The sequence below is a fragment of the Streptomyces griseoviridis genome (assembly GCF_005222485.1).
Taxonomy (GTDB): domain Bacteria; phylum Actinomycetota; class Actinomycetes; order Streptomycetales; family Streptomycetaceae; genus Streptomyces; species Streptomyces hintoniae.
Map to the genome: position 1 here is coordinate 4173669 of NZ_CP029078.1, position 191332 is coordinate 4365000.

At 71.8% G+C, this 191332-nt stretch carries 187 protein-coding genes, 1 tRNA gene, 2 rRNA genes and 2 pseudogenes (2 of these 192 only partly in view); 84 read left to right on the top strand and 108 right to left on the bottom strand.

What is annotated here, in order from left to right:
* The 3 genes from otsB to DDJ31_RS17605 all read right to left on the bottom strand — a co-directional run.
* Positions 1 to 413, bottom strand: the start of a protein-coding gene (gene otsB, locus DDJ31_RS17595; RefSeq protein WP_127179334.1) for a trehalose-phosphatase. It extends 460 nt beyond the left edge of the window; 413 of the gene's 873 nt are visible here — the first part of the coding sequence; its start codon is at positions 411 to 413; its stop codon lies off the left edge, out of view.
* Between the two features lie 62 nt (positions 414 to 475).
* Positions 476 to 712: a DUF3263 domain-containing protein gene (locus DDJ31_RS17600; RefSeq protein ID WP_127179333.1), complete on the bottom strand. Its 237-nt coding sequence runs from the start codon at positions 710 to 712 to the stop codon at positions 476 to 478.
* Between the two features lie 33 nt (positions 713 to 745).
* Positions 746 to 2020, bottom strand: a complete 1275-nt coding sequence (locus tag DDJ31_RS17605; RefSeq protein WP_240678172.1) for an ABC transporter substrate-binding protein — start codon at positions 2018 to 2020, stop codon at positions 746 to 748.
* Positions 2021 to 2127: 107 nt separating this feature from the next.
* Between DDJ31_RS17605 and DDJ31_RS17610 the strand changes: the two genes are divergently transcribed.
* The 3 genes from DDJ31_RS17610 (at position 2128) to DDJ31_RS17620 (ending at position 5264) form a co-directional block, all read left to right on the top strand.
* On the top strand, positions 2128 to 3072 hold the full coding sequence (locus DDJ31_RS17610; RefSeq protein ID WP_127179332.1) for an ROK family protein: 945 nt from the start codon (positions 2128 to 2130) through the stop codon (positions 3070 to 3072).
* Complete coding sequence (nagA, locus tag DDJ31_RS17615; protein WP_127179331.1) at positions 3072 to 4214, top strand: N-acetylglucosamine-6-phosphate deacetylase; 1143 nt, start codon at positions 3072 to 3074, stop codon at positions 4212 to 4214. The genes DDJ31_RS17610 and nagA overlap by 1 nt, the downstream gene beginning before the upstream one ends.
* 96 nt (positions 4215 to 4310) lie before the next feature.
* Positions 4311 to 5264, top strand: coding sequence for a 1-phosphofructokinase family hexose kinase (locus DDJ31_RS17620; RefSeq protein WP_127179330.1), 954 nt, complete (start codon positions 4311 to 4313; stop codon positions 5262 to 5264).
* Here the strand turns inward: DDJ31_RS17620 and DDJ31_RS17625 are convergent.
* Together DDJ31_RS17625 and cdgB are read right to left on the bottom strand one after the other, a co-directional pair.
* Entirely contained in the window at positions 5254 to 6207 is a 954-nt protein-coding gene (locus DDJ31_RS17625; protein ID WP_127179329.1) for a carbohydrate-binding protein, read from the bottom strand. The genes DDJ31_RS17620 and DDJ31_RS17625 overlap by 11 nt on opposite strands.
* A 117-nt stretch (positions 6208 to 6324) precedes the next feature.
* Complete coding sequence (gene cdgB / locus DDJ31_RS17630; RefSeq protein WP_127179328.1) at positions 6325 to 7968, bottom strand: diguanylate cyclase CdgB; 1644 nt, start codon at positions 7966 to 7968, stop codon at positions 6325 to 6327.
* Positions 7969 to 8323: 355 nt separating this feature from the next.
* Between cdgB and DDJ31_RS17635 the strand changes: the two genes are divergently transcribed.
* Together DDJ31_RS17635 and DDJ31_RS17640 are read left to right on the top strand one after the other, a co-directional pair.
* Positions 8324 to 8905, top strand: coding sequence for a flavin reductase family protein (locus DDJ31_RS17635; RefSeq protein ID WP_127179327.1), 582 nt, complete (start codon positions 8324 to 8326; stop codon positions 8903 to 8905).
* A 158-nt stretch (positions 8906 to 9063) separates the two neighbouring features.
* The gene (locus DDJ31_RS17640) at positions 9064 to 9594 is read left to right on the top strand and encodes a GNAT family N-acetyltransferase (RefSeq protein WP_127179326.1); all 531 of its coding nucleotides are present in this window, start codon (positions 9064 to 9066) and stop codon (positions 9592 to 9594) included.
* Here DDJ31_RS17640 and arfB read toward each other — a convergent pair.
* Complete coding sequence (gene arfB / locus DDJ31_RS17645) at positions 9591 to 10019, bottom strand: alternative ribosome rescue aminoacyl-tRNA hydrolase ArfB (RefSeq protein WP_127179325.1); 429 nt, start codon at positions 10017 to 10019, stop codon at positions 9591 to 9593. The genes DDJ31_RS17640 and arfB overlap by 4 nt on opposite strands.
* 170 nt (positions 10020 to 10189) lie before the next feature.
* On the opposite strand from arfB, the gene DDJ31_RS17650 reads away from it, so the two are divergent.
* Positions 10190 to 10765: a TerD family protein gene (locus DDJ31_RS17650; RefSeq protein WP_127179324.1), complete on the top strand. Its 576-nt coding sequence runs from the start codon at positions 10190 to 10192 to the stop codon at positions 10763 to 10765.
* A gap of 80 nt (positions 10766 to 10845) precedes the next feature.
* Here the strand turns inward: DDJ31_RS17650 and tgmC are convergent, their stop codons facing one another.
* The 3 genes from tgmC to tgmA are packed head-to-tail and all read right to left on the bottom strand — an operon-like array spanning position 10846 to position 13232.
* Complete coding sequence (tgmC, locus tag DDJ31_RS17655; protein ID WP_127179323.1) at positions 10846 to 12018, bottom strand: ATP-grasp peptide maturase system methyltransferase; 1173 nt, start codon at positions 12016 to 12018, stop codon at positions 10846 to 10848.
* A complete protein-coding gene (gene tgmB / locus DDJ31_RS17660) occupies positions 12015 to 12974 on the bottom strand; it encodes an ATP-grasp ribosomal peptide maturase (protein WP_127179322.1) in 960 nt (319 codons plus the stop codon). Before tgmB ends, tgmC begins: the two co-directional genes overlap by 4 nt.
* Positions 12975 to 12977: 3 nt before the next feature.
* Positions 12978 to 13232 (bottom strand): putative ATP-grasp-modified RiPP, encoded by a 255-nt coding sequence (gene tgmA, locus DDJ31_RS17665; protein WP_127179321.1) that lies wholly within the window; start codon positions 13230 to 13232, stop codon positions 12978 to 12980.
* A gap of 117 nt (positions 13233 to 13349) precedes the next feature.
* Between tgmA and DDJ31_RS17670 the strand changes: the two genes are divergently transcribed.
* The 3 genes from DDJ31_RS17670 to DDJ31_RS17680 all read left to right on the top strand — a co-directional run bounded on the left by DDJ31_RS17670 (position 13350) and on the right by DDJ31_RS17680 (position 16063).
* Entirely contained in the window at positions 13350 to 14450 is a 1101-nt protein-coding gene (locus DDJ31_RS17670; protein WP_127179320.1) for a helix-turn-helix domain-containing protein, read from the top strand.
* Positions 14451 to 14470: 20 nt separating this feature from the next.
* Positions 14471 to 15052, top strand: a complete 582-nt coding sequence (locus DDJ31_RS17675; protein ID WP_127179319.1) for an HD domain-containing protein — start codon at positions 14471 to 14473, stop codon at positions 15050 to 15052.
* Positions 15053 to 15472: 420 nt separating this feature from the next.
* Complete coding sequence (locus DDJ31_RS17680) at positions 15473 to 16063, top strand: hypothetical protein (protein ID WP_127179317.1); 591 nt, start codon at positions 15473 to 15475, stop codon at positions 16061 to 16063.
* Between the two features lie 76 nt (positions 16064 to 16139).
* Here the strand turns inward: DDJ31_RS17680 and DDJ31_RS17685 are convergent, their stop codons facing one another.
* The gene (locus DDJ31_RS17685) at positions 16140 to 17546 is read right to left on the bottom strand and encodes a M1 family metallopeptidase (RefSeq protein WP_240678171.1); all 1407 of its coding nucleotides are present in this window, start codon (positions 17544 to 17546) and stop codon (positions 16140 to 16142) included.
* Positions 17547 to 17583: 37 nt separating this feature from the next.
* On the opposite strand from DDJ31_RS17685, the gene DDJ31_RS17690 reads away from it, so the two are divergent.
* Positions 17584 to 18084 carry a hypothetical protein gene (locus tag DDJ31_RS17690; RefSeq protein WP_127182736.1) on the top strand — a complete coding sequence of 167 codons (501 nt, stop codon included), beginning with the start codon at positions 17584 to 17586 and terminating at the stop codon, positions 18082 to 18084.
* A 43-nt stretch (positions 18085 to 18127) separates the two neighbouring features.
* Here DDJ31_RS17690 and DDJ31_RS17695 read toward each other — a convergent pair whose 3' ends face one another.
* Positions 18128 to 18850: a TetR/AcrR family transcriptional regulator gene (locus DDJ31_RS17695; protein ID WP_127179315.1), complete on the bottom strand. Its 723-nt coding sequence runs from the start codon at positions 18848 to 18850 to the stop codon at positions 18128 to 18130.
* Between the two features lie 86 nt (positions 18851 to 18936).
* On the opposite strand from DDJ31_RS17695, the gene DDJ31_RS17700 reads away from it, so the two are divergent.
* Positions 18937 to 20160 carry an FAD-dependent oxidoreductase gene (locus DDJ31_RS17700; protein WP_127179314.1) on the top strand — a complete coding sequence of 408 codons (1224 nt, stop codon included), beginning with the start codon at positions 18937 to 18939 and terminating at the stop codon, positions 20158 to 20160.
* Between the two features lie 179 nt (positions 20161 to 20339).
* Here DDJ31_RS17700 and DDJ31_RS17705 read toward each other — a convergent pair whose 3' ends face one another.
* The gene (locus tag DDJ31_RS17705) at positions 20340 to 21080 is read right to left on the bottom strand and encodes a pentapeptide repeat-containing protein (protein WP_127179313.1); all 741 of its coding nucleotides are present in this window, start codon (positions 21078 to 21080) and stop codon (positions 20340 to 20342) included.
* A 97-nt stretch (positions 21081 to 21177) separates the two neighbouring features.
* Here DDJ31_RS17705 and DDJ31_RS17710 point away from each other — a divergent pair, with 97 nt between their 5' ends.
* Positions 21178 to 22659 carry an MFS transporter gene (locus DDJ31_RS17710; protein ID WP_127179312.1) on the top strand — a complete coding sequence of 494 codons (1482 nt, stop codon included), beginning with the start codon at positions 21178 to 21180 and terminating at the stop codon, positions 22657 to 22659.
* 46 nt (positions 22660 to 22705) lie between these two features.
* Here DDJ31_RS17710 and DDJ31_RS17715 read toward each other — a convergent pair whose 3' ends face one another.
* Together DDJ31_RS17715 and DDJ31_RS17720 are read right to left on the bottom strand one after the other, a co-directional pair.
* A complete protein-coding gene (locus tag DDJ31_RS17715) occupies positions 22706 to 24112 on the bottom strand; it encodes an NAD(P)/FAD-dependent oxidoreductase (protein ID WP_127179311.1) in 1407 nt (468 codons plus the stop codon).
* Positions 24113 to 24121: 9 nt separating this feature from the next.
* On the bottom strand, positions 24122 to 24775 hold the full coding sequence (locus tag DDJ31_RS17720) for a rhomboid-like protein (protein ID WP_127179310.1): 654 nt from the start codon (positions 24773 to 24775) through the stop codon (positions 24122 to 24124).
* Here DDJ31_RS17720 and DDJ31_RS17725 point away from each other — a divergent pair.
* Positions 24774 to 25706, top strand: a complete 933-nt coding sequence (locus DDJ31_RS17725) for an aminoglycoside phosphotransferase family protein (RefSeq protein WP_127179309.1) — start codon at positions 24774 to 24776, stop codon at positions 25704 to 25706. The two genes, DDJ31_RS17720 and DDJ31_RS17725, sit on opposite strands and share 2 nt — an antisense overlap.
* Here the strand turns inward: DDJ31_RS17725 and DDJ31_RS17730 are convergent.
* The 3 genes from DDJ31_RS17730 to DDJ31_RS17740 form a co-directional block, all read right to left on the bottom strand.
* On the bottom strand, positions 25696 to 27102 hold the full coding sequence (locus DDJ31_RS17730) for a hypothetical protein (protein ID WP_127179308.1): 1407 nt from the start codon (positions 27100 to 27102) through the stop codon (positions 25696 to 25698). The genes DDJ31_RS17725 and DDJ31_RS17730 overlap by 11 nt on opposite strands.
* Before the next feature lie 78 nt (positions 27103 to 27180).
* Positions 27181 to 28335 carry a hypothetical protein gene (locus DDJ31_RS17735; protein WP_127179307.1) on the bottom strand — a complete coding sequence of 385 codons (1155 nt, stop codon included), beginning with the start codon at positions 28333 to 28335 and terminating at the stop codon, positions 27181 to 27183.
* A 25-nt stretch (positions 28336 to 28360) separates the two neighbouring features.
* Positions 28361 to 29752, bottom strand: a complete 1392-nt coding sequence (locus DDJ31_RS17740) for an RICIN domain-containing protein (protein ID WP_127179306.1) — start codon at positions 29750 to 29752, stop codon at positions 28361 to 28363.
* A gap of 310 nt (positions 29753 to 30062) precedes the next feature.
* Between DDJ31_RS17740 and DDJ31_RS17745 the strand changes: the two genes are divergently transcribed.
* Both DDJ31_RS17745 and DDJ31_RS17750 read left to right on the top strand, forming a co-directional pair.
* On the top strand, positions 30063 to 32948 hold the full coding sequence (locus DDJ31_RS17745) for an AfsR/SARP family transcriptional regulator (protein ID WP_240678169.1): 2886 nt from the start codon (positions 30063 to 30065) through the stop codon (positions 32946 to 32948).
* 192 nt (positions 32949 to 33140) lie between these two features.
* On the top strand, positions 33141 to 36044 hold the full coding sequence (locus tag DDJ31_RS17750) for an AfsR/SARP family transcriptional regulator (RefSeq protein ID WP_240678168.1): 2904 nt from the start codon (positions 33141 to 33143) through the stop codon (positions 36042 to 36044).
* Between the two features lie 49 nt (positions 36045 to 36093).
* Here DDJ31_RS17750 and DDJ31_RS17755 read toward each other — a convergent pair whose 3' ends face one another.
* On the bottom strand, positions 36094 to 36612 hold the full coding sequence (locus DDJ31_RS17755; RefSeq protein ID WP_127179303.1) for a DUF4913 domain-containing protein: 519 nt from the start codon (positions 36610 to 36612) through the stop codon (positions 36094 to 36096).
* Positions 36613 to 36840: 228 nt separating this feature from the next.
* Here DDJ31_RS17755 and DDJ31_RS17760 point away from each other — a divergent pair, with 228 nt between their 5' ends.
* A complete protein-coding gene (locus DDJ31_RS17760) occupies positions 36841 to 38037 on the top strand; it encodes a hypothetical protein (protein ID WP_127179302.1) in 1197 nt (398 codons plus the stop codon).
* 79 nt (positions 38038 to 38116) lie between these two features.
* Here DDJ31_RS17760 and DDJ31_RS17765 read toward each other — a convergent pair whose 3' ends face one another.
* From DDJ31_RS17765 to DDJ31_RS17790, 6 genes are all read right to left on the bottom strand, one after another.
* Complete coding sequence (locus DDJ31_RS17765) at positions 38117 to 39589, bottom strand: ATP-binding protein (protein WP_127179301.1); 1473 nt, start codon at positions 39587 to 39589, stop codon at positions 38117 to 38119.
* A 70-nt stretch (positions 39590 to 39659) separates the two neighbouring features.
* A complete protein-coding gene (locus DDJ31_RS17770; RefSeq protein WP_127179300.1) occupies positions 39660 to 41156 on the bottom strand; it encodes an SCO6880 family protein in 1497 nt (498 codons plus the stop codon).
* Positions 41143 to 42435 (bottom strand): hypothetical protein, encoded by a 1293-nt coding sequence (locus tag DDJ31_RS17775; RefSeq protein WP_127179299.1) that lies wholly within the window; start codon positions 42433 to 42435, stop codon positions 41143 to 41145. The genes DDJ31_RS17770 and DDJ31_RS17775 overlap by 14 nt, the downstream gene beginning before the upstream one ends.
* Positions 42435 to 43187 carry a hypothetical protein gene (locus DDJ31_RS17780; RefSeq protein WP_127179298.1) on the bottom strand — a complete coding sequence of 251 codons (753 nt, stop codon included), beginning with the start codon at positions 43185 to 43187 and terminating at the stop codon, positions 42435 to 42437. Before DDJ31_RS17780 ends, DDJ31_RS17775 begins: the two co-directional genes overlap by 1 nt.
* 42 nt (positions 43188 to 43229) lie before the next feature.
* The gene (locus DDJ31_RS17785) at positions 43230 to 43562 is read right to left on the bottom strand and encodes a hypothetical protein (protein ID WP_127179297.1); all 333 of its coding nucleotides are present in this window, start codon (positions 43560 to 43562) and stop codon (positions 43230 to 43232) included.
* A gap of 9 nt (positions 43563 to 43571) precedes the next feature.
* Positions 43572 to 44045, bottom strand: coding sequence for a DUF6668 family protein (locus DDJ31_RS17790; protein WP_127179296.1), 474 nt, complete (start codon positions 44043 to 44045; stop codon positions 43572 to 43574).
* Between the two features lie 259 nt (positions 44046 to 44304).
* Here DDJ31_RS17790 and DDJ31_RS17795 point away from each other — a divergent pair, with 259 nt between their 5' ends.
* The 3 genes from DDJ31_RS17795 to DDJ31_RS17805 are packed head-to-tail and all read left to right on the top strand — an operon-like array spanning position 44305 to position 47735.
* On the top strand, positions 44305 to 45378 hold the full coding sequence (locus tag DDJ31_RS17795; RefSeq protein WP_127179295.1) for a C40 family peptidase: 1074 nt from the start codon (positions 44305 to 44307) through the stop codon (positions 45376 to 45378).
* Positions 45375 to 46046 (top strand): hypothetical protein, encoded by a 672-nt coding sequence (locus tag DDJ31_RS17800; RefSeq protein ID WP_127179294.1) that lies wholly within the window; start codon positions 45375 to 45377, stop codon positions 46044 to 46046. Before DDJ31_RS17795 ends, DDJ31_RS17800 begins: the two co-directional genes overlap by 4 nt.
* Before the next feature lie 42 nt (positions 46047 to 46088).
* Positions 46089 to 47735: a hypothetical protein gene (locus tag DDJ31_RS17805; protein WP_127179293.1), complete on the top strand. Its 1647-nt coding sequence runs from the start codon at positions 46089 to 46091 to the stop codon at positions 47733 to 47735.
* An 84-nt stretch (positions 47736 to 47819) separates the two neighbouring features.
* Here the strand turns inward: DDJ31_RS17805 and DDJ31_RS17810 are convergent, their stop codons facing one another.
* The 3 genes from DDJ31_RS17810 to DDJ31_RS17820 all read right to left on the bottom strand — a co-directional run bounded on the left by DDJ31_RS17810 (position 47820) and on the right by DDJ31_RS17820 (position 50734).
* Positions 47820 to 48356, bottom strand: a complete 537-nt coding sequence (locus tag DDJ31_RS17810; RefSeq protein WP_127179292.1) for a sigma-70 family RNA polymerase sigma factor — start codon at positions 48354 to 48356, stop codon at positions 47820 to 47822.
* 280 nt (positions 48357 to 48636) lie between these two features.
* A complete protein-coding gene (locus DDJ31_RS17815) occupies positions 48637 to 49104 on the bottom strand; it encodes a hypothetical protein (protein WP_127179291.1) in 468 nt (155 codons plus the stop codon).
* Between the two features lie 850 nt (positions 49105 to 49954).
* Positions 49955 to 50734 (bottom strand): transglycosylase SLT domain-containing protein, encoded by a 780-nt coding sequence (locus DDJ31_RS17820; protein ID WP_240678167.1) that lies wholly within the window; start codon positions 50732 to 50734, stop codon positions 49955 to 49957.
* A 216-nt stretch (positions 50735 to 50950) separates the two neighbouring features.
* On the opposite strand from DDJ31_RS17820, the gene DDJ31_RS39870 reads away from it, so the two are divergent.
* The 9 genes from DDJ31_RS39870 to DDJ31_RS17865 all read left to right on the top strand — a co-directional run bounded on the left by DDJ31_RS39870 (position 50951) and on the right by DDJ31_RS17865 (position 61165).
* A complete protein-coding gene (locus DDJ31_RS39870) occupies positions 50951 to 51868 on the top strand; it encodes a DUF6668 family protein (RefSeq protein ID WP_127179289.1) in 918 nt (305 codons plus the stop codon).
* Positions 51865 to 52164: a hypothetical protein gene (locus DDJ31_RS17830; RefSeq protein WP_240678166.1), complete on the top strand. Its 300-nt coding sequence runs from the start codon at positions 51865 to 51867 to the stop codon at positions 52162 to 52164. The genes DDJ31_RS39870 and DDJ31_RS17830 overlap by 4 nt, the downstream gene beginning before the upstream one ends.
* A 213-nt stretch (positions 52165 to 52377) precedes the next feature.
* On the top strand, positions 52378 to 52662 hold the full coding sequence (locus DDJ31_RS17835) for a hypothetical protein (protein ID WP_127179288.1): 285 nt from the start codon (positions 52378 to 52380) through the stop codon (positions 52660 to 52662).
* 24 nt (positions 52663 to 52686) lie between these two features.
* On the top strand, positions 52687 to 53463 hold the full coding sequence (locus tag DDJ31_RS17840) for a hypothetical protein (RefSeq protein WP_127179287.1): 777 nt from the start codon (positions 52687 to 52689) through the stop codon (positions 53461 to 53463).
* Positions 53460 to 54701, top strand: coding sequence for a hypothetical protein (locus tag DDJ31_RS17845; RefSeq protein ID WP_127179286.1), 1242 nt, complete (start codon positions 53460 to 53462; stop codon positions 54699 to 54701). Before DDJ31_RS17840 ends, DDJ31_RS17845 begins: the two co-directional genes overlap by 4 nt.
* A gap of 161 nt (positions 54702 to 54862) precedes the next feature.
* The gene (locus DDJ31_RS17850; protein ID WP_127179285.1) at positions 54863 to 56362 is read left to right on the top strand and encodes an SCO6880 family protein; all 1500 of its coding nucleotides are present in this window, start codon (positions 54863 to 54865) and stop codon (positions 56360 to 56362) included.
* Positions 56363 to 56514: 152 nt separating this feature from the next.
* On the top strand, positions 56515 to 58017 hold the full coding sequence (locus tag DDJ31_RS17855) for an ATP/GTP-binding protein (RefSeq protein ID WP_127182734.1): 1503 nt from the start codon (positions 56515 to 56517) through the stop codon (positions 58015 to 58017).
* 23 nt (positions 58018 to 58040) lie between these two features.
* A complete protein-coding gene (locus DDJ31_RS17860) occupies positions 58041 to 59846 on the top strand; it encodes a type IV secretory system conjugative DNA transfer family protein (protein WP_171480994.1) in 1806 nt (601 codons plus the stop codon).
* Positions 59847 to 60196: 350 nt separating this feature from the next.
* Positions 60197 to 61165, top strand: a complete 969-nt coding sequence (locus DDJ31_RS17865) for a hypothetical protein (RefSeq protein ID WP_127179283.1) — start codon at positions 60197 to 60199, stop codon at positions 61163 to 61165.
* Positions 61166 to 61258: 93 nt separating this feature from the next.
* On the opposite strand, the gene DDJ31_RS17870 is transcribed toward DDJ31_RS17865, so the two are convergent.
* The 3 genes from DDJ31_RS17870 to DDJ31_RS17880 form a co-directional block, all read right to left on the bottom strand.
* Positions 61259 to 62857 carry a glycosyl hydrolase gene (locus DDJ31_RS17870; protein WP_127179282.1) on the bottom strand — a complete coding sequence of 533 codons (1599 nt, stop codon included), beginning with the start codon at positions 62855 to 62857 and terminating at the stop codon, positions 61259 to 61261.
* Between the two features lie 189 nt (positions 62858 to 63046).
* Positions 63047 to 63529, bottom strand: coding sequence for a DUF4265 domain-containing protein (locus DDJ31_RS17875; protein ID WP_127179281.1), 483 nt, complete (start codon positions 63527 to 63529; stop codon positions 63047 to 63049).
* 200 nt (positions 63530 to 63729) lie between these two features.
* Positions 63730 to 63803: transfer RNA gene (locus tag DDJ31_RS17880), tRNA-Thr, on the bottom strand.
* Between the two features lie 216 nt (positions 63804 to 64019).
* Between DDJ31_RS17880 and DDJ31_RS17885 the strand changes: the two genes are divergently transcribed.
* The 3 genes from DDJ31_RS17885 to DDJ31_RS17895 all read left to right on the top strand — a co-directional run bounded on the left by DDJ31_RS17885 (position 64020) and on the right by DDJ31_RS17895 (position 66836).
* Positions 64020 to 65156, top strand: a complete 1137-nt coding sequence (locus tag DDJ31_RS17885; protein WP_127179280.1) for an ABC transporter ATP-binding protein — start codon at positions 64020 to 64022, stop codon at positions 65154 to 65156.
* Between the two features lie 262 nt (positions 65157 to 65418).
* The gene (locus DDJ31_RS17890) at positions 65419 to 65886 is read left to right on the top strand and encodes a hypothetical protein (RefSeq protein ID WP_127179279.1); all 468 of its coding nucleotides are present in this window, start codon (positions 65419 to 65421) and stop codon (positions 65884 to 65886) included.
* Positions 65887 to 66104: 218 nt separating this feature from the next.
* The gene (locus DDJ31_RS17895) at positions 66105 to 66836 is read left to right on the top strand and encodes a nucleotidyltransferase family protein (protein ID WP_127179278.1); all 732 of its coding nucleotides are present in this window, start codon (positions 66105 to 66107) and stop codon (positions 66834 to 66836) included.
* A 159-nt stretch (positions 66837 to 66995) separates the two neighbouring features.
* Here DDJ31_RS17895 and DDJ31_RS17900 read toward each other — a convergent pair whose 3' ends face one another.
* From DDJ31_RS17900 to DDJ31_RS17925, 6 genes are all read right to left on the bottom strand, one after another.
* On the bottom strand, positions 66996 to 68681 hold the full coding sequence (locus DDJ31_RS17900; RefSeq protein WP_164784942.1) for a DoxX family protein: 1686 nt from the start codon (positions 68679 to 68681) through the stop codon (positions 66996 to 66998).
* A gap of 117 nt (positions 68682 to 68798) precedes the next feature.
* Positions 68799 to 69737, bottom strand: coding sequence for a 23S rRNA (guanosine(2251)-2'-O)-methyltransferase RlmB (gene rlmB, locus DDJ31_RS17905; protein ID WP_127179277.1), 939 nt, complete (start codon positions 69735 to 69737; stop codon positions 68799 to 68801).
* A gap of 90 nt (positions 69738 to 69827) precedes the next feature.
* Positions 69828 to 71231, bottom strand: a complete 1404-nt coding sequence (gene cysS, locus DDJ31_RS17910; protein WP_127179276.1) for a cysteine--tRNA ligase — start codon at positions 71229 to 71231, stop codon at positions 69828 to 69830.
* Between the two features lie 73 nt (positions 71232 to 71304).
* On the bottom strand, positions 71305 to 71817 hold the full coding sequence (ispF, locus tag DDJ31_RS17915; RefSeq protein WP_127179275.1) for a 2-C-methyl-D-erythritol 2,4-cyclodiphosphate synthase: 513 nt from the start codon (positions 71815 to 71817) through the stop codon (positions 71305 to 71307).
* Positions 71807 to 72559: a 2-C-methyl-D-erythritol 4-phosphate cytidylyltransferase gene (gene ispD, locus DDJ31_RS17920; RefSeq protein ID WP_127179274.1), complete on the bottom strand. Its 753-nt coding sequence runs from the start codon at positions 72557 to 72559 to the stop codon at positions 71807 to 71809. Before ispD ends, ispF begins: the two co-directional genes overlap by 11 nt.
* 406 nt (positions 72560 to 72965) lie before the next feature.
* A complete protein-coding gene (locus tag DDJ31_RS17925) occupies positions 72966 to 73448 on the bottom strand; it encodes a CarD family transcriptional regulator (protein WP_003953493.1) in 483 nt (160 codons plus the stop codon).
* A 621-nt stretch (positions 73449 to 74069) separates the two neighbouring features.
* Between DDJ31_RS17925 and DDJ31_RS17930 the strand changes: the two genes are divergently transcribed.
* Complete coding sequence (locus tag DDJ31_RS17930; RefSeq protein ID WP_127179273.1) at positions 74070 to 74768, top strand: DUF461 domain-containing protein; 699 nt, start codon at positions 74070 to 74072, stop codon at positions 74766 to 74768.
* Positions 74769 to 74850: 82 nt separating this feature from the next.
* On the opposite strand, the gene DDJ31_RS17935 is transcribed toward DDJ31_RS17930, so the two are convergent.
* Both DDJ31_RS17935 and DDJ31_RS17940 read right to left on the bottom strand, forming a co-directional pair.
* Positions 74851 to 75531, bottom strand: a complete 681-nt coding sequence (locus tag DDJ31_RS17935; RefSeq protein WP_127179272.1) for a response regulator transcription factor — start codon at positions 75529 to 75531, stop codon at positions 74851 to 74853.
* Positions 75528 to 76790, bottom strand: coding sequence for a sensor histidine kinase (locus tag DDJ31_RS17940; protein ID WP_127179271.1), 1263 nt, complete (start codon positions 76788 to 76790; stop codon positions 75528 to 75530). The genes DDJ31_RS17935 and DDJ31_RS17940 overlap by 4 nt, the downstream gene beginning before the upstream one ends.
* Positions 76791 to 77027: 237 nt before the next feature.
* On the opposite strand from DDJ31_RS17940, the gene phoU reads away from it, so the two are divergent.
* Together phoU and DDJ31_RS17950 are read left to right on the top strand one after the other, a co-directional pair.
* Positions 77028 to 77729 (top strand): phosphate signaling complex protein PhoU, encoded by a 702-nt coding sequence (phoU, locus tag DDJ31_RS17945; RefSeq protein WP_127179270.1) that lies wholly within the window; start codon positions 77028 to 77030, stop codon positions 77727 to 77729.
* Positions 77730 to 77850: 121 nt separating this feature from the next.
* A complete protein-coding gene (locus DDJ31_RS17950) occupies positions 77851 to 78003 on the top strand; it encodes a hypothetical protein (RefSeq protein ID WP_164784941.1) in 153 nt (50 codons plus the stop codon).
* Positions 78004 to 78064: 61 nt separating this feature from the next.
* On the opposite strand, the gene DDJ31_RS17955 is transcribed toward DDJ31_RS17950, so the two are convergent.
* From DDJ31_RS17955 to DDJ31_RS17975, 5 genes are all read right to left on the bottom strand, one after another.
* On the bottom strand, positions 78065 to 82441 hold the full coding sequence (locus tag DDJ31_RS17955) for an nSTAND1 domain-containing NTPase (protein WP_127179269.1): 4377 nt from the start codon (positions 82439 to 82441) through the stop codon (positions 78065 to 78067).
* Between the two features lie 763 nt (positions 82442 to 83204).
* Positions 83205 to 83924: an HNH endonuclease gene (locus DDJ31_RS17960; RefSeq protein WP_164784940.1), complete on the bottom strand. Its 720-nt coding sequence runs from the start codon at positions 83922 to 83924 to the stop codon at positions 83205 to 83207.
* Between the two features lie 17 nt (positions 83925 to 83941).
* Positions 83942 to 85225 carry an AAA family ATPase gene (locus tag DDJ31_RS17965; RefSeq protein WP_127179267.1) on the bottom strand — a complete coding sequence of 428 codons (1284 nt, stop codon included), beginning with the start codon at positions 85223 to 85225 and terminating at the stop codon, positions 83942 to 83944.
* A 723-nt stretch (positions 85226 to 85948) separates the two neighbouring features.
* Positions 85949 to 86377, bottom strand: a complete 429-nt coding sequence (locus tag DDJ31_RS17970) for an ATP-binding protein (protein WP_127182731.1) — start codon at positions 86375 to 86377, stop codon at positions 85949 to 85951.
* A gap of 46 nt (positions 86378 to 86423) precedes the next feature.
* Positions 86424 to 86831, bottom strand: a complete 408-nt coding sequence (locus DDJ31_RS17975) for an NUDIX hydrolase (RefSeq protein WP_127182730.1) — start codon at positions 86829 to 86831, stop codon at positions 86424 to 86426.
* Between the two features lie 109 nt (positions 86832 to 86940).
* On the opposite strand from DDJ31_RS17975, the gene DDJ31_RS17980 reads away from it, so the two are divergent.
* Both DDJ31_RS17980 and DDJ31_RS17985 read left to right on the top strand, forming a co-directional pair.
* On the top strand, positions 86941 to 87732 hold the full coding sequence (locus DDJ31_RS17980) for a GntR family transcriptional regulator (RefSeq protein WP_127179265.1): 792 nt from the start codon (positions 86941 to 86943) through the stop codon (positions 87730 to 87732).
* Between the two features lie 748 nt (positions 87733 to 88480).
* Positions 88481 to 88660, top strand: a complete 180-nt coding sequence (locus DDJ31_RS17985; protein ID WP_127179264.1) for a hypothetical protein — start codon at positions 88481 to 88483, stop codon at positions 88658 to 88660.
* Positions 88661 to 88731: 71 nt separating this feature from the next.
* Here the strand turns inward: DDJ31_RS17985 and DDJ31_RS17990 are convergent, their stop codons facing one another.
* Positions 88732 to 89493 (bottom strand): phosphoglyceromutase, encoded by a 762-nt coding sequence (locus DDJ31_RS17990; RefSeq protein ID WP_127179263.1) that lies wholly within the window; start codon positions 89491 to 89493, stop codon positions 88732 to 88734.
* A 162-nt stretch (positions 89494 to 89655) separates the two neighbouring features.
* Between DDJ31_RS17990 and DDJ31_RS17995 the strand changes: the two genes are divergently transcribed.
* Positions 89656 to 91020 (top strand): MDR family MFS transporter, encoded by a 1365-nt coding sequence (locus DDJ31_RS17995; protein WP_127179262.1) that lies wholly within the window; start codon positions 89656 to 89658, stop codon positions 91018 to 91020.
* 52 nt (positions 91021 to 91072) lie between these two features.
* Here the strand turns inward: DDJ31_RS17995 and DDJ31_RS18000 are convergent, their stop codons facing one another.
* Positions 91073 to 91519, bottom strand: coding sequence for an ATP-binding protein (locus DDJ31_RS18000; protein WP_127179261.1), 447 nt, complete (start codon positions 91517 to 91519; stop codon positions 91073 to 91075).
* Positions 91520 to 91770: 251 nt separating this feature from the next.
* Between DDJ31_RS18000 and DDJ31_RS18005 the strand changes: the two genes are divergently transcribed.
* Genes DDJ31_RS18005 through DDJ31_RS18015 form a run of 3 tightly spaced genes read left to right on the top strand, consistent with a single transcriptional unit; the run spans position 91771 to position 93074 of the window.
* Positions 91771 to 92625, top strand: a complete 855-nt coding sequence (locus tag DDJ31_RS18005) for a helix-turn-helix domain-containing protein (protein WP_127179260.1) — start codon at positions 91771 to 91773, stop codon at positions 92623 to 92625.
* An 11-nt stretch (positions 92626 to 92636) separates the two neighbouring features.
* Positions 92637 to 92843, top strand: coding sequence for a DUF397 domain-containing protein (locus DDJ31_RS18010; RefSeq protein ID WP_127179259.1), 207 nt, complete (start codon positions 92637 to 92639; stop codon positions 92841 to 92843).
* A gap of 30 nt (positions 92844 to 92873) precedes the next feature.
* The gene (locus tag DDJ31_RS18015; RefSeq protein ID WP_127179258.1) at positions 92874 to 93074 is read left to right on the top strand and encodes a DUF397 domain-containing protein; all 201 of its coding nucleotides are present in this window, start codon (positions 92874 to 92876) and stop codon (positions 93072 to 93074) included.
* A 110-nt stretch (positions 93075 to 93184) separates the two neighbouring features.
* Here DDJ31_RS18015 and DDJ31_RS18020 read toward each other — a convergent pair whose 3' ends face one another.
* Positions 93185 to 94195 (bottom strand): NADP-dependent oxidoreductase, encoded by a 1011-nt coding sequence (locus tag DDJ31_RS18020; RefSeq protein WP_171480839.1) that lies wholly within the window; start codon positions 94193 to 94195, stop codon positions 93185 to 93187.
* A 90-nt stretch (positions 94196 to 94285) separates the two neighbouring features.
* Between DDJ31_RS18020 and DDJ31_RS18025 the strand changes: the two genes are divergently transcribed.
* Positions 94286 to 94834, top strand: a complete 549-nt coding sequence (locus DDJ31_RS18025) for a TetR/AcrR family transcriptional regulator (protein ID WP_127179257.1) — start codon at positions 94286 to 94288, stop codon at positions 94832 to 94834.
* A 282-nt stretch (positions 94835 to 95116) separates the two neighbouring features.
* On the opposite strand, the gene DDJ31_RS18030 is transcribed toward DDJ31_RS18025, so the two are convergent.
* Entirely contained in the window at positions 95117 to 95560 is a 444-nt protein-coding gene (locus tag DDJ31_RS18030; RefSeq protein WP_127179256.1) for a DUF2000 domain-containing protein, read from the bottom strand.
* Positions 95561 to 95609: 49 nt separating this feature from the next.
* Between DDJ31_RS18030 and DDJ31_RS18035 the strand changes: the two genes are divergently transcribed.
* Entirely contained in the window at positions 95610 to 96437 is an 828-nt protein-coding gene (locus tag DDJ31_RS18035) for an AraC family transcriptional regulator (protein ID WP_127179255.1), read from the top strand.
* A 106-nt stretch (positions 96438 to 96543) separates the two neighbouring features.
* Here the strand turns inward: DDJ31_RS18035 and DDJ31_RS18040 are convergent, their stop codons facing one another.
* Positions 96544 to 97071 (bottom strand): YbjN domain-containing protein, encoded by a 528-nt coding sequence (locus DDJ31_RS18040; protein ID WP_127179254.1) that lies wholly within the window; start codon positions 97069 to 97071, stop codon positions 96544 to 96546.
* Positions 97064 to 98401 (bottom strand): D-inositol-3-phosphate glycosyltransferase, encoded by a 1338-nt coding sequence (mshA, locus tag DDJ31_RS18045; protein WP_127179253.1) that lies wholly within the window; start codon positions 98399 to 98401, stop codon positions 97064 to 97066. Before mshA ends, DDJ31_RS18040 begins: the two co-directional genes overlap by 8 nt.
* 312 nt (positions 98402 to 98713) lie before the next feature.
* Between mshA and DDJ31_RS18050 the strand changes: the two genes are divergently transcribed.
* From DDJ31_RS18050 to DDJ31_RS18060, 3 genes are all read left to right on the top strand, one after another.
* Positions 98714 to 99532, top strand: a complete 819-nt coding sequence (locus tag DDJ31_RS18050) for a class I SAM-dependent methyltransferase (protein WP_171480841.1) — start codon at positions 98714 to 98716, stop codon at positions 99530 to 99532.
* 304 nt (positions 99533 to 99836) lie between these two features.
* Positions 99837 to 101132, top strand: coding sequence for a C40 family peptidase (locus tag DDJ31_RS18055; protein WP_164784939.1), 1296 nt, complete (start codon positions 99837 to 99839; stop codon positions 101130 to 101132).
* 490 nt (positions 101133 to 101622) lie between these two features.
* A complete protein-coding gene (locus DDJ31_RS18060) occupies positions 101623 to 103047 on the top strand; it encodes a PP2C family protein-serine/threonine phosphatase (RefSeq protein ID WP_164784938.1) in 1425 nt (474 codons plus the stop codon).
* A 258-nt stretch (positions 103048 to 103305) separates the two neighbouring features.
* On the opposite strand, the gene DDJ31_RS18065 is transcribed toward DDJ31_RS18060, so the two are convergent.
* The 3 genes from DDJ31_RS18065 to DDJ31_RS18075 all read right to left on the bottom strand — a co-directional run bounded on the left by DDJ31_RS18065 (position 103306) and on the right by DDJ31_RS18075 (position 105216).
* Complete coding sequence (locus tag DDJ31_RS18065; protein WP_171480995.1) at positions 103306 to 103638, bottom strand: DUF2516 family protein; 333 nt, start codon at positions 103636 to 103638, stop codon at positions 103306 to 103308.
* A gap of 152 nt (positions 103639 to 103790) precedes the next feature.
* The gene (locus tag DDJ31_RS18070; RefSeq protein ID WP_127179251.1) at positions 103791 to 104465 is read right to left on the bottom strand and encodes a hypothetical protein; all 675 of its coding nucleotides are present in this window, start codon (positions 104463 to 104465) and stop codon (positions 103791 to 103793) included.
* A gap of 88 nt (positions 104466 to 104553) precedes the next feature.
* Entirely contained in the window at positions 104554 to 105216 is a 663-nt protein-coding gene (locus DDJ31_RS18075; protein WP_127179250.1) for a helix-turn-helix domain-containing protein, read from the bottom strand.
* 221 nt (positions 105217 to 105437) lie between these two features.
* On the opposite strand from DDJ31_RS18075, the gene DDJ31_RS40035 reads away from it, so the two are divergent.
* On the top strand, positions 105438 to 105929 hold the full coding sequence (locus DDJ31_RS40035; protein ID WP_240678165.1) for a hypothetical protein: 492 nt from the start codon (positions 105438 to 105440) through the stop codon (positions 105927 to 105929).
* Between the two features lie 211 nt (positions 105930 to 106140).
* Here the strand turns inward: DDJ31_RS40035 and DDJ31_RS40040 are convergent.
* Positions 106141 to 106312 (bottom strand): annotated as a pseudogene (locus tag DDJ31_RS40040) (transposase); the annotation flags it as partial.
* Positions 106313 to 106711, bottom strand: a complete 399-nt coding sequence (locus DDJ31_RS18090; RefSeq protein WP_240678164.1) for a DUF4240 domain-containing protein — start codon at positions 106709 to 106711, stop codon at positions 106313 to 106315.
* Positions 106712 to 106729: 18 nt separating this feature from the next.
* Here DDJ31_RS18090 and DDJ31_RS39220 point away from each other — a divergent pair, with 18 nt between their 5' ends.
* Both DDJ31_RS39220 and DDJ31_RS18095 read left to right on the top strand, forming a co-directional pair.
* Entirely contained in the window at positions 106730 to 106978 is a 249-nt protein-coding gene (locus DDJ31_RS39220; RefSeq protein ID WP_240678163.1) for a DUF6228 family protein, read from the top strand.
* On the top strand, positions 106975 to 107448 hold the full coding sequence (locus DDJ31_RS18095; protein WP_171480842.1) for a hypothetical protein: 474 nt from the start codon (positions 106975 to 106977) through the stop codon (positions 107446 to 107448). Before DDJ31_RS39220 ends, DDJ31_RS18095 begins: the two co-directional genes overlap by 4 nt.
* A 430-nt stretch (positions 107449 to 107878) precedes the next feature.
* On the opposite strand, the gene DDJ31_RS18100 is transcribed toward DDJ31_RS18095, so the two are convergent.
* From DDJ31_RS18100 to DDJ31_RS18110, 3 genes are all read right to left on the bottom strand, one after another.
* Positions 107879 to 108472, bottom strand: coding sequence for a hypothetical protein (locus tag DDJ31_RS18100; protein WP_127179248.1), 594 nt, complete (start codon positions 108470 to 108472; stop codon positions 107879 to 107881).
* Complete coding sequence (locus DDJ31_RS18105; protein ID WP_240678417.1) at positions 108469 to 108804, bottom strand: hypothetical protein; 336 nt, start codon at positions 108802 to 108804, stop codon at positions 108469 to 108471. Before DDJ31_RS18105 ends, DDJ31_RS18100 begins: the two co-directional genes overlap by 4 nt.
* 109 nt (positions 108805 to 108913) lie before the next feature.
* Positions 108914 to 109492: a DUF4240 domain-containing protein gene (locus DDJ31_RS18110; RefSeq protein ID WP_127179246.1), complete on the bottom strand. Its 579-nt coding sequence runs from the start codon at positions 109490 to 109492 to the stop codon at positions 108914 to 108916.
* 57 nt (positions 109493 to 109549) lie between these two features.
* On the opposite strand from DDJ31_RS18110, the gene DDJ31_RS18115 reads away from it, so the two are divergent.
* The 4 genes from DDJ31_RS18115 to DDJ31_RS18130 all read left to right on the top strand — a co-directional run bounded on the left by DDJ31_RS18115 (position 109550) and on the right by DDJ31_RS18130 (position 112101).
* Positions 109550 to 109819: a hypothetical protein gene (locus tag DDJ31_RS18115; RefSeq protein ID WP_127179245.1), complete on the top strand. Its 270-nt coding sequence runs from the start codon at positions 109550 to 109552 to the stop codon at positions 109817 to 109819.
* The gene (locus tag DDJ31_RS18120) at positions 109816 to 110184 is read left to right on the top strand and encodes a hypothetical protein (RefSeq protein WP_127179244.1); all 369 of its coding nucleotides are present in this window, start codon (positions 109816 to 109818) and stop codon (positions 110182 to 110184) included. Before DDJ31_RS18115 ends, DDJ31_RS18120 begins: the two co-directional genes overlap by 4 nt.
* Before the next feature lie 379 nt (positions 110185 to 110563).
* Complete coding sequence (locus DDJ31_RS18125; RefSeq protein ID WP_127179243.1) at positions 110564 to 111643, top strand: MerR family transcriptional regulator; 1080 nt, start codon at positions 110564 to 110566, stop codon at positions 111641 to 111643.
* Positions 111644 to 111741: 98 nt separating this feature from the next.
* Entirely contained in the window at positions 111742 to 112101 is a 360-nt protein-coding gene (locus tag DDJ31_RS18130; protein ID WP_127179242.1) for a hypothetical protein, read from the top strand.
* Between the two features lie 28 nt (positions 112102 to 112129).
* On the opposite strand, the pseudogene DDJ31_RS18135 reads toward DDJ31_RS18130, so the two are convergent.
* The 3 genes and pseudogenes from DDJ31_RS18135 to DDJ31_RS18145 all read right to left on the bottom strand — a co-directional run bounded on the left by DDJ31_RS18135 (position 112130) and on the right by DDJ31_RS18145 (position 115082).
* Positions 112130 to 113246, bottom strand: a pseudogene (locus DDJ31_RS18135) (IS630 family transposase).
* Between the two features lie 444 nt (positions 113247 to 113690).
* The gene (locus DDJ31_RS18140; protein WP_127179241.1) at positions 113691 to 114314 is read right to left on the bottom strand and encodes an NADPH-dependent F420 reductase; all 624 of its coding nucleotides are present in this window, start codon (positions 114312 to 114314) and stop codon (positions 113691 to 113693) included.
* 33 nt (positions 114315 to 114347) lie between these two features.
* Entirely contained in the window at positions 114348 to 115082 is a 735-nt protein-coding gene (locus DDJ31_RS18145; protein WP_127179240.1) for an SDR family NAD(P)-dependent oxidoreductase, read from the bottom strand.
* Between the two features lie 144 nt (positions 115083 to 115226).
* Here DDJ31_RS18145 and DDJ31_RS18150 point away from each other — a divergent pair, with 144 nt between their 5' ends.
* The 4 genes from DDJ31_RS18150 to DDJ31_RS18165 all read left to right on the top strand — a co-directional run bounded on the left by DDJ31_RS18150 (position 115227) and on the right by DDJ31_RS18165 (position 118724).
* Positions 115227 to 115808, top strand: a complete 582-nt coding sequence (locus tag DDJ31_RS18150) for a TetR/AcrR family transcriptional regulator (protein WP_127179239.1) — start codon at positions 115227 to 115229, stop codon at positions 115806 to 115808.
* 226 nt (positions 115809 to 116034) lie between these two features.
* Positions 116035 to 116439, top strand: a complete 405-nt coding sequence (locus tag DDJ31_RS18155) for a nuclear transport factor 2 family protein (RefSeq protein ID WP_127179238.1) — start codon at positions 116035 to 116037, stop codon at positions 116437 to 116439.
* Positions 116440 to 116683: 244 nt separating this feature from the next.
* Positions 116684 to 117811 carry an FAD-dependent oxidoreductase gene (locus tag DDJ31_RS18160; RefSeq protein WP_127179237.1) on the top strand — a complete coding sequence of 376 codons (1128 nt, stop codon included), beginning with the start codon at positions 116684 to 116686 and terminating at the stop codon, positions 117809 to 117811.
* A 49-nt stretch (positions 117812 to 117860) separates the two neighbouring features.
* Complete coding sequence (locus DDJ31_RS18165; RefSeq protein ID WP_127179236.1) at positions 117861 to 118724, top strand: GNAT family N-acetyltransferase; 864 nt, start codon at positions 117861 to 117863, stop codon at positions 118722 to 118724.
* A gap of 16 nt (positions 118725 to 118740) precedes the next feature.
* Here the strand turns inward: DDJ31_RS18165 and DDJ31_RS18170 are convergent, their stop codons facing one another.
* The 10 genes from DDJ31_RS18170 to DDJ31_RS18215 form a co-directional block, all read right to left on the bottom strand.
* Complete coding sequence (locus DDJ31_RS18170; RefSeq protein WP_127179235.1) at positions 118741 to 118986, bottom strand: hypothetical protein; 246 nt, start codon at positions 118984 to 118986, stop codon at positions 118741 to 118743.
* Complete coding sequence (locus DDJ31_RS18175; RefSeq protein WP_127179234.1) at positions 118970 to 119221, bottom strand: DUF6400 family protein; 252 nt, start codon at positions 119219 to 119221, stop codon at positions 118970 to 118972. Before DDJ31_RS18175 ends, DDJ31_RS18170 begins: the two co-directional genes overlap by 17 nt.
* Before the next feature lie 361 nt (positions 119222 to 119582).
* Complete coding sequence (locus DDJ31_RS18180; RefSeq protein WP_127179233.1) at positions 119583 to 120305, bottom strand: class I SAM-dependent methyltransferase; 723 nt, start codon at positions 120303 to 120305, stop codon at positions 119583 to 119585.
* A gap of 239 nt (positions 120306 to 120544) precedes the next feature.
* A complete protein-coding gene (locus DDJ31_RS18185) occupies positions 120545 to 122755 on the bottom strand; it encodes a phosphotransferase family protein (RefSeq protein WP_127179232.1) in 2211 nt (736 codons plus the stop codon).
* Between the two features lie 211 nt (positions 122756 to 122966).
* Entirely contained in the window at positions 122967 to 123722 is a 756-nt protein-coding gene (locus DDJ31_RS18190; protein ID WP_240678162.1) for an HAD family hydrolase, read from the bottom strand.
* Complete coding sequence (locus DDJ31_RS18195; RefSeq protein WP_127179230.1) at positions 123722 to 124606, bottom strand: GntR family transcriptional regulator; 885 nt, start codon at positions 124604 to 124606, stop codon at positions 123722 to 123724. Before DDJ31_RS18195 ends, DDJ31_RS18190 begins: the two co-directional genes overlap by 1 nt.
* Positions 124607 to 124730: 124 nt before the next feature.
* A complete protein-coding gene (locus DDJ31_RS18200; protein ID WP_431027786.1) occupies positions 124731 to 125636 on the bottom strand; it encodes a winged helix-turn-helix domain-containing protein in 906 nt (301 codons plus the stop codon).
* A 410-nt stretch (positions 125637 to 126046) separates the two neighbouring features.
* Positions 126047 to 127303: a GNAT family N-acetyltransferase gene (locus DDJ31_RS18205; protein ID WP_127179228.1), complete on the bottom strand. Its 1257-nt coding sequence runs from the start codon at positions 127301 to 127303 to the stop codon at positions 126047 to 126049.
* A 137-nt stretch (positions 127304 to 127440) separates the two neighbouring features.
* A complete protein-coding gene (locus DDJ31_RS18210) occupies positions 127441 to 128445 on the bottom strand; it encodes an asparaginase (protein ID WP_127179227.1) in 1005 nt (334 codons plus the stop codon).
* Between the two features lie 78 nt (positions 128446 to 128523).
* On the bottom strand, positions 128524 to 129207 hold the full coding sequence (locus DDJ31_RS18215) for an RsiG family protein (RefSeq protein WP_127179226.1): 684 nt from the start codon (positions 129205 to 129207) through the stop codon (positions 128524 to 128526).
* Between the two features lie 161 nt (positions 129208 to 129368).
* Between DDJ31_RS18215 and dtd the strand changes: the two genes are divergently transcribed.
* Positions 129369 to 129794, top strand: coding sequence for a D-aminoacyl-tRNA deacylase (gene dtd / locus DDJ31_RS18220; RefSeq protein WP_127182724.1), 426 nt, complete (start codon positions 129369 to 129371; stop codon positions 129792 to 129794).
* A gap of 138 nt (positions 129795 to 129932) precedes the next feature.
* On the opposite strand, the gene ygfZ is transcribed toward dtd, so the two are convergent.
* The 6 genes from ygfZ to DDJ31_RS18250 all read right to left on the bottom strand — a co-directional run bounded on the left by ygfZ (position 129933) and on the right by DDJ31_RS18250 (position 134870).
* Positions 129933 to 130898, bottom strand: coding sequence for a CAF17-like 4Fe-4S cluster assembly/insertion protein YgfZ (ygfZ, locus tag DDJ31_RS18225; RefSeq protein WP_127179225.1), 966 nt, complete (start codon positions 130896 to 130898; stop codon positions 129933 to 129935).
* Between the two features lie 10 nt (positions 130899 to 130908).
* Positions 130909 to 131379 carry a Fur family transcriptional regulator gene (locus DDJ31_RS18230; RefSeq protein ID WP_127179224.1) on the bottom strand — a complete coding sequence of 157 codons (471 nt, stop codon included), beginning with the start codon at positions 131377 to 131379 and terminating at the stop codon, positions 130909 to 130911.
* 16 nt (positions 131380 to 131395) lie between these two features.
* Positions 131396 to 131971, bottom strand: coding sequence for an FABP family protein (locus tag DDJ31_RS18235; RefSeq protein WP_093827511.1), 576 nt, complete (start codon positions 131969 to 131971; stop codon positions 131396 to 131398).
* A gap of 246 nt (positions 131972 to 132217) precedes the next feature.
* Positions 132218 to 133258, bottom strand: a complete 1041-nt coding sequence (locus DDJ31_RS18240; protein ID WP_240678161.1) for a hypothetical protein — start codon at positions 133256 to 133258, stop codon at positions 132218 to 132220.
* Positions 133255 to 134124: a hypothetical protein gene (locus tag DDJ31_RS18245; RefSeq protein WP_240678160.1), complete on the bottom strand. Its 870-nt coding sequence runs from the start codon at positions 134122 to 134124 to the stop codon at positions 133255 to 133257. The genes DDJ31_RS18240 and DDJ31_RS18245 overlap by 4 nt, the downstream gene beginning before the upstream one ends.
* Positions 134121 to 134870, bottom strand: coding sequence for a hypothetical protein (locus DDJ31_RS18250; RefSeq protein WP_127179223.1), 750 nt, complete (start codon positions 134868 to 134870; stop codon positions 134121 to 134123). Before DDJ31_RS18250 ends, DDJ31_RS18245 begins: the two co-directional genes overlap by 4 nt.
* A 103-nt stretch (positions 134871 to 134973) precedes the next feature.
* On the opposite strand from DDJ31_RS18250, the gene DDJ31_RS18255 reads away from it, so the two are divergent.
* Positions 134974 to 135336, top strand: coding sequence for a DsrE family protein (locus tag DDJ31_RS18255; RefSeq protein WP_127179222.1), 363 nt, complete (start codon positions 134974 to 134976; stop codon positions 135334 to 135336).
* Here DDJ31_RS18255 and DDJ31_RS18260 read toward each other — a convergent pair whose 3' ends face one another.
* From DDJ31_RS18260 to DDJ31_RS18270, 3 genes are read right to left on the bottom strand one after another with little or no spacing between them, the layout of a single operon-like run.
* Entirely contained in the window at positions 135337 to 135621 is a 285-nt protein-coding gene (locus DDJ31_RS18260; protein WP_127179221.1) for a DUF397 domain-containing protein, read from the bottom strand. It abuts the gene before it with no gap.
* Positions 135622 to 135634: 13 nt separating this feature from the next.
* Positions 135635 to 135841 carry a DUF397 domain-containing protein gene (locus DDJ31_RS18265; protein WP_127179220.1) on the bottom strand — a complete coding sequence of 69 codons (207 nt, stop codon included), beginning with the start codon at positions 135839 to 135841 and terminating at the stop codon, positions 135635 to 135637.
* On the bottom strand, positions 135823 to 136665 hold the full coding sequence (locus DDJ31_RS18270) for a helix-turn-helix domain-containing protein (RefSeq protein ID WP_127179219.1): 843 nt from the start codon (positions 136663 to 136665) through the stop codon (positions 135823 to 135825). The genes DDJ31_RS18265 and DDJ31_RS18270 overlap by 19 nt, the downstream gene beginning before the upstream one ends.
* A gap of 185 nt (positions 136666 to 136850) precedes the next feature.
* Here DDJ31_RS18270 and DDJ31_RS40045 point away from each other — a divergent pair, with 185 nt between their 5' ends.
* Positions 136851 to 137072, top strand: a complete 222-nt coding sequence (locus DDJ31_RS40045; protein WP_348542092.1) for a hypothetical protein — start codon at positions 136851 to 136853, stop codon at positions 137070 to 137072.
* Positions 137073 to 137376: 304 nt separating this feature from the next.
* Here DDJ31_RS40045 and DDJ31_RS18280 read toward each other — a convergent pair whose 3' ends face one another.
* The 7 genes from DDJ31_RS18280 to DDJ31_RS18310 form a co-directional block, all read right to left on the bottom strand.
* Entirely contained in the window at positions 137377 to 137637 is a 261-nt protein-coding gene (locus tag DDJ31_RS18280) for a DUF3099 domain-containing protein (protein WP_127179218.1), read from the bottom strand.
* A gap of 97 nt (positions 137638 to 137734) precedes the next feature.
* A complete protein-coding gene (locus DDJ31_RS18285; RefSeq protein ID WP_004986406.1) occupies positions 137735 to 138022 on the bottom strand; it encodes a DUF1416 domain-containing protein in 288 nt (95 codons plus the stop codon).
* Between the two features lie 37 nt (positions 138023 to 138059).
* Positions 138060 to 138899 carry a sulfurtransferase gene (locus DDJ31_RS18290; protein ID WP_127179217.1) on the bottom strand — a complete coding sequence of 280 codons (840 nt, stop codon included), beginning with the start codon at positions 138897 to 138899 and terminating at the stop codon, positions 138060 to 138062.
* A 338-nt stretch (positions 138900 to 139237) separates the two neighbouring features.
* Entirely contained in the window at positions 139238 to 139990 is a 753-nt protein-coding gene (locus tag DDJ31_RS18295) for an LmeA family phospholipid-binding protein (protein ID WP_127179216.1), read from the bottom strand.
* A gap of 134 nt (positions 139991 to 140124) precedes the next feature.
* Positions 140125 to 141672, bottom strand: a complete 1548-nt coding sequence (locus tag DDJ31_RS18300; RefSeq protein ID WP_240678159.1) for a hypothetical protein — start codon at positions 141670 to 141672, stop codon at positions 140125 to 140127.
* 2 nt (positions 141673 to 141674) lie between these two features.
* The gene (locus tag DDJ31_RS18305) at positions 141675 to 141929 is read right to left on the bottom strand and encodes a MoaD/ThiS family protein (RefSeq protein ID WP_093835683.1); all 255 of its coding nucleotides are present in this window, start codon (positions 141927 to 141929) and stop codon (positions 141675 to 141677) included.
* A 58-nt stretch (positions 141930 to 141987) separates the two neighbouring features.
* The gene (locus tag DDJ31_RS18310) at positions 141988 to 142824 is read right to left on the bottom strand and encodes an alpha/beta hydrolase (RefSeq protein ID WP_127179215.1); all 837 of its coding nucleotides are present in this window, start codon (positions 142822 to 142824) and stop codon (positions 141988 to 141990) included.
* A 172-nt stretch (positions 142825 to 142996) separates the two neighbouring features.
* Between DDJ31_RS18310 and DDJ31_RS18315 the strand changes: the two genes are divergently transcribed.
* The 5 genes from DDJ31_RS18315 (at position 142997) to DDJ31_RS18335 (ending at position 148576) form a co-directional block, all read left to right on the top strand.
* Positions 142997 to 143776 (top strand): response regulator transcription factor, encoded by a 780-nt coding sequence (locus DDJ31_RS18315; protein WP_127179214.1) that lies wholly within the window; start codon positions 142997 to 142999, stop codon positions 143774 to 143776.
* A 95-nt stretch (positions 143777 to 143871) separates the two neighbouring features.
* Positions 143872 to 144894, top strand: coding sequence for a LacI family DNA-binding transcriptional regulator (locus DDJ31_RS18320; protein WP_127179213.1), 1023 nt, complete (start codon positions 143872 to 143874; stop codon positions 144892 to 144894).
* A gap of 154 nt (positions 144895 to 145048) precedes the next feature.
* The gene (locus tag DDJ31_RS18325) at positions 145049 to 146242 is read left to right on the top strand and encodes a S1C family serine protease (RefSeq protein ID WP_127179212.1); all 1194 of its coding nucleotides are present in this window, start codon (positions 145049 to 145051) and stop codon (positions 146240 to 146242) included.
* 151 nt (positions 146243 to 146393) lie between these two features.
* On the top strand, positions 146394 to 147128 hold the full coding sequence (locus DDJ31_RS18330) for a response regulator transcription factor (RefSeq protein ID WP_127179211.1): 735 nt from the start codon (positions 146394 to 146396) through the stop codon (positions 147126 to 147128).
* Positions 147125 to 148576 (top strand): HAMP domain-containing sensor histidine kinase, encoded by a 1452-nt coding sequence (locus DDJ31_RS18335; protein ID WP_127179210.1) that lies wholly within the window; start codon positions 147125 to 147127, stop codon positions 148574 to 148576. The genes DDJ31_RS18330 and DDJ31_RS18335 overlap by 4 nt, the downstream gene beginning before the upstream one ends.
* A gap of 88 nt (positions 148577 to 148664) precedes the next feature.
* Here DDJ31_RS18335 and DDJ31_RS18340 read toward each other — a convergent pair whose 3' ends face one another.
* The 4 genes from DDJ31_RS18340 to DDJ31_RS18345 form a co-directional block, all read right to left on the bottom strand.
* Positions 148665 to 150449, bottom strand: coding sequence for an ABC transporter ATP-binding protein (locus DDJ31_RS18340; protein WP_127179209.1), 1785 nt, complete (start codon positions 150447 to 150449; stop codon positions 148665 to 148667).
* A gap of 94 nt (positions 150450 to 150543) precedes the next feature.
* A complete protein-coding gene (locus tag DDJ31_RS39685; RefSeq protein ID WP_276319308.1) occupies positions 150544 to 150669 on the bottom strand; it encodes a hypothetical protein in 126 nt (41 codons plus the stop codon).
* Positions 150670 to 150828: 159 nt separating this feature from the next.
* Positions 150829 to 150954, bottom strand: a complete 126-nt coding sequence (locus tag DDJ31_RS39690) for a hypothetical protein (RefSeq protein WP_276319307.1) — start codon at positions 150952 to 150954, stop codon at positions 150829 to 150831.
* A gap of 277 nt (positions 150955 to 151231) precedes the next feature.
* Positions 151232 to 153058: a bifunctional metallophosphatase/5'-nucleotidase gene (locus tag DDJ31_RS18345; protein ID WP_127179207.1), complete on the bottom strand. Its 1827-nt coding sequence runs from the start codon at positions 153056 to 153058 to the stop codon at positions 151232 to 151234.
* A 169-nt stretch (positions 153059 to 153227) separates the two neighbouring features.
* Between DDJ31_RS18345 and mshD the strand changes: the two genes are divergently transcribed.
* The gene (gene mshD / locus DDJ31_RS18350; protein ID WP_127179206.1) at positions 153228 to 154154 is read left to right on the top strand and encodes a mycothiol synthase; all 927 of its coding nucleotides are present in this window, start codon (positions 153228 to 153230) and stop codon (positions 154152 to 154154) included.
* On the opposite strand, the gene DDJ31_RS18355 is transcribed toward mshD, so the two are convergent.
* Genes DDJ31_RS18355 through DDJ31_RS18375 form a run of 5 tightly spaced genes read right to left on the bottom strand, consistent with a single transcriptional unit; the run spans position 154111 to position 158666 of the window.
* A complete protein-coding gene (locus tag DDJ31_RS18355) occupies positions 154111 to 154866 on the bottom strand; it encodes an ABC transporter (protein WP_240678158.1) in 756 nt (251 codons plus the stop codon). The genes mshD and DDJ31_RS18355 overlap by 44 nt on opposite strands.
* Positions 154863 to 156389 carry an ABC transporter permease gene (locus tag DDJ31_RS18360; RefSeq protein ID WP_127179205.1) on the bottom strand — a complete coding sequence of 509 codons (1527 nt, stop codon included), beginning with the start codon at positions 156387 to 156389 and terminating at the stop codon, positions 154863 to 154865. Before DDJ31_RS18360 ends, DDJ31_RS18355 begins: the two co-directional genes overlap by 4 nt.
* Positions 156386 to 157249, bottom strand: coding sequence for an ABC transporter ATP-binding protein (locus DDJ31_RS18365; protein ID WP_127179204.1), 864 nt, complete (start codon positions 157247 to 157249; stop codon positions 156386 to 156388). Before DDJ31_RS18365 ends, DDJ31_RS18360 begins: the two co-directional genes overlap by 4 nt.
* Positions 157250 to 157281: 32 nt before the next feature.
* Positions 157282 to 158115 (bottom strand): zf-HC2 domain-containing protein, encoded by an 834-nt coding sequence (locus tag DDJ31_RS18370; RefSeq protein WP_127179203.1) that lies wholly within the window; start codon positions 158113 to 158115, stop codon positions 157282 to 157284.
* Positions 158112 to 158666, bottom strand: coding sequence for an RNA polymerase sigma factor (locus tag DDJ31_RS18375; protein ID WP_127179202.1), 555 nt, complete (start codon positions 158664 to 158666; stop codon positions 158112 to 158114). The genes DDJ31_RS18370 and DDJ31_RS18375 overlap by 4 nt, the downstream gene beginning before the upstream one ends.
* 111 nt (positions 158667 to 158777) lie before the next feature.
* Here DDJ31_RS18375 and DDJ31_RS18380 point away from each other — a divergent pair, with 111 nt between their 5' ends.
* The 7 genes from DDJ31_RS18380 to DDJ31_RS18410 all read left to right on the top strand — a co-directional run bounded on the left by DDJ31_RS18380 (position 158778) and on the right by DDJ31_RS18410 (position 165969).
* Complete coding sequence (locus DDJ31_RS18380; protein WP_127179201.1) at positions 158778 to 159164, top strand: GntR family transcriptional regulator; 387 nt, start codon at positions 158778 to 158780, stop codon at positions 159162 to 159164.
* Positions 159161 to 160054 carry an ATP-binding cassette domain-containing protein gene (locus tag DDJ31_RS18385; protein ID WP_127179200.1) on the top strand — a complete coding sequence of 298 codons (894 nt, stop codon included), beginning with the start codon at positions 159161 to 159163 and terminating at the stop codon, positions 160052 to 160054. Before DDJ31_RS18380 ends, DDJ31_RS18385 begins: the two co-directional genes overlap by 4 nt.
* Positions 160051 to 161061 (top strand): ABC transporter permease, encoded by a 1011-nt coding sequence (locus tag DDJ31_RS18390; RefSeq protein ID WP_127179199.1) that lies wholly within the window; start codon positions 160051 to 160053, stop codon positions 161059 to 161061. The genes DDJ31_RS18385 and DDJ31_RS18390 overlap by 4 nt, the downstream gene beginning before the upstream one ends.
* A complete protein-coding gene (locus DDJ31_RS18395) occupies positions 161058 to 161888 on the top strand; it encodes a hypothetical protein (RefSeq protein WP_164784937.1) in 831 nt (276 codons plus the stop codon). The genes DDJ31_RS18390 and DDJ31_RS18395 overlap by 4 nt, the downstream gene beginning before the upstream one ends.
* Before the next feature lie 382 nt (positions 161889 to 162270).
* A complete protein-coding gene (locus tag DDJ31_RS18400; RefSeq protein WP_127179198.1) occupies positions 162271 to 164502 on the top strand; it encodes an RNA degradosome polyphosphate kinase in 2232 nt (743 codons plus the stop codon).
* Positions 164483 to 165523, top strand: a complete 1041-nt coding sequence (locus tag DDJ31_RS18405) for a CHAD domain-containing protein (protein WP_127179197.1) — start codon at positions 164483 to 164485, stop codon at positions 165521 to 165523. The genes DDJ31_RS18400 and DDJ31_RS18405 overlap by 20 nt, the downstream gene beginning before the upstream one ends.
* A gap of 26 nt (positions 165524 to 165549) precedes the next feature.
* Positions 165550 to 165969 (top strand): NUDIX hydrolase, encoded by a 420-nt coding sequence (locus tag DDJ31_RS18410; protein ID WP_127179196.1) that lies wholly within the window; start codon positions 165550 to 165552, stop codon positions 165967 to 165969.
* Here DDJ31_RS18410 and DDJ31_RS18415 read toward each other — a convergent pair.
* Complete coding sequence (locus DDJ31_RS18415; RefSeq protein WP_127179195.1) at positions 165955 to 166134, bottom strand: hypothetical protein; 180 nt, start codon at positions 166132 to 166134, stop codon at positions 165955 to 165957. The two genes, DDJ31_RS18410 and DDJ31_RS18415, sit on opposite strands and share 15 nt — an antisense overlap.
* A 114-nt stretch (positions 166135 to 166248) precedes the next feature.
* Here DDJ31_RS18415 and DDJ31_RS18420 point away from each other — a divergent pair, with 114 nt between their 5' ends.
* Positions 166249 to 167073 carry a hypothetical protein gene (locus DDJ31_RS18420; RefSeq protein WP_127179194.1) on the top strand — a complete coding sequence of 275 codons (825 nt, stop codon included), beginning with the start codon at positions 166249 to 166251 and terminating at the stop codon, positions 167071 to 167073.
* 118 nt (positions 167074 to 167191) lie between these two features.
* Positions 167192 to 167374, top strand: a complete 183-nt coding sequence (locus DDJ31_RS18425; RefSeq protein WP_127179193.1) for a hypothetical protein — start codon at positions 167192 to 167194, stop codon at positions 167372 to 167374.
* 59 nt (positions 167375 to 167433) lie between these two features.
* On the opposite strand, the gene DDJ31_RS18430 is transcribed toward DDJ31_RS18425, so the two are convergent.
* Complete coding sequence (locus tag DDJ31_RS18430; RefSeq protein WP_127179192.1) at positions 167434 to 167787, bottom strand: metal-sensitive transcriptional regulator; 354 nt, start codon at positions 167785 to 167787, stop codon at positions 167434 to 167436.
* 194 nt (positions 167788 to 167981) lie between these two features.
* Here DDJ31_RS18430 and DDJ31_RS18435 point away from each other — a divergent pair, with 194 nt between their 5' ends.
* Together DDJ31_RS18435 and DDJ31_RS18440 are read left to right on the top strand one after the other, a co-directional pair.
* Positions 167982 to 168602 carry a DUF47 domain-containing protein gene (locus tag DDJ31_RS18435; protein ID WP_127179191.1) on the top strand — a complete coding sequence of 207 codons (621 nt, stop codon included), beginning with the start codon at positions 167982 to 167984 and terminating at the stop codon, positions 168600 to 168602.
* 6 nt (positions 168603 to 168608) lie between these two features.
* On the top strand, positions 168609 to 169607 hold the full coding sequence (locus tag DDJ31_RS18440) for an inorganic phosphate transporter (RefSeq protein WP_127179190.1): 999 nt from the start codon (positions 168609 to 168611) through the stop codon (positions 169605 to 169607).
* 255 nt (positions 169608 to 169862) lie between these two features.
* Here DDJ31_RS18440 and pstB read toward each other — a convergent pair whose 3' ends face one another.
* The 4 genes from pstB to pstS all read right to left on the bottom strand — a co-directional run bounded on the left by pstB (position 169863) and on the right by pstS (position 174014).
* Entirely contained in the window at positions 169863 to 170639 is a 777-nt protein-coding gene (gene pstB / locus DDJ31_RS18445; RefSeq protein ID WP_127179189.1) for a phosphate ABC transporter ATP-binding protein PstB, read from the bottom strand.
* Between the two features lie 40 nt (positions 170640 to 170679).
* Positions 170680 to 171741 carry a phosphate ABC transporter permease PstA gene (gene pstA / locus DDJ31_RS18450; protein WP_127179188.1) on the bottom strand — a complete coding sequence of 354 codons (1062 nt, stop codon included), beginning with the start codon at positions 171739 to 171741 and terminating at the stop codon, positions 170680 to 170682.
* Entirely contained in the window at positions 171738 to 172745 is a 1008-nt protein-coding gene (gene pstC / locus DDJ31_RS18455) for a phosphate ABC transporter permease subunit PstC (protein ID WP_127179187.1), read from the bottom strand. Before pstC ends, pstA begins: the two co-directional genes overlap by 4 nt.
* A 138-nt stretch (positions 172746 to 172883) precedes the next feature.
* Complete coding sequence (gene pstS / locus DDJ31_RS18460) at positions 172884 to 174014, bottom strand: phosphate ABC transporter substrate-binding protein PstS (protein WP_127179186.1); 1131 nt, start codon at positions 174012 to 174014, stop codon at positions 172884 to 172886.
* A 344-nt stretch (positions 174015 to 174358) separates the two neighbouring features.
* Here pstS and DDJ31_RS18465 point away from each other — a divergent pair, with 344 nt between their 5' ends.
* Positions 174359 to 175930, top strand: a complete 1572-nt coding sequence (locus DDJ31_RS18465) for an FAD-binding oxidoreductase (protein ID WP_127179185.1) — start codon at positions 174359 to 174361, stop codon at positions 175928 to 175930.
* A 36-nt stretch (positions 175931 to 175966) separates the two neighbouring features.
* Here DDJ31_RS18465 and DDJ31_RS18470 read toward each other — a convergent pair whose 3' ends face one another.
* The 4 genes from DDJ31_RS18470 to DDJ31_RS18485 all read right to left on the bottom strand — a co-directional run bounded on the left by DDJ31_RS18470 (position 175967) and on the right by DDJ31_RS18485 (position 179081).
* Positions 175967 to 176671, bottom strand: coding sequence for a phosphatase PAP2 family protein (locus DDJ31_RS18470; RefSeq protein ID WP_127179184.1), 705 nt, complete (start codon positions 176669 to 176671; stop codon positions 175967 to 175969).
* A 201-nt stretch (positions 176672 to 176872) separates the two neighbouring features.
* Positions 176873 to 177880, bottom strand: a complete 1008-nt coding sequence (locus DDJ31_RS18475; RefSeq protein ID WP_240678157.1) for a C40 family peptidase — start codon at positions 177878 to 177880, stop codon at positions 176873 to 176875.
* Between the two features lie 125 nt (positions 177881 to 178005).
* The gene (locus tag DDJ31_RS18480) at positions 178006 to 178773 is read right to left on the bottom strand and encodes a trypsin-like serine peptidase (protein ID WP_127179183.1); all 768 of its coding nucleotides are present in this window, start codon (positions 178771 to 178773) and stop codon (positions 178006 to 178008) included.
* A gap of 104 nt (positions 178774 to 178877) precedes the next feature.
* On the bottom strand, positions 178878 to 179081 hold the full coding sequence (locus DDJ31_RS18485) for a hypothetical protein (RefSeq protein WP_127179182.1): 204 nt from the start codon (positions 179079 to 179081) through the stop codon (positions 178878 to 178880).
* Between the two features lie 295 nt (positions 179082 to 179376).
* On the opposite strand from DDJ31_RS18485, the gene DDJ31_RS18490 reads away from it, so the two are divergent.
* The 7 genes from DDJ31_RS18490 (at position 179377) to DDJ31_RS18520 (ending at position 188145) form a co-directional block, all read left to right on the top strand.
* Entirely contained in the window at positions 179377 to 180705 is a 1329-nt protein-coding gene (locus tag DDJ31_RS18490) for a S53 family peptidase (protein WP_127179181.1), read from the top strand.
* A 331-nt stretch (positions 180706 to 181036) separates the two neighbouring features.
* The gene (locus DDJ31_RS18495; RefSeq protein WP_093830416.1) at positions 181037 to 181345 is read left to right on the top strand and encodes a hypothetical protein; all 309 of its coding nucleotides are present in this window, start codon (positions 181037 to 181039) and stop codon (positions 181343 to 181345) included.
* A gap of 159 nt (positions 181346 to 181504) precedes the next feature.
* The gene (locus DDJ31_RS18500) at positions 181505 to 182320 is read left to right on the top strand and encodes a hypothetical protein (RefSeq protein ID WP_127179180.1); all 816 of its coding nucleotides are present in this window, start codon (positions 181505 to 181507) and stop codon (positions 182318 to 182320) included.
* Positions 182310 to 183632, top strand: a complete 1323-nt coding sequence (locus DDJ31_RS18505) for a hypothetical protein (protein WP_127179179.1) — start codon at positions 182310 to 182312, stop codon at positions 183630 to 183632. Before DDJ31_RS18500 ends, DDJ31_RS18505 begins: the two co-directional genes overlap by 11 nt.
* Positions 183629 to 185188, top strand: a complete 1560-nt coding sequence (locus DDJ31_RS18510; RefSeq protein WP_127179178.1) for an SCO6880 family protein — start codon at positions 183629 to 183631, stop codon at positions 185186 to 185188. Before DDJ31_RS18505 ends, DDJ31_RS18510 begins: the two co-directional genes overlap by 4 nt.
* Positions 185189 to 185201: 13 nt before the next feature.
* Positions 185202 to 186620, top strand: coding sequence for an ATP-binding protein (locus DDJ31_RS18515; protein WP_127179177.1), 1419 nt, complete (start codon positions 185202 to 185204; stop codon positions 186618 to 186620).
* Positions 186621 to 186636: 16 nt separating this feature from the next.
* Positions 186637 to 188145 carry a type IV secretory system conjugative DNA transfer family protein gene (locus DDJ31_RS18520; RefSeq protein ID WP_127179176.1) on the top strand — a complete coding sequence of 503 codons (1509 nt, stop codon included), beginning with the start codon at positions 186637 to 186639 and terminating at the stop codon, positions 188143 to 188145.
* Between the two features lie 74 nt (positions 188146 to 188219).
* Here DDJ31_RS18520 and DDJ31_RS18525 read toward each other — a convergent pair whose 3' ends face one another.
* From DDJ31_RS18525 to DDJ31_RS18535, 3 genes are all read right to left on the bottom strand, one after another.
* Positions 188220 to 188771, bottom strand: coding sequence for a GNAT family N-acetyltransferase (locus DDJ31_RS18525; RefSeq protein WP_127179175.1), 552 nt, complete (start codon positions 188769 to 188771; stop codon positions 188220 to 188222).
* A 61-nt stretch (positions 188772 to 188832) separates the two neighbouring features.
* Positions 188833 to 188949: ribosomal RNA gene (gene rrf, locus DDJ31_RS18530) — 5S ribosomal RNA — on the bottom strand.
* Between the two features lie 101 nt (positions 188950 to 189050).
* Positions 189051 to 191332, bottom strand: a 23S ribosomal RNA gene (locus tag DDJ31_RS18535); it runs 839 nt beyond the window's last position.

A 191332-nucleotide genomic window follows, 5' to 3' on the forward strand; every position in this document is an offset into this window, starting at 1 on the left:
TCGGCGCGGACGGAGGCCACCCCGGGGTGCGGGGCGGGGGCGGTGACCTCGCCGGTCGCGGCGTCCCAGCGTTCGGCGCCGTAGTGGCCGAGGACGATGAGGTGTTCGAGTCCCGGCACCCCGGCGAAGCCGCCGTGCCGGACGGCGACGGCGGCCGGGCGGCCGGTGACGACGGCGACGGAGGCCACCTTGGGGGCGAGGGCGGCGAGCGCGGCCACCGCGTCCGGGTGGGCGCGGGCCTGTTCGGGGTCGGGCACGATCGGGGCGAGCGTGCCGTCGAAGTCGAGGGCGATCACCGCGCCGGCGGGGCGGGCGAGGATGGCGTCGAGTCCCTCGCGTCCGGCCGCGGTGGCCGGCGTCGGCAGAGGGGCCGGGGTTGGCATGGAGTGCGTCGAGTCCGTGTGGCTGCCCATGGGGCGACCCTAGCCGGGTGGCGCGGGGCGCAGCCATGGCTCAGGGGCGCGCGGCCGGATCGTCAGCGCTCCGACCGGCGTCTGTCGCGCACCCGCCGGAGCCGGTTCACGGTGACCGGGTCATGGGCCAGGGCCCGCCGGTCGTCGAGGAGGGCGTTGAGGAGCTGGTAGTAGCGGACGGGGGCGAGGCCCAGCTCCTCGCGGATGGCGCGTTCCTTGGCGCCGGGGCCCGTGAAGCCCCGGCGTTCGAGCGCGAGAACGGCCCGTTCCGTGCGGCCGAGTCCGGATGCGTCGTCCATACCCGGCACGGTAGCGCCCGCCACTGACAGGCTCTAGCTGCGGCTGTCCGCCTTGGTCGCCGTCGATTCGAGGCCGCCGAGGACCCTGGCCGGGTCGCTGCCGGGGGCGACGGCCTCGCCTATGTGCTTCTTGACGGCCGCCGCGACCTCGGCCCACGAGGTGCGGCCGACCGGGTAGGTCTCGGACTGGGGCAGGGCGTCGAGGAACGGCTTGAGGCCGGCGTCCCGCTCGCCGACGCTCATCGCCTCGGAGGCGGAGTTGGTGACGGGCAGCAGGTCGTACTCGCGGGAGAAGTCGAGGACGTTCTCCTCGCTGTAGACGAAGTCGAGGAACTCGCCGACCTGCCGGGCGTGGCCGTTCTGCTTGAAGGCGGTCATCCAGTCGGCGACGCCCATGGAGTACTTGCTCGGGCCGTTGTGTCCCGGCATCCGGACCATGCCGTAGTCGACGCCCCCCTTCTTCGCCATCTTCATCAGCGAGGGGTGGCCGTTGAGCATGCCGACGTCGCCGTCGGCGAAGGCGCTGAACGCGGCGGCGCGGTTGAGCTTGCCGGGGGCGACGGGGCCGGTGAGGCCCTTGTCGACGAGTTCGTCCTTGAGCCAGGTGAAGGTGGCGACGTTCTCGGTGGAGTCGAGGCCGTAGGTGCCGAAGGAGTCGGTGTAGCCGCCGCCTCCGCTCAGCAGCCACTGCATGGTCTCGGCCTGGGCCTCCTCGGGGCCGAGCGGCAGGGCGTAGGGGTAGGAGACGCCCTCGGCCTTGAGGGCGGCGGCGTCGGCTGCCAGGTCCTTCCAGGTCTGCGGCGGGGTGAGGCCGGCCTTCGAGAAGAGGCCCTTGTTGTAGAAGAGGAGGCGGGTGGAGGCGGCGAACGGCATCCCGTACTGGACGTCCTTGACCCGGCCCGCGGTGGCGAGCTGGGAGGCGAAGTCGGCCTGGGTGGAGATGGAGAGGAGGTCGTCGGCCTGGTAGAGGAGGTTCTTGGCGGCGTAGTCGGCGTAGGAGCCGATCTGGGCCATGTCGGGGGCCTGTCCGGCGTCGACGAGTTCCTTGACCTTGCGGTCGACGTCGTTCCAGGAGTAGACGGTGACGTCGACCTTCACGCCCGAGTGGTTGCTCTCGTAGCTGTCGGCCACCCGGCTCCAGTACTTCTGGGAGCTGTTGGCGGCGGAGTCGCCGTACTCGGCCGCCACCAGCTTCAGGGTGACGTCCTCGGAGCCGCCGGTGAGGCCGCAGCCGCCGAGCACCGCCGTCAATCCGAGGGCGGAGCCCGCCGCGATCGTTCCTGTCCTGCGTCGCTGCCGCCGCTGCACCGCTGTTGCCCCACCCTGCTGTCGCACTGTTCGATAAATGAACCACAAGGTCTACACCACGTGAGTGGACTAGACCTCTTGTGGGTAGGAGGGTCACACTGTCCTGCGTGAGACATGTCATCGCCCTCGATGTGGGCGGCACCGGGATGAAGGCCGCCCTGGTCGGGGCGGACGGCGAGCTGCTGCACCGGGCCCGCCGGGCGACCGGCCGCGAGCGCGGCCCCGACGCGGTCGTCGAGTCCATCCTCGGCTTCGCCGCCGACCTCGCCGCGCACGGCGCCGAGCACTTCGGCGAACCCGCCTCGGCCGCCGGCGTCGCCGTCCCCGGCATCGTCGACGACCGGCTCGGCATCGCCGCCTACTCCGCCAACCTGGGCTGGCGGGACGTACCCCTGCGCGACCTGCTCAGCGCCCGGCTGGCCGGCGTCCCGGTCGCCCTCGGCCACGACGTGCGCACCGGCGGCCTCGCCGAGGGCCGGATCGGCGCGGGCCTCGGCGCCGACCGCTTCCTGTTCGTGGCGCTCGGCACCGGCATCGCGGGCGCCATCGGCGTGGCGGGCCGGGTGGAGGCGGGCGCGCACGGGTTCGCGGGCGAGATCGGCCACATCGTCGTCCGGCCCGGCGGCGCCCCCTGCCCCTGCGGCCAGCACGGCTGCCTGGAGCGGTACGCGTCCGCCGCCGCCGTCAGCGACGCCTGGGCCGCGGCCACCGGGAACCCGGAAGCGGACGCGGCGGAGTGCGCGCGCGCCGTCGTGTCCGGTGACCCGAACGCCGTACGGGTCTGGCGGGACGCCGTCGACGCGCTCGCCGACGGGCTCGTCACCGCGCTCACCCTCCTCGACCCGCGCACCCTGATCATCGGCGGCGGGCTCGCGGAGGCGGGCGAGACCCTGTTCGCGCCGCTGCGGGAGGCCGTCGAGGCGCGGGTCACCTTCCAGAAACTCCCGTCGATCGTCCCCGCCGCCCTCGGGGACACCGCCGGATGCCTCGGTGCCGGGCTCCTCGCCTGGGATCTCCTCGAAACCCCTGACCGTACGGAGGTAACCAGCTGATGGCCCCCACCCAAGTCCTCGCCGGTGCGCAGGTGGTCCTGCCCACCGGGACCGTGACCGACGGCCGCGTCATCGTCGAGGGCACCCGGATCGCCGGGAGCGCTCCCGGCGACGCGGCCACCGTCGACCTGAGCGGCCACTGGCTGGTGCCCGGCTTCGTCGACCTGCACAACCACGGCGGCGGCGGCGCCGCCTTCTCCGGCGGCGCCGAAGCCGCCCTGACCGCCGTCGCCACCCACCGCGCGCACGGCACGACGACGCTGGTCGCCTCCACCGTCACCGACGACATGGACGTCCTGGTGCGGCAGGCCGGGCTGCTGAGCGAGCTGGCCGAGCAGGGCGACATCGCCGGCATCCACTTCGAGGGCCCGTTCATCTCGCCGTGCCGCAAGGGCGCGCACTCCGAGGCGCTGCTGCGCGACCCGGACCCGGCCGAGGTCCGCAAGCTGGTCGACGCGGCGCGCGGACAGGCCCGCATGGTCACCCTGGCCACCGAACTGCCGGGCGGCGTCGACGCGGTGCGCCTCCTCGCCGACCAGGGCGTGATCGCGGCGATCGGGCACACCGACGCCACCTACGAGCAGACCGTCGAGGCCATCGACGCGGGCGCGACCGTCGCCACCCACCTCTTCAACGCGATGCCGCCGATCGGCCACCGCGCCCCGGGCCCGATCACCGCCCTCCTGGAGGACGAGCGGATCACCGTCGAGCTGATCAACGACGGCACCCATCTGCACCCCGCCTCCCTCCAGTTGGCGTTCCACCACGCGGGCGCCGACCGGGTCGCGTTCATCACCGACGCCATGGACGCGGCGGGCAGCGACGACGGCCGCTACCAGCTCGGCCCGCTGGAGGTCGAGGTCAGCGAGGGCGTGGCCCGGCTGGTCGACGGCGGTTCCATCGCGGGCTCGACTCTCACCCTGGACCGCGCGTTCAAGCGCGCGGTGACGGTGGACCGGCTGCCGGTCGGGGACGTGGTGGCCGCGCTGTCCGCCAACCCGGCCCGGCTGCTCGGGCTGTACGACACGGTGGGCTCCCTCGATCCGGGCAAGTACGCGGACCTGGTGCTCCTCGACGCCGACTTCGACCTCAAGGGCGTGATGCGCAGGGGCAGTTGGGTGGTCGACCCCGGGCTCGGCTGACCCGCGCCCGGCCTGGCCGATACCCGCCACTGGGCCTGGCCACCGTCTCTTTGACATGATCAGGCCGTCGAAGAACAGTCCAGGAGGTCGACGAGAGTGCTTGTGACGGTCACGCTGAACACCGCGCTCGACATCACCTACGGGGTGCCGCGCCTGCTCCCGCACGCCAGCCACCGGGTCACCGAGGTGTCCGAACGGCCCGGCGGCAAGGGGCTGAACGTGGCCCGGGTGCTCGCCGCGCTCGGCCACCCGGTGACGGTGACCGGCTTCGCGGGCGGCGCCACCGGGGCCGTCGTGCGGGACCGGCTCGCCACCGTCGGGGGGCTGGTGGACGCGCTGGTGCAGGTCGCGGAACCCACCAGGCGCACGGTCGCCGTGGTCGACGCGACGACCGGTGACACCACGCAGCTCAACGAGGCGGGCCCGCAGATCAGGCCCGCCGAGTGGGCCGCGTTCCAGGGGCTCTACCAGGAGCTGCTGGCGTCGGCCTCGGCGGTGGCGCTCTGCGGGAGCCTGCCGCCGGGCGTCCCGGTCGGCGCGTACGCGGTGCTGGTGCGGGCGGCCAGGTCGGCGGGGGTGCCGGTGCTCCTCGACACCAGCGGGGAACCGCTGCGCCGCGGGGTGGCCGCGCGGCCCGACCTGATCAAGCCGAACGCCGACGAGCTGGCCGAGCTGACCGGCTCCCACGACCCGACCCGGGCCACCCGGGACGCGCGCGGGCGGGGCGCCCGCACGGTCGTCGCGTCGCTCGGCACCCGGGGGATGCTCGCGGTGACGCCCGAGGGCCGCTGGCGGGCCGTCCCGCCGGCCCGGGTCGACGGCAATCCGACCGGCGCGGGCGACTCCGCGGTGGCGGGGCTGCTGTCGGGGCTGGTCGAGGGGCTCAGCTGGCCCGAGCGGCTGGTCAGGGCGGTCGCGCTGTCGACGGCGACGGTGCTGGCACCGGCGGCCGGTGAGTTCGACGCGGACGCCTACCGGGAGCTGCTGGGGCGGGTCGCGGTGACGCGGGAGAGCGGCGCGAGCGGCGCCGCCAGGACCGCTACTCCTTGACCTGGCCCTTCTTCAGCCAGAGCTGGTCGAGCAGGACGTTGCACTTGTCGCCGTCCTGGCAGGAGAGCGAGATCGTGTTGGTGCCCTTGGTGAGGGTGGGCCAGGCGAAGGTCTTCGTCCACCCCTTCTCCAGGTCGCCGTCCTTGGCGTGGGCGAAGTTGCCGAGGTTCAGCTTGCTGCCGAACGGCTTGCCGTTGACGGTGAGCGTCATCGACTGGTCGTCGTCGGCGGTGCTGTAGCGGGCGAAGACCGTGTAGGTCCCGTCCGAGGGGATGCCGTTGACGGTCCAGGTGACCGAGGCGCCCGCCTGGTTGAGGCCGCTGACGTAGACGCCGCCGTCGGCCGAGGCGCCCTTCACCTCCGACGCCGTCGAGGCGCCGGAGCCGAGGTTGAGCGCCTTCGCGTCGATCTCGGGCAGCTCGCCCTCCGAGACGCTGCTGCTCGCCGAGGTGCTCGGCTCGGCGCTCTGCGAGGACTCGGTCTCGGTGGAGCCCGCGTCGTTCGCCTTGTCGTCCTTCGTGTCACCGCCGGCCATCGCGACCGCGATGCCGATGACGACGGCGGCGACCACCGCGATCGCGCCGATCAGCAGGCCCTTGGTGTTGGGGCCGCGGCCGCGGCCGCCCGGAGGGCCGTACCCCGGCTGCCGGCCGCCGGCGCCACCGCCGCCCGGGAGGGTCTCGGGCGCCGAGTAGTGCGCGTTCGGCTGGCCGTAGCTGCCCTGCTGCTGCGGGACCTGCCCGTAGGGGGACGCCGGCGCCTGCGCCTGCTGCTGGCCGCCGTACTGCCGCTGGCCGACCGCCCTGACCCGGTTCACCGAGTTCGGGTAGCCGTAGCCGCCGCCCGACGGGGGCTGCGCGCCGTTGGCCTGCCCGTCGGCGTAGAGGTAGCCGAACGGGTCGTCGTCCTCGGGCGTATGGGCGCCGTTGTTGCCGGACGTCATCCCTGGGTACTCCTCAGCAGGTGCGGGTCGGATGCGAGGGGGTCAGAAGGGCGAGCCTACCCCCACCCGGTGACCCGAACGGGTGACTCAGCTCGCACCGACGCGCTGACCTGCGGATCATCCCGCCCGCCTGTGTTGTTTGGGACGAGATCGTTTCTCTACGTACATCCGCTCGTCAGCGGACTTCAACACTTCGTCCGCCGTCATTCCGCAGTGCGCCCACCCGATGCCGAAGCTGGCGCCCACCCGCATCGCCCGGCCGTCCACCCGGACCGGCTGGATGATCTCGTTGCGCAGCCGGACGGCGAGGTCCTGGGCGTCGGCCCGGCCGAGGCCGTCGGCGAGGACGACGAACTCGTCGCCGCCGAGCCTGGCCACGGTGTCGCCGTCGCGGACGGCGGCCGACAGCCGCCTGGCGACCTCGATGAGGACCGCGTCACCGGCGTTGTGCCCGAACCGGTCGTTGATCGACTTGAAGCCGTCGAGGTCGCAGAAGAGGACCGCGAGGCCCTTGGCGCCGTCGTCGCGGTCGTCCTCGGGGGCGACCGTGTGCTCGTGGTGGTCGTGGCCCTCGTACATCTCGCTGCCCGGCCTGAAGTCGAAGCCGTGGCCGCCCGCGTCGTAGCCGGGGTGCCCGTAGGCGGCGTCGATGGACTCCACCTCGGCGGCCTGCGCGCTGCGGTTGCAGAGCCGGGCGGCGAGGCGGGCACGCAGCTCGGCGGAGTTCGGCAGGCCGGTGAGGGAGTCGTGGGAGGCGCGGTGGGCGAGCTGGAGCTCGCGGCGTTTGCGCTCCTCGATGTCCTCGACGTGGGTGAGCAGGAAGCGGGGGCCGTCGGCGGCGTCCGCGACGACGCTGTTGCGCAGCGAGACCCAGACGTAGGTGCCGTCCCTGCGGCCCAGGCGCAGCTCGGCCCGGCCGCCCTCGGCCGAGGTGCGCAGCAGGGTGCCGATGTCCTCGGGGTGGACGAGGTCGGAGAAGGCGTAGCGGCGCATCGCGGAGGCGGGGCGGCCCAGGAGGCGGCAGAGGGCGTCGTTGGTGCGCAGGATGCGGCCGTGCTGGTCGCCGCCCATCTCGGCGATGGCCATGCCGGAGGGGGCGTACTCGAAGGCCTGCCGGAAGCTCTCCTCGCTGGCGCGCAGGGCCTGCTGCTCGCGTTCGAGGCGGACCAGGGCGCGCTGCATGTTGGCGCGCAGCCGGGCGTTGCTGATCGCTATGGCGGCCTGGAACGCGTACATCTGGAGCGCTTCGCGTCCCCAGGCGCCTGGCTTGCGGCCGTTGCGCGGGCGGTCGACGGAGAGCACGCCGATCAGTTCGCCGCCGGAGCCGCTCGTGGTGCGCATGGGGGCGAAGAGGCGGTCGGAGGGGTGCCACTCGTCCTCGAACCGGGGGGCGGGGCCGTCGGTGTACCACTGCGGCACGTCGTCGTCGTCGAGGACCCAGCCCTCGGTGTGCGGTATGAACACCAGGTCGCCCCAGTGCTCGCCCATGCCGAGACGGCGTTCCCAGGAGGCGCGGGAGCCGACGCGGCCGGTGATGAGCGCCTCGGCGGCCGGGTTCCCGGCGAACGCGGCGACGACCAGGTCGCCGTCCTGGCGGACCAGGTTGACGCAGGCCAGTTCGTAGCCGAGGCCGCCCACGACGCCGTCGGCGACGGTCTGGAGCGTGTCGGCCAGGCTGCGGGCCGTGTTCATGTCCGCCATCACCTGGTGCAGTTGCCGCAGGGTCGCCAGGCGGACGTAAGGCTCCGACTCGGTCTCCATGGTCGCCCTCCCCCCGAGACCTCGTAGCTCATTCCCCGCCACTGAATCACAGCGCGCTCCGCCCTCGGTACACAGGGTCAACAATTGATGTCCCTTGTGACTCAAGTCACAGCGAAAGATGAACAGTTGAGAGGAGTTTCGTCGTTTTCTGCATATTCCGCACGCGCTTACCCACGCATGTTTTCCGCCGGCCGACCGCACGCTTTCGGCCCGCCGAAGCCCTCCGCGGGAGGTCACGACCGTGCGTTTCTGGCCCGGGCCCCCTCCCGCCCCCGCACGTCCGCCCCTGGTCCTAGGTCCGGACTCGGCCCGGGGCCCGATGCGGCCGTGCAGTGCGGACATTAGCGTTTCCCGGGTGCCCGACACTCCTCCCGCCGCGTTCTCGCCGTCCCTGTCCGCTCCCCCGCATGCTGAGGGGGTGAGCAACGACGAGTTCCGCGCCGCCATGTCCCGGCTGACCGCGGGCGTGGTCCTGGTGACCGCCCGCGAGCAGTCCCTCGACCCCGACGACCCGTCGGCACCGGTCGGCGAGGACGTCGGCATGACGGCGACCGCGTTCCTGTCGGTCTCGCTCGACCCGCCACTGGTCCTGGTCAGCCTGCGCACCGGCTCCCGGATGGACGACCTCCTCGACGAGCAGCCGCTGTGGGCGGTCTCGGTGCTCGCGGACAGCCACCGGCACATCGCGGGCCGGTTCGCGATGAAGGGCCGGCTCAGCGACCGCCTCCTCTTCGCCGACCTCCCGCACCGGCGCGGCCCGCTCTCGGACGCCCCCCTGGTGAACGGCGCCCTCGCCACCCTGGAGTGCCGCACCCACGACCGGGTGAGAGCCGGCGACCACACCCTGGTCATCGGCCGGGTCCTGACAGCCGAGACCCGCCCGGAGGAGAGCGGCCCACTGGCGTACTTCAAGGGCCGGTACCGGCAGTTGCGGTGAGGGGTGGGGGTTGCGGTGTCCCCGGCGGCTCGAGGGGCTTCGTCCGCGGGTGCGCTGACGCGCGACACGGATCGTCGATCGCGGGGGCGCTGCCCCGCGGACCACACCGCCCCGCAATCCGGTGGGACGGTCCCGCCCGCCGGGCCTACAGTGCGCGCATGACGACCAGTGGACGAGACCGGGGGGCGCCGTCCGGGCCCCGCCTGGAGGAGATCACCCCGGCCACCCTCGACGCGGCGCTCGCGATCCGGGTGCGGGCCGACCAGGAGCACGCCGTCGAGCCGGTCGCGCACTCCCTCGCCGAGGCGTACGTGCGCCCGGCGGGCGTCGCGTGGCCCCGCCTGATCATCGACGACGGCCGCCCCGTGGGCTTCCTGATGGCCTTCCTCGACATCGACTGGCGCGGCGACGGCACCCTGTTCCGCTCCGGCCTGTGGCGGCTCAACATCGACGCGCGGGAACAGGGCAGGGGGTACGGCCGGTTCGCGGTCGCCGCCGTCGCGGACGAACTGCGCCGACGCGGCACGGACGAGATGTACGTGACCTGGCACCCGGGTCCCGAAGGCCCCGAGGGCTTCTACCGCGCCCTGGGCTTCGACCGCACGGACGAGACCAGCGGCGGCCAGCCGGTGGGAGTCCTGGACCTGACTCGAACCCCGGCGCCGACCTCGGCCTCCGCCGCCCGCTAACCCCAGTCGCGTCCTGAGCGGCCCCGTTTGGTGTCCGAGCGCTGTTTCTTCTGGCGGAGGCGGCGTTCGTTGATGCCGCGGGGGATGCGGGTGGCGCGGCGGGGCTTGGGCGGTGGGGCGGTGGCCTCGGCGAGCAGGGCCGCGAGGCGGACGAGGGCGGCTTCGCGATTGCGCCATTGCGAACGGTGTTCCGAGGAACGGACGACCACGACACCGTCGACCAGCCGCCCGGCGAGGTGCGCCAGCGCGCGCTGCTTCCAGACGTCGGGGAGCGCCTCGGTGGCCGCGAGGTCGAAACGCAGCTCGGCCTTCGAGTCACTGGTGTTGACGTGCTGGCCACCCGGCCCCGACGACCGCGAGAAACTCCACGTCAGCTCGGCCTCGGGGAGCGAGACGGAGCCGCGGATGACATAGGGACCGGACATGCCTCCATGGTCGCCGGTTTGACGGGCTCCCGTCACTCGAATTTGGCCGGGTAAAAAAGGTAAAGGGATGCGGAACCTCCGAGACCCCTCTCGACGTTCATGGGGGTGACGGTAGCTTCGTCCCCAGTACGAAGCCGTACGTATGTAACGAGGGAAGGGACTCCCGAACCATGGCTGTAAGCCTGTCCAAGGGTGGCAACGTCTCGCTGACCAAGGAGGCCCCGGGCCTGACCGCCGTCACCGTGGGACTCGGCTGGGACGTCCGCACCACCACCGGCACGGACTTCGACCTCGACGCGTCCGCGATCGCGGTCAACACGCAGGGCAAGGTCTACTCGGACGGTCACTTCGTCTTCTTCAACAACAAGCAGACCCCGGACAGCACGATCGTCCACACCGGTGACAACCGCACGGGTGAGGGCGACGGCGACGACGAGGCGATCAACGTCAACCTGGCGGGCCTCCCCGCCGACATCGACAAGATCGTCTTCCCGGTCTCGATCTACGACGCGGAGAACCGCTCGCAGAACTTCGGCCAGGTCCGCAACGCCTACATCCGCATCGTCAACCAGGCCGGCGGCGCGGAGATCGCCCGCTACGACCTCTCCGAGGACGCGGCCACCGAGACGGCGATGGTCTTCGGCGAGCTGTACCGCAACGGCGCGGAGTGGAAGTTCCGCGCCGTGGGCCAGGGCTACGCCTCGGGCCTGGTGGGCATCGCGCAGGACTTCGGGGTGAACGTCTGACGCACCCGACGAACTGAGGAAACCCCCGGCCGGCAACGGCCGGGGGCCTCCGCGCTCCGCTCCGCGCCGCGCCGGGCAGTTCACCCCAGGCGGTGCTGCCACCGGAGCGCCGGGTGGCCTTCGATCTGGTAGGTGTGCGCCTCCCTCGTGATCCGGAGCCGCACGGTGTCGATGCCGGGCCGTCGGGCGTCCTGCCAAGCGCTCAGTGCCTGCTCGACGGCGTCCCACAGGGCCAGCGGGCCGCCTTGGCGCACCGTCCAACTGCCGCCGCCCTTCTCCGTGAACGACGCGAACGACTCGCGGTCCGCATCGACGAGGTTCAGGAGCCGCCCGCCCTCGGCGGAAGTGGCCCGGATCAAGCGCGCCCCGGGTGCGGCGAGTTGCGCGAGGAAAGCCGGCATCCACTCCTCCAGCAGGAGAGGCGAAAGCGAGGTCTCGCGCTCGCTGTCGGCGTAGGCGGTGCGTGCGGACAGGTCGCCGGTGAAGGGCAGGTCCGCCTGCGACCTGGCCTGCATGAACGAGGAGGGGCCGATGATGCCGCCCTCGGCCGTGCCGTCGTCGGCGACCGTCACCTTGGCGAGTCCGGTGCCGTAGTTCCAGGTTCCGCCCACCGTGGCCAGCACGATCCCGCCCGGTGCGGTCTGGCGGACCCAGGCGTAGGGGATGCGGCGGACCGCGCAGGTGGCGATGACCCGGTCGTAGGGGGCGCGGCGTGGATGGCCGAGGAGCCCGTCCCCCGTGACGGTCCATGTCGAGTACCCGGCGGCCTCCAGAGCGGCGTCCGCCCTCGCGGCGACCGCCGGGTCCACCTCGACGGTGGTGATGTTGTCCTCGCCCAGGCGGTGGCACATGAGGGCCGAGGAGTACCCGCTCCCCGTCCCGATCTCCAGCACCCGATGCCCGTCGGCCGCCTCCAGCTTCTCGATCATGTCGACGACGGTGACCGGGGTGGTGGACGACGACGTGGGCGAACCGTCGACGGGCCCACCGACCCGGTCGGCGGTGAGACGCCCGTCGAGCTGGGTGGTCAAGGACTCGTCGAGGTAGGCGATCCGGGTCCACTCGGCCGACGCGGTTCCCGTCTCCGGCACCGGCCGCCACCGGCCGTCGCCCGCGGGCAGGAACACGCCGGGACTCAGGAACAGCTCGCGCGGCACGGCCTCCACGGCGGCCCGCCACCGGGGGCTGACCAGAACACCGGCCCGGACCAGCCGGTCGGCGAGAGCGCGCCGTTGCGGGGTGGTGTCGGTCATGACAGGGCTCCTTGCGTCAGCAGTTCGGCGAAGGCGGCGGACATCGGAAGGCCGGTCGGCTCCTGGAGCCATCCCCACTGACCGTTCGGGTTCAGTTCCAACCACCACGGACAGCCCTCCCTGTCCACGGCGAGATCGAAGCTTCCCGAGACCAGCCCGAAGTGGTCCAGGTGGGCGAGGAGAGCCCGCTCCACCGGACCGGGCAGCTCGACCGCCCGGTAGGAGAGGGCCGAGTAGTCCCTGCGCCAGTCCAGGATCCCGGACTCGATCCGTACCGCGAAGACCTGTCGGCCCACCACCAGCACCCGGAGGTCCGCGACCTTGTCGACGACGGCCTGGAACAAGTGCGGTACCACGCGCACCCGTTCGTCGATCTCGGCTGCGGTGACCGGGTCGGCCCAGCCCGTAACGGGGACGCCGTCGCGCCGGTAGGGCGTCCAGCGCAGCGTCTTGTAGATCACCTGGTCGTGGGCGGCGGCGAAGCACCGTGCCTCGGCCGGATCGTTCGTCACCAGGGTGGGAGGTACGGCGAGTCCGAGGCGCCGCGCGACGGCGAGCTGGGCGGGCTTGTAGTCCGCCTCGGCGTTCCTGAGCGGGTGGTTGACCCAGAGCGGCCCGGACAGGGCGTGCAGAGTGCCGCCCAGCCCGTAGCGGACCTGCGCCGCCGCGAAGCGAGCGTCGTCCTCGCCGAGGCCGTCGAACGCGGGCCATACCGGGCGCCGCCAGTACACCGATCTGACTTCGGTCAGGTCGACAGCTCTCGAGGGCGTACGGAGTTCTCCGGTCACGGGAGCCGCACAGCCGCCGAAGCGGGCGGACAGTGTCAGATCCATGCCGATGTCCGCGGGGTCGAACCTGACCACCGGGGTGCCGCGACGGTTCAGCTCAGTGATCACCATGTCGGCGGTGGGGTCGTCCGCCTCGGTGGCCACGAGCACCGCGCTGTTCTCACACACCGGTCAGTCCTGTTCCGAGTCCTGGTCGTGCCCCTCGTCGGGTGCGGAGTCGGAGTTCGTGGTCGTCTTGGTCTCGGTGCCCTTACCGGTGCCGTGTCTACCCATCTCCACCGGGCGGCCGCCGCGATCCAGATAGCGGCCGAGCTGTGTGTCGGGGTCGACCGTGACGGAGGCGTGGGGACGGTGGGCGACGCTCGGGTAGGGGGCGAGCCGCCCGACTCCCAAGGGGCGTGCGTCGCTCGTGACGGTGGTGGACATCGTGCTTCCTCCTCGACGACGGCGGATCTCGTGAAGCCGAAGCTACGGCCGTCGGGGATGGACTAGGACTGACTGCGAGTACGAGTTGCGGCAGCCTGAGAACGCGCGGGGGGCGGCATGGCCAGGATCACGGACGCACGCGGGCAGGCTCCCGGCTGCACGATCGTGGGCTTCGTCCTGCGCGCCGCCCGCGAGAGCACGCGGCACACCCAGGCGTCCATGGCGGAGGCTCTCGGCATCGATCTCACCACCTGGCAGGGGTGGGAGACGGGACGGAGGCCGCTCGCCCATGTGAAGGTCGGCACGCTGGCCGACCTGCGGCACCGATTACTCGCCATGGACGCCGACCCTCACGTCCTGCGTCTTCTCGATCCGGCCCTGGACGCGGACCGCGTCATCTCTTCGACGATCCGCCCCGGGGCCGTCGCCCGGCACCCGCTCGCCGATTGGGTGCACACCCGTGACACCGCCGACATGATCGCGTGGGCGTTGGACGGAACGGTCCCGCCCGGCCTCGCGCACCGCTCGCCGCCGAGACGCCGGGGCCCCGCCGCACCGGCCCCGCTGCTGCCCGTACCCGACCGCGGCGCGTTCTTCTCCCGGCTCCGTGAGATGGCGGACTCGGCCGTGCGCACCGGAGAGGGCGGACTGCTCCTTCACCGCCAGGCGCTCTACCTGTGCTCGTACGAACGGACCCCGGAGGCGATCGCGTGGACGGGCCACGCGCTGCACGTCCGTCGTGACCTCATCACCGTGCGCGGCTGGTCACCTCACTGGGCGACAGCGCGATCGACGGCCGTCGCGCTCTCCCGCCTCGGCGACACACAGCCCCTGGTGGACTTCATCGACCGGGCGATGGCGGGCGACGACGACGCCGAGGCGGCCAACCTCACCTACTGGGCCCACTGGCTCGGAGCGAGCCGTGAACCCCAGGCGAACGACGCATTCATGCGGCGCAGGCCGACGAGCTGGGAACCGGTGTGCCTTCTGCGGGGGTTCAGCGCCGGCCTGCGTCAGGCTCCGGCCTACGTCGACCTGTACGCCCACTCGCTCTGGGCCCTGCTCACGTCGCACCGCTGGCTGCCCCTGGCCGATTCCGCGCTGACGGACGAACTGCGGTCGCACATCGTCCACTTGCTCGACCACGACACGGTCTCCCCCCGGTCGAGGCGGGAACTCACCGCACTGCACTACCTTCTACGCGAGACCCGCGCATGACACATCGGAGGACGCGACGCATGGCGGACACGGAGCAGGAGCATGCGAAGGGCACGGCGGGCTTCCTCCTGGAAATGGGGATGCTGAAGCGCGCCAAGCGGTCCGGGTGGTGGATCGCCGGGGTCAAAGACCCCGAGACCATCGCGGAGCACAGTTTCCGCGTCGCCCTCATCGGCTCCGTTCTCGCCATGATGGAGGGCGCCGACCCGGCCAGGACGGCGCTCCTCGGCCTCTGGCACGACACACAGGAGACCCGCGTCGGCGACATCCCGCACATCGGCCGCCGATACCTCGAAGCCGCCGGCAACGAACGCGTCACCGCGGACCAGGTGTCGGCCGCACACCCGGCGGTGCGGGCGGGCGCCCAGCGGATCGTCGCGGAGTACGAGAACGGCGACTCCCTCGAAGTGATCTGCGCTCACGACGCCGACAAGCTCGAATGCCTCATCCAGGCCGTCGAGTACCGCGAACAGGGCTGCGCGAACGTGCAGCCCTGGATCGACAGCAGCGTCGCCGCGCTCAAGACCGCCTCAGCGAGGAATCTCGCCGAGGCGGCTCTCACCATGTCCTCGATCGCGTGGCAGCAGACATATCTGCGCTGAGGACACCGGCACCGCACCGCGTCCGCTCAACTCCCGGCCGGTGGCGATCTCCACGCAGGACCCACTTGTTCGATGAACGCCAGTGGCTCCCTTGGCATGACCTGAAGCGTGACGCTGTTCGACCACCCGCGCCTCCAACTCCCCCAGTTCCCGCACCCGTAGCCGATCGCCACCGCGAAGTCGGCCACCCGGACGCTCACCGCCGCCCGCCGCAGCTTCAGTCGGCGGCCGACGGTCCGCACGCACCGATGTGCGACACCCCCTCCGTCGCAGGATTCGTCCGCTCCGTCACCGCTCACGGTGGGCACGCTCGCCCGCGCAGCGTGCTGCCGATCCTCGGATCTCCGCCCGTGGAACAGATTGAACCTTCGCGGCGGGTGTCACGTTGTGGAGGGAGATTCCCACCAACGAACGGACATAATGAGCTATCCAAGCCAGGGCGACTTCGATATCTATGTCGCGCCGGAACCTCCGCAGACCGCTCGTGGACTCGTCGACGATCTGGGCGTCGAGGCCGTCAGGAACGCGATGCCCAGTTCGGAGCGGCGGGCCTTCGACGCGGCGAACCCGTACCGGGACATCGAAAGGGCCTATGAGCGCGTCACCGCCCGGGAGCAGGAGGTGCACGCCTACGACCGGGACCTGAATCAGTACATCGCCCGACAGGGGTACTCCCCCGAGCAGGCCGAATTCGTTCGCGCCCAGACGGCCGACGTGCGGCAGCCGTTAGTGGAGGCGGTGAGCCGAGCCGCGCAGAGGGCGTCCGAGAAGCTCACCACCTACCAGGAGAACCTCATCGCGCACATCGACAGCCGCGGGCTGGTGCAGAGGACCGCGGCCCAGACGGGGCAGTACAGCACGCCGGTGGCAAGTACCTCCGCGGCGGCCAACCTCGACCCGTCGGGCGGCAACCGGGCCGGCCGCGGCCACCGTGAGGACCGCGGCCGTGGCAGCCGCGACAACCCCCTGCGGGAGAACCGCGGCGACCGGCGGCAGGGGCCCCGGAGGTGACCGACGGCCGGCGGTGCGGGTGAGTCGCGCCGCCGGTCTCCCGGGACGGCCGCGGTGTGCGGGCCGGGTCGGGGCGTCAGCGGTGGGCCGGCTTGCCTTCGCCGTACAGCCAGTCGGTCCAGATCGTCGAGAAGTCCTGGTGCGGGGCCATCTTCTCGACGTACGCCGTGAACTGCGCGGTGTCCGCGTTGCCGTGGCGGTGGGCGGCCGCCCAGCCCTGGACGATGTCGTAGAACCGGTCGTCGCCGACGGTCTGCCGGATCTTGTGCAGGACCATCGCGCCACGCTGGTACACGGGGGTGTCGGAGATGTGCCCCGGGCCGCTCGGCTTCGCGGGCGGGAACGCCCAGAGGTCAGGGTCGTCGTCCTCGCCGTGGTCGTAGAGGGCGTCGAAGGTCCGCTGCGCGCTGTCGCCGCCGTGGTCCTCGCCCCACAGCCACTCCGCGTACGTCGCGAAGCCCTCGTTGAGCCACATGTCCCGCCAGCTCCTCGGAGTGACGGAGTCGCCGTACCACTGGTGGACGAGTTCGTGGACGAGGGTCTCGAGGTCGGGGGTGCCGGGGAAGACCGGGCGGTTCTGGGTCTCCAGGGCGTACTCGGCGGTGTCGGGGCGGTCGACGATCACGCCGGTGGAGGAGAACGGGTAGGGGCCGAAGTTGTACCGCGCCCACTCGATGATCTCGGGGATGCGGGCGAGCACCTTGCGGCTCGCCTTCGCCTCGGTGGGCGCGACGGCGGTGTACACCGGCAGGCCGCCCGGGGCCGTCGAGCGGCTGATGTCGTAGCGGCCGACGGCGACCGTGGCGACGTAGGTCGCCATCGGCTCCCCCGTGTGCCAGGCGTACGCCGTCCGGTCGCCGCTGGTCCGCTCCGACCTCAACTCGCCGTTGGACACGGCCCGCAGGCCCTTCGGGACGGTCACCGTGATGTCGTACGTCGCCTTGTCCGAGGGGTGGTGGTTGCCCGGGAACCACGCCATGGACCCGACCGGCTCGCCCAGCGCGAGCGCCCCGCCCCTGGTCGGCAGCCAGCCCTCGTGGGAGCCGTCCGGGTCGGTGAGGGTGCGCGGGGTGCCGCGGTAGCGGACCGTGGTGCGGAACGTCTCGCCCCGGTCCAGGTCGTGGCGGGGGCGGACGGTCAGTTCCTGGCCGTCGCGGTTCCAGCGGGCCGCGCTGCCCTCCACCTCGACCGACTGGACGTCCATCCCGTCGAGGTCGAGGTCGAACGCGGAGAGGCTCTGGGTGGCCCGCGCGGTGAGGGTGGCCTCGCCGGTGAGGCGGGGGGTGCCCGAGCCCGGGGCGTAGTCCAGTCTCAGGTCGTAGTGGGTGACGTCGTAGCCGCCGTTGCCCGCCTTCGGGAAGTACGGGTCGCGCAGCCCCTCCGCACCGGGGGTGCCGTGCACTCCCGCGCCGCACGCGGTGAGGAGGAACGCCGTGAGCAGCACCGGCAGGGCGGACGGGACAAGAGGTGCGGATCGGGACACGTGAGTGATCCTAGAGCGGCGTGACACCATCGCCTACGTGCTCGACATCGGCTACGCCCTCTCCCACCGCTTCCCCGACCCGCCGCAGCTGGACTACCGGCGGGCGGACGTGCACACCCTGCGGCACGACCTGTTCTGCGGTGACGTGTATCTCGCCGACACGAAGACGGACCGGGAACTGTCCACAGCCTGGGGATGGGTGCCGGTGCTCGACTTCGCGTGGGCGCTGTGCGACATCGTCGAGCGGCTCGACCGGGACCCCGCCGGGTCCCGCGCCTCCCGGCCGCAGCGGGCCGAGCTGGACTTCACCGAGTCGACCGACCGGATGCTCTTCGAGCGGCGGTTCGGGTGGGTGGACGTCGAGGCGGACTGGATGCCCGCCGAGGAGGCGCCGCTGACCTTCTCGCACTCCGCGCTGCGGCGGGAGGCGCGGGACTTCCTGCACGACGTGATCGCCGACCTCGTCGACCTGCACGAGGACCTCGGCGACAACCCGGCGATCTGGGCCCTCCAGGCGACCTTCCCCCGCGTGGAGTGAGCCGCGGGAGCCGTCCGGCGGGGGCCGGGGCCGCCCGCCGCGCTCACTCGGCGCGGGTCGGCCCGCGGCGCTCACCCGGCGCGGTCAGCCCGCGGATGATGATCCCGACCTCCGCGGCGAACGTCTCGTCGGTCTCGGCCCCGGGCCCGTCCACGAGGACGCGTTCCATCGTCGGGAAGCGCCCGGTCGCGAGCTGGCGTCCGAGGTAGTCGCCGACGGACTCCCGCCACCGCTTCTCGTCGGTGCCGCCGACCCGGTCGAGGCGCCGCTCGGTGACCTCGTTGCGGACGGTGCCGATCAGATAGGCGTTGAAGACGCCGAGGGCCGCCATGAGCCGGTCGCCGTCCTCGGGGCCGAGGGCGCGGGCGAGGGCGGCCGCGGTGGCCTCCATCACCGTCAGGGCGTTGGGGCCCAGGTGCGGGCGGCCGCCGATCAGCTCGACGAACCATGCGTGCCGCAGGGCGCGGTCCCGGGTGGCGACGGCGATGGCGCGCAGCGCCTCCTCCCATCCGGCCCGGTCGTCGAGGGCGTCCGCGATCTCGCCGTAGACGAAGTCGGCCATCAGGTCGAGCAGTTCGTCCTTGGTGGCGACATAGCCGTACAGCCGCATCGGGCTGACGCTCAGTTCGGCGGCGACCTTGCGCATCGACAGTCCGGCCAGTCCCTCGGCGTCGGCGAGCGCGGCCGACGCCGCCACGATCCGGCCCCGGTCCGTGGGCGCGGCGGTCCGGCCGCGCGGTTCGGGGCGCTCCCAGATCAGATTCACGGCATCACCGTACGCCGACCGTTTCCGTACGGTGTACGGTAGCTTCCGTACACCGTACGGAAACTTCCCGCCGCCGAGGAGCCTGGATGAACACGAGCAGCGAAAGCCACGAGCGGGACGGCGGGAACGCCACGGACGGCTGGAAGGCCAGGGACGGCGGGAACGCCACGGACACCGGCGGGCGCGGGTCGCCGCGGATCGCCGTCGTCGGCGGCGGGATCGGCGGGCTGGTGGTGGCGGGGATGCTCCACCGGCACGGGATCGCGGCCACCGTCTACGAACGGGACCGCGCTCTCGACGCCCGCGGCCACGGCGGCACCCTCGACCTGCACCCCGGGTCGGGGCAGCGCGCCCTGGCCGAACTGGGCCTGACCGAGGCGTTCCGCGCCGAGGCCAGGCCCGAGGGCGAGAATCTGCGCATCCTCGACCCGGCCGGCCGGACCCTGGGCCACCACGCTCCCGAGCCGGGCAGCGGCACCCGTCCCGAGATCGACCGCGGGGTGCTCAGGAAGCTGCTGCTGACGAGGGTGCCCGAGACCGCCATGAGCTGGGGCCGCCGGCTGACCGGCGTCGAGGAACTGCCGTCCGGCGGCCACCGGTTGGCCTTCGCGGACGGCGGCCTGGCCGACTGCGACCTCCTGATCGGCGCGGACGGCGGACGCTCCCGCGTCCGCCCGCTCCTCACGGACGCGCGCCCTGCCCACCTGTCCGCCTACCTCCAGCTCACGATCACCGACGCCGACCGGCGCAGCCCCGGGACGGCCGCGTTCGTGGGACCCGGCAGCCTCATGGCCCTCGGCGACAACCGCAACCTGGGAGCGCAGCGGTCGGGCGACGGCACGATCCGCGTCTCGGTGACCGTGCGGACCGACGCCGGGTGGCTCGACCGGCAGCGCTTCGCCGACCTGACCTGGGAAGAGACCGTGGCCCGCCTGCACGGTCTGTTCGCCGACTGGGACCCGGGGCTGACCGGGCTGATCGACGCCTGCGACGCCGGATCGCTCGTCGGACGGAACATCGAGGCGCTGCCGGTGGGCACCCGCTGGCCCTCGCGCCCGGACGTCACCCTGCTCGGGGACGCCGCCCATCTGATGCCCCCGGTGGGCGAGGGCGCCAACCAGGCGATGCTGGACGGCGTCCTGCTGGCGCGGGCCATCGCCGGGAGCGGCGACGACCTGGGCGCGGCCGTCGCCGCCTACGAGAGCGAGATGTTCGACCGCGCCGCGTCGATCGGGGCGGAGTCGGCACGGTTGGAGAGCATGGGGCTGGCACCCGACGCGGCCGAGCGGATGGCCGCCTTCTTCGGCTAGGAGGCATCCCCTCGCCCACCGGCACCGACCCCCGGCGCCGCACGGACACCCCGGTCCCGGGCTCCCTCCGTTCCCCCGGGGCGCCGGGGGCGCCGGGGCGCCGGGGGCGCCGGTCCTCCCGCTTTCCCTGCTTCCCCGCGCGACCGAAACACCCGTCCCCTACCGGCCCGCCCGCGCGGCTAGAGCACCCGCAGCCCCAGTTGCGCCGCGAGCACCGGGGCCAGGTCCATCAGCTGGCCCGTGCTGATCACCGCGCCCGCCAGCCGCTCCACCCCGCGCGTGATCCCCAGTTCCGTCGCGCCCCGCAGGTCGACGTCCTTCAGGGTGGCCGCCGTCAGGTCGGCCTCCCGCAGCGCGCAGTCGACGAACTCGACGCGCTCCAGATGGGCGCCGCCGAAATCCGGTTCCACCAGGACGCAGGACTCGAAGACGACGTCCTTGAGGCGGGCCGAGCGGAGATTCAGGTAGTCGATCTTGCCGCCGCGCACCACGACCCGCTCCAGGACCGCGCCGTGCATCTGCACCCCGCCGAGACGGGCGTCGAGGACCTCGGTGTCACGGAGCGTGACCTCGGTGAGCCGGGTGCCCACCCCGCGCGGGGCCCTCAGCACGGAGTCGAGGAAGCGGGCGTGGTGCAGCCGGGTCTCGTCCAGGCCGCAGCCGGTCAGGGCGCAGTCCATGAAGCGGGCGCCGCCGCCGTCCTGCCCGGCGAGGTCGAGATCGCGGAACTCCAGGCCGTCGTAGTCGCCGTCGGGCTCCAGCGGGCCGTCCGGATACGGCTCCAGCGGGGGCAGCCGCAGCTCGGGGCGGCGCGCCGCCTTCACCCCCGGCTCCCGCCCAGGCCCGCCCGCGGCCCCCGCTCCACTCGCGCCCCTCGTACCGCCCGTACCGCTCGCGCCGCTCGTCGCTCTCCTCGCCATGCCCCCATCCTGCACCCCGCCACTGACAGTCCCCCGGCCTCCCGCCCGAGGGCCGCCACCGGATGCGACCCGTGGTCATTCGTGGTGTTCTGACCAGATGAGTGTCACCCGGACAGGCCCATCCGCCGCGCCCGTGGACTCCGATCCCCACCGCTGGTGGGCGCTGGTGGTCATCGCTCTCGCCCAGCTGATGGTCGTCCTGGACGCGACGATCGTGAACATCGCGCTCCCGTCCGCCCAGCGCGACCTGGGGATGTCCAACGCCAACCGGCAGTGGGTCATCACCGCGTACACGCTCGCCTTCGGCGGGCTGCTCCTGCTGGGCGGCCGGATCGCCGACCTCGTCGGCCGGAAACGGACCTTCGTCATCGGGCTGATCGGCTTCGCCGGCGCCTCCGCGCTGGGCGGCGCCGCCACCTCGTCCGGCATGCTGTTCGGCGCCCGCGCCCTCCAGGGCGCCTTCGCCGCGATCCTCGCGCCGTCCGCGCTGTCCCTGCTCACGACGACCTTCACCGACCCGCGCGAACGCGGCAAGGCGTTCGGCATCTACAGCGCCCTCGCGGGCAGCGGGTCGGCGATCGGGTTCTTCATCGGCGGGATCCTCACCGAGTACCTGAGCTGGCGCTGGTGCCTGTACGTGAACGTGCCGATCGCGATCATCGCCGTGTTCGGCGCGCTGGCCCTGCTGCACGGCCGGCCCGGCAACGCCTCCGCCCACCTGGACGTGCCCGGGGCGCTCCTCGGCTGCGGCGGCCTGGTCGCGATCGTCTACGGGTTCAGCGAGGCCGAGCCGCGCGGCTGGACCGATCCGCTGGTGCTGACCCTGTTCGCGATCGGGATCGTGCTGCTCGGCGCGTTCGTGTGGTGGCAGGGGCGGGCGGAGCATCCGCTGCTGCCGCTGCACATCATCAAGGACCGCAACCGGGCCGGCTGCTTCATCACCATGGCGCTCGCCGTCATCGGCATGTTCGGGCTGTTCCTGTTCATGACGTACTACCTCCAGGTCGTCCTCGGCTACTCGCCGGTGAAGACGGGCCTGGCGTTCCTGCCGCTCACCGTCGCGATCATCATCGGCTCCACGCAGATCTCCGCCCGGCTGCTCCAGCACGCCCCGCCGCGCGCCCTGATGGTGCCCGGCATGCTGCTGGCCGCGGGCGGCATGGTGATCCTGACCCGGATGACCGTCACCTCGGACTACGCCTCGCAGATCCTGCCCGCGCTGATCCTGATGGGCCTCGGCATGGGCCTCACCTTCATGCCGGTGTTCGCGACCGCGACCGCGGGGGTCGCCCCCGAGGACTCGGGCGTGACCTCGGCGACCGTCAACACCGCGCAGCAGGTGGGCGGTTCGATCGGCACCGCGCTCCTGAACACCATCGCGACGACGAGCAGCACCGCGTACATCGCCGCCCATCTGCGCGACCCGGCCCAGAAGGCGCTGATCGTCAACGAGGGTGTCGTGCACGGCTACACGGTGGCGATCTGGTGGGCCGCGGCCGTGATGGTGCTGGCCGGGCTGGTCGCCGGGCTGATGGTGACGGCCAAGTCCCCCAACCGCAAGGCCGCGTTGGAGGCGTGAGCGGGCGCGACACGGCCCTGCCGTCGGTGACGCGGCGAGGGGCGTCTCAGTGGCGGCCCGCCACCCGGTCCGCGATCCGCGCCAGGCGGGACGACTCGGCGCGGTGCGAGGCGCTCTCGCGGCGGTCGGCGGCCCGGTAGGTGGCGTACATGCCGTGCACGCCGAGCCAGCGCAGCGGCTCGGGTTCCCACTTGCGGACCCGGTGGCCGACCCACGGCAGCCGGGTCAGGTCGGTGCGGGCGCCCTCCCCCGAGTCGAGGCGCACCAGGTCGGTGAGGGTGCGGGCGGCGAGGTTGGTGGTGGCGACGCCCGAGCCGACGTAGCCGCCCGCCCAGCCGAGGCCGGTCGCCCGGTCGAGGCTGACCGTGGCGCACCAGTCGCGCGGCACGCCGAGGACCCCGGACCAGGCGTGCGCGACCGGGAGCCCGGCCAGCGCGGGGAAGAACCGGACGAGGAGGTCGCGCAGCGCCTCGACGGTCGCGTCCTGGGTGCGGCCGTCGTGGTCGGTGCGCGAGCCGAAGCGGTAGGGCACCCCGCGTCCGCCGAGCGCGATCCGGCCGTCGGCGGTGCGCTGCGCGTACATGTAGGCGTGCGCCAGGTCGCCGAGGGTCTCCCGGCCGTCCCAGCCGATCGCCGCCCACTGCGCGTCGGTGAGCGGTTCGGTGGCGATCATCGAGGAGTTCATCGGCAGCCAGGTGCGGCGCTGGCCCTTGATGTTGGCGGTGAAGCCCTCGGTGCAGCGCAGCACGTAGGGCGCGCGGACGGTGCCGTAGGGGGTGACGGCGCGGCCGGGGCCGATCTCGGTGACCGGTGTCGACTCGTGGACGCGCACGCCGAGCGCCGTCACGGCCGCCGCGAGGCCCTTGACCAGTTTCACCGGGTGGAGCCTCGCGCCGTGCGGGGTCCAGGTCGAGCCGACCGCGTCGGCGACCGTGATCCGCTCGGCGGTGGCCCGCGCGTCGTACAGTTCCCTGTCGTCCTCGCCGAACGCCAGCTCGTGCGCGTGGAACTCCTTGAGGCGGGTCAACTGGGCCGGGGTGCGGGCCACTTCGAGGACACCGCCGTGGTGGATGTCGGCGTCGATGTGCTCCTCGGCGGCGACCCTGACGACCTCGCCGACGGTGTCGTTCATGGCCTTCTGGAGCCGTACCGCGGCCTCGTGGCCGTGCAGCGCGGCGTACCGGTCGCGGCCCGCGACGCCGTTGTAGAGCCAGCCGCCGTTGCGCCCCGAGGCACCGTATCCGCAGAACTTCTGTTCGAGGACGGTGATCCGCAGGGCGGGGTCCGCCTTCTTCAGGTAGTACGCGGTCCACAGCCCGGTGTAGCCGCCGCCCACGATGACGACGTCCGCCGACGTGTCCGAGGCCAGCGGCTCGCGGGCCGCGGGCAGGCCGTCGTCGGCGAACCAGAAGGAGATGCCGCCGTTGACGACACCGTGTGCCGAGGTGCTCATGGGCGGACGCTAACCCGTCCGGGCGGCCGGTGTCTCCTTCGGATTCCGTGGTGTCGGACGCCCCAGCGTCAGCGGACGGCAGCAGAGTCCGATGAGGACGGCGGTGAAGTGGCCGAGGTCGGTGAAGGTCGGCGAGGACGCGAGCGGCAGCCCGTACACGAGCAGCACGGCCACCAGGTACAGGTACCGCCAGGGCGTCGGGATGCGGTAGGTGAGGACGGCGACGACCCCGGCGAGGGCGTAACTGACGCCGATGTCCAGGGTGTGGGTCGCCGAGTGCGGGGCGAGTCCGTCGCGCACCGCCTTCAGCAGCGCGGCCTCACTGATCAGGGTGGCCAGGACGTGCGCGGCGACGCACACCATGAGCCAGCGCAGGGTGCCGAGCCACCGTTCGGCGGGCGCGTGGAAGACGGTGTAGAGCACCGCGTACGGCAGCCACCGCCCGCCGTCGATCCACAGGGCGCTCTGGAGCAGCACCCGGCCCGGGTCGTCCGACAGCTCATGGATGTTGGTGGAGCGCCTGCGCAGGAACTCCGTCTCGAAGTGCGGCGACATGTGGTGCAGGGCGACCGTCGTCACGAACAGGATCGCGAGCCACACATAGGTGCCCGGGGCGCTGCGGACATAGGCCCACACCCTGTCGAGGCCCCGGAGAATTCGCATGCCCCGATTCACGCACGCACGTATCGTCCGCGGGGTGATCGACATCCCGGGCGGCCTCGCAACGGCACAGGAGAAGTACAACGGCGACGCCGGGCGGGCGTTCATCGCCGCGCTGCCCGCCCTGCTGGAGGAGTTCCTCGCGCGGTGGGAGCTGCGCCCCGACGGGCCACCGATGCACGGGGTGTCCGCGCTGGTGCTGCCGGTGCTGCGGGCCGACGGCACCCGGGCCGCGCTCAAGTTCCAGCTCCTCGACGAGGAGAGCGCGGGCGAACCGGTCGCGCTGCGCGCCTGGGCCGGTGCGGGCGCGGTCAGGCTCCTCGACCACGACCCGGTCAGCCACACCCTGCTCCTGGAGCGCCTCGACCCCGCCAGGACGCCGTCGCTGCTGCCGGACTCGCGGGCCGCCGTGCAGGTCGTCGGCCGGCTGCTGGCCGGGCTGACGGCGGTCCCGGCCCCGGCGGGGCTGCGCGGACTCGGCGGGATCGCGCGGGAGATGCTGGCGGGGACGCCCCGGGCGCTGGAGCGGATCGCCGACCCGGAGGTCCGCCGCCTCGTCGCGGACTGCGCCGCCGCCGTCCGCGAGGTGGCGGACGAGCCGGGCGACCGGCTGCTCCACTGGGACCTGCACTTCGAGAACGTCCTCGGCGGCGACCGCGCCGAGTGGCTCGCCATCGACCCCAAGCCGCTGGCGGGCGACCCGGGGTTCGATCTGCTCCCGGCGATCGACAACCGCTTCGAACCGGCCGAGGTGGGCTGGCGGTTCGACGCCCTCACCGGGCTGCTCGGCCTCGACCGGGAACGGGCGCGCGCCTGGACGCTCGGCCGGGTGCTGCAGAACTGTCTGTGGGAGATCGAGGACGGGCGCCCGGTGGAGGACGTCCAGGTGGAGATCGCGCGCCGGCTGCGCCGGGGTCAGCGGCTCACACCGTGAACCGGACCGCCTGGAGCCACCGCGCGTCGTCCTGGGTGCCGCCCCAGATGAAGTTGCCGGGCGCCTGACCGGTCGGCTGGTCGCAGGCGAGCCCGCCCCAGCGGCCGCCGACGGCCGCGTTCTGGCAGACGGCGCCGTCGGCGACGTTGATCACGAAGCCCAGGATGTAGGGATAGTCCTTCTTGGTCTTGCCGATGTAGACGTCGACGCCGTCGACGCCGCCGCTCCACGGGGTCTTCCACTTGTCGTGGCGGACCCAGGCGTTGGAGGCGGTGCCCTTGGTGCCCGCCGTCGCCGTGTTGATCGACTTGATCTTCTGCTTGGTGTTCACGCGGCCCGCCGTGGCGCCGTCGCAGACCGGCTTCTGCCAGCCGTCCTTGTCGAAGTAGACGCGGTAGCAGATGTGCCGCCCGGGGCTGCGGGCCGCCAGCTTGGAGACGGCCTCGGCGGCGGTCTCCTTGTGCGGCTTGGGCGGCTTCACCGGCTTCGGCACGGCGGCCACGGGCGCCTCGGCGGACTTCGTCTCCTCGGTCTCCTCCTCCTTCCTCTTCTCCTCCGAGGGGCTGGCGCTGGGCGACGGCGACGCGCTGTCCGACGCGGAGGCCGAGGGCGACGCGCTGACGCCCGGGGTGGCGTGCGGCCACCCCGAGGGCGTCGCCGAGACGGTCGGCTGGGTGGGCAGCAGTGTCGGGGTCTTGCGCTTGCTGTCGGCGGCGGCCGCGGTCTTGTCCGAGGCGCCGCCGTCCGAGCCGCCGCTGCCGAGCGCGACCAGCGGGACGATGACGAGCAGCGCGACGCCGACCGCGACCGCGCCGATGACGGCGGGGCGCTTGATCAGGCTCGGCGCCTCGTACTCGTCGTCCGACTGCCCGATCCCGCGGACCGGAGCGGGCGCGCGGGCGGGGGTGTTCGCGGGCTGCGGTGCCGGGGTCGGCGCGGGCTGCCGGTGCTGCGCCGGCGGCGGGACCTGCGCCGCGGCGGGGGCGGGCGGCTGCGGGGCCGGCGCGGCGGGGGCGGGCGCTCCCGGGGGCGGAGCCGCCGGCGCGGGCGGCTTGTCCAACGCGACGGCCTGCGGCGGCGCCGGTGCGACGGCATGCGGCGGCGGCGTCGGTGCGACGGCCGCCGCGGGGCCTTCCTGCCGCTGCTCCACCAGGCGGCTCGACCCGTCGGGGGCCACCTCGACGATCGCCACCGAACCGGCCACCGGGTCCGTGATGGACGCCGTCACCGCCTCGTTCCGGCTGCGGGCGTACCCGTGCAGGGTGTCGAGGATGGCGACGTCGACCGACTCACCCCCGACGACCGGCACCGGCTCGCCGTCGACCACCGCCGATCCGTCCTCCGCGATCACCACCGGTATCCGTGCTGAAGGCTCCCTGTTCGGCCCGTTGCTCATGCACTCACCCCTGCCTCCGTGCCGTCGCCGCTCGCGCGGCCTCGCAGTGCACTGCAACGGGCCGCGCGGGAAAACAGTTCAACGCATCCTGGGCTTGGCGGACTTGGGCACCGGGGTGACGGACCGGGGCGAAGGGGGTGAGGTGCGCTGACCTGTCGAGTCCTGGCGCACGAGCTGTGCCATCGAGTCGTTCGCCCGCGCCGAGGGCAGCACCGGCAGGGCGAACCGGGGGTCCTGCGAGACCGTGGACTCCGCCGAGACCGCGGAGTCCATCGAACCCGTCGAGACCACCGAGATCGTCGAGTCCGTGGACCGCACCGAGTCCGACCGCAGCAGCGGAGCCGTCAGGGCCCACCGCTCCATCGGGGAAAGGCCCGACAGGTCCAGCGAGGCCGACGAGTCCGACGCGTCCGACGCGTCGGACCGGCCCGCCGAACTCACCGAGTCCGACCGCTCCAACCGGTGCGAGAGGCCCATCGGGTCCGAGAGGTCCATCGGGTCCGAGAGGTCCGTCGGCTTCGTCAGGTCCGTCGAGTCCGGCCGTTCCCTCGGGTTCGACCGGCTCTCCTCGGCGGCGGGACGCTCCTCCACCGGGAGGGTCGGGGTCCGCGAGAAGCGCCGGTCCTCCGTGAGGGACGACTCCCGCGCCCCGCGCTCCCACGGCGAGGCGGGCGTCAGGGGCGGGGAGAGGGCCGGCTCGGTGACCGGCGCGGGCCGCGCGAGCTGCGCCTTCAGCTGCTCCTGCCGGTCGAGCAGCGCGTTCAGCAGCTGCTGGTTGCGTTCGCCCGACTGCCGGTGCAGTCGGCTGCCGTCGATCCTGGCGAGCACGTCGGCGGTGAGGTTCTCCAGCGCCTTCAGCTTGCCGCCCGGACCGCCGTCCACGGCGTCGAGGAACGCGTCGAGCCGATCGCCCCGCGCCTGCGACAGCCGCGCGGGACCTGCGGCGGGCGCGGGCGCGTCGTAGGAGCCGCCGCCGCCCGAGGCGCGCCGGCCCCGCCACTTCGGCAGGAACCGGGCGATGAGGTCGTCGAGCAGGTTCCTGCCGAACTGCTTCGTGAAGTTCTTGGCGAAGGTCTTCGCGGTCTCCCAGGCGGGCCGCAGCCGGGAGCCGACGAGGTCCCTGGCCGCCCGGCCGCTCTCCTGGGCGGCATCGCGCCGCCCGGGGTCCGGCTTCGTCAGCCGCCGCCGCTCATCGTCCTTCCCGGCCGCTGGACTCGCGCTGGTGTCCGCCATGATGTCGTCCTCCCGTCGTCCGTGCTCAGACCTTCACGAAGCGCCACTGGTGGTCGTCGAGATCGCTGCACCCGAAGATGGTGAGACCGGCGTGCGCGGTCGCCTTGTCGGCCCTGGCGACGTCGAGGCAGAGGTCGCCGCTCTTCTGGTTGCGGACCCAGTAGGTGCCGTTCGCCCGCTTGTCGAACCACCAGAGCTGGTTGTCGTGGTCGGTGCCGTCGCAGGTGAACTCGCTGACCGGGGTCGATGCCCGCCGGCCTTCGTAGTACGGCAGGTCGAGGCAGAGGCCGTCCTTGACGTTGCGGATCAGATAGAGGTCGGCGCCCCTGGTGCCCTGGCCGCTGGAGCTCTTGGCGAGGGTCCACCGCTGGTTGTCCGCGCTCGACGTGACGCAGGCGCCGTCCCGCACCCGCTGGTCCTTCTTGCCCTTGCCGGTGCCGGGCAGGTCGAGGCAGAGCGACCACTTCTTGTTCTTGAGCACGACCGTGCCGGTGGGGATGTCCGACTGGTCGGCGTCGCCCGCGGTCGGCCGCGGGTTCGGGGCCGCGGGGGCGGTGGAGGGCGAGCGGGACGGCTTCGGGGAGGCGCTCTTCGAGGCGGAGGGCGAGGCGGAGGACGAGACGGACGGCGAGGCGGACGGCGACGACGTCACGCTCGCGGACTCCGACGGGGTCGGCTCGGGCGTCGTCGGGGTGGTCGCCTCGACCGTGCCCGCGGCCTGGTCCCTGCCCCCGCCCGAGTCGCTGCCGAGCGCGATCAGCGGGACGACGACGAGCAGCGCGACGACGACGGCGACGGCGCCGATGACCAGCGGCTGCTTCAGCAGGCTCGGGCCCTGGTACTCGTCGTCCGACTGGCCCGACACCGGGCCCCGGGCGGGCCTGCCCCTACCGGCGGCGTCCCGCACCGGCTCCGGCCCCTCCACCGCGCCCACGGAACCGACCGACCCGGAACGACCGGTCGGTGCGGGCGGCACGGGGGAAGGGCCGGGGGTGGTGACCGGGGGGACGGGAGCGGCCGGGGCGGCTGGGGCGGCTGTTGAGGGGACGGGGGTGGCGGCGGGGGGCGTAGGCGTCGTCGGGGTCGGCGTCGGGGGCGTGGCCTCGACGGCGGGCAGGACGGCCGTCGCCGGCTCCTCCCGCTCCGTCGCCGGCTCCTCCCGCTGTTCGACGAGGCGGGAGGAGCCGTCCGGGGCAACCTCCACGATCGCCACCGAACCCGACACCGGGTCCGAGATCGACGCCGTGACCGGGGTGTTCCGGTTGCGGGCGTAGCCGTGCAGGGTGTCGAGGATCGCCACGTCGACCGACTCGCCGCCCATCACCGGAACCGGCTCACCGTCGACCACGGCCGTGCCGTCGCTCCCGATCACCACCGGGATGAGGGGGGAAGACCGCTCTCCCTCGCCCATGTCCATCGCCGTCCTCCCTCGTTCCCACGTCCTCGCGCCTGCCGCGCGGCCCCGCGCAGGGCAGCAACGGACTGCGGGCGAAGACAGTTCAATCCGGGCACGGAACAGCGGTGAACCGTCTGCCCGTTCCGTACGTGGAAGCGGCGACGGCGGCACCCGGGTTCCCCTCGTTCCTCGTGGTGACGTCCGGCCCTGTCGGCCGCGGGACAGCAAATGCGGCCGACAGGGCATATTTCCGGTTGGCCGAAGCAAACCGGTGGCGCAGCTTCCAGGAAAAAAGCGGGAGTTGAGGGATTCCCCTAATAGAGTTCCCGAGGTGGAAGCAGCCAACGCGGACTCCGTTCGCCTCGCCGTGCTGGGACCCGTCAGGGCCTGGCGCGGCGCACAGGAACTGGACCTCGGATCGCCACAGCAACGAGTCGTGCTGACGGCGCTGTTATTACGGCTCGGACGCCCCGTCACCGTGGGTGAACTGATCGACGCGGTCTGGGGTGACGACCCGCCGCACGCGGCCGTCTCGGTGCTGCGGACCTATGTGTCGCGGCTGCGCAAGGTGCTCGAACCGGACCGCGGCAGCGCCGGATCGGCGCCGCTGATCGTGTCCGCGGCCGACGGCTACCTCGCCGACCTGCCCGAAGAGGCCCTGGACCTCACAGTGTTCGCACAGCGGATCGCGGAGGCGAAGAGGCTGCGCGCCGACGGGCAGCTCTCCGCTGCCGCCGAACTACTGCACGCCGCCCTAGACGGCTGGGAGGGAACCCCGCTGGCCGGACTGCCTGGACCGCTCGCCGAGGCGGAACGCTCCCGGCTCACCGAGGTGCGCCTCAACGCCCTGGAGAGCCGGCTCGACCTCGACCTGCGGCTCGGCCGCCACCACGACGTCGTCCCCGAACTCGTCGCCCTGGCCGCCGATCACCCGCTGCGCGAACGGCCGACCAGGCTGCTCATGCTGGCGCTGTACCGGTCCGGCCGGCAGGCCGAGGCGCTGGCCGTCTACCGGCGGGCCCGCAACACGCTGGTGGCCGAACTGGGCGTGGAGCCGGGTGGAGCGCTGCGCGGCCTCCAGGACCGCATCCTGGCGGCCGATCCGTCCCTCGACCTGGCCCCGGCCGCGAAGGCCGAGCCGCAGGCGGTGGCCGCCGCGCCCGCCGAACCCCTCTCCCGCCCCGCCCAACTCCCGGCGGACCTGGCCAGCTTCACCGGCCGGGTACCCGAACTGGCGCAGCTGCGGGCGCTGTTGCCCGGGGAGGGCGAGCTGCCCGCCACCGTGGTGATCAACGCCATCGCCGGGATGGCGGGCGTCGGCAAGACCGCGCTCGCGGTGCACTGGGCGCACGAGATAGCCCACCGCTTCCCCGACGGGCAGCTCTACATCAATCTGCGCGGCTTCGACCCGACGGGCGCCACGGTGCCGCCCGAGGAGGCCGTCCGGCTCTTCCTCGACGCGCTCGGCGTGCCGTCCCAGCGCATCCCCTCCGGGCTCGACGCGCAGGCCGGCATGTACCGCAGCCTGCTCGCCGACCGGCGGGTGCTGATCCTGCTGGACAACGCCCTGGACACGGCGCAGGTACGGCCGCTGCTGCCCGGCTCCCCCGGCTGCATGGCCATCGTCACCAGCCGCAACTGGCTGACCGGACTGGTCGCCAACGACGGCGCCCATCCGCTGACCCTGAAGCCGCTCGACGCCGTCGAGGCGCACGGCTTCCTCGCCCGCAGGCTCGGCGAGGCCCGGCTCGTGGCGGAGCCGGGCGCCACCGAGGAGATCATCGAGCGGTGCGCCCGGCTGCCGCTCGCGCTGGCCATCGTCGCGGCCCGCGCCGCCGCCCACCCGGACTTCCCGCTGAGCGCGGTCGCCGAGGAGCTGTGCGACAGCCACGACAGCCTCGACGCCTTCGCGGGCGGTGACCTCAGCACCGACGTCCGGGCCATCTTCTCCTGGTCGCACCGCGCCCTGTCGGCGCCCGCGGCACGGCTGTTCAGGCTGCTCGGCCTGCACTTCGGGCCGCACGTCTCGGCGCCCGCGGCGGCGGCGCTGGCCGGGCTGACGGTCCGTGAGGCCCGCGTCCTGCTGGGCGAACTCACGCACGCGCACCTGCTGTTGGAGTATCTGCCGGGCCGCTACTCGCTGCACGACCTGCTGCGGGTCTACGCGGCGGAGCGGGTCATGGAGGACGAAAGCGAGACCGAACGGAACCTTGCGGTCGATCGGCTCCTCTTCTGGTACGTGCATACCGCCGCCGCCACCTATCCGTTCCTGACACCGAACCGCAGGCAGGTGCCGCTCGAACCCCTGCCCGAGGGGTGCGCCCCGCTCCGGTTCGGCACGTACGACCAGGCGTTGGAGTGGTGCGACGGCGAACGGCCGAACCTGGTCGCGGCGGTGCAGCACGCCGTGGCGGTGGGCAGGCCGGGCGTCGCCTGGCGGCTGACCGCCGTCCTGTGGGGGTTCTTCTACCTGCGCAGCCATGTCCACGACTGGCTCGCCAGTGCCCGCACCGGGCTCGCGGGGGCCCGCGCCTCCGGTGACGAGCTGGGGCAGGCGTGGGCGCTGGGTGACGTGTCCGCCGCGCTGACCGTGGTCCATAGGGACCAGGAGGCCATCGGACACCTCAAGGAGTCGATGGTGCTGCACCGGCGGCTCAAGGACATCGCCGGCCGGGCGCACGCCCTCGGCAACCTCGGCAACCTGTATCTCCAGACCGGGCAGTTGAAGAAGTCGATCGAGTACACGCGCCGCGGTCTCGTCGTGGACCGGCACATCGGCAGCGCCTGGGGCGAGGGCATATCCCTGGTCAACCTGGGCGACGCCTACCAGCGGCTCGGCCTCTTCGACGAGGCCATGGCCCACCTGGAGGAGGCGATGACCGTGCTGCGGGCCCTCGGCAACCGCTGGGTGGAGGGCGTCACCCTCGACACCCTCGGCACGGTCCACCAACGGCTCGGCCGTCACGACGACGCGATCAAGCACTACTACCAGGCCATCGAGGCACACCGGGACGTCGGCAACCGGTGGGGCGAGGGGCACACCCTCGGCCATCTCGGCGACGTCCACCGGGAGTCCGGCGAACCGGAGGCCGCCCGCACCAGCTGGCGGCAGGCCCTCGCGCTGTTCGAGGAGTCCGACCACCCCGACGCCGAACAGATGCGGCAACGGCTGCGGGACCTCGACGGCCCCCCGCAGGACGGACCCGCACGCGGGTAGCCCAAGACCCGGGCGCCCCTGCCGTGTCGGGTTCGTCAACATCCGCTCCGTGGTCCGTGCCGGCCCGCTCCACCGGCGTCCCCCCGCTCCTGACGGGGACGTCCATGAAACGGAAGAGAGGTGAGAACGGTTCACTTTGTTTCCAGTCTGGATCCATCCCGTCCGGCGTCCGGCATGACTACGCTGCACGGCGTGGAGGACAGAACCCCGGCATCCCTGCGGTTCTCCCTGCTGGGACCGCCACGCGCCTGGCACGCGGGCCGTGAGCTGTCCCTCGGCCCGCCCCAGCAACGCGCCCTGCTCACCCTGTTGCTCCTGCACCGCGGCCGGACCGTCGACATCGACGCGCTGGTCGACGGGGTGTGGGGGGACGCCCCGCCCGCCGGCGCCGTGCCGGTGGTGCGCACCTACGTGTCCCGGCTGCGGAAACTCCTCGAACCCGACCGCTCGCCCGGCGACGCGTTCCGGGTCCTGGTCTCCGCGGGCCGCGGCTACGCGCTGCGCACCGACACCGTTGTCAGCGACCTCGACGAGTTCGAGGAAGCCGTCGCCGAGGCGCGGGCCGACCGCAACTCCGGTGAACTGGAGTCCTGCGCACGCCTGTTGCGCACCGTCCTGGCCGCCTGGCAGGGCACCCCGCTGGCCGGGGTGCCGGGACCGTACGCGCAGGCGGCCAGGGACCGGCTGACCGAACAGCGGCTCAGCGCACTGGAGTTCTGCCTGCGCGTCGAACTCGACCTGGGGCGGCACGAGTCGGTGGTCACCGAGCTGGTCGCGCTGCGGGACGCCTGCCCGCTGCGGGAGGGCGTGTCGGAGCTGCTGCTCATCGCCCTGGCCAGGTGCGGGCGCAAGGCGGAGGCCCTGGAGGCGTACGCCCGCACCCGGCGCACCCTGGTGCGGGAACTCGGCGTCGAACCGGGTCCCTCGCTGCGGGCCGTGCACGCCTTCCTGCTCGCCGACGACCCGGACCTCACGCCCCCACCCGCCCGCCGCACGGTCCCCGCGCAGCGCCCCGCCCCCGCCCCCGCTCCCGACCCGCAACCGCCGTACCCCGCCCGCCCCGCGCACGGCGTACGCCCCTCCCAACTCCCCGCCGACTCGCCCCTGTTCACCGGACGGCAGACGGAACTCGCCCAGGCCGACGCCCTGCTGTCGAAGGACGAGGGGCCCGCGGCACCGGTCATCGGCGTCATCGACGGCATGGCCGGGGCGGGCAAGACCACCTTCGCCGTGCACTGGGCGCACCAGGTCGCCCACCGGTTCCCCGACGGCAGCCTCTACGTCAACCTGCGCGGCTACGACCAGGACGGCGCCGTCATGGACCCGTCCGCCGCCATCGAGTCCTGCCTCACCGCCCTCGGCGTCCCGCCCAGCACCGTGCCCGAGGGGCTCGACGCGCAGGCCGCCCTCTACCGCAGCGTCCTCGCCGGACGCCGGGTGCTGATCGTCCTCGACAACGCCCGCGACACCGAACAGGTGCGGCCCCTGCTGCCCGGCACCCCCGGCTGCCTCGTCATCATCACCAGCCGCAGCCGGCTCAGCGGCCTGGTGGCCGGGCACGGCGCCCACCCGCTCACCCTCGGCCTGCCGAGCGCCGACGAGGCCCACGCCATGCTGGTGCGGCGGGTCGGGCACGCGCGGGCCGCGGCCGAACCGGTGGCCGCCGACGACATCGTCAACCGGTGCGCGCGGCTGCCGCTCGCCCTGGCCATCGTCGCCTCCCGGGCCGCCAGGCACCCCGGCTTCCGGCTCGCCGACATCGCCGCCGAGCTGCGGGCCGACCACGGCAGCCTCGACGCCTTCACCGGCGGCGACGCCCAGACCGACGCGCGGGCCGTCTTCTCCTGGTCGTACCACGCGCTGGCCCCGCAGGCCGCTGCCCTGTTCCGGCGGCTCGCCCTGCACCCGGGCCCCGACGTCACCTCGCCCGCGGCCGCCGCCCTGCTCGGCGTCGACATCCGGCGGGCCCGCGCGCTGCTCGTCGAACTCACCGGCACCAGCCTGATCGCCGAACGCGCCCCCGGCCGCTTCGTCTTCCACGACCTGCTGCGCGCCTACGCCGCCGAACTCGCCGACGCCGAGGACAGCGAGGAGAGCCGCAGGGCCGCGCTGCGCCGGCTGCACGACCACTATCTGCACACCGCCCACCACGCCTCCCTCACCCTCGGCCCGTTCCGGGAGACGATCGCCCTGCCGCCGGCCCTCGCGGACAGCGCGCCGCTCACCTTCCGCGGCAAACGGCAGGCGACGGCGTGGCTGCGCGCCGAACGGCACGTGCTGCGCGCGGTGATCGAGAGCGCGGCCGCGGGCGGCTTCGAGGATCACGCCTGGCGCACCGCGTTCTCCCTGGAGCTGTATCTCGACCGGCTCGGCTACTGGCACGACCTGATGGAGATCAACCGCACCGCGCTCGCCTGCGCCGTCGTACTCGGTGACCGCAACGGCCAGGCGCACGCCCACCGCGCGCTCGGCTTCAGCCACACCCGCTTCGGCCAGCGCGACGAGGCGCGCGCCCATCTGGAGCGCGCGCTGCGGCTGTTCGGGGAGACCGAGGACACCCTCGGCGCGGCCCGCGCCCACCGCCAGCTCGCGTTCCTCGCCAACGACGAGGGCGATCACACCGTCGCGCTGCTGCACTACCGGGAGGCCCACACGCTGTACCTGCGGCACGGCCACCGCAGCGGCGAGGCCGGTGTCCTCAACGAGGTGGGCTGGACGTACATCCTGCTCGGCGAGGCCGAACGGGCCCTGGAGCACTGCGAGAAGGCCGTCGCGCTGCACCAGGAGATCGGCGACCCGAACGGCGAGGCCGCCGCCCAGGACAGCGTCGGCTACGCCCACCACCACCTCGGCCACCACGACGCGTCGCTCGGCCCCTACCGGCGCGCCCTCGACCTCTACCGCGAGATCGGCGACCGCTATCTGGAGGCGGACACCCTGCGGCACATCGGGGACGCGCACCACGCGGCGGGCCGCCCCGAGGCGGCGCGGGAGGCGTGGGCCGCGGCGCTGGTCCTGCTGGAGGAGGCGGGCCACCCGGACGCGGACGCGCTGCGCCGGGCGATGCGACGGCAGGAGGGCCCGCCGCCGCGGTGAGGCCGGGGGCGGCCGGCGGGTGCTGCCGGACGGCGGGTCCCGCTCGCCGTCAGCCCCGGACGGGCGGCGGGCCGAACGGGTCCATGGCGTCGACGGGCGGGATCTCCTTCGACCGGTGGTTGCCGGGCTTGCAGCCGGCGAAGGGGCCCATCGCGTCCCGCAGCACGTTCATGGTCGGCCCGAGGTGGTCGCGGTGCCAGACGGACGGGCCGCTCATGTCGGTGCCGGGGCCCGTCAGGTCGCCCCACGCCAGCCACAGCCCGTGCAGCAGCGCGATCGCCTCCTGGTGCTCCCACCAGCGGGAGCACCAGGGGGCGCTGGAACTGATCTCACGGCCGTAGACGGGCAGCAGCACATGGTGGGTCCACAGGGTCAGCTGCCGCAGGGTCTGGCCGTAGTCGGGACCGTCCTTGTAGAGGATGAAGTGCGGGGGGCTCTTGGGCTCGGAGCGCGGCGGTTCGAGGCCGCCGGGTGCGCCCGGGTCGTTCGGCTCGTCCAGGCCGTCCGGCGCGTCCGGCGCGTCCGGCGCGTCCGGGAGGGCGTGGAGTTCGGGGCTGTCCGTGGACATGCCGTCCTGCTTTCTGCTCGGCGGGCCCCGGCGCGGTCGTTCGGGCGGGGTGAGTACGACACGTACGCCCGCCGTGGACGGTTCACCGGCGGTGCCGTCGCACCCCGGCTTTGAACCGGGTGCGGGACGGGCGCGTTGTGGCCTCCCGACCGGATGTCGCTGCCGGTCGACGGCGGCGGCGCCACAGGCTCCGCGAGGAGCTTCCTTCCGAAAGAAGGTGCAGACCGTATGGCTCGTGACAACAGCCCAGGGTCGGAGCACAGCTCAAACGCGAGTTCGAACGCGAGCTCCTACTCCTCGATCGACATCACCGAGGCCCACGTCCAGGAGCAGGTCGCGAAGCGGGACAGGAGCGGCCACCGGATCAAGAAGAACGGGCACACCGTCTACGAGACCCGGACGACCACCGAGATGCGGTACCGGCCGTCGCCCCCCAACTCCGTCCCGGACAACGCGCCCCCGCTGCCGCAGGGAGCGATCGGCGTCTACGACCGGCAGAACCGGGACTTCTACGCCGTGACCCCGTCCCACACCCCCGGGGTCAAGGGCCTGATCACGCGATGGAGCGAATCGGCCCAGCGGTTCCGCGAGAGTCTCCCCAAGGGCACCAGGAAGGTCGCCGACTTCATCGTCGACGTCGCCCCGACGCTCGCCCAGGGCATCGCGAACCAGTTCGGCGAGGACAGCACCGGCGCCCGGATCACGAACTACGCCGCCGCCGGACTCCAGGTGGTCGCGGCGGCGCGTGACGGCAAGCACGTGATCGACCAGTACAGGGCGGGCGGCCACCAGAACTGGGGTGACGTCGCCGCGACCGGGCTGCGGGGCGTGGCCGCGATCGGCAACGCCGTCCACGCCGCCGCACAGGGCACCTCCAACAGCGCGTTCGAGCAGGCCGGCGACATCAGCAACTCGGTCGCCACCCACTCGAACGGCATCGCGACCGGCATCGACATGTTCGCGCCCTCCCAGAGCGATCTGGAGGCCCAGCGCAACCCCTACCAGCTGCCCACCAACCCGACGCTCGGCAGCGCGCCGGGCCAGTACCCGCCGGGGTACGACGTCTCGAATCTGTCGAACGCGTCCGGGACGGACTCCTTCGGGATGGGCGGCCTCCAGCGCGCCCTCCCGCTGAGCGCCTACCCGCAGCCCTCGGCCTCCACCGACCAGGGGTACGGCGCCTACCCCCAGTCGACGGCGTTCACCCGTATCGGACCGGTCAACATGTCCCCCTCGTACACGGCGCAGAGTTCGCAGGGGGGCGGCTACGGCGGGTACCCGTCGAACGCGGCGACGTCGTCGGCGGCGCAGAGCTACACCCAGCAGCAGGGGACGTGGGGCAACACGGCACCCAGCAGCAGCACCGTCAACAGCTACAACAGCCGGGTGGACCCGCCCTCCAAGGGCAAGCAGCGCAAGAAGTAGCCCGCACCGGCCGGGCCTTCACCGGGCGCCGTCGGTCTCCCTCGCGGGGGCCGGCGGCGCCCGCCCGTTCCCGGGGCCGTCAGCGCTGGGTCGGCCGGTTCCAGCGCTTGTTGGTGTTGTTGACCTCCAGCTCCGCCGCCGTCAGGTCCACGTGCAGCGGGATGCCGGGACGGCTGCCGACCTTGATGAGGAAGTTGCCGAGCCCCGGCGGGGTGCCGTTGCGGCCGCTCGCGCCGTCCCAGGCGGGCGGTGTCGACCAGTCGACCAGCAGCCGCTTCTCCGCCTCGGTCAGCTCCACCACCTGGGAGAGCTGCGGCATCTCGGCCGGCGGCAGGCCCGCGCAGATCACCATGCCGGCCCGCTCCACGAACCCCTTGGCCTTGGTGCGGTCCTCCTCGGTGGGCAGCGCGAGCAGGTCGTCGAGGCTGTGGGTGATCATCGCGAGGCCCACACCGCGCTGCCGGTCGAGCCGGGTGAGGGCGTTGACCCGGTCGACCAGGCCGCGGCCGGCCTGGAGGACGCGCCAGAGTTCGTCCATGACGAGGAAGTAGTTGCGCTGCGGTTCGAGGCCCGCGTCGGCGAGCGCGTGGGCGGCGGAGACCGCGCCGAACCCGTACGACCAGCACGACAACAGGGCCGCGGCCTGGAGGAGTTGCTCGCTGTCGTCGATGCCGCTGACGTCGAAGCAGACCGGCCGGTCGAGCTTCATCGGCTCGGTGGTGGGGCTGGCGAAGGTGCCGCCGAGCCGGCCGTCGCCGAGGAGCGCCGTCAGGGACGCCTCCAGGTTCTCGGTGATGTCCCGGTAGCGGTCGATGTCACCGCGGTCGAGGGCCACCGCGCGCACCGACTCGGGGGCGTCCTTGATGACCCGCACCAGATCGCCGAGGACCGGGACGCGGTCGGGGCCGTGCCGGTCGTCGAGGACGTTCAGGGCGGCCGAGAGGATCGTCTCCTCGCGGTCGGTCGGGGGCGCCGAACGCAGGATGGTGATCAGCGCGGACACCATGTGCAGCCGGCGGCCGTGGACGTCGGCGAGGAGGCGGTGCCTGGCCTCGCCGGTGAGCCGGGCGGCGGCCTGCACGGACTCGCCCGGGTCGAGGACGTTGAGGTTGCCGCGCCCCCGGCCGAGGCTGATGACCTGGCCGCCGATGGCCCTGATCAGGTCGGTGTAGTCGGGCTTGAGGTCGCCGAAGATCAGCGGGTGGACGCCGTAGCCGGCGAGGCCGAGGGCCATCCGGCGCACCACGGTCGACTTGCCGAGGCCGGGCCGGCCCAGGACGAACATGGAGGGGTTGGCGAGCAGCCCGGTGCGGGTGAACCAGGAGACCGGGTCGCAGCAGACCGTGGCCCCCGAGTCGAGGTCGCGGCCGAGCGGCACACCGACCATGGGGGTGCCCGCCCCGGCGCCGAACGGCCAGAGGCCGCACACCTGGACGGAGGTGCCGCGCCACTCGGGCGCGGGGTCGACGTAGCCGACCATGCCGCCGCCCGGTCCGGGCCAGCCTCGCGGCGTGGGCCGCGCGGGGCGGGGTTCCTTGGTCTTCGATGCCATCGAACTTCCCTGGGGGTCGAGCGGGTTGGCGGTGGTCGGCGCGGTCCGCCCGGCGGCGGGCGGCCGGGGCTCACATCACGTCACGGACCGTCTGCGGGAGCGCCGTGTGCAGCGGCAGCACCAGGCCGAGCGGCAGGGCCGCCGCGAACGCCGCCGCCTGCGAGCCGTAGACCGGGCGGACCGCGATCCGGGCGGCGGGCGCCAGGTTGTCGACGGCGGCGGCGGCCTTCGGGAGGTCGGCGGCCGAGCCGACGGTCGCGGTGATGAGCATGCCGAAGCGGATCACGCCGTGGCCCTGGGCCTGCTCCTCGGTGGTGCGGCGGGCGGCGCTCACCTCGGCGTCGTCGCGGGCCTGCCCGATCTGTGACTGCTGGGCGTTGAACAGGGCGTTCTTGTAGTCCTGCTGGACGACCCGGGCGCCCTCGGCGCGGCTGTGCGGGCGGTAGAGCAGGGTGATGCGCTTGCGGGCGATGTCGCGGTTGGGCTGCACGAGGCTGGTGAGGACGTTGGAGAACACCTCGCCCTGCGGTGCCTCGGTCATCGCCCAGGTGACGCTGTAGGCGCCGTCGTGCCGGTAGTGGTCCCAGGACTCCTGGGCGGCCATCGGTCCCGCCTGGTCCCAGGTGAGCCCGGTGCCGCCGGCCGCCCGCGCCTCCTCGACGAGCGTCGAGACGGTCGGGTCGTAGGCGACGCGCACCGCCTCGGCGAGTTCGGTCGCGGTCATCGGGACGGCGGTGCCCGCGCCGGTCATCGACAGGCCCGCGGTGAGTCCCGGCAGCCGGGTGCCGATGTGCAGGGCCATGTCCTCGACGCTGCGCCGGGGCGAGCCGGGGCGGGCCGCGCCCGAGTAGGTGAGGGTGATGCGGGTGGCGATCTGCGCGGAGCCCGCCGGGTAGGCGGCCAGGACCTCGCGGAGCATCTCGGTGGCGAGGTCGGGGGCGCCCGCCGCGGTGTTGGCGGCGATCTCCTGCTGGAGCCTGACCCCGGAGTCGGGGGCGCTCTCCACGCTGACGCTGGCCGCGACCAGGCCGGGTTCGGCGCCGAGCGCGGAGAGCCACTGGCCCCAGTGCGCGACCCAGGTGTCGACCTGCTGCTCGTCGACGAGGGCGGCGCCGTCGGCGTCGCAGGAGATGACGACGGCGTGGTGGCCGGTCGACGGGATGGTGATCATCGCGAAGGGGCGGCTGTAGCCGTCCTGCGCCTCCGTCAGGACGGACTCGGCGGCGAGACCCGGCAGCCGGCAACTGCCGAACCCGGTGCGGCCGGTGGGGCCCGAGCGGTAGAGGTGGCCGCCCGCCGAGGTGCTGCGCCACCAGGCGAGCCTGACCGCGCCGCGCTGCATCAGCGTGCGGCCGTGCCGGTCGCGGACCGCGAGCGGGGCGGTGGCCACCACCAGGACGAGACCGAGGGCGAGGGCCGCGTAGGCGGAGACGAGGGTGGTCAGGACGACGGCGATCAGTCCCGCGAACAGCAGCATCGTGGCGCCGAGGGAGAGACCGCGCAGACCGGAGGTGCGGGGCTTGCGGAAGTTGCCGTAGGTGCGGGGGGTGGCTTCAGTGACGGCCACGGGACTCCTCCTGCTGGTCGGTGTGCGGCCGGGCGGGCACCGGCACGGGGGCCGCCGGTCCGTCCCCCGGGTGGGTGTGGCCCCGCTCGTCCGCGGCGGCCTCGGGGGCGGGCGGCGCGGACTCCTCGGCGGTGCGCCCGCCGGCCGGCGGCGCGTCGCGTGCCGCGGGGGCCGTCTCGGCGCCCCGCGCGGTCCGGCCGTGGCCGGCGCCCGGCGCGAACCGCGCGCCCGCCGACTCGGCGCCGACGGCGGCGCCCGACACCGACCGCCCGGCGGCCAGGCCGCGCAGGTGCGGGACGGCGAGCGCGCCGGAGGCGGCGGACGCGGCACCGGCGGACGCAGCGGCGGCGGCGCCGCGCGCGCCGCGGCCCGAGCCGGAGACCGCCGCCTGCACGACGGGCGCGGCGAACCGCAGCAGCGCGGGCAGGGTGAAACAGGCCAGCACGATCAGGACGACACCGGAGACCATGGAGACGACCTGGTTGTCCTGGTGCTGCCCGGCCATCGAGAAGGCGGCGGCGTAGACGACGGCGGCGGCCGGTTTGTACAGCACGAACGCGAGCAGCCAGCCGACGGAGCGACGGAACCAGATCCGTCCCGTGGGGGTGCTGCTGGCCGCCGCCGACAGCGGCAGGGTGCCGCTGAGGATGACCAGCATCGCCATCCGCATGATCATGAGGGCGATCTGCGCGATGCTCGCGACGATCACGAGCAGCGCCATGATCAGGACGAGGAACGAGGAGTCCGTGCCGCCCAGCGCGAGCATCGCCGAGGTCCGCTTGTCGAACTCCGCGACGCACTCGGCGACCGGTTCGCCCGCGGAGCTGATCTGCCGGCAGCCGGTGGAGCGGTCGATGATCCAGACGCTGAACCGGTCGCCCGCGACCGCCAGCAGGTTGACGGTGGCGACGCCCGCAGCGGAGACCACCACCAGGTTCAGCAGCCCCTGGAGGGCCTGCCTGGCGGGTTCGCTGCGGCGCTGCCAGGCGAGGTGCCCGGCCGCGATCAGCAGACAGAGCACGGCGGTGAACGAGGTGAACCAGAGGGTGGAGCCGCGCAGCAGCGCGACCGGCCCGCTCTGGGCGCCGAGGTCGGGGGTGCCCAGGTTCATCCAGGCGCTGCCGAGGGCCTTGACGACGGTGGCGGCGGCGCGCGCGGCGTCGTCCGCGATGTCGTCGAAGCCGCTGCCGCCGAGGTCCTTGGGCGCGGTGCCCGAGCCGTCGCCGACGCAGTAGCCGCCGACGGTGGGGGCCACCCAGCCGAAGTCACAGCCCGCCATCACACTCCTCCCCAGGAGACGTATCCGGCGAGCGAGTCGACCGGGGTGGGCGCGGCCGGGTCGGCCGGGTACTCGAGGCGCCAGTCGCCCGCGCGCCAGAGCATCGTGGTGGTGGCGGCCTGCAACTGCCCCGCGGGGAAGCGCCACACGGTCTCGATGACGGCGGTGGTGTCGTGGTAGGTGACGAACCGGAACCCGGCGATCTGCCCGTGCGCGGGCCGGTCCCCGTCGGGGGCCGCGGTCTTCTCGGCGGCGGCCCGGTCGGCGAGGTAGGAGTCGCGTCCGGCGCCGACGGTCTGGGCGCGGGTGACGGACTTCCAGTCGTCGGCGGCCAGGTAGCGCACGCTGATCTGGCTGGACGCGAGGAGCGCGCCGAGCGGGGTGCGCGCGTAGCAGCGCGCCAGGTCCTTGCCGGTGTCGGCGGGGCCGGCCGCCTTCGACGCGGGCAGCGCGACACCGTCGTACAGCGCCCAGGTCACCCCGGCGGGCTCGGCGGTGGGCACGCCCTGGCGGGTGTCGGCCAGCGTGGGGCAGGTGCCGTCCGAGGCGTGCGCGCCGGTGGCGCCGGGCGGTGGTGCGCTGCTGGTGGCGGGCGGGGCGGCGGCGGCCTCGTCGGAGCCGCCCGAGGTGGCGACGACGGCCCCTCCGACGACGGCGACGAAGCCGACGAACGCGGCGGCCGTCACGAATCCGGTCCGCAGCCACGGGCTGCGCGGCTCGTCGGCCGCCGCGGCGTCCGCGGGCTCTGCCATGGTCCCTCTTCCTTCTCGGCTGCCGGGATGGCGCCGGGGCCGCTATATGAGCGCGCTGACGATCCCGGACGCGGAGCCGACGAGCAGACAGGCGCCGAGGACGAAGCCGAGCCCCCTGACGTGCTCGCGGCCGCCACCCTTGGAGTGGTCGACCGCCATCCGGGCGGCGACGCCGAAGATGCCGGCGACGCAGAGCGCGGTGACCGACCAGGCCACCCACCGCAACACCGTCAGCAGGCCGTCGGCGCCGGGGGGTGCCACGCCCGCGCCGACGTCCGGGACGCCGGAGGGCTGCCCGGCCGCCAGCACGGTGTGCCGGGCCAGCGAGGCGAGGTGGGGTGAGGCGTCCGCGGCGGCCGCCAGCAGGCTGGACAACGGGTGCTCCTATACGGGTCGGGTGAGTCGGGTGAGGTCGCGCGCCAACGGGGCGCACTCCTTGGGCAGATGGGCCAGGGGCGGCTCGCCGAGCCGCCACTGCTCGACCCACGGGATCTCCCACAGCCTGGGGACGGCGCCGGAGACGAGCCGCACCTTGTCGCGCAGGACGGCGGGCCGGCGGCCCGGGGCGTCCGCGACGACGACGAGGCCGAGCAGTTCGACCCCGGCGACCGCGCCCGACGCCCACTGCTGCGCGGCCAGTTGGGCGGCCCTGATGCCGTTGGCGCTCGACCTGGCGACCAGGACGACGCGCTGCGGCCGGGCCGAGACCGGCCAGGCACGGCCCGCGTCGAGGCCGCCGGGCACGGCCCGCTCCAGGGTGCTGACGCCCGCCCCGCCGTGCGCACCGAGCCACCACCAGGCCTGTCCGAGGCCGGGGTGGGGTGGCGCGACCGGCAGTCCGTGCTCGGGCGGCGGCACTCCGGGGCCCTGCGGGGCCGAGGGCCCGGTCAGTTCGGCCGTGTGGTCCTGAACCGATCGGCCCGGTTTCCCGTTGGTGCCCCCGGAGGGTCGCGACTGCGGCAACCAGGGATTGAGAACCGCATCCCCCGCCATGGCGCCTCCTTCGAGTCCGACTCAACGCGCCCATAATACACATGAGTTGACAAGACACAATAAGTAATGATTTTTCAGAAGTGCACCATATAAGGCGGTTTGGGCTGCGCGTTTCCGTGCGCCCATGAGGGGGTCAGGGATGGTCGGCCACACCGCGCAGGCGCGCTCGACGGTTCTGGTCACGGGGCTGTCCGTGTTCGGACTCGTCGGCGGCCTGATCGGGCTCTCCGTGCTGGGAGCCGTGGGCCAGGAGCAGGACACCGGCGACCGGGGGTTCGCCACGACCCTGGACGCGGGGAAGATCCCGTCCGGGTTCGCCCCGTGGATCGAACGGGCCGGGCAGCTCTGCCCCGAGGTCGGTGCGCCGCTGGTGGCCGCGCAGATCGAGGCGGAGTCGGGCTGGAACCCGGACGCGGTCAGCCCCGCGCAGGCCCAGGGCCTCAGCCAGTTCATCCCGGGCACCTGGGCGACCTGGGGCGTGGACGCCGCAGGCAAGGACGGCAGCGACCGACCCGACGGCGTGGCCGACCCGTTCACACCGGGCGACGCCATCATGACCCAGGCGCGCTACGACTGCTGGCTGGCCGGCAAGGTCAAGGACACGGCGGGCCGCGGTGACGTCACCCGGCTGATGCTGGCCGCCTACAACGCGGGACCCGGCGCCGTCGAACAGTACGGCGGGGTGCCGCCGTACCCGGAGACCCAGGCGTACGTCGTACGGATCATCTCGGCGATGGCCCGCTACACCGGCGCCGACGAGGAGCGGCCGGGCGAGAGCGGCGGCGCGTTCGGCGACCGGGTGGTGGCCGCGGCCCGCAAGTGGCTCGGCACCCCGTACGCGTGGGGCGGCGGCGGCCCCGAAGGACCCTCGCTCGGCTTCGCGCAGGGCGGCGGCACGGTCGGCTTCGACTGCTCGAGCCTCGTCCAGTACGCGCTCTACCGGGGCAGCGGCGGCAAGGTGCTGGCCCCCCGGGTCTCCCAACTCCAGGTCCTGGCGGGCACGTCGGTGACCCGCGAGGAGATCAGGCCGGGCGACGTGATCGGGTTCGCCCTGCACGGCAGCTTCGACCACATCGGCATCTACATCGGCGGCGGGCAGTTCATCCACGCGCCCAAGACCGGCGACGTCGTCAAGATCAGCGAACTCGACGACCCCTACTACGCCGGCAAGCCCCAGAGAATAAGGCGGTTCGGATGATCCACCCCCTCGCCCGGCGCACCGCGGCGGCCTCCGCGCTCACCCTCGCCCTCGCCCTCGCGGTCGGCGGCTGCGCACGACCCGGCGACGGCGACGACGCCCGCGCCGCGGGCACGGAGCGCTCGGCGTCCCCGCGCCCCGCGGCCTCCGGCACCGGCCCCTACCCGACGCCTTCCGACCCGGTCGAGGTGTCCGCGCCGCCCGCGAGCCCGGCCGGCACCCCGAAGGGCGGCGTGCCGCGCGCGGCCGACGTGCGGCGCACCGACCCCGACGCGGTCGGGGCGGGCGCGCTCAAGGTGCTGTGGACGTTCGACACGGCCGTCGACGACGGCCCCTCGGCGGCGGGCCTGCGGGCCGCCGACGCGGGCTGGCTGACCACCGGGTACGCGGACCAACTGCGGTCCCGGCGCGCCGATTCGGTGGGCGGCGCCCAGTGGCGGGAGTGGAAGGGGCACCGCGCGTACACCACCGTCGGGCTGACGGCGGCCGACGACGCGGCGCGCCCCGCGGACAGCGGCGACGAGGCGTGGCGGCAGTGGATCGTCACCACCACCCCGCGCGGGCGGGACAATTGGCGGGGCGAGGCCACCACGATCGCCGCGTACGTCCGTCTCACCCGCTCGGGGCCCGGAAAGGCGTGGCAGGTGGCCGGCGTCCAGCTCCAGTAGCGACGCCGCAAGGAACCGCCCGCACACCCTCCGGAGGAGACCGTGACGCACCCGACGTACGACCCCGCCGACGTCCCCGCGTGGCCGGCCTACGAGCTGACCGTGCACGCCGACGGCAAGGTCGAGGCGGCCGGACCCCTGGTGCCCTCCGCGACCCACCCGCACCGGCACGCCGCGATCGGCGCGGTCGTGGAGGCGTCCGCCCGCCTGGGCCGCCCGGTCCGCGCGAAGGCGACGGAGGCGGACGGCACGGTGTGGCACCTGGTGGTGGCGCCCGACGGCTCGGTGGGCGAACTCCCCGCGGGACGGTCGGCGGCGCCGTCCCGCAAACGCGCCGGTAAGTCGTCGTCCCGCGCCGCGCGGACGGCGCCCCAGGCGCCCCCGGCGGCCACCGCGCCCCCGGCCGAGGCGGAGCCCGCCTTCGCCGACGGTCTCGCCCTGGTCGCCGAGCACCTCGAAGCGGGCCGCATCGAGGTGGCCGCGGAACTCGCCGCCCGCCTCGACCGGCGCGCCGCCGACACCCTGGGCGTCTCGCACCCCGACGCGCTGCGCATCCGCGAGGTCCTGGCCCGGATCAGCGCCCTCCTCGGCGACACGGCGGGCGGGGTACGCCTGTTCCGGGACGTCGCCGAACGCTGGCACTACCGGGGCGCCCACGCCGACGCCGAGTCGGCGGCGTCCCGCGCGGTGGCCCTCTGGCTCCAGATCACGGACGTCGACACGGCCCTGGCCACGGGGATGAGCATGGTCCGCATGCGCAACCAGATCCCGGGCGAGAACGGCACGGCCCTGACGGAGGTCCTCACCCACCAGTCGCTGCTGGAGTCCCAGAAGGCGGGGGCGACGGCGGCGACGGGGGCAACGGGGGCGACACGGGAGCCGGCGGTGGACGCGGCTCCGCGGGTGGCGGGCGCGGGGGACGGGACGGCCCAGGAGTGGGCGGGCGCGGGCCCGGTCGGCCCGGTCGGTCCTGACCAGGCGAGCACGGGGTGGGCACAGGCCCCGGGCCCGGAGTCCTCGCCTGCGGACACCTCGTCGGCCGACACCTCGGGCCCCGCTGAGGCCGATCGGCCGGAGACGGCGAGCGCGGTGGCGGCGACGCCGGACGCGACGGCGGACGCGGGGTGGGCCGGGGCCGATCCCGCCGACGCCGCGTGGGTGGAGGCGGCGCGGGCCGTCGGTGACACACCGCCCGCGTGGCTGACGACCGCCGAAGCGGCGGCCGGTCCTGGGCCCGTGGAGAGCGCCCCCGTCGGCGAACCGCCGCTGCCCGCGGGCTCGGAGACCCCGGCGTGGCCGGCCGCCTCCCCCGTCGACGTCACACCGACGGCGACGGAACCCGCGCCCACCGAACCGGGCGGGCCGAGGCCGGTACAGCCCCTGCCGTCCGTGGACGACGGCACGCCCGCGTGGCTGGAAGCCGCTCAGGTCGCCGCCGTCGTCCCGCCCGCGTGGCTGGACGCGGCACCCGAGCCGCGGACCCCCGCGGACCCAACTCCCGTGGCGCGGCCCGCCGTTCAGCAGGCGCCGGCACCACAACCCGAGGCGCCACAACCCGAGGTGCCGCAGCCCGAGATGCCGCAGTCCCCGCAGCCGCCGGCACCGCGGGCGCCGTCGTCCCAGGCGCCCGCGGTCCGTCCCGCGTTCTCGTGGGACCGGCCGGCGCGGGACAGCCGCACCGGCGGCTGATCCCCCGTCATCCTCTGTCGCCCCCGTTGTCCCCCGTTGCCATGCGCTGTCCCCCGTTGTCACGCGCTGTTTCCCGTCACCGCGTCAGGCGGCCGGGCGGTCCCACAGTTGCGAGCGCGCGTCGACCGGCGCGGCGGTGGGCGTCTCCACGACCCCCAGGGCGAGCCGCAGCGCACGCACCGCGTGGTGCAGCCGGGACTTGACGGTGCCCGGCGGCACACCGAGCACCAGCGCGGCCTCACGGGTCGACCGGCCGGTGTAGTACGTCTCGTACAGCACCTCGCGGTGCTTCGTGGACAGCGCCTTGAAGGCGTCCTTCAGGATCATCGACGAGAGCACCAGGTCGACGTCGTCCGACGCCGCGAGCAACTCGTCGAGCCACAGGGTGCCGTCGACCTCCTGCGGACGTGCCATCCGCAGCCGGTACTCGTCGACGACGAGATTGCGGGCCACCCGGAACAGCCACGGCCGCAACGACTGCCCGTCGTCCAGTTCCTGGGTGCGCCAGCAGCGCAGCAGCGCCTCCTGGACGACGTCCTCGGCACGGTGCCGGTCGCCTCCGAGGAGCCGCAGGACATAGCTGTACAGACCTCCCACATGTTCCTCGTACAGAGTGCGCATCGCGCGTTCCCGAGAGCCTGTCGCTCCCGCGGAACCCATCACGGTCCAGCTCAACTTCGTACTCCCTCGTCCGTGACCGCCACGGCGGTCAGGTCTCGGGGCCGGGTACTGCGGCCCCGATGTGCGGGAGTGTGGCGAGGGGCGTTGCATGTCGTGTTGACAGACGGTGGACGGCGTGCTTGACGCGGCCCATTTCGAACAGGCGTACGCGTCGGTAGGGCGCGGCGGGTCTCCGCGGCGCCCTTGTTCCCGTCCGGTCCCGCTGGCCTGGGCCGTTCCCTCAGGCAACACCCGTCACATGGCCACCAGGAGCGTTGGCGAGGCCGTGTATACGTCGATTGACGCGACGCATCAATTCGGCGTCCTCCGGGGCCGGTCCATGCCGTTCGACCAGCGCGGTCCAGAGCCCGAGCAGCGCCTGACCGTGTTCGACCGCAAACGGAACGTCATCGACGAGCCGCCACGCGGCCACCGCCCTGGTCAGCTCCTCGCGGGCCCGCGGATCGGAGCGCAGGAACCGAATTCGGGCCAATTCCAGGCATGTTGTGGTGGCCACCCGATGGTTCTCGCTGCGGTGCGCGACGAACGCCTCCAGCGAGAGCGCCTCCAACGTGTTCGGATGCTCGACCCCGAACGCCCGGACGGTGTGCTCCCGCAACCGGAACGCGAGCGCGGCGGCCCGCTCGAACGACCCGGCGTCGAGCGCCCGCCCGATCAGCCCGACCAACTCGGCCAGCTCAACGGGCACGGCGGAGGAGGGCCCGGAGGAAGCGGGCGGAGCGGACGGGACGGGAGCGGGGGCGACGGGAGCTGCGGCGGGGACGGGATCAGGAACCGGCGCGGGGGCGAGAGTTGGGGCGGGAGCGGGAGTCGGGGCCGGGGCCGGGGCGGGAGCCGGCACCGGGGTGGGAGCCGCAGCCGGGACGGGATCAGGAACCGGCGCGGGAGCGAGAGTTGGGGCGGGAGTCGGAACCGGGGCGGGGGCGGGAGCCGGGACCGGGGCAGGAGCCGGGACAGGCGGCGGAACCGGAGCCGGGGCCGCCGCTTGCAGCGGGGCGGCCGGGTACGCCTCCAGGCCGGGGCCAGGCACAGGCCCAGGCCCAGGTCCGGGTACAGGGCCGAGGTCGTACCCAGGTCCGGGCACAGGCCCGTGCCCGTGCCCCTGTCCCGGTACAGCGCCCGGTCCAGGTCCAGCGCCCGGTCCCGGAACCGCTCCGGACGGGGCAGGGCCCGCGCCCGTCGGCGCGACCGGTGCCTGGACCGGCGTCGCGGGCGGTGCCGTGGGCGTCGTCGGGCCGGGCAGGACCTCGCTTGAGCCGTCGGGCGCCACCGACAGATACGTCGTGCTGCCGTCCGTGGCGTCCAGGATGCGTGCCTCGACCGGCTCGCCGCGCGTCTGCGCGTGGCGCTGCAACGCGTCGAGCACCGCCACATGGACCGGCTCGCCCGCCGGGACGAGGAGGTCCTCGCCGTCGATGAGGGCGCTGCCGTCGGGACGGATCAGTACCTCGAAGGTGCCGCGCACGGCGGCGGTGTCCGGCGCGGACTCGCGCCGCCGGTTGCGCTTGCTGAACACGTGGGTCTCCTCGCTGAGCCGGTCACTCGGCTGGTGGGGATGCCGAGAAGCTGGGGTAGGCCGAGTCGGTCGGGTAGGGCTCGCCGTCCGGTGGCTTGATCGCGCCGCCGTACAGGGCGAACTGGCTCCTGATGCCGGCGATGTACCCCTGCGACCGTGCGGTCTTCGGCACGCCCTTGGCCGCCTTGACCGCGTCGAGGCCGACGTCGTACGCGGTCAGGGTCAGGTCGAGGGAGCCGCCCACCACGGAGCCGTCGGCGAGGAGCTTGTTCACCTCGCCCTCCAGCGAGCACAGGTACCTGCCCTGCGCCCTGATCGAGTCCTCGGCGTCGAGGGCGGACGTCTTGCCGTTGTCGTCGTCGTCCTTGCCGAACTCCTCGAACTTGTCCTTCGGCATCTGGGAGATGCCCTCCCGGCCGTCGGGACCGACCAGGCCCTTGTCCCACCGGGACTCCGCCTGGATCTGCGACGCGATGACGACGGGCCCGATCTGCGTGCACTCCCGGCCGGCCGCCTTGATGGCCTCCAGCAGGTCAGCGGGCACGCTGCCGTCGGCCAACGCCCCCTTGCCGTCGCTCTGGTAGGCCGACTGGACCTGCTGCTGGTCGTAGGAGGCGCCCCCGCCGCCCCCGCCTCCGCCGCCGCAGCCGAAGATGTGGCAGATCAGCACGAGGGGCCAGAGCAGCACGCCGATCGCGCACTGGACGATCACCCCGAGGATGACGATCACGGTGAGCACCAGCCCCATGCAGCCCAGCAGCCCGGTGCCGCCCGCGGCGATCGCCACGGTGGTGGCGTTCATCTCCATGCCGGAGCCCTGTGAATCCCCGCCGGACCCTCCAGGCACGTCTCTCCTCCCCTCCCTTGAACCGGGCCAGCCGATTTCCCGTAGTGGCTGCCCGACGGATCTCCGCGAACTCGATGGCCGCAACGGACACGGCGGCTGATCAGTTCAATCCAGTTCCATCCGGGGTCCGTCGACGTGAACGAGGGAGCACGAGGGAAGAGGTGAACGCACATGGGCGTTCCGCCACCGGCGTCGGGCGATCGCCAGATGTGGGTCCGCGGGCCGACGGCCGGGCAGGCACCCGCGCCGGCACCGACCGCGCCGGCCGCCGACACGGTCGCGCAGCCGACGCCTGCCGTCCAGGCGGCACCGACCGTCCAGGCGGCGCCGTTCGCGCAGGCGCCGCAGGTCGCGCAGGCGCCGCCTGTCGCGCCCGCGCCTGCCGCGCCCGCGCAGGGTGCGCCGACCGGGTACGCCGCGCCGGTCACGCACCAGACCCAGGCACCGTTCGCGCAGCCCGCGCCCGCCGTCCAGGCGCCAACGGCCGTGCAGGCGGCGCCCGTTGCGCAGGCCGCGCCCGCCGCTTACGCGGCGCCCGCCGGGTACGCCCCGCAGGCCGCGCCAGGACCGTACGTCCCGCAGGCCGCGCAGCCCGCGCCCGCGACCACCGCCGCGCCCGGCGACTGGTCCCTGCCCGCCGAGCCGGTGGAGTGGGCGCACCAGGGCGACCAGGGGCAGCACGTCTCCTGGGTCAACGCGCACGGCGGCGCCGGCGCGAGCACGCTGGCGCGCGAGTTCGGCGGCACCGACCTGGGGCGCCGCTGGCCCGACCCGGCCAGGGGCGAACCCGGCCGGGTGCTGCTGGTGGCCCGCACCCACGCCGCCGGCATGCGGGCGGCGTCACGGGCGCTGGACGCGCTGCGCAAGGAGGACCACCCGCCGGGCATCGACCTGGTGGCCCTGGTCCTGGTGGCCGACGCCCCCGGGCGGCTGCCGATCACCCTCGGCCGGCGGGTGCGGGTGCTGCGTTCCGCGACCCGCGTCCACCGGCTGCCGTGGGTGCCCGCCTGGCGTGTCGGCAAGAAGGTGTCGGGCCCGCCGCGCGCGGTCCGCGCCCTCTCCGACCTGGTCGAAGGGAAGAAACGATGAGTCTGTGGGCCGATGGCCCGCCCGCGCCGATCAACCCCTCGGACTTCGCGCCCGAAGGGGACTTCGACTACGCGGGCAACGGCGGTGACTGGCTGATCGCGCTGCTCGCCTGGTGCGTGTCGGCGGCCGCCGTCGCGGGCGTGATCATCGTGGGCACCCAGCTGGCCCTCCAGCTGCGCCGGGGCGAACCGGGCGAGGGCGCCACCTACTTCCGCGGTCTCGCCTTCGTGCTCGGCGCCTGCGTCATCGGCATCTCGGCCGGCCCCGTCGTCGGATACGTGCTGGGCGTGGGCTGAGCGGACAGGACCACTCCCCGCACGCCCGGCCGCAGGCCGTCGCGTCCCCAACCCCGCGCGCGCCACGCGCGGCGCCCGCAGTACAGCAGCTCCCCCGCACGACAGCAGTCCCCGCAGACCTCTCTGTCCCCACACCTCCGCGCACCCCGCGCGAACCCCCAGCCGGACCCGGGCCGAACACGGCGCGGCGCCGCCCTGACATAGGAGATACCCATGAAGGCCGCTCTCTACCACTTCCTGGCCGACGGAACCGTTCCGCAGCCGGGCCGCGACGCGCCCCCGGAGCTGACCGGCGCCGTCAACAAGGTGCTCGGCATCGCCGGTTGGGCGGGCACCGCCGCCGGCGTCGCCGGTGTCATCATCACCGGCTGCATGATGGCCATCTCCATGAAGCGCGGTGAGGGCTCCGAGCACCTCAGCCGGCTCGGCATGGTGCTGGGCGGCTGCGTCCTGGTGGCCACCGCCGGTCCCACCATCGCCTTCGTCTTCGGTAACTGACCGACCGGAGAGGAGACGACCGGCATGTTCGGCACACGGCGCAGACGGCCACAGGAGACCGGGCCCTTCTACAAGCAGAGCAGGTGGGTGCAGTCCGCCCTGTTCATGGCCTTCCTCGTGGTCATGGCGCTGGTGGCGACCGTGTCGAAGGACGGCAGCAAAGAGGTCGCGGCCGACAGCGCCCGGACCCTCGCGGGCGTGCGCGGACCCCTGTCCCCGGGGGATCCGCAGCACGTCCGCACCGGGCCAGGCGGCCGGCCCGTGAACTGCCGTACCGATGACCAGGACACCGCGGTGCCGACCGTCGCACCGCGGGACGTCCGGTGGCGGCAGCTCGGGACCGTCATGCTGCCCGTGTCCCCGAAGGCGGGCCCGCTCAACCTCGACCCGGCGATGTGGTGGTGCTACGCGCACACCCCGCTGGGCGCGGTGCTCGCGGCCCACACCGTGCCGGTGGGGACGAGCGGCGCCGACTGGCGCACCGTCACCGAGCAGCAGGTCGTGCCAGGCGCGGCCCGCGACAAGTTCGTCACGCGCAAGGCGGCGGCCCCCACGACGGACCCGGACACCAGCTCCGCCGGCCGGTTCGCGGGCTTCTCCGTGGAGTCGTACGCGGCCGGCCGGGCGACCGTGGGGCTGCTCCTCACCAATCCGCTCGGCGGCTACCTGTCCACCTCGGTGAGCCTGCGCTGGCGGGACGGCGACTGGAAGGTCGCCCTGCAAGACGACGGATCCCTCTACTCGGCCGCATCGCAGGCGCAACCCAACGGGTTCGTCATGTGGGGAAGCGTGACACGATGATTCTGGCGTACGACGAGAAGAACTGCGGCGGTGGCCTGGACTTCTGGGGCATGTTCACCGACCCCGTCGGCAGCATGATCAGGATGGTCGCCAAGATCGTCATGTCCGGTGCCCTCGGACTGTTCGACGCCGCCTTCACCGGCGTCGCGTCGGACGACGTGGACGCCTCGAACATCGTCAGCCGCGAGACCCAGTGGATCGTCGTCTACATGTCGATCGGCTCGCTGCTGTTCGCCGCCATCAAGATGGCCATCGACCGGCGCGGCGAGTCCGGCACGCTGGCGATGAAGGGACTGGTCCGGGTCGCGCTGGTGAGCGTCGTCGCGACCACCGTGATCGACACGTTCGCCGTCCTGATGGAGCGTTACTCCAGCTATCTGCTGCGCAAGAGCCTCAATGAGATCCTGAAGGGCATCGACTGCAGCGGCAGCGTGCCGGACTTCGTGCTGCTGATCGTGGGCTGCCTGCTGATCATCGCCGCCATCATCCAGATGATCCTGCTCTGGATCCGGCTCGGCGTGATGGTCCTGCTGATGGGCACGCTCCCGATGGCCGCCGCCGCGTCCATGACGGAGTGGGGCGGCACCTGGTGGCGCAAGCACCTCGGCTGGATGCTCGCCTGGCTGCTGTACAAGCCGGCCGTCGGGCTCGTGATGTACACCGGCGCCACCATGATCAGCAAGGCGAACAACCAGACCAACACCCAGATCGCCGGCATGGCGATGCTGCTGCTGTCCGGGATCGCCCTGCCCGCGCTGCTGCGCCTGGTCGTCCCGGCGACGGCGGCGCTGGGCGGCGACTCGGTCGGGGCGGCCACCATGGGCGTCGCGGGCGGTATCGCCTCCGGCGCGAAGTCCGTCGGCCAGGCCGCGGGCGGCGCCGCCGCGAGCAGCGTGCCCGGCGGTATGGGTCCCTCCGGTTCGGACGGCAGCAGTTCGTCGGGCAGCTCGGGCAGTTCGGGCAGCTCCGGCAGTTCCGGCGACGGCGGCCGCGGCGGCTCGTCGGGGCAGGGCGGCGGCCAGGGCGGCTCGTCCTCCGGGGGCGGCGGCTCGCAGGGCGGCGGAGCCGGCGGGGGCGGCGGCGGAGGTGCCGCGGCCGGCGGCGGCATGGCCGCGGCGGGCGCCGCGGCCGGTGTGCTCGCCGCGGGCCACATCGCCAAGGAGGTCGCCAAGGGCGCGGCCAACGTCGCCAAGAGCGGGGTGGAGGGCGCCAACCGCGAGGGCGAACACCACCACTGACCCGCGGGTGCTGACCGGCCGGGGCCCCCGGGCCCCGGCCACCCTCGCCCTCCGGTCGGGACGGCCGCACCGGTCCCGCCCCGACCACCCGATCTCCCGCCGCCCCGCCCCCCGCGGGCCGGGCGGCGGTCCCCTCAACGGAAAGGGAAACAGGTACCCCCATGGCTACCGAAGCCGCCGCCCTCGTCGAACCCACCTACGGGAACTGGCGCAGGCCCAGGCGTCCGGGCCTTGGATCGCTCGGTCTCCTCGGCACCGTCACGGTGTTCGGCGGGCTCGTCATCACGCTGCTGGTCTCGCTGATCTCGCTGATCGCCGCGATCACGGTGCTGATCCCGCTCGCCATGTTCCTGCTGCCGCTGGCCATCCGCACCCAGGACGGGCGCAACATCTACCAGCTGATGGCCCTGCGCGTCGGCTGGTTCCAGCGCAAGGCCAAGGGCTCGACCACCTATGTCTCGGGCCCGCTCTCGCAGCGGCCGGGCGGCCGGTTCCGGCCGCCCGGCCTGCTCAGCCGGGTCACCGTCACCGAGGGCCGGGACGCCTACGACCAGCCGTTCGGCGTGCTGCACCACCGCAGCCGCAACCTGTACACCATCGTCCTGACCTGCGAACCCGACGGCGGCTCGCTCGTCGACCCGGACCAGGTGGACACCTGGGTGGCGTCCTGGGGCGGCTGGCTGGCCCGGCTCTCCCACGAACCCGGCCTGCGCGGCGCCGCCGTCATCATCGAGACCGCCCCCGACACCGGTTCCCGGCTCGCCAACGAGGTGCTGCCGCGGATCCAGGACAACGCGCCCGAGGCCGCCAAGGCCGTGATGCGCGAGGTCGTCGACCGCTACCCGGCCGCGTCCTCCGAGATGCACACCTACATCTCCCTGACGTACGGCACCCCGCCCGGCCAGAAGCGCCGCATCGAGGACGTCATCACCGACCTCGCGATCCGGCTGCCCGGACTCCTCTCGGGGCTGGTCAGCGCGGGCGGCGGCCCCGCCTTCGCGCTGTCGGCCGAGCGCATCGCCGAGGTCGTCCGGGTGGCGTACGACCCGGACGTGGCGGGCGACGTCCTGGAGGCCCGCGCCCGCTACGGCTCCACCGGCCTCGCCTGGGAGGACGCGGGACCCACCGCCACCGTCGAGAAGGTCAACTCCTACCAGCACGACTCGGGTGTCTCCCGCACCTGGATGCTCACCCTCGCCCCGCGCGGCACGGTCCGCTCCAGCGTGCTGCGCGGACTCCTGGAGGCGTCCCCCGGCACCCGCCGCAAGCGGGTGGCGCTGCTGTACCGCCCGATCGACCCGGCGACCTCGGCGCGCATCGTCGAGGCCGACCGGCGGGCCGCCCAGTTCATGGCGACGTCCCGGCGCGGCATGGTGCAGGCGCGGGCCGCGACCGAGGTGCGGGCCGCCGAGCAGACCGCGGTGGAGGAGGCGACCGGCGCCGGACTCGTCGAGTTCTCGCTGATGGTCACCGTGACCGTGGACAGCGACTCCGAACTCGCCGACGCCAGCGTCGCGGTGCGCAACCTGCTGGCCTCGGCGCGGCTCCTGATGCGCCCGGCCGACCGGATGCAGGCGGCGGCGTTCAGCTGCACCCTGCCCGCCGGGATCCTGCCGTGGGAGCACACCCTCGTGCCGCGTGAGCTGAAGGAGGCGCTGTGAGGTCCAAGACCAAGGACAGGTCCAAGACCAAGGCCCAGGAGATTCCGGGCGGGCCGCTGCCCGACGAGGGCACCGGGCCGCCCCCGGTGCGCGAGAGCGCCAAGAAGAAGCCCCCGAACAAGAACAGGCCCGACCGGGAGCCCAAGGAGCCGCTGCCCCCGGCGCGCGGCTGGCACGGGCCGGGCGGCGGCCAGATCGGCAACCTCGACCCGCCGACGATGTGGCGTGCCACCACCGTCCAGGCGTGCGGCCTCTGGCCGTTCGCGGCCGGCTCGGGCGCCCCCATGACGGGCGTGCCGCTCGGCCAGCACCTGTTCACCGGCGCGACCGTGTGCGGGGACCCGCTGTCCTGGTTCACCCGCGCCCACTACATCTCCAACCCGTCGCTCTTCATGCTCGGCATGCCGGGTCTCGGCAAGTCCACGCTGATCAACCGGATGCTGATCGGCCTGGCCGCCACCGGCGTCGTCCCGCTGGTCCTCGGCGACCTCAAGCCGGACTACGCGGACACCGTGCGCGCGCTGGGCGGCCAGATCATCTCCATCGGGCGCGGCGCGGGCGGCATCAACATCCTCGACCCGGGCGCCATGGGGGCGGCGGCCGTGCGGATCGGCGGCGAGGCGGGACGCCTGCTCGCGGCCGAGGCGCACGGCCGGGTCCTCAACGTCGTCGCCGCGCTCATCACCATCGTGCGCAACCGGCCCATGGACGACCACGAGCAGTCCGTGCTCTCGGCCGCCCTGCACCATCTGCGCGAGCGCACCCCGCCCGGCACGGCGCCGCTCCTGCCCGACCTGCTGCGGGTCCTCACCGAGGGCCCCGACCGGGTCCGCGCGGTGACCCTGGACCGCGGCGACGACACCCGCTACCGGGACGCCGTCGACCCGCTGCACCGCTCGCTGCTCGGCATCCTGGACGGCCCGCTGGGCGACACGTTCGCCTCCGAGACGTCCACCCGCATCGACCTCAACGCCACCGCCGTCTGCATCGACATCTCCCGGATCGGTGAGGCGGACACCCAGCTCACCGCGGCGGCGATGCTCGCCGCCTGGTCCGACGGGCTGGGCACGGTCGCCGCCTCGCACGCCCTCGCGGACGCCGGGCTCACCCCCAGGCGCTGGTTCTTCACCGTCCTGGACGAGCTGTGGCGCCCGCTGCGCGCGGCCAGCGGCATCGTCGACCGCATCGACGCCCTGACCCGCCTCAACCGCACCCTCGGCCTGGGCGACGCCAAGATCACCCACACCCTGAAGGACGCCGAGGCGCTCGGCACCGACTCCGACCGGGCCAAGGCGCGCGGCTTCGTCGAACGCGCCGGCATGGTCGTCGTCGCGGGGCTGCCACGCCAGGAGATGGAGGAGCTGGGCCGGATCGTCGGCCTGACCCGCCGGGAGATCGCGCTGGTCTCGTCCTGGTCGTCGCCGCCCGGCTGGGCCGCCCACGGCGACCGCGAGGAACCGCCGGGCCGCGGCCGCTTCCTGATCAAGGTCGGTGGCCGCCCCGGCATCCCGATCCAGGTCGCGATCACCGACACCGAACGGCACCTGCACGACACCAACAAGCGCTGGGTGCCCAACGACCGGGCCGCCGAGCACGCGGCCGAGCACATGCGCCGGCTCACCGAGGTGAATCCGAACGGGGGGTGGAACGCGTGAGTTCGACATCGGCCAAACGCGGCATGCAGGGCGGTGAGTTGGCGCCCTGGGCCATCGTGGCGGTGGCGGCGGTCGCGCTCCTGGTCTTCGGGGGCGTCTGGCTCGGCGGCACCCTGGGCGCCGCCGTGAGCGGCGGCGGCTGGCAGCCGCCGCCGTTCAGCCTCGCCACCTTCGGCACCCTCCTCGGCGAAGGCCCCGAGCCGCTGTGGCCGGGCGCGTCACCCGCCGCCGTCCTCACCGGCGTCGGCGTGCTGTTCGGCGCGGTCGTGGCGGCGGGCGTCCTCGCCGCGCGGGCCGTGCTGCGCTTCACGTCCCGGCCCAAGGGCCTCGCCGGGAAGCGGGAGTTGGCGAGCATGTGCCCGGAGGGCATCACCGCCCGCGCCCGGGAACTGCGCCCGTCGCTGGCCGGCCGCACCCAGCTCCACCCGGACGAGACCGGCAACCTCCTCGGCGACCTCGACCCGAGCGGCCCCGAACTGCGCTCCTCCTACGAGGACGTGGAGCTTGACCTGATGGCGCCCCGGGCCGGCAAGTCCACCGGCATCGCCGTGCCCCGGGTGCTGCGCGCCCAGGGCGCGGTGCTGCTCACCTCCAACAAGTCGGACGTGTACTCCGTCACCCGGGCCGCGCGGGCCGAGGCCGGCCGGGTGTGGACGTTCGACCCGCAGGGCATCGCGCACGCGCCCCGCGAGATGTGGTGGAACCTGCTCGCCGACTGCCACACCATCGAGGGCGCCCGCAGGCTCGCCGGGCACTTCGTGGCGTCCGTCAACGACGACCAGTCGAAGAAGGACTTCTGGATCTCCGCCGCCCAGAACACCCTGACCGCGCTGTTCCTGGCCGCCGCCCGCGGCCAGGCGTCCGTCCTCGACCTGCTGGCCTGGCTCGCCGACCCGGCCGACCGCACCCCGGTCGACCTGCTGCGCGACGTCAACATGGTCGCCATGGCCGAGCAGTTGCAGGGCACCGTGCGCGGCGCCGTGGAGACCCGCGACGGCATCTACGAGACGGCCAGGCAGTGCGTGGCCTGTCTGCTCGACCCGGAGATCGTGGCCTGGGTGACGCCCGACCCGGCGCTCCCCGAGTTCAAGCCGCACGAGCACGTCCTCGGCAAGGACACCCTGTACCTGCTGTCGAAGGACGGCGGTGGCTCGGCGGCCGGTGTCATCGCGGGCCTCGCCGACGCGACGATGCGCGCGGGCGTCGTCGCCGCCGAACGCATGGGCGGCCGGCTCGACCCGCCGATGACCGCGGTCCTCGACGAGGCCGCCAACGTCTGCCGGATCTCCGATCTCCCGGACCTCTACAGCCACTTCGGCTCCCGCGGCATCAACGTCGTGACCCTGCTCCAGAGTTACCGGCAGGGCAGCCGGGTGTGGGGCGAGGCGGGCATGGACGCGCTGTGGAGCGCGGCCACCGTCAAACTCCTCGGCGCGGGCCTCGACGACGCGGACTTCGTGGAGAAGGTCTCCAAGCTCGTCGGCCAGCACGACGTGCGTACCCCGTCCGTCTCCAAGGGCAAGGAGGGCACCTCGCGGTCCTACTCCTACCGCCAAGACCAGGTGCTGCCCCCTGACCGGATCCGCGCCCTGCCCAAGGGCACCGCGCTGCTGCTCGCCACCGGTGTGCGGCCCGCGCTGATCCGGCTGCGCCCCTGGTACAAGGAGCCGGGCGCCGACATCATCTCGGCGGCGGCCAAGGCGGAGACGGCGGCCATCACCGCCCGCGCGACCCAGGCGTGGGCCCTGATCCACCCGCCCGCGGTCGAGGACAGCGGCAGCAGATGGGCCAGGGGAGCGGTCACCCTGGACAAGGGCGCCACGGGCTAACCCGGCGGGGCCCGGGGAGAGGGCCCACTGTCTGCCCGGGAAGAGGAGAGGGGGAGGGGCCGGAGGCGGGATCACCCGCCTCCGGCCCCTCCCCTTTCCCCCCTCCCGCCGCCCGCTGTTCCCCCCTCCCGCCGCCCGCTGTTCCCCCCTCCCGCCGCCCGCTGTTCCCCCGTCCGCCGCCCCCTGTTCCCCCGGACGGGGGCCCCGCCCGCACCCCGGGTGAACCCTTCGCGGCCGGTGTCCGTTGGGGTCGCAACGACAGGTCGAGACGACCACCGTTGGCCGGCAGCCGTCCGGACCCGTGCGAGAGAACGTCGCGGGCGGACCGGCCCGACCGGAAGGGCTCTGACATGTGGAACTTCCAGCGCGCGCCACGTCGTGACCGGCGGGACACCCCGCGCGACCCCGAGTACGCCTTCTTCTCCGTCGCCGAGGGCGCGCTGTTCCGGGCGCAGGTCCGGGCGGCCTTCGCCGAGCAGGGGCTCGAGGTCACCCTCCGCTCCAAGGTGGCGGGCGACAGCGCCGGACGCCACTTCGGCCTCACCCACCTCGCGTCCCTGTGCCATCACGACCCGGGCGGGACGAAACGGTGGCCCCGGCTGATCCGCGAGCGCGTCACCGCGCTGCTGCGGACCGTCGACGGGCCGTCCCCGCTGGAGACGCTGGCGCCGAACCAGCTCCGCGCCCGCCTCCACCCCCTCGTCGTCGCCCGGGACCTCGTCGGGCCGCGCTCCGCCCGCCACCGGCACGTCAGGGACGTCGCGCCCGGCCTGTGCGAGGTGCTCGCGCTCGACCTGGACGAGGGCGTGATGACCCTCACCGACGACCGGCTGGCATCGCTGGGCGACCTCGACGGGCTGCGCGAGCGGGCGCTCGCCAACCTGCGGGCGCTGCCGGTGGAGAACCACACGGTGTGGCGGGGCGCGGGCAGCATCCGCTTCGACGTGGTGCGCTGCGCGTCGTCCTTCACGTCCAGCAGGGTGCTGGCCCTGGACGGCCTGGTCAGCGACGTCACCGGGGCGGAACCCGGGCCGGACGGCGCGCTCGTGGCACTGCCGCACCGGCGCGCTCTGGCCTTCCGGGTCGTCGAGTCGCCGCGCGACAGCAGCCTGGTCGGCACCCTCAACGCGCTGTCGGCGTTCGCCCAGGCCGACTTCGCGGCGGCCAAGGACCCGGTCAGCCCCGACGTGTACTGGTGGCACGGAGGGGTCCTCACCCGGCTGATCCGGCACGACGCGGGGCGTCCCGAGTTCACCGAGGACGGCGCCTTCGAGAAGCTGGTGCGGCGGCTCGCCGAGCACGGCGCCGACGGGTACTGAGCGGGCGGGGCCCGGCGCGGACGCGAACGCCGCCCCGGTCGGACGTGCACCGGGGCGGCGTGGCGGCGGGCGTGAACCTCCCGCGAGGGTCGGTCAGTTGGCGTCGTGGTAGGCGCGGCCGCTGTTGTTGGCGGTCGCACCGTCGTAGAGGCCGGTCGGGCTGGTCTGCTTGTTCAGCGCGAACCAGGCGTAACGCTCGACGAAGTCAAGGCTGTTGAGCATGTGCGTGGACGCCTTGATGAAGTCGGTCTGCTCCTGCTCGCTGGGGTAGCGGGGGGTGGGCTGGGAGAAGTCGATGAGGGCGTACTCCGTCAGCCAGACCGGCTTGTGGTAGCGGTCCCACACGGCCTGGATGTAGCCGCGCAGCTGATCGGTGGCGCCGGGACCGAAGTCACCGCCGTACCAGTGCAGCGGGATGAAGTCGACGCGCAGCCCGCGGTCCGAGGCTCCCTTCATGAAACGGTCGAGCCAGCCGCCCTCGACGTCCGCGCCCGAGGCGACGGCCGGAGCACCGAGGCGCAGCCCGGTCTTCTCCAACTGCGGCCACAGGTCGAGCGCCTGCTCGGGGCTCATGTTGGACTGGGAGCCCGAGTCGGGCTCGTTGAAGCCGAGGAGTTCGGTGCCCTCCTTGCTGGCGGCGCCCAGTTCGGCGTCGGTGACGGACCCCGGGCCCCAGAGCATCGGGACGTACTCGACGCCCTCGGGCTTGGCGACGGCGCCGCTGGAGGACGCCCAGTTGTAGTACCAGCCGGCGCCGGAGTCGGCGAGCGCCTGGGCGGCGCCGTCGACCGGGTTGAGGCTGACGCCCTTGCGGGCGGTGGGCGCCACCGGGGCGCCGGCCTCGGGGCGGCTCTGCTCGGGCGCGGGCTCGACGACCGGCTGGGGCGCCGGGGCGTTGCCGTTGCCCTCGAACGTCACCGTCATGCCGGTGCACTTGGTGCACTGGTACACGGTGTGGTTGCCGGGCTCGGTGTCCTGCTTCGACCAGGCGTACGCCTTGGGGCACTTGCCGGTGACGGCGTCGCTGTAGGGGGTCTTGGCGTCCCGGTTCGGGTTGACACAGACCAGCGCCTTGCCGGTGGCCGGGTCCTTGGTGAGGTTGTCGGCCGGGCAGGCCGACAGCAGGTCGGTGGCGCAGCCCGAGACGGCGCACTCGCCCTCCTCGGGCGGCGCGACGTCGTTGGGGGTGATGGTGACGGGCACCGAGACGGCGTTGACGTAGCTGACGTCGTACCAGGGTGCCAGCGAGTCCGACGGGTCGAAGTTGAACTCGGCGAGGCTCGTGGGCTGTTCGCCGGTGGAGCAGTGGTCGGCGTAGGGACCGCAGTCCCCCACCGCGCAGTGGAAGGTGCTTCCCTCGTCGCCCGAGCAACCCTGGCGCGCGAAGAACGTGCCCCGCCAGTGCCCGGCGCCGGACCGCTCGGGAATGGTCAGGGTGGCCGACTGCCCGGGATCGAGCACCGGCAGCCCGGTGATCTGGTTCGAGCCGTCGGCGTTGACCGTGCTGCCGACCCAGACCTTGCTGTCCGTCTTGTTCTGCAACGTGATGGTGTGCTCGCCGTCGGCGCCCGCGAGCACCCCGTCATCGGAACCCGAGGAGCGGAACGAGGAGGCCGCGGCGGTGGCGGCGACGACTATCAGTAAGAACGCGAAAAGTAGTGACCGTCTGCGCGGGAACCGCGGAAAACGCATGGAACGTGCCTCTCGATTCGTAAGTGCGTCGGTCGAGACGGCGATCGGCAATCGCCTGCGTACGCACGACGGATCGATCAGCCCGAAGGTTCACCACAGCCACGAGCAAACGGACCACCGGGGACGAGGACCCAGCGGGCGGACGCCGGCACGAACCCCGGCAGGTTGAGTCGAGCGGGCGCGGCCGGCTCAGAGGGCCTTCTGCCAGGCGGAGGTGACGCACCCTTCCTCCCACTGCCACCACTCCTGTGCCGCACCGTGTTCCAGCAGCTTCCGTATCTCCGGCAGGTCCGCTTCCGGGGGGACGTCCAGCGCCACCATGCGGAAGTGCTGGATGCCCTCGCCGGTCGCGCCGAGGCGGTGGAAGGAGTCCAGCACGGTCTGCCGGGCAGCAGCCGAGCCCTCGTCCCTCAGCACGATCAACCGGATCGTGCAGTTCCCCGACGGCTGGACGGTCTCCCGGGCGTAGAGGACACCATCGTCCTCCAGCTCCACTCCGACGATGTCCCCGCAGGCGACTCCTCGCACGAACCACGGCGTGTTGTCGAGCCGTGCGGTGCCGTCCCCGAGCCGCACCGCCCAGAGACTCTCGACGCCTGCCGGGGGCCAGCCGTCCTCGTCCACGTCCAACCTGAAGTGGACCTTCACATGGGTGTCACTGATGTTCGTCACGGCACCATCGTCCACACCGCACGCGGCGACCCCGCTCCAGGTGTCACCGTCGCGACCGGTCGGGCCGTCGCGCGGGCGGGGCCGGGAAGGCCACCCCCGGAAGCCGAGGAACCAAGGGCCTCTGAGCGCCTCCACTCACACAGAAGCCCGGCAAGTGATCCCTCGCCGGGCTTCATGACGTCTGACCTGGGCCTGGGTTGAGCCCCCTGTCGGATTCGAACCGACGACCTTCGCTTTACAAGAGCGGCGCTCTGACCAGCTGAGCTAAGGAGGCCTGCGTGCCCGCTTCGGTGGGCGTGCCCGAGCAGTGTACCCAGGTCCGCGGGACGGCCCGTCGAAAATTTCCGCGAAGTTCACATGCCCCGGAGTACTGACAGATCAGGCGAACGCCAGGTACCGTCCTGACCCAGTTCACCCATGTGGACTACACCAACCACCTTCCTACTCGGATCGTCCGGCACGTTCCTGCCGGTAGAAGGGGGCCTTCACCATGGCCACTGTTACGTTCGACAAGGCGACCCGCATCTACCCGGGCTCGGAGAAGCCCGCCGTGGACGCGCTGGAGATCGACATCGCGGACGGTGAATTCCTCGTCCTGGTCGGCCCGTCCGGCTGCGGAAAGTCCACCTCGCTGCGGATGCTCGCGGGTCTCGAGGACGTGAACGGCGGCGCCATCCGCATCGGCGACCGCGACGTCACGCACCTCCCCCCGAAGGACCGGGACATCGCCATGGTGTTCCAGAACTACGCGCTGTACCCGCACATGACCGTCGCCGACAACATGGGCTTCGCCCTGAAGATCGCCGGCGTCAACAAGGCGGACATCCGCAAGAAGGTCGAAGAGGCCGCGAAGATCCTCGACCTCAGCGAGTACCTGGACCGCAAGCCGAAGGCCCTCTCCGGTGGTCAGCGCCAGCGTGTCGCGATGGGCCGCGCCATCGTCCGTGAGCCGCAGGTCTTCCTCATGGACGAGCCGCTCTCCAACCTGGACGCCAAGCTCCGCGTCTCGACGCGTACGCAGATCGCCTCGCTCCAGCGCCGTCTGGGCATCACGACCGTCTACGTCACCCACGACCAGGTCGAGGCCATGACGATGGGCGACCGGGTCGCGGTCCTCAAGGACGGTCTGCTCCAGCAGGTCGACTCGCCGCGCAACATGTACGACCGCCCCGCCAACCTCTTCGTCGCCGGCTTCATCGGCTCCCCCGCCATGAACCTGGTCGCCGTCCCGATCACCGACGGCGGCGTGAAGTTCGGCAACAGCGTCGTCCCGGTCAGCCGTGACGCCCTCAAGGCCGCCGCCGACAAGGGCGACACCACGGTCACGGTCGGCGTCCGCCCGGAGCACTTCGACATCGTCGAGGAGGACGGCTCGGTCGCCGCGACCCTCTCCAAGGACAGCGACGACGCCCCGGCGGGACTCGCCGTCTCGGTGAACGTCGTCGAGGAGCTGGGCGCCGACGGCTACGTCTACGGCACCGCCGAGGTAGGCGGCGAGACCAAGGACCTCGTGGTCCGCGTCGAGGGCCGCCGGGTCCCGGACAAGGGCACCACGCTGCACGTCGTGCCGCGTCCGGGCGAGATCCACGTGTTCTCCACCTCGACGGGCGAGCGCCTCACCGACTGATCCCCGCACCCGTTCCCCGAGAGGGCCCCGCGACCTGTCGCGGGGCCCTCTCGCGCGTCCGCCGCGGGGCGGAGGTGCGAGAGGAACCCGGCCTGCCGCGCGATACCCGTCCCGTGCCCGCCCCACACCTGTCGGATACCCCGGCAGACCGGACGTTTCGAGCAGTGTGCGTCAACCCGTTACCCGAAAAGAGCCACCACTTCGTCCCCCGAATTGGTGACTAAATGTCGCCAAATCATCACCGGGCGCTACCCTCACTCGCGTGAAGCACTCCACTAACCAACAGACGCGACGCGGCCAGGGCCCCGCCCGCCGGATCGGCCGCTCCCTCGCCCTCGTCCTGCCCGTCGTCCTGGTGCTCTCCGGGACCCTCGCGGTCACCCGGGTCAACTGGTCTGGAGACCCATCGACCTCGGTGCTCACCGCCTCGGACTCCTCCGACAGCACCGCCGACACCTCCATGGACGACAAGCCGGCCAAGCGGGCCGCACAGGACGTCCTGCGCGACAAGCTGCTCGCCGAGCTGCAGGACGAGAACCCGGGCGTGGTGCTGACGCACCTCCAGCAGGCCGTCACCGAGCGGCCCTCGCTCGCCGAGCACTGCGTGTCCATCGCGCGCGCCCTCGGCCGCGCGGCGGTCCGGGTGTACGGGCCCTCGCGGGCGCAGTCGTACGCCCGCCCGGTCTGCGACACGTCCTTCGCCACCGGCGTCGCCATGGCCCACCGCTGAACGCCGTCCCCGCCCCTCCTCCGCTCCAGGAGGAGGGCCCGAGCCTTGTCCCCGGTGCCGGGCGCCGGGAGCCTGGAGGGCCCGCCGAGGGCCGTGACGGCCGCCAGGGGCGCCGAGCGCGCCGGTGACGCCCCGGCCACCGTCCGGGCGGGCGACCGCGGGTCAAGGAACCGTTCCCGGCGCCGGGGCCGTCGTCCGCGCGCCGTACAGTTCGGGGCATGACCGATCCGAGCGCCGCGTCCCGCCCCGTCCAAGCCGTGGTCCTGGCCGGCGGCCAGGGGTCGAGGCTGCGCCCCTACACCGACGACCGGCCCAAGCCGATGGTCGAGATCCCCGGCACGGGGACGCCGATCATCGGCCATCAGCTGACCTGGCTCGCCGAAGAGGGCGTCACCGACGTCGTCATCAGCTGCGGCCACCTCGCCGACGTCCTCCAGAAGTGGCTGGCGGCGGCGGACCTCCCGGTGCGCGTCACGACCGTCGTCGAGGAGGAGCCCCTCGGGCGCGGTGGCGGCCTCAAGTACGCCGCCGCCCACCTCCCGCACCCCGAACTGCCCTGGTACGCCACCAACGGCGACATCTGGACCCGTTTCTCGCTGCGCGACATGGCGGACTTCCACGCCGAGCGGGACGCCGTCGCCACCCTCGCGCTGGCCCGCCCGCGGATCCCGTGGGGCGCCGTGCAGACGGACGGCTTCGGGCACATCACCGACTTCATCGAGGCGCCGCCGTCGACGTTCGAGATCAACGCCGGCGTCTACGTCTTCTCGCCCGCCTTCGCCGGGCTGCTGCCCGCCCGCGGCGACCACGAGCGCACGACGTTCCCGCATCTGGCCAGGCAGCGGCGGCTGGCCGGGTTCCCGCTCCCGCAGGGCGCCTACTGGCGGGCCATCGACACCGCGAAGGACCTCACCGAGGCGGCCAAGGAGCTTGCGGCACAGGGGCGTTGAACGCCCTGTCCCGGTGATCCGCTCCCTCGCCCACCGGACTCCCGCTCGCCTGGAGCCCGTCGCACACCAGAAGGGTCCCGCGCCGTACGCGCGGGACCCTTGTCGTGGGCGGTGGTGTTCAGCCGGTGGGCCTGCCCAGAATGCCGCCCACCGGCTGCGTCACCCCAACAGGCCGCCCACCAGGCCGGGTTGGCCGGTCGAGGAGGAGCCGGTGCCGGCGTCGCCGCTGCCGCCGGTCGAGCTGGTGGAACCGGTGGAGCCGCCCGACGTCGGACCCGAGCTGGTGCTCGGGGCGCCGCCGCCCGCGGGGGACGACTGCTGCGGCGGGGCCTGCCCGGCCGACGTCGCGCCCTGCGTCTGGCTGGGGCGGCCGCCGCCGGTCGTGGCGTCACGGGCGGCGCCCGGGGTGGCCGCGGCGCCGGACGGCGTGGAACCGGCCGACGTGGCGCCCTGGCTGGGCGTCGAGACGGCGGACGGCGCCGTCCGCTCCGGCGTGCCGGGCTCCTCGGGGAGCGGCGAGCCGGGCATCTGGTTGCGGGGCGTCTCCCCGGGACCGGGGACGACGATCCGGTCGGCGTCCCGGACGGCGCCGCCGAGCAGCGAGCCGAGCAGCAGGGTGATCCCGACGACGATCGCGGTGACCAGCGCGCCGCGCCGCAGCACGAAGCTGCGCAGGTCCCAGATGTCGGCGCGGGGCCCGAGCCGCCGCCAGGCGCTGCCCGCGAGCCTGCCGTCCACCGAGTAGACGGGGGCACCGGCGATGATCAGCGGCGACCAGGCGGCGAGGTAGATGATGTCGGGCGCGTCGTAGGCGGGGACCGTCTTCCAGCTGACGGTGACGATGAGTGCCGTCGACAGCAGCACACCGCCCGCCGCCGCCACCCGCTGCCAGCAGCCGAGCACCGTGAGGACGCCGACGAGGACCTGCGCGAAGGCGATGACGAGCCCGGAGCCGACGGGGTGGTGCAGGGCGAACTGGCGCAGCGGCTCGGCGACTTCCCACGGGTGCAGGGTGTTGAGCCACTTCATCATCGAGCCGCGCTTGCCGCCGTCGAAGTAGACGGGGTCGCACAGCTTGCCCATGCCGGCGTAGATGGAGATGAAGCCGAGGAAGATGCGCAGCGGCAGCAGCACCACGCCCAGGTTCATCCGGCGGCCGGGGTAGTAGGCGTGCCGGGCCGGGTCGTCGCCGTAGCGGCGGGAGCGCCTGCCCCCGGTCGCCGCCGGGGCGTCCTGGTCGTCGTCCTCCGTGAACCGCGGCTCCCCGTAAGGGGGTTGTTCGTCGTAGGCGCTGCCGACGGTGCGCATGGGGGGCAGCAGGCGGCCACCGCCCGCGCTCTCGCCCGAGGTGCGCTGGGGGCCGACGACGGGGTTCTCGACGGTCTGGTCGAGCTGCTCGTAGACGTCGTCGTAGCCTCCCCCCAGCCCCTGCTGCCCGACGCGCGGGATGACCTGGGTGGCGCCGGCGTCACCCGACCGCTCGTCGGGGTGCCGGACGCTGCCGCCCCGCACGGCCTGCAGGAGGCGGTGGGCGCCGGTGTCGTCCGGGGCGGACTTGCCGCTCCAGACGACCGGACGGCGGCGGGCGCCGGCGGGCGCGGCGCCTCTGTTCGCCGGGCCGGCGGCGCCCCGGGCGATGTCGTCGGCGCCGGTCAGGGTCCGCGCGGTCCGCGAGGTCGGGGGGCGCCGCGCCGACGCGCCCAACTGCACGCGGAAGCTCGCGTGATTGACGATGACCTGCGCCGGATCGCTCGGCACCTTCACCATGCTCAGCGCGGGAGCGTCGTCGAATCCCGACGAGCGGTCCCCCGTGGGTGTGCGGGGTGTTCTGGTGTCCACACTCATCTAACCGAGTGACGTCTCTTTAGGACACTGCTTTGACCCGCCGGAAGTGTCCGGACCCCGTCAAGCTCGGCCGGGACGCCGGGATTGACCCGCCCGGGTGAGGGCGGGCACATCTGTTCAGCCGCGTCGGCGTGCCGCCTCGTACAGCACGATGCCCGCCGCCACCCCGGCGTTGAGCGACTCGGCGCCGCCCGGCATGGGGATCCGCACCCGGTGGTCGCAGGTCTCCCCGACCAGCCGGGACAGGCCCTTGCCCTCGCTGCCGACGACGATGACGACCGGGCCGTGCAGCGCCGCGAGGTCGCCGACCTCGGCCTCTCCGTCGGCGGCGAGGCCGACGACCGTGATGCCGGCCTTCTTGTACGCCTCCAGGGCCCGCGTCAGGTTGGTGGCACGGGCGACCGGGGTACGGGCCGCGGTGCCGGCCGACGTCTTCCAGGCACCGGCGGTCATGCCGGCCGCGCGCCGCTCGGGCACGACGACACCGTGGCCGCCGAACGCGGAGACGGACCGGACGACCGCGCCGAGGTTGCGCGGGTCGGTGACGCCGTCGAGGGCGACGATCAGCGGGTCCTCACCGGCGTCGTACGCGGCGCTCGCGAGGTCCTCGGGGTGCGCGTACTCGTACGGCGGGACCTGGAGGACCAGGCCCTGGTGGTTGAGGTTGTTGGTCATGCGGTCCAGCTCGGGGCGCGGCGCCTCCATGAGGTGGATGCCGCCGCGCTCGGCCGCGAGCTGGAGCGCCTCGCGCACCCGCTCGTCGTTGTCGATGAACTGCTGGACGTAGAGCGTGGAGGCGGGCACACCGCCGCGCAGCGCCTCGACGACGGGGTTGCGGCCGACGACCATCTCGGAGGTGCCCTTGCCGCCGCGGCGCGGCGTGGGCCGGCGCACGGCCTGCCTGGCCTGGGCGTTGGCGACGCGGTTCTTCTTGTGTCCCTTGCGCATGTCGGCGGGCGGGGTGGGGCCCTTGCCTTCGAGGCCCCGGCGCCGCTGGCCGCCACTGCCGACCTGCGCGCCCTTCTTGCCGGACATGCGGCGGTTGTTAGCGGCCATGACCTACCTGTCTGTGGGAGACGTGCGTGTGTACGTATATGCAGTGTGCCGCCCGGGGGGCCGGGCGGCACAGTCGATCAAGGACGGGACCTACCGGGGGCCGAGGCTCCAGCGGGGTCCCTGTGGTCCGTCCTCGATGCTGAGGCCGGACTGGTTGAGCTGGTCGCGGATGGCGTCGGCGGTGGCCCAGTCCTTGCGGGTGCGGGCCGCCTCGCGCTGGTCGAGGACGAGCCGGACGAGGCTGTCGACGACGCCGTGCAGGTCCTCGCCGCGCTCGGCGCTCTCGCCCGCCCAGTGCGGGTCGAGGGGGTCGAGGCCGAGGACGCCGAGCATCGCCCGGACCTCGGCGAGGCGGGCGACGGCGGCTTCCTTGTCGTCGGCGGCGAGTGCGCTGTTGCCCTGCCTGACGGTGGTGTGGACGACGGCGAGGGCCTGCGGCACCCCGAGGTCGTCGTCCATCGCCTCGGCGAACGCGGGCGGCACCTCGGCGGCCGGTTCGACGGCGCTGCCGGTCTTCTCGATGACGCGCTGCACGAAGCCCTCGATCCGCGCGAACGCCGACTCGGCCTCGCGCAGCGACTCCTCGCTGTACTCGATCATCGAGCGGTAGTGCGGGGTGCCGAGGTAGTAGCGCAGCACGATGGGGCGCCACTTCTTGACCATCTCGGAGACCAGCACGCTGTTGCCCAGCGACTTGGACATCTTGTCGCCCGCCATGGTGACCCAGGCGTTGTGCACCCAGTACCGGGCGAACTCGTCGCCGAAGGCCTTGGCCTGGGCGATCTCGTTCTCGTGGTGCGGGAAGATCAGGTCGAGGCCGCCGCCGTGGATGTCGAAGGCGGACCCCAGGTACTTGTGGGCCATCGCCGAGCACTCCAGGTGCCAGCCGGGCCGGCCGGGACCCCACGGGGTGGACCAGGTGGGCTCGCCGGGTTTCGCGGACTTCCACATCGCGAAGTCGCGCTCGTCGCGCTTGCCGGTCTCGCCGTCGCCCGCGGGCTGGCGCAAATTGTCCAGCTCCTGCCGGGAGAGCTGGAGGTAGCCGGGGAAGGAGCGCACGTCGAAGTAGACGTTGCCGTCGGCCTCGTACGCGTGACCGCGTTCGATGAGGCCCTGCATCATCTCGACCATCTCGGTGACGTGCCCGGTGGCGCGCGGTTCGTAGGTGGGCGGCAGACAACCGAGGGCGGTGTAGCCGTCGTTGAAGGCGCGCTCGTTGGCGTAGCCGATGGACCACCACGGGCGGCCCTGCTCGGCCGCCTTCGCGATGATCTTGTCGTCGATGTCCGTGACGTTGCGGATGAACGTGACGTCGTAGCCGCGGTGGGCGAACCAGCGGCGCATGATGTCGAAGTTCAGCCCCGAACGGATGTGCCCGATGTGGGGTGCCGCCTGCACGGTGGCACCGCACAGGTAGATCGAGACACAGCCCGCGGTGAGCGGGACGAAGTCACGGATCTGCCGGGCGTCGGTGTCGTACAGGCGAATGGTCACCCCACCAGGGTAGTGGGCGCGGGGCAGTGGATCGCACCGGACTTATGACTTCGCGACCGACTTGGGACGTCTGTCAGCCCGTGTGCGCCACCAGAGCCGTCGCCACCGCCATCAACCCCTCGCCGCGGCCGGGGAACCCGAGCCCGTCGGTGGTCGCCCCCGACACCGACACCGGCGCGCCGGCCGCCGCCGAGAGGATCTTCTCCGCCTCTTCGCGGCGCCTGCCGACCTTCGGCCGGTCCCCGACGACCTGGACGGCGACGTTGCCGATGACGAAACCGGCCTCCCGGACGATCCGCGCGGCCTCCGCGAGCAGGACGGTCCCCGCGGCGCCCGACCACTCGGGGCGCCCGGTGCCGAAGTGCCTGCCGAGGTCGCCGAGGCCGGCCGCGGAGAACAGCGCGTTGCACGCGGCGTGCGCGACGACGTCGGCGTCGGAGTGCCCGGCGAGACCGGTCCCCTCGCCCTCCCACCTCAGGCCCGCGCACCACAGCTCGCGGCCCTCCTCGAAGGCGTGGATGTCGGTGCCGATGCCGACCCGGGGCAGCACCGGGAACGGGACGCGGCCCGGCTGCTCAGAAGCCATCGTTGAGCCTCCTGCGGGCCAGGACCGCCTCGGCGAGCACCAGGTCGAGCGGCCTGGTGACCTTGAACGCCTCCTCGTGACCGGGCACGACGACGACGCCGAGGCCGAGCTTCTCGACCATCCCGGCGTCGTCGGTGACCTCGTCGGTGACCGTCCTGTGCGCCCTGACCAGGGTCTCCCGGTCGAAGCCCTGCGGGGTCTGGACGGCGCGCAGCCTGGCCCGCACGGGGGTGGCGACGACCGGCTCGGGCGCCCCGGGCACGGCCGCGGGCTCGACCTCCTTGACGGTGTCGGCGAGCGGCAGCGCGGGCACCACGGCCGGGGCGCCGTCGCGGACCGCCTCGATCACCGCGTCCACGGTGTCGACCGGGACCAGCGGGCGGGCCGCGTCGTGCACCAGCACGATGTCGTGGCCGTCCGGCAGCGCGTCGAGGCCGAGCTTCACGGACTCCTGGCGGCTCTCACCGCCGGGCACCACGAGGAAGTCGGTGCGCTCGGGCAGCGCGTGCGCGTCGAGCAGCGACCTGACCTCGGCGGCGCCGTCCGGCGGGGCCACGACGACGACCAGGGAGACGGCGCGGGAGGCGGCGAGCGCGCGCACGGCGTGGATCAGCATCGGGGTGCCGCCCAGCGCGCGGAGCGCTTTGGGGGCGCCTGGACCGAGGCGTACCCCGCGTCCTGCGGCCGGGATCACGGCCGCCGCGCGGGTTCCCGCGGGCGAAGGGAGCGAATCGTCAGACATCGGTTCCTGTCAGGTTTGTGTGCCGGTCCGGCGTGGGTATGGCCTGGGAAGTGCCGGGCACGACGCCTTGACCGGACCCTTCCGTGACCCCGGTCGAGCCTGCTGCCCGGGCCCGGCACGCCCAGTATCGGGGGCTTCCCCGACGTAATCCGCGCAACGGCCGTGAGGCGTACGGGGCACCGTGCGGCCCGTGCGGGCCGGGCGCGCCGTAACGGGGTCCAAGGGCGTACGGGCTATCGGGGTCCTGGGGCGTACGGGCAGGGTCTGCCGGGGTCCGCTTCCGGGTACGAACATGCCGCAGCGCCCGGCGACAGCAGAGATGTCATCGGGCACCGCGGCATTTCGGTGTGCTTCGTGCTTCGGTGTACTGAGTGCCGAGGCGGGCGGGCTGCCTGCCGTCATGCGTTCAGGACGCGAGAACCTCGTCGAGCAGGGCCTCGGCCTTGTCCTCGTTCGTGTTCTCCGCGAGGGCGAGTTCGCTCACCAGAATCTGACGCGCCTTGGCGAGCATGCGCTTCTCGCCGGCGGACAGTCCGCGCTCGCGCTCACGACGCCACAGGTCACGCACGACTTCCGCGACCTTGATGACATCGCCGGAGGCGAGCTTCTCCAGATTTGCCTTGTAGCGACGGGACCAGTTCGTGGGCTCCTCGGCGTACGGCGCGCGCAGCACCTCGAAGACTCGGTCCAGCCCGTCCTGACCGACCACATCACGCACGCCGACGAACTCCGCATTGTCCGCTGGCACACGTACCGTCAGGTCGCCCTGGGCGACCTTCAGCACCAAGTAGGTCTTGTCCACGCCTTTGATCTGGCGAGTTTCGATAGCCTCGATCAGCGCGGCCCCGTGATGGGGATAGACCACGGTGTCGCCAACCTTGAACGTCATGTGACAGGTACCCCTTCCGTGGCTATCCAGGGTAACACGGAAACTGCGGGTTCTGAATGGCGTTTTCGCAGGTCAGGGCATATCTCGGGGCTTGACAACAGCAACAGGAACGTGCTGCGCGGGCCGACCGGAAGAAGGTATTCGCAGGTCGGAGCCGCTGTCCGGGGGAGGTGAAACCCGTACGTTACACACATCCGGAGCCCCTCCGGAGGGGCCGAACGTCCCCATATGTCTGGTTGCAGGCGTGCGACTTCCGCTACTCCGTTCGATGCACGGCAGGCGGGTACGAGCCGTTTCCGGAATTGATCACACGCGCCACACCGATCCGCGTGTGATCAATTTCCGCTCCCCGCCGGATTCCCCGGATTCCGTTCCCGAGGATTTTCCGCGCACCTCCATACGTATGCCGAACCTATGAAGGACCTATGTCCGCCGCGGTTATGTGAATGCCCGACGAGCACCCCGGCCGGGCGTCCGCGCCCCTCCTCGGGACGAACCGACGCCCCCAGGGGGAGGGTCGGGTGCGGCGGCGCGCGAACGGCTCGGTAACCTGAAGCCGCTGACACACACTTAGGGCGGCTTTATACGTCGCCACGTTCGAGTCAAGGAGTTGCCGCCGCCGTGAGCAGCAGCCTTCGACGCGGCGCCCCCGCCGCCGCCGTCATCGCGTTCTCGATCGCCTCGCTCGCCTCGTGCGCGGCCGGCAACAACGCCCAGACACTGGAGGTCAAGCCGGACAACGCGGCCACCGGCGTCGGCGTCATCAAGATCCAGAACGCCATCGTCATCACCCAGCCCGACCTCAAGTCGACCGGGCCCGCTGCGATCTCGGCGACCCTCTTCAACGAAGGCCGCACCGCCCAGACCCTGGACTCGGTCACGCTGCCGGGCACCGGCAAGAGCGCGCAGCTCAAGCCCGCCAAGGGCAACGGCAAGCTGACCATCCCGGCCGGCGGCTCCGTCGTCATCGGCGGCAAGGGCAACGCGTCCGCGGTCGTGTCCTCCAGCCGTGAGGCCCTCCAGGACGGCAACGCCCAGAAGGTCACCTTCACCTTCAGCAAGACCGGCGCGGTGAGCCTGCGGGCCTTCGTGGTCCCGGCCGCGAGCTACTTCTCGACGTGGGGTCCGACGTCGGTCCCGGCCGCCCCCGGCACCACGCCGAGCGGATCGGCGTCGCCTTCGGCCCCGGACGCGTCGGCGTCGTCGTCAGCGTCGTCGGCATCGTCGTCGGAGAGTGCCGACCCGAGCGCGGGCACCGGCGCCACGGGCGCCCCCTCGGGCGAGGCGTCCGCGTCGGACTCGGCCGCGGCCGGGCACTGACCGTCGCGCACCCGTACGCCGAAGGGCGGGCCCCCGCGAGGGAGGCCCGCCCTTCGGCGTGTGCGGGGCGCGGCCCGGCGGCCTACGGCTCGAACTTGTAGCCGAGACCGCGGACCGTCACCAGGTAGCGGGGAGCGCCCGGGTCCGGCTCGATCTTGGCGCGCAGGCGCTTGACGTGGACGTCGAGGGTCTTGGTGTCCCCGACGTAGTCGGCGCCCCAGACCCGGTCGATGAGCTGCATGCGGGTCAGCACCCGGCCCGCGTTGCGCAGCAGCATCTCCAGCAGGTCGAACTCCTTCAGCGGGAGGTCGACCTTGGAGCCGGAGACGGTCACCACGTGCCGGTCGACGTCCATCCGGACCGGGCCCGCCTCCAGGGCGGCCGGGGTGACCTCCTCGGGCTCGCCGCGGCGGCGCAGGACGGCGCGGATGCGGGCGACCAGCTCGCGCGAGGAGAACGGCTTGGTGACGTAGTCGTCGGCCCCTATCTCCAGGCCGACCACCTTGTCGATCTCGCTGTCCTTGGCGGTGACCATGATCACCGGGACGTTGGAACGGCCGCGCAGCTGACGGCAGACCTCGGTGCCCGGCAGGCCGGGCAGCATCAGGTCGAGCAGGACGAGGTCGGCGCCGTTGCGCTCGAACTCGTCGAGTCCGTCGGGTCCGGTGGACGCGACGGCGACCTCGAAGCCCTCTTTGCGGAGCATGTAGGACAGGGCGTCGGAGAAGGACTCCTCGTCCTCGACGACGAGCACTCGGGTCACGGAAGGACCTCCGGGGCGGGAAGCGGTTCGAACGGGGATGACTCGTCGGACGAGTCGGGGTGTCCGGCCTCGTCGTCGAGGTCGGGGTGCTGCTGTGCGCGGTCGCGGGCAGCCCCCGCCTCCGGCAGTCTCAGGGTGAACGTGGAGCCCTGGCCTTCGGAGCTCCACACCGTGACCTCCCCGCCGTGCGAGGCGGCCACGTGCTTGACGATCGCGAGCCCGAGCCCGGTGCCGCCGGTGGCACGGGAGCGGGCCGGGTCGACGCGGTAGAAGCGCTCGAAGACGCGCTCCTTGTCCTTGTCGGAGATGCCGATCCCCTGATCGGTCACGGCGACCTCGATGGAGTCCCCGCCGGGCGCCGTGGTCCTGCGTGCGGCTATGCCGACGCGGGTGCGGGCCGGGGAGTAGTTGACGGCGTTCTCGACGAGGTTGCCGAGGGCGGCGGCGAGCTGGCCGCGGTTGCCCCAGACATGCAGGTCGGCGGTGCCGCCCGCGGCCATGGTGATCTGTTTGGTGCCGGCCGCGTGCCGGCAGCGGTCGATGGCCTCGGCGACCAGTTCGTCGACCCGGACCGGCTCGGCGTCCTCCAGCGGGTCGTCGTTCTGCACCCGGGAGAGGTCGATGAGTTCCTGCACCAGGTTGGTCAGCCTGGTCGCCTCGATCTGCATGCGGCCGGCGAAGCGCTCGACGGCCTCGGGGTCGTCGGAGGCGTCCATGACGGCCTCCGACAGCAGGGAGAGGGCGCCGACCGGGGTCTTCAGCTCATGGCTGACGTTCGCGACGAAGTCACGGCGGACCGCCTCGATGCGGCGGGCCTCCGTGAGGTCCTCGACGAGCAGCAGCACGAGCCGGGACCCGAGCGGGGCCACCCGGGCGGAGACCGCGAGGGCCTCCCCCCGGCCCGTCCCCCTCCTGGGCAGGTCCAGCTCGACCTGTCGTATCTCGCCGTCCCGCCGGGTGTCCCTGGCCATCTGGCGCATCGGTTCGACGGAGAGCCGGCCGCCGCGCACCAGTCCGAGCGCGTACGCGGCGGAGCTGGCCTTGACGACGGCGTCGGCCTCGTCGAGCACGACGGCCGAGGACCTGAGCACCGACAGGACCGTGTCCACGCCTGGTGGGAGCACGGGATCGGTGTGCAGGGAGGTCCGGGTGGGGCGTTTCTGGTCGCGTTCGCTCCAGCGGAACGCCAGCATGGCGATGACACCGGTGAGCACCCCGGCGATCGCTGCCGCTGCGGCGACCGCCGCGTTCACGTCCATGCGTCCAGGTTAGGCATGGAAGAGGCGCTGGCCACAGCCATGGACGTGCGACCTCGAACACTCGTCGCCCAGAGTTCACCTGGGAGCCAGTGGTGGTTCATTTGAGGTGGCGGAAACGGACGCGTACGGGCCGGAACGTGGGAGCGTGGGGTGCGAAGCGCCGCTTTTCGGCCTGGCCCCTGCCCCGTGGGCCTGCCCCGGGCAGCCCCAGATGATCACGTAGGAGAGGGAACCCTGATGCGGGACGCGTACCACGAGGAACTTGATTCGATCGGCGACGGTCTGGTGGAGATGGCCCGGCTGGTCGGCTCGGCGATCGGACGCGCCACGACCGCCATCCTCGACTCCGACCTGAAGCTGGCCGAGAGCGTCATCGAGGCCGACAAGAAGGTCGACGAGCTCCAGCACGACCTGGAGGCGCGGGCGATAGCGCTGCTGGCCCGCCAGCAGCCGGTGGCGACGGATCTGCGGATCGTCGTGACGTCCCTGCGGATGTCCGCCGACCTGGAGCGCTCGGGCGACCTCGCCCAGCACGTGGCGAAGCTGGCCAGGCTGCGCTTCCCCGAGCGCGCCATCCCGCACGACCTGCACTCCACGATCCTGGAGATGGGCCAGCTCGCGCAGCGCCTGATGGCGAAGGCGGCGGAGGTCATCATCACCAAGGACGTCGACCTCGCGCTCCAGCTGGAGAACGACGACGACGAGATGGACCTGCTGCACCGCACCCTCTTCCAGCACCTGATGGACGACCGCTGGAAGCACGGCATCGAGACGGCCGTGGACGTCACCCTCCTGGGCCGCTACTACGAGCGGTTCGCGGACCACGCGGTGGCGGTCGCGAAGCGGGTGGTGTTCCTGGTGACGGGCGAGCACGCGGCGGACCTCCAGCCGGACATCCAGCCCGAGATCGGAGCGGCGGGGGCGGGCGAAGGGGCGTAGGGACCGCCGAGGGGGCGGCGACCGGGGGCGCCACAGTGCGCCGTTGATGCGCCCGGCCGAACGGGCATCCAATGGGCGACGGCACCCGCCGCCCGCTTCTCGGACACCTCCAGGAGGACCCATGGCCGAAGCCCCCAGCACGCCCGACCCCACCCAGGAGCGCGAGACGCACCAGCCCGCCGACGTCAGGAGCCTCCCGCTCGTCGGCGCGTGCGGCTGCGGCTCGGGCTGCGGCTGCGGCTGCCAGTCGGGCGGCCCCTGCCAGTGCGGCTGAGGCCGCACCCCTGCCCATCGGCGGGCCCCGGCGCGCAGCACCGCGCCGGGGCCCGCCCGCGTCACCGGCAGGGCGGCCGGTAGGAGAGGCGGGGCAGGTACTCGCTCCAGCGCCCGCGGGTCAGGACGTCGCCGGTGCTCGCGCAGATCCGCCGGGCGGCCCGGTCCGTGTCGAGGCTCCAGAGGCGGACGGTGTCGGCGCCGCTGGAGACGCCGAGGACCCGCCGGTCGGGGCTGAAGGCGAGGAAGCTGCCGGTCTTGGCGTTGGGGCTCATGGCCTGGCCGATGGGCGAGGTGCGGGCGGGGTCGGCGACGTCCCAGAGGCGGACGGTGTTGTCGTTGCCGCCCGAGGCGAGGGTGCGGCCGTCGCGGCTGAAGGTCAGGGAGACGACCGCCTCGGTGTGACCGGCGAGCACCGAGCCGACCGGAGTGGCCGGGCGCGGGCCGCTGATCCGCCACAGCCGCACCGTGTCGTCGTCGCTGCCGGAGGCGAGGGTGCGGCCGTCGGGGGCGAACGCGAGGGTGTTGACCGGCCCCCGGTGCCCGGCGACGGGCGTGCCCACGAGCCGGGCCCGACGGCGGTCGCCGACGTCCCACAGCCGGATGGTCCCGTCGGCGCCCGCGCTGGCCAGCGTCCCGCCGTCCGGGCTGTAGGCGAGGGCGTTGACGTAGCCGGTGTGGCCGGTGAGGAGCGCGCCGAGGCGCCGGGGGCGGGCGGGGTCGGTGATGTCGAGCAGCTGGACGGTGCGGTCGTCCTCGTCGGTGGCGAGGGTGCGGCCGTCGGGGCTGACCGCGAGGGCGGCGGCGCCGGCGTACCGGGTGGCCACCCGCACCGGCGGGCCGTGCGCGACGGGCCTGGCCGGGTCCGCGACGTTCCACAGCTGCACGGCGTTCTCGGTGCCGATCAGGACGGCGAGGGTGCGGCCGTCGGGCAGGAACGTCATGGACCGCAGGGCGTGGTGGCCGGCTGTGAAGCCGGTGCCGAGCGGCTTCGGGCGGGCCGGGTCGGCGAGGTCCCAGAGCCGGACGGCGCCGTCGCCGCCGCCGGTCGCCAGGACGTCGCCGTCCGGGCGGAACGCGCCGACCTGGCCGGCCATGTCGCCGCCCGGCATCGTCCACAGCCGCACCGTGCCGTCGCCGCTGCCGGTGGCGAGGGTGCGCCCGCCTGGCCCGAAGCCGACGGCGTACATCTCGCCGCTGGCGCCCGCGAGCGGCTCGCCGACCTGGGAGGGGTGGGCCGGATTGGCGACGTTCCACACGCTGGCGGTGGAGTCGGCGCTGCCCGCGGCGAGGGAGGTGCCGTCCGGGCTGAAGGCCACCGACCAGACCGGCCCGGTGTGCCCGACGAGCGGGCTGCCGAGGGCGTGCGCGCGGCGCGGGTCGGCGACGTCCCAGAGCCGGACCGCGTCGTCCTTGCCGCCGCTGGCGAGGGTGCGGCCGTCGGGACTGAACGCGACCGAGTGCACCGTGTCGCCGTGCCCGGTCAGGGGCGCGCGCAGGGGGGCCGGGCGGCGGGGGTCGCGGACGTCCCAGAGCCGGACGGTGCCGTCGTCGCCGGCGCTGGCCAGGGTGCGCCCGTCGGGGCTGAACGCGACGGACCGCACGGCGGCCGTGTGCCCGTCCAGGGTGCCGAGGTCGGTCGGGTGCCGGGGGTCGCGCACGTCCCACAGCCGGACCGTGCCGTCGTCGTCGGCGGCGGCCAGGGTGCGGCCGTCAGGGCTGAACGCGACGAGGTAGACGGTGCCGTCGTCGCCGTTCAGCGGCGCGCGCAGGGGGGTCGGGCGGCGGGGGTCGCGGACGTCCCAGAGCCGGACGGTGCCGTCGTCGCCGGCGCTGGCCAGGGTGTGCCCGTCGGGGCTGAAGACGGCGCTGCTGACCCAGCCGGTGTGCCCGGTCAGCGGGGCGCCCAGCGGCTCGGGCGCGGTCGGGTCGGTGACGTCCCAGAGCCGGACCGTCCGGTCGTAGCTCGCGGTGGCGAGGGTCCTGCCGTCGGGGCTGAAGGAGGTCAGGTAGACGGGTCCCGTGTGGCCGAGGAGCGGGGTGGCGAGGGCCGCGTTGACGATGGACACCAGCCGGTTGCCGGTGCCCGCGTCGTCCGGGCGCAACCGGTGTGCGACGAGGGTGAGTTGCGCGGAGAGCGAGGGGTCGGAGTACTGGAAGCGGTCCGCCTCCGCGAGGACCTGCGCGAACACCGCGTCGTCCCGCTGCCTGCGGGCGTCGACGGCGGCCCACCCGGCCAGCACCGCGAGCACCACGAGCGCGGCGACGGCACCCCTGCCGAGCAGCCGGGTACGGCGACGGACCCGGTCGGCGGCGGCGAGGAACTCCACGGCGGTCCTGGTCAGGAAGGTGCCGCCCGCCGACCGGGCCCAGGTGTGGGCCTGCGCGAGCCGGGAGCCGCGGTAGAGCAGCGACGCGTCCCTCGCGGACTCCTTCCAGGCGCGGGCGTCCTCCTCAAGGCGCTGGCGCAGCAGATGGTCGCCGCGGTCCTCGTCGATCCAGCCGCGCAGCCGGGGCCAGGCGTGCAGCAGCGCCTCATGGGTGATCTCCACGCTCTCCGCGTCCAGCGTCACCAGCCGGGCACGGACCAGCGCCTCCAGCGACTCCCGCGTCTTGTCCGGGTCGGCCGACTCGTCCGCGAGCTGCTGCCGGGTCCCGCGCCGCCGGGTCGCCTGCGTGTCCTCACCCAGCCTGACCAGCCGCAGCAGCAGCTGCCTGACGGCGGTGCGGGCGGCCGGGTCGAGACCCGACCAGGTGCGTTCGGCGGTGGCCGCGACCGCGCCCTGGATACCGCCCGACGCCCGGTACCCGGCCAGGGTGAGCCGCCCGCCCTTGCGCCGCTGCCAGGTGGCGAGCAGGGCGTGCGACAGCAGCGGCAGCGCGCCGGCGCCGTGCGCGCCACGCGCCCCGTCGCCGACCTCCCGCACGATCAACTCCGCGAGCCCCGGCTCCAGTTCGAGCCCGACGGCCTTGGCGGGGGCGGTGACGGCCTCCCGCAACTCGGCCCCGGTGAGCGGGCCGAGGACCATGTGCCGGTGCTGGAGGGCGTCGGCGAGTTCGGGATGGGCGAGACACCGCTCGTAGAAATCGGCCCGCACCCCGAGAACGACCCGCACGGGCGGCCGGGGCCCGGCACACACGGCATGCAACAACCGCACGAACACCCGCCGCCGCCGCTCGTCAGAACAGAGCGTGAAGGCTTCTTCGAACTGATCGACGATGAGGGTGGGGGTTGGGGTGTGGGTTGGGGTTGGGGTGGCGGTGAAGGTGGGAGCGGGGGTCAGGGTGGGGGTGGGGGTCGCCGTCGTGGTGGGCCTCTCGGTTGCTGTCTTGGGAGGCGGGTCGAGGGGTGGGCGGGGCTGGCCGGCAGGTGGGCGGGGCTGGTCGAGGGGTGGACGGGGCTGGTCGGTGGCCCGGGTGTCGCCCGTTGTCGTGGTCGGCCTCCCGTCGGCCGTCGCGGACGTGCTCGTTGGGTCGACGGCCGGGCGGGTAGCCGGATCGGTGGCTGGGCGGGCCGGGTGGACGGTTTGGCGGGCCGGGTCGACGGTCGTGGTGCTCGTCCCGTCGGGCGACTCGCCGCCGCCGGTCGCCGCGCCGCCGCTGGTCCTGGTGCGCGCCCCGGACTCCCCCGCCTCCGCCCACGCGGTGGCGGCCTGCCGGGCGGCGGGGCCGAAATCGGGGGCGTCCGGGGCGGCGGCGACTTCGGCGAGGCCGGGTATCAGGGAGGTCAGTTCAGCGACCGGGTCGGCGCCCGGCACCAGGCGCAGCACGCCGTGCGGCCCGCGGTCGCGCAACGCGTTCACCAGACCGGCGTTGAGGAGCGAGGACTTGCCCGCCCCCGAGGCGCCGACGAGCATGACGAGGCCGCCGGTACGGTCCGCGGCGCGGAGTTGGTCGAGGAGGGCGCCGGTGCTGCGCTCGCGGCCGAAGAACCAGCGGGCGTCCTGGGACCGGAAGGGGGCGAGCCCGCGATAGGGGCAGACCCCGCCGGGAGCCGGGGCCTCCCCCGCCGCGCCCTCCTCCCCTCCCGCCGTGCCGTCTTCCGTGCCGCCTTTCGTCACGTCGGGGCCCACCGGGTCGGCGAGGGCGAGTTCCCAGAGCCGCTGCCAGTGGGTGATGTCGTACAGGCCGGTGGAGACCGGTTCGGGGCGGGCGCGTCGGGCCTGCGGGACGAGGACGTGCAGCACGGCGGCGAGGGCGGCGAAGTGCGCGGGGACGTTGCGGGCCCGGCGCCAGTCGCTGATCCGCTGCGCCGACACCCGCACCGGGCGCCCGCGTTCGTCGACGCGCTGGAGCCGTGCGACGGCGTCGGAGACCCTCTTGAGGGGCGGGTTGCCGGCCTCCTTGTAGAGCAGCGCGAGCCGTTCGGCGAAGACCGTACGGGCCCTCGATGCGGAGCTCAAGGTCCTCCCCTGTTCTTCCCCCGCGACACGGATCATCCGGCCCGCCATCCGGACCGGAAAACTCACTTTACCTATCTGACCTGCGGAAATGTAGGGGGCAACGAGGCGTAGACCTCCCCGCGGCAAGCAAGCCTTGGCAGGATCAGCCCACGGAACGTCCGGTACCGGTCCCCACGTGGGGAGGGACCGGTGCCCAGGACGTCGGGGGTGGCGGGGTCCCTGCCGGGGGTGGGGGCGGGTCTGCCGGGGTGCTGGGAGCGGGTCTGCCGGGGTGCTGGGAGCGATACCGGCTGGCGGGTATCCGGCGGGGGGTGAGGGACAGGGCGGTGTGACCGCCGACGTCCGAGTCTGCCGCCCACGGTCACACGGAGGCGTCTGGGGGCAGGCAGACGGTCCCAGGTCAGCAAAACCCCCGCCCTGCCAGGTAGCAGCAGTTCGGGGGCTCAGCAGCGCGGGCTTGCTTCTTCTTGCCCTGGGTGTTGTCGGGGATCTTGGGTGAGCTGGGTTTTTGCTGGCCGGGGCGGTGGGCTCGTGCGCCTGGTGGTCGTCGTTGGCCACTGCCGAGCGGCCTCGGACGGCCCAGAGACAGCCCAGCTTTGGCCCGCTTGACTGACGGCCGACGCCTTCGACGCGCCCTGCCTGAACCTCAGCCGACGACAGTCAGCCACGACGGCGGGCGCGTCGCCCAACCACGCACGCGTGTGCCTCGCTGCACCCCCATCTGCCTCAGCCACGCTGCCTATGTTGTTGACTGGAGCAAGCCGCACCGACCGGTTGGTGACGACGATCCCGAGCCACCTCAGCTACGGCATACTTCTCGAACAAATCGTCTCCAGATCATAGGAAACCGGTTCCTCAACTCTTGGAATAGCGGCTCCTCCCGGCCTTCACGCCGAGCGAACCACTCTCCGACGCCATATTCATCTTCTCGCACCTCTCGCATTAGCTTAGCGACCACACTGGCTGGGCTATCGTGTTCCAACAGCGATTCCACAGCCTCGTAATAGCGCGAGATGACACGTCGGCGACCTTCGACGACAGCTTCGTGATTAACGCAAGATATCACTTCAATCGTGATGTCACCTTTCAGATCGAATTCTTCTTCAAGAAACCTAGCCGCTAGATATCCGTTCTTGGTATCCAGAACCAAAAAATTCCAGGGATCTTCCAATGTTGGGTTAATTACTAATGGCCTCCCCTCGGTATCGACTGGAAATCGCGCCGATTTCTTTCTGTTGCATTCCGGACAGACGAGAATAAAATTATTCCACGAGAAAGTCCTCGAAAAGTCGACCGCGATTGGAGTGAAGTGGTCGACGTCGGCCGAGCGTGAATCGCAGCAGTAGACGCACCGCTGGCGTTGGCCATTCATTTTTCTGAGTGCATCGACAACGGCTTTACTTTTTACGGATCTTCGATAGGCGCTCCATTCGGTTCGCCCTTTTTCTTTACTTGTGACTTTCTTCTGTCTCGCGGCGAGGTCGCAACGAGTGGAAAAGTCGATCTCGGATCGATACACTCTTCGCATTCTGCGATTTACTCCGCCTCTGCGAATAGGGACAGTTGCTCCAACTCTTCATACTCATCTGTTGACAATTTCCCGGCAATTTGCTTGGCACGCAACCTGGAGTGTCTCCTATTAGCATTTACGGCCTGTGGAGATCGGGTGTGGCTCATGCCGAATGCTGGAGTGAGGAGAATTTGATCTGGCTTTCCAGCGATGACGCGATTAAAATCGATTGGGCTCAGCTGGAAAGGAGACTCCCCTTGACCTGGCTGCGGCATGTGGTAGATACGCCCCCCATCGGCGGCTTGACATACTAGCGGACTGTGGGTGGTGACGATGAATTGAACTAGGGGGAAGTGCTTCTTCAGCCAGAACCCGATTTCTCGCTGCCAAGCTGGATGGAGATGTGAGTCAACTTCATCAATGATGACTACGCCTGGGCGGTTGACGTATGCCGTTCCGTCGCCGCGCTTTTCCGTGAGTCCTGTGATGCCATACACATCTACCATATGGCGAAAGATGTCGATCAGCATTGCAAGCGCAGATCGGTACCCTTCGCTCATGTCAGAAAGCGGCATTCTCCGGCCTGCTGGGTCTGTGAGCCAAATCCCCTCAGAGTTTACTTCGTCCACTGCGACACCTTGACGCAGAAAGTCATCGTTCAGAAGCTCTAGAAGATAGTCGAGTGTGACTTCCTCGGATTCTTTCTGTTCAAGCTTTTTGTATTTCAGCTGCTTTACCCATTGCTCACCTTCGGCTAGTGTCGCGTCTTCCTTGAAGAGTGTCGCAAAACGAGGTACGCGTCCGGGGATTACCATCAAGCGTTGAGCATCAGGAGAACTTCCGTACAAGCGACGGAACGGTCCGTAACCTAGCGCAAACCACCCTTGTGTTCCGGGGGCCCAGGGGCCGTTGAATGCACCTCTTTTCTTGTGTCGAAATACGTCAACGGAGCCAGAGATAACCCATGCGTTCACCTCTCGGGAGAATCCGATCTCAGCCCAGAAGGTATTCTGGACGGGGTATCCCCCTCTCTTTGTGCGATCATATTCTTTGAAAGGTTTGATTTCGACAGAGGCTGTTCCCGAATCCTTTCCTTCGGTTACCCATCCCCGGTTATCCGTTAGGAGGACGCGGGAGTCGTCCGGTCCAAGGATTGCCATGCAAATCGACTTAAGTAGGGCTGTTTTCCCGGAACCGTTGTCGCCGGTGATTACCGCCCAACCTGCATGCTCTCCGTCATCGCGAGTGAAGTTGAGATCCGAGGTTTCGAACCCCTTGATGTTCTTCAGTACGACTCTTTCGATGTACAAAACCGGCCTCCGCGGTGGATGTGCCCAGCATCACAAGACTCCTCCGAGCAGCATAGAGAAGGTTCGCATGGCGGCACCAGGAAAGGGTGAGGACTTCGTCATCGTTCGGCGCGGCGGACTGGTCTGCTCAAGCGGGCTTCCTGCTTGAGACGAGGCTCAGCGAAATCTGTGGAGCTCTCAGTCTGGACGTGCTCCTTCTCTCTAGGCGGCTGATTGCTGTGCGCGCGCGGCACGGGCGCCGGCCGGGCTGGAGCGGGGCGGAGACAGGAGCGCAGGCCCGGCCGGGGGCCGGGCCGCGCGCGGGAAGCGGAGCGAGCCGCCTTGAACCAGTAGAGAAAGTTGTAACTCAGTCGGTCGTGCGGGGCTTGAAGTCGTCTGCGCAAGCTGGGAGTTCGCGCCCCTGACGGTGCGCCAAGGGTAGGAACATAGCTGGCCGGCCGGTCCGTGTGATGCGTGTGCGGACGTGCGTGACGGATACCGTCCAGGGCTCCCGGCGCAAGAGGGCTCGTCTTGTGTCGATGCGGTCGTTTTGGAGACGTGTCCAAGCTGCCTGTGAAGCGGCCGTGTCGAGGGCCGGTGAGATGGTGCGCAAGATCGTCGCCACCCAGTTGTTCGCCTCGACCGCCGAGTACGCGTCGAAGGATCCGAAGAGGGCCGGTGGGCGTCGTCCGTCGAGCCGTTGGGTCCAGCACTCGCACCAGAAGCCGTGCCTGGTCGTCGCTTTCAGCACGGCTGCCCTCCTCGGCGTGCGTCGGTGAAGAGCTCCGCCGTGATGGTGCGACCGGTCCCGCTGGCGTGAACGATGACCCGGTGCGCGAGCGCGTTGACCATGCCGAGTCCGCGGCCGTGCTCGGCGTCCTGGTCCTGGTGCTCGACCTTCGGGGCCGTTCCCGTGCCGCCGTCATCCGTGACCGAGACCGCCACCACCTGAGCGGAGACCGCGACGGCCAGGTGGAAGCTGCCGTACTCCCGACCGCTCGCCGTGTGGAGGATCGCGTTCGCGCTCAGCTCGCTCACGATCAGTTCGGCGTCTTCGGCAAAAGGGGAGCCTCGCAGGATGTCGCGGGTCCAGCGGCGGGCCCGGCTGACCTCTTCCGGGAGACCTGGGCAAGACACTCCCCAGACCCGCGTCCTACTCGTATACTCGTGCATACAAGTTTCTTCATGCTGGTAGGCCGCCATGTGCAGCGGGTTCGGGTTAGACGAGTTTCACGCCGTCATGGGCGCGGATCGCCAGCGGAGACACCGCGTCCATAGCGTCTATGACGCGGATCGCGTACGCCTCGTCGGCGAGCTCGGAGACTTCTTCACGGGTGGCCCAGCGCAGAGCGCGGGTCTCATCGCCGGTGGTCGGCGTGCCGTCGGCCGCCTCGCAGCGGAACACCAGCGAGACGATCAGGCCCGTCATGTTCTTGTAGACGCCCGTGAGGGTCGCGGGGAGCGCGATCTTGATGCCGGTCTCTTCGAGGACCTCGCGCTGAAGGGCCTCGGGGATGGTCTCCTCGCGTTCGAGGACGCCACCCGGGGGCTCCCACTTGCCGTTGTCGCGGCGCTGGATCAGGAGGGCGCGGCCCTGGTCGTCAACAACGACTCCGGCCACGCTCACGGAGTGCGGGCGTTCTGCGCTCACGTTCCTCGGCCCTCTCGGATGGCTAGGCTCTCCACCGTAGCAACAGCACTCACCCACTCGTCTAGATATCTAAAGGAGTACACGCGTGAGCCCCTCGCTTTCCCCGGGCCTCCTCGGTGACCTCGACCCCACGAGCGATCGTGCGGTCTTCCGGCAGATCGCCGACCAACTGCGCGAAGCCATCGACCGGGGGCGGTTCCGGGAGGGTGAGAAGCTGCCTTCGGAGGCCGAGTTGGTGGATCACTACGGGGTGTCCCGGATGACTGTTCGCAACTCCTTCTCCCTGCTGACCGGTGAGGGCCTGGTGCACGCCGAGCACGGCAAGGGCGTCTTCGTCCGGCCGCGTCCGCCGGTGCGACGTCTCGCGTCGGACCGGTTCGCCCGGCGCCACCGCGAACAGGGCAAGTCCGCGTTCCTCGTGGAGGCCGACGCCACCGGCAGCCACCCCACGGTGGACAGTCTGGAGGTCAAGGAGGAGAAGGCCGGCCCGGACATCTCGGCCCGGCTGGGCTCCGCGCGGCGAGTGCTGGCCCGGCGACGCCGGTATCTTCTCGACGGACGTCCGGTCGAGTTCGCGGTCTCCTATCTGCCGCTGGACATCGCGCGCGGGACGCGGATCGCCGAACCCAACCCCGGTCCCGGCGGCATCTATGCCCGCCTTGAGGAACTGGGGCACCGCCTCGACCACTTCGACGAGGAGATCCGTGCCCGGATGCCCTCCCCGACCGAGGTCAAGACCCTCCAACTGGCCCCGGGAGTCCCCGTGATCAGTCTTCTCCGCACCGCCTACGACACCGAGGAGCGGGCCGTTGAGGTCTGCGACACGGTCATGGCCGCGGACGCCTACGTCCTGTCCTATCGACTCCCGGCGACCTGAGCGGCGATGCGCGAGGCCACCCCTCCGGACTCATACACCCCAACACGCATACTCGTATAGACGAGTTGCTGTGCCGTGTGGCAGAGTGATCGTCGTTCCGACCGCAGTCGGGTCCACAGATCGGCACTCGCCTGGACCAGCAGACGGGAAGAGAGGCCGCAGATTCGCCCCCCTTCGCCATCGGACGCCTCCGTTTCGGCGTCTCCGTACGTCTGCGCACCTCTTTTCTTCCATGAAAGAAAGTCTTTCTGCCTGGCGAGAAAATCGCTGGCCGGCGGTAAATCACCAGCTCAGGTCTGCTTTCTCTCTCAGGAGAGAGATTCCGATAGATCAGCACCCGAGCCGTATTCATCCATCGATGGAAGAACCTGCCGCAGGGCGATGACGGAGGGCAGATGGAGCCCATGGGCAACCCCCGGCAACCTCAGATAATCCCAGGTCGACATGGGTAACTCTCGGTAGCCCAGCCCAGCCCAGCTCAGCTCAGCTCAGCCCGGAGGGGCGGAAGAGGGAGAATGGGGAAAGTTATCCGAAGCTGGCGAGCCCTGGACAGCTTCCCAGTCCTGGTTCAGAGACGAATCGTCTATCAACGCGGACGGCGTTCTCAATCCATCTGCGTGTTTGTGTATCAGGCGACGCCTATGGGAAGGTTCCAGCGCATACGAATGCCGCCCGGCCAGGGGCGGCATTCGTTTCCGTTTCCGCGTTCGGAAGCCCTGAGAAGGAACCGACCACAGATGGAGGCCACATGGTCCCACGCGCAGGTGTCACCGTCGACATCCGTCCCCGCGACTTGCCGCTCGCGCTCATCGGGACGGCCGGCGGCGCGCTCGCCCTCTGGGCCGACGCTCCCGCCGAGATCGCCGTCCCCGTGGCGCTGCTGATCGCCCTTGATGTCAGGGTCCGTCGCTGGCGTCGTCGCACCTGACGGCCCCGCCCCACCGAAAAGCCCCCGACCCGCAAAGAACTCGCAGGTCGGGGGCTTAGCGCGGTGTGGGCTTACTTCTTCTTGCCCTGGTTCTTGACCGCCTCGATCGCTGCCGCCGCCGCGGCCGGGTCCAGGTAGGTTCCGCCCGGGGTCAGGGGCTTGAAATCGGCGTCCAGGTCGTAGGCGAGCGGGATGCCCGTCGGGATGTTCAGGGACGCGATGTCCGCGTCCGAGATGCCGTCGAGGTGCTTGACCAGCGCGCGCAGGCTGTTGCCGTGGGCCGCGACCAGGACCGTGCGGCCGGTCAGCAGGTCCGGGACGATCGCGTCGTACCAGTACGGCAGCATGCGGTGGACGACGTCCTTGAGGCACTCCGTGCGCGGGCGCAGCTCCGGCGGGATCGTCGCGTAGCGCGGGTCGTCGGACTGGGAGAACTCCGTGCCGTCCTCGAGGGCGGGCGGCGGGGTGTCGTAGGACCGGCGCCACAGCATGAACTGCTCCTCGCCGAACTCGGCGAGCGTCTGGGCCTTGTCCTTGCCCTGGAGGGCGCCGTAGTGGCGCTCGTTCAGGCGCCACGAGCGGTGGACGGGGATCCAGTGGCGGTCGGCGGACTCCAGCGCGAGCTGGGCCGTGCGGATCGCGCGCTTCTGGAGGGACGTGTGGACCACGTCGGGGAGAAGGTCGGCGTCCTTCAGCAGCTCGCCGCCGCGGACCGCCTCCTTCTCGCCCTTCTCGTTCAGGTTGACGTCCACCCAGCCGGTGAACAGGTTCTTCGCGTTCCACTCGCTCTCGCCGTGGCGGAGGAGGATCAGCTTGTACGGTGCGTCGGCCATGGGTCAGAGCGTAATCCACCTGTTCGGGGCCTGCGGCAGGCGCCCGGGGGCCGGACAGTTGACGGCATTTGTTAATTGAGTAGCTCGGTTGAGCGCCCCGAATGTAACGTCCGGACGTCGCCTCAGACACTTACCCGCTGTTGTCCGTCCCGGGGGAGAACCATGCCGCTCGCCAGCCTCAGACGTGCCGCCCGGGAGTCCGTCTCCGGGCTGCCCCGCGCATTCTGGTGGCTGTGGACCAGCACCCTCGTCAACCGGCTCGGCGGGTTCGTCGCCACGTTCATGGCGCTCTATCTGACCCTCGACCGCGGCTACAGCGCGTCCTACGCGGGGCTCGTCGCCTCCCTGCACGGGCTCGGCGGCGTGCTCTCCTCGCTCGGCGCCGGTGTGATGACCGACCGGCTCGGGCGCCGTCCCACGCTGCTCATCGCGCAGTCCTCGACGGCCGCCTCCGTCGCCCTGCTGGGCTTCATGCACCATCCGCTGGCCATCGCGGGCGTCGCCTTCCTCGTCGGCATGACGTCGAACGCGTCGCGGCCGGCCGTGCAGGCGATGATGGCGGACATCGTCAGGCCCGAGGACCGGGTGAGGGCGTTCTCCCTCAACTACTGGGCCATCAACCTCGGTTTCGCCGTCTCCTCGGCGGCGGCCGGGTTCATCGCCGAGTTCAGCTATCTCGCCGGTTTCCTGCTGGAGGCGGGGATGACGGCGGTCTGCGCGGTCGTCGTCTTCATGAAGCTGCCGGAGTCCCGGCCGCAGCGGACGCCCGCGGAGAAGAGGGCCGCGGACGAGGTCGGCCTCGGGACGGTGCTGCGCGACGGCCGGTTCATGGGCGTCGTCGGACTGTCGTTCCTGATCTCGGTGGTCTTCCAGCAGGGCTCGATCGGGCTGCCGGTCGCGATGGGCGAGGCCGGGTTCACGCCCGCCGACTACGGCATGGCTATCGCCGTCAACGGTGTGCTGATCGTCGTGCTCCAGATCCCGGTCACCCGGTTCATCGAACACCGCGACCCGAAGCGGCTGCTGGTCGTGTCGGCGATCCTGGCCGGGTACGGCTTCGGGTTGACGGCCTTCGCCGGGTCGGTCGGCGTCTTCGCGCTCACCGTCTGCGTGTGGACCCTCGCCGAGATCGTGAACGCGCCGACCCAGACGGGTCTGGTCGTCCGCCTCTCCCCCGTCCACGGACGCGGCCGCTACCAGGGCATGTACACGCTCTCCTGGGCGGTCGCGGCCCTGGTGGCGCCCCTGATGTCGGGCTTCGTCATCGACCGCTACGGCGCGGAGTGGCTGTGGGGCCTGTGCGCCCTGGTCGGCACGCTGGCGGCGGTCGGCTACGCGGCGCTGATGCGGGGGCTCCCACCAGCGGAACGCTCCACCGGCCGAGGAGCCGTGGAAACCGGCGGAGGGGCCGTGGAGAACGGCGGCGGCGCCGTGGAAACCGGCCGAGGAGCCGTGGAAACCGGCGGCGGGGAGAGGGGCCGCGACGGGAGCGGCGCACGGCTCACCACGGAGACGACGGCGCCTTGAGGGGGGCGGGCCGGGGCCCAGCCGTCGTCGCCCTGGCCGGCTTCCCGTCCGTTCACGCCATCGACGTCACCTCCGCGTCGTCGAGCGTGAACCACACCCTCTTGCGCTCGCTCCCCTCCACACCCGTCGGCCAGGTCACCACGCCCCACGCGGCGGACAGCCGATTCAGCAACAGGAAGCCTTGACCTCGCGTCTCGTCGAGACGGGCCCTGCCCGCACCCCGGCCAGGACGTTCGCACCATTCGTCGTCCCTGACCGCGACCAAGACGCGTCCCGGACACACCGAGACGTCGAGGTGCAGTCGAGCAGTGCGGGTGTGCAGGTAGGAGAGCGTGATCACCTCGCTCAGACACAGGCGTGCGGCGTCGACGAGCACAGGGTGTCCGGTGACCGCCAGCAGGGTGGCGATCAGGTCCCGGCCCAGCTTCGGGGCGAGTTTCGAGTTCGGGACGACGAACTGGTACGCCGTGCGCTGCCGTTCGGATGCTGACGTGGTCATGTGGCGCTCTCCCCATCTGATTCAGCGTGCCGTGGACACCGACTGCCGCACCACGGCCGTGGCCTGGCCCGTCGCAGGGCAGCGTCAACTGGCCTGCGACCGGCTGCACTTCGCGCTTCCGGGGTGCGTGTGGCACGGTCAGGACCGTAGGGGTCAAGTATGCCCCGTGGCAAGTATGTCAACCTATCGAGGTAGTGGGTGGACCCGTGGCGCCGTTACCGGCAGACTCGGGACAGACAGGGAAGGGACACATGCCGCCGAGGGACAACCCGACCGCACGACAGGCCCGGTTGGGCGCGGAGTTGCGGAAATTGCGCGAGCGCGCGGGCAGGACCGCGCGCGAAGCCGCCGGTCTGCTGTCCATCGACCAAGCCAAGATCAGCCACATCGAAGCCGGACGCGTCGGCGTCAGCGAGGAACGCATCCGCAGACTGGCGACCTTCTACAGCTGCGACGACGAGCCACTGATCGCGGCCCTGTGCGGAATTGCCGCCGAGCATCGCGGGCAGCACTGGTTCGACGAGTACCGAGGGATTCTCACCCCGGGTTTCCTGGATGTCGCCGAACTGGAGCTGCACGCGACCGCGCTCCGGTCCATGCAGTCCGTCACGTTCCCCGGTATTTTCCAGACCGAGAACTATGCGCGCGCCCTGTTCGAGGGGGTCGTACCGAAACTCCCGCCGGATGAGGTCGACGCACGGGTCGAGTACCGCCGAAGGCGCATCTGCGTCTTCGAGCGCGATACTCCCCCGAGGTTCGAGGCCATCATTCACGAAGCGGCGCTGCGTATGCGGTTCGGAGGCCGGAAGGTCGTGCGGGAACAGCTTGAACACCTGGTGGACGTCTCCCACATGCCACTCGTCACCGTGCGGGTCATCCCGTTCACCAGCGAGGACTTCATCGAGGTGACGCAACCGGTGCTGTACGCACACGGCATAGTCCCGCAACTCGACACCGTGCAGATCGACGCGGCCTTCGGCGGACGGTTCCTCGACGCCGAAGCCGATCTCCAAAAGTACAGGGCGCTGTTCGACATCGCCGAGCGCGCGTCCCTCGATCCGGAAGAGTCACGGCAGCTCATTCACCACATCGCGCGAGAAATGTGAGAGGCACAGATATGAGCGCATCCCCCACCCGTTGGCAGAAGGCCCAGAAGTCCGGAGGCGGAGGGGAGAACTGCGTCGAGCTCTCACTCAACTCCGACGGCACGGTCCAGATACGCGAGAGCGACGACCCCGGCAGAACGATCACGACGTCACGAGAGAATCTGGCTGCCTTCTTCGACGGCGTGAAGGCAGGCGAGTTCGACCACCTCATCAGCTGACGACGCGGCGGAACCGAGAGGAATCCGGAAATGAACAGCGAGTTCAACTGGCAGAAGTCGAGCTTCTCCGGGGGCGGCGGTGAGCAGTGCCTGTACCTCGCCAAGCACAACGGCGAGATCCTCCTCTGCGAGAGCGACGACCCGGCGAGCATCGTCACCACGTCACCCGAGAAGCTCGCCGCGTTCATCGCGGGCGTGAAGGCAGGCGAGTTCGACCACCTCGTCGGCTGAGGGCACTCGCCAGAAGCCCGCGCACGACAGACCCCCAACCTGACAAAGGTTGGGGGTCACGCGCACCCTCGACTGCTGTAGGCCATCCTCCTTCGAAGCCCCAGCCGCCCTCACACCCCCGTCAGCACGATCTTCCCCCTGATGTGGCCGCGGGCCGCGCGTTCGTGGGCCTCCTGGGCTCGGGACAGTGGGTACGTGCTGTCGATCGCCACGCGGACCGTGCCCGCGTCGAGCAGGTGGCCGAGTTCGGCGAGCTGTGGGCCGTTCGAGCGGACCTGGCTGATGGAGAACGTGACGCCGAGGCGCGCGGCCTCCTCGGGGTCGACCTCGGCGAAGAAGACCGGGAACAGCGCGCCGCCGCGCCTGAGCGTGCGCAGGAAGCGGTGGCTGGTGGGGCCGCCGACCGCGTCGAGGACGAGGTCGAGGTCGCGCGCGGTCTCCTCCGGGCGAGTCCTCGTGTAGTCGATGACCTCGTCGGCGCCGAGGTCGCGCAGGAACGGCTCGTGCCCGCCCGACGCCACCGCGGTGACGTGCGCGCCCTTCCACTTCGCCAGTTGCACCGCGAAGTGCCCCACGCCGCCCGCCGCGCCGTTGACGAGCACCCTGGTGCCCGTACCGAGGGCGACCGGCCGGTGCCGGGCCGCCTGGAACGGCGACGGGTGGTCGTGGCCGACCTCCACCAGGTACTGCCACGCGGTGAGCCCCGCCATCGGCGCTCCCGCCGCGTGCACATGGTCGATGCCGGCCGGCTTGGGGGCCAGGTCCGACGCGGGCGCGACGACGTACTCCGCGTAGGCGGCGCCGTCGAAGCCGGGGAAGCGGAGCATGCCGAAGACCTCGTCGCCCGGGGAGAAGCCCGTCACGTCGTCGGCGACGGCCTCGACGACGCCCGAGACGTCCGTCCCGGGGACGACGGGCAGGTCGATCTTCGGGCGGATCTCCTCGGGCATGACGGTCAGGCCGTCGCGCAGGTACCAGTCGGGCGGGTTGACGCCCACCGCGTGCACGCGCACCAGCACCTCGCCCGGCTTCGGCGCGGGCACCGGGACGTCCTCGTGGCGCAGCACCTCCGGGCCGCCGTACGTGTGCAGCCGGATCGCCTTCATCGTGGTCGTCGGCATCGCTTTCCCTCTCCCGCACCAGTGGACTACCCTAAACGGGTCACCGATCCGAATATACGGGTCACTGACCCGCTTAGCAAGGAGAGGTCCGTGCGCGCTGACGCCAAGAAGAACTACGACCAGTTGCTGGCGGTCGCGGGCGTCGTCCTGGCCGAGGAGGGCGCCGGCGCGTCGCTGCGTGACATCGCCCGCAGGGCCGGGGTGGGCCTCGGCACCATGCACCGGCACTTCCCCACCCGGGAGACCCTGTTCGAGGCCCTGCTGCGGTCGGGTTTCGACCGGCTCGCCGTCCAGGCCGCCGAGCTGGAGTCGTCCCCCTCGGCCGGGGACGCGCTCGTCCGCTGGCTCCGCGACTTCGTCGCCTGCGCGTCCGACTACCAGGGCGTCATCACGTCGATGGTCGCGGCCATCGAGGACCCGGACTCCGCGCTCCACGCGTCCTGCGTCGGGATGAAGGCGGCGGGCGCCCGGCTCCTCGCCCGCGCCCAGGCCGAGGGCACCGCCAGGACCGACATCGACGGCACCGACCTGTACGCGCTGGCCGGGGCCATCGCCTGGGTCGGCGACCAGCCCGCGCTCGCGTCCCGCGCCGACCGCCTCTTCACCGTCCTCACCGGGGCGATCCTGACAAGGTCCTGAGGCGTTCTGACGCGGTCCTGCCTCACGTTCTGCTTCGTTCTGACGCGGTCCTGCCTCGCGTACTGCCTCGTTCTGCCTCGTTCTGACGCGATCCTGCCTCGCGTACTGCCTCGTTCTGACGCGGTCCTGCCGCGTTCCGACGTGGTCCTGCCGCGTTCTGACGCGGTCCGTCGGTGGCTCAAGCGACGCGGCTCAAGCGACACCTCCACCGGAGGGGCCGCTGACTGCTGACTCCGCTCACCTCACCTCACCTCACCTCGGCTCACCCCGCCGCGCGCCCCCTCACGGGTGCATCCGCGCCCCCTTCAGCACCTTGTCCACCGCGTTCTTCGCCCCGTACACCGCGAGGCCGACCAGGTCGAGGGAGGCCGTCGGGACCGCTCGCACCGCCGCCCGGTTCGCCGCGTCGTGGCCCGTCGCGAACAGGTCGGACGTGAAGAGGGACCTCGGCAGCGCACGGGCCAGGGTCTTCGCGTGGGCCGCCGTCAAGGTCTCCTTCGTGCCCTCGAAGACCAGCACCGGCTGCCGGATCATCGGCAGGTAGCCGACCCCGTCGGCGTCCTCGTACGGCTCCCCGATCACCTCGGGGAACTCCGCCGCCAGGCCGCTGACCAGGAACGCGGTCACGTTCAGGCGCTGCCACTGCTCCAGGTCGTCCCGCAGCAGGACGGCGATCTTGGTGTCGAAGCGGGGGGCGGCCTCGGGGGTCGTGGGTTCGCTGTTCATGGGGTGAGACTGCCGAGCCGGAACCGGCCGCGTCTTGTACGTTCTTTGCATGGCCGCTCAGCGCCCCCAGCGGGAAGTGTCCGCCTGGCGCCCCCGGGTCTCCGGTGTGGTGGAGGTCTTCCACGCCCGGTTCACCGAGTACGCCTACCCGATGCACGTCCACGACGCGTGGACGCTGCTCATCGTGGACGACGGCGCCGTACGGTACGACCTCGACCGGCACGAGCACGGCACCCCGCACGACACCGTGAGTCTGCTGCCTCCGCACGTCCCGCACAACGGCGCCCCCGCCACCGCCGACGGCTTCCGCAAGCGCGTCGTCTACCTGGACGCCAGTCACCTCCCCGACGACCTGATCGGCGCGGCCGTCGACGGACCCGATCTGCGCGACCCGCTGCTGCGCCTGCGCGTCGGACAGCTGCACACCGCGCTCGCCCACCCCGGCGAGGAACTGGAGGCCGGCAGCAGGCTGGCGCTCATCGGGGAGCGGCTGCGCGCGCATCTCGCGGACCGGCCGGCCGGTGAGCCGCTCGCCGACCCCGCCCTCGCCCGCCGACTGCGCGAGCTGCTCGACGAACACGTCGTCGAAGGGCTCACCCTGGACGCGGCCGCCGCGCTGCTGCACGCCCATCCCGCCCACCTGGTCAGGGCGTTCAGCCGCGCGTACGGCATCGCACCGCACCAGTACCTGATGTCACGCCGGGTCGGCCGCGCCCGCCGTCTCCTCCTCGACGGCCGGGCACCCGGCGAGGTGGCCGCGCTGACCGGCTTCTACGACCAGGCCCATCTCACCCGCCACTTCGGGAAGTTGGTGGGCGTGCCGCCGGGGCGCTACCGCGCGGGGGTACGGACCGAGCCGCCGCGGGACGGCACCTGACGTCAGCGTTCAGATCGACATCAACGTCAACGTCAACGTCGATATTGACATCGGCGTCGTCGCTTCGTGCCACGGTCGGGGAGCGCCAACACCGGTGCCGTGCGGGTCAGTTCGGGTGTCCGGGCTTCTCGTCCGTGCGTTCCGTCAGGTGGGTGAACGCGTCGAGGTTCCGCGTCGACTCCCCCCGGGACACCCGCCACGCGTACTCCTTGCGGATCGCGGAGGCGAAGCCCAGCTCCAGAAGGGTGTTGAAGGCGCCGTCGGCCGCCTCCAGGACCTGGCCGAGCAGCCGGTCCAGCTCCTCTGGGGTGATCGCGGGCAGCGGGAGCCGGCCGGTGACATAGACGTCGCCGAGCCGGTCGACGGCGTAACTCACGCCGTACAGCTTGAGGTTGCGCTCCAGGAGCCAGCGGTGGACGCCCGGCTCATTCTCGTCGGGATGGCGGATGACGAACGCGTTCAGGGAGAGCGAGTGCCGGCCGACCCGGAGCGAGACGGTCGTCGACAGCTTGCGGGTGCCCGGGAGTTGGACCACATAGGTGCCGGGCTCGGGGCTCTCCCAAGCCAGCTCGGCGTCCTTCAGGACGGCCTCGACGACCTGGGCGGCCTCCTTCTGCGCGTCAGCTTCAGCCATGGGGCGAGCGTACGCGACGGCGGTGTGCCTGCGTCGCTGCCGTGTAGACGTCGGCCGTCGCGGCGGCCGAGGCGTTCCAGCCGAAGGCGCGGGCGTGCCGGGCCGCCTTCGCGCCCAGCTCCGCCGCCAGGTGCGGCTGGTCGGCGAAGGCGCGCAGCACGCGCGCGTACCCGGCCGGATCGTGCCCCTGCACCAGGAACCCGGTCTCGCCGTCCCGCACCGCCACCGGCAGCCCGCCGACGGCCGCGGCGAGCACCGGCGTACCGGTCGCCTGCGCCTCGATGGCGACCAGCCCGAACGACTCGCTGTAGGACGGCATGACCAACACCGACGCGGCCCGGAACCAGTCGGCGAGCTGCTCCTGCCCGACCGGCGGGCGGAACCGTACGACGTCGGCGACGCCGAGCCTGGCCGCCAGCTTCTGGAGCCCTTCCGGCTTGGCGAGGCCGCTGCCGCTGGGGCCGCCGACCACCGGCACGACGATCCGCGAACGCAGCTCGGGCCGCTCGTCCAGCAGCACCGCCACCGCCCTCAGCAGCACGTCGGGGGCCTTCAGGGGCTGGATGCGGCCCGCGAACAGCGGGATCAGGGCGTCCTGCGGGAGTCCGAGGCGGGCGCGGGCGGCGGCGCGGCCGTCGGCGGGCCTGAAGCGTTCGAGGTTGACCCCGGGGTGGACGACGGCGACCCGCGCGGGGTCGGCGTCGTAGTGCCGTACCAGCTCGCCCGCCTCCTCGGCGGTGTTGGCGATCAGCCGGTCGGCGGCGGAGACGATCTGGGTCTCGCCGATGACCCGGGCGGGCGGCTCGGGGTTGTCGCCGTCGGCGAGATTGGCGTTCTTGACCTTGGCCATGGTGTGCATGGCGTGCACCAGGGGGGCGCCCCAGCGCTGGGCGGCGAGCCAGCCGACGTGCCCGGAGAGCCAGTAGTGCGAGTGGACGAGGTCGTAGTAGCCGGGGCGGTGCCCGGCCCAGGCCTGCATCACGCCGTGCGTGAAGGCGCACAGCTGGGCGGGCAGCTCCTCCTTGGCGAGGCCCTCGTAGGGGCCCGCGTCCACGTGCCTGACCAGGACGCCGGGCGCCAGCTCGACGGTCGGCGGGAGGGAGGCGGTGGTCGCGCGGGTGAAGATCTCGACCTCGATGTTGATCGCGGCGAGACACTGCGCGAGTTCCACGATGTAGACGTTCATGCCGCCGGCGTCGCCGGTGCCGGGCTGGTGGAGCGGTGACGTGTGCACGGACAGCATCGCGACGCGGCGCGGGCGGCGGTGCAGCCGCAGCCGCGAGGACGCGCTCGCCGAGCGGCGCCCGAACCTGCCGGCGTACTGGCTCACGTGGCGTTCCTCCTCGCTGCGGGCATGCCGGACGGAGGACCCGGTGTGCCCTCCGAGGCGGTTCAACAGCCACGCGGGGGATTCCCATTCCCGGCCGTTTCCCGCGTAGGGCGTTTTATCGAATCATTACCTTTGTTCTGTGAACCGGGCAGTGTGTCGCACACCTCGGGAGAGAGCTGTCGCGCACCCCCGGGAGAGCGATGTCGCGCACCCCGGGAGAGAGCTGCGGCGAGACCTGCGGAGAGCAGGAGGCGATTTCGACAGTCCGTTCGATTGACGGTCGACGGTGCGCCCCGGCTTACCCTCGTACCCATGACAGCCCGCGCAGCCGCCCGCCCCGTGGGAACGGTGACCCGCGGCACCACCAACCCCAACCGGCTGCGCCGCATGGACCGCTGGATCGCCGTCACGCACGGCGCCGAACTGCGCCGCGCCGACGCCCCGCTGGCCGTCGACCTCGGCTACGGCGCCGCCCCCTGGACCGCCGTCGAACTGCTCGGCAGGCTGCGCGCGGTCGCCCCGCACGCGCGCGTGGTGGGCGTCGAGATCGAACCGGCGCGGGTCGCGGCGGCGCGCCCTTACGAGCGCGACGGCCTCGTCTTCCGGCACGGCGGGTTCGAGCTGCCGGTACCCAGGCGGCCGTCGCTGGTGCGCGCGGCGAACGTGCTGCGCCAGTACGACGAGGACCAGGTCGCCGCCGTCTGGCAGCGGCTGTGCGCGCGGCTGGCGCCGGCCGACCCCGCGACCGGCTCCCGGGGCGGGCTGCTGGTCGAGGGGACCTGCGACGAGATCGGGCGCAGGCACGTGTGGGTGGCGCTCGGTCCCGAGGGGCCGCGGACGGTCACCTTCGCGACCCGGCTCGGCTCGCTCGACCGCCCGTCCGACCTCTCCGAACGGCTCCCGAAGGCGCTGATCCACCGCAACGTCCCCGGCGAACCGGTGCACGCCTTCCTGCGCGACTTCGACCGCGCCTGGGCCGCCGCCGCGCCCTACGCGTCGTACGGCGCCCGGCAGCGCTGGATGCGCGCGGTGCGGTCGCTCACCGCGGAGTGGCCGGTGACGGACGGTCCCGGCCGCTGGCGGCAGGGCGAAGTGACGGTGGCGTGGGGGGCGTTGGCGCCGCGCGGATGAACGGTCGTCGGGGCGGGTAGAGAACGCCCCGACCTCGCCCGGTGCGCCGGGAACGATCTCCATGAGTCGTTCGTCACAGAGACGGGGAGATCGTCACGGCCTGCGCGCAGGCGGGACGGAAGCGGGGCGAGCGGACCGGGATCGGGAGGGGGAGGGGGACGTAAGGGGGAGCGGGAAAGGGCGGCAAGGGGACGGGAAGGGGGGAAGTCCGACTTCCGGCTACCTCTGTCGTTTTGGGCTCGACCGTGGCACGATCCCCCAGACGCCGTAAGTTACTGACGGTAAATCAGGTAGGGGGATACGTATGGGTACGGGCAGACACGGGCTGATCGCCCTCGCCGTGACCGTCGTGTGCGGGGTCACCGTGCTGGGGGCGCCGGCCACAGCGTTCGCGGCCCCGGCTCCCGTCCCGTCGACGTCGCCGCCGTCACCATCGTCGACGTCATCGCCGTCATCGCCGTCATCGGCATCGACGTCGTCGCCGTCATCGTCGTCGAAATCACCCCAATCAGCCGAGACGCCTCAGTCACGCCAGTCACCCCGATCGGCTGCGCGGTCGACGCCCTCGACGTCGTCCCCGGCCTCCGCCGCGACCTCGGCGGCTGCGGCGGCTGCGGCGGCCTCGGCGGCAGCTTCGGCGTCGGGTGCGTCGACCCCCGCGCCCAACAAGGACCTCGAGGCCGTCCGCGAGAAGCTCGACGCGCTGTACCGCGAGGCCTCCGTCGCCACCGACTCGTACAACGCGGCCGAGGAGAAGGCCGAACGGCAGTCCGCGGCCATCGTCGAGCTGGCGAAGAAGATCGTCGCGGGGCAGGAGAGGCTCGCGGACCTGAAGGAGCGCGCGGGCGCGGCGGCCGCCGCCCAGTACCGCACCGGCGGCCTGCCCGACGAGGCCCAGCTGCTCCTCAGCGACGACCCGCACGACTTCCTCGACGGCGCGGGGCGGGTGATCCAGGGGCAGCGCGCCACCAAGGGGCTCATAGCGGAACTGGCCAAGACCCAGGAGGACTTGGAGCAGTACGCGGCGGACGCCTCCGCCCAGTGGAAGAACCTGGAGGCCAACCGCAAGGCGAAGGACGCGGCCCGCAAGAAGATCAAGAAGCGGATCGCGGAGGCCGAGAAGCTGGAGTCCCGCCTGGAGAAGGCGGAGAAGGCCCGCCTCGCCGAGCTGGAGGCGGAGGCCGCCCACCGGGCGCAGACGGCGTGGCTGGACTCCGGGGCGCTGGACGAGACCGGCGGCAAGGCGTCGTCGGCCGGGAAGAAGGCGGTCGCGTACGCCACCGCTCAGATCGGCAAGCCGTACGTGTGGGGCGCCGAGGGCCCGGACAGCTACGACTGCTCGGGGCTGACGTCCCAGGCGTGGGCGAGCGCCGGCGACCCGATACCGCGGACCTCGCAGGAGCAGTGGAAGCAGTTGCCGCACGTCGACGTGAAGGACATGCGCCCCGGCGACCTGGTCATCTACTTCGGCGACGCCACTCATGTCGGGATGTACATCGGCGACGGCGCGATCGTGCACGCGCCTCGGCCTGGGCGGTCGGTGACGATCGCGGGGGCGGGTTCGATGCCGATCCTCGGGGTGGTCAGACCGGACGCGTGAGGCGGGTCGGGGTCGCGGGGGGGGGCGGGACCGCCATGGGGCGCGGGGTCGACGGCCGCCGTGCGGCGGGAGCGGGACCGCCGCGTGACCCTGCCCGCGAGACGGCGACCAACAGACGGTGGTCACGAGCCGGCGATCACAAGACGGCGATCACAAGACGGCGATCACAGGACAGCGGTCACGAGACGGCGACCACGAGGTGACGACCACGAGATGGCGACCACGAGGTGAGGACCACGAGACAGTGGTCACGTGACCCACCCCACCCCGCCTTGATCCCAAACCCCGCGCCGACGTGACGTTCGTCATTCCCGCAGCTCACCACCCTGTCCAACTGCGGTAGGGATCGCGGCATATGACGGCGGCTCCGTGCCGGAGGGCGTGGCCCGCACCATTCCGCTGCGGCGCCGACACCCGCTATGGTCCCCGTCGGTGGGTCGAGGTCCCTCGCTCCGCCATGCCCTCGGGGGGAGGGAAGGAACCCAGGAAGATGCCCGTACCCGTACCGCGGCAGAGAGCGATCCCGGCCGTGGAGAGTGGTCAGGCGCCGGCCGCGCCCTCCGGTAGCGGCCCCTCCATGGAAGAGGGTCCGCGCACGCCGGACACCACGACGGCCGCGCGCCCGCAGGCCCTGACGCCGGACACCCCGGCGTCCAAGACCCCTGCGCCGAACACCCCGCACCTCACGCTGCTGCTCATCGAGGACGATCCCGGCGGCGCCACCGTCGTACCCGAACTGCGGGACGCGGCCGACCGACCCATCAGGGTCCGCAACGCCCGCAACCTCACCGAGGCCGCACGGCTGCTCACCGACGACGTCCACTGCATCCTGCTGGACCTCGCGCTGCCCGCCCGGGGCCGGTCAGGGGCGGACGCCGACAGTGCCGACAACACCTCCGGCGAACCCGGCACACCGGACGACGCCGACAATCCTCGCAAACCCGATGAACTCGGTGTGCTGCGGGAGGTCCTCGAACTGGCGCCACGGCAGGCCGTGCTGGCGCTCACCGCGTCAGGCGACGCCGAGCGCGGCGCCGAGGCGGTCCGGGTCGGCGCCCAGGACTACCTCTTCCGCGACGAACTGGACGCCCGGCTGCTGAGCCGCGCGATCCGGTACGCGGTCGAACGCAAACGCTCCGACACGGCCGAGCGACGGCTCGCCGAGGGCCGGGTCAGGGCGCAGGAGAACCGGCGCCTGGAACGCGGCCTGCTGCCGACCCCGCTGCTCGACGGCTCCCCGCTGCGCTTCGCGGCCCGCTACCGCCCCGGCCGCTCGCGCGCGCTGCTCGGCGGCGACTTCTACGACGTCGTACGCACCCCGGACGGCACGGTGCACGCCATGATCGGCGACGTCTGCGGGCACGGCCCCGACGAGGCCGCGCTCGGCGTGGAGCTGCGGATCGCGTGGCGGGCGCTGACCCTGGCGGGCCTGTGCGGCGACGAACTGCTGGGCACGCTCCAGCAGGTCCTGGAGCACGAACGCTCCGACGACGAGATCTTCGCGACCCTGTGCGCGGTCGACATCGCGCCCGACGGCCGCCGGGCCGGCCTGTGCCTGGCCGGTCACCCGTCACCGCTGGTAGCCCGCCCCGGCCGGCCCGCGCGGCTGCTCCCCTACGACAACAACGGCCCGGCCCTCGGCCTGCTGCCGGGCGCCCGCTGGCCGCGGACGCAGGTGGAACTGGGCGCCGAGTGGAGCCTGATGCTCTACACCGACGGCCTGATCGAGGGCCGCATCGGCGCCGGCCTCGAACGGCTCGGCCAGGACGGCATGGTGGAGATGGTCCGCCGCCAGCTCGCCGAGGGCCTGAGCGGCGAGGCGCTGCTGCGGGCCGCGGTCAACGAGGTGCGGGACCTGAACGGCGGCGAACTGACGGACGACGTGGCGGTCCTGCTGCTCGACCGGACGCCGTGACGCGATGAGCCTCCGTCCCGTTCGGGGCGGAGGCTCGGGGCGAGGGGAAGGGGCGGGGCGAAGACGGCTTGGAAGCGACGGCTGTGCCGGACGCGCCGGACGTGATGGACGCGCCGGACGTGACGGGACGTGAAGCCGGGCGGCTACGGAGGAGAGGGGTCTAGGGAGAAGAGGTCCGCGGAGAGGAGGTCCGCGGAGAGGAAGCCCCGGCGGAGACCAGTCTCCGCCCCGCCCCGTCCCCTACTGTCCCTGCCGTCCCTACCGACCGCCGTTGTAGGGCCCGTAGGGGCCGTCGCTGCTGGAGCCGCGGCGGCTGCGTCCGCCTCCGGAGAGGCCGCGCAGGGCGGGGCGTACGTCGACCATGTACACGATCGTCGCGATGAGCCCGATGATCGGCAGGAACGACAGGACGTTGAAGATCAGGTTCACCACGAAGGCGACCCCGAGGATGATCAGCCAGAACATCTTGCTCTGCTTGTCGACCGCCCGATAGGCGTCCTCGCGGCGCGTGGCGGCGTCGAACAACGCGAAGCCGCTAAACACGATCAAGGCCATGCTCAACAGCCACATGAAGCCCGCGAACCCCTGCATCAGCACTCTGTCCACCACCCGACTCGGCTCGTCCGTACGCGGTCACCGTACCCGCTCCCGGTGACCCGTTACCCGAAGAACGGGCCGGGCACTCCAGGAGTGCCCGGCCCGCCCCACTTCCGCACGCCTCGCTCGGCGGGCTGCTCCGCGCCCTACTTGGCGGGCGGGGTCGTCTTCTTGGCGGCCGGCTTGCGAACGGGCGCCTTCTTGGCGGCGGGCTTCTTGGGGACGTCGGGAGCGGCGGCGGCTGGGGCGGGAGCGGCCGGGGCGACGCTGCGCACCTCGCGCGGCTTCTCCTCCTCGACCTCGACCGGCTCGGCCTTGGGCTCGACGGCCACGGCGAAGTCCTCGATCCCCTCGGCGGCCTCACCACGCCACGTCCGCACAGTCTGCTCGCCGTGCTCGGCGACCTTCTCGTAGGTCTCACGGGCCTTGACGGCGTACTCGGCGGCGACGCCGACACCGCGCAGCGCGAGATCCTGGGCGGACTCGCCGAGCTTCTTCAGGTCGGCGTCGATCGTGCTGCCGAGCTTCTTGATGTCGCCGTCGAGGGAGTTGATGAACTCGGAGACCCTCGCCTGGAAGGACTCCTGCGTCTCCTTGACCTTGGCGCCGGCGTCCTTGGCACGGGCCTGGGCCTTCTCCTGGACCGCCTTGGGGTCGGTGCCGCGGACGGCCTCGATACGGGCCGGCGCCTCGGCGCGCAGCTGCTCCACCAGGACCGGCACCTTCTTGGCCTGCTGGAAGGCCAGATCGGCGGTACCGGCGGCGAAGTAGAGCGGCGTCGGGTCGCTGAGGGTCTTGCGGAGGTCGTCGGTGATGGCCATGGTGATGGTCCTCCCGGGTCGCTTACAGCTGAGGGTTTGGGTGTCCCGCGGCCGGATGACCGCCCGACGCGACGTGCGACGGGCGCGCTCAGCCGGTGGGCTGCTGCGGGCCGGCGTCGTCGCCACCGTCGGCGGGACGGGCGTTGCCGGTACCGCGGGTGTTCTTGGTCATGCGGGTGTTATTGGTCATGCGGGTGCTCGGGGTCTTGGGGCTGCTCGTGGGCTGAGGGGTGTTCGGGGTCGTGCGGGTGCTCTTGGCGGGGCGGGCCTTGCGGCCCGGACGCGGAGCGGGGTCGGCATGGGTGTCGACGTCGACGTCGACCCCTGGGCCGGCCACGGCACCGTCCGCCGCTGGTCTCGCCGCGTCCGCAGGTCGCTGCGGTTCGCGGTCGGCGTCGGTCCCGAACCCGTTCTCCTTGCGGAAGGACTCGTAGATCTGGAGCAGGACCTGCTTCTGCTGTTCGGTGAGCGTGGGATCGGCGAGGACCACCGCACGGGTCTCCACCTCGTCCCGGTCCCGCTCCGCGTCGAGGATGCCGGCGTGCACGTACAGGGTCTCCGCGGAGATCCGCAGCGCCTTGGCGACCTGCTGCAACACCTCCGCGCTCGGCTTGCGCAGCCCGCGCTCGATCTGGCTCAGGTAGGGATTCGACACCCCGGCGGCATCGGCGAGCTGCCGCAACGACAGCTGCGCGGTGCGCCGCTGCTCACGGAGGTACTCGCCGAGATTGCCGACGTTGAGCGATGCCATGCCCCCACCTTGCCCCACCCTCGCTAACTTTTGCAAGCGGCTGCTTGCAAAAGTACTCCAGCCGGGTGGGGGCCGCCGTGCGACTCGCAGCGACAACTGTCACTTCGCAGGGATTTCTGTCACCAGTCGCTCGTAGTCGCCGAACGGTAATCCCCCAGGCCCTGCCTGTGTGGGCCACTAGGTTGGGGTGTGTGGGGACACGGGGGCAGAGGTATCGGTATGTGGGTCCGGCTGAGCTGAAGGAGTTCGTCCGGGCGGGTGGTGTGGGGCGGAGCATCCGCTCGGCGGCGGACTTCGGCGAGTGGGTCTCGGCGTTGACCCGGGACGAGTTGGCCGAGCCGTTCACGTTCGTCGTCGATGGCGGCGGGGTGCTGCGACTGGCCCCGCGTCGCAGTGAGCACGTGGTGTGCGCCGGCGGCAGAGAGGTGCTGAGCGCCGGGGAGATGAGCTTCCGCGAGGAGTCCGGGCGGTGGGTGGTCGAGGAGGTCAGCAACCAGTCGACCGGCTACTGCCCGGACATCAACTCATGGCGCGCCGTGGCCAAGGCTCTGGATCGGATCGGGATCCATCGACCGCCCGGGTTCACGCACCCGGTGACATTTCGCCGATGCCACTCCTGCCGAGAGCTCAACATCGTGCGGGAGGAGGACTTCGTGTGCGTCTTCTGCGGCGAGGATCTGCCGCGGGAGTGGAACGTTGGGCAGCCCGGGTGACTGGTCAGACCGCGAGGATCGCATCGCCTTGCGAGTGCGGCAGCATGGCGGTGCGGCAGGTGAACCAGTTCATCCTTCACGATGAGTTGTGGTCGGATTCGGAGTTCTCTTGCGAGTCTTGCGGCACATACCTGTGCCAACACTCGCTGTCCTCGGCGGCCAACTGGTCCACGCCCACGGGCCTCCTCGAGGGACTGCACGTACTCCGCGACCTTCCCGAAGCAGGGCGGCAGAGCGCGCCAGGCGCAGCCGCCGACCAGCACGTAGACGATCGCGGCGAACAGCGTCTCATCAGGTGTGTCCGGCGTCCCGCCGCCTTGTGGGCGTACCTTCGACGGCGGGATCAGTGGCTTCGCGATCTCCCACAGCCGGTCCGGAACAATTCAACTCCATGTACCCCGCCCCATGAACGGACCAACGTTCGCCTCACCACGTAGGACACGGTGTAAAGCGCCCTGCTCGGCTTCGACGGCTTCATGGAATGCGTCGCCGCAGTCGTCATCCGCGCGGGTGAGTAGTCCATACGCCTCCATGGCGACGTAGTCGAGAGACTCCCACTCGGGCCAGTCGTCGTTCCAGAGCTCCCGAGGGCGACCCACCAGGCACTGAACCTCTGGGGTGTCGGCCAGAGCGACGGGATCGATCACTGCCCGCGCGAAGGCTTCCCGACCGATCCCCACCATGCACAGGCCGAAGCCGCAGAATCCGTCGCCCGAAACCCAGCCGCCGAAGATCCGCTCCGCCGCAGCCCATAGATCCCAGGTGAAGGCTTCACGCGTCACAGCGATCTCCCCATTTTCTTGGAGGAGCTCGCTACCGACTACTGCGGATGGGCTGGCGAACGGAGCTGGCATACTCACGACCGCGACCTGCTGGTGTCGGCGGTCTTCCGGTCCGGCGGCCACGTCGGGCTGATGTGGGCTGTGCGGCCATGGCCTGGGGCCGCAGGCGGCTTGGGCGCCTCGGTGACCACCTGGCTGGAGGCCGGCGAGCAGATGACTTCCCTGGCGGCCGATGTCCGGGCTTTCCTCGCCAAGGAGTATCAGTGACATCCGGCATGCGCATCACCTGGACCCTGGCGGGATCTGGGTGGGTCGACTGCACCCTTGAAGATCACCGGGCGAAAGTCGAGCTCACCGCGTCCTATATCACCAGTGCACCCGAGGAACTCCTGACCGCGGTGACCCGCCTCGTCGCGGGCGAGACGGAGAGCCGTGCCCAGTTCGAGGCCGAGCCGACCGCCTACCGGTGGATCTTCTACCGCGAAGGCGTGGACGCCTGGATCCGCGTGCTTCAACTGCGTCACGGCAGCGATCACGACAACAGGGGAACCGAGATCTGGTCCAGCCAACTCGGCATCGACCAGCTCGCCCGCACCATGATCCGCTGCTTCGACGAGGTCGCGCAGACCTATGGCGAGAGCGGCTATCGAGGCAAGTGGGGCGAGCACTTCCCCCGAACCGAACTCGAAGCCCTCAGGCGCCTCTGGGGCACTCACCAGCACCCCCAAACGACGTAGCCGGGACAACAGACCACTGAGGTTGAGTTAGACAAGTCAGCAGGTCAACTGTCACCGTCAACTTGGCGGACTCCCGTGCAGGCAACGACAGCGCTGGCGTCGTCGGCGAGGAAGAGCATGAAGGCCCATGTTCGGTCCGGTGAGAAGATGCAGCCGATCCTGACCTGAGCGGCTTCTAGCCGGGTGAGGATATCGACGTTGGAAAGGCAGGGCGAGCGTCTCGGTACCTCGCTTCCTCGCCCGCCGGAGGCGAGCCGCGTAGATGCCGGCGAGCTGCTGACTGGGAACGCGGCCGTCCCATACGACGGAGTCGCCTCCAGCAAGAAGCGCCTCCCTGGCGGCTTCGCAGGCCGTGGTCTGGTCGCCCAGCATCCCGGCGAGTTCCGCCCGGTCCATCTGTCCTCCTCCCGCCTGCTGTCCCGCTGTCCGTTCAGTCGGCGAAGTGGAGCTCAGGCCGGGTCCAGAGGGTGACGTCGCTGCTGGTAGCGACCGCGAGGGTCAGACCGGAGGGAGAGAATCCGGCTGCCCGGAGTTCTGAGTACTCGGAGTGGAAGACGTGCCACCACGTCCCTTCCGCCGGGCCTTTGTGGGACCCGCCGTCGGCGGAGAGGATGACGCGGTCGTGGGGCCACTCGGGGCTGACGACGTCCAGGGTCCAGCCGTCCGGCGTGGTGCTGTGCAGGCCCCCGCCGAAGAGTCCGGCTATGCGCACCGGGACGCCTGCGATCGGGCCGAGCCCGGGGCAGGTGAGGTCCGGGTGAGCGTCGGGGGTGCTCGTTTGCGGGGCGGGGTCCCGGTCGCGGGCGATCTTCTCGCCGGTGATCGCGTCGAAGAGTCCGTGGCCGTCGCTGGACACGACCATGACGAGGTCGTGGCCGCTGTCGGGATGAACGGCGAATCCAACACCGAGAAGGCCCCCGATGGGAATCCTGCGGTCCAGCACCGGCTGCCACGGCTCGGGAGCCGGCATGACGGTGGCGGCGAGATAGCGCTCGCGCAACTTCTGCTGGTACTCCGTGATCAACTCGTCTCCTCGATGCGATCCGCGTCGAGGGTCTCTCGCGCAGCGGCCCACGTCGACTCGAATTCCTGGCGGGTCATCTCGGCAGCGCCGTCCGATTCTTGCCACCCGCGCAGGGCACCTTCCGCGAGGACGCCGTACTGCCGCTCGTAGGCGGCCATGACCGCGAGGTCGCCACAGTCACGGATCTCGATGACCTCCGCCAGCGAAGCCGCGGTCACGGGCTGGCGCTGAGGTCCTTGCAGGTCGACCTGGCGCAGGGCCCATTCCTCGCCGTCGAGCTCGAAGTACGACCGGACATCGCTCTCGCCGTCGTAAGCACGGATCCACAGCATCACGCTCACATGATCTCTCGGTGAGGAGAAGGCGCGTTCGGCGACGCCCACGGGCCGAGCGCTTCCCGTTGACGCACCTGCCACGCCGTCCGGCTCGTCAGGCGGACGATCACAGAGGAAACATCACGCTCAGTCTCGGCAGCTTGCGTGCTGCCTCGTCCTCGCGTCGCACGTCCCACCGCTGACCGAGCGGCTCCAAGCTGCTCTCTCCATCGCCCTGTTCGGCCTCGACATCCTCGTAGAACGCCTCGCTGCAGTCGTCATCGACACCGGTCAGGCTCCCGTACGCCTCCAGCGCGACATAGTCGAGAGACTCCCACTCGGGCCAGTCGTCGTTCCACATCTCCCGCGGGCGTCCCACCAGGCGCTGGACCTCCGGAACGTCGGCCAGAGAGTCCGGATCAGCCAATGCCCTGGAGAAGGCATCACGGCCGAGCCCCGCCGTCCACAGGCCGAAGTAGCGGAATCCGTCATCCGAACACCAGCCACCGAAGATCCGGTCCGCTGCCGCCCACAGATCCCACGTGAACGCCTCGTGCGCCACCTCGTCCAAGCGCACCTGGAACCGCACAACCTCAGCCAGCGACCTTCGCGCCAATGCGCCACGCAGCCACGCGAGCCGCTCGTCCGGGCCCTGCGCCTGACGCCGGCACTCCTCGATGAGCCTCCAGAAGGAATCAGTGTCCACAGCGGCACTGTGCCAGGCACCTCTGACAGCGCAGGGTCGACGAACTATGTTCGAGGAGTGGAGAATCCGGAGATCATCATCAAGCTCACCTCAGATGAGGCGCTGGTCCTGTCGGACTGGCTGGAGCAGGTGCAGATGACGGACCTCAGTCGTCTCGTCGGCGATGCGGCGGTCTGGGCACCCCTTCACCGCATTGCCGGAACGCTCGACAAGTCGCTATCGGGGATCTTTGCGGCGGACTACGCCGAACGTCTGGAGGCGGCCCGCAGCAGGCTTCGTTCAGACCTGGGCGACAGCGCCATTGACGAGGAGGGTACGGACACATGAAGCCTCTCTCGGAGATGACTGAACGCGAGTACTTCGTCAGGGTCGGCCCACGTCCCGGCATGCTCGTCGGCAAGCCCTCCTTCCACAGGCTGACCGCGTTCCTGACCGGTTATGACCAGCATGCTCTCCTGCACGGTGGGCCAGAGCTCATCGGCTGGCACGACTGGCTCGTCGCCCGTCGGGGACGCGACTGCAACCACGCCTGGCCGGGCCAAATCCTCCGCATCGCCCTCCCGAACGGCTGGGACGACTTGTGGAATCTTCCGCCTGAGGACGAACAGCAGGCGATCAAGGTCCTGTTCGAGCTCCTCGACGAGTTCGCTGCCGAGCGCGAAGCAGCGCAGGACTCACAGACCTCAGGTTGAGTGGGACGCCGCGCCGAACAGCGTCTCACTCAAGATGAACCACTGCCGATCAACGCCTCGTCATGGTTCACCTCAGCTGAGACGGGACAGCGTCCCTTCACGACCACGTCCTCTGGCGAATCGCAGCTTGGATGTCCCGACCGTCGCAGACGCCCCTGGGGGCACCAGCCGCCCGTGGCTCAGCACCACCGTCGAGGCCACAGCCCGGTGACGCATCGATGCCCGCCGACTGATCGGCGTCCTTGGCTCACTCAGCCGCCGAGCCAGTGGGAGACCGTCTGACCGAGCCGGAGCAGGACGCTGGTTGACCTTCACCTTGGGGGAGGCCACAGCATCGGTGAGGCCGGGCGACGTGCTCGGCATGAGGAGGAGGGCGGGCATGGGGTTGCTGACCATCGGGACGTTCGCGAAGGCATCCCGGCTGTCACCGAAGGCGCTGCGTCTCTACGACGAGCTGGGTCTGCTGACTCCCGCTCGCGTCGACCCGGTGACCGGCTACCGTCTCTACGCCCCGGAACAACTGGAGCAGGCCCGGCTGGTCGCCTGGCTCCGGCGCCTGGGGATGCCCCTGGCCCGCATCCAGCACGTCTGCACGCTGGATGCGGGCCCGGCAGCCCTGGAGGTCCGCGCGTTCTGGGCCGAAGTCGAGGCCGACACCGCCGCGCGGCGAGACCTCGCTTCCTTCCTCATCGGCCATCTGTCCTGGAAGGACCCCGCCATGTCTCCGACCGCCAAGCCCCTGGGAATCCGTTACGCCGCTCTTTCCGACACGGGCCTTGTCCGTGAGAGCAACCAGGACACCGCCTACGCGGGGTCCCGCCTGCTCGCGGTCGCCGACGGCTTCGGCAGCGGAGGAGCCCCCGCGAGCGCCGCCGCCGTCGCCGCCCTCAAGCGCCTCGAAACCGACAGCATCCCGGCAGGCGATCTCCTCAACCTCCTTGAGGACGTCATCGAGCAGGCCAAGCAGGCCGTCAACGGCGTCGCCGGACCCGTCTCATCGCCCGAAGTGGCCGGCACCACGCTCACCGCGATGCTCTGGACCGGCTCACAGCTGGCCCTCGTCCACATCGGCGACTCTCGCGTCTACCTCCTGCGCGACGGAGAGCTGTTCCAGATCACCCACGACCACACCATGGTGCAGTCGATGGTCGACGAAGGACGCCTCAGCCCGGAGGAAGCCGCCTCCCACCCCCAGCGGTCCCTGCTGATACGCGCTCTGGGCCAAGGAGCCGATGGCACTCCTGACATGCGCCTGCACGACGCCCAGCAGGGAGACCGCTACCTGCTCTGTTCCGACGGCCTCTCCACCGTCGTGCCGATCGAAGAGATCCACCAGGTGCTCTCCGAGATCAGTGAGCCCGAGCGAGCGGTCCGCGAATTCATCGCACTCGCCAACGGCTCCGGCGGCCCCGACAACGTCAGTTGCGTGATCGCCGACGTCATGGAGCTCCAGCGGTAGGAGCGAGCGGCATGCACTTCTGGTGCTCTGACCGGATAGGTTCGCCGGACGGTCTCGGTGTCCGGCATGGACGGGCCTCGCCAACCCTCCGTAGGCTGGTGATCGCATACGAAGGGGGCGGAGTGAACGGTAATCCGCTGTACCACTGGATAGCGCTGGCAGTGTCCACGGCGCTCATGCTGCCGGTGCCGGTGGCGATACTGGCGGGGTGGACGCCGCCGTGGATGCGCAAGCGACAGGCCGGGATGCGGCTTCGTGCCTACGGCGTTCTGTGCGTCTACGCCCTTCTGCTCGCCAACGGCATTCCTCGGATCGCCGACGCCTCATTCGAGACGGTCGTGGTCTGCATGAACGTCGGTCTCGGGTTCGCCGCCGCCGCTGCGGTCCTGTTCCTGCTCTCGGCACGCAAGGATTCAGGCGCCCGTGCAGCTGGCCCGGTCGAGCCTCGGGAAGGCTGAGAGACAGCCTGCCGCGTCACGGTTTTGGTCAGGCTGCTGGTGCGAGGAGGCATCCGCCCCAGCGGATGCCCTTCTCGCTGCGGATGCGGGCGCGTTCCTTGCGTTCGGAGGCCAGGACGTCGCGGTGGCGGGCGTTGGCGTTGCGCCAGCGCAGGTAGGCGTGCAGGGCCCGGGTCTGCACCGTGTGGTTGGGATGGTTCGAGTTGGCGAGGTGAACTGCCTCAGCGGTCCGAAGTGCGCCTCGATCGGGTTCGGCCACGAGGCGTAGGTCGGGGTGAAACACAGCTCAACCTTGTTCTTCTTCGCCCAACGGCGGATGTCGACGCCTTTGTGGGCGGAGAGGTTGTCCATGATCACGTAGATCGGTGCACCGTCGGGCCGGGCGGCGCGGATCGACTTGAGTGCGGCCAGCGCGTTCGCGGCACCTTTCTCGCGGTGATTGACGCCCCATAGGCGGTCGTCACCGACCGAGTAGCAGCCGTGGAAGTAGCGCACCCCGTGGGTGCGGTGGTGGCCGGCACGCGGTCGGGATGTTTCCGTTCGGCCCAGCCCAAGCCTGCGGTGGGCCGGATCCCGAGCGGGCCGAACTCGTCGAACGCGAAGACCCGGTCGGGGAAGCGGTCCATGACCTCCTCGATCCGGTCCAGCTTCGTATCGCGGTCGGGGTCGGGGGATTCCTTCCATGACTTGGTGCGCTGGAAGGTGACGCCGCGACGGGCGAGCAGGCCGCGTAACGCTTCGCGGCCAATCCGGATCACTCGGCCGTGGACTTTCCGCAGGTAGGTAATGAGTTTGCGCAGTGACCAACGGGTGAAGGGCTGGCCGAGTTTGGTGGGGCGGGCGGTGGCGGTCTGGGCGACGAAGTCCTCGTCGTCAGGACTGAGCAGGCGGGGGCTGCCTCCCGCCCACCGAGGGTCCAGACAGGTCAGGCCGATCTCGTTGAGCCGGTGGATCACGTCCGGGACAGTGTCCTCATCGGCCTGCACCAGCTGAGCGATCACCGGCACCCGGTTCCCGCCCACCGAAGCCAGCAGCATCATCGCGCGCCGGAACCGCACCGAACTGGCGCTGCCCCGCCGCACGATCTGCTGCAGCTTCTGCCCTTCATGTTCGGCCAACCTGCGCACACGGACGGGCTCAGCCACCAAACCCCCAGCAGTCGGAGCGGACGTCACCGCACATCCAACCGCCACGACCACCAACCCGGCGAACCATCCCGGTCAGAGCACTAGCCGCACCAGCTCCGCTCTCATGAACCCACCCGTGAGGCGGACGCATACCGCGCGCGCTGCCTCGCCTTCGCACAGCACAGCACAGCGCTGCGCAGCACAGCACCAGGGCGCTGGAAGAAGCTCCTGCCCGCGGTGGCCCGGCTCGTCGTGGGCGGGGCGGGGCGGAGTTCCGTGCCCAGTTCCGAGCGGAGCCGACCGCCTGTCGGTGGATCTCCTACCGCGAAGGCGCGGACACCGGATCAGAGGCAGGTCGGGGTCGGGGTCGGGCACGAGGCCGAGATCGGGATCGGGATCGGGATCGGGATCGCGCCCGCGCCCGCGCCCGCGCCCGCATCGTCGATCCGTCAACCGTCCCCCTCAGAACGGGAGTTCCCTGACGCTCAGGGCGAAGTCCAGGTTTCCCACGCCGTGGTTGGCGAGGCCCACCGTGATCACGCCCGCTCCCTCCAGCCAGTGGGCCATTTTCAGGCCGCCGACGTCCAGCGGGCGCAGCCCGAGGCTTTCGACGAACGCTCCCACGCTCGCCTTGGCCCGCGGGTCGTCACCGGCGAGGAAGATGTCGGGCCTGCCCTTCTCCAGGACATGGCGGAAGACGGTGTTGAACGCCTTCACCACCTGGGCGTCGGCCGGTGCCGCCTTGGCGATCTCCTGTGCGATCGAGGTCTCCTCGCGGTGGGCCAGGCCGTCGAAGGTGGCGTTGAAGGGGTTGCTGATGTCGACGACGACCTTGCCCGCGAGGGCGTCTCCGTACTGGGTGACGGCCGGGACGACACCGTCGTACAACAGGGCCACGACGACGATGTCCCCGGCCGGGGCGGTGCCCCAGTCTCCGGTCGTGGTGCCGCCGCCGAGCGCCTCGGCCAGGTCGGCGGCCTTGGCCCGGTCGCGGCCCATGATCTCGACGGTGTTGCCGCCCGCCACCGCGCGCGTGCCGATGGTGCGGGCCATGTTCCCGGTGCCGATGATGCTGATGTGGCTCATGAGATGTCCTGCCCTGGGTGGGTGTCGGCGGGTTCAGATGGCGGTGGTGCCGCCGTCGGCGACCAGTTCCGTGCCGTTGACGTAGCTGGAGTCGTCGGAGGCGAGGAAGAGGGCGGCGGCGGCGATCTCGTCGGGGCGGCCCATCTGTCCCCGGGGGATGAGGGACTCGAACTGGCGCTTGGTGGCCTCGTCGAAGAGTTCTTCCTGCTTGGCGGTGGCGACCTGGCCCGGGGTCAGGACGTTGACGCGGATGCGGCGGTCCTTGAGTTCGTTGAGCCAGACGCGCGCCCACGCCTGCTGGACGGCCTTGCTGCCGGCGTAGACGCTCCAGCCGGGGAAGGCGCCGAGGGAGGCGTTCGAGCCGGTCATGACGATGGAGCCGCCGTCGTTGAGGAGGGGAAGCGCCTTCTGGACGGTGAACAGGGTGCCGCGCGCGTTGAGCCAGAACGCGTCGTGGAACTGGTCCTCGGTGATCTCGCCGAGCAGGGCGGGCTCGCCCCTGCCGGCGCTGGCCCACAGCACGTCGAGGCTTCCCTTCTCCCGCCTGACGGTGTCGTACAGGCGGTCGAGGTCGTCCAGGTCGGCGGCGTCGCCCTGGACGCCGGTGACGTTGCGGCCGATCTGCCGCACCGCCTCGTCCAGGGCGTCCTGGCGGCGTCCTGTGATGAAGACGTGCGCTCCCTCGTCGACGAACAGTTTCGCGCCGGCCAGCGCCATGCCGGTGGTGCCGCCGGTGATGACCGCCACCTTGCCGTCGAGCTTTCCCATGACCGCTCCCTTGGATCGTCGGTGCCGTGCGCACCTGAGACGACAATGTTATGTACACCGCCCTGTGTGCTTACGGTACGGGGCGGGCGGCCGGGGCGCAAACTATGTACACCGCTCGTTACCCAGCCGGGGTACCATGGCGCCATGACGGAGTTGGAGAAGGGCCCCACGGGCCGCCGACGCGGGCGGGGCGCACGCGAGCGCATCCTCAGCGCGTCCCAGCGGCTCTTCCGCGAGCAGGGCATCAACCGCACCGGCATGGACCAGCTCTGCGCGGCGGCCGAGGTGTCCAAGCGCACGGCCTACCAGCACTTCAACGGCAAGGACGAACTCGTCGCGGAGTATCTGCGCCGGTTCGACCCCGCCGTGCTGTCCGGCGTGTTCGACCGCACCGACCTCACACCCCGCGAACGGCTCCTCGCCGCCTTCGACGTTCCCCCCACCACGCCCCTGTGCCCGTACATCGCCGCCGCCGTCGAACTCCACGACCCCGAGCACCCCGCGTCCCGGACCGCGCGCGACTACAAGAAGGCCGTCGCCGCGCGGCTCGCCGACACCGCCCGCGAAGCCGGCGCCACCGACCCCGAGCAGCTCGGCGAGCAGCTCGCACTGCTCATCGACGGCGCCGCGGCCAGAACCCGGGTCCTCGACGCCGACGCTTTCCCCACCGCCGCCGCCATCGCCGCCGTCCTCATCGACAACGCCATCCCCACGGCGTCCGACTGACCGACGACGGGACCAGGCCGACGGCCGGTCCAAACGGCGAGGCGACTCGGCGGCCGACGACCGGCGGCCGACGACCGGCCGGACGCGCTGCCGGTCGGCTCGGACGCGATCGCCGGCGCGCGCCACCAGCCGCCCGGCACCCGGCACCCGGCACCCGGCATCCCCGTCTACGCTGGGACTGTGGCCCGTCGCGCCGGGCGGTCGGTGGTCCTGGGAGGTCGTTGCCATGGATGCGGATACCCGAACCCGTGCCGCGATCGAGGAGCACTGGCGGGCGTCGGAGCGTGGGGACGACGTCGCCGAGCACGCCCTCTACGCCGACGACGCGGTCCTCGACTACCCCCAGTCGGGCGAGCGGTACCGGGGGCGCGCGGCGATCTCCGCGCAACGCGGCGGGCATCCCGCCGACCGGCACTTCGCCGTCGGGCGGATCACCGGCGGCGGGGACCTGTGGGTGAGCGAGTGCGTGATCACGTACGACGGCGCACCCACCCACACCGTGAGCGTCATGGAGTTCTCGGACGGGTACGTCGTGCACGAGACGCAGTACTTCGCCGCTCCCTTCGCCGCCCCCGCGTGGCGGGCGGCCCTCGCGGAACCCATGCCCGGCCGGGACATCACCACCGCCTGAGCCCTCGGCACCGCCCTCTGACGCGGGACGGTCGCCGCCCCCCGGACGGCGGCCCCGACGGTGACCGCGCCCGTCCCAGCGGCGCCGTCGCGCCGCCGGCCAGCTGTCGGAGCCCTGTCGGGTGGTGCCGGGCCCTGTCGGGGAGCTGTCGGGGGCCTGTCGACCGGGCCTGGGAGCTTTCCCGTGGGCCCGCCGGCGACTCGGCCGGTGGGCATGCCACGTACCAGGGAGCGCGACGCACACCATGACCCCTCACGTCACGATCATCGGCGCCGGACTCGGCGGCCTCACCCTCGCCCGGGTGCTGCACCTGCACGGCATCTCCGCCACCGTCCACGAGGCGGAGTCCTCGCCGACGGCGCGGACGCAGGGCGGGATGCTCGACATCCACGACTACAACGGCCAACTCGCGGTGCGCGCGGCCGACTTGATGGACGAGTTCCGCGCCCTCGTGCTGCCGGGACGGCAGGCGATGCGGGTGCTCGACAAGGACGGCACCGTCCTGGTCGACCAGCCCGACGACGGCACCGGCGGCCGGCCCGAGGTGCAGCGCGGCGACCTCCGGCGGATGCTGCTCGACTCGCTCCCGGACGGCACCGTCGTCTGGGACCACAAGGTCAGCGGCGTCCGTTCGCTCGGCGACGGACGGCACGAGGTGACGTTCGCGGACGGCACCGCCGTCGTCACGGAGCTGCTGGTCGGCGCGGACGGCGCCTGGTCGCGGGTGCGGCCCCTGCTGTCCGCGGCGACCCCCGAGTACGTCGGCCAGGCGTTCGTCGAGACGTATCTCTTCGACGGTGACACCCGGCATCCGGTCGCCGCGAAGACGGTCGGCGGCGGCAACATGTTCGCGTTCGGCTCGGGCGGTCAGTGGATCGGGGCGCACCGGGAGAGCGGCTCGACGCTGCACGCCTACGTGACGCTGATCAGGTCCCAGGAGTGGTTCGCGGACGTCGATTTCGCCGACGCGGAGGCGGCCGTCGCACGGATAGCACAGGAGTTCGAGAACTGGGCTCCCGAGCTGACCTGCCTGATCACCGAGAGCGACATCCCGCCCATCCTGCGCCCCCACTTCACGCTCCCGCACGAGCACCGCTGGGACCGGGTGCCCGGGGTGACCCTGGTCGGCGACGCCGCCCACCTCACCGCCCCGAACGGCGAGGGTGCCAATCTCGCCATGCTCGACGGCGCCGAACTCGGCGAAGCCCTCGCCGCCCACCCCGACGACGTCGAGGCGGCGCTCGCCGCGTACGAGCGGGCCATGTTCCCGCGCAGCGCCGCGGCCGCCGTCGAGGGAGGGGCCCTGGACGACCCGACCGCCGCGGACGTCGTCCACTTCTTCGCCCGCGACCGGCAGGCGGACGTGTCCTGAAATCGGGCTCACCGCCCCCGGGCGCCCGGCGCGGGGGCGATCATGCGGCATGCACTCCGCTGACTGGCATCTGACCGACGACGTCGACGACTTCCTCGCCCGAGCCGGGGACTTCCTGCGCTCGCGCCGCACCGTGCACACCACCTGGCTGACCCTGACCGAGAAGCTGCGCACCCTCGGAGTGGCCGCGCACGGCGCCGGCGTCCCCGTACTGGGGCGGCTGGAGCGAGGGGGTGAGGTCGAGGCCGCCTTCTTCAGCTTCCCGCGCAGCCGCCGGCTGACCGTCACCGCGCTCACCTCCGCGCAGGCCGACGAGCTGGCAGCCCAGCTGATCTCCCGCGGCCACCGCCTCACCGGCGTCACCGGCGAGCAGGACACCGCCGCCGCCTTCGCGGACGCCTGGCAGCGGCGCACGGGTGCGACGTCGACGGTCCGCGTCCGGATCAGGCTGCGCCGCCTGGGCACCCTCACCCCGCCCGACCCGTTCCCTGACGGCGGCGCCAGGAGCGTGGGCGAGGACGACCACGAGCACCTGATGAGCTGGTGCCGGGCGTTCGCGGCGGACGTCGGGGAGGAGGTCACCATCGACGCCGGCTCCTGGGCCGGCACCCGCTTCGCCGAGAAGCGCTACACCTACTGGCAGAGCCCGGACGGCACGCCCGTCTCGATGGCGGGCGCCAACCCGATGGTCGCGGGGCAGGTCCGGATCGACCCCGTCTACACCCCGTCCCAGCTGCGCGGACGCGGCTACGCCGGTGCCGTCACGGCGGCGGTGAGCCGGGCCGCGCTGGCCGCGGGCGCCACCGAGCTTGTCCTGTTCACGAACGCGGCCAACCCCACGAGCAACGCCCTCTACGAGCGCCTCGGGTACGGCCTGGTCACCACCTTCGACGTGTACGACTTCACCGGCTGAGGCCCGCCCCCGCCCGTCAGGGGCAGGAGCCGCCGCCGGGGCGGGGGGACGTGCCGGGGCGGGTGTTCAGGGACCACATGTGCGTGCACCGGGGGCACTGGAGGTGGACGACCGGTCCGTCGTTGGAGATCAGGTAGCGCCAGTGGTCGTCGCAGTTGCGGCGGTCGGCGCAGGTCGCGCAGTGCCGGGCGTCGTCGCAGACGGGGCACGCCACCCAGGCGCGGCGGGAGGGGTCGGCCTGCGGGTCAGTGGGAAGGCGCACGGCCCGGCCCCTCCCCCGGCAGGACACCGGCGGCCACGAGCATGTCGTAGGTGCGCTGCTGCTCGGCGTCGAGACCGGAGTAGAGGAGGGCGTACGCCTCGTCCTCGCCCTGGAGCGCGGCCACCGGGTCCCAGTCGGGTCCGAGCGCGGCCATGACCTCGGTCCTCCGCCTGGCCTCGTCGAAGGTCAGGTCGAGGGTGAAGGGTATGAGGGCGTCGGCGTTGTCCTGGTTCATGGCGAGACTTCCGATGTGCTGGCAGAACACCACCATCTGTACCAGCGCCCGCGACGGCGGGGAAGGGTGACCTGAGTCGCCCCGGCACCGCCCCGGGCGGGCCGCCGCGCGCCCGGCCGCGGGACCGTCTCCGGATCGGCGGCCAGGGGTGGGCCGTTGCCCGCACCGGGTCCCGGCCGGGGCCGACAGCCTCGGCGCGGCACTGTGACGCACCTCATGACCGGGGGTGGGCCGTGGCCCGCACCGCACCGCGCTCCAGGCCGAGGTCCACAGCCTGGTGCGGCCCGGCCCGGCACGGCACGGCCCGGCACGGCACGGCACGGCACTGTGACGCACGTCCTGACCGGGGCGCCCTTCGCCGTCACGGCCGCCGGGCCACGAACACGAACTCGCGGCCCGGCCGGTCCGGCGCGTCCCTCACCTCGTCGAGGACGAAGCCCGTCGCGGCCAACTCCCCCTCCACCTCGTCGCGTTCACGGAACCGCAGCGTCGAGTCCGACGTCAGGACGGCGCCGTCGGAGGCGAACTCGTACGTCCAGCGGAACGTCACCAACGGCCCCCGCACCTCGGTCAGTTCGACCCAACTGCGGACCGCGCCGACGCCCGGCACCTCGGTCACGGTCTCGGAGTCGGCCCGGTTCCACCGCTCCCACGCGCGTCCCGCCGGGTCCCTGGTCTCGAAGACCAGGCGTCCGCCGGGGCGGAGCGCCGCGTGCGCGGCCCGCAACGTTCCGTGCCAGGCAACGGGATCGACGATGCCCTGGGCGACGTTCGCCGTCATGGTCGCAAGGTCGACCCGCAGGGGCGGCAGCGTCGTCGCGTCCCCGTCGCACCAGCGCACCCGCTCGCCACCCGGCTTGCCGCGCGCCACGTCGACGGACGCCCGCGCCGGATCGACGCCGACGACCTCGACCCCGCGCCCGGCCAGCAGCAGCGCGAACACGCCCGTCCCGCACCCGATGTCCAGCACCCGGCGTGCCCCGAACTCCCGCGCCATCCCGAGGTAGGCGTCGAGGTCGGTGCGGTCGGGGTCGAGGGCGTCGTAGATCGCGGCGAGTCGAGGTTCGGCGAAACAGGCGTCCATGGGGCTCCCCTCACTCCGTCTCCGGGCGCGCCTCACCGTAGCCGAGTAGCCACAGTGGTCCGCAGTACTGGCCGCTCGCCCGCCCCCGAGAACCTGTGGCGGGCCAGGAGCCCGCCTCTCTTCTCTGCGCCCCTTTCATCCCCATGGGAACCAGCGACAGAGAAAGCAGACGCAGCAGCGCATGCCCGACGACACGCTCACAGGCGAGGAACGGGAGTTGATCCCCCTCCTCGCCCCCCTCACCCCCCCGGCACCGCTCCCCCCACCCCCGAAGGCTCGTCGAAGTCGGGGCCGGTGGTGGGGCGGGGGGTGAGGCCGAGGGAGCCGGTCGCGGCGATCAGGGTCATCGCGTAGGAGTCCACCGCGCGGCGGACGTTGGGGGCGTCGAGGCCCGCTCCGGTCACCAGGCGGTCGAGGTCGACGTACGCGGACCGCACCAGTTCGATCCAGCGGTAGACCCGCCAGTCCTCGCGCCAGCCGGTGGTGCTGGCCGCGGGCAACAGGCTCTCCCAGCGGCGGAACATGCGGTCGCGGATCTCCGGCAGGGTGGGGGTGAGGTGCATGTGGCGGACCAGTTCGTAGAGCGGATCGCCGACCACCGCCATCTCCCAGTCGATGATGGTCAGCGCCAGCCGGTCGCTGCGGCGCACCAGGTTCCACGGGTTGAGGTCGCCGTGCAGGAGGGCGGGTGTGCGGTGGCTGACCTCGTGCCGGGCGAGGATCTCCCGCAGCCGGTCGGCGCCCGGCAGGCCGAGGAGCCGGGCGGCCTGCTGCGACTCGTCGGGCAACTCGGCGACCATCAGCACCAGTTGCTCGCGCAGCCAGCGGTGGAAGCCGCCTTCGCCCGCCGCCGGGTCGACCTGTTCGTAGTCCACCCGGGTCATGGCGTGCAGCTGGTCGACGAGCCGGTCGGCCTCGTGCGGCAGCAGCCCGTGCACGGGGTGGCTCGGGGGCCGGTCGATGTCCCGGTGTCCGACGTAGGTGTGGATGGCGAAGGGGTCGCCCCGGTAGCTGCTGCCGAGGGCCAGCACCCGGGGGGCCGCCACCTCGGCGCCGGACCTCTCGATGGCGCGCAGCACCGCGTGTTCGCTGAGGAAGCTGGGCTCGCGCCGGACGAGTCCGGCGACCTTGCGGCGCACGACGACCGGGTAGTCGACGCCCGGTACCCGTACGACGGTGTTGAGGTGGGCCGTTCCCTTGAACACCCGGTTGGCGGGGGCCGCCCCCTCCTCGAGCAGGGCGAGGCCGACCGAGGCCGCCGGGAAGTCGGGGTGTTCCGAGAGGCGTCGGTCGGCCCGCCACCGCAGGGCGCGCAGCACCCGCGGGCCGCCGCCGTCGGCCGGTTTCGGCCTGGCCGCCCGCCAGCGGTAGAGGATGCCCTCGATCTGGGCGGGTTCCGGCACGTCCCGCAGCCTCAGCGGCTGGGCGGCGGAGAGCAGCGCGTCGTGCACGGCGGCCGTCGCCCGGCGCAGGCCGTCCTCGTCGTCGGTGCCGGCCAGCGGGTGCGCGGCCCGCATCACGTCCGGATAGACGGACTGGGCGCGTTCGAAGTCGACGTAGTGGCGCAGGTCCTTGGCGAGTCCGGCGACGGCGGCGGGGCGCACCGCCTCCATGGCGCGGGCCCACGCCTCGACGACGTCGTCCCGCTGGTGGGCCGGGTACCGCATGCGCACCAGGTGGGTGGCGAGGTCGTGCAGGGGGTCGCCGTAGCCGGCCAGTTCCCAGTCGACGCAGGCCAGTCCTGTGCCTTCGGGGTCGGGCAGGATCAGGTTGCCGCGGTGCAGGTCGGTGTGGAGGAGGCTGTAGGGGCGGCGGGTCATCGCGGGGACCCGGTCGGCGAACCGGGCGAGGGCGTCGTCGGGCAGGCCGAGCGCGGCGAACAGGCCGCCGAACTCGGGGCGGCCCGGGAGCCGGATCTGCTGGTCGGCGAGGTGGGCCAGGGTCCGCAGGAAGCCCTGGCTGTCCCGGTTGTGGGGCCAGGACGGCGGCAGCGCCGGCAGGTTCTCGCGGCGGACCCGGGTCAGGAGGGCGAGCTGCCCGACCGCTTCGTCGACGCGCCGGGCGTCGACGGGGGTGTCGTCGGGGTGGACGGCGGAGAGCGGCACGCCCTCGACATGGCTGAGGACGAGGCAGCCGTCGTCCGCGAAGAGGCAGACGGGGGTGTTCGGCAGGTGCCCTTCGACGGCGCGCAGGACGCCCGCCTCGTCGGGCCAGGTCCTGATCACCACGGGCAGCGCCTCGGGCCGCCGGGTCCGCACGGTCGCCGAGGTGCCCTCGGGCCGCCCCCACCGGCGGGCCGCCGTCGCCGTCAGCGGCAGCACGTGGTTGTGGTGGTGGTGGCCCGTGAGCGTACGCCCGCGCGCCCGCGCGGTGTCGATGAACTCCCTTACGGCGTCCGTGGGTCGGGCCCGTCCCCCGGGAAGCGGCGGAAGGGAAGGTGGTGCGCCCACGGGCTGCTCCGGATGCGTGATGAGAACGGTACGGCACACCGTAAACACGCGCGGAGGGTGTCTCTCGTCGAAACGGTGTCCGCCTCACCACAACGGGTGGTGCGCGGCGCGGGTCCGCGCGGTCGTGGCGGGTCGGCGTGTACACCGCCTCGTACGCGCGCGGCGGAGGTTCCGCTCAGCGCGTGCGCGCCCGCTTCCGGGGAGGGCCAGGCTACCCGTGCACCAGGCTGAGCAGCGGCTGAAGGGAGTCGACGACGATGTCGGCCCCGGCCCTGCGCAGCAGTTCGGCCTTCCGGTCGTTGCGCGCGAAGCCGAGGAACGGCACCCGCGCCTGCGCCGCGGCCTCGCAGTCGGACGGCGCGTCACCGATCATCAGGGCGTCCTCGGGGGCGGTGTCCAGCGCGCTCAACGCCTGGTTGAGGCAGTGCGGGTGGGGCTTGAGGCGGTGCAGGTCCTGGGTGCGGCCGTAGAGGTGCGGGTCGAAGCAGGACAGCAGGCCGCGGCCCTCCAGGTAGGCGCGGACCACGGTGGCGGAGTTGTTGGTCGCGACGGCGAGCCGGGCGCCGACCGCCGTCCAGGTGCGGATCAGCGGGTCGGCGTAGGCGGTCGGCCAGGCGGACGGCGCGGCGTTCAGCTCGTGCCGGGTGAGCCGTTCCTCCAGCTCGGTGACCAGGTCGCTGCCGGGGTGGCGCCGGTCGACGGCGCGCAGGACGACCTGCGGGTCGTAGGTCTCCCGCTCCTCGTCGGTGAGCAGGTCCCGCAGCCCCCGCCCCGCCAGCCAGCCGACCAGGTCGGCCGCCACGTCACGGGCGGGATGTCCGGCGAACAGCCGGCAGACGGGCCCGTCGAAGTCCCAGAGGACGACACGGGGGCGGGTGATCAGGTTCCTGAGTTCCTCGGTGTCGTACGCGATGTCGTACACGGTCTCTTTCGCCACCGGTTCGGTCTGCGCCGTATCAGAAGTCACTAGAAGAGTGTCAGGTCGGTGGTGATGGTTTCCCAGAGGGCGTCGAACCACTTCTGCGATTCGTCCACGAACGCGGCGTCGCGCCGGCCCGCCGTCCGGTCGAAGGAGAACAGCAGCGACTCGGCGCCCAGCACGTCGTACATGTCGAGCGTCTGCCCGTCGTTGGTCTCCTCGCGCCGGGAGACCATGTAGTACGAGATCAGTGCCTCCGCGCCGTTGAGCAGGTACAGCTTGACCGGCGGGGTGAACGGCAGGGCCCGGAACGTGACGTCGACGTCGATGCCGTGGGACGAGCGCAGCGAGCGCAGGTTGTGCCGCATGACCTGGCCCTGGGCGTTGCGCTGGGCCAGCCAGCGCTGGTGGACCGGGTCGTCGTCGCCGTCGCCGCGCCCGTCGACGGGGACCGGGAACGCCAGGTTGATCTCGCGTGACGGCAGCAGGATGCGGACGTCGATCGACTCGGGGCGCAGCTCGCCCGCGTGGATGCTGCGCAGCGGGTCGCCGAGGGCCAGCATCAGGGTCTCGGCGGTGAGGCAGGCGGCGTCCACCTTGACGTGCCGGGCCGAGAACGCCTCGGCGAGCCGGGGCGCGAGGCCGACCATCGTGGGCTGGGGGCCGTCCGGGGTGACCGAGGGCTGGGCGATGCGCGGCGGGCTGCCCTTGCTGACGTTGCTCAGCAGGCCGTCGTCCTGGAGGGCGCGCAGGGCCTGGCGGACGGTGCTGCGCTCGACCTCGAACTCGTCGGCGAGTTCGGCCTGGGTGGGCAGCCGGTCGCCCGCCTTGAGCGCACCGGCCCTGATGCGCTCCCGGAGGCTGTCGGCGATCTCCTGTGCGGAGTGCTTTCTGCCGTTCACTGCCACCACGTTCTCCTGGGTCACGACCAAACGCTACAACTTCGATCCATCTGGGGCGAGTTGTTTGAAAGTTGTTTATGAGTACCGACCAAGTCGAGATTACCCGGTCAGAGTTGGTCACCAAGCTGGTGAAGTCGGCGGCATCCGTGCTCCGTCAGTCGCCGAGCTGGAGATCCGTGCTGATGGTCCGCCACAGCGCGTCGAACCACCGCCGGGACTGCTCCACGAACGTCGTGTCCCGCACCCCGGCCCCCCGCTCGAACGCGAACAGCATCGACCGGGTGCCCTCCACGTCGTAGAGCTGGAGCTGTTCGTGGTCGACCTCCCGCTCGCTGCGCGAGAGCGTGTAGAACGCGAACAGCGCCTCCGCGCCGTTGAGCAGGTACAGCTTGACCGGCGGGGTGAACGGCAGGGCGCGGAAGGTCACCCGGACGTCGATGCCGTGCGTGGCGCGCAGCGCGAGCAGGTTGTGGCGCAGCACCTGGCCCTGGGCGTTGCGCTGGGCCAGCCAGTGGCGGCGCAGCCGGTTGCCCGGTGCGGCCTCCACCAGGGTCGGGAACGCCAGGTCGATGTCCCGGCTTGGCAGCAGCACCCGCACGTCGACCTTGGCCGGTTTCAGCTGTCCGGCGTGGATGCGCCAGAGCGGTTCGCCGAGGGCGAGGTTGAGGGAGACCGAGGTCAGGCACAGGGCGTCTATCTCCACGTGCGGGGCGTCGAAGGCGGTGGCGACCCTCGGGGCCAGCGCCACCGTGGTGGGGAGGGGTGGCGCGGCGGGCCCGGCCGGCCGTCCGGGGTAGGACGGGTCGCCGACCACGGTGGCGGGGCTGCCCTTCGAGACGTTGGCCAACAGGTGCTCGGACTGAAGAATGCGCAGCGCCTCGCGCACCGCACCCCGCTCCACGCCGAACTCGTCGGCCAACCGCGCCTGCGTGGGCATCCGTTGACCGGCACGCAGTTCCCCGCTCCGGATCCTGGCCCGCAGCGCGTCCGCCACCTCGAGTGACCTCTGTGGCCGCTGAGACCTCGTCCGCCCAGTGGCAGAGCCGTGTTTCGGGTCCACGGCAAAACAGTACAACTTCCCGCCATCTTAAGGCAGTTCTTCATGAGGTGGTTATAAGCCGCTTCCAAGTGGAGATAAGTACAGTGAAGTTGGCAGCCAACTTGAGCAACCTGGTTGCTTTTCAGGGTGGTTGGCATGCAGAATCCAAGGGTGTCGCTCGGGTTCCCTTCCGGAGGGGAGCCGGGACCCCGGCCGACCCGCTCCAGCCGTACAGCCACAACTGAACACCGAAAACTTCACGCAGAGCGAGCGGCCCGCGCGGCCGCCGGCACAGCCACAACTGAACACGCACCGTCACAACTGAACAGCTACGGATGATGCACCGCGCACCCGGCACCACACGCGCAACGGCGTACACGCGTCGGCAGTCACACGCGTGTACGCACCGCTGAACAGGAAGGGACCGCAGCTCAGAACATATCCGGGCACCACGGTCGCCTGGACGGACGCAGCAGGGCGTCGGCCGCACGGGCGGCGCCCGCCCGCTCCTCCGTCACCCGGCCCAGCGCGGCGAGCCGCACCGTCGACTCGTCGCCCAGCCAGAGCATCGCCAACTCGACGATGCCGAGGGAGAGTTCAGCACTGCGCGTGGTAGGCACGCAGGTCGCCCCGGCGGGCGAGACCGTCAACTGGTACCGCCCGCCGGTCAGCCCGGCCGGATCGACGACGTCGAGCACCAGGCCGCCCTCCCGCCCGTACGTCCGCGCCTCCATGGCCTGCACGACGTCCAGGATCCGCACCCACAGCCAGTCCGCCTGCGTGGCGACGACGGCCGCCCTGGGGTCGGGCAGCAGCAGCGGGAGCAGGTCGTCGGGGGCGCGGTGGTCGCTCTTGACGCGGGTGACCCAGTCGATCGAGCAGAGGTAGTGCCACAGGGCGCGCTCGGCCTGCGGGGTCGCGGCGAGCAGCCAGCGCACCTTCGCCGTCTCCAGCGGCTGCTTGGTGTCGCTCCAGACGTCGTCCACCTCGTAGGCCACCAGTCCGTCGACCGTGCCGTCCGGCGCCCGGTAGGCGGCGAAGAAGGGCGTGGTCCACTTGGCGTCGAGCCGCACCGCCCCGGTGGCGGTCTGCCACCAGAGGTCGGTCCTGCTGACGGCGCCGGCCGTGGCCCTGCGCACCCGCTCGTGCAGCTCGGGCCCCGTCTTGCGGACGTCCTCGGGCTCCACCAGGTCGATCCGGCCGCCGTCGGCCGCCACCGGCGTGCGCGGGTCGAACCCGGCGCGCGTCACGTCGATGTCCCACCGCGTGCCGCCGGTGGCGGGACCGAAGCCGAAGCGGCCGTAGATCGGGTACTCGGCGGCGATCAGGGTGGCGACGGCGTCGCCGCGCTCCTTGGCCGCCGCGAGGTCCTGGCTCATCATGCGGGTGAGCAGGCCGCGCCTGCGGTGCGTGGCGGTGACGGTGACACCGGTGACCGCGTCGGCGGCGACGGGCCGCCCGCCGACCGCCGTCACCTCCTGGTCGAAGGAGCGGAACGTCGCCACACAGCGCCCGCCGTCGAACGCCCCGAGGAACCGGCCGGGCTCGAACCAGGAGCGCCGCCCCTCCAGTTCCTCCGCGGGCACCACGGGCTCCCGCTGGAACCCGGCGCGCACGGCACGCAGCCACTCGGGAAACTCTGCCTCGGTGATGGGCCGGACGTCGATATCGGTACGCGCGCTGGTCATGGCCTCACGGTATGTGGACGAGGGTGAGGTGTCGCGCAGATTTCCGAGGTCGGAAAGAGGTCGGCGACAGGTCAGAGGGAGGTCAGAAAGAGATCGGAGAGAGGTCAGAGAGAGATCAGAGGGAGGTCGGAGAGAGGTCAGAAAGCGGCCCGTACCTCCCCCACCTCCCGTGAGCCGCCCGTCAGGGGCGAGCGGCCGACGCGGTCGAGGACCGGGGAGGCGACCCCCAGCAGCGCGAGGGCCCGCGCGAGCACCGGGCCCAGGCTCCGCGCGCCGCCGTCCTCGACCTTGAACGCCAGCGCCCGGCCGTCGGCGAGGGCCACCGCCTGCACCGCCTCGGCGCCCGTCTTCGCGAGCGTCCCCGGCACCTCCCGCATCAGCCAGGTGTCGTGCCGCCTGCTGCCCGCGACGTACTCGGGGTGGGCCCGCATCGCGTCGGCGACCCGGCGTTCGGCCGAGCCGGGCTCGGCGCGGACGAAGGAGCGGAAGGCGCGGGCGAGCCCGGTCAGGCCGATCGCCGCCAGGGGCGCCCCGCAGCCGTCGGTGCCCACCGTCGCGACCGGTTCGCCGGCCGCGTCCTCCACCACCGTGTGGATGAGCCGCTGGAGCGGGTGGCCGGGGTCGAGGTAGCTCTCCAACGGCCAGCCGCGCAGCGCGCACGCGGCGAGCATCGCGGTGTGCTTGCCGGAGCAGTTCATGGCGACCCGGTCGCGGACCCCGCCCGCCGCCAGGTACGCCTCCCGCTCGACCGGGTCGAGGGGCAGGTCGGGCGGGCAGCGCAACTGCTCGGCGGTCAGGCCGTGTTCGGCGAGCAGCGTGCGGACCAGGTCCCGGTGGAAGGGTTCGCCCGCGTGGCTGGCGGCGGCCAACGCCAGCCGCTCTCCTCTGAGTTCGAGTCCTGCCCGCAGGACGCCCGCGGCCTGCATCGGCTTGTTGGCGGAGCGGGGGAAGACCGGCGACGTCACGTCACCGAGGGCCAGCTGCACGGCGCCGTCGGCGCCCAGCAGGACCAGGCTCCCCCGGTGCCGTCCCTCGACGAACCCGGAGCGGACCACTTCCGCGAGGACGGGCGGGGCGGGCGGCCCGGCGGGGGACGGCACGGGCTTCGGTGACGGCACGGGAGACGGCTTCGGTGACGGCATGGGGGACGGCTTCGGTGACGGCATCGGCGGTGGCCTTCCGCGGCGGGCGTTCCCGTGGGACGGCCGTCGCGCCGGGGCTCATGTGAGCAGGTCGTCCACCTGGGCTTCACCCTCACGGTACCTGCGGGCGATCTCCCCGCTACAGCCGTCAGCCGTCCGCTGGAGCCGCTGCCTGCACCGGGACACCTGCTGCTCGTACCCCACGAGACGCCCCATCGCCGTGTGCAGCTCCAGGTCGGTGCGGGCGGCCAGGTCGGACAGCTCGACCTCGGCGAGCATGTCGGCGGCCAGCTGCCGGTACTCCGCGCTCTGCGGGGTCCCGAGGGTGACATGGCGGGCGGACGACCGGTGCCTGGCCGGGGCGTCCGCGAGGATCTGCGAGAGCCGGTCGACGACGGAGCCCTCACCGCCGTCCCTGACCGGCCGCCTGCGGGCCAGCTCGGCGCGGAGGATGTCGATACGGCCCTGGAGCAGCCTGCGCACGTAGCTGAGGTCGGCCTCGTCGCGCTGGGCGTCCCGGCGCAGCACGCGCAGCTCGGGCAGGTTCAGGCTGGTCAGGTCGGGCTCGGACGGTTCGACGGGCGACGGCGGTTCGACGGGCGGCAAAGGCCCGCCGGGGTCGGCCGCCGCCGGGCTGTCGGTGCGCTGCGCGGGCGGCCTGGGCGCGGCGAGGTCTCCCGCCCGGCAGTCCTCCGCCCGGCTCTCCCCCGCGCGGGTGGACGAGACCGGGCCGGGCTGCCGCCCGGTACTCGGTGTGCTCATGTGTCTCTACCGTCCCGTAGACCGCCGTGTTCGGAAGCATCGTGCCACCCTCGGTGGCCGCTATGTGACCGAGTGCCCCCGAACGGCCCCAGATGGGGGGTTAAGGAGCGATGAGCGACCCGTGTGCGGACCCGCTCGAACGGACCGGCATGATGGGGCCCATGCGAGCGGTGGTGCAGCGGGTCGACGGCGCGCGGGTGGTCGTCGACGGCGAGACGGTCGGGGAGATCAGCGGCGAGGGCCTGTGCGTCCTGGTCGGCGTGACACACGAGGACACCGTGGAGAAGGCGGCCCAGCTGGCCCGCAAGCTCTGGTCGGTGCGGATGCTCCAGGACGAGCGGTCGTGCAGCGACATCGACGCGCCGCTCCTGGTGATCAGCCAGTTCACGCTGTACGGCGACGCCCGCAAGGGCCGCCGCCCCACCTGGAACGCGGCCGCCCCGGGCGACGTCGCCGAACCGCTGGTGGACGAGGTGGTGGCCCAGCTGCGGGCGCTGGGCGCGACGGTGGAGACGGGCCGGTTCGGCGCGTCGATGCGGGTGACGCTGACGAACGACGGCCCGTTCACGGTCCTGATCGACATCTGACGGGCATCGGCCCCCGTGCTCGGAGGACGGAGCACGGGGGACGGAGCACGGGGGCCAGAGGACCGAGCACAGCGGACAGGGACCGAGCACAGGGGACAGGGCAGAGGGGACAGGGGACCGAGACCGGAGAACCGGGGGCTACGGCTCGACGACGGTCTCCTGGGCGGCGGCGGTGTCGCCGGCCAGCAGCCTGGCGTCCGTCGCGACGTTCCGCTTGACCAGGGCCAGGGCGACCGGACCCAGCTCGTGGTGGCGGACGGAGGTCGTGATGAAGCCGACCTTGCGGCCGTCGGGCCCCTCGTCGGCGATCCGGATCTCGGTGCCCGCGCCCGGCAGGTGGACCTCGCTGCCGTCGAGGTGGAGGAAGACGAGACGGCGCGGCGGCTTGCCCAGGTTCTGCACCCGGGCGACCGTCTCCTGGCCGCGGTAGCAGCCCTTCTGGAGGTGCACGGCGGTGCCGATCCAGCCCAGCTCGTGCGGGATGGTGCGGTGGTCGGTCTCGAAGCCGAGCCGCGGCCGGTGCTGCTCGACCCGGAGCGCCTCGTAGGCCAGCAGCCCCGCCGGGTGACCGGTCCGCTCGGCGTAAGCCTCCAGGGCGTCGCGGGGCAGGAAGAGGTCCCGCCCGTACGCCGTCTCGCGGACGACGGTCCCCTCGGGCACCTCGGCGATGGAACCGGCCGGCAGGTGCACGACGGCGATGTCCCCGGTGCGGTCGGTGACCTCGACCCGGTAGAAGAACTTCATCGACTCCAGGTAGCCGATGAGCGCCTCGACGGTGCCGGGCTCGACATGCGCCCAGGTGGTGGTGCCGTCGTCCACGAGGTAGAGGGCGTGCTCGATGTGGCCGTGCGCGGAGAGGATCAGCGCCTCGGTGGCGAGACCGGCGGGGAGGTCGCTGACGTGCTGGGTGAGCAGCAGGTGCAGCCAGTTCAGCCGGTCCTCGCCGGTGACGGCGACGACGCCGCGGTGCGACAGGTCGACGAAGCCGGTGCCGTCGGCGAGGGCACGCTGCTCACGGAACAGGTCGCCGTAGTGGGCGGCGACACCTTCGTCCACGCCCTCGGCGGGGACAGCGCCGGGCAGGGACAGCAGAGGGCTCATCATGAGCCCAAGCCTACGACTCGGCGGCCGTGGCCTTCAGCGGACCCGCGCCGTCGCCGACGGCGGGCTCGCGCGCGCACTCCTCGCAGCGGCCGAAGATCGCGAAGTGCTTCATGTCGGTCTCGAAACCGAAGGTGTCCCTGAGCTTGGCGGTGAAGTCGGCGGCCACCGACACATCGACCTCGACGACGTTGTCGCAGTCGCGGCAGACGAGGTGGATGTGGTGGTGCCGGTCGGCGAGGTGGTAGGTCGGCGCGCCGTGCCCGAGATGGGCGTGGCTGACCAGGCCCAGCTCCTCCAGCAGCTCCAGGGTCCGGTAGACGGTGGAGATGTTCACCCCCGACGCCGTCCTGCGCACTTCCACGAGGATGTCGTCGGGGGTCGCGTGTTCGAGGGTGTCGACGGCTTCGAGCACGAGCTGCCGCTGCGGCGTCAGCCGGTAGCCGCGCTGTCTGAGGTCACTCTTCCAGTCGATGCTCACCACACCCCCGAGTCTAGGACTACTTGAAGAAGGCGATGCCGTCGTCCGGCATGTCGTCGGGGAGGGCCTTCGCCCAGCGTTCGACGTCCTCGGGGGTGACGACCTTCTTCAGGTGCGCCGACATGTAGGGGCGCAGCTCGACCTCGGGGGTCTGCTTCTCGCCGACCCACATCAGGTCGCTCTTGACGTACCCGTACAGCCGCTTGCCGCCGGTGTAGGGCCGGGAGGCGGCCGTCCGCGCGACCGCGTCCGTGACCAGGTCGATCTGCGGCTTCTTGTCGGCCAGCTCGCCGTACCAGATCTCGATGACGCCGTCGTCGCGGGTCATCGTGGCCTCGACCTTGCGGGCCGCGTCGATGCGCCAGAAGCCGGACTCGGACTCCAGCGGGCGGACTTTGTTGCCGTCGTTGTCGAGCACCCAGGTGTGCGACCGGTACTCCAGGAAGTCCCGTCCGTCGTGGCTGAAGGAGACCTCCTGCCCGAAGTTGCACTTCTCGGAGCCGGGGAAGTCGTGGACTCCCGCGCCGGCCCAGTCGCCGAGGAGGAAGGCGAGGGGGACCAGGTCCTTGTGGAGGTCGGACGGAATCTCGATCATGAGCGACAGTTTCTGGTCGGTTCCTTGGCGGAGGTCAGCGCTGGCCCTGGTACAGCTTCTTCACGGTCAGCCCGGCGAAGGCGAGAACGCCGACGCAGACCAGGACCAGCAGGGCTTCGAAGAATGCCTCAAGCACGGGGTGCTCCTTGGACGTGGTGGTGCGGTACTAAGGCCGGGCCCCAGCTTAGTCGGCCGGGGCCCGGACCTCCGCGTGAGGTAGGCCCTGCGAGGGAACGGGCCAGGGGATCAGCCCAGGAGCTGGCTCTGCAGGACGACCGTCTGCTGGAACGGCACGGCCGCCGCCCGCCCCTCGCGGCTCTGGACGACCAGCGCGAGGACGTCACCGGCGGAGAGGTAGGCGTGCCTGACCTGCTCGGGACCGTAGGGCGCCATCTCGTTGTAGGCGGAGCGCTGCACCCGGTCGATGTCGGTCTGGGGCGGGAAGCCGTCGTCGAAGAGGGAGACGTCGGTGCCGCGCAGCCGGAAACCGGGGGCGCTCGCCGGTGCGACCCGCTCCGTGAACAGGTCGTGCACGACCACCCCGGAGCCGAACCTGAGCAGGTAGATACGGGTGCGGGTGCCGTCGGTCGTGGTCCAGCCGCGGGCGGCGATGTACCGCAGGCCGCGGTCCGTGAGCGCCGTCCGCAGCGCGTCGCGCTCGCTCGCCTCGGAGTACTCGGCGAGGAAGGTGCCGGTGGGGAGCCAGCCGTCGGAGCCGCGCAGGGCGGGGTCCTCCTTCGCCCCCTTCGGCGCGGGCAGCACCAGGGCGCGCAGGTCCGCGTGGTGCGCCTCGGCCGGGTTGGAGTCGGCGAACGGCCCGGGGCTGCCGGACGGCAGCGGGGGCCTGGTGAGCGTGGGGTACTCCCACCGGCCGTCCGACGCGGTCGCGAGACCGGGCACGTCGGTCCGCTCCATCGTGCCGATCCCGTAGGCGGTCCCGGCCCCGACGGCCCCGAAGACGACGGCGACGGCGACGGCGGTCCAGCGCAGGACGGCACGCAGCACGCGACGGTCGGGGCGGGGGGCCAGCGGGGGCGGGGTGGCGGGCAGAGGCGGGGTGGCGGGCAGAGGCGGGGTGGCGGGCAGAGGCGGGGTGGCGGGCAGAGGCGGGGTGGCGGGCAGAGGCGGTACGACGATGGCCGCCGGGCTCTCTGTCTGCGTCTCGGTCTGCGTCTGGGTCTGGGTCTGTGTCTGTGCCGGTGTCTGTGTCTGGGCCTGCGTCTCGGTCGTCGTTTCGCTCTGTGTCTCGGTCGTCGTTTCGCTCTGCGTCTCGGTCTGCTCGGTCATACCGCCTCCCCGGGCTCCGCGATGCGGTCGAGCTGGGCGGTGAGGAGCGTCGCGGCGCCCTTCGTGTCCAGGGGCCACACGCCGTTCATGACGGCCGTGACGATGATGTCGCCCCGCGCGGCGAAACACCACAGCCGGTCGATGTCCTCGCGCAGCTCCGCGGGCTGGAGGAAGCACTTGGCGTCCTTGTGCCGCTTGACCGCGGGGCCCGCGCGGAAGACGCGGAGGGCGTCGATGGCCCGGGTGAGGGCGGTCATCTGCTCCCGCGCCTGCGCCCGGCTGTCCACCCGGGTCAGGATGAGGCTCGCGGTGTAGACGCCCTTGTTCTCGCTGCGGCTGGCCAGTTCGCCGCTGAGGTAGCTGCGCATGGCCATTCCCTTGACGGGGTGCTCGTCGTACTGCTTCTCCAGTTGCCGACGCTCGGTGCGGGGCAGCGCGCTCAACTCCTCCTTGCGCAGGGCCTGCGCGCGGGCGCCGCTCAGTTCGGCGTCGGAGCCGAACGACTGGAAGTCCGGGCCGCGGCTCCAGTCGCCGGTGCCGTAGGGCACGAGCAGCGCGCCGAGCCCCTTCGCCGATGCGGGCGCCGCCTCGACGGGCTTGCTGTCCTGGAACTCGAAGGAGGGCTTGCCCGGGTCGCGGTCGGCGTCCCGCACGGTGACGACGGTGGCACCGACACCGGCGAGGACGGCACAGGCGAGCACGGCGCCCCCGACGACGCGGGCGACCCGGCGACGGCGACGCGGCGGGGCGGGCGGGGCGCAGCCGTCATCGCCGGCGGGCGCGCTCACGGGGTGCTCGACGGAGGCGAGTTCGGACCCGGAGGGCTCCCCTTCCGGACGTTCGGTCTCAGGGTGCTCCTCGCTCACAGCCGCTCCAACTGCCGCTCGGCGAGATCCGTGATCGTCGCCTTGGGGATCCGCTTGGTGTCAGTGATCCAGATCTTCATGACGATGTCACCGCGGTGGGCGAAGGCCGTGGCGGTGTACAGGGGCCCGTATCCGAACTCCCGGATCGGCTCGGGGTCCGCGTACGCCAGGCCGCTGCCGGTACCGGGGACCGGCCAGCCCTCCCGGGCGACCCCGTCGATGTCCGCGTACAGGTCACTCCACTCGTAGCCGTCGACCTCGAGGACGTTCTCCTGCCGGTACTGGGCCAGCACGACCCCCGTCTGCCGGTCGCCCTGCGCCCACTCAGCGACGACGGCCCGGCGGAACCCCTCTGACATCAGGCTGCGGAAGGACGAATCCAGATCGACGAAGAAAGTGGAGTACTCGGCGAGGTCCACCCAGCCGTCGACGCCGGACAGGTCGGACTTCCGGGCCCCGGCCGGCTTCTCCACCAGCAGCTTGCGGAGGTCACCGTCGGTCCTCACCTGACGGTCCCGGGCGGCCGACAGCGGCTCGGGCCCCGGCCCCTTGGCCTGCGCGAGCACCGGCTGGGCCAGGGAGGGCAGCCGGGTCGGTGCGCGGTCGGCCTGCACGAGGTAGCCGACGCAGGTGCCGGCGACGACACCGAGAACGGCGGCGCAGGCGATGAGCGGCGCGGTGCGGCTCCGCCGGGGAGCGGGTCTCTCCTCCGGGGTCGGTGGTGCGGCTGGTTCTGGTGTCGCCAAGGCGTCCCCCCACGGAACACACGATGTACGTGCCTCATGCACGCTTCACAGGAGACTCATGGGTCGCACCGCCGGTTGTAACGGGGCTGATTACGATTCGGGCATGGCGAAGAAGCTAGTGATCAAGGTGACGGCCGGCGCGGACTCCCCGGAACGCTGCTCGCAGGCGTTCACGGTCGCCGCGGTCGCGGTGGCGAGCGGCGTGGACGTGTCCCTGTGGCTGACCGGCGAGTCGGCGTGGTTCGCGCTGCCGGGGCGCGCGGCGGAGTTCGAACTCCCGCACGCGGCACCGCTGCAGGATCTGCTGGCGGCGATCGTCACCGGGGGCCGCGTCACCCTGTGCACCCAGTGCGCGGCCCGCCGGGACATCACGGAGAAGGACGTCATCGAGGGCATCCGCATCGCGGGGGCGCAGGTCTTCGTCCAGGAGACGATGTCGGACGGGACGCAGGCGCTGGTCTACTGATCAGCCCCGCAACGAACCCCACTTGACGGCACCGACGAACACACCCCAGGCGCCCGCCTCGAAGACGAGGGGGGCGCGGCGGGGATCCTTGCTGTCACGGACGGGAACGACGGGGAGGTTACCGACGAACTCCAGACACTGGCCGCCGTCCTGGTTGCTGTAACTGCTCTTACGCCAGACAGCAGCGCTCAGGAGGTCAACGGAGATCTCGACGCAGTCTCCGCCGGTGGTGTTGCTGTAACTGCTCTTACGCCAGTTCACGTTGCGCAGATCGACGACTCGCACAGGATCTCCTCCACTACCCGAAGAGGTCGCCTCGCTTGACCGCACCCGCGAACACCGACCACGCACCCGCCTCGAAGACGAGGGGCGCGCGGCGGGGATCCTTGCTGTCACGGACGGGGACAACGGGGAGACCACCGGCGAACTCCAGGCACTCGCCACCGGTCGCGTTGCTGTAACTGCTCTTGTGCCACGTCACGTTGCTCAGCTCGACGGTTCGCACCGTAACTCCTCCAACATCCGCAGAATGAATGCCCGTGACTCGGCAGGGGACAACGCCAAGTCACGAACTGCTTCGTAGCTACGCTGAAAGTACTCAACTCGGCCTGGTTCTTCGATCAGTTCACCACGTTCATCGTTCTCCGTATAGACCACTGTGACACCGTCCAACTGACGCAGAAACATCACGGCGGTATTCCTCAAGCCATGCAGCCCGGCGCTGAACGGCAGGACGTAGATCGTGACTCTCGGGCGCTCCATAACCTCCAACAGGTATGCCAGTTGCTCCTTCCACGCCTGCTTGTCAAGCAGAGGTGTACGCACAACCGCTTCAGAGAAAATCGCCCGAAGTGGTGGCGCGTCGTCACGCTCCAGCAACAACCGTCGTCCCACGCGAGCTTCGACCTGCTGGTCCAGATCATCGCCCACGAGGCCGCCCGCCGCGAGTGCCTCACGGGCGTACCCGCGCGTCTGAAGCAGACCCGGCGGAGCGCTGGGCGAGTAATGCCATAGAGCCACCGCCTCCTGCTCCAACTCCATGTACCGCCGGTACTGCTCCTTGAACTGTTTCGGGTCCGCCACCGCCACCTCCCACATCGCCAGCAGCAGCCCCGGTGTTCCGTAGAACCCGTCCAGTGCCTGGGCCACCTCCGGGCTGCCCAAAGTCGCTCCGCTCTCCAGTTTTCCGAAGAGGCTCGGGTCCCAGCCGACCGTTTCCGCCAGTTGGCGCAGGCTCAAGTCGCGTTCCGCTCTCAGGAGTCGCAGCTCCTCCGCGTAGCGGCGTCGGGGCTCCTGGCTCCGTCCTGTGATGACTCTTCTCGGCGGCATCTCGTCGCGTCCTCCCCGGAGCGTGGAACTTGTGGAATTAACGAGCCCGGAACCGGAAGAACCGCACGTCAACGGCGTTTCTCGGCTGTGTATGGGCCATGCTCGTCCCACCCCCGAACACCCAGAGTAATGCTCTGATCGCATTGCGTGGGCATGTTGACGAGTTGGATGAACGGAGCTGAGTCATGACGACAGAGCCCTTCGAGCCCGGCACGCTGCTCTACGATCCGGCCACGCAGAAGGTCGGTGAGTACCAGGACACCCTCGGGCGGCACGCCATGCTGCGGCCGGTCGGTGGTGGTATCGAGTGGGAGGCGGACCCGGCGACGCTGCGGCCGCCCACCCAGGACGAGCGGCTGCGCAGCGGCGTCAAGGCGGCGAACGCGCGCGCCGGGCGGCCGGCGTGAGTGTGCCGGGGCACGACGACCCCACCCGGCCGCCGCTGCCCTTCCGCGGGTGCCCGACCTGCGGCGAACTCGACCGGCGGCGGGATCGCGCGCGGGCCGAGTACGACCGCAGCGCCGAGACCGACGCCAACGTGCTCATGCGGCAGCATCAGAGGAAGGAGCACCGCCCGTGAGCGGGAGGAGGAGGGACGACGCCTTCTGGAGCGGTCTGCTCACCCTGATCAGCGTCGGCGGTCTGGTGACCACCCTCGTGCTGACCGCCGTCCGGCAGCGGTGAGCCGGCGGCGTTGAGCTGACGGCGAAGCTAACGGCGTCGTTTCTTGCCGTCCAGTTCGTCCCACCACTCGTCGGACTTGGGGTCGCCGGACGGATCGTCCCACCAGCGGTCCTCCGGCCCCCTGCGGTTCGCCACCATCGCGGCGAACGGCGGGATCACCATGGCGACGACGCACATCCCGACCGCGGCCGGTACGGACCAGATGCGTACCACGCCCCAGGCGAGGACGAACAGCCCGATGCAGATCGCCATCATCACGAAGTAGACGCGCCGTCGGCGTGCGTACATGTCTCCAGGGTAGGTCGGGATGCCCCGGGTGACGACATGGCGGAGGGCCGCCCCGGATGTCGACCCGCACATCCGTGGCGGCCCTCCGCCGCGCGCCTCAGACCGCGATCGCGACCTCCGCGAGACCGCCCTGCTGGGCGACGACCGTGCGGTCGGCGGTGCCGCCGGGAACGAGGGCGCGGACGGTCCAGGTGCCCTCGGCCGCGTAGAAGCGGAACTGCCCCGTCGCGGAGGTCGGCACCTCCGCGGTGAACTCGCCCGTCGAGTCCAGGAGACGGACGTACCCCGTCACAGGTTCGCCGTCACGCGTCACCTGGCCCTGGATGGTGGTCTCACCGGGCTTGATCGTCGAGGCGTCCGGGCCGCCGGCCTTCGCTCCACACATGTCTTCGTCCTTCAGGTCGCAGCGGATGAGCTGGGGGTTACTTGGCGGCGCCGAGCTCGATCGGGACGCCGACGAGCGAGCCGTACTCGGTCCAGGAGCCGTCGTAGTTCTTGACGTTCTCCACGCCGAGCAGCTCGTGCAGCACGAACCAGGTCAGGGCGGAGCGCTCACCGATGCGGCAGTACGCGATGGTGTCCTTGGCCAGGTCGACCTGCTCGTCGACGTACAGCTGCTTCAGCTCGTCGTCCGACTTGAAGGTGCCGTCGTCGTTGGCGTTCTTCGACCACGGGATGTTGCGGGCCGAGGGGACGTGACCCGGGCGCTGCGACTGCTCCTGCGGGAGGTGCGCGGGGGCGAGCAGCTTGCCGGAGAACTCGTCGGGCGAGCGCACGTCGACCAGGTTCTGGGCGCCGATCGCGGCGACGACGTCGTCACGGAAGGCGCGGATCGCGGTGTTCTGCGGCTTGGCCTTGTACGAGGTCTCGGCGCGCTCGGGGACGTCCTCGACCAGCTCGCGGGCGTCCAGCTCCCACTTCTTGCGGCCGCCGTCGAGGAGCTTGACGTTGTCGTGGCCGTAGAGCTTGAAGTACCAGTAGGCGTAGGACGCGAACCAGTTGTTGTTGCCGCCGTAGAGGATCACCAGGGTGTCGTTGGCGATGCCCTTGGCGGAGAGGAGCTTCTCGAAGCCCTCCTGGTCGACGAAGTCGCGGCGGACCGGGTCCTGGAGGTCCTTGGTCCAGTCGATGCGGATCGCGTTCCTGATGTGGTTCTTCTCGTAGGCGGACGTGTCCTCGTCCACCTCCACGATCGCGATGCTGGGGTCGTCCAGGTGTTCCTGGACCCAGTCGGCGTCTACGAGGACGTCGCTGCGGCTCATGGTCTTTCTCCTCCGGGGCAGTTGCGGCGGGGCGTGCGGGTGCGGGGGGTGCGGGGGCTTTCGCCGGGAGCGGCGAGCGGCGCGCACCGATGCCCTGAGCAGGGCGGGGAGAGACGCGGAGGCGGGAAGGAGCCGTCCGCTCAGAGAGGGCGACAGAGCATGGCGGCGACGCGGCACAGGTCGACTGCCCGCCGCTTCGTGAGATCCGCCTGTCGCTTCATGGTCCCGATCGTAGGGACGGACAGCGGGACATGCCACCGCCGTGTCGTATTTTGAGACACGATTGTCCGGCATGTGAGAAGGGTGCGAAAAACGGGTGCGCTGCGATCCGGACCGTCCTACCCGGCCAGCTTGACGTCCGAACCCTTCACGGTGATCTCCACGCCGTTCTTCGCCGCCTCGACCTTGTCCAGGCGGATGCCGCCGGGCAGGTCGTCGATGCGCTGCTGGAAGTCGGTGATGGAGCGGATCGTCCGCTCGCCGAGTTCGATCGAGCCGAACTTCGGCAGCGCGTCGGCGTGCACCTTCACGGTGTCGTCCTCGACGGCCACCGTGCTCATGACGTACAGCGGTCCCGGCACCCGCACCCCGAGGACCGTCGCCTTGAGCGCGACCTTGATCTTGCCGCCCCCGCCGTCGGAGAGGCCGATCACCTGCGCGGTGGCGCCCGGCGCGACCTGCGTCGGCTCGGCCTTCGCCGTCTTCAGCAGCTCGGCGTAGGAGATACGCGCGGTGCCGGTGGCGTCGGCCGCCGTCGCGGAGCTGAAGTCGCCGGAGAACTCGACGCCCTTCATCCGCGCCTCGAGGTTCTCGATCCGGATCGACGACGGCGCGCCGTCCCCGGCCGCCGCGCCGGTGTCCGCCTCGTAGTCGTCGATGCCTATCGTGACGTCGTCGAGCGTCCCGGTCGCGACCTGGGTGAGGAACGGGAAGCCGGCGATCGTCACATCGGGCGTCGCCGACAGGTTCTCGCTGGTCTTCAGCCGGTCGGCGACCTCGCCCTCGGCGAAGTGCAGCGCGAGCCGGTCCGCGAGCACGAACAGGCCCCCCAGGACCACGACGACGATCAGAAGTGTGCGCAGGGCACGCATGCGGTCTTCCCCACCTCGGCGGTCGACGACGGTTCGGTTCCCGACGTCCGGATGTCCGTCCTCGGCGAGACTAACCCTCGCCAGGGGCCGGGCCGGAACTCTGTCGATCAGCTGTGACAACCGGCCGGGACCCGTTATCCGAGGGCTCGCCCCAGTACGTACACGCACGGCGCCGCGGCCGTCAGCGGCAGCGCGATGCCCGCCGTGAAGTGCACGAACCGCGACGGGTAGTCGTAGCTCGCCACCCGGTGCCCGATCAGCGCGCAGACCGCCGCGCCCGCGCCGAGCAGCGCGCCCTTCGCGCCGAGGTCCGTCAGCTGTCCGACGACGATCCCCGCGCCCGCCGCCGCGACCACCGAGACGATCACGGAGGCCGCCGTCGGCAGCGGCAGCGCGCGGGCGAGCAGCGCCACCGCGACCGCGGCCGCGCCGACCGACACCGCGTGCGGCGCCGACCCCAGGTAGCCGGCCGCCATGATCGCCAGCGCGGCCGAGGTGACGGTGGCCATCAGGCCGTACATCCGCTCGTCCGGGTCGGCGTGCGAGCGGAGCTGGAGGACGAGGGTGAGCAGGACCCAGACGCCGATGGTGCCGAGGATCGCCGCCGGGGCGTTGGGGCGGCCCGCCGCCAGCAGCACCGCGTCCGCGACCAGCGCGCCGAGGAAGGCGAGGGCGATGCCCTGGCGGGCGGGCCACATGCCGTTCAGCCGGAACCAGCCGGCCGCGGTGAGGCCCTGGAGGGCGACCAGCGGCACGAGCAGCGCCCAGGAGCCGACGGCGGCCGTGCCCGCGAGCAGCAGTCCGAGCAGCGCGGTGAGCGCGGCGGGCTGCATGCCGGGTTCGATGACGGGCGAGCGGCCTTCGAGGCGGGCCCGCTGCGCGTCCGTCACCCGGGCGTTGCCCGCGAGGGTCGCGGGACCGTATCCGGCGGCGCCGGGCGCGGCCGGGACGGAGGCGTCGGCAGGACCGGAAGCCCCGGTGGCCCCGGAAGCCGCAGAAGCCGCGGAAGCCGCGGAAGCCGCGGAAGCCGCGGCAGGGGCAGCGGGGGTGGGCGCGGCGGCCGGGGCGAAGGCGGGCGCGGGGGCGGCACCCGGCACGGGGGCGGGCTGCTGCCACGCCTGCTGCGCCTGCGCCTGCGCCTGTGCCTGTGCCTGTGCCTGTGCCTGTGCCTGTGCCTGTGCCTGTGCCTGCTGAGCGTGGTGCGTCTGGTGTGCCTGCTGAGCGTGGTGCGTCTGCTGCGACTGGTACGCCGGGTGGGGCTGTTGTGCCTGATACGCCTCATGCGGCTGCTGCGGCTGCTGCGGCTGGTACGCCTGCTGGGGCTGCTGCGGCTGGTACGCCTGCTGGGACTGCTGCGGCTGCTGATACGCCTGGTGCGGCTGGTGGCCCTGGCCGTGGTTCTCCGCCGGGAGCGGTGTGCCCGTCACCCCGTACTGCTGCGGGCGCTGGGGTCCGCCCGGCCGCCGTGCGGGGTCGTCCACCGCGGCGAGCGGGGGCTGGAGCTGGGTGTCCCAGGTCTGGCCCTGCCACTGCTGGGCGTACTGCGGCTCGGCGTGCGGGTCCGTCTGCGGGTCGCCGGCGCCCTGGTACCCCTGCCACGCCTGCCGCTGCTGCTGCGGTGGCTGCTGCTGGTACGGGTCGTAACCGCCCTCGTGCGACCCCTCGTACGGCTGGTTGGTCATCCTCACCCTCCTGCGAACGGCGGGAGGACCTCGACCGTCCCGCCGTCGGCCAGCGGTACCGTCTCATGCCCGCGGGTTCCCACGGGGTCACCGTCGATCAGGAACGAGCATCGCCGCAGTACGCGGGTGAGTTCACCGGGGTGTCGCGCGCGCACCGCGGCCAGCGCGTCGGCGAGGGTGGCCGCGTCGAACGGCTCCTCGGCGACCCCGGCGGCGGCTTTCGCGGCGGCCCAGTAGCGCACCGTGACCTCTGGCATCGGTCCCTCGATCGATCGGGTGTCGTACGGGCGTACAACAGACGTACCCGCGCCCAGGCTAGCCCGCCCGCCGTGCCGCCCACTCCCCCATCCGGGCGAGGAGGGCGTCGTCGGCCGCGTGCTCGGCGTGGCCCATGCCCGGCTCCAGCCAGAGTTCGCCGTGGTCACCGGCGGCGGCGGCCAGCATCCTGGGGTGGTCGAGGGGGAAGTAGCCGTCCCGGTCGCCGTGCACGATCAGCAGCGGGGTGGGCGCGATCCTGGCCGCCGCCTCGGTCGGGGAGACCGGCACCGGGTCCCAGTCCCGGTGGTGGATGCGGGTGCGCAGCCCGTAGCGGCCGACCAGCCGGCCCTCGGGCCGGGTCACCAGCCAGTGCAGCCTGCGCATCGGCGCGGTGCCCCGGTAGTACCAGCGGGCCGGTGAGCTGACCGAGACGACGGCGTCGGCGCCGCCGCGCAGCGCCGCGTGCCGCAGCACCACCGAGCCGCCCATCGAGAAGCCGACGGTCACCACGCGCGCGTGCCCGCGCTCCCTGGCCCAGGCCACCGCCGCCGCCAGGTCGAGGACCTCGCGGTCGCCGACCGTGGAGCGGCCGCCGGAGGCGCCGTGGCCCCGGAAGGAGAAGGTGACGACGGCGCCGTACCGCGCGAACACCTCCGCCACCCTTCGAACGTGCGGGCGCTCCACGGCGCCCGTGAAGCCGTGGGCGACGACGAACACCAGGTCACCACCGGGTGGCCGGGAGGCGTCGTATACGACCCGGGACGGTTCGTATACGGAATCGATCGGCACTCCGTCTTCCGTGTGCAGAAACGTCCGCAAACGTGCGCCTCTGGTCGTCTCGGGATGCGGACGAACCATGGAACGCGCCACACGACCTGCCGGACCCATGCTCATGTCGGCTATTCTGCTGGGCAGAGGACTCGGGCAGTGAAGCCCCCGGGTCCTTTTGTGCTTTCGGAAGCGTTGTATACGAAGCGGGAAACCGCAGGTGTACGGAGCCCCCGGGATCGCAGAGCCAGTGCCGTACCGCACACGTCCTCGCAGGGACCGAGGAGGAACCAGACGTATGAGTTCTCTGCTGCTCCTGACCAACGCCCTCCAGCCGTCCACGGAGGTGCTCCCCGCTCTCGGCCTGCTCCTGCACAACGTGCGGGTCGCGCCGGCGGAGGGACCCGCCCTCGTCGACACCCCGGGTGCCGACGTCATCCTCATCGACGGGCGCCGCGACCTCCCCCAGGTGCGCAGCCTCTGCCAGCTGCTGCGCTCCACCGGACCCGGCTGTCCGCTCGTCCTCGTCGTCACCGAGGGCGGCCTCGCCGCCGTCACCGCCGACTGGGGCATCGACGACGTCCTGCTCGACACCGCCGGACCCGCGGAGGTGGAGGCGCGGCTGCGGCTCGCCATGGGCCGGCAGCAGATCGTCAACGACGACTCCCCCATGGAGATCCGCAACGGCGACCTGTCGGTCGACGAGGCGACGTACAGCGCCAAGCTCAAGGGCCGGGTCCTCGACCTGACCTTCAAGGAGTTCGAGCTCCTCAAGTACCTCGCCCAGCACCCGGGCCGGGTCTTCACCCGCGCCCAGTTGCTCCAGGAGGTCTGGGGCTACGACTACTTCGGCGGCACCAGGACCGTCGACGTGCACGTACGGCGGCTGCGCGCCAAGCTCGGCCCCGAGCACGAGTCGCTGATCGGCACCGTCCGCAACGTGGGTTATCGATTCGTTACCCCGGAGAAGGGCGACCGCTCGGGCGACGAGGCCAAGGCCAAGGCGGCCCGCGCAAAGACGGCGGATGCGGACGAGACGGCCGCTCTGGACAGCGTCGAGGCACACGTCGAGGCATGACCGTCCCCGGGCGGGGCCCGGCCCGTGTCCAGCGGGTCGCGAGGAAGCTCTCGTACGCCCTGCCCGGCGCGGGTCTCTCCGCGTAGACTCCGCGCGTGGCCAAGGTGACTAGGGATGATGTGGCGCGGCTGGCAGGGACGTCGACTGCCGTCGTCAGCTATGTCATCAACAACGGACCCCGGCCGGTCGCCCCGGCCACCCGCGAGCGTGTCCTCGCCGCGATCAAGGAACTGGGGTACCGGCCCGACCGGGTCGCGCAGGCCATGGCCTCCCGGCGCACCGACCTGATAGGGCTGATCGTCCCCGACGCCCGCCAGCCCTTCTTCGGGGAGATGGCGCACGCGGTCGAACAGGCCGCCTCCGAGCGCGGGAAGATGGTCCTGGTCGGGAACTCCGACTACATCGCCGAGCGCGAGGTCCACTATCTGCGGGCCTTCCTCGGGATGCGGGTCTCAGGACTGATCCTGGTCAGCCACGCCCTCAACGACCTGGCCGCCGCCGAGATCGACGCCTGGGACGCCCGGGTGGTGCTGCTGCACGAGCGGCCCGAGGCCATCGACGACGTCGCCGTCGTCACCGACGACCTCGGCGGCGCCCAGCTCGCCGTCCGCCATCTCCTGGAGCACGGCTACGAGTACGTCGCCTGCATGGGCGGCACCGCCGACACCCCCGCCATAGGCGACCCGGTCTCCGACCACGTCGAGGGCTGGAAGCGCGCCATGGACGAGGCGGGACTGCCCACCGAGGGACGGCTCTACGAGGCGCCGTACAACCGCTACGACGCCTACAAGGTCGCCCTCGAGGTGCTGGCGGGACCCGACCGGCCGCCCGCGTTCTTCTGCTCGACCGACGACCAGGCGATCGGCCTGCTGCGCGCGGCCCGCGAGCTGCGCATCGACGTGCCGGGCCAGTTGGCGGTGGCCGGGTTCGACGACATCAAGGAAGCGCCGCTCGCCGACCCGCCGCTGACCACCGTCGCCTCCGACCGGCCCGCGATGGCCCGCGCCGCCGTCGACCTGGTCCTGGACGACGGGCTGCGGGTGGCGGGCTCCCGGCGCGAGCGGCTGAAGACGTTCCCCTCGCGGCTGGTGCTGCGCTCCTCCTGCGGCTGCCGCTGACGGCTCCCGCCCGCTGACGACCGCTTCCATGAAGGGTTCCTGAGAGCCGGTCACGACCGGCGAGAGGGGCCTTTACATCGGACGAACAAGGTTCTGGCGGGCTTCTCAGCGGGCGCTCAGGAACCTCTCATGGTCGCGGGACAAGCTCTCTCACATGACCGAGAGCTTCCGCCGCAGCGGCGAGGACGAGCACCCCTACCAGGGCGCCGAGCAGCACAGCCAGCAGCAGGCCGCCTCCCCCGTGAGCCCCGAGTGGCCGCCCCCGCCGGCCCACCGGCCCGCGCCGGCGCCGGGGTACGAGGCGCAGGCCGGGTACCCCGGACAGGCCGCGTACGGCGCGCCGGGCGGCTACGGCGGGCACGGCGGCCATGGCAGCCATGGCGACGACGGCCAGGGCGACGGCGGGCACGGCGGGGACACCGCGCTGCTCGCGCCCCCGGCGGCGCCGCCCGCGAAGCCCCGGCGGGCGCGGGGGCCGCTCGCCCTGCTCGCCGCCGTCGCGATCGTGGCGGCGGCCGTGGGCGGCGGCACCGCCTACGCCTTCCAGGAGCTGACCGGCACCGACCAGGTCGCCTCAAGCTCCACCAGCACCACCGTGGTGCCCTCCAGCAAGAAGGGCGACATCGCGGCCATCGCCGCCGCCGTCAGCCCGAGCATCGTCGAGATCAACGCCACCTCGAACTCCGGTGAGTCCACCGGGTCCGGCGTGATCATCACCAGCGACGGCGAGATCGTCACCAACAACCACGTCGTCTCCGGCGCCTCCACGATCAAGGTGCGCACCAGCGACGGCAAGAGCTACACCGCGAAGGTCGTCGGCACCGACAGCAAGAAGGACCTCGCCCTGATCAAGCTGGAGAACGCCTCCGGCCTCAAGACGGCCACCCTCGGCAACTCCGCGGGGCTCCAGGTCGGTGACACCGTCGTGGCGATCGGCTCCCCCGAGGGCCTGACCGGCACCGTCACCAGCGGCATCGTCTCCGCCCTCGACCGGGACGTCACCGTCTCCACCGACGAGAGCCAGAGCCAGGGGCAGGGCGGCCAGGGCGGCAGCGGGCAGTGGCCGTTCGAGTTCGGCGGCCGGCAGTTCAACGGCGACACCGGCTCCTCCACCACCACGTACAAGGCGATCCAGACCGACGCCTCGCTCAACCCCGGCAACTCCGGCGGCGCCCTGATCGACATGAACGGCAACATCATCGGTATCAACTCCGCGATGTACTCGGCCAGTTCGTCCAGCTCCTCGTCCTCGTCGGACGCCGGGAGCGTCGGCCTCGGCTTCGCGATCCCCGTCAACACCGTCAAGTCCGACCTGGCCGCGCTGCGGGCCGGCGGGTCCGACAGCTGAACCCCGGCACCACGGGCAGCCGGGAGCACGTCATGATCCAGCAGGTGTCCCACCGGGCCGCGCGCGCCGGGCGGGCTCCCGCACGGGCCGCGAAACGTGCGAGGCTGACAGAGACCGCCCCCTACCGCCGCACCCCGAGGAACCACGACCGATGAGCCCCGCCGATGGCGACCGTGACCCGCAGCGCATCCTGATCGTCGACGACGAGCCGGCCGTGCGCGAAGCACTCCAGCGCAGCCTCGCCTTCGAGGGGTACGACACCGAGGTCGCGGTGGACGGCGCGGACGCCCTGGAGAAGGCCACCGCCTACCAGCCCGACCTGGTCGTCCTCGACATCCAGATGCCGCGCATGGACGGCCTGACCGCCGCCCGCCGGATGCGGGGCGCGGGCACCACCACACCCATCCTGATGCTGACCGCCCGCGACACCGTCGGCGACCGGGTGACGGGCCTCGACGCGGGGGCCGACGACTACCTCGTCAAGCCGTTCGAGCTGGACGAGCTGTTCGCCCGCATCCGCGCCCTGCTGCGCCGCAGCTCCTACGCGGCGGCCGTGGCGGGCGCCGTCCAGGAGGACGAGGCGCTCACCTTCGGCGACCTGCGCATGGACCTCGCCACCCGCGAGGTCACCCGCGCCGGACGCCCGGTGGAGCTGACCCGCACCGAGTTCACGCTCCTGGAGATGTTCCTCGCGCACCCGCGCCAGGTCCTCACCCGTGAGCAGATCCTGAAGGCCGTCTGGGGCTTCGACTTCGAACCGTCGTCCAATTCGCTCGACGTGTACGTCATGTACCTGCGCCGCAAGACCGAGGCGGGCGGCGAGCCGCGTCTGGTACACACCGTGCGGGGCGTCGGGTACGTGCTGCGCCAGGGCGGCGCCGAGTGAGCAAGGTCGGCCGCCGCTTCCGCGCCCTGCCGATCAGGGCGCGGCTGTCGCTGCTGGTCGCCGCCGCGGTGGCGTTCGCGGTGGCCGCGGTGTCGGTGACCTGCTGGTTCATCGTGCAGGGGAAGCTGTACGACCAGCTCAACAACGACCTCCAGCGCGGGATGCGCGGCCCCGGCCAGATCCAGCAGGCCGAGATCGCCATCAACAACTGCTCCGAGTCGCCGCAGGGCAACGGGTTCTTCCGCAACAACTACTCGCAGGTGGTCACGGAGACCGGCCGGGTCTGCGTCACGGACGACTCGACCGGCACGGTCAAGGTCACCCAGGCCGACAAGAACGAGATCAAGGACGGCGACACCTCCCGGGTCTACTTCCGCAACGGCACCGACGGCGACGGCAACGCGGTGCGGATGATGACCCGCCCGCTCGGCCCCATCACCACGGCGGGCGGGCAGACCGGCCCGTACATCGGACTGATCGTCGCGGTGCCGCTCAAGAGCACCGAGACCACGCTCAACGACCTGGCCCTGATACTGCTGCTGGTCTCCGGCATCGGGGTGCTCGGCGCCGGGGCCGCGGGGCTCGCCGTGGCGCGGGCCGGGCTGCGTCCCGTCGACAACCTCACCGAGGCCGTCGAGCACGTCGCCCGCACCGAGGACCTCAGCATCCGCATCCCGATCGAGAACGACGCCGAGGACGAGGTGGCCCGCCTCTCCCACTCGTTCAACTCGATGACCACGGCCCTCGCCAACTCCCGTGAGCTGCAACAGCAGTTGATCGCGGACGCCGGGCACGAGCTGCGCACCCCGCTCACCTCGCTGCGCACCAACATCGAGCTGCTCGCGCGCAGCGAGGAGACCGGGCGCCCGCTGCCCGCCGCCGATCGCAAGGCGCTGCTGGCGTCGGTGAAGGCGCAGATGACGGAGCTGGCGGCGCTGATCGGCGACCTCCAGGAGCTGGCCCGCGCGGAGGGGCAGCGCGGTGAGCGCGTCCAGGTGGTCTCCCTGGAGGACACCGTCGAGTCGGCGCTGCGCCGGGCGCGGCTGCGCGGACCCGAACTGACCATCAGCGCCGACCTCCAGCCCTGGTTCGTGCGGGCGGAGCCGTCGGCGCTCGAGCGGGCGCTCGTCAACATCCTCGACAACGCGGTGAAGTTCAGCCCGGAGGGCGGCACGATCGAGGTGCGTCTCGACGGCGGTGTCCTGACCGTCCGCGACCACGGCCCCGGCATCCCCGAGGACGAACTCCCGCACGTCTTCGACCGGTTCTGGCGTTCCCCGAGCGCCCGCGCGCTGCCCGGCTCGGGGCTCGGCCTGTCCATCGTGGCCCGCACGGTGCAGCAGGCGGGCGGCGAGGTGGCGCTGACCCGGGCCCCCGACGGCGGCACGGTGGCCACCGTCCGCCTGCCCGGCGCCCCCACCCCGCCACCGGCCGACCCGCCGCTGTAGCCCGACCAGCCCGACCGCCTCCGGGCCCCGGCCTTCCGAAGGCCGGGGCCCGCCGCTGTGCGGGGCCGGGTCGCCGGCACAGCTCCGCTCACCAGCGCAGGATCAGCGTCTCCTCGGTGGTCCGCGGGGTGTCCGTGACGGTGTCCGGGAGAGGGTGGGCCAGGCGGGCGTAGACGCCGGCCCGGGTGAGGAGTTCGTGGTGGGTGCCGGACTCCACGAGCCGGCCGCCGTCGACGACGAGGACGCGGTCCGCGTCCGGTGCCAGGCTCAGATCGTGGGTGATCATGATCGTCGTGCGGCCCGCCATCAGCCGGCGCAGCGGCCGTACCACCTGGCGGGCGGCGACCGCGTCGAGGCCGGCCGTCGGCTCGTCCAGGATCAGCACCGGCGCGGCCCGCAGCATGGCGCGGGCGATGGCGATCCGCTGGAGCTGGCCGCCGGAGAGGGCGGCCGTGCCGGGGGCGAGGGGGGTGTCGTAGCCGTCGGGCAGGGCGGTGACGAAGTCGTGGGCCGCCGCGTCGCGGGCCGCGCGTTCGATCTCGGCGTCGCTCGCGCCGGGGCGCCCCCAGCCGATGTTCTCGCGGATCGTGCCGCTGAGGACGAGGGTCTCCTGCGGGAGCAGCGCGACGTTCTCCCGCAGGAAGGCGAGGGGCAGGTCGGGCAGCGGCACGCCGTCCAGGGTGATCGTGCCGCGCGCCGGGTCGTAGAAGCGGGTCAGCAGTCTGGAGAGGGTCGACTTGCCCGCCCCGCTCGGCCCGGTGACGACGACGAGTTCGCCGGGTCCCGCGGTGAAGCCGATGTCGCGCAGGGAGGCGCGCGGGGAGCCCGGGTAGCGGAAGGACACCCCGCGCAGGGCGAGCCGTCCGCGCACCGGCCAGGCGGGGTGCGGGTGTTCGGGGTCGGTGACGGCGGGTTCGGCGTCCAGGATCTCGCCGAGCCGGTGGGCGCCCGCGGTGGCGGCGGTGAGGCTCAGCCCGAGCTGGCCGAGGCTGCGGACCGGCGGGTAGAGGTAGCCGATGAAGGCGGCGAAGGCGAGGAGCTGGCCGAGGGTCATCCGGCCGGCCGAGATCTCCCAGACGCCGACGCCGATCACCGCGAGCACGCACACCGTCTCGACGACCTCGACGAACTGCTCGTACAGCTCGCTCAGCCGGGCCCCGCGCACGGCGGCCCGCATCCAGGCGCGTGCCTCGCGGTCGAGCCGCCGTTCCTCGTCGGCGCCGCGGCCGTACGCCTGGGTGAGGACGACGTTGCCGAGGGACTCCTCGACGACGGAGGTGATGGCGCCGTCGGCGGCCCGCTCGTCCCGGGACGCCGTCCTGACGCGGCCGGCGAAGCGGCGGGCGGCCAGCAGGAAGAGCGGGGCGAGGCCGAAGGTGACCAGGGCCAGGCCCCAGCGGAGGTAGAGGGCGGCGCAGGCATAGAACACCGCGGAGAAGGCGGCGGAGATCGCGCCGACGACCCCGGAGACGACCAGTTGCTCGATGGCCTCGACGTCACCGGTGAGGCGTTCCACGAGGTCGCCTCTGCGGTGCCGCTGGAAGAAGTGCGGGGGCAGTGTCTGGACGTGCCGGAAGACGGCCGCCCGCAGCCGCAGCACGAAGCGTTCCGCGGTCCAGGTGGCGAGCGAGTTGCCGAGGTAGCCGACGAGCGCGCCCAGCACGGCCACGCCGAGCCAGGCGCAGGCCGGGGCCCAGAACGCGGTGAGCGAACCGGCTCGCAGGGCGGTGTCGGTGAGGTGCGCGAAGAGCAGGATGGAGGCGGTCTCGGCGAGCGCGGACAGCACCACGCAGCCGACGATCACCAGCAGCCGTCCGCGGTCGCCGCGGGTCAGTGGCCAGAAGCGGCGGAAGGCCGCGCGGACGTCCGTCATGTTCGGGTGCTCCCTGGGGTGGGGGTGACACGCCGAGGCGGGGCCGCCGGGCGAGCGTCGTGCGCTCACCGGTGACCCCGCCTCGTGGCGTGCGTCAGCGCTGGTGACCGACCGGGCGGCGGGTGGCGGCCCGCTTCGGCGCGGGCTTCCTGGCGGCCGGCTTCGGGGCCTGGGCGGGCTTGCGGGTCTTCTTGACGGGGGCGATCTTGTGGAAGCTCATGGCGTTCTCCTCGGGTCGGGATCGGAGTCGGGATCAGGATCGGAGTCGGAGTCGGAGTCGGAGTCGGAGTCGGAGTGCGACTCGGGCTCAGACTCAGGCAAGAAACCTTTTTGCTTGCGCTTGATTTACGTCAGTAAATTCTGAGTGAGGTTCCCTGAATTACTTGTGGCCGACCGGGCGGCGCTTCGGCGCCCGCTTCGGGGCGGGCTTCTCCGCGGCGGCCGGGCGGGCGGCGGGAGCGGCCTTGTGCGCCTTCTTGACCGGGGCGATCTTGTGGAAGCTCATGGTGTTCTCCTTCGGTTCGGCGACGCCTTCCGCTGCCGCGGCGCCGTTCGCTTTCGACATGGAAAACACTACGGGATATTCGAAGCCGGGAAAGCTATTTCACCTTAGACCTGAATAAGACTGGATGTGCATTTCCTCTGAAAATAAAAACTACGTCGCGATCAGGAACCGGACCGGCGCTCACACAGGTTTTATCCCAGGCATGCGAAAGGCGGCCGTGTCGAGGACACGGCCGCCTTTCGGGACTCGGGAGGTACGTCCGCTGTGCGGGGAAGGGCTACTGGACGATCGTGATCCGGTTCGTCGTCGGCGGGGCCAGCGGTGCGGCGGCCGAGGAGTTCGCGGTCAGGTAGTCGGTCAGCGCCGCCAGGTCGTCGTCGCCGACCAGCGGGGAGGTGCCCTGCCCGAGGGTGGTGAAGCCGTCGCCGCCGCCCGCGAGGAACGAGTTCGTCGCGACGCGGTAGGTGGCCGCCGGGTCGACGGCCGCGCCGTTCAGCTTGATCGAGGCGGTGACGACCCGGTCGGCGCCCGACTTCGTCAGGTCCAGGGTGTACGTCAGGCCCGAGGACGGCTGGAGGATCTTCGGGGCGCTCGCGTTGGAGCCGCTCACCTGCTCCTTCAGCACCTGGATCAGCTGGGCGCCGGTGAGGCTCTGGAGGTTCACGGTGTTGGCGAACGGCTGGACGGTGAAGCCCTCGGCGTAGGTGACCACGCCGTCGCCCTCGGCGCCCGAGGCCGCGTAGGTGAGGCCGGCGCGGACACCGCCCGGGTTCATCAGCGCGACGCTGGTCGCCGGGTCGAGCTTCTTGCCGTACGCGAGCTGCGCGTCCGCGATCAGGTCGCCCATCGGGGACTCGGTGCCGGTGTTCGGCACGTCGGCGGAGATGTAGCCGACGGCGCGGTTGCCGATCGGGGCCGCGAGGGTGTTCCACTTGCCGATCAGGCTGGTCATGTCGGCCGCCTTGGGGACGGTCCTGGTGACCACGTGGTTGGCCGACTTCACCGACGTCCTGGCGATGTCACCGGTGCGGCGGTCGTAGGTCAGCGTGGTGTCGGTGTAGAGCCGGCCGAAGGACGCGGCCGAGGTCACCATGCGCGGCTTGCCCGCCGGGTCCGGGACCGTGCAGACGTACGCGTTGTGCGTGTGGCCGGTGACCAGCGCGTCCACCGAAGGCGAGACGTTCTTCGCGATGTCGACGATCGGGCCGGAGATGCCGCTGCCCGCGCCGGTCGCGTCGCAGTCGTAGTTGTAGTTGCCCGAGGCGGGCAGGCCGCCCTCGTGGATCAGCGCGACGATCGACTTCACGCCCTGCTTCTGGAGCACCTTGGCGTACTTGTTGATCGTCTCGACCTCGTCCTTGAACGTGAGGCCCTTGACGCCCTCGGCGGAGACGACGCCCGGGGTGTTCTCCAGGGTCACGCCGATGAAGCCGATCTTGACGTCCTTCTTCTTCCACACCCAGTACGGCGCGAGGACCGGCTTGCCGGTCTTCTCCTTGAGCACGTTGGCGGCCAGGTAGGGGAAGTCGGCGCCCTTGAACTTCTTGTCCGTGTAGCAGCCGGCGGTGGGGTGGCAGCCGCCGTTCTGGAGGCGGCCCAGCTCGGCGGCGCCCTCGTCGAACTCGTGGTTGCCGACCGAGGTGACGTCCAGGTCCAGCTTGTTGAGCGCCTCGATGGTGGGCTCGTCGTGGAAGAGGCCCGAGATCAGCGGGGAGGCGCCGACCATGTCGCCGCCGGCCGCGGTGATCGAGTACGCGTTGCCCTTGCGGGCCTGGCGCAGGTGGGTGGCGAGGTACTCCACGCCGCCCGCGTCGACCGTCTTGGTGGTGCCGTCGGCCTGGAGTTCGCTCACCCGGCCCGAGGACCCCGACGGCGGCTCCAGGTTGCCGTGCAGGTCGTTGAACGACAGCAACTGGACGTCCTGGTAGCGGCTCTGCTGGCTGTGCCCGTGGCCGTGACCCGGCTTGTTGTCGTGCGCGTCCGCGGGCATCGCGGCGGCCAGCGCGCCGGCCGTGGCGAGCCCCGCCGAGGCCGCCAGGACGCGGAGCGAGCGCCGTCTGAGCCGCTGCCGGCGCGGCTGGGAGGAGGTGGAGTTGGCAGGCATGCGCCCCCCTGTGTGTCTGCTGAGATGAGTGGGCCCCGTGCGGCGCAGCCTAGGGTCAACGCGCGTAGCGCGACAGGGGGTTCCGGGTTACATCCTGGTTTCCCTTTGTCTTTTCCTTTGCTGCCGCTTTGCCGCCTCCTGCGGGCGCCGTCGCCGTACCCTCGTACGCATGACCAGCGACGACACCGCACGGACCGCCCCGGCCCGCTCCATCGAGACCCGTACCGCGCTCACCCCTGACCAGACCGAGGCCGTCCTCGCCCTGCTCGCCGAGGCGGCCCGTGAGGACGGCCAGCACGCGGTGTCCGAACAGGGCAGGCTGCATGTGCGCGGCGGCGCCCGGGACGGCATCGCGCATCTGCTGCTGACCGTCGACGGCGAACTCGCGGGCTACGCCCAGCTGGAGGACACCGACCCGGTGGAGGCGCCGGCCGCCGAACTCGTCGTCCGCCCGGCCAGGCGCGGGCACGGGCACGGGCGGGCGCTGGGGGTGGCGCTGCTGGCCGCGTCCGGGAAGCGGCTGCGGGTGTGGGCGCACGGCGGTCACCCGGCCGCCCGCCACCTCGCGCAGGTCCTCGGCCTCACCCTGTTCCGCGAACTGCGGCAGATGCGGCGGCCGTTGACCGATCTCGAACTACCCGACCCGGTGCTGCCCGACGGTGTCTCGGTCCGGCCGTTCGTGCCGGGCCGGGACGACGCGGCGTGGCTCGCGGTGAACGCGGCGGCCTTCGCCCACCACCCCGAGCAGGGCTCCCTCACCCAGCGCGACCTCGACGACCGGGTGGCCCAGCCGTGGTTCGACCCGGCCGGGTTCTTCCTCGCCTTCCGCGGCGGGGAACTCGTCGGTTTCCACTGGACGAAGGTGCACGCGGACGACGGCCTCGGCGAGGTGTACGTGCTGGGGGTGCGCCCGGGGCAGCAGGGCGGCGGCCTCGGCAAGGCCCTCACCACGATCGGCCTGCGCCACCTCGCCGCGTCCGGCCTGCCGACGGCGATGCTGTACGTGGACGCCGACAACAAGGCCGCGGTCGCGGTCTACGAGCGGCTCGGGTTCACGACGTACGAGACGGACCTGATGTACCGCTCGGAATCCTGAGCCGGGCGCCGGGCTCGCGCAGGGCCACCGCCGCCGCCAGCGCCGCCGCCACCAGCAGCGCCGCCCACCGGTCGTGGGCGGCGGCCCAGTCGTCGTCGCCCGGTGTCACGAGCAGCGACGCGCGCTCCGGCAGGAACAGCGGGGTGAGCACGGCCGCCAGCAGCACGGCCGCGGCCACCTGCCGTCCCGGCTCGGCGGCCTGGCTCAGCCGCGTCGCCGTCACGGCCGCCGCGACGGCCAGCACGCAGGTCGCCGCCGCCTCCACGGTGATCGCACCGGCCGGAGGGCGGGTGCGGGCGGGCATGGCCAGCAGGGTCACCGTCCACCACAGGGCGGTCGGCACGGCGGCGAGGGCGATCCGCAGGGTGGTGCGCAGCGCCCGGCCGGTGGGGACGGTGGCCGTGGTGTGGCGGGCCGGGTCGTCCAGCAGGAAGGCCAGGCCGAGCGCGTAGAGCAGGACGGCGGTCCGCAGCAGGTTGACGGCGAGCCAGGGGCTCGGTGGCGCGTCGGCCAGCCGGGGGCCGCCGGTCAGCAGCGGCCCGAGCGCGGCGGTCACCGCCAGCGTCCGCCAGGGCAGGGCGCGCAGGACGGGCGGGGCGAGCGCGGTGAGCAGCGCGGCCCTGGACGGCGCGGCCGCCCGCGCCGCCGCGCGCCGCGCCTCCCCCTCGGTCGCCGGCCGGCGCCTCGTGCCGTCGGAGGTGGGGCCGCTCACACGTCGCACCTGTCGTCCCCCTTCGGGGTCGGCATGCCCAGCAGGCTCGCGGCCTGCGCCGCGGTCACCTTGGCGGTCGTCAGTTCCGTCCAGTGGGCCTTGACCTTGGCGGCGACCTCGGCGCGCGGCCGGTCCAGGAGGGCGCGAACGACCTCGGTCTGGGCCTCTGTCATGGAGTGGGGCTCGGTCTGGGAGAGGACGATCGCGGAGCCGGTGGCGCTGTCGTCGAGGCGGACGTCGCGCAGCGCCTGGACGGGGTCGGGCAGCCCTGACAGGGCCAGCCACATCACCGTCACCGCGCGGCCGTCGCAGATCCGGCCCGCCTTCGCCTCGTCGCCCGCGACCAGCACCCCGGCGACGTCGGCCGCGAACTCGGGGACCCGGTTGCCGCCCCATTCGGTGCCGACGGTGACCTGGTGGGGCGCGGTGAGGGAGGGGAGGTAGGGGTCGGAGCCGAGGCCGTAGCGGGCTTCGACGCGCTGGCGCACCAGCAGGGGCCGGTCGTGGGCGGTGCCGCCCGCCACCGCGCGGACCTGGTCGGCGACCGCAGCCCAGCGCCCGGTGCGGGACGTCCACTCGGGGAAGGCGCAGTACGTCACGCCCGAGCGGCGCGCACAGCTCTGCTCCTTCTCGGGAGTGAGGGTGGCCCGCTCGCGGGCGGCGACGACGTCCGCGGGGACGGCGCCGGTCTGGATCGTCCCGCCGGTCACCGCGAGCGCCGCCGCGACGGCGAGGGCGCCCAGGGTGACCGGGCGGCGGCCGCCCGCCCGGACCACGGCGAGCAGCGCCAGGGTGAGGGCGAGCGCGGCGAGGTAGAGGGCGTGCCAGGCGGCGGGCCTGGCCAGCAGGTCGGAGGGGAGGGTCAGGGGGCCCGACTCGGTGACGACGGGGGCGAGCCAGCGGGTGTCGGGGGTGCCGTCGCCGTCCGGCATCGCCCCGCCGACGAACACCAGGAAGAGCAGCACGACGGCGACGGGCGCGGCGACCGCCGAGGGCAGCAGCCGGGCCAGCAGCACGCCGAGCGTGCCGAACAGCAGCACCGTCAGCGGTCCGGTCAGGAGTTCGGCGGGCGAGCCGTGGCCGACGGCGTCGGGCCGCAGCGCCTCGTACCCGAAGTGGGCGAGCACCCCGAGCGCGGTGACCAGGGTGACCGGCAGCAGGGACAGCGCGTGGGCGGCGGTCCTGGCGCCTGGGCCGAGGGCCAGGACCGCGAAGTGGCGTTCGGTGTCGCGGTGGCGGGAGCGCAGGACGGCGCGGTTGACGGCGAGCAGCACGGCGAGGGCGAGGAGGAGCGGGGCGTCCTGGGTGGCGCGGTCGGCGTCCTGGAGCGCCGGGTGGCCGTCCTGGAAGGCGGGGGTGTGCCACACCGTCCAGGCGGTGCAGGCGGCGAGGGCGACGAGGACGGGGACGCTCAGCAGCAGCCTGCGGCCTTCGACGAGGGCGAGGGCGAGGACGGCGGAGGCGGTGCGGGCGGGGCCCGCGGGTGCGGCGGCCGGGGCCGGCGTCAGGAGGGTGGTCGTCATGCCGTCACCGCCGTGTCGGTGTCGTCGAGGGTGAGCAGGTAGCCGTCCTCCAGGGTGGGCGGCAGGAGTTCGGCGCCGGGTGGCGGGTCGCCGACGTTGCGGAAGGTGCCGGTGCCGGTGCGCCAGCCGGCGTGCGCGCCCGGGTCGCGTTCGGCGCTGCTCCAGACGCGTCCGGCGGCGCGGTCGGTGAGTTCGGCGGGGGTGCCGTCGAAGCGGATCCGGCCGGCGGCCATGACCAGCACGCGGTGGCAGAGCATCGCGACGTCCTCGGTCTGGTGGGTGGAGAGCAGGACGGTGCGGCCCTCGCCCGCCTGGGCGATCAACTCCCGGAAGCGCATGCGCTGTTCGGGGTCGAGGCCGACGGTGGGTTCGTCCAGGACGACGAAGCCGGGGTCGCCGACCAGGGCGGCGGCGAGCGCGACGCGCTGCCGCATGCCGCCCGACAGCTTCTTGATGCGCTTGCCGCGCACGTCCGCGAGGCCGACCTCGCCGAGCACCCGGCTCACCTCGCGGTGGCGGGTGCCGCGGTCGGTCAGCTCCTTGAGGATCGCCACGTAGTCGACGAACGCGAAGGCGGTGAAGTCGGGGTGGAAGCCGGGTGTCTGCGGCAGGTAGCCGAGCGCGCGCCGCACCCGCCGGCGGCCCGCCGCGTCGGCGGGGTCGTGGCCGAGGACGGTGAAGGTGCCGCGGTCGGCGGGCACGGCGGTGGCCAGCACCCGCAACAGGGTCGTCTTTCCCGCGCCGTTGGGGCCGAGCAGCCCGGTGACGCCGGCGGTCAGCCGCAGCGACACGTCGTCGAGGGCGCGGGTGGCGCCGTAGCTCAGGCTCAGCCCGGTGGCGGAGACGGTGGGTGTCGTCATACGGCACTCCTGGTCGATGTGGGTTGCGAGGGTCACGCGGAGGTGCCCTGGAGGCGGTCGAAGCGGTCTCTGGCGAGGTACAGCAGCCCGCAGGCGAGGGCGGCGACGGCCGCCGCGACGCCCTGCCCGGCCGCGCTGAACGGCGCGAGGACGGCGCCCTGCCCGGCCTGGCCCTGCGCCACGGCCAGCACCGCGAGCCAGCCGCCGCCGGTGACGGCGGGCGCGAGGAGGGGGCCGAGCCTGCTGCTGAGGGCGAGGGTGGTGGCGGTGAGGGCGAGGGCGGGCAGCAGCCAGGCCAGCGCGACGAGACCGAACTCGGGCAGCGCGAGGGTGGCCAGCAGGTCGAGGCCGAGCGCGGTGGTCAGGACGGCGACCGTGCGGATCATCAGCAGCCGGAACCCGTGCGTCGGGGAGACCACCGCCATCTCGTACGTCGGGTCGAGGGCGGGCCCGTAGGAGAGGGCGACGCCGGCCAGCGGCAGCAGCGGGGCGAGGGCGAGGAAGAAGGTGGGCTGGGCGCCGGTGCGCACGGTGTGGCTCGCCAGGACCGTCGTCAGCAGGACGCCGACGACCGCGCCGAGCCAGGAGAGGCGCAGCACCGGGGTGGCCGTCAGCAGCCGCGCGATGTGGTCGGCGACGCCGAGGCGGACCAGCAGCGATTCGAACAGGCCGCGCCCGGGGGCGTCGAGTTCGGCGTCGAGGCGGGCCCAGCCGGTGTCGAGGGCGGCCGGGTCGGTGAGGGCCGCGAGGCGTTCCCGGCAGGGCGCGCAGGCGGTGAGGTGGGTGTCGGCGGACCACAGGGCGGGGGACGCGAGTGCGCCGCGTCCGTAGGCCCGCAGGTCCTCGTCGTCGACGTGCCAGGTCATGCGAGTGCCTCCCGCAGTTGCTTGCGGGCCCGCATCGCCCGCGTCTTGACCGTGCCCGGCGGGATGCCGAGCAGGACGGCCGCCTCACGGGTGGTCAGCCCGTCGACGACGGTGGCCTGGAGGACCGCCCGCAGTTCGGGCGAGAGCCGGACCAGGGCGCCCGCGAGGTCCCCGTGCTCGACCCCCGCAAGCACGCGTTCCTCGGCGGACGCCTCGTCCCGGTGGCGGAGCCTGGCCAGCGTCTGGCGCAGCCGGCCGCGGGCGCCGTCGCCGCGCAGGGTGTCGACGAGCCGCCGCGAGCCGATCCGCCAGAGCCATCCGGCGGCGTCCCCCGTGGTGCTCCTGTCCTGCTGGTAGCGGGCCTTGCCGCGCCAGATGGCCAGGAAGGTCTCCTGGACGACGTCGTCGACGACCGACGGGTCGGCGCAGCGGCCGCGCAGCCGCGCGGTCAGCCACGGCGCGTACCGCCGGTACAGCTCCTCGAAGGCGTGCCGGTCGCTGTCGGCGGCGATGGCCCGCAGCAGCTCCCCGTCACTTCTCGTTGCGCTCACATCTCCTCATCGCGCGGGCCGGCGCGACCGGTTCGCGGTTTCGGGTTTGACTTTCCCGGCACCCTTGCACCACCCTTTCACTACTCAATTAGTGAAAGGGTGGTTGAACGGATGGTCGAGTACCGCATCGACCGGCGCTCCGGCGTCGCCACCTACCTCCAGATCGTCCAGCAGACCAGACAGGCGCTGCGCCTCGGACTCCTGGTCCCCGGCGACAGACTGCCCACCGCCCGCGAGGTCGTCGAGGCGACCGCCATCAACCCAAACACGGTGCTGAAGGCCTACCGCGAACTCGAACGCGAAGGACTCGTCGAGGCCCGCCGCGGCCTCGGCACCTTCGTGCGCCGCGCGCTGGCCACCACCCCCGCCGACTCCCCGCTCCGCACCGACCTCGACGCCTGGGCGGCCCGCGCCCGGGAGGCCGGGCTCGGCCGGGAGGACGTGGCCGCCCTCTTCACCGCCGTACTCGACGAACACTTCCAGGGAGACCCCTCATGACCGACACCGCACTGGAGGCGGCCGCGCTCGGCCTGCGCTACGGACGGCGCGGCGCCGACCGGTGGGCGCTGCGCGACTGCTCCTTCCGGCTCCCCACCGGCCGGGTGTGCGCCGTCGTCGGCCCCAACGGCGCCGGGAAGTCCACCCTGCTGGCCCTCGCCGCGGGACTGCTGCCCCCCACCGAGGGCACCGTCACCGCCCTGGCCACCACCCCGGCCGCCGCCCGGCCCCGGGTCGGCTTCGTCGCCCAGGCCAAGCCGCTCTACCCCCAGCTCACCATCGCCGACACCCTCGCCATGGGCGCCGACCTCAACCCCGGCCGCTGGGACACCGCCACCGCCACCCGGATCGTCGCGGGCGGCGACCTCGACCCCACCGCCCGCGTCCGCACCCTCTCCGGCGGTCAGCGCACCCGCGTCGCCCTCGCCCTGGCCCTCGGCAAACGCCCCGAACTGCTCCTGCTCGACGAACCGATGGCCGACCTCGACCCGCTGGCCAGGCACGAACTCATGGGCGCCCTGATGTCCCAGGCCGCCGGGCACGGCACGACGATCGTGATGTCCTCGCACGTCGTCGCCGAACTGGAGGGCTCCTGCGACCACCTGCTGCTGCTCGGCGCTGGACAGGTCAGGCTGGCCGGCGAGATCGACGACCTGCTCGCCGCGCACCGCAGGGTCCAAGGACCCGCGTCCACCGCCCTCGACACCCACCAGATCGTCGAGTCCCGCACCACAGGACGCCAGCTCACCGCGCTGCTGCGCCCCACCGGCCCGCTCCCCGGCGCCCTCACCGGAGCCCCGCCCACCCTGGAGGAGCTGGTCCTGGCCTATCTGCGCAGCCCCCAGGCCCCCGGCACCACCCCGGCCGCACCCGGGAAGGCCGCCGCATGACCACCGCCACCGCACCCGCCCCCACCACGGCCACCGGCGCCTCACCGCACCTGCTGCGCTGGCTGCTGCGCCTGCACCGCCCGGCCCTGTACGTCTGGACGGCCACGGTCCTCGTCCTCGCCGCCGCCCTGCTCTGGCTCGGAGGACCCCTCACCGACGCCGCCGTGACCGGCTGGCGCCAGTACGACGCCTGCCGCGGCGCCACGACGTGCGCCTACGACCAGGACGCGATCCTGCGCTACAAGGACGTCTACACGTACACCACCTGGGCCGTCCTCGCGCTGCCCCTCCTGGTCGCGGGCTGGGCAGGCGCCGCGCTCATCGGCGGCGAGCTGGAGAGCGGCACCGCGCACCTCGCCTGGACCCAGGGCGTCAGCCCGACCCGCTGGCTCGCCGCCAAGCTCGCCGTGCCGGGCGCCCTCACCGCCGTCGGCACCGCGCTGCTGGTGGTACTGCACCGCAGGGCGTGGCTGGCCGGCGAGCACGGCATCGACACGGCCAAGCCCTGGAGCTCCCTTGAGACCTTCTACGCAAACGGCCCGCTGCCCGTCGCCCTCGCCCTCGCCGGGCTGACCGCGGGCGCCCTGGTGGGCCTGGCCAGGCGGCGCGCCCTGGCCGCCCTCGTCGGCGGACTGTCCGCGACCCTCGCCCTCTGGGGCACCGTCCAACTGGCCGTCCCCCGCCTCTACCCCGCCGTCACCACCTACACCGGGCTGCGCCACGACGGCCCCGCCGGCAGCGGCATCACCCTCGACAGCGGCGTCGTCACCGCCGACGGCACCCGCGTCCCCGACGTGTTCTGCGGCAGCGCCGAGTACCCGCGGTGCCGGGCCGTCTACGACAAGCTCGACGCCGTCGGCTTCTACAGCACCTACCACCCCTCCTCCCACTACTGGCCGCTCCAGTGGACCGGCACCGGCATCGTCCTCGCCGTCGCCGTGCTGTCCGCGGTGGCCGCGTTCACCCTGATCGCGCGCCGCACCGCGAGGAAGGCGAGCACCGTATGAGCACCCTCACCCCCGGCCTGACCAGGACCGTCCTGCGGCTGCACCGCCCCGCCCTCGCCGCCCTGACCGGCTTCACGCTGCTCGCCGTCGGGCTGCTGGTGGTGCTGGTCGAGTTCGGCGCCGACCGGGCCCGCGCCGACCTGCGCGACTGCGCCTCCCTCGACAGCGTCTGCCCCGCCGGCCACTACCTCGTCGACTACAGCTACCTCCTCGACCGGATCGGCGGCCTCACCGCCCTCGGCGTCTGGGCCGTCGCCGCCTGGGCGGGCGGCGCGCTGATCGCCCGCGAACTGGAGAGCGGCACCGCCCAGCTCGCCTGGACCCAGGGCACCACCCCCGGCCGCTGGCTGGCCGCCACCCTCACCCTGCCCGCCCTGGCCCTCACCACCGGCGCCGCCGTCGTCGCCGCCGTCTTCCGCTGGGCCTGGAACGCCCACCAGGACCTGATGTACGACGAGTGGGGCGCGGGCGCCGCCTTCGTCGCCCGCGGCCCCGCCCTGATCGGCTACGCCCTGTGCGCCCTCGCCCTCGGCGCCCTCACCGGCCTCCTGGTCCGCCGCCAGCTGCCCGCACTCGGCGTCTCCCTCGCCCTGGCGATCGTCATCGGCCAGCTCCTCGAGAAGCTCCGCCCGCACCTGTGGCCCACGCTCCACGGCACCGGCCAGGGCCTGCCCCCGCACGCCTGGGAGGTGCCGGGCCGGCACACCGCCTACCACCCGGCGTCCCACTTCTGGCCCATCCAGCTGCTGGAGACCGGCATCGTCCTGGCCGCGGCGGCCCTCGCGACGGCGGCCGCCTTCACCGTCCTGCGCCGCCGCACCGCCTGACCCGCCCGCCGGGGCCGCCGCACCGCCTGACCCGCCCGCCGGGGCCGCCGCACGGCGCACCCGCCCGCGCGGCCCCGACGGCCGCAGCCTCGTCCTCACCCGGAACGCGCTGATTCTTTCCGGTTCGACGCGCGCGGGCCGCCCCGCGATATCCCGCACGCCATGTCGCCGTAACCAACGGTTCAGACGGGCTTGCGAGGCTCGGCCAATGCCGCCCGCCGCGCCAGAGCCTTCGCCGTCCACCGGGACACCCAACGGGTCGCCCCGCGGGAGGGGAACCGGGAGAACCCGCAGGACCGGAAACACCTCCGTGCCCGTCCCGCCCCTCCCGCCCGCGGCGTCCGACGCGCCCGTACCGCCCCAGGCGCGGAAGAATGGGGCCATGAGCCAGCCAGACGCCCAGGCAAAGGTCAAGCACCAGCAGCCCTCCGTGGGCTCCATAGCCGCACACCGCCCGCACACGGTGGCTGCCGCGGTCTCCGATCTGGAACCCGACCTCGACGCGGACCTCGACTCCTACGAGGAAGCGCCGACCGACGGCCCCCAGCTCCCGCAGGGCCGCTTCCTGGACCGCGAGCGCAGCTGGCTCGCGTTCAACGAACGCGTCCTCGAACTGGCCGAGGACCCCGACACACCCCTGCTGGAGCGCGCGAACTTCCTCGCCATCTTCGCCAGCAACCTGGACGAGTTCTTCATGGTCCGGGTGGCCGGGCTCAAACGCCGCATCGCCACCGGCGTCGCCACCCGCTCCGCCTCGGGACTCCAGCCCCGCGAGGTGCTGGAGATGATCTGGGCCCGCTCCCGCGAGCTGATGGCCAGGCACGCCGCCTGCTACCACGAGGACGTCGCCCCCGCGCTCGCCGAGGAAGGCATCCACCTGGTCCGCTGGAGCGAGCTGACCGAGAAGGAGCAGGCCCGCCTCTTCACCCTGTTCCGGCACCAGATCTTCCCCGTCCTGACCCCCCTCGCGGTCGACCCCGCGCACCCCTTCCCCTACATCTCGGGCCTCTCCCTCAACCTGGCCGTGGTCGTGCGCAACCCGGTCAGCGGCCACAAGCACTTCGCCCGCGTGAAGGTGCCCCCGCTGCTGTCCCGCTTCCTGGAGAGCTCCCCGGGCCGCTACGTCCCCATCGAGGACGTCATCGCCGCCCACCTGGAGGAGCTGTTCCCCGGCATGGAGGTGCTGGAGCACCACGCCTTCCGGCTCACCCGCAACGAGGACCTGGAGGTCGAGGAGGACGACACCGAGAACCTCCTCCAGGCCCTGGAGAAGGAACTCATGCGGCGCCGCTTCGGGCCGCCGGTGCGCCTTGAGGTCGAGGAGTCCATCGACCGCGAGGTCCTCGACCTGCTGGTGCGCGAGCTGAAGATCTCCGAGGCCGAGGTCTACCCGCTGCCGGGCCCCCTCGACCTCACCGGCCTCTTCCGCATCCACGGCCTCGACCGGCCCGAGCTGAAGTACCGCAAGTTCATCGCGGGCACCCACCGCGACCTCGCCGAGGTGGAGTCCGCGTCGGCGCCGGACATCTTCGCCGCCCTGCGCGAACGCGACGTCCTGCTGCACCACCCCTACGACAGCTTCTCCACCTCCGTTCAGGCCTTCCTCGAACAGGCCGCCCAGGACCCCGACGTCCTCGCCATCAAGCAGACCCTCTACCGCACCTCGGGCGACTCCCCCATAGTCGACGCCCTCATCGAGGCCGCCGAGGTCGGCAAGCAGGTCCTCGTCCTGGTGGAGATCAAGGCCCGCTTCGACGAGCACGCCAACATCAAGTGGGCGCGCAAGCTGGAAGAGGCCGGCTGCCACGTCGTCTACGGCCTGGTCGGCCTGAAGACCCACTGCAAGCTCTCCCTTGTGGTCCGCCAGGAGGGCGACACCCTGCGCAGGTACAGCCACGTCGGCACCGGCAACTACCACCCCAAGACCGCCCGCCTCTACGAGGACCTCGGGCTGCTCACCGCGGACCCGCAGGTCGGCGCCGACCTCTCCGACCTGTTCAACCGGCTCTCCGGCTACTCCCGCCGCGAGACCTACCGCCGGCTGCTCGTCGCGCCCAAGTCCCTGCGCGACGGCCTCATCGCCCGGATCAACAAGGAGGCCCAGCACCACCGTGCCGGACGCCCCGCGTTCATCCGCATCAAGGTCAACTCGATGGTCGACGAGGCCATCATCGACGCGCTCTACCGGGCCTCGCAGGCGGGCGTGCCGGTCGACGTGTGGGTCCGCGGCATCTGCGCCGTGCGCCCCGGCGTCACCGGCCTCTCGGAGAACATACGGGTGCGCTCGATCCTCGGCCGCTTCCTCGAACACTCCCGGGTCTTCACCTTCGGCAACGGCGGCGAACCCGAAGTGTGGATCGGCAGCGCCGACATGATGCACCGCAACCTCGACCGCCGTATCGAGGCCCTGGTCAGGGTCACCGACCCGGCCCACCGCGCGGCCCTGAACCGGCTGTTGGAGACCGGCATGTCCGAGACCACCGCGTCCTGGCACCTCGGCCCGGACGGGGAGTGGATCCGGCACGCCACCGACGCCGAGGGCGGCCCACTGCGGAACATCCAGGAGATGCTCATAGACGCCCGGAGGCGTAGGCGTGGCACAGCAACACCCTGACTCAACGGTCCCGGCCGTCCAGACGGCCGGGACCGCCCCCACCGGTGGCTCTCTCGCGGACTATCTGCGGGCCCAGGCCACCGAGTTCCTCCGTGCGCTGCGGCAGCACCGGGAGTCCGGAAGCGGCGGCAACGCCGCGGCGGACTCCGTCGACGCGGCACGCGCCCTGCGCCGCTCGGTCCGCCGCGTCAGCGGCAGCCTGCACACCTTCCGGCCGCTCCTCGACCCCGAGTGGTCCGAAGGGCTGCGGCCCGAACTCGCCTGGGTCTCCGGCACGTTGTCCATGGAACACGCCTGCGCGGCCCGCCTGGAGAGGCTGCTGCTCGCCCTGCACCGGCTGTCCGGCGCCGCCGTCCTCCCGGCCCAGGCGGGCGGCCCCGCCCCCCAGGAACGCGGCACCCTCACCGTGGGCGCCGCCAAGGCGGGCGCCCTCCTGGACCGCCAGCTGACCCTGGCCAGGACCCGGGCCCACTCCAGCGCCCTCCAGGCACTCGGCTCCTCCCGCTTCCACGCCGTCGCCGACCAGGTCGCCGTCCTGGCCAGCGAGGTGCCGCTGACCGCCGCCGACGCCGACCTGCGCCCCCTGGCGCGGGCCGCCGAGGAACGCCTCGGGGACGCCGTGGCCGCCCTGCCGCTGGTCACCGCCGGGCACCCCTACAACGCGGAGGCGCTGATCCACGGCCTCTCCCCCGACCCGGCCCCGCACCCGCAGGACGCCCCCTGGCACCAGGTCAGACTGCTGCTGCGGCTGCACCGCTACGCCCTCGAGGTGCTGCACGGCGGAGACGGCGTGAGTGACCCCGTCGACGTCCGGCTGCTCACCGCGGGCCAGGCCCTCGACCGGCACCGGGACGCCTCCGAGGCCGCCGCCGCCGCGTCCGCCGCCGCCCGCACCGCGAGGATCGCCCCGGCGACCGCGTACGCGCTGGGCGTGCTCCACGCCGACCAGCGGCACGAGGTGGAGGCGGCCCGCTTCGCGTTCCAGCAGAGCTGGCAGAGACAGGCACTGCGCACCCCCTGACCCCCACGAAGGAGCGGTGAAGACCGGTGACCAGTACCCATGACACCCTCGTCAGAGCCGCGGGCTGCGTCCTGTGGCGCCGCCCGGCCGGCTCGGCGCTGGAGATCTGCCTCGTCCATCGGCCGAAATATGATGACTGGTCCCACCCGAAGGGCAAGCTGAAGCGGGGTGAGGACCCGCTCGCGGGCGCGCTGCGCGAGGTCGCCGAGGAGACCGGGTACACCGCGCGGCCCGGCACCGAGCTGACCACCGTCCACTATCTGGCGGCGGGCCGCCCCAAGCAGGTCAGGTACTGGGCGGCCGAGGCCACCGCGGGGCGGTTCGCGCCCAACGACGAGGTGGACCGGATCCTGTGGCTGCCGCCGTCCGCCGCGCGCGACCGGCTGACGCAGCCGCGCGACCGCGACCTGCTGGACGAGCTGCCCGGCGCGCTACCCGCTCACTGACCCCGTGTGGCCGGCGCCGTCCGTCCTGGCCTGGCTGCGGGCCCGGCGGGCGGGGCCGCGCCAGCCGCAGCCGCAGCGGGCGAAGCAGAACCGCCCCTGCTCGACGACCACCGTCGGATGGCCGTCCGTGTCCGGTGAGACCCCGAGCCCTTCCCTGTGCGCCACACCCACCACGTTACCCAGCACCGGTGAAGCCATCCCCACCGCGTGACGGTGCCGCCCGTCCCGTCGTTATCCGCAACGACAGGGTGCCCGTGCCGGACGTACCGGGGGTAGACGATGGCGCAGCGGGAGCACAGGTGGGGCGGCGCGGTCGCCGCGGGGGTCGTCGTCTGCCTCGGGGCCTGCGGCTGCTCGGGCGGCGCCGCGGCCGAGGACTCCAGGCCCTTCGACCCCCTCGACACCCTGCACCGGGCGGCCGACACCCTGGTGGACGCCGGCACCTCCCGGGCCCGCACCTCGATGGAGATGGCCACCGGCGGCACCCGGGTCACGATCCGCGGCGAGGGCGTCTACGACTACCGCCACCGGCTCGGCCGGCTCACCCTCACGCTGCCGCAGGACCCGGCGGGCACCGTCGAACACCGGCCGATCACCGAACTCCTCGCGCCGGGCGCCCTGTTCATGAAGAACCGGGGGGCCGGGGTGCCCGCCGACAAATGGGTGCGGGTGGAGACGGCGGCGCTCTCCGACGGCAATCTGGTGACCGGCGGCGCCACCGACCCGTTCGCCGCCGCCGAGCTGCTGCGCGGGGCCCGCACCGCGGCCTACGAGGGGCGCACCGAGGTGGCCGGCACCGAGGTGCGGCACTACCGGGGCACCACCGACCTCGCGCTCGCCGCGCGGGCCGCGGCGGAGGGCGACCGGGGCGCGCTGGCCGCGGCGGCGAAAGGCTTCGCCACCACCGAGGTGCCGTTCGACGTCTTCCTCGACGACCAGGGCAGGATCCGCAAGGTCAGCCACCGCTTCCGGTTCGTCAACGGCCACCACGGATCGGTCGTCGACGTCGCCTCGACGACCCTGCTGTACGGTTTCGGCGCCCCGGCCGACGTGCGGCTCCCCGACGCCCGGGACATCTACGCCGGGAAGATCGCGGAGGGGTGAGCGCGGGGTGGCGTCCTGCGCGGGGAGGAGACGGGAGCGGCGAGAACTAGCCCGTCCGTGCCATGCGCGGGGTGCGGGGCGCTCCCTACTCTAGGAAGCCGGTGACGGCAGAGACGAGGTGACGCACGTGGCTCCGGTCGGCGGTACGGCAGTTCAGGACCACGTGGCACTCGCCGAGATCGAGCTGTGCGGGGAGCTGATGATCGCCGCGTCCGCCGCGCACGGGGAGCGGCTCAGCCTGGAGAGCATCGACGAGGTCCTGAACGTGGCCCACGCCCCGGGACCCCCGGCCACCCCTTGACCACCACCGCGGACCGGCACCGGAACCCGGCCCCCACCGGGCACGGCCCGTCGACTACTTCAGGTGCGCAGCAGCCGCCCGATGGCCTTCGTCGCCTCGTCGACCTTCGCGTCGATCTCGTCACCGCCCTTGAGGGCCGCGTCGGCGACGCAGTGCCGCAGGTGTTCCTCCAGGAGCTGAAGCGCGAAAGACTGGAGGGCCTTGGTCGAGGCCGAGACCTGGGTCAGTATGTCGATGCAGTAGACGTCCTCGTCGACCATCCGCTGGAGACCGCGGATCTGGCCCTCGATCCGGCGCAGCCGCTTGAGGTGCTCCGCCTTCTGGTGGTGGTAGCCGTGGGTGACGGCGGGAACGGCGTCCGTCGCGGTCGCCTCGGAGGGCGTCGGCGTCGCGCCGGCCTCGGTGGTGGTCATCACGTCCTCCAGATCCGTATGGATACCCCTACCGGGTATATGGTAACGAAGTTTGCCGGGTATAGGGCTCCTGGAAAGCCCCCGTGCTGATCACCGTGCCCGATGCGCGACACTGGAGGACGGCCCATTAGCCGTGGCCGGATGATGCCCTTAGCATCAGCCTGACCGAAACCGATGCATCCCGAGGACCCCTTGTGCGCTTTCGTCTGACCCCCAGGGAGACGAGCTTCTACGACATGTTCGCCGCCTCCGCGGACAACATCGTCACGGGCTCGAAGCTCCTGATGGAACTGCTCGGGGCGGACACCGCCGGCCGGGCCGAGATCGCGGAGCGGATGCGGGCAGCGGAACACGCGGGCGACGACGCCACACACGCGATCTTCCACCAGCTGAACTCCTCGTTCATCACGCCGTTCGACCGCGAGGACATCTACGCCCTCGCCTCCTGCCTCGACGACATCATGGACTTCATGGAGGAGGCCGTCGACCTGGTCGTCCTCTACAACGTCGAGGAACTGCCCAAGGGCGTCGAGCAGCAGATCGAGGTGCTGGCGCGGGCCGCGGAGCTGACGGCGGAGGCGATGCCGAACCTGCGGACCATGGACAACCTCACCGAGTACTGGATCGAGGTCAACCGCCTGGAGAACCAGGCCGACCAGATCCACCGCAAGCTGCTGGCCCACCTCTTCAACGGCAAGTACGACGCCATCGAGGTGCTGAAGCTCAAGCAGATCGTGGACGTCCTCGAAGAGGCCGCGGACGCGTTCGAGCACGTGGCGAACACGGTGGAGACCATCGCCGTCAAGGAGTCCTGAGCCGTCTTGGACACCTTCGCGCTCATCGCGACCATCGCGGTCGCGCTGTTCTTCACGTACACGAACGGCTTCCACGACTCGGCGAACGCCATCGCCACGTCGGTGTCGACACGGGCCCTGACCCCGCGCGCGGCGCTGGCGATGGCCGCGGTGATGAACCTGGCGGGCGCCTTCCTCGGTTCGGGGGTCGCCAAGACCGTCAGCCAGGGCCTGATCCAGACGCCCGAGGGCTCCAAGGGCATGGGCATCCTCTTCGCCGCCCTGGTCGGCGCCATCGCCTGGAACCTCGTCACCTGGTACTTCGGTCTGCCGTCGTCCTCCTCGCACGCCCTCTTCGGCGGCATGGTCGGCGCGGCCCTCGCGGGCGGCACGACGGTCTACTGGGACGGCGTCCTCGACAAGGTCGTCGTCCCGATGTTCGTCTCGCCCGTGGTCGGTATCGTCGTCGGTTATCTGGTCATGACGGCGATCCTGTGGCTGTTCCGCAAGGCCAACCCGCACAAGGCCAAGCGCGGCTTCCGGATAGCGCAGACCGTCTCGGCGGCCGGCATGGCCCTCGGCCACGGCCTCCAGGACGCCCAGAAGACGATGGGCATCGTCGTGATGGCCCTGGTCATCGCGGACGTCGAGGACTACGGCGACCCGATCCCGGTCTGGGTGAAGATCGTCTGCGCGGTGATGCTGTCGCTGGGCACCTACGCGGGCGGCTGGCGCATCATGCGCACCCTCGGCCGCAAGATCATCGAACTGGACCCGCCGCAGGGCTTCGCCGCGGAGACCACCGGCGCGTCGATCATGTTCACCACGGCGTTCCTGTTCAAGGCGCCGATCTCCACGACCCATGTCATCACCTCGGCGATCATGGGCGTCGGCGCGACCAAGCGCGTGAAGGCGGTCCGCTGGGGCGTGGCCAAGAACATCGTCCTGGGCTGGTTCATCACGATGCCGGCGGCGGCGCTGGTGGCGGCGGGGGCGTACGGCTTGGTGAACCTGGCGTTCCTGTAGCCGGTTTTCGGCCAGGGGCCCGGTCGGCGTTCGACGCCGCAGGGCCGCTCAGCCCACCCGGCCCACCCAGCCCGTCCGGCGTTTGAGGACGAGGCCGTCCAGGCCGAAGCGGGGGTTCGGGGGCGGCAGCCCCCAGACTCGGACCTCACCCGCACAGCGACAAACGACGAAGGGCCCGCCCCCGAGAACGGAGGCGGGCCTTCATCGTCCCCGCGGTGGCACCGCCATGCAGCACCGCGAGGGGTCCGTATCGGCCTAGCCGAAGCGCCCCGAGATGTAGTCCTCCGTGGCCTGGACAGACGGGTTGGAGAAGATCCGCTCCGTGTCGTCTATCTCGATCAGCCGACCGGGCTGCCCGACCGCGGAGAGGTTGAAGAACGCCGTGCGGTCGGAGACCCGCGCCGCCTGCTGCATGTTGTGCGTCACGATGACGATCGTGAAGCGCTCCTTCAGCTCCCCGATCAGGTCCTCGATGGCGAGCGTCGAGATCGGGTCGAGGGCCGAGCAGGGCTCGTCCATCAGCAGCACCTTCGGCTCGACGGCGATCGCGCGGGCGATGCACAGCCGCTGCTGCTGACCGCCCGACAGCCCCGAGCCGGGCTTGTTCAGACGGTCCTTGACCTCGTTCCAGAGGTTCGCGCCCTTGAGCGACTTCTCGACGACGTCGTTCAGCTCGCTCTTCTTGTGGCTGCCGTTGAGCCGCAGCCCCGCCGCCACGTTGTCGAAGATCGACATGGTGGGGAACGGGTTCGGCCGCTGGAACACCATGCCGATCTCGCGTCGCACGGAGACCGGGTCGATGCCCTGCCCGTACAGGTCCTCCTGGTCGAGGAGGACCTTGCCCTCGACCCGGCCGCCCGGGGTGACCTCGTGCATCCGGTTCAGGGTGCGCAGGAACGTCGACTTGCCGCAGCCCGAGGGACCGATGAACGCCGTCACCGAACGCGGTTCGACGGTCATCGAGATGTCCTCGATCGCCTTGTGGGACCCGTAGAAAGCGGTGAGCCCGCTCACATCGATTCGCTTGGCCATGATTACGTCACTTCCAGAATTCTCGGTCGCTTGGGCCGCGTCAGCGACCGGACTGCGGGGCCTTCCAGCGGGCGATGCCGCGGGCCAGCAGGTTCAGGATCATCACGAAGGCGATCAGGGTGAGCGACGCCGCCCAGGCCCTGTCGTACGCGGCGTTCGCGCCCGCGCTGTTCGCGTACTGCTGGTAGATGTACAGCGGCAGCGACTGCTGGGCGCCCTCGAAGGGGTTGTTGTTGATGAACCGGTTGCCGAACACCAGCAGCAGCACCGGCGCGGTCTCGCCGGCGATCCGGGCGATGGCCAGCATGATGCCGGTCGTGATGCCGCCGATGGAGGTCGGCAGGACCACCTTCAGGATGGTGCGCCACTTCGGGATGCCCAGCGCGAGCGACGCCTCGCGCAGCTCGTTCGGGACGAGCTTGAGCATCTCCTCGGTGGAGCGGACGACGACCGGGACCATCAGGATGGCCAGGGCCAGCGAACCGGCGAAGCCGAACGGCTCCATCTCGAAGATCAGCATGAGGCTGAGGATGAAAAGGCCCGCGACGACCGACGGGATGCCCGTCATGACGTCGACGAAGAAGGTGACCGCGCGGGCCAGACCGCCGCGGCCGTACTCGACGAGGTAGATCGCGGTGAGGACGCCGATCGGCGCGGCCATCAGGGTGGCGAGGCCGACCTGCTCAAGGCTGCCGATGATGGCGTGGTAGATGCCGCCGCCCGGCTGGGAGTCGGCGACGATGCCCATCGAGTGGGTCAGGAAGTAGAGGTCGAGGACCTTGGTGCCGCGCGCGACGGTCGTCCACACCAGGGAGACCAGCGGGACGACGGCGAGCAGGAACGCGACCCAGACCAGGCTGGTCGCGATGCGGTCCTTGGCCTGCCGGCGGCCCTCCACCTTGGCGGCGAGCACATAGGTCGCGACCAGGAACAGGAGTCCGGCGATCAGGCCCCACTGGATGCGGCTTTCGATGCCCGCGACCAGGCCGAGCAGGACGGCGACGGCCAGCGATCCGGCGGCGATCGCCCAGGGCGACCACTTCGGCAGGGAGGCGCCGCGCAGGGTGCTGGGGCGTTCTTCGGTGACGGCTGCGTGGCTCATGCGTTGGCCCCCGAGTACTCCTTGCGGCGGGCGATGATGAGCCGGGCCGCGCCGTTGACCAGCAGGGTGATGACGAACAGCACGAGGCCGGACGCGATCAGCGCGTCCCGGCCGAACTCGTTGGCCTCACCGAACTTGCTGGCGATGTTCTGGGCGAAGGTGCCGCCGCCCGGGTTGAGCAGGCTGAGGTGGATCAGGAAGTCCGGGGAGAGCACCGTCGCGACGGCCATCGTCTCGCCGAGGGCGCGGCCGAGGCCGAGCATCGAGGCGGAGATGACGCCGGAGCGGCCGAACGGCAGCACCGACATCCTGATGACCTCCCAGCGGGTGGCGCCGAGCGCCAGCGCCGCTTCCTGGTGCATCAGCGGCGCCTGCCGGAAGACCTCGCGGCTCACGTTGGTGATGATCGGCAGGATCATGATCGCGAGCAGGATGCCGACGGTGAGCATCGAGCGCGGGGCGCCTTCCTCCCAGGAGAAGAAGCCGGTCCAGCCGAAGTAGTCGTTGAGCCAGCCGAAGAGGCCGTTGAGGTTCGGGACGAGGATCAGGGCGCCCCAGAGGCCGTAGACGATCGACGGCACCGCGGCGAGCAGGTCGATCACGTAGGAGATCGGGCCGCTCAGCCTGCGGGGGGCGTAGTGGGTGAGGAAGAGCGCGATGGCGACGGCGACCGGCACCGCGATGACCATGGCGATGATCGACGAGATCACCGTGCCGTAGGCCAGGACGGCGATGCCGAAGGTCGGCGGGGTGACGCCGGTGTTCCACTCGAAGGTGGTGAGGAAGTTGCCGTGGTCCTCGCTGATGGCGAGGGACGCGCGGTAGGTGAGGAAGACCGCGATCGCGGCCATGACCACGAGCAGCAGAATGCCCGAGCCGCGGGAGAGGCCGAGGAAGATCCGGTCTCCGGGTCGGGTGGCGCCGCGGGCGGCGCGCTTGCTGCCGGCCTCGGTGGGCTGCGGGGTGGGCGGCGGCGCTTCGGTGTTCTTGGTCGTTATGTCCATCGGGTTCTCCGGTCTGCGGACCCGCACACGGGGTGCGGCTCTGCGAAGCCGTACGCGGGGTACGGCTCATGGCGGCGGTGCACCGGACGGTGCGGTCCGGTCCCGGGAGAAGGCCCGGGACCGGACCGCACGCTCAGATCAGCTCAGGCCATCGATGGTGGTACGGACCTTCGCGATGATGTCGGCGGGGATCGGGGCGTACTTCAGGCCGGGGAGCAGGCCCTGGCCCTCCTCGGAGGCGATGTACTTGAGGAACGCCTTGGTCGCGGGCAGGGTGTCCGACTTGTTGCCCTTGTCGCAGACGATCTCGTAGGTGACGAGGGTGATCGGGTAGGCGCCCTCGGCCTTGGTCGCGTAGTTCAGCTGGAGCGCCAGGTCGGAGCCGGTGCCGACGACCTTGGCGTCGGCGATGGCCTTGGTGGCGCTGTCGCTGCTGGGCACGACCGGGGAGGCGGCACCGGTGTCGATGCTGACCGGGCTGACGCCGTCACCGAGGTAGGACAGCTCGAAGTAGCCGATGGCGCCGTTGGTCTGCTTGACCTGCGCGGCCACACCGGAGGACTGGGCGGCGGCCTGGCCACCGTCGGCCTGCCACGCCTTGCCGCCCTCGTACTTCCAGTTGTCCGGGGTGACGGCCTTCAGGTACTTGGTGAAGTTGTCCGTGGTGCCGGACTCGTCCGAGCGGTGGAACGCCTGGATCTTGAGGTCGGGAAGCTTCGCGTCGGGGTTCAGCTTCGCGATCGCCGGGTCGTTCCACTTGGTGATCTTGCTGTCGAAGATCTTGGCGAGCGTGGGCGCGTCCAGGACCAGGTTGTCGACACCGGAGAGGTTGTAGCCGATGGCGATCGGGCCGCCGACCATGGGCAGGTCGATGCCCTGGCCGCCGGAGCAGACCTTCTTCGAGGCGGTGACCTCTTCGGGCTTCAGCGCCGAGTCCGAACCCGCGAAGGCGAGCTGACCCTGGGTGAAGGAGGTGACGCCGGCGCCGGAGCCGCCCGCCTTGTAGTTGATCTGGACGCCACAGGCCTTGGAGAACTGGGCCACCCAGGCGTCGATCGCGTTCTTCTGCGCCGACGAGCCGTCGGAGAGCAGCTGGCCGTTCTTGGCGTCGCCGCAGTCGATCGAGCCCGCCTGGGTCGAGGCCGACGCGCTGCTGTCGCCACTGCCGGAGCTGGTGTCGTCGGAGCCGCACGCCGTGAGGGCCAGGGCGCCGGAGACGGCGAGAGCACCGAGAGCGAGGGCCCGCCGGTTCATGCGCTGAAGCTTCACTTGAAAGTGTTTCCTTCCAGGAGCCGCCGTCCTGAACCGGCGGCGTGCGAAGTCTGAGTGATGCGGACGCGTCGTGGTGGTGCGCCCCGCATCGGGTAAGGCCGAAATTAGGCAGAACAGGTGAAGGCGCCTATGGCCGTAAATGAACGGGAGGTGAACCCCTGCGGACGGTGTGGTTAGGTCACGGAACGCTCACGGGCAGAGCACACCCTGATACCGGCGCGATGGTCGCACAGACCGCCTCCCGAGCAGGCCGGGTCACCCCTCGCACGCACGACCGAGACCGTGGAACCCTGTGGCCCGCGGCGCCGTCCTGTACGAGGAGAGCGCTCGGGAGGGACAGCATGCAACGGCGTACGTTCATCGGGGGCGGTGCGGTCGCGCTGGCGACGGCGGCCACGGCCTCCTGCAAGGGCGGCGGCTCCGCCGACGCGGCGGACGGCGGCGCCACCTCGGCCTCCCGCTCCGCGTCCGGCGGCGCGGCCCGCTCCACCGGCAGGGCCGCGGCCCCGGCGAGCTGGACGGCGCTCGCCCACGGCCTCGACGGCACCCTGGTCCGTCCGGGCGATGCCCAGTGGGCCGCGGCCCGCCAGCTGTACAACACCCGCTTCGACGACCTGAAGCCCGCCGCCGTCGCCTATGTCGCGCACGCCGACGACATCCGCACGGCCCTCGCCTACGCCCGCGCCCACCACGTCAAGGTCTCCATCCGCAACGGCGGCCACTCCTACGCGGGCTGGTCCTCCGGCGACGGCAGGCTCATCGTCGACGTCTCCCGGCTGAAGAACGTCCACGCGGGCGGCGGCACCGCGGTGGTGGGCGCGGGCGCCAAGCTGATCGACGTCTACCGGGGGCTCGCCGCGAAGGGCGTGACGATACCCGCCGGCTCCTGCCCCACGGTCGGCGTCTCCGGCCTCGTCCTCGGCGGCGGCCACGGCGTGGTCTCCCGCGCCTACGGACTCACCTGCGACAGCCTCACCCGGGCCACCCTGATCACGGCCGACGGCAAGGAGCTGACCGCCGACGCCACCACCGAGAAGGACCTGTTCTGGGCGCTGCGCGGAGCCGGCAACGGCAACTTCGGCGTCGTCACCGAACTCCACTTCACCACCCACCCCGCGCCGCGGGCCGTGACCGGCTACCTCAGCTGGCCGTGGTCGAAGGCCGCCGCCGTCATCAGGGCCTGGCAGGAGTGGGGTCCCGCCCAGCCGGACGAGATCTGGTCCTCCCTGCACCTGGCCAACGCGGCGGGCGGCACCCCCACCGTCTCGGTCGCCGCGTTCTCGCTCGGCGGCTACAGCGAACTCCAGAACGCCGTGGACCGCCTCGCCGACCGGGTCGGCGCCGACGCCACCAGCGTCTCGCTGCGCCGCCGCGGCTACGAGGAGGCCATGGAGATCTACGCCGGCTGCTCCTCGTTCTCCGCGCAGGCCCAGTGCCATCTGCCGGGCGCCACCCCGGGCCGCTCCCCGCAGGGCGCGCTCGGCCGCGAGACGTACACCGCGCACTCCGACTTCTTCGACCGCTCCATACCGGCGGCCGGCGTCCAGCAGCTGATGAGCCGGATGGCGTCGGTGCGGGGCGGCTCGGGCAGCGTCGCGTTCACCGCCCTGGGCGGCGCCGTCAACCGGGTCCCGCCCACGGCGACGGCGTTCGTGCACCGCCGCTCCCGGATGCTGGCCCAGTACATCGTGTCCTGGAAGGCGGGCACCACCGGCGCCGCCGCCCGGTCCTGGCTCGCCGGCGCGCACGGCGCGATGAAGCCGTACGCCTCCGGCGCGGCCTACCAGAACTACACCGACCCGACCCTGGGCGACTGGCGCGACGCCTACTACGGGGACGCCGCGAGCCGCCTGACCCGCGTCAAGAAGCAGTACGATCCGGACGGCTTCTTCACCTACCCCCAGGCCCTCTGACCGCCGACGGCCGCCCGCGCGCGGGAGCCGCCCGGCTCAGGCGGCGAGATCCCGCTCCTCGGCGCCCGCGGCGGCCTCACGGCCCGGCAGCAGGGAGTCCCGCCCGGAGCCGGCCCCGCCCCGCGCGCGGATCAGCACCCCGGCCCTCGGGGAGCGGTCGACGGCCCGCGCCAGCGGAGTGAGCAGCGCCATCGCGAGCGGCGACAGCAGCAGCGCGACGGCGGTGCCGAGGGCGAAGCCGCCGATGACGTCCGTCGGGTAGTGGACGCCCATGTAGATCCGGCAGAAGCCCTCCAGGAGGGCCAGGCCGATCCCGGCGAGACCGAACCGGCGGTGTGCGACGAAGAGGCCGACGCCCATCGCCATGGTGATCGTCGCGTGGTCGCTGACGAACGAGTAGTCGGTCTTCCCGGAGATCAGGACGTCGAGGCCCTGGTGGGTCATGAAGGGCCTCGGCCGCTCCACGAACCCCCGGATCGGCACGTTCACCAGCAGCGCGACGGACGCCGCGAGCGGCGCCCACACCAGCGCGGCCACCGACGCCGGGGCGTCCTCGCCGCCCTTGCGCCGCACCGACCACCAGCACCCCAGCACGAGCAGCACCATGGCCACCGGCAGCCCGTACTCGCCGACGAACTCCATGACCCGGTCGAACCAGTGCGGGGCGTCCTTGGCGAGGCCGTTGATGTCGTAGAGCAGGTCGATGTCGGGGTTCGACCCGGATTCGGCGAGTCCAGCCATCGTGCTGCGGCCCCTTCGTCGTCTGCTTCGGCGCCCGCACCGAACGTGCGCGGCGCCCACCCACCCCCGTGGCGGTAGATCACTACGTCAACAGGAACGCACGGTCCCGGTTCATACGTTCCACACTCCACCGAATGATCACGCAGACGTTATCGAAGAGAGACTCATCTTCGCAGCTCAGGGGGTGGGTTCACGCTCCGGTCACACCGTCGTCGGGAGCGCTTTCGCGCCATCTTCGGTCACGCGCGTGGCACCGAAGTAGTCCGGGGTGTCGATCGGGTCGAAGCGGATCACGGCGCCGGTCCGCGGCGCGTCGATCATGTAGCCGCCGCCGACGTAGATCCCGACATGCCGGATCGCCCGGGAGTCGCTCAGGTCGTCGGAGAAGAAGACCAGATCGCCGGGGAGCAGCTCCTCGCGCGCCGGGTGCGGGCCCGCGTTGTACTGGTCGTTGGCGACCCGGGGCAGCGTCACCCCGACGCTGTCGTACGCCGCCTGCGTCAGCCCCGAGCAGTCGAAACGCCCGCCCTGCGCGGAGGTGCCCGTACCGCCCCAGAGGTAGGGGGTGCCGAGCTTCTTCTGCGCGTAGTAGATCGCGGCGGCGGCCTGCTCGGACGGATCGACCCGGGAGACGGGAGCCGCGAAGCTCTCCTCGAGGGTGGTGATCGTCTTCACGTAGTTCCGGGTCTCCTGGTACGGCGGAACGCCCGCGTACTTGATGACCGCGTAGGCCCCCGCGTTGTAGGAGGCCAGCATGTTTTCGGTCAGATTCCCGGGAACGTCCTTCACGTACGAGGCCAGCTGGCAGTCGTAGGACGCGGCGGACGGGATCGCGTCGCCCGGGTCCCAGACGTCCTTGACGCCGTCGCCGTTGCCGTCGATGCCGTGGGTGGCCCAGGTGCCGGGGATGAACTGCGCTATCCCCTGGGCCGCGGCCGGGCTCTTGGCGTTCGGGTTGAAGCCGCTCTCCTGGTAGAGCTGGGCGGCGAGGAGGGCGGGGTTGATGGCGGGGCAGAGGTTGCCCCACTTCTGCACGATGTCCCGGTAGGCGGCCGGGACGGCGCCCTTGGCGAGCGACTTGCCCGCGCCGCCGGCTCCGCCGAGCAGATTGCCCGCGACCAGATAGACGCCGACGACGAGCAGCATCACGAAGGCGAGTCCGGTGCCGACCACAGCGGAAGCCACGATCCACGCCTTACGCACCGTCAACCGCCCCTCACCGACCGGGAGTCCGTCGCCCAGGTCAGTGTAGGGGCGGCCGCGGTGTTACGGGGTGATCGAACCGACAACAAATCAGCCGAAGAGAAATCAGCCGACCATCACATCGGGCGGGCTCACTGGTCGGTGGCCGCGCCCTCGTACAGTTCCTCGGCCTCGTCGCCGAGGACCACGCTGTAGGAGATGTCGGCCGTGGTGCCGCCCTGCTCGTGGCCGCCGAGGATGCCGACGACCGAGCCGTCCCCGTTGACCCAGGGGCTGCCGCTGGTGCCGCCGGTGAAGTCGGGGCAGGTGATGCGCTGTTGGGTGGAGCTGTGCGCGACCGGCTTGTTGGTGCAGCCGACCGGCACCTCACGGGAGTCCGGGTAGCCGGTGACCGTCACGGCGGTGGCGCCGGTCGTGGTGCCGGTGGCGAACCGGTTCCCGCCGACGAAGTCCTCGACGTTCCTGCCGTCCCGCTCGTCGAGGACGGCGAAGGCGACGTCGCTGTCCTCGCTCTGCCCCTTGGCCCACCCGGTGGGCAGGAACGTCCGGCGCACCGTCCACACCCCGTAGGGCGCCCGCCCGTCCCGGTACCCGGGCACGAACAGCGCGCCGCCCTCACCGGTGGCGTCGAGGCAGTGCGCGGCCGTGACGATCAGGTTGTGGTGGGCGCTGTGCACGACGGAGGCGGTGCAGAAGTGGCCCCCGGGCAGCGACTCCCGGCGCCCCGGCCCGAAGAGGGCGCCCACTCTCGCGCTCTGCGCGGTCACGGCGGCCACCGAGGTGACCCCGAGGGGCCCGAGACCGTCGTCGGCCGCCGCCAACGAGGACGACGTGAAGGCCGGCACCAGCAGCAGGACGGCGCCGTACACGAGCCGGGTGATGCGTGAGATGCGCTTCATCAGGCCCCACTCTGACCCAAGAAGGTGAGAAAACACCCCGGAGCGTTCTCACCGTAACGCGTCCCGCGGCTCCCCGCCTCCGGACGGCGGCGCCCTCCCGCCCTTCACTCCGTCGGCGCCGAGCGCCGCCGCCGCACGTCCCGCACGTCCCGCACGAGCGCGTACGAGACGGCGACGAGGATCAGGGCACCGGCCCCGATCCAGAGCCCCGACGCACCGGAGCGGTACGCGCGGACCGCTCCGGCCAGCAGCAGGAGCCCGGCGAGGACGCCGAGGGCCGAGATCAGGGCGCTGACGAGACGGGTCACGCACCCATCATCGACGACACCCGAACGCCCGTACAGGACACGTTCGTTGCAGCCGTCCGCGGCCGTCTTCCCATGCGCCGGCTGTGTGTTGGGTCAAGGGCCCGACGCGGTTCGGTAAGGACGCAGACCGGGTTCGGTAAGGCGGAAGTCAGAACTCCGCGACCCCCCTGTTGTCGCGCACCCGACAAGAGCATCGTCGGGGCGGGCCGCCGCCCGCCGCCGGGGACCCCGTACCGGCGGCCGCACCCGCACCGCCCCTGTTCCACCCCACCAAGGAACATCAGGAGGCTGCACGATGCGCACCAGTCCCCCCGACAGACCCTCCAGGCAGCACGGTTGGCGCCGCGCGGGCACCGCGATAGCCGCCACCGCCACCCTGCTCCTCGCCGGCCTCGGCACCGCCGTCCAGGCCGACGCCGCCCAGCCGGCCGCCACGGCCGCCACGGCCGCCCAGGCGAAGGCGACCTGGACCGCGACCCCCTGCGCCACCCCCGCGCACCCGGGCGAACTCGCCTGCGACTCCTACCGCGTCACCGGCGGCCTCACCGCCTTCCAGAAGCAGCAGGCGGCCCGCACCGGCATCACCCCCAAGGCCGCCGACGCCTCCACCCCCTCCGGCTACGGCCCCAGCAACCTCCAGTCGGCCTACGGCCTGACCTCGGCCGCCGCCGCCAACGGCGCCGGCGAGACCATCGCCATCGTCGACGCCTACGACGACCCCAAGGCCGAGGCGGACCTCGCCAGTTACCGCTCGTACTACGGCCTCACCGCCTGCACGACGGCCAACGGCTGCTTCAAGAAGGTCAGTCAGACCGGCTCGACGACCTCCCTGCCGACCGCCGACAGCGGCTGGGCCGAGGAGATCTCCCTCGACCTCGACATGGCCTCCGCGATCTGCCCGAAGTGCAACATCCTCCTGGTGGAGGCCACTTCGGCGACGATGGCCAACCTCGGCACCGCGGTGAACCGCGCCGTCACCCTCGGCGCCAAGTACGTCTCCAACAGCTACGGCGGCTCGGAGTCCTCCTCCGACACGTCGTACGACACCTCGTACTTCAACCACCCCGGCGTCGCCATCACCGTCTCCGCCGGCGACGAGGGCTACGGCGCCGAGTACCCGGCCGCCTCCCGCTACGTGACCAGCGTCGGCGGCACCGCCCTCGCCACCTCCTCCACCACCCGGGGCTGGACCGAGACCGTCTGGAAGACCAGCAGCACCGAGGCCACCGGCTCCGGCTGCTCCGCCTACGACACCAAGCCCACCTGGCAGACCGACACCGGCTGCGCCAAGCGCACCATCTCCGACGTGGCGGCGGTCGCCGACCCGGCCACCGGCGTCTCCGTCTACGACAGCTACGGCGTCACCGCGGGCTGGTACACCTTCGGCGGCACCAGCGCCTCGTCACCGATCATCGCGGGCGTCTACGCCCTCGCGGGCACCCCGTCGACCAGCTCCTACCCGGCGTCGTTCCCCTACGCCTCGGCCGGCACCTCGGCCCTGAACGACGTCACCAGCGGCAACAACGGCAGCTGCTCCTCGTCCTACCTCTGCACCGCCAAGTCGGGGTACGACGGCCCGACCGGCTGGGGCACCCCCGAGGGGGTCTCCGCCTTCACCGGCTGACCCTCCCTCACCGAACGGGCCGCGGCGACCGACCGCGGCCCGTTCGTCATGCCGGGATACTCTTGACCCGGCCCCCACCCGACCGACCGTCAGAAACGGTCCAGGTCATAGAAGGGGTCAACGACGGAACCGCACGTCAGGTTTCGCTCAGGCCTCATTGCCCGGCGTGACCTGCCGTGATACACAGAGTGACCGTACGAGTTATTTGTACGAAACCCGCCAAGCAATGACGCCAAGTCGACATACGACGGCGCCATTGTCAGCGAGAATGAGCCTGACCTCTGCACGACCGCAGGGGAAGCGGAACTACCCACCAGGGGCGGTGACTTACATGCTCTTTGCGGCCGACAAGGGAGACATCAACACCATCATCGGCGGGATCGCTCCGGACTGGGGCCCCTTCGGCACCTTGGGCACCGAGGCGAAGACGATGATCCAGGTCGTGATGGCGTTCGCGATCCTGATCTGCCTCGGCATCGCCGTCTGGGGCGCGGCCAAACAGCGCATCGGCGCCACCGCGCTGCGCGACACCTTCAGCGCGGAACAGGGCAAGGGCCTCATCATCGCGGGCCTCACCGGAGTCTTCATCATCGGCTCACTGGGAACGCTGTTCACCATCGTGTACGGCATGGCGGTCTGAGGCGCCGACCGGCGCCTCTCCTCCTCGTCCCTCCCCCTCCACCGGCTGAGGTTGCGTTTCCCTGATGTCGACTCACCACACCGCACCCGCGCGGACCCCGGCACGGCTACCGTCGTACTCCCACGTGTTCCCGCACGACGTCGAGGGGGCGTACGCGGCATGAGTCTCGGAGACGAACCCGGCTCCGGCGGATACGGCGGCACCGGCCAGACCAGAACCCGCCTGCCCGACGGCCCCACCGACCCCCGCCGCTCCGGCCGCACGTCCTCGCGCAGCCTGATCACGGTGGTCGGCGTGGTCGTCCTGCTGATCGCGGCCATCGCCTTCGCGAACCGCGGGGACGGCAAGTCCGCGGCCGGCACCGGAGCGGAGAACAAACCGAAGACGTCGACGACAGCGGCATCGGGCGACAACCCGGTCGAATCAACCTCGAACGGCATCCCCACGGGCTTCCCCCACACCCCGGAGGGGGCACAGAGCGCGGCGGCGAACTACGCGGTGGCGCTGGGCTCGGCGGACATGTTCAACAAGTCCAAGCGCGACTCCATCCTCCAGACCATCCTCGTCCCGTCCCGCGTCACGCAGTACGAGACGCAACTGGACCAGGCCTACACCGCGCAGTTCAACAAGAACGTCGGCCTGAACGACGACGGCTCGACCCCCACCGGCTACACCTTCGTGTCACGGACGAGCCCCATCGGCACCAAGGTCACCGCGTCCTCCACCGACAAGGCGACGGTCGAGGTGTGGTCCGGCGGCCTGCTCGGTCTCGCGGGCGAGAACTCCACCAACCCGGTCACCAACAGCTGGTTCACCATCACCATGCGGCTGGAGTGGACCGCCGACGACTGGAAGATCGAGCAGCACTCGCAGAAGGATGGCCCGGCGCCCGTCCCAGGCGACAACAAGGCCTCCAGCGCCGACGACATGGCCAAGGCCGTCGAGGAGTACGGAGGGTTCACCTATGCCCGCTAACCGGCGTGTGCTCAAGCTGACCGCCGTCGTCGCGACGGTGCAGGCCTCGACGATCGTCCTGGCCACCCGCGCCTTCGCCGCGCCTACGCCGACCCCCAGCGCCAGCAACGACCCGTGCGATCTGATCCACGGCCCCGCCAAGGACTACTGCGACCGAGGCGACGGCGCCAAAGGCGGCACCGGCGGGTCCGTCAACCCCCTCTCCTCCACCCTCGACCCCCTCACCTCCCTCGCCAAGGGCTGTGCCGACGCCGCCTCCTGGACGATCGGGAAGCTGAGCGACGCCGTCAAGGACACCGCCAACGTCGACTTCACGAACCCCAAGTTCCTCCAGCAGTACGCCGTCGTCTTCGCCGCGTCGACCATCCTCACCCTCCTGCTGTGGCTGCTCGCCGTGGCCAAGCGCGCCGTCCGCGGTGTGCCGCTCGGCACCGCCGTCTCGGAGGCGATCGGGTTCCTCTGGCTGACCGTGCTGGCGTCCGCCTTCACCCCCCTGATCCTCTACACCGTCGTCTCCGCGACCGACGGCGTCACGGACGTCCTCGCGAAGACGACCGGCGACCAGACCGACACCTTCTTCGGCACCTTCTCCGGCGCCCTCAGCAAGGGCACCGACATCGGCGGCGGCCCGATCATGCTGATCGTCGTCGCCCTGGTCAGCATCCTCGCCGCCGGCGTCCTCTGGCTCGAACTGGTCATCCGCGCCGCGCTCCTCTACGTCGGCGCCCTCCTCGGCACCGTCGTCTACGCGGGCCTGGTCGACAAGAACCTCTGGGGCCATGTCCGCCGCTGGGCCGGCGTGATGATCGCCGTCATCCTGGTGAAACCGGTCATCGTCATCGTCCTCGGCCTGGCGGGCGCCCTCTCCAGCGACAACGGCCCCGACTCCTTCTCGGCCGTCGTCTCCGGTCTCGCGATCATCCTGCTCGCCATCTTCGCCAGCGCGATGATCTACCGCTTCGTCCCGGGCTTCGGCGACGAGATCGCCAACTCCCGCAACAACCGCATCATGCAGGGCGCCGAAGGCAAGGCCGCCGCCGTCTTCAGCTCCCCCGCCACGATGGTCGCCCAGGGCATCAAGACCCACAGCACCCGCGCGAACGACGGCGGAGGCGGCGCGGGCCAGTCCTCCGGCGGCGCCCGCCCGGCCAACCAGGTCTCCGGCGGTGTCGCCGCCCACAGCACCCGCACCCCGGCCGGCGGCGGCTCGGTCCCCGCGCCCGCGCCCCGGTCCAGCACCGGAGTCAACACCCCGCACGCCGGCAACACCCGCAACAGCAGCTCCAACCGCACGGGAGGTGAAGGGCGTTGACGACCGAGTCCCACCTGTCCCATCCGGTCACGCCCCGCCGTACATATCTCATCGGCCGCGCCCGGCCGAACGCGATCGTCGGCCGCAACCGCGAGTCGGGCGAGATCGCGCTCATCATCGCGGGCGCGTTCTTCGGCATGATGTGCGGGCTCCTCGTCCCCGTCCTCTCCCTGCGCATCGTGCTGCTGATGGGCTTCCCGCTGATCGCGCTGGCCGCGGTCTACGTGCCGTACAAGCACCGCACGTTCTACAAGTGGTTCGAGATCAACCGCAGTTACAAGCGGACCCTGAAGCGCGGCACCCTCTACCGCAGCGGCGTCCAGGAGGCCGGCGTCCGCATCGACGGCCGCGAGGTCGAGATCGGCCCGCCGCCCGGCATCGGCCGCATCACCTGGCTCGCCGCCCCCTTCGGCCCCGACGAGATCGCCGTCCTCCTGCACGCGGACCGGCGCACCGTCACCGCCGCCATCGAGATCGAGGGCCCCGGCGTCGGACTGCGCGACTCCGAGGACCAGGAGGCCCTGGTCGACCGCTTCGGCACCCTGCTCAAGCACGTCGCCAACGGGGACGGCTTCGTCACCCGCATCCAGATGCTCGCCCGCACCCTCCCCGCCGACCCCGACGCGCACGCCAAGGACGTCGCCGTCCGCGGCGACGAACGCGCCCCCGGCTGGCTGACGCGCTCCTACGACCAGTTGCAGTCGATGGTGTCCACCAGCAGCGAGCAGCACCGCGCCTACCTCGTCGCCTGCATGCACTACACCCGCGAACTCGCCGCCGAGGCCCAGGCGATGGCCCGCGCCGCGCGACCGCAGGGCGGCCGCAAGGTGGACCGCGACGCCGGTCTCGCCGTCGTCATGGCCCGCGAGCTGACGGACATCTGCTCCCGCCTCCAGGAGGCGGACATCCGGGTCCGCCAGCCCCTCGGCCAGGGCCGGCTCGCGTCCCTGATCCACTCCATGTACGACCCCGACCACCCGATCGACCACCTCCAGGCGATGACCAAGCGCAACGCCTGGCCGGCCGAGCTGGACGCCATGGAGCCCACCTACCTCCAGGCGAAGACCCGCGAGTCCTCCACCCGCGCCCCCTGGTGCCACGCCACCGCGTGGGTGAAGGAGTGGCCGATGACCCCGGTCGGCGTGAACTTCCTCGCTCCGCTCCTCGTCCACACGCCCGACGTGATCCGCACGGTCGCCGTCACCATGGACCTCGAACCCACCGAGGTCGCCATCGAGCGGATGCTGACCGAGAAGACCAACGACGACGCCGACGCGAGCCGCGCCGCGAAGATGAACCGCACCGTGGACCCCCGCGACGTCGCCGCCCACTCCCGCCTCGACCAGCGCGGCGAGGACCTCGCCAGCGGCGCCGCCGGCGTCAACCTGGTCGGCTACATCACCGTCTCCTCCCGCTCCCCCGAGTCCCTGGCCCGCGACAAGCGGACCATCAGGGCCTCGGCCGGGAAGTCGTACCTGAAGCTGGAGTGGTGCGACCGCGAGCACCACCGCGCCTTCGTCAACACGCTCCCGTTCGCCACCGGAATCCGAAGGTAGGGCTGATGCGCTGATGCGGGACCCGCTGTCCGTCCTCACCGACGCCTTCACCGGCTTCCTCTTCGGGAAGGTGGAGACGACCCGGCTGCCGGTGCGCACCTCCACCGGCCAGGCCCAGGCGGTCTACCTCCCGACCGCCGCGCCCGGCCTCGGTGACTCCGGCGTGATCATCGGCCGTGAGGTCTACTCAGGCAAGGGCTACATCTACGACCCCTTCCAGCTCTACGGCCAGCAGTTGCCGGCCCCGCACTGGCTGGTCCTCGGCGAGTCGGGCAACGGCAAGTCGGCCCTGGAGAAGACATACGTCCTGCGCCAACTGCGCTTCCGCGACCGGCAGGTCGTCGTCCTGGACGCCCAGGGCGAGGACGGCGTCGGCGAGTGGAACCTCATCGCGGAGGAGCTGGGGATAACCCCCATCCGTCTCGACCCGGCGGCCGCCCTCGACATGGGCATCAGGCTCAATCCGCTGGACCCGGCGATCACCACCACCGGCCAGCTCGCGCTGCTGCGCACCATCATCGAGGTCGCCCTCGGCCACGGCCTCGACGAACGCTCCGGCTTCGCCCTGAAGGTCGCACACGCCTACGTCAACGAGACGATCGTGGACCGCCAGCCGGTCCTGACCGACATCGTCGAGCAACTCCGCCACCCCGAACCGGAGTCGGCGGAGGCGATGAACGTCGACCTCGACGACGTACGGGCCTGGGGCCTGGACGTGGCGCTGGTCCTCGACCGGCTCGTCGACGGCGACCTGCGCGGCATGTTCGACGGCCCCACCACGGTCGGCATCGACCTGGACGCCCCGCTGATCGTCTTCGACCTGTCCCACATCGACCGCAACTCCATCGCCATGCCCATCCTGATGGCGATCGTCGGCGTCTGGCTGGAACACACCTGGATCCGCCCCGACCGGAAGAAGCGCATCTTCCTGGTCGAGGAGGCCTGGCACATCATCAACAGCCCTTTCGTGGCCCAGCTGTTCCAGCGGCTCCTGAAGTTCGGCCGCCGCCTCGGCCTGTCCTTCGTGGCGGTCGTCCACCATCTCTCCGACGTCGTCGACGGAGCCGCCGCGAAGGAAGCGGCGGCGATCCTCAAGATGGCCTCGACGAGAACCATCTACGCCCAGAAGGCCGACGAGGCACGCGCCACCGGCCGGGTCATCGGGCTGCCCCGCTGGGCCGTGGAGATCATCCCCACCCTCACGCCGGGCATCGCCGTGTGGGACGTCAACGGCAACGTCCAGGTCGTCAAACACCTGATCACCGAGACGGAACGCCCGCTGGTCTTCACCGACCGCGCGATGACCGAGTCGTCCCTCGACCACCAGGCCGACGACGCGCTGCGCGCCGCGGAACTGGAGGCGGAGGAACGGGCCGCGGCCTTCGTCGAGCAGCACCTCGGCGACTACGACAGTTCGTCGACGGTGGCGTAACGGGAGGCGGACGGCCGTGACAAGACCGGACGAGCACCGCGGCGGGCCCACCGGCAGGGGAGGCGTCCCCGACGGACTCCTGCTCGGCATGCTCGCCTTCCTCCTCGGCGTGACCCTGCTGCTCTGGTCGGCGGCGGGCCTGTCCGCCCTGTTCGCCCACGGCGCCTGGCCGGACGGGGTGACCTTCACCCGGACCCCGCTGGCCATACGCCATCTCATCGGCCGCCCGCGTGACCTGCCCGGCGCCTGGCCCGGCACGTCCCCCGACGAGCTCTCCGGATACGGCCTGTTCTGGGGCCTGTTCATCGGCCAGCTGATGCTGCTGTTCGTGCTGACGGTGTTCACGATGAGCCGGATCGCCCACTGGAAGGCGGCCAGGGAGCGACGAAGGACCCCGGCAGCGCAGGAGGTCCCGGCCCCCCGCACGGAGCAGCCCACCCACCCGCTCCCGTCCCCCCAGAACCCACCCACCCAGCCCCTCCCGACACCGGTCCCGACGCCGGTCCCCACACCGGCGGCCCCGCTGCTGCCCGAGCCGCTCCCCGAATCCCTCCCCGAGCCGCTCGCGCCGCCGCTGCCGGGCGGGCCGATCGTCGGCGGCTGGGAGAAGATCGTGGTCGCGGACCGCGAGAGCCGCCTCACGACGGCCGCGCAGGCGGTCCGTGACGCGCCGGGGCCCGCCGTCGTCGTCACGTCGAACCCGGCGCTCTGGGCGGACACCAAGGACGCCCGCGCCAAGCTGGGCCCGGTCCACCTCTACGACCCGGTCCACCGCTGTGACACCCCGGCCCGCCTGCACTGGTCCCCCACGGCGGGCTGCGAGTCGAAGCAGACGGCACAGGAGCGCGCGGTCGCCCTGCTCGCCGCGGTCCGCCCGACCGCGAAGATCGACCAGGCGGTGGCGGACGTCGCGGAGACCCTCCTGCGCAGCTATGTGCACGCCGCCGCGATCGACGGCCGTACCGTGCGCCATGTCCACCGCTGGTCGCAGGGCACGCAGGTGCAGGACGCGGTCCGTGTCCTGCGCACCCACCCGAAGGCGGCCCCCGGCGCCGGCGGCGAACTCGAGGCCGCGCTCACCGCCCATCCGGAACGCCGTGACATGGCCCAGGAGTTGACGGGCCGCGCACTGGCAGCGCTGTTCACCGTCAACATCAGGGAGGCCTGCACCCCCCATCGAGCCGATGCCCTCGCGCTGGATTCCTTCGTCGACGAAGGGGGCACGCTCTATGTAGTGGGGGAGTCCATCGAGGACCCGAGGAGCGATCCAGGCGCGATGCCCCTCTTGACGGCCCTCGTCTCGAGCGTGGTCGAGCGCGGCCGGCACATGGCCGAACGGTCATCGGCCGGTCGGCTCGACCCACCACTGACGCTCGTCCTCGACGACGTCGCCGCGGTGGCCCCGCTCCCCCAACTCCCCGACCTGCTGGCCGCGGGCGCGGAGCGGGGCGTCCAGACGCTGGCCCTGCTCCGCTCCCGCGAACAGGCAAGGACCCGCTGGCCACACGCGGAACTCCCGGTCTGACGACCGGAACTGGACGACAGGGCCTCACAGCCCGACCGACGACGGACCTCTGACGGCCCGTACGACCGCTCGGGCTAGTCCCGGTGCACCGGCAGGACGAACTCCAGCTCGGACTCGTCGCCGCCCTTGCCCAGCGGCACGGTGAGCCCCGTGGGGACGAAGCCGATCTTCCGGTAGAGCGCCTGGGCCCGGAGGTTGTCCTCATGGACGATGAGCCGCACCCGCTCGACCCCGGCCTTCACGGCCCAGTCGACGCCGGCGTCGAACAGGGCTTCGCTGAGCCCTTTCCCGCGGTGCTCGGGCCGGACGTAGACGCCGACGACGTGCCCTTGCCGCAGCTCGATGGCGTGACCCGCCCAGTCCGTCGTCCCGGGCTCCTCGATCAGCACGGTGACGGTCCCGGCCCACTGTCCGTCGGGCGCCACCCCCACGATCTGCTGGGCGGCCTCGGCCCCCTCGCAGCCGCCTTCGGCCCGCTCCTGCCAGAAGGAGTCGGAGCGGACGACGGCTTCCTCGTAGGTGTCGAGGAAGGCGAGGTGGGCGACCGGGTCCTGGAGCGCCGCGAGCCGTAGGTCCTTCACGGCCGGCCACTCGTCGGCACGTATCGATCGGATGAGGTAATTCATAAACTCAACCCTAAACGCAGAAAGCCCCGCACCATACGGTGCGGGGCTCTCCCCAAAAATTGTTCGGCGGCGTCCTACTCTCCCACAGGGTCCCCCCTGCAGTACCATCGGCGCTGAAAGGCTTAGCTTCCGGGTTCGGAATGTAACCGGGCGTTTCCCTCACGCTATAACCACCGAAACACTATGAAACTATCCAGCCACACCACAACCAACCCAGCAAAGGGTTCAGGTGTGGGGCTGTTCGTGGTTTCAGAACCAACACAGTGGACGCGAGCAACTGAGGACAAGCCCTCGGCCTATTAGTACCGGTCACCTCCACACGTTACCGTGCTTCCAGATCCGGCCTATCAACCCAGTCGTCTACTGGGAGCCTTAACCCATCAAGTGGGTGGGAGTCCTCATCTCGAAGCAGGCTTCCCGCTTAGATGCTTTCAGCGGTTATCCCTCCCGAACGTAGCCAACCAGCCATGCCCTTGGCAGGACAACTGGCACACCAGAGGTTCGTCCGTCCCGGTCCTCTCGTACTAGGGACAGCCCTTCTCAAGACTCCTACGCGCACAGCGGATAGGGACCGAACTGTCTCACGACGTTCTAAACCCAGCTCGCGTACCGCTTTAATGGGCGAACAGCCCAACCCTTGGGACCGACTCCAGCCCCAGGATGCGACGAGCCGACATCGAGGTGCCAAACCATCCCGTCGATATGGACTCTTGGGGAAGATCAGCCTGTTATCCCCGGGGTACCTTTTATCCGTTGAGCGACGGCGCTTCCACAAGCCACCGCCGGATCACTAGTCCCGACTTTCGTCCCTGCTCGACCCGTCGGTCTCACAGTCAAGCTCCCTTGTGCACTTACACTCAACACCTGATTACCAACCAGGCTGAGGGAACCTTTGGGCGCCTCCGTTACTCTTTAGGAGGCAACCGCCCCAGTTAAACTACCCATCAGACACTGTCCCTGATCCGGATCACGGACCCAGGTTAGACATCCAGCACGACCAGACTGGTATTTCAACGACGACTCACACCGAACTGGCGTCCGATGATCAAAGTCTCCCAGCTATCCTACACAAGCCGAACCGAACACCAATATCAAACTGTAGTAAAGGTCCCGGGGTCTTTCCGTCCTGCTGCGCGAAACGAGCATCTTTACTCGTAGTGCAATTTCACCGGGCCTATGGTTGAGACAGTCGAGAAGTCGTTACGCCATTCGTGCAGGTCGGAACTTACCCGACAAGGAATTTCGCTACCTTAGGATGGTTATAGTTACCACCGCCGTTTACTGGCGCTTAAGTTCTCAGCTTCGCCGAGACGAATCTCGACTAACCGGTCCCCTTAACGTTCCAGCACCGGGCAGGCGTCAGTCCGTATACATCGCCTTACGGCTTCGCACGGACCTGTGTTTTTAGTAAACAGTCGCTTCTCGCTGGTCTCTGCGGCCACCCCCAGCTCACCGTGTAAAACGGATCACCAGACGTGGCCCCCCTTCTCCCGAAGTTACGGGGGCATTTTGCCGAGTTCCTTAACCATAGTTCACCCGAACGCCTCGGTATTCTCTACCTGACCACCTGAGTCGGTTTAGGGTACGGGCCGCCATGAAACTCGCTAGAGGCTTTTCTCGACAGCATAGGATCATCCACTTCACCACAATCGGCTCGGCATCAGGTCTCAGCCACATGTGCGACGGATTTACCTACCGCACGGCCTACACCCTTACCCCGGGACTACCATCGCCCGGGATGGACTACCTTCCTGCGTCACCCCATCACTCACCTACTAACCGCTTGGTCCGGCGGCTCCACCACTCCCCTCAACTCCGAAGAGATCAGGGCGGCTTCACGGCCTTAGCATCACGATGCTCGATGTTTGACGCTTCACAGCGGGTACCGGAATATCAACCGGTTATCCATCGACTACGCCTGTCGGCCTCGCCTTAGGTCCCGACTTACCCTGGGCAGATCAGCTTGACCCAGGAACCCTTAGTCAATCGGCGCACACGTTTCCCACGTGTGTATCGCTACTCATGCCTGCATTCTCACTCGTCAACCGTCCACAACTCGCTTCCGCGGCTGCTTCACCCGGCAGACGACGCTCCCCTACCCATCACAGCGGGCGTTGGCCCTCATGCTGCAATGACACGACTTCGGCGGTACGCTTGAGCCCCGCTACATTGTCGGCGCGGAATCACTAGACCAGTGAGCTATTACGCACTCTTTCAAGGGTGGCTGCTTCTAAGCCAACCTCCTGGTTGTCTGTGCGACTCCACATCCTTTCCCACTTAGCGTACGCTTAGGGGCCTTAGTCGATGCTCTGGGCTGTTTCCCTCTCGACCATGGAGCTTATCCCCCACAGTCTCACTGCCGCGCTCTCACTTACCGGCATTCGGAGTTTGGCTAAGGTCAGTAACCCGGTAGGGCCCATCGCCTATCCAGTGCTCTACCTCCGGCAAGAAACACACGACGCTGCACCTAAATGCATTTCGGGGAGAACCAGCTATCACGGAGTTTGATTGGCCTTTCACCCCTAACCACAGGTCATCCCCCAGGTTTTCAACCCTGGTGG

Bases quoted from the DNA above. Each gene is read 5' to 3' on its own strand.
- DDJ31_RS18305 (WP_093835683.1), bottom strand. From the start codon at position 141,929: ATGCCAGAGGTCACGGTGCGCTACTGGGCCGCCGCGAAAGCCGCCGCC.
- DDJ31_RS18290 (WP_127179217.1), bottom strand. From the start codon at position 138,899: ATGAGCCGCAGCGACGTCCTCGTAGACGCCGACTGGGTCCAGGAACAC.
- DDJ31_RS17895 (WP_127179278.1), top strand. From the start codon at position 66,105: ATGACCGATCCGAGCGCCGCGTCCCGCCCCGTCCAAGCCGTGGTCCTG.
- DDJ31_RS18255 (WP_127179222.1), top strand. From the start codon at position 134,974: ATGGCGAAGAAGCTAGTGATCAAGGTGACGGCCGGCGCGGACTCCCCG.
- DDJ31_RS18150 (WP_127179239.1), top strand. From the start codon at position 115,227: ATGACGGAGTTGGAGAAGGGCCCCACGGGCCGCCGACGCGGGCGGGGC.
- pstC (WP_127179187.1), bottom strand. From the start codon at position 172,745: ATGGACATAACGACCAAGAACACCGAAGCGCCGCCGCCCACCCCGCAG.
- DDJ31_RS17625 (WP_127179329.1), bottom strand. From the start codon at position 6,207: ATGACGTCCGGCAACAACGGCGCCCATACGCCCGAGGACGACGACCCG.
- DDJ31_RS17870 (WP_127179282.1), bottom strand. From the start codon at position 62,857: ATGCGTTTTCCGCGGTTCCCGCGCAGACGGTCACTACTTTTCGCGTTC.
- DDJ31_RS18125 (WP_127179243.1), top strand. From the start codon at position 110,564: ATGGGGTTGCTGACCATCGGGACGTTCGCGAAGGCATCCCGGCTGTCA.
- DDJ31_RS18480 (WP_127179183.1), bottom strand. From the start codon at position 178,773: ATGAAGCGCATCTCACGCATCACCCGGCTCGTGTACGGCGCCGTCCTG.
- DDJ31_RS18010 (WP_127179259.1), top strand. From the start codon at position 92,637: ATGAGCGCATCCCCCACCCGTTGGCAGAAGGCCCAGAAGTCCGGAGGC.
- DDJ31_RS18060 (WP_164784938.1), top strand. From the start codon at position 101,623: ATGCCCGTACCCGTACCGCGGCAGAGAGCGATCCCGGCCGTGGAGAGT.
- cdgB (WP_127179328.1), bottom strand. From the start codon at position 7,968: ATGGAGACCGAGTCGGAGCCTTACGTCCGCCTGGCGACCCTGCGGCAA.
- DDJ31_RS17780 (WP_127179298.1), bottom strand. From the start codon at position 43,187: ATGGCAGAGCCCGCGGACGCCGCGGCGGCCGACGAGCCGCGCAGCCCG.
- DDJ31_RS18340 (WP_127179209.1), bottom strand. From the start codon at position 150,449: ATGACGGACGTCCGCGCGGCCTTCCGCCGCTTCTGGCCACTGACCCGC.
- DDJ31_RS18020 (WP_171480839.1), bottom strand. From the start codon at position 94,195: ATGCCGACGACCACGATGAAGGCGATCCGGCTGCACACGTACGGCGGC.
- DDJ31_RS17925 (WP_003953493.1), bottom strand. From the start codon at position 73,448: ATGACGTTCAAGGTTGGCGACACCGTGGTCTATCCCCATCACGGGGCC.
- DDJ31_RS17955 (WP_127179269.1), bottom strand. From the start codon at position 82,441: ATGATCCGTGTCGCGGGGGAAGAACAGGGGAGGACCTTGAGCTCCGCA.
- DDJ31_RS17830 (WP_240678166.1), top strand. From the start codon at position 51,865: ATGAGTCTGTGGGCCGATGGCCCGCCCGCGCCGATCAACCCCTCGGAC.
- DDJ31_RS18280 (WP_127179218.1), bottom strand. From the start codon at position 137,637: ATGTACGCACGCCGACGGCGCGTCTACTTCGTGATGATGGCGATCTGC.
- DDJ31_RS18345 (WP_127179207.1), bottom strand. From the start codon at position 153,058: ATGCCTGCCAACTCCACCTCCTCCCAGCCGCGCCGGCAGCGGCTCAGA.
- DDJ31_RS17765 (WP_127179301.1), bottom strand. From the start codon at position 39,589: ATGGCATCGAAGACCAAGGAACCCCGCCCCGCGCGGCCCACGCCGCGA.
- tgmC (WP_127179323.1), bottom strand. From the start codon at position 12,018: ATGACCGACACCACCCCGCAACGGCGCGCTCTCGCCGACCGGCTGGTC.
- DDJ31_RS18215 (WP_127179226.1), bottom strand. From the start codon at position 129,207: ATGAGCACACCGAGTACCGGGCGGCAGCCCGGCCCGGTCTCGTCCACC.
- DDJ31_RS17860 (WP_171480994.1), top strand. From the start codon at position 58,041: ATGCAGGGCGGTGAGTTGGCGCCCTGGGCCATCGTGGCGGTGGCGGCG.
- DDJ31_RS18240 (WP_240678161.1), bottom strand. From the start codon at position 133,258: ATGACCGAGCAGACCGAGACGCAGAGCGAAACGACGACCGAGACACAG.
- DDJ31_RS18210 (WP_127179227.1), bottom strand. From the start codon at position 128,445: ATGCCGTCACCGAAGCCGTCTCCCGTGCCGTCACCGAAGCCCGTGCCG.
- nagA (WP_127179331.1), top strand. From the start codon at position 3,072: ATGGCCCCCACCCAAGTCCTCGCCGGTGCGCAGGTGGTCCTGCCCACC.
- DDJ31_RS17760 (WP_127179302.1), top strand. From the start codon at position 36,841: ATGGCTCGTGACAACAGCCCAGGGTCGGAGCACAGCTCAAACGCGAGT.
- DDJ31_RS18360 (WP_127179205.1), bottom strand. From the start codon at position 156,389: ATGACGACCACCCTCCTGACGCCGGCCCCGGCCGCCGCACCCGCGGGC.
- ispF (WP_127179275.1), bottom strand. From the start codon at position 71,817: ATGGCTTCTGAGCAGCCGGGCCGCGTCCCGTTCCCGGTGCTGCCCCGG.
- DDJ31_RS17705 (WP_127179313.1), bottom strand. From the start codon at position 21,080: ATGGCGAGGAGAGCGACGAGCGGCGCGAGCGGTACGGGCGGTACGAGG.
- DDJ31_RS17700 (WP_127179314.1), top strand. From the start codon at position 18,937: ATGAACACGAGCAGCGAAAGCCACGAGCGGGACGGCGGGAACGCCACG.
- DDJ31_RS18470 (WP_127179184.1), bottom strand. From the start codon at position 176,671: ATGGCTGGACTCGCCGAATCCGGGTCGAACCCCGACATCGACCTGCTC.
- DDJ31_RS18295 (WP_127179216.1), bottom strand. From the start codon at position 139,990: ATGCGTGCCCTGCGCACACTTCTGATCGTCGTCGTGGTCCTGGGGGGC.
- DDJ31_RS18400 (WP_127179198.1), top strand. From the start codon at position 162,271: ATGAGCCAGCCAGACGCCCAGGCAAAGGTCAAGCACCAGCAGCCCTCC.
- DDJ31_RS18515 (WP_127179177.1), top strand. From the start codon at position 185,202: ATGCGGGACCCGCTGTCCGTCCTCACCGACGCCTTCACCGGCTTCCTC.
- DDJ31_RS18370 (WP_127179203.1), bottom strand. From the start codon at position 158,115: ATGACCTGGCACGTCGACGACGAGGACCTGCGGGCCTACGGACGCGGC.
- DDJ31_RS18035 (WP_127179255.1), top strand. From the start codon at position 95,610: ATGGCCGCTCAGCGCCCCCAGCGGGAAGTGTCCGCCTGGCGCCCCCGG.
- DDJ31_RS18395 (WP_164784937.1), top strand. From the start codon at position 161,058: ATGAGCACCCTCACCCCCGGCCTGACCAGGACCGTCCTGCGGCTGCAC.
- DDJ31_RS18325 (WP_127179212.1), top strand. From the start codon at position 145,049: ATGACCGAGAGCTTCCGCCGCAGCGGCGAGGACGAGCACCCCTACCAG.
- DDJ31_RS17865 (WP_127179283.1), top strand. From the start codon at position 60,197: ATGTGGAACTTCCAGCGCGCGCCACGTCGTGACCGGCGGGACACCCCG.
- DDJ31_RS17730 (WP_127179308.1), bottom strand. From the start codon at position 27,102: ATGAGCAACGGGCCGAACAGGGAGCCTTCAGCACGGATACCGGTGGTG.
- rlmB (WP_127179277.1), bottom strand. From the start codon at position 69,737: ATGGCCGCTAACAACCGCCGCATGTCCGGCAAGAAGGGCGCGCAGGTC.
- DDJ31_RS18300 (WP_240678159.1), bottom strand. From the start codon at position 141,672: ATGACCAACCAGCCGTACGAGGGGTCGCACGAGGGCGGTTACGACCCG.
- DDJ31_RS18365 (WP_127179204.1), bottom strand. From the start codon at position 157,249: ATGACGACACCCACCGTCTCCGCCACCGGGCTGAGCCTGAGCTACGGC.
- DDJ31_RS17950 (WP_164784941.1), top strand. From the start codon at position 77,851: ATGGCCGAAGCCCCCAGCACGCCCGACCCCACCCAGGAGCGCGAGACG.
- DDJ31_RS18525 (WP_127179175.1), bottom strand. From the start codon at position 188,771: ATGAATTACCTCATCCGATCGATACGTGCCGACGAGTGGCCGGCCGTG.
- DDJ31_RS17835 (WP_127179288.1), top strand. From the start codon at position 52,378: ATGAAGGCCGCTCTCTACCACTTCCTGGCCGACGGAACCGTTCCGCAG.
- DDJ31_RS18075 (WP_127179250.1), bottom strand. From the start codon at position 105,216: ATGGCATCGCTCAACGTCGGCAATCTCGGCGAGTACCTCCGTGAGCAG.
- DDJ31_RS18065 (WP_171480995.1), bottom strand. From the start codon at position 103,638: ATGCAGGGGTTCGCGGGCTTCATGTGGCTGTTGAGCATGGCCTTGATC.
- DDJ31_RS17675 (WP_127179319.1), top strand. From the start codon at position 14,471: ATGGCGGACACGGAGCAGGAGCATGCGAAGGGCACGGCGGGCTTCCTC.
- DDJ31_RS18165 (WP_127179236.1), top strand. From the start codon at position 117,861: ATGCACTCCGCTGACTGGCATCTGACCGACGACGTCGACGACTTCCTC.
- DDJ31_RS18285 (WP_004986406.1), bottom strand. From the start codon at position 138,022: ATGTGTGGAGCGAAGGCCGGCGGCCCGGACGCCTCGACGATCAAGCCC.
- mshD (WP_127179206.1), top strand. From the start codon at position 153,228: ATGACCAGCGACGACACCGCACGGACCGCCCCGGCCCGCTCCATCGAG.
- DDJ31_RS18495 (WP_093830416.1), top strand. From the start codon at position 181,037: ATGCTCTTTGCGGCCGACAAGGGAGACATCAACACCATCATCGGCGGG.
- DDJ31_RS18390 (WP_127179199.1), top strand. From the start codon at position 160,051: ATGACCACCGCCACCGCACCCGCCCCCACCACGGCCACCGGCGCCTCA.
- ygfZ (WP_127179225.1), bottom strand. From the start codon at position 130,898: ATGATGAGCCCTCTGCTGTCCCTGCCCGGCGCTGTCCCCGCCGAGGGC.
- DDJ31_RS18155 (WP_127179238.1), top strand. From the start codon at position 116,035: ATGGATGCGGATACCCGAACCCGTGCCGCGATCGAGGAGCACTGGCGG.
- DDJ31_RS18310 (WP_127179215.1), bottom strand. From the start codon at position 142,824: ATGAGCATGGGTCCGGCAGGTCGTGTGGCGCGTTCCATGGTTCGTCCG.
- DDJ31_RS18420 (WP_127179194.1), top strand. From the start codon at position 166,249: ATGGCGCAGCGGGAGCACAGGTGGGGCGGCGCGGTCGCCGCGGGGGTC.
- DDJ31_RS18380 (WP_127179201.1), top strand. From the start codon at position 158,778: ATGGTCGAGTACCGCATCGACCGGCGCTCCGGCGTCGCCACCTACCTC.
- DDJ31_RS17970 (WP_127182731.1), bottom strand. From the start codon at position 86,377: ATGCACGAGTATACGAGTAGGACGCGGGTCTGGGGAGTGTCTTGCCCA.
- DDJ31_RS17670 (WP_127179320.1), top strand. From the start codon at position 13,350: ATGGCCAGGATCACGGACGCACGCGGGCAGGCTCCCGGCTGCACGATC.
- pstA (WP_127179188.1), bottom strand. From the start codon at position 171,741: ATGAGCCACGCAGCCGTCACCGAAGAACGCCCCAGCACCCTGCGCGGC.
- DDJ31_RS39870 (WP_127179289.1), top strand. From the start codon at position 50,951: ATGGGCGTTCCGCCACCGGCGTCGGGCGATCGCCAGATGTGGGTCCGC.
- DDJ31_RS18040 (WP_127179254.1), bottom strand. From the start codon at position 97,071: ATGGCTGAAGCTGACGCGCAGAAGGAGGCCGCCCAGGTCGTCGAGGCC.
- DDJ31_RS17795 (WP_127179295.1), top strand. From the start codon at position 44,305: ATGAGGGGGTCAGGGATGGTCGGCCACACCGCGCAGGCGCGCTCGACG.
- DDJ31_RS39690 (WP_276319307.1), bottom strand. From the start codon at position 150,954: ATGAGCTTCCACAAGATCGCCCCGGTCAAGAAGGCGCACAAGGCCGCT.
- DDJ31_RS17650 (WP_127179324.1), top strand. From the start codon at position 10,190: ATGGCTGTAAGCCTGTCCAAGGGTGGCAACGTCTCGCTGACCAAGGAG.
- arfB (WP_127179325.1), bottom strand. From the start codon at position 10,019: ATGTCCGGTCCCTATGTCATCCGCGGCTCCGTCTCGCTCCCCGAGGCC.
- phoU (WP_127179270.1), top strand. From the start codon at position 77,028: ATGCGGGACGCGTACCACGAGGAACTTGATTCGATCGGCGACGGTCTG.
- DDJ31_RS17940 (WP_127179271.1), bottom strand. From the start codon at position 76,790: ATGGACGTGAACGCGGCGGTCGCCGCAGCGGCAGCGATCGCCGGGGTG.
- DDJ31_RS18145 (WP_127179240.1), bottom strand. From the start codon at position 115,082: ATGGGAAAGCTCGACGGCAAGGTGGCGGTCATCACCGGCGGCACCACC.
- DDJ31_RS18385 (WP_127179200.1), top strand. From the start codon at position 159,161: ATGACCGACACCGCACTGGAGGCGGCCGCGCTCGGCCTGCGCTACGGA.
- DDJ31_RS17840 (WP_127179287.1), top strand. From the start codon at position 52,687: ATGTTCGGCACACGGCGCAGACGGCCACAGGAGACCGGGCCCTTCTAC.
- DDJ31_RS17755 (WP_127179303.1), bottom strand. From the start codon at position 36,612: ATGTCCACGGACAGCCCCGAACTCCACGCCCTCCCGGACGCGCCGGAC.
- DDJ31_RS17600 (WP_127179333.1), bottom strand. From the start codon at position 712: ATGGACGACGCATCCGGACTCGGCCGCACGGAACGGGCCGTTCTCGCG.
- DDJ31_RS18270 (WP_127179219.1), bottom strand. From the start codon at position 136,665: ATGCCGCCGAGAAGAGTCATCACAGGACGGAGCCAGGAGCCCCGACGC.
- DDJ31_RS18500 (WP_127179180.1), top strand. From the start codon at position 181,505: ATGAGTCTCGGAGACGAACCCGGCTCCGGCGGATACGGCGGCACCGGC.
- DDJ31_RS17990 (WP_127179263.1), bottom strand. From the start codon at position 89,493: ATGGCCGACGCACCGTACAAGCTGATCCTCCTCCGCCACGGCGAGAGC.
- ispD (WP_127179274.1), bottom strand. From the start codon at position 72,559: ATGTCTGACGATTCGCTCCCTTCGCCCGCGGGAACCCGCGCGGCGGCC.
- DDJ31_RS18430 (WP_127179192.1), bottom strand. From the start codon at position 167,787: ATGACCACCACCGAGGCCGGCGCGACGCCGACGCCCTCCGAGGCGACC.
- DDJ31_RS17900 (WP_164784942.1), bottom strand. From the start codon at position 68,681: ATGAGTGTGGACACCAGAACACCCCGCACACCCACGGGGGACCGCTCG.
- DDJ31_RS17800 (WP_127179294.1), top strand. From the start codon at position 45,375: ATGATCCACCCCCTCGCCCGGCGCACCGCGGCGGCCTCCGCGCTCACC.
- DDJ31_RS18465 (WP_127179185.1), top strand. From the start codon at position 174,359: ATGCAACGGCGTACGTTCATCGGGGGCGGTGCGGTCGCGCTGGCGACG.
- DDJ31_RS17845 (WP_127179286.1), top strand. From the start codon at position 53,460: ATGATTCTGGCGTACGACGAGAAGAACTGCGGCGGTGGCCTGGACTTC.
- DDJ31_RS18015 (WP_127179258.1), top strand. From the start codon at position 92,874: ATGAACAGCGAGTTCAACTGGCAGAAGTCGAGCTTCTCCGGGGGCGGC.
- DDJ31_RS18055 (WP_164784939.1), top strand. From the start codon at position 99,837: ATGGGTACGGGCAGACACGGGCTGATCGCCCTCGCCGTGACCGTCGTG.
- DDJ31_RS39685 (WP_276319308.1), bottom strand. From the start codon at position 150,669: ATGAGCTTCCACAAGATCGCCCCCGTCAAGAAGACCCGCAAGCCCGCC.
- DDJ31_RS17680 (WP_127179317.1), top strand. From the start codon at position 15,473: ATGAGCTATCCAAGCCAGGGCGACTTCGATATCTATGTCGCGCCGGAA.
- DDJ31_RS17775 (WP_127179299.1), bottom strand. From the start codon at position 42,435: ATGGCGGGCTGTGACTTCGGCTGGGTGGCCCCCACCGTCGGCGGCTAC.
- DDJ31_RS18160 (WP_127179237.1), top strand. From the start codon at position 116,684: ATGACCCCTCACGTCACGATCATCGGCGCCGGACTCGGCGGCCTCACC.
- DDJ31_RS17820 (WP_240678167.1), bottom strand. From the start codon at position 50,734: ATGAACGCCACCACCGTGGCGATCGCCGCGGGCGGCACCGGGCTGCTG.
- DDJ31_RS18120 (WP_127179244.1), top strand. From the start codon at position 109,816: ATGAAGCCTCTCTCGGAGATGACTGAACGCGAGTACTTCGTCAGGGTC.
- DDJ31_RS18000 (WP_127179261.1), bottom strand. From the start codon at position 91,519: ATGACCACGTCAGCATCCGAACGGCAGCGCACGGCGTACCAGTTCGTC.
- DDJ31_RS17715 (WP_127179311.1), bottom strand. From the start codon at position 24,112: ATGAGCACCTCGGCACACGGTGTCGTCAACGGCGGCATCTCCTTCTGG.
- DDJ31_RS17735 (WP_127179307.1), bottom strand. From the start codon at position 28,335: ATGGCGGACACCAGCGCGAGTCCAGCGGCCGGGAAGGACGATGAGCGG.
- DDJ31_RS18140 (WP_127179241.1), bottom strand. From the start codon at position 114,314: ATGAGCCACATCAGCATCATCGGCACCGGGAACATGGCCCGCACCATC.
- DDJ31_RS18490 (WP_127179181.1), top strand. From the start codon at position 179,377: ATGCGCACCAGTCCCCCCGACAGACCCTCCAGGCAGCACGGTTGGCGC.
- DDJ31_RS17720 (WP_127179310.1), bottom strand. From the start codon at position 24,775: ATGCGAATTCTCCGGGGCCTCGACAGGGTGTGGGCCTATGTCCGCAGC.
- DDJ31_RS17850 (WP_127179285.1), top strand. From the start codon at position 54,863: ATGGCTACCGAAGCCGCCGCCCTCGTCGAACCCACCTACGGGAACTGG.
- DDJ31_RS18105 (WP_240678417.1), bottom strand. From the start codon at position 108,804: ATGCTGTGGATCCGTGCTTACGACGGCGAGAGCGATGTCCGGTCGTAC.
- DDJ31_RS18050 (WP_171480841.1), top strand. From the start codon at position 98,714: ATGACAGCCCGCGCAGCCGCCCGCCCCGTGGGAACGGTGACCCGCGGC.
- DDJ31_RS18180 (WP_127179233.1), bottom strand. From the start codon at position 120,305: ATGGACGCCTGTTTCGCCGAACCTCGACTCGCCGCGATCTACGACGCC.
- DDJ31_RS18030 (WP_127179256.1), bottom strand. From the start codon at position 95,560: ATGAACAGCGAACCCACGACCCCCGAGGCCGCCCCCCGCTTCGACACC.
- DDJ31_RS17885 (WP_127179280.1), top strand. From the start codon at position 64,020: ATGGCCACTGTTACGTTCGACAAGGCGACCCGCATCTACCCGGGCTCG.
- DDJ31_RS17985 (WP_127179264.1), top strand. From the start codon at position 88,481: ATGGTCCCACGCGCAGGTGTCACCGTCGACATCCGTCCCCGCGACTTG.
- DDJ31_RS17995 (WP_127179262.1), top strand. From the start codon at position 89,656: ATGCCGCTCGCCAGCCTCAGACGTGCCGCCCGGGAGTCCGTCTCCGGG.
- DDJ31_RS17710 (WP_127179312.1), top strand. From the start codon at position 21,178: ATGAGTGTCACCCGGACAGGCCCATCCGCCGCGCCCGTGGACTCCGAT.
- DDJ31_RS18205 (WP_127179228.1), bottom strand. From the start codon at position 127,303: ATGACCAGCGCGCGTACCGATATCGACGTCCGGCCCATCACCGAGGCA.
- DDJ31_RS18505 (WP_127179179.1), top strand. From the start codon at position 182,310: ATGCCCGCTAACCGGCGTGTGCTCAAGCTGACCGCCGTCGTCGCGACG.
- DDJ31_RS18005 (WP_127179260.1), top strand. From the start codon at position 91,771: ATGCCGCCGAGGGACAACCCGACCGCACGACAGGCCCGGTTGGGCGCG.
- DDJ31_RS17810 (WP_127179292.1), bottom strand. From the start codon at position 48,356: ATGCGCACTCTGTACGAGGAACATGTGGGAGGTCTGTACAGCTATGTC.
- DDJ31_RS17725 (WP_127179309.1), top strand. From the start codon at position 24,774: ATGCCCCGATTCACGCACGCACGTATCGTCCGCGGGGTGATCGACATC.
- DDJ31_RS40045 (WP_348542092.1), top strand. From the start codon at position 136,851: ATGACGACAGAGCCCTTCGAGCCCGGCACGCTGCTCTACGATCCGGCC.
- DDJ31_RS18070 (WP_127179251.1), bottom strand. From the start codon at position 104,465: ATGGCCATCACCGACGACCTCCGCAAGACCCTCAGCGACCCGACGCCG.
- DDJ31_RS18315 (WP_127179214.1), top strand. From the start codon at position 142,997: ATGAGTTCTCTGCTGCTCCTGACCAACGCCCTCCAGCCGTCCACGGAG.
- tgmA (WP_127179321.1), bottom strand. From the start codon at position 13,232: ATGTCCACCACCGTCACGAGCGACGCACGCCCCTTGGGAGTCGGGCGG.
- DDJ31_RS18235 (WP_093827511.1), bottom strand. From the start codon at position 131,971: ATGATCGAGATTCCGTCCGACCTCCACAAGGACCTGGTCCCCCTCGCC.
- dtd (WP_127182724.1), top strand. From the start codon at position 129,369: ATGCGAGCGGTGGTGCAGCGGGTCGACGGCGCGCGGGTGGTCGTCGAC.
- pstB (WP_127179189.1), bottom strand. From the start codon at position 170,639: ATGGCCAAGCGAATCGATGTGAGCGGGCTCACCGCTTTCTACGGGTCC.
- DDJ31_RS18330 (WP_127179211.1), top strand. From the start codon at position 146,394: ATGAGCCCCGCCGATGGCGACCGTGACCCGCAGCGCATCCTGATCGTC.
- DDJ31_RS17740 (WP_127179306.1), bottom strand. From the start codon at position 29,752: ATGGACATGGGCGAGGGAGAGCGGTCTTCCCCCCTCATCCCGGTGGTG.
- DDJ31_RS17640 (WP_127179326.1), top strand. From the start codon at position 9,064: ATGACGACCAGTGGACGAGACCGGGGGGCGCCGTCCGGGCCCCGCCTG.
- DDJ31_RS18175 (WP_127179234.1), bottom strand. From the start codon at position 119,221: ATGAACCAGGACAACGCCGACGCCCTCATACCCTTCACCCTCGACCTG.